At 62.8% G+C, this 228,063-nt stretch carries 203 protein-coding genes, 2 tRNA genes and 3 pseudogenes (2 of these 208 only partly in view); 96 read left to right on the forward strand and 112 right to left on the reverse strand.

Annotated features, from left to right (window positions below):
- A protein-coding gene (locus tag NKI67_RS00855; RefSeq protein WP_352644117.1) for a hypothetical protein crosses the window boundary here: on the forward strand, nucleotides 1-515 show its 3' portion. The gene continues 106 nt to the left of window position 1, outside the view; only the last 515 of its 621 coding nucleotides appear in the window; the start codon falls outside the window, past its left edge; its stop codon occupies nucleotides 513-515.
- A 41-nt stretch (nucleotides 516-556) separates the two neighbouring features.
- Here the strand turns inward: NKI67_RS00855 and NKI67_RS00860 are convergent, their stop codons facing one another.
- The 3 genes from NKI67_RS00860 to NKI67_RS00870 form a co-directional block, all read right to left on the reverse strand.
- Nucleotides 557-1,051, reverse strand: a complete 495-nt coding sequence (locus tag NKI67_RS00860; protein ID WP_031211357.1) for a MaoC family dehydratase — start codon at nucleotides 1,049-1,051, stop codon at nucleotides 557-559.
- Nucleotides 1,052-1,090: 39 nt separating this feature from the next.
- Nucleotides 1,091-1,906: an SDR family oxidoreductase gene (locus tag NKI67_RS00865; protein WP_352644118.1), complete on the reverse strand. Its 816-nt coding sequence runs from the start codon at nucleotides 1,904-1,906 to the stop codon at nucleotides 1,091-1,093.
- A gap of 506 nt (nucleotides 1,907-2,412) precedes the next feature.
- Nucleotides 2,413-3,240, reverse strand: a complete 828-nt coding sequence (locus NKI67_RS00870) for a MurR/RpiR family transcriptional regulator (RefSeq protein WP_023675348.1) — start codon at nucleotides 3,238-3,240, stop codon at nucleotides 2,413-2,415.
- A 145-nt stretch (nucleotides 3,241-3,385) separates the two neighbouring features.
- Between NKI67_RS00870 and NKI67_RS00875 the strand changes: the two genes are divergently transcribed.
- From NKI67_RS00875 to NKI67_RS00945, 15 genes are all read left to right on the forward strand, one after another.
- Entirely contained in the window at nucleotides 3,386-4,210 is an 825-nt protein-coding gene (locus NKI67_RS00875; protein ID WP_352448256.1) for an N-formylglutamate amidohydrolase, read from the forward strand.
- A 22-nt stretch (nucleotides 4,211-4,232) separates the two neighbouring features.
- Nucleotides 4,233-5,795 (forward strand): amino acid permease, encoded by a 1,563-nt coding sequence (locus tag NKI67_RS00880; RefSeq protein WP_352568173.1) that lies wholly within the window; start codon nucleotides 4,233-4,235, stop codon nucleotides 5,793-5,795.
- 100 nt (nucleotides 5,796-5,895) lie between these two features.
- Nucleotides 5,896-7,266, forward strand: a complete 1,371-nt coding sequence (locus NKI67_RS00885; protein ID WP_352568172.1) for a glutamine synthetase family protein — start codon at nucleotides 5,896-5,898, stop codon at nucleotides 7,264-7,266.
- Nucleotides 7,267-7,377: 111 nt separating this feature from the next.
- Complete coding sequence (locus NKI67_RS00890; RefSeq protein WP_352568171.1) at nucleotides 7,378-7,773, forward strand: helix-turn-helix domain-containing protein; 396 nt, start codon at nucleotides 7,378-7,380, stop codon at nucleotides 7,771-7,773.
- Nucleotides 7,757-8,182, forward strand: coding sequence for a type II toxin-antitoxin system VapC family toxin (locus NKI67_RS00895; RefSeq protein WP_352506370.1), 426 nt, complete (start codon nucleotides 7,757-7,759; stop codon nucleotides 8,180-8,182). The genes NKI67_RS00890 and NKI67_RS00895 overlap by 17 nt, the downstream gene beginning before the upstream one ends.
- The gene (locus NKI67_RS00900; protein WP_352644119.1) at nucleotides 8,145-9,581 is read left to right on the forward strand and encodes an aldehyde dehydrogenase family protein; all 1,437 of its coding nucleotides are present in this window, start codon (nucleotides 8,145-8,147) and stop codon (nucleotides 9,579-9,581) included. Before NKI67_RS00895 ends, NKI67_RS00900 begins: the two co-directional genes overlap by 38 nt.
- A 42-nt stretch (nucleotides 9,582-9,623) precedes the next feature.
- Nucleotides 9,624-10,109: a DUF2569 domain-containing protein gene (locus NKI67_RS00905; protein WP_352644120.1), complete on the forward strand. Its 486-nt coding sequence runs from the start codon at nucleotides 9,624-9,626 to the stop codon at nucleotides 10,107-10,109.
- Between the two features lie 38 nt (nucleotides 10,110-10,147).
- A complete protein-coding gene (locus NKI67_RS00910; protein ID WP_352644121.1) occupies nucleotides 10,148-11,320 on the forward strand; it encodes an iron-containing alcohol dehydrogenase in 1,173 nt (390 codons plus the stop codon).
- 242 nt (nucleotides 11,321-11,562) lie between these two features.
- Entirely contained in the window at nucleotides 11,563-12,669 is a 1,107-nt protein-coding gene (locus NKI67_RS00915; RefSeq protein WP_352588184.1) for an ABC transporter substrate-binding protein, read from the forward strand.
- Between the two features lie 64 nt (nucleotides 12,670-12,733).
- Nucleotides 12,734-13,648, forward strand: coding sequence for an ABC transporter permease (locus NKI67_RS00920; RefSeq protein WP_023675356.1), 915 nt, complete (start codon nucleotides 12,734-12,736; stop codon nucleotides 13,646-13,648).
- The gene (locus NKI67_RS00925; RefSeq protein WP_352568166.1) at nucleotides 13,645-14,436 is read left to right on the forward strand and encodes an ABC transporter permease; all 792 of its coding nucleotides are present in this window, start codon (nucleotides 13,645-13,647) and stop codon (nucleotides 14,434-14,436) included. Before NKI67_RS00920 ends, NKI67_RS00925 begins: the two co-directional genes overlap by 4 nt.
- A gap of 16 nt (nucleotides 14,437-14,452) precedes the next feature.
- Nucleotides 14,453-15,517, forward strand: coding sequence for an ABC transporter ATP-binding protein (locus NKI67_RS00930; protein ID WP_023675358.1), 1,065 nt, complete (start codon nucleotides 14,453-14,455; stop codon nucleotides 15,515-15,517).
- 205 nt (nucleotides 15,518-15,722) lie between these two features.
- On the forward strand, nucleotides 15,723-17,273 hold the full coding sequence (locus NKI67_RS00935) for a cation:proton antiporter (RefSeq protein ID WP_023675359.1): 1,551 nt from the start codon (nucleotides 15,723-15,725) through the stop codon (nucleotides 17,271-17,273).
- An 89-nt stretch (nucleotides 17,274-17,362) separates the two neighbouring features.
- On the forward strand, nucleotides 17,363-18,268 hold the full coding sequence (locus NKI67_RS00940; RefSeq protein ID WP_352633689.1) for an endonuclease/exonuclease/phosphatase family protein: 906 nt from the start codon (nucleotides 17,363-17,365) through the stop codon (nucleotides 18,266-18,268).
- A gap of 7 nt (nucleotides 18,269-18,275) precedes the next feature.
- A complete protein-coding gene (locus tag NKI67_RS00945) occupies nucleotides 18,276-19,121 on the forward strand; it encodes an EamA family transporter (RefSeq protein WP_023675361.1) in 846 nt (281 codons plus the stop codon).
- On the opposite strand, the gene NKI67_RS00950 is transcribed toward NKI67_RS00945, so the two are convergent.
- The 13 genes from NKI67_RS00950 to NKI67_RS01010 all read right to left on the reverse strand — a co-directional run bounded on the left by NKI67_RS00950 (nucleotide 19,122) and on the right by NKI67_RS01010 (nucleotide 33,803).
- Entirely contained in the window at nucleotides 19,122-19,433 is a 312-nt protein-coding gene (locus NKI67_RS00950) for a Dabb family protein (RefSeq protein WP_352448247.1), read from the reverse strand.
- A gap of 10 nt (nucleotides 19,434-19,443) precedes the next feature.
- Entirely contained in the window at nucleotides 19,444-21,072 is a 1,629-nt protein-coding gene (locus NKI67_RS00955) for a GMC family oxidoreductase (RefSeq protein WP_352633687.1), read from the reverse strand.
- A 12-nt stretch (nucleotides 21,073-21,084) separates the two neighbouring features.
- Entirely contained in the window at nucleotides 21,085-21,846 is a 762-nt protein-coding gene (locus tag NKI67_RS00960; RefSeq protein ID WP_352633685.1) for a 3-ketoacyl-ACP reductase, read from the reverse strand.
- Nucleotides 21,843-23,357, reverse strand: coding sequence for a GMC oxidoreductase (locus NKI67_RS00965; RefSeq protein ID WP_352644122.1), 1,515 nt, complete (start codon nucleotides 23,355-23,357; stop codon nucleotides 21,843-21,845). The genes NKI67_RS00960 and NKI67_RS00965 overlap by 4 nt, the downstream gene beginning before the upstream one ends.
- Before the next feature lie 5 nt (nucleotides 23,358-23,362).
- Nucleotides 23,363-24,478: an ABC transporter ATP-binding protein gene (locus NKI67_RS00970; protein WP_023675366.1), complete on the reverse strand. Its 1,116-nt coding sequence runs from the start codon at nucleotides 24,476-24,478 to the stop codon at nucleotides 23,363-23,365.
- Between the two features lie 4 nt (nucleotides 24,479-24,482).
- On the reverse strand, nucleotides 24,483-25,427 hold the full coding sequence (locus NKI67_RS00975) for a carbohydrate ABC transporter permease (RefSeq protein ID WP_023675367.1): 945 nt from the start codon (nucleotides 25,425-25,427) through the stop codon (nucleotides 24,483-24,485).
- Nucleotides 25,424-26,383: a carbohydrate ABC transporter permease gene (locus NKI67_RS00980; RefSeq protein WP_023675368.1), complete on the reverse strand. Its 960-nt coding sequence runs from the start codon at nucleotides 26,381-26,383 to the stop codon at nucleotides 25,424-25,426. The genes NKI67_RS00975 and NKI67_RS00980 overlap by 4 nt, the downstream gene beginning before the upstream one ends.
- A gap of 144 nt (nucleotides 26,384-26,527) precedes the next feature.
- On the reverse strand, nucleotides 26,528-27,781 hold the full coding sequence (locus NKI67_RS00985; RefSeq protein ID WP_031194023.1) for an ABC transporter substrate-binding protein: 1,254 nt from the start codon (nucleotides 27,779-27,781) through the stop codon (nucleotides 26,528-26,530).
- Between the two features lie 59 nt (nucleotides 27,782-27,840).
- A complete protein-coding gene (locus NKI67_RS00990; protein ID WP_352576140.1) occupies nucleotides 27,841-29,352 on the reverse strand; it encodes an aldehyde dehydrogenase family protein in 1,512 nt (503 codons plus the stop codon).
- A gap of 15 nt (nucleotides 29,353-29,367) precedes the next feature.
- A complete protein-coding gene (locus NKI67_RS00995; protein ID WP_352568158.1) occupies nucleotides 29,368-30,144 on the reverse strand; it encodes an enoyl-CoA hydratase/isomerase family protein in 777 nt (258 codons plus the stop codon).
- A complete protein-coding gene (locus NKI67_RS01000; RefSeq protein WP_352454051.1) occupies nucleotides 30,137-31,738 on the reverse strand; it encodes an acyl CoA:acetate/3-ketoacid CoA transferase in 1,602 nt (533 codons plus the stop codon). The genes NKI67_RS00995 and NKI67_RS01000 overlap by 8 nt, the downstream gene beginning before the upstream one ends.
- The gene (locus NKI67_RS01005; RefSeq protein WP_352568156.1) at nucleotides 31,735-32,751 is read right to left on the reverse strand and encodes a Gfo/Idh/MocA family protein; all 1,017 of its coding nucleotides are present in this window, start codon (nucleotides 32,749-32,751) and stop codon (nucleotides 31,735-31,737) included. Before NKI67_RS01005 ends, NKI67_RS01000 begins: the two co-directional genes overlap by 4 nt.
- Nucleotides 32,748-33,803: a LacI family DNA-binding transcriptional regulator gene (locus NKI67_RS01010; RefSeq protein WP_352644123.1), complete on the reverse strand. Its 1,056-nt coding sequence runs from the start codon at nucleotides 33,801-33,803 to the stop codon at nucleotides 32,748-32,750. Before NKI67_RS01010 ends, NKI67_RS01005 begins: the two co-directional genes overlap by 4 nt.
- Before the next feature lie 242 nt (nucleotides 33,804-34,045).
- Between NKI67_RS01010 and NKI67_RS01015 the strand changes: the two genes are divergently transcribed.
- Both NKI67_RS01015 and fcl read left to right on the forward strand, forming a co-directional pair.
- Nucleotides 34,046-35,200 (forward strand): dihydrodipicolinate synthase family protein, encoded by a 1,155-nt coding sequence (locus tag NKI67_RS01015; protein WP_352568154.1) that lies wholly within the window; start codon nucleotides 34,046-34,048, stop codon nucleotides 35,198-35,200.
- 163 nt (nucleotides 35,201-35,363) lie between these two features.
- The gene (gene fcl, locus NKI67_RS01020; RefSeq protein WP_352568153.1) at nucleotides 35,364-36,326 is read left to right on the forward strand and encodes a GDP-L-fucose synthase; all 963 of its coding nucleotides are present in this window, start codon (nucleotides 35,364-35,366) and stop codon (nucleotides 36,324-36,326) included.
- 66 nt (nucleotides 36,327-36,392) lie between these two features.
- Here the strand turns inward: fcl and NKI67_RS01025 are convergent.
- Together NKI67_RS01025 and cpdR are read right to left on the reverse strand one after the other, a co-directional pair.
- Nucleotides 36,393-36,467: transfer RNA gene (locus tag NKI67_RS01025), tRNA-Val, on the reverse strand.
- 104 nt (nucleotides 36,468-36,571) lie between these two features.
- Nucleotides 36,572-36,934, reverse strand: a complete 363-nt coding sequence (cpdR, locus tag NKI67_RS01030) for a cell cycle two-component system response regulator CpdR (RefSeq protein ID WP_006199474.1) — start codon at nucleotides 36,932-36,934, stop codon at nucleotides 36,572-36,574.
- 153 nt (nucleotides 36,935-37,087) lie between these two features.
- On the opposite strand from cpdR, the gene NKI67_RS01035 reads away from it, so the two are divergent.
- The 3 genes from NKI67_RS01035 (at nucleotide 37,088) to NKI67_RS01045 (ending at nucleotide 39,742) form a co-directional block, all read left to right on the forward strand.
- A complete protein-coding gene (locus tag NKI67_RS01035) occupies nucleotides 37,088-38,029 on the forward strand; it encodes an N-formylglutamate amidohydrolase (RefSeq protein ID WP_352488728.1) in 942 nt (313 codons plus the stop codon).
- 328 nt (nucleotides 38,030-38,357) lie between these two features.
- On the forward strand, nucleotides 38,358-39,131 hold the full coding sequence (hisN, locus tag NKI67_RS01040) for a histidinol-phosphatase (protein WP_352576136.1): 774 nt from the start codon (nucleotides 38,358-38,360) through the stop codon (nucleotides 39,129-39,131).
- Between the two features lie 101 nt (nucleotides 39,132-39,232).
- Entirely contained in the window at nucleotides 39,233-39,742 is a 510-nt protein-coding gene (locus NKI67_RS01045; protein WP_352576134.1) for a DUF1579 domain-containing protein, read from the forward strand.
- Nucleotides 39,743-39,762: 20 nt separating this feature from the next.
- Here the strand turns inward: NKI67_RS01045 and NKI67_RS01050 are convergent, their stop codons facing one another.
- Nucleotides 39,763-40,734, reverse strand: a complete 972-nt coding sequence (locus tag NKI67_RS01050) for an alpha/beta fold hydrolase (RefSeq protein ID WP_352576132.1) — start codon at nucleotides 40,732-40,734, stop codon at nucleotides 39,763-39,765.
- A gap of 473 nt (nucleotides 40,735-41,207) precedes the next feature.
- Here NKI67_RS01050 and NKI67_RS01055 point away from each other — a divergent pair, with 473 nt between their 5' ends.
- Entirely contained in the window at nucleotides 41,208-41,672 is a 465-nt protein-coding gene (locus NKI67_RS01055) for an Hsp20 family protein (RefSeq protein ID WP_023675381.1), read from the forward strand.
- Nucleotides 41,673-41,762: 90 nt separating this feature from the next.
- Here NKI67_RS01055 and NKI67_RS01060 read toward each other — a convergent pair whose 3' ends face one another.
- The gene (locus tag NKI67_RS01060; protein ID WP_352644124.1) at nucleotides 41,763-42,815 is read right to left on the reverse strand and encodes a threonine aldolase family protein; all 1,053 of its coding nucleotides are present in this window, start codon (nucleotides 42,813-42,815) and stop codon (nucleotides 41,763-41,765) included.
- Between the two features lie 475 nt (nucleotides 42,816-43,290).
- On the opposite strand from NKI67_RS01060, the gene gltB reads away from it, so the two are divergent.
- Both gltB and NKI67_RS01070 read left to right on the forward strand, forming a co-directional pair.
- Complete coding sequence (gltB, locus tag NKI67_RS01065) at nucleotides 43,291-48,021, forward strand: glutamate synthase large subunit (protein ID WP_352644125.1); 4,731 nt, start codon at nucleotides 43,291-43,293, stop codon at nucleotides 48,019-48,021.
- Nucleotides 48,022-48,164: 143 nt separating this feature from the next.
- The gene (locus tag NKI67_RS01070) at nucleotides 48,165-49,619 is read left to right on the forward strand and encodes a glutamate synthase subunit beta (protein WP_352448228.1); all 1,455 of its coding nucleotides are present in this window, start codon (nucleotides 48,165-48,167) and stop codon (nucleotides 49,617-49,619) included.
- Nucleotides 49,620-49,641: 22 nt separating this feature from the next.
- Here the strand turns inward: NKI67_RS01070 and NKI67_RS01075 are convergent, their stop codons facing one another.
- Both NKI67_RS01075 and NKI67_RS01080 read right to left on the reverse strand, forming a co-directional pair.
- A complete protein-coding gene (locus NKI67_RS01075) occupies nucleotides 49,642-50,889 on the reverse strand; it encodes an SGNH/GDSL hydrolase family protein (protein WP_352644126.1) in 1,248 nt (415 codons plus the stop codon).
- Nucleotides 50,890-50,915: 26 nt separating this feature from the next.
- Complete coding sequence (locus tag NKI67_RS01080) at nucleotides 50,916-52,142, reverse strand: lytic murein transglycosylase (RefSeq protein ID WP_352588121.1); 1,227 nt, start codon at nucleotides 52,140-52,142, stop codon at nucleotides 50,916-50,918.
- A gap of 207 nt (nucleotides 52,143-52,349) precedes the next feature.
- Between NKI67_RS01080 and galU the strand changes: the two genes are divergently transcribed.
- Entirely contained in the window at nucleotides 52,350-53,255 is a 906-nt protein-coding gene (gene galU, locus NKI67_RS01085) for a UTP--glucose-1-phosphate uridylyltransferase GalU (protein ID WP_023675387.1), read from the forward strand.
- 132 nt (nucleotides 53,256-53,387) lie between these two features.
- Here the strand turns inward: galU and NKI67_RS01090 are convergent, their stop codons facing one another.
- Nucleotides 53,388-55,154, reverse strand: a complete 1,767-nt coding sequence (locus NKI67_RS01090; RefSeq protein WP_352568142.1) for an outer membrane beta-barrel protein — start codon at nucleotides 55,152-55,154, stop codon at nucleotides 53,388-53,390.
- 150 nt (nucleotides 55,155-55,304) lie between these two features.
- Here NKI67_RS01090 and NKI67_RS01095 point away from each other — a divergent pair, with 150 nt between their 5' ends.
- Complete coding sequence (locus NKI67_RS01095) at nucleotides 55,305-56,306, forward strand: KpsF/GutQ family sugar-phosphate isomerase (RefSeq protein WP_352568315.1); 1,002 nt, start codon at nucleotides 55,305-55,307, stop codon at nucleotides 56,304-56,306.
- Between the two features lie 7 nt (nucleotides 56,307-56,313).
- On the opposite strand, the gene NKI67_RS01100 is transcribed toward NKI67_RS01095, so the two are convergent.
- From NKI67_RS01100 to NKI67_RS01130, 7 genes are all read right to left on the reverse strand, one after another.
- Nucleotides 56,314-56,778 (reverse strand): NfeD family protein, encoded by a 465-nt coding sequence (locus NKI67_RS01100; RefSeq protein WP_352568141.1) that lies wholly within the window; start codon nucleotides 56,776-56,778, stop codon nucleotides 56,314-56,316.
- 10 nt (nucleotides 56,779-56,788) lie between these two features.
- Entirely contained in the window at nucleotides 56,789-57,739 is a 951-nt protein-coding gene (locus NKI67_RS01105; RefSeq protein WP_352568140.1) for an SPFH domain-containing protein, read from the reverse strand.
- A gap of 130 nt (nucleotides 57,740-57,869) precedes the next feature.
- The gene (hemH, locus tag NKI67_RS01110; RefSeq protein WP_352568139.1) at nucleotides 57,870-58,934 is read right to left on the reverse strand and encodes a ferrochelatase; all 1,065 of its coding nucleotides are present in this window, start codon (nucleotides 58,932-58,934) and stop codon (nucleotides 57,870-57,872) included.
- 150 nt (nucleotides 58,935-59,084) lie between these two features.
- On the reverse strand, nucleotides 59,085-61,112 hold the full coding sequence (locus NKI67_RS01115) for a 5'-nucleotidase C-terminal domain-containing protein (RefSeq protein WP_352568137.1): 2,028 nt from the start codon (nucleotides 61,110-61,112) through the stop codon (nucleotides 59,085-59,087).
- A gap of 189 nt (nucleotides 61,113-61,301) precedes the next feature.
- On the reverse strand, nucleotides 61,302-61,676 hold the full coding sequence (gene omp10 / locus NKI67_RS01120; RefSeq protein WP_023720183.1) for an outer membrane lipoprotein Omp10: 375 nt from the start codon (nucleotides 61,674-61,676) through the stop codon (nucleotides 61,302-61,304).
- A gap of 186 nt (nucleotides 61,677-61,862) precedes the next feature.
- Nucleotides 61,863-63,308 carry a homospermidine synthase gene (locus tag NKI67_RS01125; RefSeq protein ID WP_352568136.1) on the reverse strand — a complete coding sequence of 482 codons (1,446 nt, stop codon included), beginning with the start codon at nucleotides 63,306-63,308 and terminating at the stop codon, nucleotides 61,863-61,865.
- 391 nt (nucleotides 63,309-63,699) lie between these two features.
- Nucleotides 63,700-64,206 (reverse strand): substrate-binding domain-containing protein, encoded by a 507-nt coding sequence (locus NKI67_RS01130; protein WP_352568135.1) that lies wholly within the window; start codon nucleotides 64,204-64,206, stop codon nucleotides 63,700-63,702.
- A gap of 158 nt (nucleotides 64,207-64,364) precedes the next feature.
- On the opposite strand from NKI67_RS01130, the gene NKI67_RS01135 reads away from it, so the two are divergent.
- A complete protein-coding gene (locus NKI67_RS01135) occupies nucleotides 64,365-64,808 on the forward strand; it encodes a DUF6640 family protein (protein WP_352568134.1) in 444 nt (147 codons plus the stop codon).
- A gap of 98 nt (nucleotides 64,809-64,906) precedes the next feature.
- On the opposite strand, the gene NKI67_RS01140 is transcribed toward NKI67_RS01135, so the two are convergent.
- From NKI67_RS01140 to NKI67_RS01165, 6 genes are all read right to left on the reverse strand, one after another.
- A complete protein-coding gene (locus NKI67_RS01140; protein ID WP_352644127.1) occupies nucleotides 64,907-65,845 on the reverse strand; it encodes a heme-dependent oxidative N-demethylase family protein in 939 nt (312 codons plus the stop codon).
- Nucleotides 65,842-66,129, reverse strand: coding sequence for a YciI family protein (locus tag NKI67_RS01145; RefSeq protein WP_352454072.1), 288 nt, complete (start codon nucleotides 66,127-66,129; stop codon nucleotides 65,842-65,844). The genes NKI67_RS01140 and NKI67_RS01145 overlap by 4 nt, the downstream gene beginning before the upstream one ends.
- A gap of 17 nt (nucleotides 66,130-66,146) precedes the next feature.
- Complete coding sequence (locus NKI67_RS01150; protein ID WP_352568132.1) at nucleotides 66,147-66,809, reverse strand: aminotransferase class IV family protein; 663 nt, start codon at nucleotides 66,807-66,809, stop codon at nucleotides 66,147-66,149.
- On the reverse strand, nucleotides 66,758-67,909 hold the full coding sequence (locus NKI67_RS01155; RefSeq protein WP_352454074.1) for an aminodeoxychorismate synthase component I: 1,152 nt from the start codon (nucleotides 67,907-67,909) through the stop codon (nucleotides 66,758-66,760). The genes NKI67_RS01150 and NKI67_RS01155 overlap by 52 nt, the downstream gene beginning before the upstream one ends.
- Nucleotides 67,910-68,064: 155 nt before the next feature.
- Nucleotides 68,065-68,853: a helix-hairpin-helix domain-containing protein gene (locus tag NKI67_RS01160; protein WP_352454075.1), complete on the reverse strand. Its 789-nt coding sequence runs from the start codon at nucleotides 68,851-68,853 to the stop codon at nucleotides 68,065-68,067.
- A 391-nt stretch (nucleotides 68,854-69,244) separates the two neighbouring features.
- On the reverse strand, nucleotides 69,245-71,080 hold the full coding sequence (locus NKI67_RS01165) for a M3 family oligoendopeptidase (RefSeq protein WP_352641179.1): 1,836 nt from the start codon (nucleotides 71,078-71,080) through the stop codon (nucleotides 69,245-69,247).
- Between the two features lie 152 nt (nucleotides 71,081-71,232).
- Between NKI67_RS01165 and NKI67_RS01170 the strand changes: the two genes are divergently transcribed.
- From NKI67_RS01170 to NKI67_RS01180, 3 genes are all read left to right on the forward strand, one after another.
- Nucleotides 71,233-72,810: a sigma-54-dependent transcriptional regulator gene (locus NKI67_RS01170; protein ID WP_352616227.1), complete on the forward strand. Its 1,578-nt coding sequence runs from the start codon at nucleotides 71,233-71,235 to the stop codon at nucleotides 72,808-72,810.
- Nucleotides 72,811-73,169: 359 nt separating this feature from the next.
- Nucleotides 73,170-75,023: a peptidoglycan L,D-endopeptidase MepK gene (gene mepK / locus NKI67_RS01175; RefSeq protein WP_352568127.1), complete on the forward strand. Its 1,854-nt coding sequence runs from the start codon at nucleotides 73,170-73,172 to the stop codon at nucleotides 75,021-75,023.
- An 84-nt stretch (nucleotides 75,024-75,107) separates the two neighbouring features.
- Nucleotides 75,108-75,181 (forward strand) — tRNA-Gln (locus NKI67_RS01180).
- 51 nt (nucleotides 75,182-75,232) lie between these two features.
- On the opposite strand, the gene NKI67_RS01185 is transcribed toward NKI67_RS01180, so the two are convergent.
- Nucleotides 75,233-75,871, reverse strand: coding sequence for a 2-dehydro-3-deoxy-phosphogluconate aldolase (locus NKI67_RS01185; protein WP_352568126.1), 639 nt, complete (start codon nucleotides 75,869-75,871; stop codon nucleotides 75,233-75,235).
- Nucleotides 75,872-76,040: 169 nt separating this feature from the next.
- Here NKI67_RS01185 and trhO point away from each other — a divergent pair, with 169 nt between their 5' ends.
- Nucleotides 76,041-76,961 carry an oxygen-dependent tRNA uridine(34) hydroxylase TrhO gene (gene trhO, locus NKI67_RS01190; RefSeq protein ID WP_502894478.1) on the forward strand — a complete coding sequence of 307 codons (921 nt, stop codon included), beginning with the start codon at nucleotides 76,041-76,043 and terminating at the stop codon, nucleotides 76,959-76,961.
- Nucleotides 76,962-76,983: 22 nt separating this feature from the next.
- On the opposite strand, the gene NKI67_RS01195 is transcribed toward trhO, so the two are convergent.
- Nucleotides 76,984-77,343, reverse strand: a complete 360-nt coding sequence (locus tag NKI67_RS01195; protein ID WP_352568124.1) for a YybH family protein — start codon at nucleotides 77,341-77,343, stop codon at nucleotides 76,984-76,986.
- A gap of 255 nt (nucleotides 77,344-77,598) precedes the next feature.
- Here NKI67_RS01195 and NKI67_RS01200 point away from each other — a divergent pair, with 255 nt between their 5' ends.
- Nucleotides 77,599-78,345 (forward strand): tellurite resistance TerB family protein, encoded by a 747-nt coding sequence (locus tag NKI67_RS01200; RefSeq protein ID WP_352469546.1) that lies wholly within the window; start codon nucleotides 77,599-77,601, stop codon nucleotides 78,343-78,345.
- Between the two features lie 221 nt (nucleotides 78,346-78,566).
- The gene (locus tag NKI67_RS01205; RefSeq protein WP_352644128.1) at nucleotides 78,567-79,322 is read left to right on the forward strand and encodes an SDR family oxidoreductase; all 756 of its coding nucleotides are present in this window, start codon (nucleotides 78,567-78,569) and stop codon (nucleotides 79,320-79,322) included.
- A gap of 23 nt (nucleotides 79,323-79,345) precedes the next feature.
- Here the strand turns inward: NKI67_RS01205 and NKI67_RS01210 are convergent, their stop codons facing one another.
- Both NKI67_RS01210 and NKI67_RS01215 read right to left on the reverse strand, forming a co-directional pair.
- Nucleotides 79,346-79,726, reverse strand: a complete 381-nt coding sequence (locus NKI67_RS01210) for a YciI family protein (RefSeq protein ID WP_254816974.1) — start codon at nucleotides 79,724-79,726, stop codon at nucleotides 79,346-79,348.
- 22 nt (nucleotides 79,727-79,748) lie between these two features.
- Nucleotides 79,749-80,933, reverse strand: coding sequence for a pyridoxal phosphate-dependent aminotransferase (locus tag NKI67_RS01215; protein WP_352644129.1), 1,185 nt, complete (start codon nucleotides 80,931-80,933; stop codon nucleotides 79,749-79,751).
- 83 nt (nucleotides 80,934-81,016) lie between these two features.
- Here NKI67_RS01215 and NKI67_RS01220 point away from each other — a divergent pair, with 83 nt between their 5' ends.
- The 4 genes from NKI67_RS01220 (at nucleotide 81,017) to denD (ending at nucleotide 84,043) form a co-directional block, all read left to right on the forward strand.
- On the forward strand, nucleotides 81,017-81,703 hold the full coding sequence (locus NKI67_RS01220) for a GNAT family N-acetyltransferase (protein ID WP_352454083.1): 687 nt from the start codon (nucleotides 81,017-81,019) through the stop codon (nucleotides 81,701-81,703).
- 114 nt (nucleotides 81,704-81,817) lie between these two features.
- On the forward strand, nucleotides 81,818-82,801 hold the full coding sequence (locus NKI67_RS01225; protein ID WP_352644130.1) for a cation diffusion facilitator family transporter: 984 nt from the start codon (nucleotides 81,818-81,820) through the stop codon (nucleotides 82,799-82,801).
- A 62-nt stretch (nucleotides 82,802-82,863) separates the two neighbouring features.
- Entirely contained in the window at nucleotides 82,864-83,070 is a 207-nt protein-coding gene (locus NKI67_RS01230) for a hypothetical protein (RefSeq protein ID WP_352644131.1), read from the forward strand.
- 1 nt (nucleotide 83,071) lies between these two features.
- Nucleotides 83,072-84,043: a D-erythronate dehydrogenase gene (gene denD / locus NKI67_RS01235; RefSeq protein ID WP_352644132.1), complete on the forward strand. Its 972-nt coding sequence runs from the start codon at nucleotides 83,072-83,074 to the stop codon at nucleotides 84,041-84,043.
- A 177-nt stretch (nucleotides 84,044-84,220) separates the two neighbouring features.
- On the opposite strand, the gene NKI67_RS01240 is transcribed toward denD, so the two are convergent.
- The 4 genes from NKI67_RS01240 to NKI67_RS01255 form a co-directional block, all read right to left on the reverse strand.
- Nucleotides 84,221-85,387: a nickel/cobalt transporter gene (locus NKI67_RS01240; protein WP_352644251.1), complete on the reverse strand. Its 1,167-nt coding sequence runs from the start codon at nucleotides 85,385-85,387 to the stop codon at nucleotides 84,221-84,223.
- Nucleotides 85,384-86,052: a DUF1007 family protein gene (locus NKI67_RS01245; protein WP_352644133.1), complete on the reverse strand. Its 669-nt coding sequence runs from the start codon at nucleotides 86,050-86,052 to the stop codon at nucleotides 85,384-85,386. The genes NKI67_RS01240 and NKI67_RS01245 overlap by 4 nt, the downstream gene beginning before the upstream one ends.
- Before the next feature lie 86 nt (nucleotides 86,053-86,138).
- Nucleotides 86,139-87,038: a LysR family transcriptional regulator gene (locus tag NKI67_RS01250; RefSeq protein WP_352644134.1), complete on the reverse strand. Its 900-nt coding sequence runs from the start codon at nucleotides 87,036-87,038 to the stop codon at nucleotides 86,139-86,141.
- A 1-nt stretch (nucleotide 87,039) separates the two neighbouring features.
- On the reverse strand, nucleotides 87,040-88,239 hold the full coding sequence (locus tag NKI67_RS01255; protein WP_352644135.1) for an amidase: 1,200 nt from the start codon (nucleotides 88,237-88,239) through the stop codon (nucleotides 87,040-87,042).
- A 561-nt stretch (nucleotides 88,240-88,800) separates the two neighbouring features.
- Here NKI67_RS01255 and odc2 point away from each other — a divergent pair.
- Entirely contained in the window at nucleotides 88,801-89,934 is a 1,134-nt protein-coding gene (odc2, locus tag NKI67_RS01260) for an ornithine/lysine decarboxylase (RefSeq protein ID WP_352448194.1), read from the forward strand.
- A 208-nt stretch (nucleotides 89,935-90,142) separates the two neighbouring features.
- Complete coding sequence (locus NKI67_RS01265) at nucleotides 90,143-90,745, forward strand: GNAT family N-acetyltransferase (protein WP_352644253.1); 603 nt, start codon at nucleotides 90,143-90,145, stop codon at nucleotides 90,743-90,745.
- A 54-nt stretch (nucleotides 90,746-90,799) separates the two neighbouring features.
- Here the strand turns inward: NKI67_RS01265 and NKI67_RS01270 are convergent, their stop codons facing one another.
- Nucleotides 90,800-91,084 carry an SCP2 sterol-binding domain-containing protein gene (locus tag NKI67_RS01270; RefSeq protein WP_352524570.1) on the reverse strand — a complete coding sequence of 95 codons (285 nt, stop codon included), beginning with the start codon at nucleotides 91,082-91,084 and terminating at the stop codon, nucleotides 90,800-90,802.
- A gap of 318 nt (nucleotides 91,085-91,402) precedes the next feature.
- On the opposite strand from NKI67_RS01270, the gene NKI67_RS01275 reads away from it, so the two are divergent.
- Complete coding sequence (locus NKI67_RS01275) at nucleotides 91,403-93,136, forward strand: chloride channel protein (protein ID WP_502896705.1); 1,734 nt, start codon at nucleotides 91,403-91,405, stop codon at nucleotides 93,134-93,136.
- Nucleotides 93,137-93,193: 57 nt separating this feature from the next.
- Here NKI67_RS01275 and NKI67_RS01280 read toward each other — a convergent pair whose 3' ends face one another.
- On the reverse strand, nucleotides 93,194-94,204 hold the full coding sequence (locus tag NKI67_RS01280; RefSeq protein ID WP_352644136.1) for a nucleoside recognition domain-containing protein: 1,011 nt from the start codon (nucleotides 94,202-94,204) through the stop codon (nucleotides 93,194-93,196).
- A 118-nt stretch (nucleotides 94,205-94,322) separates the two neighbouring features.
- On the opposite strand from NKI67_RS01280, the gene NKI67_RS01285 reads away from it, so the two are divergent.
- Both NKI67_RS01285 and NKI67_RS01290 read left to right on the forward strand, forming a co-directional pair.
- The gene (locus NKI67_RS01285) at nucleotides 94,323-94,775 is read left to right on the forward strand and encodes an Lrp/AsnC family transcriptional regulator (protein WP_023675430.1); all 453 of its coding nucleotides are present in this window, start codon (nucleotides 94,323-94,325) and stop codon (nucleotides 94,773-94,775) included.
- 238 nt (nucleotides 94,776-95,013) lie between these two features.
- Entirely contained in the window at nucleotides 95,014-95,412 is a 399-nt protein-coding gene (locus NKI67_RS01290; RefSeq protein ID WP_352644137.1) for a GFA family protein, read from the forward strand.
- A gap of 90 nt (nucleotides 95,413-95,502) precedes the next feature.
- Here the strand turns inward: NKI67_RS01290 and NKI67_RS01295 are convergent, their stop codons facing one another.
- From NKI67_RS01295 to NKI67_RS01335, 9 genes are all read right to left on the reverse strand, one after another.
- On the reverse strand, nucleotides 95,503-96,066 hold the full coding sequence (locus tag NKI67_RS01295) for a GNAT family N-acetyltransferase (protein WP_352568107.1): 564 nt from the start codon (nucleotides 96,064-96,066) through the stop codon (nucleotides 95,503-95,505).
- 200 nt (nucleotides 96,067-96,266) lie between these two features.
- Nucleotides 96,267-96,626, reverse strand: a complete 360-nt coding sequence (locus tag NKI67_RS01300) for a GNAT family N-acetyltransferase (protein WP_352644255.1) — start codon at nucleotides 96,624-96,626, stop codon at nucleotides 96,267-96,269.
- A gap of 6 nt (nucleotides 96,627-96,632) precedes the next feature.
- Nucleotides 96,633-96,974 (reverse strand): hypothetical protein, encoded by a 342-nt coding sequence (locus NKI67_RS01305; RefSeq protein WP_352644138.1) that lies wholly within the window; start codon nucleotides 96,972-96,974, stop codon nucleotides 96,633-96,635.
- The gene (locus tag NKI67_RS01310) at nucleotides 96,971-97,813 is read right to left on the reverse strand and encodes an MFS transporter (protein WP_352644139.1); all 843 of its coding nucleotides are present in this window, start codon (nucleotides 97,811-97,813) and stop codon (nucleotides 96,971-96,973) included. The genes NKI67_RS01305 and NKI67_RS01310 overlap by 4 nt, the downstream gene beginning before the upstream one ends.
- 40 nt (nucleotides 97,814-97,853) lie before the next feature.
- Nucleotides 97,854-98,282: a lipocalin-like domain-containing protein gene (locus NKI67_RS01315; RefSeq protein ID WP_352644140.1), complete on the reverse strand. Its 429-nt coding sequence runs from the start codon at nucleotides 98,280-98,282 to the stop codon at nucleotides 97,854-97,856.
- Between the two features lie 64 nt (nucleotides 98,283-98,346).
- The gene (locus NKI67_RS01320) at nucleotides 98,347-99,363 is read right to left on the reverse strand and encodes a zinc-dependent alcohol dehydrogenase family protein (RefSeq protein ID WP_352568103.1); all 1,017 of its coding nucleotides are present in this window, start codon (nucleotides 99,361-99,363) and stop codon (nucleotides 98,347-98,349) included.
- A gap of 26 nt (nucleotides 99,364-99,389) precedes the next feature.
- A complete protein-coding gene (locus NKI67_RS01325; RefSeq protein WP_352644141.1) occupies nucleotides 99,390-99,785 on the reverse strand; it encodes a (R)-mandelonitrile lyase in 396 nt (131 codons plus the stop codon).
- Nucleotides 99,786-99,797: 12 nt separating this feature from the next.
- Nucleotides 99,798-100,268, reverse strand: coding sequence for a cyclophilin-like fold protein (locus tag NKI67_RS01330; protein ID WP_023675438.1), 471 nt, complete (start codon nucleotides 100,266-100,268; stop codon nucleotides 99,798-99,800).
- The gene (locus NKI67_RS01335) at nucleotides 100,265-101,455 is read right to left on the reverse strand and encodes an MFS transporter (protein WP_352644142.1); all 1,191 of its coding nucleotides are present in this window, start codon (nucleotides 101,453-101,455) and stop codon (nucleotides 100,265-100,267) included. The genes NKI67_RS01330 and NKI67_RS01335 overlap by 4 nt, the downstream gene beginning before the upstream one ends.
- A 150-nt stretch (nucleotides 101,456-101,605) precedes the next feature.
- On the opposite strand from NKI67_RS01335, the gene NKI67_RS01340 reads away from it, so the two are divergent.
- Nucleotides 101,606-102,499 (forward strand): LysR family transcriptional regulator, encoded by an 894-nt coding sequence (locus tag NKI67_RS01340; RefSeq protein ID WP_352568101.1) that lies wholly within the window; start codon nucleotides 101,606-101,608, stop codon nucleotides 102,497-102,499.
- A gap of 274 nt (nucleotides 102,500-102,773) precedes the next feature.
- On the opposite strand, the gene NKI67_RS01345 is transcribed toward NKI67_RS01340, so the two are convergent.
- The 4 genes from NKI67_RS01345 to NKI67_RS01360 are packed head-to-tail and all read right to left on the reverse strand — an operon-like array spanning nucleotide 102,774 to nucleotide 106,624.
- Nucleotides 102,774-103,019, reverse strand: a complete 246-nt coding sequence (locus NKI67_RS01345; RefSeq protein ID WP_023675441.1) for a MoaD/ThiS family protein — start codon at nucleotides 103,017-103,019, stop codon at nucleotides 102,774-102,776.
- A 1-nt stretch (nucleotide 103,020) separates the two neighbouring features.
- A complete protein-coding gene (locus NKI67_RS01350; RefSeq protein ID WP_352644143.1) occupies nucleotides 103,021-105,285 on the reverse strand; it encodes a xanthine dehydrogenase family protein molybdopterin-binding subunit in 2,265 nt (754 codons plus the stop codon).
- A gap of 2 nt (nucleotides 105,286-105,287) precedes the next feature.
- Nucleotides 105,288-105,764 carry a (2Fe-2S)-binding protein gene (locus NKI67_RS01355; protein ID WP_023675443.1) on the reverse strand — a complete coding sequence of 159 codons (477 nt, stop codon included), beginning with the start codon at nucleotides 105,762-105,764 and terminating at the stop codon, nucleotides 105,288-105,290.
- Nucleotides 105,764-106,624, reverse strand: a complete 861-nt coding sequence (locus NKI67_RS01360; RefSeq protein WP_352577776.1) for an FAD binding domain-containing protein — start codon at nucleotides 106,622-106,624, stop codon at nucleotides 105,764-105,766. The genes NKI67_RS01355 and NKI67_RS01360 overlap by 1 nt, the downstream gene beginning before the upstream one ends.
- A gap of 327 nt (nucleotides 106,625-106,951) precedes the next feature.
- On the opposite strand from NKI67_RS01360, the gene NKI67_RS01365 reads away from it, so the two are divergent.
- On the forward strand, nucleotides 106,952-109,252 hold the full coding sequence (locus tag NKI67_RS01365) for a hypothetical protein (protein WP_023675446.1): 2,301 nt from the start codon (nucleotides 106,952-106,954) through the stop codon (nucleotides 109,250-109,252).
- A 220-nt stretch (nucleotides 109,253-109,472) separates the two neighbouring features.
- Here the strand turns inward: NKI67_RS01365 and NKI67_RS01370 are convergent.
- A pseudogene (locus NKI67_RS01370) lies at nucleotides 109,473-111,115 on the reverse strand (MFS transporter).
- 1,152 nt (nucleotides 111,116-112,267) lie between these two features.
- On the opposite strand from NKI67_RS01370, the gene NKI67_RS01375 reads away from it, so the two are divergent.
- Nucleotides 112,268-113,455, forward strand: coding sequence for a TMEM43 family protein (locus NKI67_RS01375; RefSeq protein ID WP_352644144.1), 1,188 nt, complete (start codon nucleotides 112,268-112,270; stop codon nucleotides 113,453-113,455).
- A 120-nt stretch (nucleotides 113,456-113,575) separates the two neighbouring features.
- Here the strand turns inward: NKI67_RS01375 and NKI67_RS01380 are convergent, their stop codons facing one another.
- Nucleotides 113,576-114,607 (reverse strand): histone deacetylase family protein, encoded by a 1,032-nt coding sequence (locus NKI67_RS01380; protein ID WP_352644145.1) that lies wholly within the window; start codon nucleotides 114,605-114,607, stop codon nucleotides 113,576-113,578.
- Nucleotides 114,608-114,748: 141 nt separating this feature from the next.
- Between NKI67_RS01380 and NKI67_RS01385 the strand changes: the two genes are divergently transcribed.
- From NKI67_RS01385 to NKI67_RS01460, 16 genes are all read left to right on the forward strand, one after another.
- Nucleotides 114,749-116,452, forward strand: a complete 1,704-nt coding sequence (locus tag NKI67_RS01385; protein WP_352644146.1) for an amidohydrolase — start codon at nucleotides 114,749-114,751, stop codon at nucleotides 116,450-116,452.
- A 102-nt stretch (nucleotides 116,453-116,554) separates the two neighbouring features.
- Nucleotides 116,555-117,649 (forward strand): ABC transporter ATP-binding protein, encoded by a 1,095-nt coding sequence (locus NKI67_RS01390; protein ID WP_352568311.1) that lies wholly within the window; start codon nucleotides 116,555-116,557, stop codon nucleotides 117,647-117,649.
- Nucleotides 117,649-118,578: an ABC transporter permease gene (locus NKI67_RS01395; RefSeq protein WP_023675452.1), complete on the forward strand. Its 930-nt coding sequence runs from the start codon at nucleotides 117,649-117,651 to the stop codon at nucleotides 118,576-118,578. The genes NKI67_RS01390 and NKI67_RS01395 overlap by 1 nt, the downstream gene beginning before the upstream one ends.
- Nucleotides 118,571-119,383 (forward strand): ABC transporter permease, encoded by an 813-nt coding sequence (locus NKI67_RS01400; RefSeq protein ID WP_023675453.1) that lies wholly within the window; start codon nucleotides 118,571-118,573, stop codon nucleotides 119,381-119,383. The genes NKI67_RS01395 and NKI67_RS01400 overlap by 8 nt, the downstream gene beginning before the upstream one ends.
- 27 nt (nucleotides 119,384-119,410) lie before the next feature.
- Nucleotides 119,411-120,439, forward strand: a complete 1,029-nt coding sequence (locus NKI67_RS01405) for an extracellular solute-binding protein (RefSeq protein ID WP_352568095.1) — start codon at nucleotides 119,411-119,413, stop codon at nucleotides 120,437-120,439.
- 62 nt (nucleotides 120,440-120,501) lie between these two features.
- A complete protein-coding gene (locus tag NKI67_RS01410; RefSeq protein ID WP_352644147.1) occupies nucleotides 120,502-121,698 on the forward strand; it encodes a serine hydrolase domain-containing protein in 1,197 nt (398 codons plus the stop codon).
- 27 nt (nucleotides 121,699-121,725) lie between these two features.
- The gene (locus NKI67_RS01415) at nucleotides 121,726-122,907 is read left to right on the forward strand and encodes a serine hydrolase domain-containing protein (protein ID WP_352644148.1); all 1,182 of its coding nucleotides are present in this window, start codon (nucleotides 121,726-121,728) and stop codon (nucleotides 122,905-122,907) included.
- Nucleotides 122,908-123,026: 119 nt separating this feature from the next.
- Nucleotides 123,027-125,339, forward strand: coding sequence for a Tex family protein (locus NKI67_RS01420; RefSeq protein ID WP_352644149.1), 2,313 nt, complete (start codon nucleotides 123,027-123,029; stop codon nucleotides 125,337-125,339).
- A gap of 242 nt (nucleotides 125,340-125,581) precedes the next feature.
- Nucleotides 125,582-126,772: an acyl-CoA dehydrogenase gene (locus NKI67_RS01425; protein ID WP_352454106.1), complete on the forward strand. Its 1,191-nt coding sequence runs from the start codon at nucleotides 125,582-125,584 to the stop codon at nucleotides 126,770-126,772.
- Between the two features lie 446 nt (nucleotides 126,773-127,218).
- On the forward strand, nucleotides 127,219-130,590 hold the full coding sequence (locus NKI67_RS01430; protein ID WP_352644150.1) for a transglutaminase family protein: 3,372 nt from the start codon (nucleotides 127,219-127,221) through the stop codon (nucleotides 130,588-130,590).
- A gap of 6 nt (nucleotides 130,591-130,596) precedes the next feature.
- Nucleotides 130,597-133,008: a circularly permuted type 2 ATP-grasp protein gene (locus tag NKI67_RS01435; protein ID WP_352644151.1), complete on the forward strand. Its 2,412-nt coding sequence runs from the start codon at nucleotides 130,597-130,599 to the stop codon at nucleotides 133,006-133,008.
- Nucleotides 133,009-133,015: 7 nt separating this feature from the next.
- Nucleotides 133,016-133,900 (forward strand): transglutaminase family protein, encoded by an 885-nt coding sequence (locus NKI67_RS01440; RefSeq protein ID WP_352448166.1) that lies wholly within the window; start codon nucleotides 133,016-133,018, stop codon nucleotides 133,898-133,900.
- Nucleotides 133,901-134,018: 118 nt separating this feature from the next.
- Nucleotides 134,019-135,140 carry a DNA topoisomerase IB gene (locus NKI67_RS01445; RefSeq protein ID WP_352644152.1) on the forward strand — a complete coding sequence of 374 codons (1,122 nt, stop codon included), beginning with the start codon at nucleotides 134,019-134,021 and terminating at the stop codon, nucleotides 135,138-135,140.
- Between the two features lie 263 nt (nucleotides 135,141-135,403).
- Nucleotides 135,404-135,934: a dihydrofolate reductase family protein gene (locus tag NKI67_RS01450; protein ID WP_352586615.1), complete on the forward strand. Its 531-nt coding sequence runs from the start codon at nucleotides 135,404-135,406 to the stop codon at nucleotides 135,932-135,934.
- A 185-nt stretch (nucleotides 135,935-136,119) separates the two neighbouring features.
- Nucleotides 136,120-136,449, forward strand: a complete 330-nt coding sequence (locus tag NKI67_RS01455) for a type II toxin-antitoxin system RelE/ParE family toxin (RefSeq protein WP_352644154.1) — start codon at nucleotides 136,120-136,122, stop codon at nucleotides 136,447-136,449.
- The gene (locus tag NKI67_RS01460; RefSeq protein WP_352586619.1) at nucleotides 136,446-136,727 is read left to right on the forward strand and encodes a helix-turn-helix domain-containing protein; all 282 of its coding nucleotides are present in this window, start codon (nucleotides 136,446-136,448) and stop codon (nucleotides 136,725-136,727) included. The genes NKI67_RS01455 and NKI67_RS01460 overlap by 4 nt, the downstream gene beginning before the upstream one ends.
- 100 nt (nucleotides 136,728-136,827) lie before the next feature.
- On the opposite strand, the gene NKI67_RS01465 is transcribed toward NKI67_RS01460, so the two are convergent.
- Nucleotides 136,828-137,694 (reverse strand): serine hydrolase domain-containing protein, encoded by an 867-nt coding sequence (locus NKI67_RS01465; RefSeq protein ID WP_352644156.1) that lies wholly within the window; start codon nucleotides 137,692-137,694, stop codon nucleotides 136,828-136,830.
- A gap of 327 nt (nucleotides 137,695-138,021) precedes the next feature.
- Here NKI67_RS01465 and NKI67_RS01470 point away from each other — a divergent pair, with 327 nt between their 5' ends.
- The 3 genes from NKI67_RS01470 to amaB all read left to right on the forward strand — a co-directional run bounded on the left by NKI67_RS01470 (nucleotide 138,022) and on the right by amaB (nucleotide 141,365).
- Nucleotides 138,022-138,396 (forward strand): YciI family protein, encoded by a 375-nt coding sequence (locus NKI67_RS01470; RefSeq protein ID WP_023675462.1) that lies wholly within the window; start codon nucleotides 138,022-138,024, stop codon nucleotides 138,394-138,396.
- Complete coding sequence (locus NKI67_RS01475; RefSeq protein ID WP_352644158.1) at nucleotides 138,393-139,667, forward strand: RNA polymerase sigma factor; 1,275 nt, start codon at nucleotides 138,393-138,395, stop codon at nucleotides 139,665-139,667. Before NKI67_RS01470 ends, NKI67_RS01475 begins: the two co-directional genes overlap by 4 nt.
- A gap of 183 nt (nucleotides 139,668-139,850) precedes the next feature.
- On the forward strand, nucleotides 139,851-141,365 hold the full coding sequence (gene amaB / locus NKI67_RS01480; protein ID WP_352644160.1) for an L-piperidine-6-carboxylate dehydrogenase: 1,515 nt from the start codon (nucleotides 139,851-139,853) through the stop codon (nucleotides 141,363-141,365).
- Nucleotides 141,366-141,424: 59 nt separating this feature from the next.
- Here amaB and NKI67_RS01485 read toward each other — a convergent pair whose 3' ends face one another.
- Nucleotides 141,425-142,288: a hypothetical protein gene (locus NKI67_RS01485; protein WP_352620527.1), complete on the reverse strand. Its 864-nt coding sequence runs from the start codon at nucleotides 142,286-142,288 to the stop codon at nucleotides 141,425-141,427.
- 707 nt (nucleotides 142,289-142,995) lie between these two features.
- On the opposite strand from NKI67_RS01485, the gene NKI67_RS01490 reads away from it, so the two are divergent.
- Nucleotides 142,996-143,808, forward strand: a complete 813-nt coding sequence (locus NKI67_RS01490; protein WP_352644162.1) for a nucleotidyltransferase family protein — start codon at nucleotides 142,996-142,998, stop codon at nucleotides 143,806-143,808.
- A complete protein-coding gene (locus tag NKI67_RS01495; protein WP_023675466.1) occupies nucleotides 143,801-144,553 on the forward strand; it encodes a metallophosphoesterase family protein in 753 nt (250 codons plus the stop codon). Before NKI67_RS01490 ends, NKI67_RS01495 begins: the two co-directional genes overlap by 8 nt.
- A 4-nt stretch (nucleotides 144,554-144,557) precedes the next feature.
- Here the strand turns inward: NKI67_RS01495 and NKI67_RS01500 are convergent, their stop codons facing one another.
- Genes NKI67_RS01500 through NKI67_RS01510 form a run of 3 tightly spaced genes read right to left on the reverse strand, consistent with a single transcriptional unit; the run spans nucleotide 144,558 to nucleotide 147,364 of the window.
- Nucleotides 144,558-144,725, reverse strand: a complete 168-nt coding sequence (locus NKI67_RS01500; RefSeq protein WP_352448160.1) for a hypothetical protein — start codon at nucleotides 144,723-144,725, stop codon at nucleotides 144,558-144,560.
- Nucleotides 144,726-144,785: 60 nt separating this feature from the next.
- Entirely contained in the window at nucleotides 144,786-146,399 is a 1,614-nt protein-coding gene (locus NKI67_RS01505; protein WP_352644164.1) for a DHA2 family efflux MFS transporter permease subunit, read from the reverse strand.
- The gene (locus NKI67_RS01510) at nucleotides 146,396-147,364 is read right to left on the reverse strand and encodes an HlyD family secretion protein (protein ID WP_352644166.1); all 969 of its coding nucleotides are present in this window, start codon (nucleotides 147,362-147,364) and stop codon (nucleotides 146,396-146,398) included. The genes NKI67_RS01505 and NKI67_RS01510 overlap by 4 nt, the downstream gene beginning before the upstream one ends.
- 475 nt (nucleotides 147,365-147,839) lie before the next feature.
- On the opposite strand from NKI67_RS01510, the gene NKI67_RS01515 reads away from it, so the two are divergent.
- Nucleotides 147,840-148,271: a hypothetical protein gene (locus tag NKI67_RS01515; RefSeq protein ID WP_023675469.1), complete on the forward strand. Its 432-nt coding sequence runs from the start codon at nucleotides 147,840-147,842 to the stop codon at nucleotides 148,269-148,271.
- Nucleotides 148,272-148,557: 286 nt separating this feature from the next.
- On the opposite strand, the gene NKI67_RS01520 is transcribed toward NKI67_RS01515, so the two are convergent.
- From NKI67_RS01520 to NKI67_RS01530, 3 genes are all read right to left on the reverse strand, one after another.
- Nucleotides 148,558-149,748: an NADH-quinone oxidoreductase subunit D gene (locus tag NKI67_RS01520; protein WP_352568086.1), complete on the reverse strand. Its 1,191-nt coding sequence runs from the start codon at nucleotides 149,746-149,748 to the stop codon at nucleotides 148,558-148,560.
- A 66-nt stretch (nucleotides 149,749-149,814) separates the two neighbouring features.
- The gene (locus tag NKI67_RS01525) at nucleotides 149,815-150,240 is read right to left on the reverse strand and encodes a hypothetical protein (protein ID WP_023675471.1); all 426 of its coding nucleotides are present in this window, start codon (nucleotides 150,238-150,240) and stop codon (nucleotides 149,815-149,817) included.
- Between the two features lie 147 nt (nucleotides 150,241-150,387).
- Complete coding sequence (locus tag NKI67_RS01530; protein ID WP_352620454.1) at nucleotides 150,388-151,062, reverse strand: DUF2161 domain-containing phosphodiesterase; 675 nt, start codon at nucleotides 151,060-151,062, stop codon at nucleotides 150,388-150,390.
- A 341-nt stretch (nucleotides 151,063-151,403) separates the two neighbouring features.
- On the opposite strand from NKI67_RS01530, the gene NKI67_RS01535 reads away from it, so the two are divergent.
- From NKI67_RS01535 to apnL, 7 genes are all read left to right on the forward strand, one after another.
- Nucleotides 151,404-152,231 (forward strand): phosphogluconate dehydrogenase C-terminal domain-containing protein, encoded by an 828-nt coding sequence (locus NKI67_RS01535; RefSeq protein ID WP_352568083.1) that lies wholly within the window; start codon nucleotides 151,404-151,406, stop codon nucleotides 152,229-152,231.
- 265 nt (nucleotides 152,232-152,496) lie between these two features.
- On the forward strand, nucleotides 152,497-153,438 hold the full coding sequence (locus NKI67_RS01540) for a D-ribose ABC transporter substrate-binding protein (protein WP_023675475.1): 942 nt from the start codon (nucleotides 152,497-152,499) through the stop codon (nucleotides 153,436-153,438).
- Nucleotides 153,439-153,551: 113 nt separating this feature from the next.
- On the forward strand, nucleotides 153,552-154,205 hold the full coding sequence (locus NKI67_RS01545) for a DUF2291 family protein (protein ID WP_352644168.1): 654 nt from the start codon (nucleotides 153,552-153,554) through the stop codon (nucleotides 154,203-154,205).
- Entirely contained in the window at nucleotides 154,202-155,746 is a 1,545-nt protein-coding gene (locus tag NKI67_RS01550; RefSeq protein WP_023675477.1) for a sugar ABC transporter ATP-binding protein, read from the forward strand. The genes NKI67_RS01545 and NKI67_RS01550 overlap by 4 nt, the downstream gene beginning before the upstream one ends.
- Nucleotides 155,743-156,807 carry an ABC transporter permease gene (locus NKI67_RS01555; RefSeq protein WP_023675478.1) on the forward strand — a complete coding sequence of 355 codons (1,065 nt, stop codon included), beginning with the start codon at nucleotides 155,743-155,745 and terminating at the stop codon, nucleotides 156,805-156,807. Before NKI67_RS01550 ends, NKI67_RS01555 begins: the two co-directional genes overlap by 4 nt.
- 1 nt (nucleotide 156,808) lies before the next feature.
- Nucleotides 156,809-157,843, forward strand: a complete 1,035-nt coding sequence (locus NKI67_RS01560) for a Gfo/Idh/MocA family protein (protein WP_023675479.1) — start codon at nucleotides 156,809-156,811, stop codon at nucleotides 157,841-157,843.
- Complete coding sequence (gene apnL / locus NKI67_RS01565; protein WP_352644171.1) at nucleotides 157,840-159,747, forward strand: D-apionate lactonase; 1,908 nt, start codon at nucleotides 157,840-157,842, stop codon at nucleotides 159,745-159,747. The genes NKI67_RS01560 and apnL overlap by 4 nt, the downstream gene beginning before the upstream one ends.
- Before the next feature lie 78 nt (nucleotides 159,748-159,825).
- Here apnL and NKI67_RS01570 read toward each other — a convergent pair whose 3' ends face one another.
- Both NKI67_RS01570 and NKI67_RS01575 read right to left on the reverse strand, forming a co-directional pair.
- Entirely contained in the window at nucleotides 159,826-160,794 is a 969-nt protein-coding gene (locus NKI67_RS01570) for a GlxA family transcriptional regulator (protein WP_352644173.1), read from the reverse strand.
- 312 nt (nucleotides 160,795-161,106) lie between these two features.
- Entirely contained in the window at nucleotides 161,107-161,820 is a 714-nt protein-coding gene (locus tag NKI67_RS01575; RefSeq protein WP_352644175.1) for a transcriptional regulator NanR, read from the reverse strand.
- Between the two features lie 183 nt (nucleotides 161,821-162,003).
- Between NKI67_RS01575 and oiaX the strand changes: the two genes are divergently transcribed.
- Nucleotides 162,004-163,278 (forward strand): 3-oxo-isoapionate-4-phosphate decarboxylase OiaX, encoded by a 1,275-nt coding sequence (oiaX, locus tag NKI67_RS01580; RefSeq protein ID WP_352644177.1) that lies wholly within the window; start codon nucleotides 162,004-162,006, stop codon nucleotides 163,276-163,278.
- 4 nt (nucleotides 163,279-163,282) lie between these two features.
- On the forward strand, nucleotides 163,283-164,674 hold the full coding sequence (locus NKI67_RS01585) for a four-carbon acid sugar kinase family protein (protein ID WP_352644179.1): 1,392 nt from the start codon (nucleotides 163,283-163,285) through the stop codon (nucleotides 164,672-164,674).
- Between the two features lie 61 nt (nucleotides 164,675-164,735).
- On the opposite strand, the gene NKI67_RS01590 is transcribed toward NKI67_RS01585, so the two are convergent.
- The gene (locus NKI67_RS01590) at nucleotides 164,736-165,233 is read right to left on the reverse strand and encodes a hypothetical protein (protein ID WP_352469597.1); all 498 of its coding nucleotides are present in this window, start codon (nucleotides 165,231-165,233) and stop codon (nucleotides 164,736-164,738) included.
- 279 nt (nucleotides 165,234-165,512) lie between these two features.
- On the opposite strand from NKI67_RS01590, the gene NKI67_RS01595 reads away from it, so the two are divergent.
- The 3 genes from NKI67_RS01595 to NKI67_RS01605 all read left to right on the forward strand — a co-directional run bounded on the left by NKI67_RS01595 (nucleotide 165,513) and on the right by NKI67_RS01605 (nucleotide 168,636).
- Nucleotides 165,513-166,430 (forward strand): S10 family serine carboxypeptidase-like protein, encoded by a 918-nt coding sequence (locus NKI67_RS01595; protein ID WP_352644181.1) that lies wholly within the window; start codon nucleotides 165,513-165,515, stop codon nucleotides 166,428-166,430.
- Nucleotides 166,431-166,522: 92 nt separating this feature from the next.
- Nucleotides 166,523-167,965, forward strand: a complete 1,443-nt coding sequence (locus tag NKI67_RS01600) for a sensor histidine kinase (RefSeq protein ID WP_352644183.1) — start codon at nucleotides 166,523-166,525, stop codon at nucleotides 167,963-167,965.
- Nucleotides 167,962-168,636: a LuxR C-terminal-related transcriptional regulator gene (locus tag NKI67_RS01605; protein ID WP_352448141.1), complete on the forward strand. Its 675-nt coding sequence runs from the start codon at nucleotides 167,962-167,964 to the stop codon at nucleotides 168,634-168,636. The genes NKI67_RS01600 and NKI67_RS01605 overlap by 4 nt, the downstream gene beginning before the upstream one ends.
- A gap of 39 nt (nucleotides 168,637-168,675) precedes the next feature.
- On the opposite strand, the gene NKI67_RS01610 is transcribed toward NKI67_RS01605, so the two are convergent.
- Entirely contained in the window at nucleotides 168,676-169,221 is a 546-nt protein-coding gene (locus NKI67_RS01610; RefSeq protein WP_352644185.1) for a hypothetical protein, read from the reverse strand.
- An 807-nt stretch (nucleotides 169,222-170,028) separates the two neighbouring features.
- Between NKI67_RS01610 and NKI67_RS01615 the strand changes: the two genes are divergently transcribed.
- From NKI67_RS01615 to NKI67_RS01635, 5 genes are all read left to right on the forward strand, one after another.
- On the forward strand, nucleotides 170,029-171,033 hold the full coding sequence (locus NKI67_RS01615; RefSeq protein WP_352577750.1) for a LacI family DNA-binding transcriptional regulator: 1,005 nt from the start codon (nucleotides 170,029-170,031) through the stop codon (nucleotides 171,031-171,033).
- Between the two features lie 73 nt (nucleotides 171,034-171,106).
- The gene (locus tag NKI67_RS01620) at nucleotides 171,107-172,462 is read left to right on the forward strand and encodes an ABC transporter substrate-binding protein (RefSeq protein WP_352644187.1); all 1,356 of its coding nucleotides are present in this window, start codon (nucleotides 171,107-171,109) and stop codon (nucleotides 172,460-172,462) included.
- 21 nt (nucleotides 172,463-172,483) lie between these two features.
- Complete coding sequence (locus tag NKI67_RS01625; protein ID WP_352644189.1) at nucleotides 172,484-173,410, forward strand: carbohydrate ABC transporter permease; 927 nt, start codon at nucleotides 172,484-172,486, stop codon at nucleotides 173,408-173,410.
- Nucleotides 173,403-174,245, forward strand: a complete 843-nt coding sequence (locus tag NKI67_RS01630) for a carbohydrate ABC transporter permease (RefSeq protein WP_352644191.1) — start codon at nucleotides 173,403-173,405, stop codon at nucleotides 174,243-174,245. The genes NKI67_RS01625 and NKI67_RS01630 overlap by 8 nt, the downstream gene beginning before the upstream one ends.
- A gap of 24 nt (nucleotides 174,246-174,269) precedes the next feature.
- A complete protein-coding gene (locus NKI67_RS01635; protein ID WP_352568069.1) occupies nucleotides 174,270-175,466 on the forward strand; it encodes a glycoside hydrolase family 172 protein in 1,197 nt (398 codons plus the stop codon).
- Between the two features lie 76 nt (nucleotides 175,467-175,542).
- On the opposite strand, the gene NKI67_RS01640 is transcribed toward NKI67_RS01635, so the two are convergent.
- Nucleotides 175,543-175,968, reverse strand: coding sequence for a VOC family protein (locus NKI67_RS01640; protein ID WP_245274639.1), 426 nt, complete (start codon nucleotides 175,966-175,968; stop codon nucleotides 175,543-175,545).
- Between the two features lie 312 nt (nucleotides 175,969-176,280).
- Between NKI67_RS01640 and NKI67_RS01645 the strand changes: the two genes are divergently transcribed.
- Both NKI67_RS01645 and NKI67_RS01650 read left to right on the forward strand, forming a co-directional pair.
- Complete coding sequence (locus NKI67_RS01645) at nucleotides 176,281-176,541, forward strand: hypothetical protein (RefSeq protein ID WP_352615426.1); 261 nt, start codon at nucleotides 176,281-176,283, stop codon at nucleotides 176,539-176,541.
- 120 nt (nucleotides 176,542-176,661) lie between these two features.
- Nucleotides 176,662-177,103, forward strand: a pseudogene (locus tag NKI67_RS01650) (DUF2267 domain-containing protein).
- A gap of 12 nt (nucleotides 177,104-177,115) precedes the next feature.
- Here the strand turns inward: NKI67_RS01650 and NKI67_RS01655 are convergent.
- The 13 genes from NKI67_RS01655 to NKI67_RS01715 all read right to left on the reverse strand — a co-directional run bounded on the left by NKI67_RS01655 (nucleotide 177,116) and on the right by NKI67_RS01715 (nucleotide 191,080).
- On the reverse strand, nucleotides 177,116-178,111 hold the full coding sequence (locus NKI67_RS01655) for a LacI family DNA-binding transcriptional regulator (RefSeq protein ID WP_352644194.1): 996 nt from the start codon (nucleotides 178,109-178,111) through the stop codon (nucleotides 177,116-177,118).
- 68 nt (nucleotides 178,112-178,179) lie between these two features.
- Nucleotides 178,180-179,514 (reverse strand): sulfatase family protein, encoded by a 1,335-nt coding sequence (locus NKI67_RS01660; protein ID WP_352644196.1) that lies wholly within the window; start codon nucleotides 179,512-179,514, stop codon nucleotides 178,180-178,182.
- Nucleotides 179,515-179,536: 22 nt separating this feature from the next.
- Nucleotides 179,537-180,352, reverse strand: coding sequence for a carbohydrate ABC transporter permease (locus NKI67_RS01665; RefSeq protein ID WP_023675500.1), 816 nt, complete (start codon nucleotides 180,350-180,352; stop codon nucleotides 179,537-179,539).
- 7 nt (nucleotides 180,353-180,359) lie between these two features.
- Entirely contained in the window at nucleotides 180,360-181,313 is a 954-nt protein-coding gene (locus NKI67_RS01670) for a carbohydrate ABC transporter permease (RefSeq protein ID WP_023675501.1), read from the reverse strand.
- Nucleotides 181,314-181,317: 4 nt separating this feature from the next.
- On the reverse strand, nucleotides 181,318-182,391 hold the full coding sequence (locus NKI67_RS01675; RefSeq protein ID WP_352644198.1) for an ABC transporter substrate-binding protein: 1,074 nt from the start codon (nucleotides 182,389-182,391) through the stop codon (nucleotides 181,318-181,320).
- Between the two features lie 330 nt (nucleotides 182,392-182,721).
- Nucleotides 182,722-183,966 carry a flavin-containing monooxygenase gene (locus NKI67_RS01680; RefSeq protein ID WP_352644200.1) on the reverse strand — a complete coding sequence of 415 codons (1,245 nt, stop codon included), beginning with the start codon at nucleotides 183,964-183,966 and terminating at the stop codon, nucleotides 182,722-182,724.
- A gap of 223 nt (nucleotides 183,967-184,189) precedes the next feature.
- A complete protein-coding gene (locus NKI67_RS01685) occupies nucleotides 184,190-185,002 on the reverse strand; it encodes an SDR family NAD(P)-dependent oxidoreductase (protein WP_352448128.1) in 813 nt (270 codons plus the stop codon).
- Nucleotides 184,999-186,000, reverse strand: a complete 1,002-nt coding sequence (locus NKI67_RS01690; RefSeq protein ID WP_352448127.1) for a sugar phosphate isomerase/epimerase family protein — start codon at nucleotides 185,998-186,000, stop codon at nucleotides 184,999-185,001. The genes NKI67_RS01685 and NKI67_RS01690 overlap by 4 nt, the downstream gene beginning before the upstream one ends.
- 37 nt (nucleotides 186,001-186,037) lie before the next feature.
- Entirely contained in the window at nucleotides 186,038-186,811 is a 774-nt protein-coding gene (locus tag NKI67_RS01695; protein WP_352454144.1) for an SDR family NAD(P)-dependent oxidoreductase, read from the reverse strand.
- A gap of 4 nt (nucleotides 186,812-186,815) precedes the next feature.
- Complete coding sequence (locus tag NKI67_RS01700) at nucleotides 186,816-187,913, reverse strand: ABC transporter ATP-binding protein (RefSeq protein WP_352454145.1); 1,098 nt, start codon at nucleotides 187,911-187,913, stop codon at nucleotides 186,816-186,818.
- Between the two features lie 10 nt (nucleotides 187,914-187,923).
- Nucleotides 187,924-188,826, reverse strand: a complete 903-nt coding sequence (locus tag NKI67_RS01705) for a carbohydrate ABC transporter permease (protein ID WP_292660005.1) — start codon at nucleotides 188,824-188,826, stop codon at nucleotides 187,924-187,926.
- Nucleotides 188,819-189,757, reverse strand: coding sequence for a carbohydrate ABC transporter permease (locus tag NKI67_RS01710; protein ID WP_352586669.1), 939 nt, complete (start codon nucleotides 189,755-189,757; stop codon nucleotides 188,819-188,821). The genes NKI67_RS01705 and NKI67_RS01710 overlap by 8 nt, the downstream gene beginning before the upstream one ends.
- 57 nt (nucleotides 189,758-189,814) lie before the next feature.
- Nucleotides 189,815-191,080, reverse strand: coding sequence for an ABC transporter substrate-binding protein (locus NKI67_RS01715; protein ID WP_023675509.1), 1,266 nt, complete (start codon nucleotides 191,078-191,080; stop codon nucleotides 189,815-189,817).
- A 143-nt stretch (nucleotides 191,081-191,223) separates the two neighbouring features.
- Between NKI67_RS01715 and NKI67_RS01720 the strand changes: the two genes are divergently transcribed.
- Nucleotides 191,224-192,420, forward strand: a complete 1,197-nt coding sequence (locus tag NKI67_RS01720; RefSeq protein ID WP_352586671.1) for an ROK family transcriptional regulator — start codon at nucleotides 191,224-191,226, stop codon at nucleotides 192,418-192,420.
- A gap of 58 nt (nucleotides 192,421-192,478) precedes the next feature.
- On the opposite strand, the gene NKI67_RS01725 is transcribed toward NKI67_RS01720, so the two are convergent.
- Nucleotides 192,479-193,438, reverse strand: a complete 960-nt coding sequence (locus NKI67_RS01725; protein WP_352469816.1) for a DMT family transporter — start codon at nucleotides 193,436-193,438, stop codon at nucleotides 192,479-192,481.
- A gap of 341 nt (nucleotides 193,439-193,779) precedes the next feature.
- Here NKI67_RS01725 and NKI67_RS01730 point away from each other — a divergent pair, with 341 nt between their 5' ends.
- Nucleotides 193,780-195,111, forward strand: a complete 1,332-nt coding sequence (locus NKI67_RS01730) for a PQQ-dependent sugar dehydrogenase (RefSeq protein ID WP_352586673.1) — start codon at nucleotides 193,780-193,782, stop codon at nucleotides 195,109-195,111.
- 127 nt (nucleotides 195,112-195,238) lie between these two features.
- Here NKI67_RS01730 and NKI67_RS01735 read toward each other — a convergent pair whose 3' ends face one another.
- The 8 genes from NKI67_RS01735 to NKI67_RS01770 form a co-directional block, all read right to left on the reverse strand.
- Nucleotides 195,239-196,747: an aldehyde dehydrogenase family protein gene (locus NKI67_RS01735; RefSeq protein WP_352586675.1), complete on the reverse strand. Its 1,509-nt coding sequence runs from the start codon at nucleotides 196,745-196,747 to the stop codon at nucleotides 195,239-195,241.
- 155 nt (nucleotides 196,748-196,902) lie between these two features.
- Nucleotides 196,903-197,247 carry a cupin domain-containing protein gene (locus NKI67_RS01740; protein WP_352452935.1) on the reverse strand — a complete coding sequence of 115 codons (345 nt, stop codon included), beginning with the start codon at nucleotides 197,245-197,247 and terminating at the stop codon, nucleotides 196,903-196,905.
- Between the two features lie 23 nt (nucleotides 197,248-197,270).
- Nucleotides 197,271-197,618: a cupin domain-containing protein gene (locus NKI67_RS01745; RefSeq protein ID WP_352586677.1), complete on the reverse strand. Its 348-nt coding sequence runs from the start codon at nucleotides 197,616-197,618 to the stop codon at nucleotides 197,271-197,273.
- Entirely contained in the window at nucleotides 197,615-198,889 is a 1,275-nt protein-coding gene (locus tag NKI67_RS01750) for a glycosyltransferase (RefSeq protein WP_352586679.1), read from the reverse strand. Before NKI67_RS01750 ends, NKI67_RS01745 begins: the two co-directional genes overlap by 4 nt.
- An 18-nt stretch (nucleotides 198,890-198,907) precedes the next feature.
- Nucleotides 198,908-199,981, reverse strand: a complete 1,074-nt coding sequence (locus tag NKI67_RS01755; protein ID WP_352586681.1) for an ABC transporter ATP-binding protein — start codon at nucleotides 199,979-199,981, stop codon at nucleotides 198,908-198,910.
- Entirely contained in the window at nucleotides 199,978-200,772 is a 795-nt protein-coding gene (locus NKI67_RS01760) for an ABC transporter permease (RefSeq protein WP_352586683.1), read from the reverse strand. Before NKI67_RS01760 ends, NKI67_RS01755 begins: the two co-directional genes overlap by 4 nt.
- Nucleotides 200,765-201,607 (reverse strand): ABC transporter permease, encoded by an 843-nt coding sequence (locus tag NKI67_RS01765; protein ID WP_352644258.1) that lies wholly within the window; start codon nucleotides 201,605-201,607, stop codon nucleotides 200,765-200,767. The genes NKI67_RS01760 and NKI67_RS01765 overlap by 8 nt, the downstream gene beginning before the upstream one ends.
- A gap of 106 nt (nucleotides 201,608-201,713) precedes the next feature.
- Nucleotides 201,714-202,778 (reverse strand): polyamine ABC transporter substrate-binding protein, encoded by a 1,065-nt coding sequence (locus tag NKI67_RS01770; protein WP_352644203.1) that lies wholly within the window; start codon nucleotides 202,776-202,778, stop codon nucleotides 201,714-201,716.
- A 230-nt stretch (nucleotides 202,779-203,008) separates the two neighbouring features.
- Here NKI67_RS01770 and NKI67_RS01775 point away from each other — a divergent pair, with 230 nt between their 5' ends.
- Genes NKI67_RS01775 through NKI67_RS01790 form a run of 4 tightly spaced genes read left to right on the forward strand, consistent with a single transcriptional unit; the run spans nucleotide 203,009 to nucleotide 207,930 of the window.
- Nucleotides 203,009-203,947 (forward strand): GntR family transcriptional regulator, encoded by a 939-nt coding sequence (locus tag NKI67_RS01775; RefSeq protein WP_352586687.1) that lies wholly within the window; start codon nucleotides 203,009-203,011, stop codon nucleotides 203,945-203,947.
- 5 nt (nucleotides 203,948-203,952) lie between these two features.
- A complete protein-coding gene (locus tag NKI67_RS01780) occupies nucleotides 203,953-205,248 on the forward strand; it encodes a glycosyltransferase (protein ID WP_352452939.1) in 1,296 nt (431 codons plus the stop codon).
- Nucleotides 205,241-206,626, forward strand: coding sequence for a glutamine synthetase family protein (locus NKI67_RS01785; protein WP_352586689.1), 1,386 nt, complete (start codon nucleotides 205,241-205,243; stop codon nucleotides 206,624-206,626). The genes NKI67_RS01780 and NKI67_RS01785 overlap by 8 nt, the downstream gene beginning before the upstream one ends.
- On the forward strand, nucleotides 206,626-207,930 hold the full coding sequence (locus NKI67_RS01790; protein ID WP_352644205.1) for an NAD(P)/FAD-dependent oxidoreductase: 1,305 nt from the start codon (nucleotides 206,626-206,628) through the stop codon (nucleotides 207,928-207,930). The genes NKI67_RS01785 and NKI67_RS01790 overlap by 1 nt, the downstream gene beginning before the upstream one ends.
- Nucleotides 207,931-208,104: 174 nt before the next feature.
- On the opposite strand, the gene NKI67_RS01795 is transcribed toward NKI67_RS01790, so the two are convergent.
- From NKI67_RS01795 to NKI67_RS01835, 9 genes and pseudogenes are all read right to left on the reverse strand, one after another.
- Complete coding sequence (locus NKI67_RS01795; RefSeq protein WP_352644207.1) at nucleotides 208,105-208,362, reverse strand: hypothetical protein; 258 nt, start codon at nucleotides 208,360-208,362, stop codon at nucleotides 208,105-208,107.
- A gap of 334 nt (nucleotides 208,363-208,696) precedes the next feature.
- Complete coding sequence (locus NKI67_RS01800; protein WP_352452927.1) at nucleotides 208,697-209,236, reverse strand: NADH-quinone oxidoreductase subunit B family protein; 540 nt, start codon at nucleotides 209,234-209,236, stop codon at nucleotides 208,697-208,699.
- A gap of 12 nt (nucleotides 209,237-209,248) precedes the next feature.
- Nucleotides 209,249-210,766, reverse strand: coding sequence for a hydrogenase large subunit (locus NKI67_RS01805; RefSeq protein WP_352644209.1), 1,518 nt, complete (start codon nucleotides 210,764-210,766; stop codon nucleotides 209,249-209,251).
- An 18-nt stretch (nucleotides 210,767-210,784) separates the two neighbouring features.
- On the reverse strand, nucleotides 210,785-212,236 hold the full coding sequence (locus NKI67_RS01810; protein WP_023675518.1) for a hydrogenase 4 subunit F: 1,452 nt from the start codon (nucleotides 212,234-212,236) through the stop codon (nucleotides 210,785-210,787).
- Entirely contained in the window at nucleotides 212,233-212,895 is a 663-nt protein-coding gene (locus NKI67_RS01815) for a hydrogenase-4 component E (RefSeq protein ID WP_023675519.1), read from the reverse strand. The genes NKI67_RS01810 and NKI67_RS01815 overlap by 4 nt, the downstream gene beginning before the upstream one ends.
- Nucleotides 212,895-213,851, reverse strand: a complete 957-nt coding sequence (locus NKI67_RS01820) for a respiratory chain complex I subunit 1 family protein (protein WP_023675520.1) — start codon at nucleotides 213,849-213,851, stop codon at nucleotides 212,895-212,897. The genes NKI67_RS01815 and NKI67_RS01820 overlap by 1 nt, the downstream gene beginning before the upstream one ends.
- Nucleotides 213,842-215,866, reverse strand: a complete 2,025-nt coding sequence (gene hyfB / locus NKI67_RS01825; protein ID WP_502909312.1) for a hydrogenase 4 subunit B — start codon at nucleotides 215,864-215,866, stop codon at nucleotides 213,842-213,844. Before hyfB ends, NKI67_RS01820 begins: the two co-directional genes overlap by 10 nt.
- On the reverse strand, nucleotides 215,863-216,177 hold the full coding sequence (locus tag NKI67_RS01830) for a helix-turn-helix domain-containing protein (RefSeq protein WP_023675522.1): 315 nt from the start codon (nucleotides 216,175-216,177) through the stop codon (nucleotides 215,863-215,865). Before NKI67_RS01830 ends, hyfB begins: the two co-directional genes overlap by 4 nt.
- Nucleotides 216,178-216,640: 463 nt before the next feature.
- Nucleotides 216,641-216,955 (reverse strand): annotated as a pseudogene (locus NKI67_RS01835) (YoaK family protein); the annotation flags it as partial.
- A gap of 422 nt (nucleotides 216,956-217,377) precedes the next feature.
- On the opposite strand from NKI67_RS01835, the gene NKI67_RS01840 reads away from it, so the two are divergent.
- The 3 genes from NKI67_RS01840 to NKI67_RS01850 are packed head-to-tail and all read left to right on the forward strand — an operon-like array spanning nucleotide 217,378 to nucleotide 219,633.
- Nucleotides 217,378-218,157, forward strand: coding sequence for an SDR family NAD(P)-dependent oxidoreductase (locus tag NKI67_RS01840; protein ID WP_023675524.1), 780 nt, complete (start codon nucleotides 217,378-217,380; stop codon nucleotides 218,155-218,157).
- A gap of 8 nt (nucleotides 218,158-218,165) precedes the next feature.
- Nucleotides 218,166-218,750, forward strand: coding sequence for an SDR family oxidoreductase (locus NKI67_RS01845; protein WP_023675525.1), 585 nt, complete (start codon nucleotides 218,166-218,168; stop codon nucleotides 218,748-218,750).
- The gene (locus tag NKI67_RS01850; RefSeq protein WP_023675526.1) at nucleotides 218,734-219,633 is read left to right on the forward strand and encodes an aldose 1-epimerase; all 900 of its coding nucleotides are present in this window, start codon (nucleotides 218,734-218,736) and stop codon (nucleotides 219,631-219,633) included. Before NKI67_RS01845 ends, NKI67_RS01850 begins: the two co-directional genes overlap by 17 nt.
- Here NKI67_RS01850 and NKI67_RS01855 read toward each other — a convergent pair.
- The 4 genes from NKI67_RS01855 to NKI67_RS01870 all read right to left on the reverse strand — a co-directional run bounded on the left by NKI67_RS01855 (nucleotide 219,630) and on the right by NKI67_RS01870 (nucleotide 224,053).
- Nucleotides 219,630-220,391 (reverse strand): SDR family NAD(P)-dependent oxidoreductase, encoded by a 762-nt coding sequence (locus NKI67_RS01855; RefSeq protein WP_023675527.1) that lies wholly within the window; start codon nucleotides 220,389-220,391, stop codon nucleotides 219,630-219,632. The genes NKI67_RS01850 and NKI67_RS01855 overlap by 4 nt on opposite strands.
- On the reverse strand, nucleotides 220,388-221,947 hold the full coding sequence (locus NKI67_RS01860; protein ID WP_051406094.1) for a sugar ABC transporter ATP-binding protein: 1,560 nt from the start codon (nucleotides 221,945-221,947) through the stop codon (nucleotides 220,388-220,390). The genes NKI67_RS01855 and NKI67_RS01860 overlap by 4 nt, the downstream gene beginning before the upstream one ends.
- Before the next feature lie 56 nt (nucleotides 221,948-222,003).
- On the reverse strand, nucleotides 222,004-222,978 hold the full coding sequence (locus tag NKI67_RS01865) for a sugar ABC transporter substrate-binding protein (RefSeq protein ID WP_023675529.1): 975 nt from the start codon (nucleotides 222,976-222,978) through the stop codon (nucleotides 222,004-222,006).
- A 64-nt stretch (nucleotides 222,979-223,042) separates the two neighbouring features.
- On the reverse strand, nucleotides 223,043-224,053 hold the full coding sequence (locus NKI67_RS01870) for an ABC transporter permease (protein ID WP_352454163.1): 1,011 nt from the start codon (nucleotides 224,051-224,053) through the stop codon (nucleotides 223,043-223,045).
- A 245-nt stretch (nucleotides 224,054-224,298) separates the two neighbouring features.
- Between NKI67_RS01870 and NKI67_RS01875 the strand changes: the two genes are divergently transcribed.
- Complete coding sequence (locus tag NKI67_RS01875; RefSeq protein ID WP_031211416.1) at nucleotides 224,299-225,333, forward strand: LacI family DNA-binding transcriptional regulator; 1,035 nt, start codon at nucleotides 224,299-224,301, stop codon at nucleotides 225,331-225,333.
- Here NKI67_RS01875 and NKI67_RS01880 read toward each other — a convergent pair whose 3' ends face one another.
- The 3 genes in view from NKI67_RS01880 to NKI67_RS01890 are tightly spaced (at most 11 nt apart) and all read right to left on the reverse strand, a layout consistent with a single transcriptional unit that may run on beyond the window.
- Nucleotides 225,334-226,518 (reverse strand): mandelate racemase/muconate lactonizing enzyme family protein, encoded by a 1,185-nt coding sequence (locus NKI67_RS01880; protein WP_352640757.1) that lies wholly within the window; start codon nucleotides 226,516-226,518, stop codon nucleotides 225,334-225,336.
- An 8-nt stretch (nucleotides 226,519-226,526) separates the two neighbouring features.
- On the reverse strand, nucleotides 226,527-227,501 hold the full coding sequence (locus tag NKI67_RS01885) for a transketolase family protein (protein ID WP_502899711.1): 975 nt from the start codon (nucleotides 227,499-227,501) through the stop codon (nucleotides 226,527-226,529).
- Nucleotides 227,502-227,512: 11 nt separating this feature from the next.
- On the reverse strand, nucleotides 227,513-228,063 hold the 3' portion of the coding sequence (locus tag NKI67_RS01890; RefSeq protein WP_023675534.1) for a transketolase. The gene runs 298 nt beyond the window's last position; the window shows 551 of its 849 coding nt (coding positions 299-849); the start codon falls outside the window, past its right edge — the gene reads right to left on this strand; its stop codon occupies nucleotides 227,513-227,515.

The following is a 228,063-nucleotide window of genomic DNA, read 5'->3' on the forward strand; positions in this document are numbered from 1 at the left end:
TCGAACTGGCGCAAGGCGTGACCTGGTCGTTCTTCGTCTGCGCCGGCGTCAGCCTCGGCACGGCGCTCACCAAGGTGCGAGCCTCGCTCGGTGGCCTGATCGGTGCGATTTCGGCGCCACTGGCGATGGGCATCGCCAAAGGGACGCAAAAGGTTATGGTCAGCGCGCTGGACGCGGCGGCAAAGCCGGCCATCCTGTCGCTCACGACGCTCGGTGTGCTGCGGGCGATCGAATACGGGCTGCTCGGCTGGGCACTGGCGTCGTTGGCATCGAAGGAAGAACCGCGTCCGCTCCATTTCGCGCTGGCAGGCGCCCTGATAGGCGCGGTATTCGGCGGCGGCATCACGGTGCTGACCATCGAGACGGCCGCGGCGAACGACGCTGCTCTCGCAATGCCACAGGCGATCGCAACCGGCCTCAACGAGATCGTGTTCCCAATCGGTTGTTCACTGGTCGTCTACATTGCGCTGCAGGTCAGCCGTCACATGAAGTACGTCGCGGCCGAAGCTAAATAGATTTGGCACAGATAGATTTGGGCTTCTCCGCCCGACGAGAGTCAGACCGCTTCCGGCTGGCGTTCGATCAGCGTCAGCGTCAGCCAGCGCGCGGTCAGCGCCGGTTTTTTCGAGCCCTCGATCTCGATCGTCACGTCGTGCGCCGTTTGCACCCACCCCGACGGCCTGACCTTGACGTCGGCCAGCACGAAACGGGTGCGGATGCGCGAGCCGGTCTTCACCGGCGCCAGGAAGCGCAGCGAATCGAAGCCGTGATTGACGCCCATCTTGCTGTTTTCCAGCGGCGGCATGGTTTCGAAGGTCATCGCCGACAACAGCGAAAGCGACAGGAAGCCATGCGCGATGGTGCCGCCGAACGGCGTTTCGCGGCTGGCGCGTTCCGGATCGCAATGGATGAACTGATGGTCGTCGGTGGCATCGGCGAACTGGTCGATCATGCGCTGGGTGACGACCCGCCATGGCGACACACCGACTTCCTTGCCGACGTTGGCCAGAAGCACATCGAGACTGATCGGTTCCACGCTGATGTCCTCCATCTTCACCCCCGGCATTTCACTCGCCGGATGGCGTGCGTCTCATTCCTTGAACAATGTCAGCCCGTGTTGCACCGACTGCCCGCCATCGATCGGCAGGATGGCGCCGGTGACATAGCTGCCGGCCCGGCTGCACAAATAGAGCGTTGCGCCGGCAATGTCATCCGGTGCGCCGATGCGGCCGATCGGAACGTGGTTGCCGATATGTCTTGCCTGGTCCTCGGTGCCGGTGGCGAAGGCCGTCATCCGGCTCTGGAAAGGGCCAGGCGCAAAGGCGTTGACGGTGATGCGGCGGGCGGTGAACTCGATTGCCAGGATGCGCGTCAGGTGGTGAACCGCGGCCTTCGAGGCCGAGTAGGAGTAGGCATCTTCGGCTAAAGGCTGCGTGCCCATCACCGATCCGAGGTTGATCACCCGGGCCGGGTCGGCGTCGCTGGCCGCGGCCTCGAGCAGAGGCAGCAATTCGCGCGTCAGGTGGAAGACCGAGGTGACGTTGACGCCGAACACCTTGGCCCAGGCATGGTAGGGAAAGCTTTCCAGCGGCGCGCCCCAGGAGATGCCGGCATTGTTGACCAGGATATGCAGCCGCTCGGTCCGCGCCCTGACCTCGGCCACAAGCGCCGCAATGCCGGCCTCGCTGGAGACGTCGCCGGCAAAACCTTCCGCCCGGCCGGATGCGCCAAGGCCGTTCAACTCGCCCGCTACCCTGACGCAATCCTCGCTCTTGCGCGAGGCGATCATCACCGCGGCGCCGGCCATGACCAGAGCGGTCGCCGCCATGCGGCCGATGCCGGTCGCGGCGCCGGTGACCAGCGCCGTCTTGCCGGCGACTGAGAACAGCTCGTCCAGATAGCTCATCGAATTCCTCCGTGCAGTTCACCGCGCTTTGGTTCAGGAAGCGGCTTCGCGTCGACAAGGCTAGCCGAACTTCGATCATGCTTGCCATGGGTAAAGTAGCTGGGGTGGGGCACGCTTTAGCGGCTGAATGGTTAAGCCCGAAATGCAAGGTGGTCATTCGGCCGTGACATGGGTCGGATGAATGATGCGGCCGTGCCCGTTAGCGAGCACCTTGGTAAGCTGTTCATTTCGCGCGTGAACCAGTCGTCGTTACTCCTCCGCCCCAGCCGCAGGCGGGTCTTGAGGAGTTGGGAGGTGGCCGAGCAGTGGGGCGGGACTGACATTCGTATTCGTGGACGGGGACTATGCTTTCGGGGGGAAAGCCATGGGTAAGAAACAACGCACCGTCCTGCTGGCAGCGGTTTTTGCGACTGTCTTTGGCGTCTTTTTGCTGATCCTGATCCTGCAGATGATCAGTTTTTTAGAGGACTAGACCGAAGCGAAACGCGTCCCTTTCCGGAGGGGCTCTACCGCAGGCTTTCCAGCTCGCGGATGCGTTTGGCGCCGTCGGCCTCGAGCTGCCTTGTGACGGCGCCGATCAGCGCTTCGGCAACGACGAAAAGGGCGGCGGATGAGTCCCAGGCCGAAGGCACGGCGGTGCGCCCGGCGATGACGTGGCGGGCGAAGCGGGCGATCGGCGACAGCCACTGGTCGGTAAACAGCACGATCTGCACGCCACGCTGGTTGGCCGTCTCGGCAAAGCGGACCAGGCTGTCCTGGTAGCGCCTGATGTCGAAGATCACCAGCACGTCGCGCTTACCCATGTCGATCAGTCGGTCGCGCCAGACGCTTTCCTGCCCGCCGAGGTGAAAAACGTTGGGCTGGATGATGGCGAGGTGGGCGGCCATGTAGCGCGCCAGCGGGTCGGTGAAGCGGCCACCGATCAGGAATGTCTTGCCGCGCCGGTCGGCAAGCTTGGCGACGATGTCGGCAAGCTGTTTGTCCGAGAGATGCCGGAAGGTCTCGCGCATGTTGTCGAGGGTCGCCTCCAGCATCGGCGACACGGCGCTGCTGCCCGGCGATGGCGGATTGAGCGTGCGCGAGGCCGGCGACTGCAATTGCGCCGCCAGCTCGTCTTGCAGCGTCGACTGGAATTCCGGATAGTTCTGGAAGCCGAGCCGGGCGACGAAACGCAGGATCGTGGGCGATGATACGCCGGCCGTAGCCGAGAATTCGGCGACCGTCTTCAGCCCGATCAGCGGATAGCTGGCGATCAGCGCTTGCGCTGCGCGCCGCTCGCCTGCCGGCATGGTGCCGATGCGGTCGGAGATCAGTTCGGCAATGCTGGAAACCATGTTTTTCCCCACCCTGGCCGTGCCGTTAGCGCATTATCGAAATCGCGTTTGACAAAGCCGGCCAAACTGTATGAAATCATCCGCAGGGACGCAATGAGGCAAAATACGTAACATACGATACAGCGCTCCCCGGGGACAGCAGACAATGGAGACAGCACGGCCCGCCAGCCTTGCATCGCCTGAAACCGTAAGGGTGACGAACCCCGGCGGATCGAGCCCCTTCGTGCTGACCTGCGACCACGCCTCCAATTTCCTGCCACCGGAATTCGGAACGCTCGGCCTTGCCGCCGAGGATCTTTCCCGCCACATCGCCTGGGATCCCGGCGCCTTGCCGGTGGCGCGCCGCATGGCCGAGGCGCTCGATGCGACGCTGGTCGAGACCTGCATCTCGCGGCTCATCATCGACTGCAACCGCCCGCTCGACGCGCCGGACCTGATAGTGACGGTCAGCGCCAGCGAAAAAACCGTGGTCCCGGCCAACCAGGGACTTTCGGCCGACCAGCGGGAGGCGCGCATCGCGCTGGCGTGGCGACCGTTTCACGAGCGGATCGCAACGGTCATCGACGAGCGCCTGGCGGCCGGGCGGGAGACCAGGCTGGTCTCGATCCATTCCTTCACGCCGCTCTACAAAGGCAAAAGCCGGCCCTGGCACATCGGCATCATCCACGACGAGGATCGCCGGCTGGCGGCGCCGCTGATCGCGACACTGAAGCGGCTTGCCGGCGTCAGCGTCGGCGTCAACGAACCCTATTCGCCGGCCGACCGGGTCTATTTCACGCTGGAACGCCATGCGCGCTCGCGCGGGCTGCCCTGCGCAATGATTGAAATCCGCAACGACGAGATCGCCGGCGCGGCCGGGCAGCGGAAATGGGCGGATCTGCTCACCGGTATTTTTCTCAATCTGGAGCCCGAAGCGGCCAAGGCCTCCAGACCAAGCGCAGTCGGAAAGTCAGTTCAATCGGCCAGCTAAGAAACCAAAAGGGGACTTTAAAATGGTAGCACCGGGTTACAGCGAAGTTGACAAGAAGGAGGACCTGAAAGTTCTCCACGGAATGGGCTATGCTCAGGAACTGTCGCGAAGCATGAGCCGCTTCTCGAATTTCGCGATCTCGTTCTCGATCATCTGCATCCTCTCAGGCGGCATCAATTCCTTCGCGCAAGCGACGTCGTCCATCGGTGGCGCCGGCGCTGGCATCGGCTGGATCGTCGGGTGCATGGTTTCGGGATTTTTCGCGCTCGCCATGGCCCAGATCGCCTCTGCATTTCCGACCGCCGGCGGCCTCTATCACTGGGCATCCATCCTAGGGAACCGTTTCACTGGCTGGCTCACCGCATGGCTCAATCTGCTCGGCCTGATCACCGTGCTCGGCGCCATCAACATCGGTACTGCTTTCTTCTTCGTCGGCACTTTCGGCGGAGCCTTCGGCATGACCGGCACGCCTGGTGAGATCGTCGGGTTTGTCGCGTTCATCACCGTGTTGCAGGCGCTGCTCAATCATTTCGGCATCAAATTGACGGCTATGTTGACGGACGCCTCCGGCTTCCTGATCCTGGCAACGACAGCCGTGCTGATCGTCGCCTGCCTGATGTTTGCTCCAGCGATCGACATTACGCGGCTGTGGACGTTCACGAACTATTCGGGCGACGCGGGCGGCGGTGTTTTCCCGCAGTCCGATTCCATGACGTATCTCTTCCTGCTCTGCCTGCTACTGCCGGTTTACACCATCACTGGCTATGACGCGTCGGCGCATACTTCGGAAGAAACGTTGAGGGCGGCGCACTCGGTTCCGCGGGCAATCGTTTCGTCCGTAGTCTGGTCGTCGCTGATCGGCTGGGTGATGCTGTGCGCGATCGTACTGGCGATTCCGGATCTGGCGGCCGGCGCCAAGCAGGGCTGGAGCGTGTTCTTCGCCACGATGGACGCGATCTTGCCGGCGTGGCTGAAGACACTGCTCTATCTGGGCATCCTGATCGCGCAGTTCCTCTGCGGTCTGGCAACGGTCACCTCTGCCTCGCGCATGCTTTTCGCCTTCTCGCGTGACGGCGGCATGCCGGTCGGCTCGGCCTCGCTAGCCAAGGTCAGCCCGACCTGGCGCACGCCGGTCAATGCGATTTGGACGGCTGCTGTGCTCGAGGTCATCTATGTCTTTCTTGCCCAGTTCATCTCGGTCGGCGGCACGAACATCTATACCATCGTCGTCAATTCGACATTGGTGTTCCTGTTTCTGTCCTTCATCATTCCGATCGTGCTCGGCATGATGGCTTTCGGAACGGAAAAATGGCCGAACCCCGGCCCATGGAACCTCGGCGCCGGCCTGTTCAAGCTGTTTTGCATCCTGTCGGTCATCGGCATGGCGATCATCTTCTACATCGCCATCCAGCCGCCGAACGACAAAGTGCTCTATATCACCCTGGGCTTCATTGTGCTGACCGCGGTGCTTTGGTTCGGTTTCGAGAACCGCCGCTTCCAGGGTCCGCCCATCGGCGACCAGATCGCAAAGCGCCAGGCGGCAATCAAGGCAGCCGAGGTAGCCATAGGCGAAGCCGGCGCCTGACGCCCTCTCATGACCATGGCCGGCATTCGCGCCGGCCGTGGTTTTCGTTTCCTTTTCAAAGTGACAAGCCCGAAACGACAAGCGCTGGAGTGCCAAAGGAATGGCCGGAAATTTCTCGTTCGATCAGTTGAAGCAAGCGGTCTCCAGCGGCGAGGTCGACACGGTGCTGGCCTGCATCGTCGATATGCAGGGGCGGCTCGCGGGAAAGCGGTTCCTGGCCCGGTATTTCGTCGATTCCGCGCATGACGAGACGCATGGCTGCAACTATCTGTTGGCCGCAGACATCGATATGGAACCGGTGCCCGGCTACAAGGCGGCGAGCTGGTCGAAAGGCTACGGCGATTTCGTCATGAAGCCGGACCTTGCGACGCTGCGGCGCGTTCCGTGGCTGGAGAAGACGGCGCTGGTGATCTGCGACGTGCTCGACCACCATACCCATGACGATCTGGCGCATTCGCCGCGCGCCATGCTGAAGAAGCAGGTCAAGCGGCTGCAGGAACGCGGCTATATCGGCTATTTCGCTTCCGAGCTCGAATTCTATCTGTTCAGCGAGACCTACGATTCCGCCCGCAAGAAGCACTGGCAGGGCCTCGAGACGGCATCGCCCTACATCGGCGACTACCAGATCGGCATCACCACCAAGGAAGAAGGCGTCATGCGCCGGCTGCGCAACGAGATGGAGGCGGCCGGCATCCCGATCGAGAATTCGAAGGGCGAGTGGGGGCCAGGCCAGGAAGAGATCAATGTCCGCTACGCCGAGGCGCTCGACATGGCCGACCGCCACGTCATCCTGAAGAACGGCGCCAAGGAAATCGCCGAGTCCGAAGGCAAGGCGATCTCGTTCATGGCCAAGTACAATTACGGGCTGGCCGGCAATTCCAGCCACATCCATAATTCGCTGTGGAGCGCCGACGGCAAGACGCCGCTGTTCTACGATAAGAATGCCGAGTGGACGCTGTCGACGCTCGGCCAGCAATGGGCGGCCGGCCAGCTCAAATATGCCAAGGAATTCACCTGGTTCCTGGCGCCCTACATCAACTCCTACAAGCGCTTCCAGGCCGGCACCTTCGCGCCGACCAAGATCATGTGGAGCGAAGACAACCGCACTGCCGGCTTCCGTCTTTGCGGCGAGGGCACCAAGGGCATCCGCATGGAATGCCGCGTCGGCGGCGCCGATTTGAACCCCTATCTGGCTTTCGCCGCGCTGATCGCGGCCGGGCTTGCCGGCATCGATGAAAAGCTTGAACTGCAGAAGCCCTTCGTCGGTGATGCCTACCAGGCCTCGCAGCTGCCTGAAATTCCAAAGACATTGCGCGACGCCACCGCGACGCTGGCGGAATCGAAAATGCTGAGGCAGGCGCTCGGCGACGATGTGCTGGAACATTATGTCCACACGGCACACTGGGAACAGTTCGAGTACGACCGCCGGATTACGGACTGGGAACTGCACAGGGGGTTCGAGCGGTATTGACGGCGTTGCGCTTTACGCAATATTGTTGCGGTTATCGCACCAGCAACACGCAGGAGGCAGCGTTTGCCCAAAGGTAGAGCCCATGTCGACAAGGCGTGGTTCATGAGTCGAATGAAGGAGCGCAAGCTCACGGTACGCAGCATGGCCGGCCGCATGAACATACACTACAGCGCCTTGTCGCGGACACTGAACGGTGAGCGGCGTATGCAGGTCGACGAGATACGCAAGATTGCTGAAATTCTCGACCGGCAGGAAAGCGAGATATTGGTGCACCTCGGAAGTTCCAATGATGCGGCGAGGCCACCGGAGCCTGATCGCCGGTCTGGTTTCAAGGAGGGGCAAGTGGATTTCGTGGACGACATGAACGGCAACAAGGAAGAGTACATCGTGCCGCCTCGGGGTGCCGATCCGTTGTTTGGATGCATGGCCGGGACGCTCACCCTGCTTCCGGACGTCGACTATACCGCGCCCGCCGATCCGGATTGGGGCAATGTCTATGACGAGTGAGGGGGTTCTGCTCGACACATGCTTCATGCTGTGGCTGTCAACGGAGCAGCCGGTCACGAGGGCTGCGGTCGAGAAGGTGACCAGCGCACGCAAAAATGGCAGCGTGATCGCCGTTTCCGTGATGTCCGCCTGGGAAATCGGCATGCTTGTAGCCAAGGGCCGGTTGCCATTCATCAAGTCACCGCTCGCATGGTTCGAACGGTTCGTGCAGACCGGGGCAGCGAGCGTCGAGGGGATCGACAGTGAGCTTTTGGTCGAGTCTTCGTTCCTGCCCGGCGTCGTTCACAACGATCCAACGGATCGGATCATCATAGCCACGGCGCGCTCGAAAAACCTCGAGATCATCACCCGCGATCGCGCAATCCTTGCCTATGGCGCGGCCGGCTTCGTCAAAACAGTGCCTTGTTGATTTGGAGACCTCTTTGGAAACCGTGAAGATAAAATCCCCCGTCGACGGTTCGATCTATGCCGAACGGCCTCTTGCCACCGACCAGGCGATCGGTGCCGCGGTCGAACGTGCCAAGGCGGCGCAGGAGAAGTGGGCTGAGACGCCGGTCGTCGAGCGCGGCAAGTACATGCCTGCCATGCTGGAAGCGCTGGTCGCCATGACCGGCGAGATCGTGCCGGAGATCGCCTGGCAGATGGGCAGGCCGGTGCGCTATGGCGGCGAGTTCGGCGGCGTCAGGGAACGCGTCAGCTACATGGTCGAGATCGCCGAGGCGGCCTTGAAGCCGGTCATGGCCTCCAACCCGAAGGACGGCTTTCGCCGTTATGTGAAGAAGGTGCCACTCGGCGTGGTCATGGTGATCGCGCCGTGGAACTATCCCTATCTCACCGCCGTCAACACCATCGTCCCGGCGCTGATGGCGGGCAGCGCCGTCATCCTCAAGCATGCGGCACAGACATTGTTGGTCGGCGAACGGTTTCAGCAGGCGTTTGATAAGGCCGGCCTGCCCAAGGGCCTGTTCCAGAACCTCGTCCTGAACCACGCGCAGACTGAAAGGCTGCTCGGCTCCGGCAAGATCGACCATGTCAACTTCACCGGCTCGGTCGCCGGCGGCCGCGCCATCGAGAAGGCGGCGGCGGGCACATTCATGACGCTCGGCCTCGAACTCGGCGGCAAGGATCCGGCCTATGTGCTGCCGGACGCAAAGATGGACCATGCCGTTGCCAATCTGGTCGACGGCGCCTTCTACAATTCCGGCCAGTGCTGCTGCGGCATCGAGCGCGTCTATGTCCACGAGACGGTCTACGATGAATTCGTCGAGGGCTTCATTGCCGAGACTGGGAATTACGTCGTCGGCAATCCGCTCGACCAGGCGACCACCATGGGGCCGATGGCGCAGGCGCGCTTCGCCGACCTGATCCGCGAGCAGAAGGCCGAGGCGTTGCGCAAGGGCGCCAGGGCACACATCAATATGAAGGTGGCCAACGACAGGCAAGGTTCCCCCTATCTGGCGCCGGAAGTGCTGACCCAGGTCGACCACCAGATGAGCGTCATGCGCGAGGAAAGCTTTGGCCCGATCGTCGGCATCATGAAGGTGCGCAACGACGAGGAAGCGATCGCGCTGATGAACGACAGCCCCTATGGGCTGACGGCCTCGATCTGGACGCGCGACACCGGCCGCGCGTCGGCGATCGGCGATCGCGTCGAGACCGGCACGGTGTTCATGAACCGCTGCGACTATCTCGACCCGGCGCTGGTCTGGACCGGCGTCAAGGACACCGGCAAGGGCGCGGCACTGTCGGCCATCGGCTACGATAATCTGACCAGGCCGAAATCATACCATCTGCGCGAGGTGATCTAAGGTGGCGATCGACAAGCATGCGATCGCTGTTGAGGGGGAGTAATGGCGGATACACAACAATCGGCGCTGCCGGATCGTGAGGGTCCCGAGGGTATCGGCGGATGGCTTGTCCTGCCGATGCTCGGGTTGATGCTCACGCCGATACTGGGGTTGGTACAACTGCACAATACCGACTATCTCGGCTTCGACTGGCAGACCTTCAGTTTTTCTCAAGGTGCCCTGATTCTTGCCGAATTGGTGATATTCGGCATACTAAACCTATCGGCCCCGGCCCTATTATTGTTCTTCATGTTCAAGCGCTGGCAGATATTCCCCGGCTGGTACATGATTTGGGCATTCGCGATGCCGGTATATGCCGTTCTCGATCCATGGGCTGTGCATCTGGCTTTTCCCACCGCCGTTCCAGAATTGGCCGACGCGTACGACGCAGACACCGTGGGCGGAATTTCGCGCTCGATATGGGCCGCAGTCATCTGGGTTCCGTACATGATGCGGTCGGAACGTGTGGCCAACACCTTTGTGAACTAATGACATCCAAGAGCACGAAAGCAGTCAAGAAGGTCGAAATGACAAAACTCGTTTCCAAATGGAATTACCCGACGACCGTCCGCTTCGGCGCCGGACGCATCAAGGAGCTGCCGGAGGTGCTGGCGGCGACCGGCATCAAGCGGCCGCTGTTCGTCACCGATCCGGGACTGGCCAGGCTGCCGGTGGTGGCCTCGACGCTGAAGATCCTCGACGACGCCAAGGTGCCGTATGGCGTGTTTTCCGAGGTCAAGCCGAACCCGGTGGATTCCAACCTGACCGCCGGCATTGCCGTGTTCAAGAAGGGCAAGCATGACGGCGTCATTGCCTTTGGCGGCGGCTCGGCGCTCGACCTCGGCAAGCTGATCGCCTTCCAGGCCGGGCAGACACGGCCGGTCTGGGATTTCGAGGATGTCGGCGACTGGTGGACACGCGCCGATGCCGATGCGATCGCGCCGATCATCGCCGTGCCGACCACGGCCGGCACCGGCTCGGAGGTCGGTCGCGCCGGCGTCATCACCAATGAGGCGACCCATACCAAGAAGGTCATCTTCCATCCAAAGCTTTTGCCGGCGATCGTCATCGCCGATCCGGAGCTGTCGGTCGGCATGCCTGGCTTCATCACCGCCGGCACCGGCATGGATGCGCTCGCTCACTGTCTCGAAGCCTATTGCGCGCCGGGCTATCACCCGATGGCCGACGGCATCGCCGTGGAAGGCATAAGGCTGGTCTTCGAGAACCTGCCGAAAGCCTATGCCAACGGCAAAGATCTGGTCGCCCGCGCCAACATGATGAGCGCCGCCGCCATGGGAGCGGCCGCCTTCCAGAAAGGGCTTGGAGCGATTCATTCGCTGTCGCATCCGATCGGCGCGCTCTACGACACCCACCACGGCATGACCAACGCCGTGTTCATGCCCTATGTGCTGGCCTTCAACCGCGAGGCGATCGAGCCGCGCATCGCCCGGCTTGCCGCCTATTGCGGCATCAAGGGCGGATTCGACGGTTTTGCCAAGGCGATCATCAAGCTGCGCAAGGAGCTCAAGGTGCCGCATGCGCTGCCCAGCCTGATCAAGGGGCTCGACATGGACAAGAAACGCAAGGGCCTGATTGCCGACATGGCGGTGGTCGATCCGACCGCCGGCGGCAACCCGGTCAAGCTGACCAAAAAGGCGGCGCTGACGCTGCTCGAAAACGCCATCGCCGGCGCCGTCTGAGACAATTTTCGCATCGGAAATCGAGTTAGGAAAAGAGGCAAAGGAAAGGGGGAAAGATGAAAGGCAAGATCGAAACTAGTTAGCCGGAAAAAGAATCGCGAAGCGATTGCTACAGCCGGTTAAAAAGAGTTTACTTTTTCGTACTGCGGGGCATCGCTTTCACAAAGCTTTCATCTGGCTGTCACACGAAAACGATACCGCATCGCAGGCGTCCAACGGCGTCAGTTCAACGGAGAGAACACATGTTCAAATTCACGGGAAAACTGCTTTCCCTTTCGGCCGTCGCCCTGATGGCGACTTCTGCCATCTCGTCGGCCCAGTCCATGGATGAACTGGTCGCCGCAGCCAAGGCTGAAGGCCAGCTCACCACCATCGCGCTGCCCCATGACTGGTGCGGCTACGGCGCGGTCATCGACGGCTTCAAGGCGAAATATCCGGAAATCACAATCAATGAACTCAACCCCGATGCCGGCTCCGGCGACGAGGTCGAGGCGATCAAGGCCAACAAGGACAACAAGGGCCCGCAAGCGCCCGACGTCATCGACGTCGGCCTGAGCTTCGGCCCGACCGCAAAGAAGGATGGCCTGATCCAGGCTTATAAAGTGTCAACCTGGGACTCGATCCCGGACAGCGCCAAGGATGCCGAAGGCTTTTGGACCGGCGACTACTACGGCGTGCTTTCGTTTCTGGTGAACAAGGACCTGGTCAAGGAAGCGCCGGCCGACTGGGCCGACTTGCTGAAGCCGGAATTCGCCAATACCGTGGCGCTCGCCGGTGACCCGCGTGCTTCGAACCAGGCCATCCAGGCAGTCTATGCCGCCGGCCTTTCCGGCGGTGCGGCTGCCGGCGAAGCCGCCGGCACGGCTGGTCTCGACTTCTTCAAGAAGCTCAACGCCGCCGGCAATTTCGTGCCGGTCATCGGCAAGCCCGCGACGCTTGCCCAAGGCCAGACGCCAATCCTGGTGACCTGGGATTATAACGCGCTTGCCGGCCGTGATACGCTGAAGGGCAATCCGCCGGTCGACGTCGTCGTGCCGAAGACCGGTGTCGTCGCCGGCGTCTATGTTCAGGCGATTAGTGCCTACGCGCCGCACCCGAATGCTGCCAAGCTATGGCTGGAATATCTCTATTCCGACGAAGGCCAGATCGGCTGGCTGAAGGGCTATTGTCACCCGATCCGCTTCAACGACCTCGCCAAGAATGGCAAGCTCCCGGCTGATGTGATGGCCAAGCTGCCGCCGGCCGAGTCCTATGCAGCCGCGGTGTTCCCGACGCTCGACGAGCAGGGCAAGGCCAAGGAAGCCATCACCAAGAACTGGGATGCCGTCGTCGGCGCCAACGTCAAGTAAGACTTGAGATCAGCCGGGCGGCTTAGATCGCCGCCCGGCATACCTCCAGGACGGTAGCCGGCGCATGACCGATATCTCGTTGTCCGATCACGCTGTTGCCGGGAAGACCGCGCCTCCTGCCGACGCCCGCAGCATGAGGCTGCCGACGCAATGGCTTGGCGTTGCGCCTTTCTTCATCTTCGCCATCATGTTCCTGATCCTGCCCACGCTCTATCTGATGCTTGGCGCATTCCGGAACGATGCGGGCGAATTCACTTTCGAAAACATAGCGGCCTTGGCGCAGCCGTCGATCGTTGCCGCCTACTGGATCTCAATCAAGGTCAGCCTCGCCTCGTCGCTGATCGGTGCTTTCGCGGGGCTTGCCATTGCCATCGCCATCGTGCGCGGCGGGCTGCCGGAGTGGATACGCTCGGCGACACTGACCTTTTCCGGCGTGGCCTCCAATTTTGCCGGCGTGCCGCTGGCCTTCGCCTTTCTCGCGACGCTCGGCCGGCTCGGGCTCGCCACGGTGCTGCTCAACGTCTTGGTCGGCTTCAACATTTATGCCCATGGTTTCAACATCCTGTCGTTCTGGGGCCTGACGCTGACCTATGTCTATTTCCAGATCCCGCTGATGGTGGTGATCATCGTGCCGGCGATCGATGGGCTGAAGAAGGAATGGGGCGAAGCGGCGGCAACGCTTGGCGCGACCCAGGCGCAGTTCTGGCGCATGGTCGTCATTCCGGTGATCTGGCCAAGTTTCCTCGGCACCGTCATCCTCTTGTTCGCCAACGCGTTCGGTGCCATCGCCACCGCTTACGCTCTGACCGGCTCCTCGCTTAACATCGTCCCTATCCTGCTCTACGCGCAGATCCGCGGTGACGTGCTGCACAATGCCCATCTCGGCTACGCCATCGCTTTCGGCATGATCGTCATCACCGGGCTGGCCAATGTCTTCTACATCTGGTTCCGGACGCGCTCTGAGAGGTGGCTCAAATGAAGTCCGGCAGATTCTGGGCCTGGATCGTCTTCGCGCTGGGCGCGGCCTATTTCTTCATTCCGCTGATCGCGACCGTGGAATTCTCCATGCGCATGCGGCGCGGCGCGTATTCCTTCGATGCCTATCAGGTCGTGCTCGGCGATCCCCGCTTCCAGGCGACCTTCATCTATTCGGTGGTCGCCGCCATCTTCACCATCGTCCTTGGCGTGCTGGTGGTGGTGCCGGCGGCGTACTGGATTCGTCTGCGGCTCCCGCAGCTAAGGCCCGTCGTCGAGTTCATCACGCTGTTGCCGCTGGTCATCCCGGCCATCGTTATCGTCTTCGGCTACATCAGAATGTACGGGTCAAATTCACCGCTGCCGTTCCTGGCCAGCGACACAGGAGCCAATGCCTTGCTGGTCATCGGTTATGCGACACTGGCGCTGCCCTATATGTATCGCGCCGTCGACACCGGGCTTCGCACCATCGACGTGCGGACACTGACCGAAGCGGCGCAGATCCTCGGCGCCGGCTGGGGCACGATCATCACCCGGGTCATCCTGCCCAACGTGCTGATCGCGGTGCTGTCGGGCGCCTTCCTGACCTTCGCCATCGTCATCGGTGAATTTACCATGGCCAGCCTGCTCAACCGGCCTGCCTTCGGACCCTATCTGCAGAACGTCGGCGCCAACCGCGCCTACGAGCCGGCGGCGCTTGCCATCATCGCCTTCGCCATCACCTGGGGCTGCATGTCGCTGATCCAGATCCTGTCGCGCTTCGCGCCGCGATCGGCGAACCGTCCGAACTGACCCGAAGGAAAAAGCCATGACCGAGCCATTCCTCTCAATCCAGCATGTGCGAAAATCCTTCGGCCCCATCACCGTGGTGCAGGATTTCAACCTCGACGTCGAGCCGGGCGAATTCGTCTCCTTCCTCGGCCCGTCGGGCTGCGGCAAGACGACGGTGCTGCGCATGGTCGCCGGTTTCGAGGAGCCAAGCGCCGGCAAGATCGTCGTGGCCGGCAAGGACATCACCCGGCTGAAGCCCAACCAGCGCAATGTCGGCATGGTGTTCCAGGCCTATGCGCTGTTTCCGAACCTCACCGTGGCACAGAATATCGGCTTCGGGCTGAAGGTCGCCGGCATGCCGAAGGCCGATGCCGACAGGCGCGTTGCCGAGATGCTCGACATCATCAAGCTGCCGCAGATGGGCGACCGCTATCCCTATCAGCTCTCCGGCGGTCAGCAGCAGCGCATCGCGCTGGCGCGGGCGATTGCGCCCAAGCCGAAACTGCTGCTGCTCGACGAGCCGCTGTCGGCACTCGACGCCAAGGTGCGCGTGTCGCTGCGCGAGGAAATCCGCTCGATCCAGAAGAAGCTCGGCATCACCACCATCTTCGTCACCCACGACCAGGAAGAGGCGCTGTCGATTTCCGACCGTATCGCGGTGATGTATGGCGGCAAGGCCGAGCAAGTCGGCACGCCGTTCGAGATCTACAACCGGCCGGCAACCAAATTCGTCGCCAATTTCGTCGGCACGCTGAACGTGCTCGAAGGCACGGTCACCGACGCGGCTTCGGGCAAGGTTCGCGTCAATTCGCAAGAGGTCTCGCTCAAGGGCAAGCTCAACGGCTCGAAATCCGGCGACACGCTGTCGTTGGCACTGCGTCCGGAAGCGATTTCGCTCGGGCGTCACCCCGGCCGCGACTCCAGCCTTTCGGGCGAAATCGCCGAGGTGCATTTCCTCGGCTCGGTCATCCGGGTGCGCGTCGGCATCGGTGGCAGCACGGTCTCGCTCGACACGTTCAACAGCCCGGCCACGCCGCCGCCGGCCGTCGGCGAAAAGGCCGAAATTTCGTTCTCGTCGGGCGACATGCTGGTGCTGCATTAGGAGAAGAGTGAATGGTGAATAGTGAATAGTGAATAGTGAATAGTGAGAATGCGCTTTACGCGCCGAAATTGCTCTGCAAGCAACCATTCACCATTCACCATTCACCATTCACCATTCACCATTCACCATTCACCATTCACCAGCAGCCTAAGCCGTGGCCGTTTTTTGCAGTGCCAATCGCCCGGCTTCACCGCTACGATAAGGCATGGCGCTTTTTGAACTCACCCTTGTCCTGCTTCTCATCGCGGTCGCCCTGACCGCGCTGTCGCGGCGTCTGCAGATTCCCTATCCGTCATTGCTGGCGCTGGCCGGCGCCGGCATCGCCTTCCTGCCGTTTGCCCCGACCATCGAGATCGACCCGGAGCTGGCGCTCGCTCTGTTCATCGCGCCGGTTCTGCTCGACGCGGCCTATGACACGTCGCTGCGCGATCTCAACCGCTACAAGGTTTCGCTCATCCTGCTGGCGCTTGGCGCCGTCATCTTCACCACCGTGACGGTCGCGCTGGTCGGCTGGACGATGGCAGGCCTGCCCATTGCCGCGGCCATAGCGCTCGGCGCGATCGTAGCGCCGCCCGATGCGGTGGCGGCGGCGGCCGTGCTCGGACAGTTCAAGGTGCCGCACCGCATCACCGCCATCCTGGAAGGCGAGAGCCTTCTCAACGACGCCACGGCGCTGTTGATCTACAGGATGTCGGTTTCCGCAGCCGCCGGCTCCATCCTGTTGAGCAGTGCCGTTCCAATGATCCTGCTGTCGACGGTCGGCAGCCTTGCCGCAGGCTATGTGCTCGGCCGGTTGTCTCTCGCCATACTCGGCCGCATCGACGACCCGGCGAGCGGCACCGTGGTGCAATTCGCCTCAACCTTCGGCGTCTGGATCCTGGCCGACAGGATAGGGCTTTCCGCCATCATCACGATCGTCGTCTATGCCATGACGATCGCACGTACATCGCCGCGCCGCATGCCGGCAAGGAATCGTGTCAGCTCCTACTCGGTCTGGGAGACGGCGGTGTTCGTGCTCAACGTGCTGGCCTTCGTTCTGATGGGCCTGCAAGCGCGGTCCATCGTCGGCCGACTTGCCGAGCAAGGACAAAGCGAGGCGTTCGTCTTTGCCCTGGCTGTGCTGGCCGTCGTCATCGTATCGCGGCTCGTCTGGGTTCTGGGCTGCGGCGCGATCCTCAGAGCGCTGGCACGTCTGGGCGACGAGGACAGGCGGAAGGACGCACCGACATTGCGCGGCGGCGTGCTCATCGGCTGGTGCGGCATGCGTGGCCTGGTGACGCTTGCGGCAGCCTTCGCCTTGCCGGCCGACTTTCCGGGCCGTGATCCGATCGTGCTCGCCGCTTTCACGGTCGTGCTCGGCACATTGGTGCTGCAAGGCGTCAGCCTGAAACCGTTGCTGCTTCTGCTCAATCTCGACCTCGACCGGACGGTCGACCGGGAGGTGGCGCAGGCGCGCGTCGCCATCATGCAGGCGGCGCTGGACGTGCTCAGCGGCAAGACATCGAGCGCGGCCGGGGCGGTGCGAGAGCAATATGCCGCCCAGCGCGCCATCGCCGAAAACCCGGAGGATGCCCAGGCGGCGACCGAGTATGACAGATTGCGTCTTTACGCCATCAAGAGCCAGCGCGATGCGCTGGAGCGTTTGCGCATCGACGGGACGATCGGCGACGAAGCCTACCACCGCCTTGAGGAAGAAATCGACTGGTCGGAACTGGCAGCATCCCCGCCCGGTCGGTTCCAGCCGCTGACCACTTAGCATCTGGCCCAAGCTCCCTCCGCCCGGCTGCACATTGCAAGGCTGTCAGCGAACGGCTACTGCCAGCAGGAAACTGAGCCGGATAAGCAATGAAGCTGGTCAGCTATAACATCCAGTACGGCTTCGGCAGCGATGGCCGCTACGACCTGGCGCGTTGTGCCAAGGTCGTGGCCGGCGCCGACATCGTCGCCTTGCAGGAGGTGGAACGGCACTGGTTGCGCAGCAACGAGGACGACCAGCCGGAACTTCTTTCGCAATTGCTGCCCGACTATCATTGGGTCTACGGGCCGGCCTTCGACATGGATGCCAGCCACCGGCGTGGAGGCCGCATCGTCAACCGGCGGCGGCAATTCGGCACCATGGTTCTGTCGAAGCTTCCGATCGTCTGGTCGCGGCTGCATACGCTGCCGCTCAGGCGCACGCTGCGGCCGCTCAACACCCGCAATGCCGCACTCGAATGCATGATCCGCACCCCTGCCGGTCCGGTGCGGGTGCTGTCGTTGCATCTGGCGCATATCGCGGCCGAGGAGCGGCTGGAGCAGATCGACTATTTGCTCGCCGAGCATCGCCGCGCGCCGTCCGAGGGCGGTCCATGGAGCGGCGCCGACGACGAGCCGGCGCGCAACTGGAGCAATGGCGAACAGGAGCCAGAAAACCCCGTAACGGCGATCTGGTTGGGCGACTTCAACATGGAGCCGGATAGCGCCGAGTACCGGCGCATTGTCGGCAGCGCGCCCTATCATCGCGGTGCCGCCTATCTCGACGGTTTTGTCGATGCCGCCGCCGTCGCAACAGCGGATTTCCACACCCATGTGAAGACTATCGATGGTAGGCTGGCAAAGCGCCGGCTCGACCATTGCTTCGTCGGCGGCATGTTTGCCGGGCGCGTGCGCTCGGTCAGCGCCGATATCGGGCAAATCGCTTCCGACCATTTTCCGCTCTGGGTCGATATCGACCTGGAGACGCCGATCGTCATCGGGACGGGCGGCGGATGAACCGCCGATGAGCCTGTTTGTCTTTTTCGCGGTGCTCGCCGCCGCTTCCATGCATGCGATCTGGAACGCGCTGGTCAAGGTCCATCTCGACCGTTTTCTGTCGATCACACTGATGACGCTCGGCATGGGTGCCGCTGCGCTGGTGACGTTGCCTTTCGTCGAGGTGCCGAAGCCGGAAGTGTGGCCATACATCCTCGCCTCGGTTGTCTTCCACATGGGCTACAGGACGTTCCTGATCGGCGCCTACAAGGCCGGCGATTTCGCCCAGACCTATCCGCTGGCGCGCGGCACCGCGCCATTGCTGGCCGCTTTGGGGGGCGTTGTGGTGGTTGCCGAGATGCCGGCGCCGCTCGCCATTCTCGGCATCCTCTTGTTGTCGGCGGGCACGCTGGTGCTGTCGTTTCGCGGCGGCGCGCATCTGGAGAAATTGAACCTGCGCGCCGTCGGCTTCGCACTGGGCACATCGATCTTCATCGCCAGCTACACGCTGTCGGACGGCAGCGGCGCGCGGCTGGCCGCCACCGCGTCGAGTTATGCCGCCTGGCTGTTCGTCTGCGATGCGCTGTGGGCGCTGGTGCTATGCGTCGTCTTTCGCGGCCCACAGGCGCTGCCGGTGCTGGCGCGCGACTGGAAGGCCGGAATCTATACCGGCGTGCTCAGCGGCGGCGCCTACTGGATCGTGATGTGGGCGATGACCAAGGCGCCGATCGCCTCGGTGGCGTCGCTGCGCGAAACATCGATCCTGTTCGCCATGATGATCTCGGTCTTCGCGCTCGGCGAGAAGATGACGGCATGGCGAGGTGCCGCGGTGCTTAGCATCGTTGCCGGCGTCGTTGCGCTGAGAATGGGATAGTCACGCGATCTCCAGATCAAACACCATCAGCCCGTCGGTGCCGCCTTCGAGCGCCGCGACCAGTTTTGCGCCGGCTCGCTGGTGCGCTTCATGCTCCAGATAGGCATCGCGTGCCGCAGCGTCGCGAAAGTCGATGGTGAAGCCGTGCGTGAAGCCGCGGGCGAAGGGTTCCGGGCTGGTATTGGCGCTGAATTCGACCTTGCCCATGCCGTCGATCACAGCCCGCAACGCTTCGAGATCGGCATGGATTGCCGCGCGCTCGGCGTCGGCGACATCGTTGCGAAATCTGACGAAGACACAATGCCTGATCATTCTTTGTCCCTCATGCCGCTCGGTTGGTGGAAAACACCGCCGGCGGCAGCGGCTCGCGGCCAAGGATCAGATCGGCGCCTTTTTCGCCAACCATGATCGTCGGGGCATTGGTGTTGGAGGAGGGGATGCGCGGCATCACCGAGGCGTCGCAGACGCGCAGGCCCTCGATACCGCGCAGCCTGAGATCTGGCGTTACCACGCTCATCGCATCGTGGCCCATGCGGCAGGTGCCGACCGGGTGGTGGTCGGTCTTGGAACTGCGGCAAGCGTAGTCGAACAACTCGTCGCCGCTCTGCAGGTCGGGTCCCGGCAGTACCTCGCGCAGCACATAGGGCTGCAGCGCCTTCTGCCGCATGATCTCGCGCGCCAGCCTCAGCCCCTTGATCGACATGTCACGGTCATAGGGATCGGACCAATAGTTCGGATCGATCAGCGGGCGGTCGGCCGGGTCGGCACTGTTCAGCCGCACCATGCCGCGCGAGCGCGGGCGCAGGAAGGCCGAGTTCAGTGTCACGCCCGGATTGTTCAGCTTCTCGACGCCGGCCTCGATGCCGGAGCCGAGGCCGAGATGCAGCTGGATGTCGGGAGAGGCGGCGGTCGGATCGGCGTACCAGAAGCCGCCGGTCTCGAACAGGCTGGAGGCCACCGGGCCTTTCTTCAGGAGCAGATATTGCAGCCCGGCCCAAGCCGTCCAGTGCAGCTTGGCGTAGTTGTCGTAGGTGTGATCGCCGGTGCATTCGGCGATGACGAACAGGTCGAGATGATCCTGCAGGTTGGAGCCGACGCCGGGCAAATCGTGCACCGGTGTCACGCCGACCGCCTTCAGATGGTCGGCCGGGCCGATGCCCGACTGCAGCAAAAGCTTCGGCGAGCCGATGGCGCCGGACGAGACGATCACCTCGCGCTCGGCGTGCAGGATCGTTGGCTGGCCGCCCGGCCTGTCGACGATCTCGACGCCGACGGCGCGGCCTTTGTCGACGACGATGCGTGTCACTAGAACGCCGGTCCTGATGGTGAGATTCTTGCGCTCCCGGATCGGCCTGAGATAGGCGACCGAGGCGGAGGAGCGCTTCGCGTCCTTCTGCGTCAATTGGTAATAGCCGACGCCCTCCTGGCTGGCGCCGTTGAAGTCGGGATTGAAGGGGATGCCCATCTCCTGTCCGGCACGGAAATAGGCCTCGCAGATCGGCAGCGGCGCGATCGGGTTCGACACGCCGAGCGGGCCTTGGTCGCCGTGGAAATCGTTGGCATAACGCTGGTTGTTCTCCGCGCGCTTGAAATAGGGCAGCACGTCGCGATAGCCCCAGCCGGCAAGGCCTTCTTCCTTCTCCCAGGCGTCGTAGTCGCGGGCGTTGCCGCGCGTGTAGATCTGCGCGTTGATCGACGAGCCGCCGCCGATCACCTTGGCCTGCGTGTATCGGAAGACGCGGTCGTTCATGTGCTTTTGCGGCACCGTCGACCAGCCCCAGGCGGCGATGCCCTTGGTCATCTTGGCAAAACCGGCCGGCATGTGGATCAGCGGATGCCAGTCCTTGCCGCCGGCTTCGAGCAGCAGCACCTGATGCGACGGATCTTCGCTCAGCCGGTTGGCGAGTACGCAGCCGGCCGGGCCGGCGCCGACGATTATGTAGTCCGTCATGGCGTCACCTGTTCATAGCCTCGGCACCGACAGCGCGCCATCGACATTGATGACCGAGCCGGTCGAAAAGCCGAACTTGCCACCGGCGAGTGCTGCCACGGCGGCACCGATGTCTTCGCTCTCGCCCCAGCGCATCGCCGGCACCAGCCCGCCGTCGATCAGCCCGTCATATTTGGCGGTCACACCCGCGGTCATGTCGGTGCGGATGATGCCCGGCCGCACCTCGAACACGGCGATGTTTTCGGTGGCAAGCCGCAGCGCCAGGTTCTTCACCCACATCGAAAGCCCAGCCTTGGAGATGCAGTAATCGGAACGTTCCGGCGAGGCCATGGCGGCGCTGACCGAGGTGATGGTGATGATCGATCTCGCACCATCGCTTGGCAGGCCGAGCATCGCTTTGGCGACGGCCTGGCTGAGGAATACGGTGCCGCGCAGATTGATGCCGAGCACCCGGTCGAAATTTTTGGGCTTGAGCTCGAGCAGATCGCCGCGCAGGACGGCGCCGATGCCGGCATTGTTGACCAGGCAGTCGATGCGGCCGAAGGCGCTTGTCGCGGCATCAATCAGCGCTGCGTGGCCGTCGAGGTCGGCGATGTCGCTGCTGGCATAGGCGAACTTCGCGCCGCGCCCGGTGATGTCGGCGGCGAGCCCGTCGGCGGCTTCGTCGGCAAGGTCTGAGAGGAGGATGTCGAAGCCTGCGTCGGCCAGCGCCTCGGCGCAAGCAAGGCCGATGCCGCGCGCGCCGCCGGTGACGATCGCTGCCGGGCGGCTCATGTTGCAAGCTCCGTCTTGCGGATATGATCGGCGACGCGCAGCGCCTGTGCGGCGATCGACAGCGCCGGATTGACGGCGGCCGAATTCGGCAGGAAGCCGGCATCGACGACGAACAAATTGCTGTGGTCGAAGGAGCGGCAGAACGGGTCGAGCGGCGAGGTCGCTGGATCGTTGCCCATCTTCACCGTGCCGCACTGATGTGAGGGCGTGCGCTTGTCAAACGGACGCGACAGGACGATCGGATAGCCGCAGGCGCGGAAATTCTCGCGCATCACCTTGGTCAGTCCGTCGAGCGACTGCATGTTGGAGCGCCGCCACTGCATGACGATGTCCTTGCCGTCGATCATGATGCGGCTCTCGGGATCGGGCAGGTCCTCGCACATCAGATACCAGTCGACGGCGCGGCCGGCCATGAAATCGAGCGCGAATTTGGGCGCGCGCCTGACATTGGCCTTGAGGATGTTGCCGTCGAGCTTGCCGAGGAGCTGGACATTGCCGAGCGGCTTGCCGCACTTGCCGTCGGACAGATAATAATCGTTCAGCATCAGCGTCTTCTGGTAGACGGATTTGTTCCGCCGGCGTGGATCGATCGCCAGCATGGCGCTCGAATTGTGATTCATGAAGTTGCGGCCGACCTGGTCGGAGCGGTTGGCCAGGCCTTTGCCACCGCCTCTGCCCTGAGGGGTGGGCGAGCGCAGCAGGATGGCGGCGGAATTGACTGCGCCGGCCGACAGGATGACCAGCTTCGGCGCGACTTTCTTCAGCGTACCGTTCTGTCGATAATGGACGGCGATGATCGTCCTCGCATCCGGCGATGCCTCGAGATATTCGACATGGGCGCCGGTCTCGAGCTTGATCTTCTGGTCGGCAAGGGCGGCGGCCAGCGGCCCGGATTGCGCGTCGATCTTGCCGGTCCCGGTGTTGGGAAACGCGTCCCACGGCGTGCTGCCGTCTTTCAGCCAGGCTTCGATGTCGACGCCGAGCGGCAGCGATGCCGGATGCAGGCCCAGGCTCTTCAACTCGGCGCGCGCACGCGCGATCGGCGGCTCGTCGGGTACCGGCCCGAAAGGGTAGGGCATCGAGTGGAACGGCTCGGTCGGGTCTTCACCGAGTTCACCGCGCACGCGGAAAAGTTGCTCGGCCCTGGAATACCAGGGCTCGAATTCCTCGTAGGAAAACGGCCAGGCCGGCGAGACGCCGCCATAGTGCTCCATCTCCGAAAAGTCTTCCCTGCGGTAGCGGATCAGCACCGCGCCGTAGAATTTCGAATTGCCGCCGACATAGTAGTAATTGCCCGGGTTGAACGGCGCTCCGCCGGCCTCGAGCCACATCTCCTTCGGCCTATAGTGGCCATCGACGAAGATTGCGTGGGTGTCACGTGTGTGCGGCGTTGCCGGCAGTGGTTCGCCACGCTCCAGCATCAGGATCGAGGCGCCACCGCCGGCAAGGCCGGAGGCGATCGTGGCGCCGCCTATACCGGAGCCGATGATGACGATGTCGGGATTTGTCATGGCCGTTAGACGATGCGTTTCTCGGTCGCCGGATCGAAGAACACCGCCTTGGTCAGGTTGAAGGCGAGCGGCGTGACCGTGCCGGGCTGGATTTTGGCATCGGCGCGCAGCCGCGCCACCACCGCCTTGCCGCCGAGATTGGTGACCGCGAACGTATCCGAGCCGGCCGGCTCGATGACTTCGATGTGACAGTCGGCGCGGGCGATGTTCGAGGCGTTGCGTTCGGCACCCTCGGGATCGGTCAGTGCTTCCGGGCGGACGCCGAAGATGATCGGTTTTCCCTGGAATGCCGACAGGCCGGCCGGCGCATTGCCCAGCGGCAGCGAGATCGGCTGGCGCGCCTCGCGCTCCATGACGACGGAGAAGCCGCTGCCGTTGCTGCCGATCGTCGCCGGGATCAGGTTCATCGCCGGCGAGCCCATGAAGTCGGCAACAAACAGGTTGACCGGATTGTTATAGATTTCGGCTGGCGTGCCGAACTGCTGCACCTCGCCGTCGCGCATCACCGCGATCTTGGTAGCCAGCGTCATCGCCTCGATCTGGTCGTGGGTGACGTAGACGATGGTGGTGCCGGTGGTGGCGTGCAGGCGCTTGATCTCGATGCGCATGTCGACACGCAGCTTGGCATCGAGATTGGACAAAGGCTCGTCGAACAGGAACAGCTTTGGATCGCGCACCAGCGCCCGGCCCATGGCGACGCGCTGGCGCTGGCCGCCGGAGAGCTGGCTTGGCTTGCGCTTCAGCAAATGGCCGATCTGCAGGACCTTCGCCACCTTGTCGATCGCCTTCTGGCGCTCGCCGGCCGGCACGCCGCGCATCTCCATGCCGAAGGCGATATTGCCGGCAACCGTCATGTTCGGATAGAGCGCGTAGCTCTGGAAGACCATGGCGATGTCGCGCTTGGAGGGGTGGAGATCGTTGATCGTGCGTCCGTCGACGCGGATTTCCCCTTCGGTGATGGTTTCCAGGCCGGCAATAGTGTTGAGCAGCGTGGACTTGCCGCAACCGGAAGGCCCGACCAGCACGAGGAAGCCGCCCTTTTCCAGGTCGAGGTCGATGCCTTTCAGGATCTCGACCGCTCCGAAACGCTTCTTCAGCCCGTCAATTTCCAGAAAAGCCATGCGATTATCCTTTGACGGCGCCGGCCATCAGGCCGCGCACGAAATAGCGGCCGGCGAGCACGTAGACGAGGAGCGTCGGCAGCGCGGCGATCATCGCCGCCGCCATGTTGACGTTGTATTCGACGACGCCGGTCGAGGTGTTGACGACATTGTTCAGCGCCACCGTCATCGGCATCACGTCGCCTGAGCCGGCATAGGCGGAAGCGAAGAGGAAGTCGTTCCAGATGTTGGTGAACTGGTAGATCACCGTCACCACGATGATCGGCAGCGAGTTGGGCAGCATGATGCGCCGGAAGATCTGGAAGAAGCTGGCGCCGTCGATCTGCGCCGCCTTCACCAGCTCGTTCGGAAACGCTTCGTAATAATTGCGGAAGAACAGGGTGGTGAAGCCGATGCCGTAGACGACATGAACGAACACCAGGTTCACGGTCGGATTGCCGAAGCCGAAGGTGAGGCCGGTCGCGTTCTGCAGCTTGACGCCGAACCGGCCGAGGCTGCCGAGGATCGTTGCCATCGGCAAGAGGACGGACTGGAACGGAATGAAGCAGGCAAACAGCATCAGCCCGAACACCAGCGTCGCCCCGCGAAAGCGCCACTTCGTCAGCACATAGCCGTTGAGCGCGCCGAGCAGGGTCGAGATGATGACGGCCGGAACCACCATCTTGATCGAGTTCCAGAAATAACCCTTCATGCCGACGCAGGTGAGACCCGAGCAAACCTCGCTCCACGCCCTTATCCAAGGTGCGAAGGTCGGCTCCTGCGGCAGCGCCAGCATGTTGCCGTTCTGGATTTCGTCCATGGTCTTGAACGAGGTCACCAGCATGACGAACAGCGGCATCAGATAGAACAGCGCGAACAGCGCCAGCAGCCCGTAGATGACAATACGGTTGACCGTCCTGGCGCTGATACCGCCAGTGCTCTGGCGAGCAGGCGTGGCCACGGCGCTCATCGCGGCTTCTCCCGAAGCTCGGAATAGAGATAGGGAACGATGATCGCGGTGATGGTCATCAGCATGATCACGGCGCTGGCCGAGCCGACGGCCATCTCGTTGCGCTTGAAGGTGTACTCATACATGAAGTTGGACGGCAGCCAGGCCGAACCGCCCGGCCCGCCGCTGGTCAGCGCGACCACCAGATCGTAGGATTTGATGGCGAGATGCGCGAGGACGATCAAGGCGGACAGGAAGATCGGCCGCAGCAGCGGGATGACGATGCGACGGTAGAGCTGGAAGGTGGTGGCGCCGTCGATCTGCGCCGCCTTCAGGATCTCGCCGTCGATGCCGCGCAGGCCGGCCAGGAACATCGCCATGATGAAGCCCGACGCCTGCCAGACGCCGGCGATGACCACCGTGTAGATGACGAAATCCTTGTTCTTGATCCAGTCGAAATGGAAGCTCGTCCAGCCCCATTGGTGCAGCGTCTGCTCGAGGCCGAGGCCGGGGTCCAGAAACCATTTCCAGGCAACGCCAGTGACGATGAACGACAGTGCCATCGGGTAGAGGTAGATCGGCCGCAGCACACCTTCGCCGCGGATCTTCTGGTCGAGCAGGATCGCTAGGAACAGGCCGAGCGCCAGGCAGATGGAAATATAGAGGAAGCCGAAAATCCCCATATTGGTGATCGACGTGTACCAGGAGGACGGCGGATCGCTTTCGAAAGTCCAGCGCCATAGCCGCTGATAGGCGCGTGGCCCGGTGATCGCATAGGAGGGAAAGGTCTTGGAATTGGTGAAGGACAGATAGATCGTCCACAGGATGAAGCCGTAGACGAAGACGATAGTGGCGGCGAAGCTCGGCGCCAGCACGAGCTTCGGCAGCGCGTCCTGAAGGCGCGAGCGCACCGTGGCGCCCGGACGGGCATCGTGCTCCGGCGTCAGCGTGATACTGGTTTCAGCAACTGTGCTCATCTGTCCATTCCGTATGGCGGGTCCGGAATTCTGCTGTCTCGGGCTCTGCGGCACGAAAGCGTGCCGGTCGGCGCAACCGCAAAACCTCGCCGCAGGGGATCTCCCCGGCTTGCGCCGGGGAGATCATTCACATGGGCGGGTGCCTTACTTGGCGTCTTCGATCGCGCTGACCAGTTGGGTCACGGCCTCGTCTGAGGTCTTGATCTGGCCGTGCACGAATTTCGAGACGACATCCTTGTAGGCGTTGGCAACCGCGGGAGGCGCGCCATAGCCCTGCGCCAGCGAACCGAACAGCGTGCCGCCTTCATTGGCGGCCTTCAGGTCGGCCATGCCCTTCTTGCCGCAAGCGTCGAAATCGGTGTCCGGCACGTCGGTGCGGGCCGGAACAGAGCCCTTGACGACGTTGAAGGCCGACTGGAAGCTCTTCGACAGCGTGGCGGTGGCCAGGGCGATCTGGGCGGCCTTGCGGTCCTCCGGAACGTTGAACATGCCGAACATGTCGGAGTTGTAGACGACGCTGCCGTCGGTGCCCGGGAAGCGGTAGCACAGGAAGTCGGTGCCCGGGACCTTCTTGGCGGCGTTGAATTCGCCCTTGGCCCAGTCACCCATCACCTGCACCAGCGCATCGCCCTTGATGACCATGGCGGTGGCGAGGTTCCAGTCCCGGCCCGAGAAGTTCGGGTCGACATAGGTGACGAGCTTGGCGAGATTGTCGAACGACTTCTTCATCGTGTCGGACTTCAGCGACTCCTCGTCGAGGTCGTTGAAGGCCTTCTTGTAGAACTCAGGCCCGCCGGTCGACAGCACGACTGAGTCGAACATTGTCGCTTCCTGCCAGTTCTGGCCGCCCAGCGCGAGCGGGATGACGCCCGCCGCCTTGGCTTTGTCCAGCAACGCAATGAAGTCGTCGAAGGTCTTGGGCTCGGTGCCGCCGATCTTGTCCATCACCGCCTTGTTGATCCATAGCCAGTTGACCGAGTGGACGTTGACCGGAGCCGCGACCCACTTGCCATCATAGACGGAGAATTTCTGCAGGGCCGCGGGAACGGACTTGTCCCAGCCTTCCTTTATCGCCGTCTCGGTCAGGTCGCCCATAACGCCGGCTGCGGCGTAATCGAGCACGGTATAGCCAAGCATCTGCGAGGCGGTCGGGTAGTTGCCCGCTGCCACCATCGCCTTCAGCGCGGTCATGGCAGCGTCGCCGCCGCCGCCGGCCACCGGCACGTCCTTCCAGGCAAAGCCTTCCTTGGCCAGATCCTGCTTGAGCACGTTCAGAGCGGCAGCTTCGCCGCCCGACGTCCACCAATGCAGCATCTGGACTTCCTTGACGTCCTCGGCATGGGCCGCGAACGCAACGCCCGATGCGAGAGCCGTCCCGATAAGCAGTTTGCGCAACATGTACTTCCTCCCTTGTTGAACTTACACGACCGGCGGATGCCCACCGGGTTCTTCCCAACTCAGCCGACCCACCATCCGGTGCGCTGGCCGCGATGAAACTGGATTGTCTTTTCCTCGGTATAATCCTCGACGGCGCGCTTGCCGAGTTCGCGTCCGAGACCGGACTGCTTGTAGCCGCCGAAAGGCAGCTCGGGGTAACCCTCCATGAACGTGTTCACCCAAACGGTTCCCGAACGCACATTCCGCGCCACCGACATGCAGGTATCGATGCTGGCGCTCCACACGCCCGCCGACAGACCATAGGGCGTGTTGTTGGCGATGTGCAACGCCCTTTCAATCGATTCAAAAGTCAGCACCGAGAGCACCGGACCGAACACTTCCTCGCGTGCAATGGCCATGTCTTCGGTGACATCGCGAACGATGGTCGGATCAAGATACTGGCCGGCGCTCGAAGCAAGCTGATTGCCGCCGCTACAGATCCGGCCGCCGCCGTTTTCCGCTGCCGTCACGTAGCCGGTGACCTTGGCCATATGGTCGGCGGAGATCATCGCGCCGACCTTGGTGCGGTCGTCGAGCGGGTCGCCGACAACCACCTTGGCGGTGAGGGCTTTGACGGCGCCGAGGAACTCGTCGGCGATCGCCTCATGGACGATCAGCCGGCTACCGGCATTGCAGCATTCGCCGGCATTGAAGAAGCCGCCGAACACCGCCGCGTCGGCGGCGGCCTCGAGGTCGGCATCGGGAAAGACGATCTGGCCGTTCTTGCCGCCGAGCTCCATCGCGACTTTCTTCAGCGAGTTGGCGGCAGACGCCATGGTCATCTTGCCGACGCGGGTGGAGCCGGTGAACGACACCATCTCGACCAGCGGATGGCTGACCATCGGTGCGCCGACATCGGCGCCCAACCCGGCAAGGATGTTGACGACGCCGTCCGGCAAGCCGGCCTGCATCAGTATCTCGCCGAGCACGAAAGTCGAGGCCGAGGTCATCTCGCTCGGCTTGACCACCGCCGTGCAGCCGGCGGCGAGCGCGAAGGGTAGTTTCTGGCTGACGATAAGGAACGGGAAATTCCACGGCGTGATGATGGAAACGACGCCGATCGGTTCGCGCAGCACGACGCCGAGCATGGCGTCGCCGAGATTGGCGTAGCTTTCGCCGTGAAGCGTGCGGGCAAGTGCCGCGGCATAGCGCCAGATATCGACGGCGCCGCCGATCTCGCCGCGCGCCTGCGCAATCGGCTTGCCGGATTCCAGTGCGTCGAGCCGGGCAATCTCGTCCAGCCGCGCCTCGATCAGGTCAGCAGCTTTGAGCAGGATCGCGGCGCGTTCGGCTGCCTTCATGCGCGGCCACGGGCCGGTCTCGAAGGCCTTGTGCGCGGCCTGAACCGCCGCCTCTACGTCCGCCGCGCCGGCCTGTGCATAGCGCGAGACGGTGAAGCCGTGGCCGGGGCTGCTGCGCTCCAGCGTGCGGCCGTCCTGGGCGTCGATGAACCTGCCGCCGATCAGCAGCCGGTACCTTTTCGGCGCTGCGGCTGCCTCGGCGGGCATGGCGATGTTGAGGGGTGCGTTCATGTGATTTCCAGGTTCCTAAGATCTTGAGAACGCCGGCTTCTGCTTGGTCTTGAAAGCCTCGACGCCGGTCCTGAGATCGCTTGTCAGCGCGATGAAGCCGCTGGCCAGCGCTTCGGTCGCGGCAGCACTCTCTTCGCCCTCGGCGATTGTAATCATCAGCTTGGCGGCTTCGGTCGCGAGCGGGCCGCGCTCGGCGATCTTGCCGGCCCAGGCCTTGGCTTCGGCGAACGCCTTGCCGGTCTCGACCACCCGGTCGACAATCCCCAGAGCAAGAGCCTCGGTAGCCAGAAACACCTCGCCGCCGAGCGCCATCCGCCGCACTGCCTGCGCGCCGAAGCGGCGCACGGCGCGCTGGGTGCCGGACCAGCCGGGAACGACGCCGATCGAGGTTTCGGGGAACCCCAACTTCACCTGCGTTTCCGCCACGCGAAAGTCGCAAGCCGCCGCCAGTTCCAGCCCGCCGCCCAGCGCATGGCCGGCAAGAACGGCGATCGTCGGCTGCCGCAGCCGCGCCAGCCGGTCGAAGACGCGGTGGCCGTAGCGCACCCATTGCACCTGGAAATCGGCAGCGCTCATTTCTGCCCAAGCCTCGACGTCGCCGCCGGCGCAAAAGCCCTTGCCTTCGCCGCAGACCAGCACGACGCGGACGCCGGTTGCTGTCTCGGCCTCGTCGAGTGCCGCTTCCAGCGCCCGCAGCATCGGAATATCGAGCGCGTTGAATTTCTCCGGCCGGCGCAGCGTGACAATGCCGATGGCGCCGTCGGTTTCAAAGGTTACCAGACGCTCAGCCATGTGCGCCTCCAAGCGACGCGCCGCCATTGAGCGATAGGCCGATCGGCCGGTCCCGGTAGAGCGCATCCGGCGTCACTTTCAGGTCGTTGGCGACGGCGAGCGGGATCTCGGCCTGCGCCAGCACATCGCGCTCGAGGTCGATGCCCGGCGCCAACTCGGTCACCATCAGCCCCGCAGGCGTCAGCTTCATCACGCAGCGCTCGGTGACATAGGTGATATCCTGTCCCTGCGCGACGGCACGCTTGCCCGAGAAGGAGATATGCTCGACCTCGCCGACGACTTTCTTGACCTTGCCCTCCTGGTCGATGCGGATGCCGCCACCGGCAAGCGACAACTTGGCGCCGGCATTGAAGAAACCGGAAAAGACGATCTTCTTCGCCCGCGCGGTGATGTCGACGAAGCCGCCGGCGCCGGCGGTGACATGCGGCCGCGCCGAAAGCTTCGAGACATTGACAGAGCCGTGGCGGTCGATCTGCAGGAAGGACAGCAGCGAGGCGTCGAAGCCGCCGGCCTGGAAATAGATGAACTGGTGCGGCGAAGGCATGAAGGCGTCGGCATTCGACGAGCAGCCGAACTTGAAATCGAGCAGCGGCACGCCGCCGACCGCGCCCTGTTCGATGACCCAGGTGACCTTGCCGTGCTGGCCTTCCTCGAGCAGGATGCGCGGCACATTGGCCGAGATGCCGAAGCCGATATTGACCGCCATGCCGTCGGCAAGCTCCATGGCGACGCGGCGCGCAATGACCTTCTGGACGTTCATCTCGGCGTTGCGAAAGCTCGACAGTGGCCGGAAGATCTCGCCGGAGATGGCCGGATCGTAAGGCGTCAGCGTCGTCTGCAACTGGTCGGGCGCCACCACGATATGGTCGACCAGCACGCCGGGCACGCGCACATCGTGCGGCTTCAGCGTGCCGTTCGCGACGACGCGCTTGACCTGCGCGATGACGATGCCGCCATTGTTGCGGGCGGCCAGCGCCTGTTCGAGGCCGCCGAGATAGGCACCCTCATGCTCATAGGTAAGGTTGCCGCGCTCGTCCGCCGTGGTGGCGCGGATGATCGCGACCTGCGGTACGATCGAGCGGAAATAGAGCCATTCCTCGCCGTCGAACTGCTGCACCGAAACGATCGGCTCGCTGGCGGCAGCATTCATGGCGCAACCCTGATGGCGCGGGTCGGCAAAGGTATCGAGCCCGACCTTGGTCAGCACGCCGGGGCGCTTGGCCGCGGCCTCGCGATGCATGTCGAACAGGATGCCGGACGGCACGTTATAGGCGGCGACCGAATTGTCGCCGATCATCTTCCAGATCTGCGGCGGTTCCGACGATGACGGCCCGGACGGATAGGAGCCGCACAAAGTGCGCTTCAACAGGCCGGGCTTGGCTAGATGGTCGATGCCCTTGATGCCGTACATGTCACCGGCGGCGATCGGATGCAGCGTCGTGATGTCCCTGGGATGGCCTTCCGCGTCGAAGCGCTCGCCGACGGCAGCCAGCACCGCATCCGGACAGCCGAGGCCGCTCGACGATGACACGGAAACGACCATGCCATCCCTGATCAGGCCGGCAGCTTCAGCCGCTGAAACGAGCTTGCTCACGCGGCGCTCCCGAGCTTCGGGTCGATGGCAACGGCGTTTCCGGACCTGGCCGATTGCAATGCCGCCTCGGCTGATGTCAGCGACCAGACGCCGTCCTCGCCGGTGGCGGACGGCTGGCCGTCGCCACGGATCGCTGCGTGGAATTCGCGCAGCGAACGGGCATAGAGGTCTTCGCGGTCGAAGCTCAATTCCTCCTCGCCCTGTGCCGTGCGAAGCAAGACCGAGCCGACCGGCTTCTGCGTCATCACATTTTTGGCGATCAGCGAGCCTTCGCTGCCATGCACCTCGAAGCCGGTGCCGGCGAATTTTGTCGTGAAGCCCTCATGCGATTGGGCGATGACGCCCGATGCGAAGCGCCAGAGGCACATGGCGCCGTCTTCCAGTCCGCCGGCGGCCATGCCGGCCGACTGCGTGAATGCCGAGATCTCGACGGGATCGTCGCCGAGCACGAAGCGCAGCGTGTCGGCATCGTGGACGGTGATGTCGAGCACCACGCCGCCGCCGGCGTCCGGCCTGGTGATGCGCCAGCCCTGCAGGTTTTCCGGCAGATAGACGGAGTGGAAGACGCGCGCGGCGATCAGCCTGCCGATGCGGCCGGCAGCGATCGCTTCGCGCATCGCCCGATGCGAGCCGGCATTGCGCAGATGGTGATTGGTGCCGAGCACGACGCCGGCGGCCCTGGCCGCCGCGACCATCTTGCGCGCGTCGGCGCTGGTCAGCGCCAGCGGCTTTTCGCACAGCACATGCTTTCCCGCCTCGATGGCGGCGAGTGCCTGTTCGAGATGCAATTCGTTAGTGGTCGAGATGTAGACGGCGTCGATATCGGATTTGAGCAGGGCGTCGAGCGTCGAGACCGCCGCCGGAATGCGGTTTTCACTGGCGTAAGTGGCGGCGCGCTCCGGGCTGGAGCTCATCACCGCGGCGATCTCGCCGTCCTTCTGCGCGCGGATGGCGCCGATCATGAACTGTCTTGCGATCGTGCTGGCGCCGATCAGCCCCCAACTGACGGTCATGCCGCGTCTCCCATTCCTGCACAGCCATGCTCGTTGCGATCGGGGCCGCAGCTTTCCCTGACCACGAGGTTGACGGCGCCGATATGATCCTCGGCGCGCGTGGTGCGCGATTGGATCATCTTCAGCACGATATGGGCGGCGCGCTCGCCGAGGCCGGCGGTGTTCACCGCGACGCTGGTCAGCGCCGGCATATAGTGCTCGGCCTCGGCGACGTCGTCGAAGCCGACGACGGCAAAGTCCGCGCCGGGTTCCAGGCCGCGCTTGCGCAGCGCCAGCAAGACGCCGAAGGCGACCGCATCGTTGAAGCAAAGGGCCGCGGTCGGCGGCGCGGCCATGGCAAGTGCGGTTTCCAGGCAGGCAATACCGCCCTTGCGGCTGGTTTCGCCCTCGAAGACCAGCCTGTCGGCCGGTTCGATGCCGAGCGCTTCACAGGCCTCGCGAAAGCCGCCCAGGCGCTCGTGATAGACGACAAGGTCGGACGAGCCGCCGAAGAAGGCCAGCCGGCGATGGCCCTTGCCGATCAGATGGGCGGTGGCGAGATAGGCGCCGCGATGATTGTCGGGCGTGATCACCGGGATACGGCTTTCGGGAAGCCGGCGCATGACGAAGACGACCGGAACGCCTGCGGTCTCAAGGCGACGGAACGCGCCAGGCGTGGAGCCGCGCGCCGGCGACACGACGAGCCCGGCGACACCCTGCTCCATCAACGATTTCAGAACCTCTTCCTGGCGCACCGGGTTTTCAGCCGTATTGGCGATGAAAGGCACGACGCCGGCCGACTGGAAGACGCGCTCCATGCCGACCGCGAGCTCGGCGAAAAACGGATTGGTGAGATCGTTGATGACCATGCCGATGACGTTGGAATGGGCCTTGCGCAGATTGGCGGCGCCGCGGTTGTAGACATAGCCGACGTCCTCGATCGCCTTGCGCACCTTGAGCGCGGTTTCGGGCCGGATCAGCCCGCTGCCTTGCAGCACCAGCGATACCGTCGATTTGGACACGCCCGCCTCACGGGCTATGTCGAGTATCGTTGCCTTGGCCCGGCTGGCCATCCAGATCTGTCCTCCCGGTGGTTTCTTGTGCGATTTTATTGGAACGATCTAATCCCTGGGGCGCATTTGAGTCAATCGCGTTTTTGCGAACCCGGGAAAAATGCGGCTCGGTGGCGCAATCCTCCGGCAAGCAGGCTTTCGGCTGCTGCGATGCAGCAATTTTTGCTGCACGAGGCAGGGCGGCAAAATATCTTGATTTGTTGGAACGTTCCAGTTAATAGGCGTTGGTAAGGGAGAGAGCCATGGACATCACCTTGCCCGGGGAAGGCGCCGGCCGTGTCCGCTACCGGCTTGTCGGCCAGCCGGTGCAGCCTGTGGCCGGCGCTCGCTTCTCGCGCATCGCCTACGCCGCCGCCCATGTCGTTGCCGATCCCCGCGCCATGACCGATCCGTGGTCGAGGCCCGCGGTCGACTGGGACAAGACGATGGCGTTTCGCCATCACCTCTGGCGGCTTGGCTTCCGTGTCGCCGAAGCGATGGACACCTCTCAGCGCGGCATGGGTTTCGACTGGGCGAATGCCAAGGAATTGATCCGCCGCTCGATCGCCGAGGCGCGCAGCGTCGAAGGCGCCGATCTTGCGTCGGGCGCCGGCACCGACCATCTGGCGCCGGGGGGCGCCAGCAGGCTAGACGATGTCATCGCGGCCTATGAAGAACAGCTCGGCTTCATCGAAGGGCTTGGCGGCAAGGCGATCATGATGGCCAGCCGGGCGCTTGCGGCGGTCGCCAAAGGCCCCGACGACTATATCGGCGTCTACGACCGCATCCTGTCCCAGGCCTCCGGCAAGGTCATCCTGCACTGGCTGGGCGACATGTTCGACCCGGCGCTGAAAGGCTACTGGGGCAGCAGCGACTTCGAAACTGCGCTGGAGACGGTGGTCGCGATCATCGAACGCCATGCCGGCAAGGTCGAAGGCATAAAGATATCGCTGCTCGATGTCGGCAAGGAGATTGCGCTCAGGGACCGGCTGCCCGAGGGCGTGCTGATGTTCACCGGCGACGATTTCAATTACCCCGAGCTGATCGCCGGCGACGGCGACAGACATTCGCACGCGCTGCTCGGCATTTTCGATGCGATCGCGCCGGTCGCCAATGCAGCGCTGGCAAAGCTGGCCGACGGCGACCGCGCCGGCTATGACGCGCTGATGGCGCCGACAGTGCCGCTGTCGCGCAAAATCTTCGAGGTGCCGACCGAATATTACAAGGCCGGCATCGTCTTCATGGCATGGCTGAACGGCCACCAGGAGCATTTTTCGATGATCGGCGGCATGCAATCGGCGCGCGGCATCCGTCACTATTCCGATGTCTTTCGCCTTGCCGACCAGGCAGGGTTGCTGGCCGACCCCGAGCTTGCCATTGCCAGAATGACAAGCCTCTGCGCGGTAGCGGGCGTCTGATCGCGAGCGCTACAGCATCCGATCAAAGGTTGCTTCGGGTGGCTTTGCGATTTGCCTTGTCTGGGCAAATCTGTATGCGGTATGCGTCCGGCAACAGAGAAGCCGATCCGGCGCTCCGCCGGCCAACTGGCAAAAAGCTGCCGTTCTGCATTGGGGTAAGCTGATGACCTTCGACCTTCAGGGCAAGCGCGTTTTCGTGGCCGGACATCGCGGCATGGTCGGCTCGGCCATCCTGCGCCGATTGGCCGACGAGGATTGCGAGGTTATGACCGCCTCGCGCGCCGAGCTCGATCTTCTCGACCAGGCCGGCGTGCGGCGCTGGATGGCCGACCGCAAGCCGGATGCAGTGGTGATGGCGGCGGCCAAGGTCGGCGGTATCCTGGCCAACAACAGGCTTCCCGTCGATTTCCTGCAGGACAATCTCGTCATGCAGAACAATGTCATCGACAGCGCCTTCCGCAACGAGGTGCAGAAGCTGCTGTTTCTCGGTTCATCCTGCATCTATCCCAAATTCGCGGCGCAGCCGATCTCCGAGGACGCCTTGCTGACCGGGCCGCTCGAGCCCACCAACGAATGGTATGCGATCGCCAAGATCGCCGGGCTGAAACTGTGCCAGGCCTATCGGCGCCAGTACGGCGTCGACTACATCTCGGCGATGCCGACCAATCTCTACGGTCCGGGCGACAATTTCGACCTCAATTCCAGCCATGTCGTGCCCGCTCTGATGCGCAAGGCGCACGAGGCCAGGCGCGCCGGCCGCAAGAGCCTGGAGGTGTGGGGATCGGGCACGCCGATGCGTGAATTCCTGCATGTCGACGACGCCGCCGACGCGCTGGTCTGGCTGCTGAAGAATTATTCGGGCGACAGCCACATCAATGTCGGCTCTGGGGAAGACATCACCATTGCCGACCTTGCCCGCACCATCGTGTCGGTCGCCGGCGCCGATGCCGCGATAACGTTCGATGCGACGAAGCCGGACGGCACGCCGCGCAAGCTGATGGACGTGTCGCGTCTGTTCGCCACCGGCTGGCGCCCGCGCTATTCGCTGCGCAGCGGATTGGAACAGACCTATGCGTGGTTTCTGGAGCACGTCGAGAGCGGCGATCTCCGCCTCGGCGCCGCCTGAGGCCGGTATAGGCCGGGAACGTCAGTCGACGAAAAATACCGACGGCCAATTGAGGGATTGTCTGGATGGTGGGCGTGACAGGGATTGAACCTGTGACCCCTGCAATGTCAATGCAGTGCTCTCCCGCTGAGCTACACGCCCATCCGAAGCCGCGCATACACCATTTTTGGTTCTGCACGTCAATAGCGGGAAAGGGGAAAGAATGGCTGGCTTGCGGCGTCGGTCAAGACGCGACAAAAAGCGCGTCAGGCGGCCTGCAGCATCTTTTCGACTTCGTTGACGAGGTCGCGCAGGTGGAACGGCTTCGATAGCACCTTGGCGTCTTTCGGCGCCTTGGAATCAGGGTTCAGCGCGACGGCGGCGAAGCCGGTGATGAACATCACCTTGAGGTCGGGATCGATCTCCGTGGCGCGACGGGCGAGCTCGATGCCATCCATCTCGGGCATGACGATGTCGGTCAAAAGCAGCGAAAAAGGTTCCTCGCGCAGCCGCTCATAGGCACTGGCGCCATTGTCGAAATCGCTGACCTGATAACCGGCGCGCTCCAGCGCCTTGACGAGGAACCGGCGCATGTCGTCGTCGTCTTCCGCCAGCAGAATGCGTGCCATCTTGTCCCGTCCGAATCACCCAACCGACAATGCCGTGCGGCAAGCCCGTTAACCATGCTGTATATGAGGAGGCGACGGTAAACATCAAGTGAACGTTGGGCGCACAATCCTGTTTTGGCTTGCGCTTCGGCGGCTGGACATGTGGGCGGCGAGGTGGCACTTTCCTATCATGATGCATTGGTATTCCCGGGTTCGTTCAAATTGAAAACGGCAGCCGAGGATTTTTCGGTCGTTCCTCCCTTCGAAATCCGATCGGGCGCCGAACAGCGCGTTCCCTTCCTCTTCAACTCGCCGCATAGCGGCCGCTACTATCCGGACCGGTTCATGGCTATGGCCAAGCTGGACCGCAACGCCATCCGCCGCTCAGAGGACTGCTATGTCGAGGAATTGTTCGGCGGCGCCGTCGCGCTCGGGGCGCCGATGCTGGCGGCAAACTTCCCGCGCGCCTATCTCGACGTCAACCGGGAGCCGTGGGAACTCGACCCGCGCATGTTCGCCGAACCGGTGCCGTCATTCTGCAACATCCGCTCGGCGCGGGTGGCCGGCGGGCTCGGCACCGTGCCCAAGCTGGTCGGCGAGGGGCTCGACATCTATTCCGGCCGCTTGCCGCTGGCGGAAGCCGTGGCGCGCATCGAAGCGGTCTACAAGCCCTATCACGAGACGCTGAAACGGCTTTTGACCAGAACCCATGCGCGCTTCGGCTACGCCGTGCTGATTGACTGCCACTCGATGCCGGCAAGCATAAGGGTCGGCGACAGCGGATTGCGGCCGGACTTCATCGTCGGCGACCGCTTTGGCATTTCCGCCGCGGCGGCGTTGACCGAGACGGCGATCGGCCTGCTCACCGGCATGGGCTACAGCGTCGCCCACAACAAGCCCTATGCCGGAGGCTTCATTACCGAGCACTATGGCCGCCCCGTGCGCCATCTGCATGCGCTGCAGATCGAGGTCAATCGCGGGCTCTACATGAATGAGCGGACGTTCCAGAGATCGGCTGGTTTCGACGCCCTGGCCGACGATCTGGCGCGGTTTTCGGCCGAACTGATGGCGATGCCCGATCACAATTTCATGGATCTGCCGCTGGCCGCCGAATAGCCGCGGAATCGCGGTACTCGCCGCTCATGCGGCAGCGTAAAAAAAGACCGCATCGTTTGCACGACACGGTCGAAGTCTAGGGAGGAAACGCCCAAGGAGGGCATGGACAGGAACCCCTGTCCGAGAACAAACGTATTGTGCGCTGCACAAATGTCAAGGCGCGTTCCGGCTTTTTTAATTCACTGTGAAGTGGAAATTGCATTTCCATGACGGCGGCGTTGCATTCGAGCAACAGTTGGCACCATGCGAAAGGCTCCGAACGCCTTTGTTTCGGCATAAATCCGTAGGCAAACGGGTATCTCCAAACATGCTGGAGCGGGAGAATCAGTTGGACATCAGCATCGAGTTCATGCGGCGCATTGCGCGTGCCGCCGCAGCCGAGACCTTGCCGCGCTTCCGCAACCAGGGCGCGGTCACCAACAAGGAGCGCGGCAGCTTCGACCCGGTCACCGAGGCCGACCGCGAGGCCGAGCGCGCCATCCGGGCGCTGATATCAGCGCAGTACCCCGATCACGGCATTCTCGGCGAGGAACATGGCGGCGAAAACATCTCCAGCCGGCATGTCTGGGTGATCGATCCGATCGACGGCACGCGCGCCTTCATTTCCGGCCTGCCGGTATGGGGCACGCTGGTCGGACTGACGGTCGACGGCGATGCCGTCGCCGGCATGATGTCGCAGCCCTTCACCGGAGAGCTGTTCTACGCCAATGCCTCCGGCTCGCATTATGAAGGTCCCGGTGGCCCGCGAAGACTCGCGACGCGCAAGACGACGAATCTCGCCGAGGCGACGCTGTTCACCACCACGCCGGCGCTGTTCAAGGGAGACGCGCGCCTGCGCTACGACCTGTTCGAGCAACAGGTCCAACTCGCCCGCTACGGCACCGACTGCTATGCCTTCGCCATGGTGGCGGCGGGCAGCGTCGATATCGTCGCCGATCCCGGATTGAAGCCCTACGACATCGTCGCGCTGATCCCGATCATCGAGAAGGCGGGCGGCGTCATCACCACTTTCGAAGGCGGACCGGCGGAAAAGGGCGGCGACATTCTGGCAGCGGCGACACCAGAGCTGCACGCAGCCGCGATGGCGGCGCTGCGCGGCTGAGATTGGCCATTGCTGCCCAGGCAAGATCGTTGCCATACCTCCTGACAGGCTGATGTCAGTTGGCATGCGCTATGAAACGCTGTCAGCCGGGAGGACCATAGATGTCGACGCAGCCAGCAGCCAGCCATTCTGATGCTCCGGCGGACGGGCGGAGCGATTTCGATTTCTTTTTCGGGCGCTGGACCGTCGGCCATCGAAGATTGCAGAAGCGGCTGCAGGGCGACGGCAACTGGGATGTGTTTGGCGGCACGTGCGACGTGCGGCCGATCCTTGGCGGCCTCGGCAATGTCGACGACAATTGGATTGAATTGCCCGGCGGGCCCTATCGCGCCGCCACCTTGCGGACCTTCGACCCGGCGGCGAGGCAATGGTCGATCTGGTGGATCGACGGCCGCAATCCGTCGACCATCGATGTTCCGATGCGCGGCACTTTCGTGGCGGGCGTCGGCACGTTCCTGTGCGAAGACGTCTTCGACGGCCAGCCGATCCAGGTCCGCTTCCTGTGGTCGCGGATCACGGACGGGTCGGCGCGCTGGGAGCAGGCCTTTTCGCCGGACGGCGGCAAGGCATGGGAGACCAACTGGATCATGGATTTCGCCCGCACGAGCTGAAGCCGGACGAGGTATGTGGCTCAGACGTCACCGGTTCCGGGGATGAAGGCATCGAATGCCGCAAGCAACTGCTCGCGATAGAGGTCGGCTTCCTGCAGGATCTCATGGCGGGCGCCGTCGATCATCACTAGCGAGCCGACGCGCAGACGTCTCGCATAGGCTTCGACTGCCCTGGTCGAGACGACCTGGTCGGCGCCGGCGGCGATCATCAGCAAGGGCACCTGGATCTTGGCCATGAAATCCGGGTCGCTGACGATCAAGGATGCCTCCGTGGCCGCCTTCAGCCAGCAGATCGTCGGTCCGCCGAGCGCCAGCTGCGGATAGGTTTCGTAGATCAGCGTATTGCGCCGATAGCGTTCCGGGTCGCTGGTCAGCTTGTTTATGGCGAAGGGCACCGATTCCTTGGGCCGCGGCCCCCATGCGGCATAGAGTCGGCCAAGGCCGAGAAGGCAGAACAGCGAACAGATGCGGCGGACGGTTTTTACCGAAACCGGCAGGTCCGGCACGGTGAAGAACGGTGCGATCAGCACCATGCGGCGCACGCGGTTCGCCATCGAGGGCGCGGCGAGCAGCGCGATCACCGCGCCGGCCGAATGGGCCAGTATGTAGTAGGGTCCTCGGCAATCGGGCAGCACGATCTCTTCGAAGAACTGCTCCAGATCGCCGGTATAGTCGAAGAAGCTCTGGACGTAGCCGCGCTGTCGGTCGCCGATCATCCGGTCGGAAGCGCCCTGGCCGCGCCAGTCGAGGGTTGCCACGCCAAAACCCCGGTCGGCAAGGTTGCGAATGGTCTCGAAATACTTCTCGATGCATTCGTTGCGGCCGGTCAGGACGACCACGGTGCCCTTCATCGGACGGCTAACCGCGGCAAACAGACCATAGCGGATCTTCTTGCCGTCGCGCGTGGTGAAGAAGCCGCCGGCCGTGTTTTCCGGCAGCGGATTTCCCGGAGTTTCGTGGAAGAGAGGGGGCTGGTGGAGAAGATCGGTCATACGGTGTTTGGTTGGTGTCGGTGCCGGCATGGGCGCAAATCAGGCATAAACGCCCATGCGCCAAAAGCAAAGGAATTCGGGACGCCGGGGAGGTCGACCCAGGCAGCGAACAAGTAAGGCCGGAAGCAGCCTTGGCGTGCTTCCGGCCTCTGTCGACCGGGAGGAAGGGACGTTACACCCGGTTCGGCCTCGTCATGTCGCCTTTTCCGGCGACCTGTTCGTGATCTCGAGAACAGTTTTAGTGCCGCCTGGCTGAACGCTCGCCGAAGCCACGGTTCATCTGCCGTTCATCGGCATCGGGACGTGGGCCGGGACCGGTCCCGTTCGGACGCGGGAAAATCTTGAAATGCCGTCGCCGGCTTCCCAAATTTGTCATGCGGTCGCCAATGTCGGGGCCGCTGGCCCATCCGGAACGCCGTTACGGGTTTCGCACCGGCCATACGCAACCTTGTTGCTCAACAGGAGAACACACCATGCGTCACGTTGATTTTTCCCCGCTCTACCGTTCGACCGTCGGTTTTGACCGGTTGTTCACCATGCTCGATTCGCTTGCGCAGCCGGAAGGCCAGACGTATCCGCCTTACAACATCGAGCGCACGGGCGAGGATGCCTATCGCATCTCGATGGCTGTGGCCGGCTTCTCGGAAGATGAGATTTCGATCGAAGCTCACCGCAATGTGCTGACCGTCAAGGGTGAGCGCAAGGAGGAAGGCAATGGCGAAGGCTCCGAACTGCTCTATCGCGGTATCGCCAGTCGAGCCTTCGAGCGCCGCTTCCAGCTTGCCGATCACGTCGAGGTTGTCGGCGCCGCGCTGAAGAACGGCCTGCTCTTCGTCGACCTCAAGCGCAACATCCCCGAAGAGCTGAAGCCGCGCAAGATCGCGATCACCTCGGCTCCGGCCAAGGCCAAGCAGATCGAGGCCAAGACTGCCGCCTAAGCCAGGCAGCTAAACTCCGGGACGCCAACTCCCCGGGAAGAAAGGGCGGTGCAGCAATGCGCCGCTCTTTTTCCTGGTGGGCAAGGCTTGCTATCCGGCGAGCAGGTAGCCGAAACGGTCGACCTCGTCGGGCGTGGTCGAGAAGCTGGTGACAAAGCGATAGAGCGCTTCGTCTTCGCCAATGTAGCTGTCGTAGCCGAGCGGCCTGTGCCAGTCGTGGAAGGCCGCCCCTGCCGCTTGCATTCTTTCGGCCTCGGCCTTTTTCATAACCGCGAAGACCTCGTTCGCCTGCGGCAGCCAGGCCAGCCGGGCCGAAGGGGAATCTTCTATCGCCGCGGCAAGCCGTGCCGCCATCGCATTGGCGTGCCGTGCTGTGTCGAGCCATAGCCCACCCCTGAAATAAGCATCGAATTGCGCGGCGATGAAGCGCGATTTCGAGAACAGCTGGGCCGCGCGCTTGCGCAAAAAGGCCAATTCCTTGGCTCGCTCGAGGTCGAACAGCACGATCGCCTCGGCGCACCAACAGCCATTCTTGGTGCCGCCAAAGGAGAGGATGTCAACGCCGTGCTTCCAGGTCATTTCGGCCGGCGTCGTTTCCAGCGCGACGAGCGCATTGGCAAAGCGGGCCCCATCCATGTGCAGCGGCAGTCCATGCTGCTTTGCGATCGCCGAAATCCTGGCGATTTCGTTCAGCGTGTAGACGGTGCCGACTTCGGTCGACTGGGTGATCGAAACGGCAACCGGCCGCCCGGAATGGACGTTTTCGGGTGCGAAACGGTCCACCGCCCGTTCCAGATTGCCGGCATCGATCCTGCCGAGTGCGCCTTCGACTGTATAAAGCCGCGAACCGCCGGTGAAATATTCCGGTGCACCGCATTCGTCCTCGATGACGTGCGATTCGCGATGGCAGAAGGAAATGCCGCCTGGCTTGTTATAGGTAGTCAGCGACAGCGAATTGGCAGCGGTGCCGGTGGCGACGAAAAACACCGCGACCTCGCATTCGAAGATTTCATTGAAGCGCTGGTAAACGGCCTTGTCGAGGGCACCGTCGCCATAGGCGGTGGAGAAGCCGTCGGCATGGGCCGACAGGCCGGCAGCGATACGGGGATGGGCGCCTGCCCAATTGTCGGAAGCGAAAATCATGCGTCTGCCTATGCTGGGGAAATCGATGCGAGCTTGGCCGCTTTCGCATACCGGCCGCAAGTGGCAGATGCCGAAAATCCGCTAAAGCCAGCGAAACGCATGAGCGTAGATGCAGCGACCGAAGGCTACGCTAACACGGCGTTCCGCGCAATTTTCTGTCGCGAAAGCCTCAAGAATTTTGTGAATCGGTCTTGTGTGCATCCAAAATTTCTGTCATAAAAATTTAGGACAGTAGTGCTGTCTTATTTTGTCGCACAAAACTGGCCGCATTGGCATATGATTGCGCCTCTGCGGCATTGCCGCGAGCGACAGCTAGACAGTCTGGCTCCAGCCTGTACGAATACCATATGCGAACGATGCGGAAAGCCGCACGGTCGGCAAGAATTTCGCAAGACGTGCCGCAAGATTGAAAGGGGAGCCACGCGCTTCCCGACGGAAACCAGCGCCCGAAGGGGACGGAACGGAGGACAGGACGATGACGGACATGACGCCATCTGCGACGAAGGCCGCGCAGACGAAAGCGGCAGCCGTCAAAAATCCGTCCGTGACCAATATTGGGCGAACCAGCACCGGCTATGCCGCGCACGGCCTCTATGATCCGCGCAACGAGCATGATGCCTGCGGCGTCGGCTTCATCGTCAACATGAAGGGCGTGAAGTCGCATCAGATCGTCGAGGACGGCCTTGCCGTGCTCGAAAACCTGACGCATCGCGGCGCCGTCGGCGCGGATCCGCTGATGGGCGACGGCGCCGGCGTGCTGGTGCAGCTGCCGGACCGCTTCTTCCGCGAGGAGATGGCCAAGCAAGGGGTCGAACTGCCGAAGCCCGGCCACTATGCCGTCGGCCATGTGTTCATGCCGCGCGACCCGGAACTGCAGGCGCATATCGAAGGCATCATCGCCGAGGTGGCGCAACTCGAGGGCCAGCCGCTGCTCGGCTTTCGCGACGTGCCGGTCGATAATTCGTCGCTGTCCAAGGCGCCCGACATCGCCGCTTCCGAGCCGGTGCACCGACAGGTATTCCTGGGCCGCGGCGCCGAGATCGAGAACGACGACGATTACGAGCGGCGGCTCTACATCCTGCGCAAGGTCATTTCCGGCCGTATCCACGAAGAGACCAAAGGCGTCGACAACGGCTTCTATGTCGTCTCGATGTCGTCGCGGACCATCGTCTACAAGGGCATGTTCCTGGCCTATCAGGTCGGCGCCTACTACAAGGACCTCACCGACCCGCGTTTCGAGACGGCGCTGATCCTCGTCCACCAGCGCTTCTCGACCAACACGTTCCCGTCGTGGAAGCTGGCGCATCCCTACCGCATGGTCGCCCACAATGGCGAGATCAATACGCTGCGCGGCAACGTCAACTGGATGGCGGCGCGGCAGGCCTCGGTCGATTCCGAACTGTTCGGCAACGACATCTCGAAGCTGTGGCCGATCTCCTATGAAGGGCAGTCCGACACCGCCTGCTTCGACAATGCGCTCGAATTCCTGACGCAGGGCGGCTATTCGCTCGCCCACGCCATGATGATGCTGATCCCGGAAGCCTGGGCCGGCAACAAGCTGATGGGTCAGGACCGCAAGGCCTTCTACGAGTATCACGCAGCCCTGATGGAGCCGTGGGACGGGCCAGCGGCGGTTGCCTTCACCGACGGCCGCCAGATCGGTGCCACACTCGACCGCAACGGGCTGCGGCCGGCGCGCTACATCGTCACCGATGACGACCGCGTCATCATGGCCTCGGAAGCCGGCGTGCTGCCGGTGCCGGAGGAAAGGATCGTCAAGAAGTGGCGGCTGCAGCCCGGCCGCATGCTGCTGATCGACTTGGACAAGGGCCGCATCGTTTCCGACGAGGAGATCAAGTCGGAGATCGCGACCAGGCACCCCTACAAGAGCTGGCTCGCCAACACACAGCTCATCCTCGAGGATCTGAACCCGGTCGAGCCGCGCGCCCTGCGCAGGGATGTCTCACTGCTCGACCGCCAGCAGGCGTTTGGCTACACCCAGGAGGACACCAAGCTGTTGATGTCGCCGATGGCGACCACCGGCCAGGAAGCGGTCGGCTCGATGGGTACCGACACGCCGATTTCGGCAATGTCGGACAGATCGAAGCTGCTCTACACCTATTTCAAGCAGAATTTCGCACAGGTCACCAATCCGCCGATCGACCCGATCCGCGAGGAGCTGGTGATGAGCCTGGTGTCCTTCATCGGGCCGCGGCCCAACATCTTCGATCTTGTCGGCAATTCGCGCCGCAAGCGGCTCGAAGTGCGCCAACCGATCCTGACCAATGGCGATCTGGAGAAGCTGCGCTCCGTCGGCCACACCGAAGACCGTTTCGACACCAAGACGATCGACATCACTTACGGTTCGAATGAAGGCGCGGCCGGCATGCAGGGCGCCATCGACCGGCTATGCGAGCGCGCCGAGGCGGCGGTCGCCGGCGGCTACAACATCATCATCCTGTCGGACCGTCAGCTCGGCCCGGACCGCATCGCCATTCCGGCACTGCTGGCGACTGCGGCCGTGCACCATCATTTGATCCGCAAGGGATTGCGCACGTCGGTTGGGCTCGTCGTGGAATCCGGCGAGCCGCGCGAGGTGCATCATTTCTGCTGTCTCGCCGGCTACGGCGCCGAGGCGATCAATCCCTATCTCGCTTTCGACACGCTGCTCGACATGCACAAGCGTGGCGAATTGCCGGCGGAGGTCGATGCCTACGAAGTCGTCTCCCGTTACATCAAGTCGATCGGCAAGGCCATCCTGAAGGTGATGTCCAAGATGGGCATCTCCACTTACCAGTCCTATTGCGGCGCGCAGATATTCGACGCCATCGGGCTCAAGTCGGACTTCGTGCAGAAGTACTTCACCGGCACGGCGACGCTGATCGAAGGCGTCGGGCTGGACGAGATCGCCGCCGAAACGGTCAGCCGCCACACCGACGGCTTCGGCAACGACCCGGTGCTGCGCAACAGCCTCGAGGTCGGCGGCGAATACATGTTCCGCATGCGCGGCGAGGCCCATATCTGGTCGCCCGACGCAGTGGCGACCTTGCAGCACGCCGTGCGCCAAGGCTCGTGGGAGACGTTCAAGGACTATTCCGCCCAGATCGACAGCGAGACGGCGCAGGCGCAGACCATTCGCGGCCTGTTCAAGATCAAGCTTGCGCAAGAGACCGGGCGTAAGAAGGTCAAGCTCGACGAGGTGATGCCGGCGGCCGATATCGTCAAGCGCTTCTCGACCGGGGCGATGTCCTTTGGCTCGATCTCAAGGGAAGCGCACACGACACTGGCGCGCGCCATGAACGCCATCGGCGGCAAGTCGAACACCGGCGAGGGCGGCGAAGAGGCCGACCGCTATCTGCCACTGCCGGGCGGCGGCAAGAACCCCGAACGCTCGGCAATCAAGCAGGTCGCTTCGGGACGCTTTGGCGTCACGGCCGAGTATCTGGTCAATTCCGACATGATGCAGATCAAGGTCGCGCAAGGGGCGAAGCCCGGCGAGGGCGGCCAGCTGCCGGGCCACAAGGTCGATGCGACCATAGCAAAGGTCAGGCACTCGACGCCGGGCGTCGGCCTGATCTCGCCGCCGCCGCATCACGACATCTATTCGATCGAGGATCTGGCGCAGCTCATCTACGACCTGAAGAACGTCAATCCGGTGGCCGACGTATCGGTCAAGCTGGTCTCGGAAGTCGGCGTCGGCACGGTTGCGGCCGGCGTCGCCAAGGCGCGTGCCGACCACATCACCATATCAGGCTATGACGGCGGCACCGGTGCCTCGCCGCTGACCTCGCTCAAGCATGCCGGCAGCCCGTGGGAGATGGGCCTTGCCGAGACGCACCAGACGCTGGTGCTCAACGGCCTCAGGTCGCGCGTCGCGCTGCAGGTCGATGGCGGCCTGCGCACCGGGCGTGACGTCATTATCGGCGCACTGCTCGGCGCCGACGAGTTCGGCTTTTCGACCGCGCCGTTGATCGCGGCCGGCTGCATCATGATGCGCAAGTGCCATCTCAACACCTGCCCCGTCGGCGTCGCGACACAGGACCCGGTGCTGCGCAAGCGCTTCAAGGGCACGCCCGAGCACGTCATCAACTTCTTCTTCTATGTGGCGGAAGAGGTGCGGGCGCTGCTTGCCGAGATGGGCTACACCCATCTCGACCAGATCATCGGCGACACCGACCTTCTGGAAAAGCGCGAGCTGATCCAGCACTGGAAGGCACGCGGGCTCGACTTCAGCAAGATGTTCTACAAGCCCGATGCGCCGCACGAGGCGGTGCACTGGACCGAGCGGCAGAAGCATCCGATCGACGACGTGCTCGACCGCAAGCTGATCGAACTCGCAAAGCCGGCGCTCGAAGCCAGGCAGCCGGTCAGTATCGAACTGCCGATCCGCAACGTCGACCGTTCGACCGGCGCCATGCTGTCGGGCGAGGTGGCAAAGCGCTTCAAGCACAAGGGACTGCGCGAGGACACGATCTCGGTCAAGCTCACCGGCACGGCCGGCCAGTCCTTTGGCGCCTTCCTGGCGCGCGGTGTCTCGTTCGAACTTGTGGGCGCTGCCAACGACTATGTCGGCAAGGGCCTGTCGGGTGGCCGCATTGTCATCCGCCCGCCGGAGAACACGAAAATCGTTGCTGCCGAGTCCATTATTGTCGGTAATACCGTGCTCTACGGCGCAACCGAGGGCGAGGCCTATTTCTGCGGCGTTGCCGGCGAGCGTTTTGCCGTGCGCAATTCGGGTGTCGCCGCCGTCGTTGAAGGCGTCGGCGACCATGGTTGCGAATACATGACCGGCGGTATCGTCGTCGTCATCGGCCAGACCGGCCGCAACTTCGCCGCCGGCATGTCGGGCGGCGTCGCCTATGTGCTCGACGAGGCGGGTGATTTCGCCGAACGCTGCAACATGGCGATGGTCGAGCTGGAGCCGGTTCCGGAAGAGGACGACCTGATGGAAAAGCTGCTCCACCATGGCGGCGATCTCGACCATAAGGGCCGTGTCGACGTATCCGGCGATATGACCAGCCATGACGAGGAGCGGCTCTATCAGCTGATCTCCAACCACGTCCACTACACCGGCTCGGTACGAGGTCGCGAAATCCTCGACGACTGGGCGACTTTCCGGCCGAAATTCCGGAAGATCATGCCGGTCGAATACCGCCGCGCGCTGATCGAGATGGAGCGGATGCGCATGAACGTGGCGGCGGAATAGATTTGGAAATTGCCGGGAGGCCGTGCGTCCCGGCAACCATCTTCATCAAGAATCCTGACCTCGGACTGAAGGTTGCCACAGCTGCCTTATGAGGTTAACGGGTGCGTCGCCAGGCGTGCCTTCCGGACAGTAGGGACTGGACTATGGGCAAGGTAACAGGGTTTCTCGAGATCGACCGGCAGGTGCACAAGTACCAGCCGGCTTCCGACCGCATCCGGCATTTCCGCGAGTTCACGCTGCCGATGTCGGACAAGGAGGTCGAGAAACAGGCCGCGCGGTGCATGGATTGCGGCATTCCGTATTGCCATGGACCGACCGGCTGCCCGATCCACAACCAGATCCCGGACTGGAACGACCTCGTCTACAATGGCGACTGGGAAAACGCGATCCGCAACCTGCATTCGACCAACAATTTTCCGGAATTTACCGGCCGCATCTGCCCCGCACCTTGCGAGGAAGCCTGCACGCTGAACCTCGAGGATATTCCGGTCGCCATCAAGACGATCGAGCAGGCGATTGCCGACAAAGCCTATGAAACCGGCCATATCCGGCCCTATCCGCCGGAACGGAAGACCGGCAAGCGCGTCGCGATCATCGGCTCGGGGCCGGCAGGCATGGCGGCTGCCCAGCAACTCGGCCGCGCAGGCCATGACGTTCACGTCTATGAGCGCGAGAGCCGGCCGGGCGGGCTGATGCGCTACGGCATCCCCGATTTCAAGATCGAGAAGCATTATATCGACCGGCGCATCGAGCAGATGCAGGGCGAAGGTGTCAGCTTCCATTGCGGCGTCAATGTCGGCGTCGACAAGCCGGTCGCCGAACTGCTCGCCGAATATGATGCCGTGCTCTATTGCGGCGGTTCCGAAACGCCGCGCCCGGCCAACATCCCGGGCGACGATCTCGACGGCGTGCACGACGCGATGCCCTATCTGGTGCAGCAGAACAAGCGTATCGGCGGCGAGCCGATCCAGTCGGTCGCATGGCCGTCGCGCCCGATCGTCGCCGGCGGCCAGCATGTCGTCGTCGTCGGCGGCGGCGACACTGCCTCAGACTGCGTCGGCACCGCCTTCCGCCAGGGCGCGGTGCGCGTCACCCAGCTCGACATCCGGCCGCAGCCGCCGGAAAAGGAAGACAAGCTGTCGGTCTGGCCCTACTGGGCGACCAAGATGCGCACGTCATCGTCGCAGGCCGAAGGCGCCGAGCGCGAATTCCAGGTGGCGACGCTTGAATTCATCGGCGAGGACGGCCAGCTGACCGGGGTCAAATGCTGCGAGGTCGACGAAAAGCGCAAGCCAATCGCCGGCACCGAATTCGTCATCCGCGCCGATCTCGCGTTCATCGCCATCGGCTTTGCCGGGCCAGCCGCTCGCGGGCCGGTCTCGGAACTCGACGGGCAGATGAAGATCGTCACCGACAGCCGCCGTTCGAAGAATGTCGAGGCCAATGACCGGGACTACAGGACCAGCGTCGAAAGGCTCTATGCGGCGGGCGACGTGCGGCGCGGCCAGTCGCTGGTCGTCTGGGCGATCCGCGAGGGCCGCCAGGCGGCGCGCGCCATCGACGAGGCGCTGATGGGATCGAGCGTGCTGCCGCGCTGAGCCCGTTCCGAAGAGGTTCTGTTTACTGGCGGATCGCCGTCGTCGTATCGGATGCGGCCGCAGTCGCAGGTTGTGTCTTGGGCGGCCAGGAGAAGTCATCGGCGCGGCCCGGTGAGGCGTCGGGCGCCTTGCCCTCGACGATCAGCCTTTCGCCCGGCAAATTCTTGTCAGCTTTTGCCGGCGGGGCGGCGCCGAGAAGTTCCGAGCCGCCGTCCAGCGCCGGATCGCTGAGCAGCATCGGCACGGTGCGATCGACAGCTATCGGTGCGGCAGCAGGTGACGGCGCCTCGACGGGAGCGCCGGCCGGGGCAGACGCTGTCACCACGCTTCCCGGCGCGGCCAGCCCAAGGATCTTCATGAGCGGCTTTTCGGTATAGAAGGCGAGCTTGCGCTTGCCGGCCTTCGACATGTTGATGCCGTCGTCGGAGCGCAGGCGCACCGATTGGCCGTTGATGTCCGGTCCGCTGGTGATGAAGGCGCCGTTCTCGTCGACGAACCCGTCCCAGACGTCGACGAATTCGCCGCCGTGGCTTTCGGTGGACGAGCGGAAGATGTCGTTGAAGGCCAGCATGTCGGAGGTCATTTTCGAGACCCGGAAGGCCGGCATGCCAACCCACAGATACGGCACCTTGGTTGCTGCGATGGCCTTGCCGAACGCTTCGGTCCGGCGCTCGTATTCCTTGGTCCAGTTTTCGGATCGCGGCTGCTCGCGCACATCGCCGACGCGCATCTGCTGCCGGTCGTTGGATCCGAGCATGACGACGACGGCTGCCGGTTTTTCGGCGGCGATCAGCGACTTGACCTGGTCTGGCCAGTTGTAGACATCGTCACGCACGAAGCCGGACGATCCGTTGGCACGGACGACGATCCTGACGCCGGTGTTCTCGGCAAAGGCGGCGTCGAGCCCCTCAGCCAGCCCAGACGCCATGAAATCGCCGACCACCAGAACGACGCGTGCATCCGGCGCCTTCTCGGCCACCGGGGTTGTCGGCTCGGCCGGCGGCGGCCGGCGAACTGACCGGGGCTTTCTCAGCTTGGGCCTGGGCTTTGTTCTCTGGAATTCTCTCTGGAATTCGGGCGGCGGCTGCTCAAACCGCTCGCTTCTGCGCGGAAACAACAGGTCGCGCAGCGACCAGCCACGACTTTCCGGCTCCTGCGCCATGGCCGAGGTATGAAAGGCACTGGCGGCGCCGACTGCCAGAACGGCGATCGCCAGAACCAGGATCGGCACGCGACGAACGATTAACCGGATGCGCGCAGCCGAAACCAATCACCCTCTCCATCCCGCAACCGGCTCTAGTTCTGCCTGAGCCATTTGAGCACTTCCTTGCTCGGATACCCGTCCTGGGTCAAGCCGGCCTTTGCCTGGAAGGCCATGATGGCGGTTTTCGATCCGTCACCGATCTTGCCGTCGAACTTGCCGTCGTAATAGCCGTGCTCGGAAAGTCGCTTCTGAAGCTCCTGCCTTTCCTCGAAGGAGAGCTTGGTAAACGGTCGCTTCCAGTCCTGCACAAGCCCGCCATAGCCGGCAATTTCGTCGGCAAGAAGGCCCACGGCGAGCGCATATTTGTCGGCATTGTTGTAACGCTTGATGACCGAGAAATTCTTGATCATCAGGAAAGCCGGCCCGCCGCGGCCGCCGGGCAGCTTCAACGTCGCCTTGTCCGCACCGTTCTTGAACGGCTTGCCGTTGGCACGGCTGACCCCCAGCGCCTGCCATTGCGACAGCGACTTCGAGCCTCCGGGCAGCTTCTTGCCGTCCGGAAGGCTGACCTCATAACCCCAGGTCTTGCCTGCTTGCCAGCCGTTCTTCCTCAGCAAATTGGCGGCTGTCGCCAGTGCGTCGGGAATCGAATTCCAGATGTCGCGCTTGCCGTTGCCGTCCATATCGACCGCATAGGACTGGTAGCTGGTGGGGATGAACTGGGTATGGCCCATCGCGCCGGCCCATGAGCCGCTGAGATGGCTTTCGTCGATGTCGCCGGTCTGCAGGATCTTCAGCGCCGCGATCAGCTGGGTGCGGGCAAATTTCGCTCGCTTCGGGTCGGCATAACCAAGCGTCGCCAGCGAGCGCACCACATTGCGCATGATATCATCGCGCTTGAGGGTTTCGCCGTAGTTCGATTCCATAGACCAGATGGCCAGCAGGATGTAGCGGTCGACGCCGTATCTTGCCTCGATCCTGTCCAGCCAAGGCTTCCATTTCCTTGCCATCTGCTGGCCGACGGCGACCGACTGGTCATGGACGCGGTTGTCGAAATAATCCCAAGCGGGTGCGGTGAATTCGGGTTGAGTACGGGCCTTTTCCAGCACCACCGGGTCAGCATCGTTGATGCCCTTGAATGCCTGGTCGTAGACGGAGCCGGAAACGCCGCTCGCCACGGCGGTAGCACGGAAGCTGGCGACCCATTGGCGGAAGCCGGCATCGGCAAAAGCCGGCCCGCTGGGCATGAGCAAGGCAAACGAGAGGCTGGCGGCCGTCAGGACGCTGGTGAAGCGCCTTGCGGCGTTGCGAACGGACATCTTTTCCTCCTTCTTCATCTCAGGAAGACTATTCATCGCCGAACCCGGTTAGCATTTGGTTTACCATAGGTGTCGTCCGGGGTGAAAAGATGCGTCAATGCTTTACCAGCTGAGATTTCTGACCCGCCGTTCAGTAATCCTCGATTTCGGCATGAAAATGTCTCGAATCGGGATTGCCGAACAGTCATGCAAATGGATAATTGGCACATGAAGAGAGTTCGCAAGGCAGTGTTCCCGGTTGCCGGTCTCGGCACGCGCTTTCTCCCCGCCACCAAGGCCATTCCCAAGGAAATGCTGACGGTCGTCGACAGGCCGGTCATCCAGTATGTGGTCGATGAGGCGCGCGAAGCCGGGATCGAGCATTTCATCTTTGTGACCGGCCGCAACAAGGCGGTCATCGAGGATCACTTCGATGTCCAGTTCGAGCTCTACGACACGCTTGCGCAGCGCGGCAAGGACGACCAGCTCGCCCGCCTGCAGCGGCTGCAGCCGGCGCCGGGGCAGACCAGCTTCACCCGCCAGCAGGTACCGCTCGGCCTTGGTCACGCCGTCTGGTGCGCGCGCGAGCTCGTCGGCGACGAGCCCTTTGCGCTGCTGTTGCCCGACATGATCATGCAGTCGGAAAAAAGCTGCATGAAGGACATGGTCGAGCTTTACGCCGAGACCGGCAACAACATCGTCGCCGTGCAGGAATGCGATCCGGCCGAGGCGCACAAATACGGCATTGTCGGCCGCGGCGAGGACGCGCATCACGGTTTCCGCATCACCGGCATGGTGGAAAAGCCGAAGACCGGCACGGCGCCGTCGAACCTCTACATCAACGGGCGCTATATCCTGCAGCCGGAGATATTCAAGATACTCGAAGGTCAGGAAAAAGGCGCCGGCAACGAGATCCAGCTCACCGATGCAATGCTGAAGCTGCAGAAGCAACAGTCCTTCTACGGCTACCACTACCGCGGGCGGACGTTCGACTGCGGCTCGCCCGAAGGCTTCGTCGAGGCCAACGTTGCCTTCGCACTGTGGCGCAGAGACATGAATGCCAGCATGGCCGGTGTCATTCGCACGCTTCTCGACGAACTCGCGCCGTCAGAACGCCGCGGCGTAGCCTTGTAGTTTCAACACCGGTTGCCGCGCTGATCGGCTAAAGCGCGCCGCGTTCGACCGGCCTCATGCGACGCGCTTTAGGTTCTTGTTTTACGCAAGTCGTTATCGCAAAACCGCTGCACACTTTTGCGCGACATGCATTTAGCGCTGCAACTTCAAGCCGACGAAGATACTGTTGGCCGTGTAGTCGCGCCCAACCAGGTTGCTGGTCAGTTTTTCAGTCCTGGCGCGGGTGGTGAGCCCGGTGTAGCGGTTCAGCCACCACGTCAGCCCAGCCTCGGCGCTCAGCGTCAAATCATGATCGTCGGAGCCGGTATAGTCGCGCCATTCAAGGCCGAGAGCGGCATTTCCGGTCAGGTTGGCGCGGATCTGCCGCTCGCCGGTGAGGCTGCCGGAATAGAGCATGTCGCCGCTTTCGCCCGCATTCGTCGTGTTCTCGGCGGTCGTCTGTGCGGTGAGCCCGATCGTGGTGCCGCGTTCCGGCGACCATTTGAGATCGGCATTGACCGTCGCGCCCGAAATAGCCGGCAGGGCATCGTCGTCGATAGCTTCGCGCAGCCAGCCGACCGAGAACTCGCCGCTAAGCTTCTCGCGGAGATCGAGCTCGACGCCGGCCCGTGCGCCAAGCCTGGTCGAGGAGCGCTGGAAGCCGTTTGGATCGACGCGCAAATCATAAGCGCGCCGGCCGATCTCGATTTCGGTGAACGGGGTGATGGCAGGCGAGATCTCGTAACCGGTACGCAAAATGGCCGTGTAGAGCGTCGAGTCGCGGCCCTTCTGCGACAGCGATCCGCCCGACGAAAGCTTGGCGTCGCCAAAGATGTCGTGCTCGACCGCGCCAGTCAGCGCGAAGCGCATTTTGCCGGCATCCTTCTCGACGGCGAGACTGCCGTTCACGGTCTGGCGCACCGGCTGGCCAACGGCGCCGACGACCGCGTCCGGCGCCGAGGCCGATTCGGGCAAGGCCTCATAGCCCAGCTTGGCGATGGCGCGCAGATCATTGTCGAGATCGATGTTGAGTGTGCCGTCGACGCGGCCTTGCGCCTCGTGAATGTCATAGCCGGACAAGGTTTCGCGGAAGATGCCATAGCCCTCAACCGTCGCCGAATTCTCCCGCCAGTCGGAGACGGCGTTGAAGCGCAGCGTCGTTTCCGACAGCAAGGCCGGCTTGCCGAGGCTGCTCGAATCGGCGTTTGTCGAAGACGTCAGGCCTTGCTCGAGCGTCGGCCGGATCACGAAGGAGCCGAGCTTGATGCCGGTGGCGGCGAACGGGTCGTCCTCGTTCTTGTTGTCCTGGCCTTCGATGGCTTCGGTGCGCTCGGCGCCAGGGTCGAGCTTGAGCCTCTCGGCGGAATCGATGGTGACGGCACGGCGGTTGACCGTATCCTGCTCGTCTATGGCGGCGGTATCGGTGTCGTCGGTCGCCGCCGCGGCTGCAGTCGCGGTTCTCTTGCGCTTCTGGCTGTCAGCGGTCTCGTCTTCGGCGTTGGCCGCATTGGCGGCGCGTTGCGTCGCGCTTGGCCGCCGTCGGGGGGGCGGAGCAGGGTTGTCGGGAAATGGATCGCCGATGGCCGCTGGTTGATCGAAAGTGCCGCCGGTTTTGGCCGCCTCGCCCGTGCCGTCGTCAGGCAACGCCCCTTGGCTGGCCGGGCGATAGGTAGGCAGCGGCGTATTGTCGTTGGCGGTTGCAGCAGCCTGTGCGGCTTGGGTTCCGGCTATGCTCGATTGCCTGATCTTGTACTGCTGGTCGTCCAGGATTGTCGATTCCGAAACCTCGCCGCGCAGCTCGGTTTCCTGGGCGCAAAGCAGTGCCGGCCGCGACAACGCAAAGACACTGGTTGCCAGCAGCAAAGCGCAAACCGCCTTGCCCTTTCGTCCCATTTTGTTTTGAGGCTGAAACCCGGACATCGGCACCACTGCTTGCGCGGCGCACGCGCGCCATACTTACGAAACCGTAAATGGGGATGGTTAACGGAGCGTTGAGGCATGGCCCGTCAGGAGGTTCGGGACGGCAATTCCGTTGGACAGGCGCGCGCCGAAGCGCTAATCGCATCGTCCATGGACGTGAAATCCCCAGACAGGAAGCGGCATGACGGGCAGGCCGCGATTGCCTCGGCGCTGAGAACCGTGGCGACGGAGCAGGCCGGCGTCGCGGCACTGGCAGACGCTCTCGAAAACGGGCTGGCCGAGCCGTTCGCACGAGCCGTCGGCATGGTGTCGCAGATCGATGGCCGCGTCATCGTCACCGGGGTCGGCAAAAGCGGCCATATCGGCTCGAAGATCGCCGCAACGCTCGCCTCGACCGGCACGCCGGCCTTCTTCGTCCACCCTGCCGAAGCCAATCACGGCGACCTTGGCATGATCGCCAGAAACGACGCCATAATCGCGCTTTCGTGGTCGGGCGAAAGCCTTGAGCTCAAGGGCATCATCGCCTATTCGAGGCGCTTCTCGATCCCGCTGGTCGCGGTCACCGCGGGTGAAAAATCGGCTCTGGCGCGCGCGGCCGACGTTGTGCTTCTGCTGCCGCGAGCACCGGAAGCCTGCCCGCACGGGCTTGCGCCGACGACCTCGACACTATTGCAAATGGTGATGGGCGATGCGCTGGCCATCGCGCTCCTCGAGGCACGCGGCTTCACCCCGGACCATTTCCGCACGTTCCATCCCGGCGGCCAGCTCGGAGCCAACCTGACGCAGATCCGCGAGATCATGCATGTCGGCGACAGGCTGCCGCTGGTGTCGTCAGGTACCGGCATGCGCGAGGCAATCCTCGAATTGTCGCGCAAGGGGTTTGGCTGCGTGGCCGTGACTGCCGCGGACGGCAAGCTGATCGGCATCATCACCGATGGCGACATCAGGCGCCATATCGGCAGCGATCTCCTGGCAATGAGCGTCGATCAGGTGATGACCAAAGAGCCGAAAATGGCCGCGCCCGACACGCTTGTTGCGACGGCGCTGCAGACGATCAACGACTCGGCTATCACCAGCCTGATGGTGGTCGAAGGCAGGCGGCCGATCGGGCTCGTCCATCTGCACGACCTGCTGCGCATCGGTGCTGCCTAGCGGGCTTCTAGACCGCCTCGACCGTCAGTTCCAGGTCGGTATCAGCGGCGCCCGTCACGCGCACTTGCGTGCCGGCCGGCAGGTCAGGGCCGGAGACGCGCCACAACGTGTCGCCCAGCTTTATGCGGCCGCGCCCGTCCTTGATCGGCTCGGCAAGGGTCGCCGTCCGGCCGACCATCTGTGCGCCGCGACGGTTGAGCAGGGGCTGGTCGGTTTCATCATGGCGCCCGCCCACCAGCCGCTTGCCGACATAGGCCGAGACCAGCGACAGCGCGAGGAAGGCGAGGACCTGGACTTGCCAGGTCCAGAAACCGGCATCCCAGACGAGCAGTGAGACGACGCCGATCAACAGCGCGGCAATGCCGATCCACAGCATGAAAATGCCCGGCGCGATGACCTCCATTACCAGCAGGACGAAGCCGAGGACCATCCAGCTCCACGGGCCGAGTTCAGAAACAATGCGGTCGAGCATGGCTGTGGCCTCAGGTTTCGCTCGGACGAACGACCGGCGGGCGGGCGGCCTGTCGTGCGGCACCGGCGGTGCCTTCGCTTCGGAAAACTTCCTTGGCGATTTCGCCAATACCGCCGAGCGTGCCGATCAGCGATGAGGCCTCCATCGGCATCAGCACGAGTTTGCTATTTGTCGCTGAGCCGATCTTGGTCAGCGCTTCGGTGTATTTCAGCGCGACGAAGTAGTTGAGCGCCTGCACGTCGCCTTTGGAAATCGCCTCCGACACCACCTGCGTGGCGCGTGCTTCAGCCTCGGCCGAGCGCTCGCGCGCCTCGGCATCGCGGAAGGCGGCTTCCTTGCGGCCTTCGGCCTCCAGGATCTGCGATTGCTTGAGGCCTTCGGCGGCGAGGATCTGCGCGCGCTTATTGCGCTCGGCCATCATCTGTCGGCCCATCGATTCGACGAGATTGGCCGGCGGGTTGATGTCCTTGATCTCGACACGAGTGATCTTGATGCCCCAGGGGTGCGCCGCCTCGTCAACGACGCGCAGCAGGCGCTCGTTGATGGCGTCGCGGTTCGACAAAAGTTCGTCGAGGTCCATCGAGCCCATCACGGTGCGGATGTTGGTCATCGTGAGATTGAGAATCGCATTCTGCAGGCCGGAGACCTGGTAGGCGGCCTGCGCCGCGTTGAGCACCTGATAGAAGGCGATGCCATCAACGGCAACGGTGGCATTGTCGCGGGTGATGATCTCCTGCGTCGGAACGTCGAGCACCTGCTCCATCATGTTCATCTTGGCGCCGACACGGTCGACGAAAGGCACGATCAGGTTGAGGCCTGGGTTCAATGTCTTGGTGTAACGGCCAAAACGTTCGACTGTATAATTATAGCCTTGCGGAATTGTTCGGATGCCCTTGATAAGCACCAGCACGACAAGGGCGACAAGAACAAGAAGCGCGATATCAAAACCACTGAAACCCATTTGGCTCTCCCCTCAAAGGCCGGCCATGTTGGATATTCCACGCGACCGATTCCACCAAACACTTAAGTGTGTTTCAGCAATGTTACAATCAGGTGATCACGGATTGCGGGTGCATAGACGGGTGATCTGTTCAGGCCCAGCCGGACAGCTCGCGCCGCACCATCGCCTCGATCACCGCCATGCCCTCGGCACTGTCGTTGAGGCAAGGGATGTGTGCGAACTTTTCGCCGCCGGCATGATGGAAGGTCTCGGACGCTTCCCTGCCGATCTCGTCCAGCGTCTCGATGCAGTCGACGGAAAATCCTGGATTGACGATGGCGACCGATTTCACGCCTTCGCGCCCTAGTCTTTCGACCGTCTTGTCGGTGTAGGGCTGCAGCCACTCCTGCGCGCCGAAGCGCGACTGGAAGGTGGTAATCAGCTTGTTTTCATCCCAGCCGAGCTTTTCGCGCAGCAGTCGGGTCGTCTCGAGGCAATGGGCCTGGTAGGGGTCGCCCTTGTCGGAATAGGGTTTCGGAATGCCGTGATAGGAAGCGATGACAATTTCCGGTTCGAAGTCGAGGCTCGCCAGATGCTTTTCGATCGAACGGGCGAGCGCCTCGATATAGGCCGGCTCGTTGTAATAGGGTGGCACGCTGCGAATGGCCGGGGCGCGGCGCATCTTCATCAGCGCGCGAAACAGCTGGTCGTTGGCAGTCGCAGTCGTCGTCGCCGAATATTGCGGATAGAGCGGGAAAGACAGGATGCGGTCGCAGCCTTGCTCGACCAGTCTCTCGGCCACGCTCTCGGTCGAAGGGTTGCCGTAGCGCATCGCCCAGTCGACGACGACATTGGGTAGCTCGCCGAACGCGAGCCCGAGCTTCTCGGCCTGGGCGCGGGTGTAGGTTCGCAGCGGCGACTCGTTGCGCTCCCGGTTCCATATCCTGGCATAATTGGCCCCTGATTTCTTCGGCCGGGTGGTGAGGACCACGCCGTAGAGGATCGGATACCAGATCGCCTTGTTGAGCTCGATGACGCGCGGATCGGACAGGAACTCCCGGAGGTAGCGCCACATCGGCTTGAAGCCGGTGCCGTCCGGGGTGCCGAGATTGATCAGCATGACGCCGACCTTGCCGGTCCTGACCAGAGGGCGCCCTGCCGACGGCGAGGCGGCAGTCTTCTCGGCTTTGATTTCAGCAGGGTTGGCAAGCGTCATGAGGTTCTCCAACACCGCGAACCAACGGTGCCGCGGCGAAAGTAGCGATGCCGCGCCGGTTTTCAAATGCTGCGTCTGGCCGCACCTTATCCCAGAAATGCAACACCCGCCCGGTCTGCCGGGCGGGTGCATTGCGTTCCTGCGGCTGGATTACTTCGAGGCCGCCGGGATCGTCAAGGTTGCGCCGACCGGAAGGCGGCGTGGCTCGTAGGCTTTGTTGGCATCGGAGATTATTTTCCATTTGGTGCCGTCGCCATAAGCCTTCACCGCGAGATCCCAATAGGTATCGCCGGCGACGATTACATGGCTGCTTTCGGCCGGTGCCGGCTCAGCCGGAGCAGGGGTCGCCGGAGCCGGTGTGGCCGGAGCCGCAGGTGCCGCCGGCTGGGCCGGCTCGGCGGGTGCGGGTGCCGGCGCTGTTTCAGCCGGGACGGCCGGTGGTGTTTTGGAAATGTCGCCAGAGCCGGCCGGCATTTCGGGCATTGCCGGCTCAGCAGGCTTTGCCGGCGCAGCCTCAGCAGGCTTTGGCGGTTCGGCAGGGTTGGCAGGTTCTGCGGCCGGGGCCACGGTCGCGGCGATCTCGGTGATGCGGCCGTCGAGCTTCGGCGTATAGGGCCGGTGCGCGCCTAGGTAGTCGGCGACGACCTGTTCCAGCCCCGGGCCGTAATCATAAGCGTTCTTGGCCTTCTCGGCGAACACCTTGTAGCCGTCGCCGCCCTGGCGGACATAGTTGTTGGTGGCGACCAGGTAATCCTTGTCCGGCTTAATCGGCGTCCAGGCGCCGCCTTCCATGACCTCGACCGATTTGACGCGTCCGTTAGGCGGCGCCGATTTGTCGAACGCATATTTCAGGCCGGCAACCTGCGGGAAGCGCCCGGCGCCGTCCTCGACCTGGCTGAGGCCGCTTTCGAGGCCGGCAACCAAATCCTTGCCGGAGATCTGGAAGGTCGCCAGCGTGTTCTGAAACGGCAGGACGGTGAGAACCTCGCCCATGGTGACGGTGCCCTGGTCGATGGAGGCGCGCAAGCCGCCGCCATTCGAGATGACGATCTCGACACCTTGGCCCTTGACCCGGTCGAGGACGGCGTCGGAGACCAGATTGCCCATCTCGCATTCGCGGGCGCGGCAGTTTTCGCGACTGCCGTCGATCGCCTTGGTGGTCTCGGCGACTTCCTTGTTCTTCAAGGCCTCGATCGGCGCGCCGAGTTCCTTGATGCGAGCAAGCACGGCGGGGTCGGGCGTGATCGATTTGTCGAGATGGATGGGATCGCCGCTTGCCTCCTTGACGACGCCGTTGTCGTCGAACACGACCTTGAACTCGCCGAGATATTTCGAATAGGACGCCGCCTGCACGACAGGCACTTTGTAACCGTCCGGATTGTCGACCATCGTCGGATATGGGCCTTCCGCCTTGGGGTCGGTGTTGGACAGCAGCGAATGGCTGTGGCCGCCGACCACCACGTCGATGCCCGGGATATTGGCGATCACGTCGCGCTCGCGCTTGTAGCCGATATGGGTGACTGCGATGATCTTGTTGACGCCCTCTCGCTTCAGTTTCTCGACCTCGGCGGTGATCGACTTGACGTCATCTTCAATGGCGATGTTCGGGCCAGGCGAGGCAAGCTCCGGCGTGTCGTTGGTGACCGCGCCGACAATGCCGATCTTCTGGCCGCCGACCTCGACCACGATCGACGGCTTGACGCGGTCGCCGAGCTTGGATTGCGCATTGGCCTTCACATTGGCGCCGAGCACCGGAAACTTGATCATGTCGAGGAACGGCACCAGCGCCGACTCGCCATCGTCGAACTCATGGTTGCCAAGCGCCTCGGCGTCGAATTTCATCTGGTTGAGGAATTCGCCCTCGGTCTTGCCCTTGTAGGTCGTGTAGAAGAGCGAGCCCTGGAAATTGTCGCCGGCGCTGAGCAGCAGCACGTTCTGGCCCTCCAGCTTCTTGCGCTCCTGCGCAATCGCGGTGACCAGGCGGGCGGCACCGCCGACGCATTCGCCCTTGGTCTCCTCCTCGGCCGAGCAGGTCGATTCGTACTTGTTGTTGCTCTCGATGCGGCTGTGCCAGTCGTTGATGTGCAGGATGTTGAGCGTGTAGTCGGCAAAGGATACCCCAGCCGACAGGCCAAGCGCCGATGCCGACAGCGCGGCGATGGCAGCAATCTTCTTCATTCTCGTCTCCCGGGTGACTTGACCAGTGGCGTTAACGCTCTTGTTTGACTGGGATGTAACAGCCCTCTCAGGCCATGTTCACATCGCGTTTCAGTCGATGCAAGCTGAAATCGGCATCAGCTTTGCCGGCGCAAGAAGACGGCGGCTTGAAGCCGCCGCCCTTGTGCAAAGTAAAATCGGAATCGGATTTCAGGTGCGCCTGGTCAGCACAAAATTCTGTCCGCTCGCGCTGGTGCAATTGAGCTGGCTGGTGGAGACCATCAAGCAGTTGAAGCTGATTGGCGTCTGGCGGATCAGCGAAGTGCCATGGATCTCGACCGAGGTGCCGCCGGTCATGGTGTAGCTGCCATCGGCAAGCTTCTGGCCGGTGTCGGTTGCGACGGTCGCGAAGCTGCCGCCCTTGAAGGTGGACAAGCCCGTGCCCTGCGCGTCGATCCAGGAGCCTTCAACCCCTTTGGCGGTGATCACCGGCGGCTCGCCTGGGCCGGTTGTCGTGCAGGCCGCCAACGCGACCGTAGCGGCCGCGGCAATGCCAGCCGAAAGCAGTCTTTGCGCAATCGTCATCTTCAAGATCCTCTCCTCTCGCATCGGCCCAAAATCGATCCGATTTTCGGAAAGCACGATGCGCACATTCAAAGTGCTAGAGCGTACTTTGTGCGTCCAAATGGACGCACGTCGCTCTAGGCCGCCCCTCTTCAATCGCCCGATTTCCGGGCGATTGCAAGCTGGCGGAGTGTCGAGGCAACGCTGCTATCGAACGAGGATGTTGCGGAATTGCCACGGGTCTTTGGTGTCGAGATCCTCGGGAAACAGACCAGGCCGATTGTCGAGCGGTGTCCAGTCGGTATAATAGCTCCTGACCGGCCCGAGATATGGGTTCTGCACGTCGAGGCAGCGCTTGTAATCCATCTCGTCGGCTTCGACGATGCCGGCCTCGGGATTTTCCAGCGCCCAGACCATGCCGGCCAGCACCGCCGACGTGACCTGCATGCCCGTAGCATTCTGATAGGGCGCCAGCTTGCGCGCCTCGGCCAGCGATAGCTGCGAGCCGTACCAGTAGGCGTTCTTGGCGTGGCCGTAGAGCAGCACGCCGAGTTCGTCGACGCCATCGACCAGTTCATTTTCGTCGAGCACGTGATGCACGGGCTGAGCCTTGCCGGCGACACCGAACATCTCGTGCAGCGACAGCACTGCGTCGTTGCAGGGATGATAGGCGTAATGGCAGGTCGGCCGGTATTGCACCTTGCCCTTCTTGCCGCGCAAGGTGAAAAAATCGGCGATCGAGATCGCTTCGTTGTGTGTCACCAGGAAACCGTATTGCGGGCCGGGCGTCGGACACCATGTGCGCACGCGTGTATTGGCGCCGGGCTGCTCCAGATAGATAGCGGCCTTCGAACCGTTCTTGTGGCTTTTGGCGTTCTTCGGCATCCACGCCTCATGCGTGCCCCAGCCGAGCTCGGCCGGCTGCAGCCCTTCCGAAATGAAGCCTTCGACCGACCAGGTGTTCCAGAACACGTTCATCGGCTTGGGCTTCTTGGTGCGCTGGGTGTCGCGCTCGGCGATATGGATGCCCTTGACGCCGGCCTTCTTCATCAGCCTGGCCCAGCCTTCGCGATCGTGCTGCGCGGGTTCCGAGAAGTCGAAGCCAAGATCTGTGGCGAGATTGACCAGTGCCTGCTTGACGAACCACGAGACCATGCCCGGATTGGCGCCGCAGCACGAGATCGCCGTGGTGCCGCCCGGGCTCTTCGCGATTTCAGTACGTACGGTCTCGCGCAGCGCATAGTTGGTGCGTGAGGCGTTGTCGGCCTTTTCGTCGAAATAAAAGCCGAGCCAGGGCTCGACCACCGTGTCGATATAGAGGACACCAAGCTTGCGGCAGAGCTTCATCAACTCGAGCGAGGAAGTGTCGACCGACAGGTTGACGCAAAAGCCCTGGCCGCCGCCATTGGTCAAAAGCGGTGTCAGCAGCTTCTTGTAGTTCTTTTTGGTCACTGCATCCTGCATGAAAGTGATGCCGCGCTCGTCAAGCAATTTGCGGTCGGCGTCGCGCGGGTCGATGACCGTCATGCGCGACTTGTCGAATTTGAAATGGCGCTCGATCAGCGGCAGCGTTCCCCGTCCGATCGAGCCGAAGCCGATCATCACGACAGGGCCGGTGATCTCACCGTAAACGGGCCAGTTTTCATTCGCCATTTATCGATTACTCCCTCAAAAAACGCTTCGGAACAGCGGCTTGGCCGCGGCGCGACAAACCATAGATCATTGTCACAATAAAGCGAAAAGCGGACGGCCGGCGTTACACCGCGCCATCCCGGCTACGGCTCGACCAGTCTTGCGAATTCAGGCTTGAAGAGGTCACGTGCCTCGGAGACCGGCAGGTCCAGCAGATCGTCGGCGCAGGCCTCGGCTCCGCCTCAGCTGCTATCGACAGTACCAGGATCGCGGCCATGAACGTGACCGGCCTGCCAAGATGCTGGATCATTGTTCCCCCAAGCCACAAGTTACAGTTGTCTTCCGCCGACAGTCACGGTCGGCTGTCAGGCCCTTATAGTCAAGTTGTGCCCCGTTCAGTGCCAGACGCTGCTCAGCGAAAAGACGCTGCCAGCGCCGCCCCAGATGCGGATGGCGCATCCGCGCGTTTCAGCGGATTTTTGCCCTCGGCGCGGCTGTGGAGGCTCGAACCACCAGTTCTACCGGCAGAACGACCTGGCGGGGGGGCTTCATTGTCAATAACCATTCGGGCGGCAAGCCTGCCTTTTCCGATCACGTCTTGCGCCACAGTGGTCATCGGAGGCGTGGTGCGTGCGGATTCAGCAGTCCCATCGAAGCCAACGACCGATACGTGGCCCGGCACGCCGATGCCGCGGCGAACCGCCTCGTCCAGTATTGTGATCGCCTGCCAATCCGACATGGTCAGGATCGCGGTTGCTTCAGGCGCCCTGTCGAACACCACTGCTCCGGCAGATGGCTCGCCTGGGATCGTCTCGAGGATCGGGACATCGTCGATCGACAAATTCGCCTCCGCCAAACCCTGTTTGAAACCGTCGAGCCTTTCATCGTCGAGCGGGAAGCCGGCCAGAAGCGGGCGCATTGCCTGTCCGGGCACGTGGACAATCGGTGGGCCGGGAGTCCGTCGCACCGAAAGGATGGCAGGGGATCGTCCATAATTATGCGCGGCTGGCCGATGGGCAGCTCTTCTGTGCCCAGGGTGCCATTCAAGTCGTTCCGGCGTGAGGGGAGGAAAATGCGATGGAACTCGCTTATGACAGTCATCTGCTTGCTCGAATTCTGCTAAGCGTCGCGACTGTGGGTTACGGTGTAGCGACGATCAAAGCCGACTTGAACGCCACACATGCAACCAATCCGTTGTGGACCCCACACGCCCGGTTTCATGTCGTCTGGCAGGTGCTGAGCTACACCGGAGTGGCGCTGATTGCGCTCGGACTTATCTGGATCAAGGGACAACTCGAAGCCGAGCGGCTCTATCTCGCCGGGGGATTGGCCGCGGCTATGTATGGAGCATTCTTCGCGGCCATGCTCTCGCGGCCGATCTATGGCGGCGTGCTGTATGACGAGAACGGCTATCTGCCGTTCCGGCCGCCGTTTGGACCGGCGGGCTGGCGGTGGGACGTCAACGTCACCGTCTTTACCGCGATGTCCGCGATCCTGCTGCTGGGCCTGGCTGCGATTTAGGGCAATTCCAGGAAAGGTGTGAAACGGTTTTCCGTCCGGGATTGCGCAGAAACAAAGAGATAGAGCGGTTCGGCGTTTCCGTGAGACGATGAACTGCTCTAGGACAGCGCCAGCGCCCTGAGCCACGCGACCAGCCGGTCACGGTCGGCGGTCATCCCCTTGTAGTCGAGTTGTGCCTCGTCCAGCGCCAGAAGTTGTTCGGCCAAGGACGCCGCGAGCGCCGCGCGGTCGGGGTGGCGTTCCAGCACGGCGAGCGGGTCGAGATGGATGCGGATGGTGAAGAGTACGTCGCCCGAAACGGGGAGCTTTCTCAGCGTCTGCCGCTCGACCCGGATAAAGACATGGGCGTCGATGTCGCCGTCCGGGAATCTCGACGGGCGACTGCTGGCGCGGTCGGTACGTTCGAGGTTGGAGAGCGGATGGTAGAGCGCGTCGCCCGCCTGGATCGACCAGTTGTAGCGCTCGACGGCTTGGCCCTGGAGGCCGTCGAACATGCGGTTGATGAGATCGGCCGGGCGTGTGCCCGGGCCGAAACCCGGTACCGGCGCGTGGATCTGCTGCAGCGGCTTGCCGAATTTTTCGATCAGCGACCATGACGAGGGGAAGCAGAGCGAGCCGGCCGCCAGACGCCAGCCGCTGTCGTCGCGGCGCATCAGGATCAAATCCTCCTGCACAAGCAGCGAGGCCGCGACAAGCGGCGCATCGCTGAAAGAAGCTGCGGTGCCCGAGCCTTCGAGATCGTCGGTGCCGCCGATCGCCTCGATCGCATTGTCGGTACGCCTGTGGGTCTCAGGAAAGTTCGCCGCCAGATGCGCACCGAGCAGATCGAGCACTTCGCGCTGGGCGTCGCGCGTTGCTTGCTCCTCGACAAAAACCTTGTCGGGAATTTCCGCGTAAAGCCGGCGTTTCTCGGCAAGATAGGGCAGCAGATATTCGTCGACCTCGATCCAGCTATCGAGATTGAGCGGCTTCAGCCCGATGGTGAACAGTTTCGACGAGCCGTCATAGGGTGTGTGGGTCGGTGTGCGGAAACTCATGCTTCTTTGTAGGCTTCCAGTGCGGCGGCGGCCATTCTCGCCGTGAATTCGGTGATTTCGTAATCGGCGGCACCTGCCTTGGCGAAGGGATCGTCCGCCAGTCTGGCATCGAGTTCCTCGCGTGGACCGCGCGCGATGATGATGCCGCCGGTCCTTGGCCGCTTTGGCCCGGAGGCGACAAAGATACCTTGCGCATAGCAGGCCTTCAGCCACTCGACATGCGCTTGCTGCAGGCAGTCGATCTCGGTCAGCGGCACCTTGTAGTTCAGCGAAACCACGAACATTGTTGTCTCCAGATGCTTCAGCCCAGCCGCGCCGGGATCAATCCGCGCAGCGAGTTGCCGACGAACAGCGCCTTGGCCGATTGCAGTTCGTTCCACGTGTAGACCGCTTCACCGGCGCGGCCTTGATCCAGCAGTTCGCCGCGCAGGACGCCAGGCAGCAGGCCGCAATCGAGCCGCGGCGTGGCCAGCACGCCGTCGCCGAAATCGGCAAAGACGTTGGTGATCGTGCCCTCGCAGATTTCGCCGCGCTCATTGGCGAGCAGCACCTCGTTGGCGCGGCTGGCGAGATATTCGGCGCGGGCGCGCGTATAGGTTTGTCGGCCGCTGGTCTTGTGGCGCAGCAGCATGTCGCTCGAATCAAGCCGCACGCGCGCCAGCTGCAGGGTCCAGACCTTGTCTGCGGCGAGCGGCTCGTAGGGCTGCACCGACACCGCCACTTCGCCCTTGCGCGACAGGACGAGGCGAGTGCGCAATGCGATGTGCTGGCGGCCGACCGCATTCATCAGCGCTTCGCCGACCCTTTGCGGGTCGCAGGCGAAGCCGAGTTCGCTTGCCGAACCGTAAAGCCGCGCGAGATGGCGGTCGAAACGGACGAAACCCGAGCCGGGTTCCCAGCGCATTGTTTCGATCAGTTCGAAATCGGCAGTGTTCCCGTCGCGAAACGGGCTTTCAGCAGACACTCCTGGTACTCCTCTTCGGCTGTCGAATCGAAGACGACGCCACCGCCGACATTGTAGACCGCCTCGCCATTGGCAAAGAGCGAGATGGTGCGTATCGCCACCGAAAAGCGCATCCGGCCGCCGGGCGCGATCCAGCCTATGGCGCCGCAATAGACGTCACGCGGGCCACCTTCCAGCTCGCGCAGGATCTCCATGGCGCGGATCTTCGGCGCGCCGGTAATCGAACCGCAGGGGAACAGCGCGGCGAAAATCTGGCGGATGGCGAGGCCGGGCAAAAGTTTTGCCCGCACGCGGCTCACCATCTGGTGGACCGTCGGATAGCTCTCGATGCGAAAAAGCTCCGGCACATCGAGCGTGCCAACCTCGCTGATCAGTGAGATGTCGTTGCGCAGGAGATCGACGATCATCCGGTTCTCGGCCTGGTTCTTCTCGTCGTTGCGCAAGAACGCTTTCAGGCGATCGTCCTCGGCCTTGGTGGCGCCGCGCGGCGCGGTGCCTTTCATTGGATGCGTCTCGATCATGCCTTCCGCGTCCACCTCGAAGAACAGTTCGGGCGAACGCGACAAGACGATCGGATCGCCGAGCGCGACCAGCGCCCCATACTTCACCGGCTGGCGTTCGGTCAGCGCGTTGAAGGCGGCCAGCGGATCGCCCGACCATTGCGCGCGGACCGGAAAGGTCAGATTGCCCTGGTAGCAGTCGCCCTTGCGAATATGGTCATGCAGCCTGGCAAAGCGTTTGGCGTAGTCGTCCGAAGACCAGGCTGCCTTGGCGTCGAAGATTGGGCCGTTGCTAGCCGGCAGATCGCCTGGCGCGATCGTCTCCTCGACTGGCGCGTCGAACACGCCGAGGCAGAAAAGCGGGGCGCGGCGGCCGGCCGGCAGCAGCGGAACGAGCTTGGGTTCGAGCAGGTAACCGGCCTCGTAGGAGAAATAACCGGCCAGCCATTTGCCGCCGTCATGTGCTACCTGCGCGGCTTCCAGGGCAGGCAAAAAGTCCGCCTCGCCATGCGCTGCGATTATCTCGGCCGGCCGGTCGAAAACGAGCTGCCGCGCGGTCTCGTCGTTCCTGAAAATTGCAAAGGGCAGGGGCAGGGACATAAGGCTCGGATGCTGCGGTCACCAGCGATCGATCTATATGGGGGCTCGACCGTGTGCAATCGAGGGAGCGGCGTCTCAAGACGCAAAGGCGCGGCGGCAAAAACAAATGCGGCGCCAGAGGGCGCCGCCTTGTTCCAGATGCCGCCTGCGATGGATCAGGTGTTGCTGGCTTCTCCCGCGGTCGGGAAGCGGCGCGCAAATTCCTTTTCGTCGCCGGCGGCAAGCAGTTTCGCCTGCTCGATCCAGCGTTCACGTTCGATACGGCCGTCGAAATTCAACGTCGCCTCGATCCGCTTGACATCGTCGGGCGTCCAGGCGGCGATCTGGGCATAGGTCGTGACCCCAAGCCCTTTGAGCAGCCGCTCGTTGGTGGGGCCGATGCCGATCAGGCGACGCAGATCGTTGGCTTTGCCTGCCGCGGTGGCTGTTGCCTTGCCGGTCGCGGCTTTCTTTGCCGCCGGCGCAGCCTTGCTTGCCGCTGGCGCGGTCGTCGGCGCGGCGCTCGCTTTCGATGCAGGCGGTTTCGGCGTTGCCGTTTTCGCGGCACTTGCGCGTGGCGCGGTCGCGGCCTTCGCCGTTGCAGATTTCTTCGGCGCCGGTTTAGCCGGTGCGGATGTCGACATCAGCGTTGACGGCGCCTGCATCGCGGCTTTGGTCGCGCCAGTCTTGGCGGCTGGCGCCTTGGCTGTTGCCGCCTTCGCGGTTGGCGCCTGGGTGGTTTTCGCCTCGCCCAGCCGGCGTTCGAGATCGGCGCGGGCGCGGCCGCATGCATCCAACTCACCGGTCAGACGGTCGCTATCGGCCCGCAATCTGTCGCGTTCGCTGCGCGTGCGGTCTAGATCGCCGCGCAAACTGTCGAGTTCGCCACGCAGGCGTCCCCAAATGAACCAGCCAACCAACACACCTACCAGGAACGCCAGGAGCATGTAGAAAAAAGTGCCCATTGTCTTTCTCTCTCCAGTCCGATCCGTCCGCCCTGGCCTGTGGAGCCATGACCTCGGCGAAGGACCATTCGATGGTGGTTCCGCAATTTGCAGAACAGCCGGCTTCGATCGAGCTGTCGGCGACCGGTTTGCCCCTGGCCAACAACCGTTGTCGCATCCGCCGACACGCCATGACCGGTCGGGATTTTCCGACCGGATCCATTCGTGCCCGGCTGAGCTTGAGGGCGGACGCTATCATACAGCTTACGGGAATCTAACGGAAAACTTCCATGGAAAGTTATTTAAGAACAAATATCCAAGACAAGAATAGAACCATCGCCAATATGCATTGCAGCTAAACTGTTCTGGAAAACCCGGTCATCCGGTGTTGCGCATCACCCAGTGTTGCGCATCAATTGTCCAGTGCTTCCAGCTCGTCGATCAGTCCGCTGATCACGCCAAGCCCGATCTGCCAGAAGGCAGGGTCGGCCGCGTCGAGGCCGAACGGTGCCAGAAGCTCGGAATGATGCTTGGTGCCGCCAGCGCGCAGCATGGCAAAATATTTCTCCTGAAAGCCGCGCTCGGCGTTCTGGTAGACCGCGTAGAGCGAGTTCACCAGGCAATCGCCGAATGCGTAGGCATAGACGTAGAAAGGCGAGTGGATGAAATGCGGAATATAGGTCCAGAAAACCTCGTACCCCTCGCGCAGCTTGATCGCCGGCCCGAGGCTTTCCGCCTGCACTTCCAACCAGAACTGGCCGAGCTTGTCGGAGGTCAGTTCGCCGCTCCTGCGCTCGGCATGCACCTTGCGCTCGAACTCGTAGAAGGCGATCTGGCGCACGACCGTGTTGATCATGTCCTCGACCTTCTGGGCGAGCATGGCCTTGCGTTCGCGCTTGTCGGTGGTCTGCTCGAGCAGCGAGCGGAAGGTCAGCATTTCGCCGAACACCGATGCGGTTTCGGCCAGCGTCAGCGGCGTCGATGCCATCAGGGCGCCCTGGCCGCCGGCCAGCACCTGGTGCACGCCGTGGCCGAGCTCGTGCGCCAGCGTCATCACGTCGCGCGGCTTGCCCATGTAGTTGAGCAGCACATAGGGATGCGCCGAAGGCACGGTCGGATGGGCAAAGGCGCCAGGCGACTTGCCAGGTCTCACCGGTGCATCGATCCAGCTGCGGTCGAAGAAAGTTCTGGCGATCTCCGCCATGTCGGGCGAAAAGCGCTGGTAGGCGGAAAGCACGGTGTTCTTGGCCTCGTCCCAGCCGATGACCGCCTGTGGGGTCTCGGGCAATGGCGCATTGCGGTCCCAGTGGTTCATCACCTCCATGCCAAGCCAGCGCGCCTTCATCGCGTAATAGCGATGCGACAGGCGCGGATAGGCGTCGCGAACCGCGGCGGCGAGTGCATCCACCACGCTGCGTTCGACGCGGTTGGCGAGATGGCGGGAATCGGCAATGTCCTCGAAGCCGCGCCAGCGGTCGGAAATCTCCTTGTCCTTGGCCAGCGTGTTGGTGACCAGCGTGAAGACGCGCAAATTCTTGCGGAAGGTCGTGGCCAGCGCCTCGGATGCCCGGCGGCGCACCTCGCCGTCGGCATCCTGAAGGCGATTGAGTGCCGGCTCCAGTGTCAACTCCTCGCCGTCGACGTCGAAGCGCAAATCGGTCATCGTCTCGTCGAACAGGCGGTTCCAGGCCCCGCGCCCGGTGATCGATTTTTCATGGAAGAGCTGCTCGATGCGGTCTTCGAGCTGATAGGGCTTGTCCTTGCGCAGATCGAGCACCCAGGGCCGGTAGTGGGCGAAGGCGGGATCGGCGGCGAGTGCGGTTTCGATCGCGCTATCGTCGATGAGATTCAGCTCGAGCGCGAAAAACAGCAGGTGCGCGCTGGCATCGGTCATCTTTTCCTGGATGTCGCCATAGAGCTTGGCGCGTTGCGGATCCGACGTGTTGCCGGCATAGACAAGCCCGGCATAGGAGACGATCCGGCCGATCAGCTCCTCCAGCGCTTCATAGGCCTGAAGCGCCTCGCCAAGCCTGCCGGCGCTGCCACGCCCGGCCTCGGCGGCGAGCGTGCCTTTCCAACGGCTCTCGAAGGCGATGGCATCGACGGCGGCCTTGGCGATGTCGCGCTTCAACTCGGGCGCTTCCATGCCCGAATAGAGATCGGCCAGATTCCATTCCGGCAGGTCGCCAAGCTCCGCCACGCCCTGACCGGGCGCCGCCGCCAGCTTTCGAGCAAAAACCATGCGCATTGCCGATCCTTCCAGACACAAAAATTCGAGGAAACGAGAAGCCGGTCAAATCCTAAGGAATTCATTCACCGGGTTTTTTGAAAGCTTATTTAGAACCCTGTGCCAAGATGATCCATAGGGCGCATTCTCGGGCGGGCACGGTCGGATCAGTCATGGCAGCTTCCATACTCATAGTCGATGACGATCCCGTGCAGCGCAGGCTGCTCGAGGCGGCGGTGACGAAATTCGGCCACACCGCGATCGTCGCCGATGGCGGCGAGGCCGGTCTCGATCTCGTCGACGGGCCCAATGCGCGCGACGTGTCGGTGGTCATCCTCGACCTGATGATGCCGGGCCTCGATGGCATCGGCGTGCTGAAGGCGATGCGCGAGCGCGGCATCCACATTCCCGTCATCGTGCAGACCGCGCAGGGCGGCATCGAAACCGTCGTTTCGGCAATGCGTCACGGCGCCTTCGATTTCGTCGTCAAGCCGGCCTCTCCCGACAGGCTGCAGGCGTCGATCGGCAACGCCCTCAAGGTCGAAGCGCTCGAAGGCGAAGTGAAGCGCTCGTCACGGCAGCGCGGCGGCCATCTGACGTTCAAGGACATGATCACCCACAGTCCGGCGATGGATCGGGTGATCCGGCTCGGCCGCAAGGCGGCGGCGTCCAACATTCCGATCCTGATCGAAGGTGAATCCGGCGTCGGCAAGGAACTGGTGGCGCGCGCCGTCCAGGGCAGCGGCGACCGCCGCTCGAAACCCTTCGTCACCGTCAATTGCGGCGCCATCCCAGACAATCTGGTCGAATCGATCCTGTTCGGGCACGAGAAGGGCTCGTTCACCGGCGCCACCGAAAAACATACCGGCAAGTTCGTCGAAGCGCACACCGGCACGCTGTTCCTTGACGAAATCGGCGACCTGCCGCTCGACGTGCAGGTCAAGCTGTTGCGCGCCGTACAGGACGGCGAGGTCGATCCGGTTGGCGGGCGCTCGGCCGTCAGGGTCGACATCAGGCTGATCTCGGCAACCCATCGCAACCTGCTGCAGCAGGTCAAGGACGGCAAGTTCCGCGAGGACCTGTTCTATCGGCTGAACGTCTATCCGATCTTCGTGCCGCCATTGCGCGACCGTCGCGACGACATCCCCTATCTGGTGGAGCACTTCATGGAGAAGGTGGCGCCCGCCGATCCGCGCCACCGCCTGCGAGGCATCTCGGCTGCGGCGCTTGCCATGCTGCAGGCCTATGACTGGCCGGGCAACATAAGGCAGCTCGAAAACGCCGTCTTCCGGGCTTCGGTGCTCGCCGACGGCGACATGCTGACCGAAGAAGAATTCCCGCAGATCCGGGCGCAAGTCGAGGGCACGGTCAATCTCGATTCGGGTATCGCCTTGCCAGCTCCAGGGTGGCCAGCTTCAGGGGGGCCAACTCCAGGGTGGCCAGCTTCCGGAGTGGCTTCGGGCAGCCAGCCGCGCGACAACATATCGGCCGCTGGCGGCATCGCAGCCGCCGACGCCGATGCACCAGCCAAGCCTCGTTTCGGCACGCTGCGGGCGCTCGACGAGCGCGGCAATGTGCGTGCGCTGGCCGACGTCGAACTCGAAATGATCAAGCTCGCCATCGATCACTATAACGGCCAGATGAGCGAAGTCGCCCGCCGCCTCGGCATCGGCCGGTCGACGCTCTACCGCAAGCTCAAGGAATACGGCATCGACCCGGAAACCGGCCGCGTCGAACGGCTCGCTTCCTGAGTCACAGGGCCAAGCCGGTTCTCATCCGGACATCATTCCACGCAACTGCGCCTCGAAACGAGGTGTTCGCCACAGTGTTCACGTATTAAGGCGGACGGTAACAGATCGTGTTTCGAGCTGGCGCCAAAACATGATCTAAACCAGCGGTTTACCAAGATATCCTGCGCAATATTTTTGGCGGGATATCGCCACCGTGTTACCGCATTTCGGCTTCAATAAGCGATGATTAACCATTAGGATCGATATTCGGATGCACACACCACGCATCCGTTTGGTCAAATCCGGGGACAAAACGGCAGCCTGCAAGGCCTTTTGATTTGAACAGAATCGAACGACACAAAAACGGGCGGCATTATCACATGAGCGTCTGGCCGAGATGGCTGGCAGCGGTGATTGTTGCCGTCGGGTTCCTTGCAGCAGCGGCAACCGGCGCCAGCGCCGAGACACGTTCGCTGAAGCTCTATCATCTCCACACGCATGAAAAGGCGGAGATCGTCTACAAGCGCAACGGGCGCTACGACCAGGCGGGCTTGCGAAAGATCAACATCATCCTGCGCGACTGGCGTCGCAACGAGCCGACCAAGATGGATCCGCGCCTGCTGGACCTGGTCTGGGAGGCCTATCGGGAGAGCGGCGCGACCGACTACATCCAGGTCGTCTGCGGCTATCGTTCGCCGGCCACGAATTCGATGCTGCGCAGCCGCAGCAGGGGCGTCGCCGAAAAAAGCCAGCACATGCTCGGCAGGGCGATGGATTTCTATATTCCCGGCGTGCCGCTGAAGAAGCTGCGCGACGTCGGCCTCAGGATGCAGGGCGGCGGCGTCGGCTACTATCCCAGTTCCGGCTCGCCGTTCGTGCATATGGATGTCGGCAATGTACGCCACTGGCCCGGCATCAGCCGCCAGGAACTGGCGCGCGTGTTCCCCAACGGCAAGACGCTGCATGTGCCGAGCGACGGCAAGCCGCTGCCTGGCTATCAACAGGCGCTCGCCTCCTACAAAGCCCGCAAGGGCGCCGGCGCACCGGCCATCGAACTCGCCAGCGCAAGCGGCGGTGCCAAAAAATCCCGTGGGTTCCTGGCAGCCCTCTTCGGCGGTGGCGACGACGAGGCGGACGACAGCGCCGATGTGGCGATGGCCGAGCCGGCGCCAAAGCCCCGTAACGTGAAGCCGGCGCCGTCCGCCAAGAGCAGCAACCTGCCTGGCATTGCCATCGTGGCGCCTCAGGATGCCAAGCGCGCTCAGATTCCGGAAGTCGCCGATGCTCCGGCGCCTGCGCCTGAACCGGAGAACGACACGCCGGAGACGATCATCGCGGCATTGCCTGCCCGCAGCATTCCGCTGCCGGATTTTGCTCCGCGTCCGAAGACCGACGTCGGCGCCCAGCCGCCTGAAAACGTTCCGTTCGGCGTGGCGGATGCGGCTGGATCGACTGAACAGGCGGTGGCGACCGCGCAAGCGCCGGCAAGCGTGGCGCCGGCAAATGTTCCGTTCGGCATAGCAGACCCGTCTGCTGCGGCCGGCCCGGTGCAGGTCGCGGCAAACAACATTCCCGTGCCGAGCTGGCGGCCCAATCATTCGCTGCCGGCCGATCTTTCGTCGGTGGGTCTTGCGCCGCAGGACAAGCAAGTGTTGCTGGCGCTGGCGAGTGCGGCCGAGCGGAGCAACACCGCCACCGACGCATTCTCGGTATTGCCGTCGGCGCGGCCCGACAGTTCCCAGCCCGACGAGGTCAAGGCCGTTCTGGAACGGGTCAGCGCGACCGACGAATACAAGGTCGCGTCGCTTTCCGAGCAAGCATCGGTGTTCGAGGAACCGGCGAGCGACGACGGGGCATCGAGCGACGGGGCATCGCCGCGCGAGGCCATCGTTGCCCGCCCGGCAGGCTCCGATCCGGCCGCCGTCATCGGTGCAGGCGTGAAGACCACACGCAAGGAACCCAGGGCCACCGCCCGCGACCTGAAGCCCGGCCCCAAGCCGGTGGTGGTCGCCGCCGCGCCGCAGTCCGCCCGGTGGGCGCTGCACAGCGGTGAGTATGTCGCAACTGTTTCAGATGCGACAACGGCGCCGCGCTACGCCTACGACTTCGTCCGTACGGCACCGAGCGAGGTCTATACGATAGGCTTCCAGCCGGGCAACGAGATGGCCGACGCAAACCGGTTCACCGGCAAAGCCGTCAAGTTCATGTCGGTGGCCCGCTTCAAGACCGAGTAGGCCGCGCTGGGCACCTCGCGCGGCTACCTCCACCGCCGGCACTGGCTTCCTTCATCCAGGGATGCTAACCAGCGGTCGGCATTCTCCCGCTTCGTCTAATGGTAGGACAGCGCCCTTTGAAGGCGTGAATCGTGGTTCGAGCCCATGAGCGGGAACCAGCCGGCGAACCAGATCGGCCAGATCGGCCGCGGCTTTTGATGCAGAAGATGCTAGCGCCCGAGCTTGCTTGCCGCGCGTGCCAAGGCTTCGATCTCGTCCCATTTGCCGGCCTTGACCAGATCGTCCGGCGCCACCCAGGAACCGCCGACGCAGATGACGTTGGGCAGGCTGAGGTAGTCGGCGGCGTTCTTGCCGGTGATACCGCCGGTCGGGCAGAATTTCACGTCGGCAAGCGGCGAGGCGAAAGCCTTGAGCGAGGCAGTGCCGCCCGACTGTTCGGCCGGGAAGAATTTCAGAAAGCGCAGGCCGGCTTCGCGGGCGGCCATGACCTCTCCCGGCGTGATGGCACCGGGCAGCAACGGCACGTCGCTGTCCTTGGCTGCCGCGAGAAGCTCGCGGGTGATGCCGGGGCTGACGATGAACTTCGAACCGGCGGCCGCCGCCTCGCCGAACTGGCGGGCGTCCAGGATGGTGCCGGCGCCGACGACGGCGTCTTCGACCTCGCCCGCCACCCGGCGGATCGCCTCCAGCGCGTCGGCGGTGCGCAGCGTGATCTCTATCACCGGCAGGCCACCGCTGGCCAGCGCCCGGGCCAGCGGCACCGCGTCGGCGGGATTGGCGATCTTCAGCACCGGTATGACCGGCTGGCCGTTGAGGAGCGACAGGAGCTTTTCGGTCGTGCTGGGCATTCGTCGTCTCTCCTCTGTTGATCAAGTCGACCGGTTAGCAGAAGGCGGTTTTTCTGTCCACGAAACGCGGCGTGTCGCGATGTCACGCGTGGTGTTCGAAACCTTCCGCGATCAGACCGCTCCCGGCTCTGCCTTGATCAGGCTGTCGTGAGCGTCTAGTGGCTTGGTGATGACACTTCCCAGCCAAGCCTTCCGCGTTGCCGCGCTTTACCGCTTCGCCCGGCTCGACACCTTCGAGGCGCTGCGCGCGCCGCTCGCCGCCTTCTGCTGCGCGCGCGGCGTCAAAGGCACGCTGCTGTTGGCGCGTGAGGGCATCAACGGCACGGTCGCCGGCAGTGAACCGGCAATCGCGGCGCTCATCGATCATCTCGAATCCATCGACGGTCTCGCCGGTCTCGAGATCAAATACAGCAGCGCCGCAACGATGCCGTTCCACCGCATGAAGGTGCGGTTGAAGCGCGAGATCGTCACCATGGGCGTGGACAATATCGATCCGGCGGCAGGTGCAGGCACCTATGTTGCGCCGGCCGACTGGAATGCACTGATCTCGGATACGGGCACCATCGTCATCGACACGCGCAACGCCTACGAGGTGTCGCTCGGAACGTTCAAAGGTGCTGTCGATCCCGCCACCACCAGCTTCCGCGAATTCCCGGCCTGGGTCGAGCAGCATCGGCACGAGCTCGAGGGGCGCAAGGTCGCCATGTTCTGCACCGGCGGCATACGCTGCGAGAAGGCGACCGCCTATGTGAAGTCGCTCGGCTTCGAGGATGTGTTCCACCTCAAGGGCGGCATTCTGAAATATCTCGAGGACGTGCCCGGCGAACAGAGCCTGTGGCAAGGCGAATGCTTCGTCTTCGACGAGCGCGTTTCGGTATCGCACGGGCTGCTCGAAGGCGAGGCCGAACTCTGCCGCGCCTGCCGGCATCCGCTGGCTGCAGAAGACCGGCTGTCGCCGAAATATGCTGCCGGCATCTCATGCCCGCATTGCTTCGATGCCCGCTCGAACGAAGATCGCGCCCGCTACGCCGAGCGCCAGCACCAGGTCGAGCTGGCGCAAGCGCGCGGCGATCGCCATATCGGAAGTTAGCTTCACGTTAAGCAACTTCACGTCAAGCAACAGAGAAGCGATCGATGACCCACAGCCATGTCCCGTCGTTCTGCCGGCGCGCGACCTCGGTGGTGATGGTGCCATCGGGAAGCCGGGTCGAGGTGAGCGCCAGGTCGCCATTGACGACAGCCGGGCGCTGATCTCCGGACTGAAATTTTCGGCCGGTTGCGGTGATCTCCGCGAACAGCCCCCGGATGGCTTCGCGGCCGAACGTCAGTTGTCCGCTACCGCTGTCGATGACGGCATGCTGCTCGAAAAGCGCTGCCATGCCGTCAATGTCTCCGACCCATTGCCGTGAAATCAGCAGGCGCTCCAGCTCCTGGGGATCGCGTGCCGGCTGGCGGGCTGTCTCATTGGTCATGCCAGGCTCCTCCCAAGCGACGTGCCGCGACATTACTCGAAGTCGAAGCTGGTTTCGACACGCGTTTTTTGGCGCGGAAGGAGGCTGCAGCACTTTAATTTCCGCGTGAAATCCCAGCAGACCTCCATTCGAGGTCATGCGTGGCAGCGGGCAAAACGATGCACCGCGTCATTGTAATGTCAAACTGCGGGACCTAGGTCTTCGACGTGCAAACCTGCCCGCGCACCTTCGGCCGGGCCAATTCTGGAGGCATTGATGTTCGATCCCAAGAAGCTCCTCGACGATCTGCTCGGCTCGCAAATTCCCGGCACCGGATCGACCGTCCGCGACAAGGCGGGGCAGGCGGTGCAGATGGCCAAGGACAATCCGCTTGCAGCCGGTGCGCTGGCCGCGGTGCTGCTCGGAACCGGCCCAGGCCGCCAGGTCACCGGTGCGGCGGTGAAGCTTGGTGGGTTGGCTGCGATCGGCGGCCTCGCCTACAAGGCCTACCAGAACTACAAGAACGGCAACGCGCCGGCCGAGACGCAAGCTGCAGGCGAACCGGAATTGCTGCCGCCGCCGGCCGATACCGCCTTCCATCCGTCGCAAGCGCCGCAGGGCGAAGACGAATTCACGCTGACGCTGGTCAGGGCGATGATCTCGGCGGCGAAGGCCGACGGCCACGTCGATGACGAAGAGCGGCAGAAGATCGCCGGCAAGCTCAGCCTCGCCGGCGTCGGCGCCGAAGCGGAGAAATTCCTGATGTCGGAACTGGAGGCGCCGCTCGATCTGGATGTGCTGATCGCCGGGGCCAAGACCGATGCGCAAAAGCTGGAACTCTACACCGCCTCGCGTCTTGCCATCGATCCGGACACGCGGGCCGAACGCGGCTATCTCGACCTGCTTGCCGGCCGTCTCGGCTTGCCGGATGCGCTGGTCGACCATGTCGAGGCGACGGTGACGGCGGCGAAGGTGCCGGCAGCGGGCAGCACGGCCAAACCGGTCGCAGGCTCGCGCTGGTAGCTCGAAGAGGAAGCCTCGGAGCTCGGCGCCGTTGGCGTTAGCTTCTCGTTAATCCGGTGAGCGCATGATTTCAGGCAGTCGGATCGGCTTTCCTCCTCCCATGCCCGGTTCGGATCAGGGGCGGTCGCCAACGGCCGCCCTTTTTGTGAGCACAGGCTTTGGGCCGGCTTGCCATGGTTCCCGTCATTTGCGATGGCTCATCCCTTTCAGGGAGTACAGCCATGACCGACTATAAAACCGCCATCGTCACCGGCGCCGGCACGGGCATCGGCAAAAGCGTCGCCACGGCGCTGCTCAAGGCCGGCTGGAATACGGTCTTCTGCGGCCGGCGCAAGCCGGTGCTGGAGGATGCGATCGCCGCGGCCGGGCCGACGCAGGCCAAGGCATTGGCCTTCGCCTGCGACATCAGCAAGGCCGATCAGGTCGACGATCTGTTCGAGACGGTGGCGGCGGCTTTCGGGCGCGTCGACCTGCTCTTCAACAATGCCGGCGCGAGCTACAAATCGACATTGATCGACGACATCCCGGTCGAAGTGTGGAACGACATCGTCGGGGTCAATCTCACCGGCTCGTTCCTGTGTGCTCGCGCCGCGTTCGGCGCCATGCGCAGGCAGCAGCCGATGGGCGGCCGCATCATCAACAACGGCTCGGTATCGGCCTATGCGCCACGGCCGGGCTCGGTGCCCTATACGGCGACCAAGCACGCCATCACCGGGCTGACCAAGACGCTGGCGCTGGACGGCAGGCCCTTCGACATTGCTTGCGGCCAGATCGACATCGGCAACGCGCTGACCGACATGGCGCAGGCGATGACGGTCGGCGTGCCGCAAGCCAACGGCACCATTGCCGCCGAAGCGGTGATGGATGTCGAGCGCGTCGCCGATGCCGTCCTCCATATGGCCAGCCTGCCGCTCGACGCCAACGTGCTGTTCATGACCGTGATGGCAACCAAGATGCCATTTGTCGGGCGAGGCTAAATTAGTCTCAACCCGGTCCTAAATCAGGGCCGGGTGACCGGAAGCGGCACGCCGGGTAAATATAGCGAAATCGGGCGGATTTCGTAGACGGCGGTCGGATTGACGCGGCGAAGGTCGCGCGCAATGTCGATGGCGGCGTCACGGTTGGCGCAGTCGACGACATAGAGCCCCAGCAATTGTTCCTTGGTCTCGGCGAAGGGGCCGTCGATAACCATTCCGGTGCCTGGCCCGCGCAAGGTGCAGGCGTCTTGTGTCGCGCCGAGCCGGGCCGCCGGCCCAAGGGTGCCTTGCCGGTAGAGCCGATCGTTGATCTGGAGAAGATCGGTCATCAGCGCCGCATCCTGCTCAGGCGTCAGTGCCGTAATCGCTTCTTCCTCGTGATAGGCAAGAATGGCATAGAACATCTGGCGTCTCCTTTCGTCGTCCTCACTTCGCCAGGAACGCCTCGATCCGCTCCAGCGCGCGCAGGATGTTCTCCTCGGAATTGGCGTAGGACAGCCTGACATAGCCTTCGCCGAGAATGCCGAAATCGGGGCCGCCGATCAGCGCCACGCCGGCATCCTCGAGCAGCGCCGAGGCGAGCTTCTTGGCCTTCCAGCCGGTCTTGGAAACATTGGGGAAGGCATAGAAGGCGCCTTTCGGCGTAATGCAGGAAACGCCGGGCAAGGCATTCAACCCCTCGACCACGACCTTCCTGCGGCGGTCGAAGGCGCGCATCATCTTGTCGACATCGTCCTGCGGGCCGTCGATGGCGGCAATGCCGGCATACTGGCTCGGCGCGTTGACGCAGGACCAGCAATTGACCGCCAGCTTGCGCACCTTGTCGTAGAGATGCGCGCCCTTGTCGCCATTCGGCCAGATCGACCAGCCCATGCGCCAGCCGGTCATCGCCCAGGTCTTCGACCAGCCGTTGAGCACGATCAGCCGGTCGCGGATTTCGGGGAAGGCGAGCAGCGAGCAGTGCGTCTCGCCGTCATAGGTCATCACGTCGTAGATCTCGTCGGAGAGGATGGCGACGTCCGGGTGCGCTTCCAGCCCCTTGACCAGCTTCTCAATCTCGGCGCGCGGCGTGACGCCGCCGGTCGGATTGGCCGGCGAGTTGAGAATCAGCAGCCTGGTCTTCGGCGTGATCAGCGCCAAGGTCTCCGCAGCCGAAAAGGCAAAGCCGTTCTCCTCGCGCATCGGCACCGGGATGGGGGCAGCACCGGTGAACTCGATCATCGAGCGGTAGATCGGAAAGCCGGGATCGGGATAGAGGATTTCGGCGCCCGGCTCGCCGAACATCAGGATCGCCGCGAACATGGTCGGCTTGCCGCCGGGCAGGATCATCACCACTTCCGGCGAGACTTCGACGCCGGTGATGGCCAGCGTGCGGCGTACCACCGCTTCGCGCGTCGCCAGCAGGCCGTTGGCCGGCGTATAGCCGTGATGGCCATCGCGCAGCGCCTTGATCGCGGCCTCGACGATATGCTGCGGCGTCTTGAAGTCGGGCTGGCCGATGCCGAGATTGACGATGTCGCGGCCTTGATGGGCAAGTGCCGTGGCACGCGCCAGCACCGCGAACGCATTTTCCTCGCCGAGGCGGTCGAAGGCCGAAATCGTGTGGAGCATTTTTCCCGTCCGTGTGGTTCTTTCAGCGAGCGTGCGTTTTTGTGAGCGTCCGCCCGCAAAAGTCAAACGGATTGGAGTTTTCGGTGTCGGAAAATCTCAAGAATTGGCAACCGCGCCCGCGGCCCGAACGCAAGGTGCTGGAGGGGCGAACTGTCAGGCTGGAGCCGCTCAATGCCGAAAAACACGGCGACGGTTTGTTCGAGGCCTCGTCTGTGGCCGATGTCGACGGCCGCTTCGCCTGGCTGCCAGACTACCCGCCGGAGAGCCGCGCCGCCTTCCAGCCATGGCTGGACAAGGCGGAAGCCAGCGAAGACCCGCTGTTCTTCACGGTCATCGACAAGGCCAGCGGCAAGGTCGCCGGGCGTCAGACGCTGATGCGCATCGACGCCACCTACGGCGTCATTGAGATCGGCAACATCTATTGGGGCCCGCTGATCTCGCGAAAGCCGGCGGCGACGGAAGCGCAGTTCCTGTTCATGAAGTACGTCTTCGACGAGCTTGGCTACCGCCGCTACGAATGGAAATGCAACAACCGCAACGAGCCGTCGAAGCGCGCGGCGGAACGTTTCGGCTTCAAGTTCGAAGGCATTTTCCGTCAGCATCTTGTGGTCAAGGGCGAAAACCGCGATACCGCGTGGTATTCGATCATCGACAAGGAATGGCCTGATCTGCGCAGAGCCTATGAGGCGTGGCTCGATCCGGCCAATTTCGACAGCGAGGGCCAGCAGAAGCGGCGGCTCGAGGATTTCCGCGCCGAGTTCGGCGCCTGACCATGCTCCCGAAAAGTGGTATCCGGTTTTCGGAAAAGATCATGGTCAAATAAAAAGATAGAGCCTCCATCCCGATTCTGCCGGGATGGACCAGGCTCTAGCAGGAGCTCATAGATGGCGCATACCCACGACCATGCTGCGCAGGGCCACGACCACAGTCACGGTGCCGGGCATGTGCACGGCTCGACCGACAAGAAGCGCGTGCTGATCGCGGCCTGCCTGACCGCAGGCTTCATGGTCGTCGAAGCGCTTGGCGGTCTCTTGACGGGATCGCTGGCGCTGCTGGCGGATGCCGGCCACATGCTTGCCGATTGCGTCGCGCTCGGCCTTGCCTGGTATGCCTTTCACCTTGCGAGCCGGCCGGCGACCGTGCGCCTCACCTACGGCTTCGGCCGGGTCAAGACACTGGTCGCCTACACCAACGGCATCGCCATCTTCGCCATCGCGCTGTGGATCGTCTACGAGGCTCGGGGCCACTTGCAAGCGCCGGCTCCGGTGCTCGGCGAGCCGATGCTGGTCGTCGCGATGGCCGGCCTGCTGGTCAATCTCGGCTCGTTCTACGTGCTGCATGGCGGCGACCGCGGCAGCCTGAACATGCGTGGCGCCATCCTGCATGTGCTCGGCGATCTGCTTGGCTCGGCGGCGGCGATCGTGGCGGCGCTGGTGATCCTGGCGACGGGCTGGACGCCCATCGATCCGATCCTGTCGGTGCTTGTCGCGCTGCTGATCCTGTCCACGGCCTGGTCGCTGATGCGCGAGGCAGCTCACGTCCTGCTCGAGGGCGTGCCGGCAAGCCTCGACCGCGACCTGATCGCCAGGGACATCGAGGCGACAGTCAAGGGCGTGCGCGAGGTGCATCACATGCATGTCTGGTCGCTCGACGGTTCCAGCAACATGGCGACGTTGCATGCCTGCCTCAATGACGGCGTCGACGCGCATATGGCGGTAAGCGCGATCAAGAAGCGGCTTGCGCAGGAGCACGGCATAGCCCATGCCACCGTCGAACCGGAATTCGGCCGATGTGCCGACAGCCATGAGCATGATGGCGAGCACGATCACGCGCATGATGCGGCACCGCACCGCGGCCATTATCACTGACTTCGGGAGTTCCTGGCATTGGCAACGATCGACATGAACTCTCGCCACCCTGGCGCCGCGTGATGGACCGCGACACCCGCAATGCGGCGATCGGCGCCGCCTGGGTTTTGCTGCTGTTCGGCATCGCAGCCTATTACCTTCCAACGGTGATGCTGGCGGTCGGCAGCGTCTCGACGGTTCTTGCCGGCATTGTCGCGGCGATCTTCATGGTGGCAATCTTCGTCGTGTTCTGGCTGCGTAGCCGCAGCCAGCGCAAAAAGGAAAAGTGACATGCGCATTCTGATTACCGGCGCGGCAGGCATGGTCGGCCGCAAGCTCATCGCCAGGTTGGCCAAGGACAGGACGCTCGGCGGCCGCAAGATCGCCGCGCTCGATCTTCACGATATCGTGCCGCCGCAAGCGCCGGTGCTCGAAGGTGTCAGCATTAGCGTCCACACCGGCGATCTTGCCGCACCGGGAGCGACGGCAAATCTGGTCGCGTTGCGCCCCGACGTGATCTTCCATCTCGCCGGCGTGGTGTCGGGTGAGGCGGAGGCCAATTTCGATCTCGGCTATCGCGTCAATCTCGACGGCACAAGGGCGCTGTTCGATGCCATAAGGCTGGAGGGGTTTGCGCCGCGCGTCGTCTTCACCTCGTCGATCGCCGTGTTCGGCGCGCCGTTTCCCGACATCATTCCGGACGAGTTCCATCCGACGCCGCTGACCTCATACGGCACGCAGAAGCTGATCGGCGAGGCGCTGCTTGCCGACTACACGCGGCGCGGTTTCTTCGACGGCATCGGCATCAGGCTGCCGACCATCTGCGTCAGGCCGGGAAAGCCGAACAAGGCGGCCTCAGGGTTCTTCTCCGGTATCATCCGCGAGCCGCTGAGCGGCCATGAAGCGATCCTGCCGGTGCCGCGCTCGGTAGTCCACACACACGCCAGCCCGCGTTCGGCGGTGAATTTCCTGATCCATGCGGCTCAGATCGACGGCGCCGCCGTCGGCCCGCGCCGCAACCTGACGATGCCGGGCGTCGCCGTCACCGTCGGCGAACAGATCGAAGCGCTGGAACGTGTCGCCGGCGCCAAGGCGGTGAAACTGATCCGCGAGGAGCCCGACGAGACGATCTGGGCGATCGTCAAGGGCTGGCCGACGCGCTTCGAGGCGCGGCGCTCGAGGGAGCTTGGCTTTGCCGCCGAAACGAGCTTCGACGAGATCATCCGCGTCCATATCGAGGACGAGTTGGGGGGCAGGATCTAAGGTGGCTCCGTCCTTTCCCTTCTCCCCTTGTGGGAGAAGGTGGATTGGCGCGTAGCGTCAAGACGGTTGAGGGGTGCTGGACGAAGCGCTGTCGGTGCCAAGCTGGAACACCCCTCATCCGTCGCCTTCGGCGACACCTTCTCCCACAAGGGGAGAAGGGAGAGCCGCGCCTGGGCGTCAGGCGCCAGTCAGGCTGGCCGAGAGCAGCAGCAGGCCGAACAGGAAGACGAAGGCGGCGCCGCCGATCTCGACGAAGGAATGGATGCGGTTGCCCATGCGGCCATCGCCGGCGAAATACACCGCCCAGTTCTTCGCGGTCACCGCAAGCGTCGCCAGGGCCGAGACGGTGATTGCGGTGCCGAGCGCCATGGCCAGCACCGAAAGGATGCCGCCGAACCACAGCCCATTCAGCAAGGCGAAGCTCAGCACGATTAGCGCGCCTGAACAGGGGCGGATACCGACGGCAGCCACCGCCGACCAGGCCGTGCGCCAATCGAAGCGATCACCGGAAAGCAGCGCCGGGTCGGGCGCATGCGAGTGTCCGCACGTCTCGCAGACCTCGCCCGCCGCGTGGCTGTGGTGATCGTGCGCAGCATGGGCGTGGTGGTGGTCGTGGGCGCCGTGATCGTGATGGTCATGCGCATGATCGTGGTGGTCATGCGCATCAAGCGCGTGGGAATGTGCCGCATGGGCATGTGAATGGCCGGCATGTGAATGGCCGGCATGTGAATGGCCGGCATGGGCAGCCGAGAGGCTGTAGCCCGGATTTGCGCCGAACAGGCGAACGATGGCCGGGCCGGCCTTGCGCCACAGCAGCCAGGCGCCGAACAGAGTGACGAAGACATAGCTCATGATTTCGAGGAACCATGCGGCGTCTGTCATCGAGACAGCAGTGCCGCGCAGCAAGAAATAGGCGACCAGCATCACCACGATCGCGGTCAGCGCCTGCAGCAGGGCCGAGACGAAGGACAGCATGATGCCGCGCCGGAGCGCAACTTCATTGGCCACCATGTAGGAAGAGATCACTGCCTTGCCGTGACCGGGGCCGGCGGCGTGGAAAATGCCATAGGCAAAGGACAGGCCGATGAGCAGCCACAACTTGCTACCGTCCTGGCGCATCGCCTTCATCGCGCCGGCAAGCGCATGATAGAATTCCTGCTGGCGCAGATTGATCCACATCAGGATGTGGGCGAACGGGCCGGTGGCGGTTGGAGCCATGCCGTCATTGGTGCCGATGCCGAGTGAACTCTGGGCGTGGGCGGAGCCGAGAAAGTGCGTCATCACAAAGGCGACGGCCAGAAGACCGAATACCAAACGCAGGGACGGTTTGGTCACTGGATCTATCCTTCCGGCTGACAGGTCAGTTCAAGCTTGGTGGCAAAGATCTTGCTCATGTCGGTGCCTGTCGGATCGTTGAAGAAGGCCTCGGTCAGGGTCTTCTGGTTCTGGGCGATCGCCTCGTCCGGGTTCGGGCGGACAACCTTGCTAGTGCAGGTCGGCGGCAACCCATCGACCTGCAGATTGGCATCCTCGGTGAAATCGATCGCGGTGTAAAAGGTCGGGTCGTAGACGCCGATATCTATCTTGCCGCTCAGTTTGATCGGCACCTTCGGTTCAGATTCAAACAGGATGATCAACTGGTCATTGTCGAAATTGGCCATCAAATGCGGCGGCGGGGTCATTGCCACGTCCTTGCCGTCGACGGTGACGAGCTGGAAATAGTTGAATTCGGCAAGCGAGGCATGGACGGTGTCGGCGACATCCTTCAGCTCCTTGTCGTCGAGTTTCAGGTCGGAATTCTTGTCGAACTCCATCATCACCGTGCTCGAAAACAAATCATCGAAGCGCCAGACATGGCGCAATGCCTTCACAGTTTGGTGATCCGGGCCGAGGACCACTTCGAGGCGGGCTTCGGCGAAGACGTGGGGATGCACCTCAGCCGGTCCGACGGCGGCAAGCGTCGCGGTCAAGGCCGAAGCCAGCATGATTGCTTGCTGTTTCAGGTGCATTCTCGGTCGCGATTCAATCGGCTTCGGTGAATTGCCGACAGTTACCAAAAAGCGGGCGAAAATGGGACCGCAACGCGGCTGAAAGCTCATGCGTTGTCCAGCGTCTTGAACCACTGCACCAGGAAGTCGACGAAAACGCGAACTTTTGCAGGCAGATAGCGCCGGTGCGGATAGACAGCAAAAATGCCGCCGCCGGGCAGAATGCGGTCATCCAGCGCAGTCACCAGCTTGCCGCTTTCGATGTCGGGCGCGGCGATAAAATCCGGCAGGATGGAAAATCCCAATCCAGCCACGGCGGCCGCCCTCGCCGCCATCGGGCTGTTGACCTCGATCGGGCCGGAGACCGAAACACTCACCGTATCGGCACCGTCGCCCTTGAACGGCCAGTTGGTGAGCCAGCGGCCATTGGTGTCGATGATGCAAGGCACGCGGGCAAGGTCTTGCGCCCTGACCGGCATGCCGTGCTTGGCGATCAGCTCGGGAGACGCGCAAAGCCGTACCGAAAATGGCGCCAGGCGCCTGGCGATCAGCGAGGAATTTTCCAGCCGCGAAATGCGCACCGCCAGATCGAAGCCCTCCTCGACCAGATCGACGAAACGGTCGTCGAGATGGATGTCGAGCACGATGTCGGGGTGCTGCTTGGCGAAGTCGATCAGCGACTGGCCGATCGGCGCGTCGGCGAAAGTACGCGGCGCGGACAGCTTGATCCTGCCGCGCACGTCGCCGGAGGATTCGCGCACCGCATCGGCAAGGCTGTCGACCTCGCGCACGATCTCCGAGGCGCGCCGGTAGTAGGTGTGGCCGGCCTCGGTCAGGGAGAACTGCCTGGTGGTCCGGTTGAGCAGCAGCGCGCCGAGTTCGTCCTCCAGCTCGCGCACATATTTCGACAATAGCGCCTTCGAGCGGCCGATCTTGCGCGCCGCCGCCGAAAAGCCTTCGGCCTCGACGACATCGATGAAGGCACGCATGCGGGTCAGCGTATCCATGTCATGCGCCTCCTTGGGGGGCTGAAAGGATGCGGGCGGCCAGCGCAATCAGCTGCCGGTCGCTGTTCTTCGGACCGAGCAGCGAAAGGCCGAACGGCGCCCCGCCGACCTTGCCGAGCGGCAGCGTGATTTGCGGAAAACCGGACAGGCCGGAAAGACACAGCAATCTCAGCGCGCGCTCGCGATAGATCTGCAAATCATCAAATAATTCGGCCTTGAGCGGCGCGGCACCCGGAGCGGTCGGAAGCACAAGAACGCCGTCCTCGCCAAGCAGGTCGGTAAGCTCGAGGCGAAACGAAACGCGACGTTCCGTTTCGTGCTGCGCGGTTGCCGGGCCGACGGTCGCGCCATGCTCGAAGCGCTCCTTGACGCCGGGTCCCAGCATGCGGTCGCCGCCAGCGATCCAGGCGCCGTGGCTTTGCCAGGCTTCATAGCCTTGCAGCTTGCGGAAGCACCAATAAAGATCGTCGGTGGAATGCGACAGCGGGCCAACGCTGCGCGGCGCGCCCAGCACCGAAGCGACACTGCGGACCATGGCGCGATATTCCTCGGCCTCCAGCGGGCCGAGCACGAGGCTGTCCAGCGCGTCGAGGGCAAGAGGGCGTACCAGTTCGTGGCGGTGCGGATCGTCGCCGAGCAGCACCGTGCCGACCTTTTCGTAGGTGACGATATCCCTGGCAAACCAGCCGAACGTGTCCAGCGAAGGCGCCAGCGGCATCGCGCCGTCGAGCGAAATGCGGCCATGCGTGGTCCTGAGGCCGATCAGGCCGCAGAAGCTTGCCGGCGCACGGATCGAGCCGCCGGTGTCGGAGCCGGTGGCGATATCGGCCAGCCCGCCGGCGACTGCAGAAGCAGAACCCGAGGACGAGCCGCCGGTGACGCGGTCGGGTGCCGCCGGATTGATCGGCGATGGGAAATGCGCGTTCAGCCCCAGCAGGGAAAAGGCGAGTTCGTCGGTCTGCGTCTTGCCGACGAAGCGGGCGCCCGAATCAAGCAGCGTCTGGACGGCCGGCGCGGTGGCCGTGGCCGGCGAGGCTTCGCGGTATTTCTGCGGATTGCCGCAACCGGTGCGGTACCCGGCGACGTCGAAGATATCCTTGACGGCCAACCGCAAGCCGGCAAGCGGGCCGGATTGCGCATTGGTAACAGGGACTTGATCAAGATCGAGAAAAGCGTTCAGCGGGCCGCGAGTGCCTGTCATGCGTTCGATATCCGGGTGTGCTTGCCGCAGCATTGTTCTTCTGGTCCCGCAGCATTGTTCGATGCCACAAATTTTACAACCTGCGATACGATTTTTATTGATTGTGAAATCTTTCGATCTTATATCGCGCTTGCCCAAAGTCGCACGTGCCTGTGGGTGTCCGCCGATCCTCGAATGGTGAGGGCAATCGGTAAGGTAACTGGAGCCAACCCCTCCAGTCGGTTTAGCGGCCAACCGCCAACCGAGGACACCTTGAAGCAACGACGGTGCGGGCCTTTCTGGTGTTCTGCCGGTCGTCCAAAGACCGGGGTTACTGAAGAGGCACACCTTCATTGCCGGCAGTGCGGACGGGTCTCCCATCCAAGCCAAGGCAGACAAAGCGAACCGAGGCCGGGCAAGGCCAAGGTTCACCGCCGCGAGACGGCGCTTCATGGTTCCGGGGTCTCCACCGGCTGGTTCCATGGATTTCCGTCCCGCCTTTGTCCACCGCGTGTTCGCGAGGCCGAGAGCCCGCGTCCGCAAGCCTTTGTGCGCGCCGAAAGGCGCTGATGGAGAGACCCGATGGCTACTCAGCGCATCCTTGACTTTCTCGCCACCCGACGTCCGAACGGCCCGTGCCTCGTCGTCGACCTCGATGTCGTGCGCGACAATTTCCGCGCCTTCGAGAAGGCGCTTCCCGATTCCAAGATCTACTATGCGGTGAAAGCAAATCCGGCGCCGGAAATCCTGCGCCTGCTTGCTGCGATGGGCTCGTCCTTCGACACCGCTTCCGTTGCCGAAGTCGAGATGGCGATGGACGCCGGTGCGCCGGCGGACCGCATCTCCTTCGGCAACACCATCAAGAAGGAGCGCGACATCCAGCGCGCCTACCAGCTCGGCATCAAGCTGTTTGCGGTGGACTGCGTCGAGGAGGTCGAGAAGATCGCGCGCGTCGCTCCCGGCGCCCGCGTGTTCTGCCGCGTCCTGACCGACGGCGAGGGTGCCGAATGGCCGCTGTCGCGCAAGTTCGGCTGTGTGCCGGCGATGGCGGTCGACGTGCTGCGCCATGCCAGGGCGCTCGGCCTCGACGCCCATGGCGTGTCATTCCATGTCGGCTCGCAGCAGACCGACCTGACCGCCTGGGACCGCGCGCTGGCCGACGCCAAGAAGGTGTTCGCGACGCTCGCCGACGAAGGCATCGTGCTGAAGATGGTCAATATGGGCGGCGGTTTCCCGACCCGCTATCTCAGGGATGTGCCGGTGGCGCAGGCCTATGGCCAGGCGATCTTCTCGGCGCTCAGGAAGCATTTCGGCAACGCCATCCCCGAGACGATCATCGAGCCGGGCCGCGGCATGGTCGGCAATGCCGGGGTGATCAAGTCGGAGGTCGTGCTGATCTCGAAGAAGGCCGACAACGACAATGTGCGATGGGTGTTCCTCGACATCGGCAAGTTCGGCGGTCTCGCCGAGACGATGGACGAGGCGATCCGCTACCCGATCGTCACCGCACATGACGGCAGCGAGACCGCGCCTTGCGTGCTCGCCGGCCCGACCTGCGATTCGGCCGACGTGATGTACGAAAAGACGCCGTACCCGCTGCCCTTGTCGCTGACCATCGGCGACGAGGTGCTGATCGAGGGCACCGGCGCCTACACGACGACCTATGCATCGGTCGCCTTCAACGGCTTCGAGCCTCTCCGATCCTACGTGATCTGAGGGCTCGCAAGAGTTGCTCAGATCATCCCCGGTGGGCGCCTGTCGCCCGCCCGGGCTCGCCTGTGGAACAATCCGCTTGTGAAGGATCGCGGAAATGAACATTGCAGATCTCATCGTTGAAGGCGTGGGAATCTCCCCCCTCGAGGGGGAGATGGCCGCGAAGCGGCCAGAGGGGGTCGGTTCGACTGGACTCGGCCTCCTGCCGCAGATGGAGGCCGGCGCTTCACGCGCGACAACCCCCTCTGTCGCCTTCGGCGACATCTCCCCCTCGAGGGGGGAGATTGCGGTCGTCGCCGAAACCGCCGCCGACGTCCCGGCGCGCGAGGCTTTGCTCGATCGCGCGGTGGGGCCGAAGCGCCGGAAGAAGTCGTCGGAAAAGCTGCGGCGCGGCCGCCGGCCTGCGGAGGGCCTGGCCTTTGTCGCGCGCGATGCGTCGGGCACTGTTGCCGGCACGGTGCGGCTGTGGGACGTGGTCCTGGGCGAGGGCGGCACGGCAGCGCTGCTGCTCGGCCCGCTTGCGGTCGACCCGGCGCTGAAAAATGCCGGCATCGGCTCGGCGCTGATGCGCCATGCGGTCACTGAGGCCGAGCGGCTTGGCCATGCGGCGATCCTGCTGGTCGGCGACGCGCCCTATTACGAGCGCTTCGGGTTTTCGGCCGCAAAGACCGGCTCGCTGGCCATGCCGGGGCCTTACGAGCGGCACCGCCTGCTGGCGCGGGAACTGGTTGTCGGCGCGCTCGACGGCGCGCAAGGCACGCTGAAGGCGGCCGGGCGCAAGCTGAAGGCGCAGCGGCTGCCGCTCGCTGCCTGATGGTTCGAAGCAAGCCGCCCGCCATCGTGCGGCGGCTTGTTTCACCTCAAGCGATCAGCCGATCAACTGGCTGAGCGCCATGGCGACGCTCATGTCGCCTTCGACCTTTATCTTGCCGGACATGAAGGCCATGGTCGGGTTGAGGTCGCCTGATATCAGCGAGTCCAGATCGTCGAGCGACAGCTTTATGGTGCAATCGGCCGGCGCATCGGTGGTCGAGACATCGGCGCCGTCGATGACGATGACGCCGTCGCTGCCGGTGTCGAATTTCACCGAGCGATCGAACCCGGCACTCGCCACGCGCGACCTGATCTTGTCGGCAATCTCCTGAACGCTCATGGCGGTTCTCCTCGTCTCGTTGCGTTTGTCGCGCCTTGGCGCGTCCACCTGGCCGAAGTCGCATGGCTGGTTTTACAGCCACGGTCGCTGGCGCATATAGCTTTGGGTTGACGTTTACGTCAACGCGGTTCCCCGAGCTGAGGATGGGCTTTATCGCCGCAGCATCACGCGGGCATGACACCTCGGCGGCCTGCATGTTGCCATGCGATGTTGCCGAGGGTATCAGGCACCCACGAATATCGGCGAGCCGCCCCGGTGCTTTCCAGAAACGAACCGCCCAGAAACGAACCGCAAGTCTATGCCCGCCGGTTGCGCGCGGTGCTGATCAGATCGATCCCGCTGCTCGAGGCGCGCGGTATTGCCGTCGTCATTCTGGCTGCCCTGGTCGGGGTGATGGCGGGTGCGCTGGTCACCGGCATGAGCGGACTGGTGCAGGTCCTGCATGGGCTTATGTTCGGCGTTCAGCCCGGCGGTCGGCTTTCGGCGATGTTTTCGCTGCAAAGGCCGGAGCAGGCGCTGATACCGGCGATCGGCGGCATCCTGCTCGGGCTGACGGTGATCTGGCTGAGAAAGCGGAAGTTCCGCACGCCGGTCGATCCGATCGAAGCCAACGCGCTTTATGGCGGCCGCATGTCGCTGACCGACACCTTCATCATCGCCGGGCAGACGATGATCTCGAGCGGCTTCGGCGCTTCGGTCGGGCTCGAGGCCGGCTATACGCAGGTGGGTTCGGGCCTGGCGTCGCGGCTGGCGCGCTTGTTCAGGCTGCGCCGCAACGATGTCCGCATCCTGGTCGGCTGCGGTGCCGCCGGCGCGATCGCCGCCGCCTTCGACGCGCCGCTGACCGGCGCCTTCTACGGTTTCGAGCTGGTCATCGGCATCTACTCGGTCGCCAATGTCGCGCCGGTAATGGCCGCCGCGATCTCGGCCTCGCTGACCGCAGAGGTGTTCGGCGGCGTGCCGTTTCCGCTGGAGCTCGCCGGTCTGCCGCAGCTCACCGTCAGCCAGTATTTGCCGTTCATGCTGCTCGGGCTTCTGGGCGGCGGTGCTTCCATCGCCATCATGCATCTGGTGAGCCTGATCGAGCGCCTCTTTGCCCGGCTGTCGATCGACGCCTCGCTGCGCCCCGCCATCGGCGGCGTGATGGTCGGGCTGCTGGGGCTGGTCACGCCGCAAGTCCTGTCCAGCGGCCATGGCGCGCTGCACCGCGAATTCGCGATGAATTACGGGCTGGCCGTGGTGGCCAGCGTCTTCGTGCTGAAGCTGGCGGCCTCGGCGATCTCGCTCGGCTCCGGCTTCCGCGGCGGCTTGTTCTTTGCCTCGCTGTTTCTCGGCGCGCTGCTCGGCAAGATGTTTGCCGGCGCGATGGCATTCGTCTCGCCGGCGACCGGCATCGACCCTGCCGTCGCCGCCGTCGTCGGCATGACCTCGCTCGCCGTCGGCGTCGTCGGCGGCCCGTTGACGATGACCTTCCTGGCGCTGGAATCGACCCGCGACCTGACGCTGACCGGCGTGGTGCTGGCTGCCTCGCTCATGGCGGCGATCCTGGTGCGCGAAACGTTCGGCTATTCCTTCTCGACATGGCGCTTTCACCTGCGCGGCGAAACGATCCGCAGCGCGCATGATGTCGGCTGGATGCGGAGCCTGACTGTCGGCTCGATGATGCGAAAGGATGTCCGCACCATCGACGCCTCGACGACGCTTGCGGAATTCCGCAAGCAGGTGCCGCTCGGTGCCTCGCAGCGCGTCATCGCGGTTGACGCCGACCTGCATTATGTCGGCGTGCTGATCGTCGCCGAATTGCACAGCCATTTGTCGGATGACGAGATGCCGGTGCTGTCCTTCGCCAAATTCAGGGATGCGGTGCTGGTGCCGAGCATGAACGTGCAATCGGCGGCCGAGACCTTCCAGCGCGCCGGCGCCGAGGAATTGGCGGTGGTCGAGGATTTCACCGATCGCAAGGTGGTCGGTCTGCTGACCGAAGGCCACCTGATGCGGCGCTATGCCGAAGAACTCGACAAGGCGCGGCGCGATCTGTCGGGCGAGGGGTAGCCGCGTCCTGTCCCGATTGCGATGCGACACACATGTCGGCTGCTGCGTAAGGAGGGCTCACGTCAACGGCCCGCTAATCGCCGGCTCCGAAATCCGATTGCGCGGACTGTCTTCTTCCTTGTGGAAGAGTGTCTTGAAGAAAAGAGCGTCGGGAACCGCCTTGATTAGTTTTGCGATCACGGCGGTCGCGAGCACGGCAAACGCCAGGCGACCGAGAAGCACGCTCGTAACATCAGCGCCAAGTGTGACAACGACCAACGTATCCTCAATGAGGCTGTGGGCAAAACCCATGAACACGCAGGCGAGGAATATCTGACGCGGCTCCGCGCTAGGCGTGCGCGCCTCGCGGATCAGCAGTCCTGCGCCATAGGAAATCCCGAGAAACAGGCCGACAGCGGCGAAAGGTACCGTCTGCTTTTCGATGCCGGCGAGCCGAAAGAGCGGGGCAAGCCCTCTGTTCATCCACTCCAAAATGCCCGACATCTTGAGAAGCTCGATCACCCAGCTCAGCGCAAGCAGAACAACGAGCATGATGCCCAGGGTTTTGAGCGTACCCAGGAGAAAGCCGCCCCAGTCGGTGCTTTCATTCGTCGGCATCCACGCCGGCTTCACCGGTCCTGACAGCCATCCGGTCGCGGCGAATATCTGATGCAGAAGGACAGCAGAGACCAAACCCCCGCCAATACGAAGCGCCGCGGTGACCAGGAAGCTCGGCCCGGCCCTCTGAATGATCCGTTGCTCGATCGGAATGGCATGTGCAAACAGCAAGAGAGCCGAAAGAACCGTCATGTCGGCAGTGCTGAGCGCCGAAACCGGAACCAAGGTGAATACGATCACAAGCGCGCCCCAGATCCCGACCAGCAATCCCGTCAGCCAGGCAAAGGCGAGTTCAGGTGGCAACCCCACCTGCAACATGAGCGGGGAGAAGAACGGAGAAATCGCCTGGATGACGCCAAGGTCCTGCAGCAGCCGCGTGGCAATCGCAACCGGAACGATCATGCGAACCAGTTCCCAATAGATTTCAAGCGTCTCCAATGTCTTGCGATAGAAGGCGGCGCAAATTGCCATCATGCTGCTCCATCATTCCTGGAGCCGTCTGAGTAGCGTGAGACGCTTCGCATTTGCGGTCAAAGTTTGCGATTCCGTGCAATAAAATTGCAACGCACCGACGATGAGCGCGACCGACATGGACAAGATCGACAGAAGGCTTCTCAACCTGCTCCAGGATGATGCCTCACGAACTAACGCCAAACTGGCGGGGTTAGTCGGGCTTTCCCCTTCGAGCTGCCTGCGCCGCATACGACGACTGAAGAAAAGCGGTGTCATCAGCCGCGTTGTCGCGCTTCTCGCACCGGCAAAGGCTGGCCGGGGCTTGAAGGCGATCGTCGCCGTCGAACTGGAGCGTCATGGTGAGCAGTATATGAGGGACTTTCTCGAGTTGGCCGCTCAGGAACCGGCCGTCACTCAGGCCTACAGTGTAAGCGGCGAAACCGACGCCGTCCTCATGCTCCGCCTGACGGATATGGAAGAGTTCGATGCGCTGTGCGAGCGACTGTTCCGAGACCGAAGTAACGTCGCGCGATACCACACGATGTTCGTGATCCGAACGGCCAAAGAAGTGACCGCAATTCCACTGTAGTGTTCGGGTTGCGATAGACCTGCCAGGCCGTGAATTCAGCGGCCCGGCGGAGAAACTCTACGAACATTTCTATATGCCGAAAGGGGGGTAGTGAAGGCAGCTTGGAGGCAACGCCTCGCGCACGCGAGGACAATCGCCAGCGCCGAATGTCGGAATTGGGGGCCAGCTCGACGCATTTCATGGCGCCTCCCTCACGCCCAGGCATGAAGCTGTCCTTGTTGACTCGAGGAGTATTTGCATGCGTGGTCATTGCTTATGTGGCGCTATTGCTTTTGAAGTCGATGGCCCGGCACAGGCCTGCGTGGTCTGTCATTGTGAAAGTTGTCGGCGGCAATGTTCTGCGCCGATGACCACTTATATTGGCGTCTTGAACGGCCAATGGCGATGGCTGGGCAACCTACCGAAGGTATTCAACTCTTCTCCCGGTGTGGAAAGAACATTTTGCGATCACTGTGGCACGCCGTTGTCCTTCCGCTCAAAAAACATGTCTGATGTCATGCATTTTTTTGCGGCAGCGATGGAGGAGCCAGAAAAATTTGCACCTACGCTGCATGTCGCTTTTGAGGAGAAGCTCCCTTGGTTGAAACTCGCCGACAACCTGCCGACTCGTTTTGGGCCTGACTATACGAAAGACTAGGATCTGCTCGCATCGAGACAAACGGTGGAAGCTGCGGACAGCATCCGGAAGCGAGATGATGCCTCCGTCCGTTCAAACGGCGGTCGAACATTATCGATCGCGGCTGCTCTCGACCTGCTTGAGCGGCAGCAGGTAGGCGATGATCTGCTGATCGCCGAGAGCTGGATCAAAGCCAATAATGTCGGAGGCGAAAAGGTCGTGGGCGGGGCGTCTCTCGAAGCCAAGGCTTTCATACAGCTTGTATGCAGACGTCATGGACGAGGCAGTGTGAAGCGCAAGGCCGCCTGAGCCCTGCAGACGCGCTTGCATGACGCACCATTCGCAAAGCGCGCGGCCATATCCGCGGCCCTGTGCCGAGGGAACAACCGCGAGAGTCCTGAGGCCTGCCAGCCCGGGCGGCCAGCCCATCCCGTCAAAGGCGGCATCGGCGTAGTAGGTGACCGTCCCGACGAGGCGTCCCTCGGCTTCGAGCACCGCGACGCTGGCTTTCGCCCATCGCCCCGCGACATCCCGCGCATCCTTGACGTAGGGCTCGAAGATGTGCGGTGCCAGAACGGGCCGTAACGATGCGAAAGCCTCTGAGACGAGCAACCCAATTCCATCCAGTTCCTGACGGCTTGCCAGGCGGACGCGTGGCTTGGATGCGATCTGCATGCATGTCCTCACTGCTCCAGTAATTCGACCGTATGTAGGGCTCCCTCCGGCTGGCTGGACTTCGCCCGGCTTCGGCCGTCGGCCGTATCCCGCAGCGCGATTCACCCGGAGAGGTTCGCCTGCCACAATAATGACCGGCACCAAGATTCCAATGGACCTGAGCCGTCGAGCCGCGACGGCGAGTTAATCGGCGGAGCACCTCAAACTTTCGGTAACAGTTTGCTCATGCTTATGCGCTCCTCGACCTCGTATCCGCACTTTCGGTAGAACCCAAGAACCGTCGAATTGGAAGCGACAATTTGGAGGTTGATCTTTATGCAACCAAGGCCGGCGAGCCGCCTTTCGGCCTCATGGATGAGGGCCTCGCCGATCGCATTTTGGCGATGGGACTGCAAGGTAGCGATGCGCGATATCCACCCTCGATGGCCGTCATACCCGGCCATGATCGATCCGACGACCTGATCGGCCTCTATCGCCACCAAAAGCAGGTTCGGCTGATGCCTCAGCTTCTCGCGAAGCGGGAGCGATCGTAGTTGCGCGACATCTCGAGCCCAGACTATCCGGCTCTATAGTGGAGCGTTACGGCGACCCAGCAGCAGAGCGATGCCCAACGCCGGAAGCGTCGCCGTCGCGACGGCGAAGAAGACGAATTGCAGCCCGGCCGACCCAGCGACCAAGCCGAGCGCCGGACTGCCGAAGCCGAGCGCCACGTCGAGGAAGACGGTGTAGAGTCCCATGGCCAGGCCGCGGCTGCGTGGTGGAAGATGGCTTACGGCCTCGGCACCGAAACCGGGATAGACCAGCGAGTAGCCGAGGCCAGTCAGGCCCGCTCCGATGGCGGCGAGAACGGGCCCGGGCGCAAGCCAGATCAGCATCAGCCCTGCCGCCTCGACCGCCACGAAGATCACGGCGACGCGCGCGCCCCTAACCTGTCAGGCAGGTGGCCGAAGCACAGCCTTGCCGCGATCAGCGACGCGGCATAAGTGGTGAAGGGAAGCCAGACCGGCTGCCAGCCGCGTTCGGCAAAGAGCAGCGCGCCAAAGGACAGGATTGCGCCATAGCCAAGGCTGCTGAAAGCAGCTCCGACGCCGGGAAGCCAGACCGCTTGCGCCACGCTCGTCCATGACTGTCGCGCGGCGCTCGCGGCGAGGCTGGTGCCACGCATAGGCAGGATGGCAAGCAGCGTCGCAAGTGGCAGGCCGACCGTCGCGAGTGCGATCGCGGCGAAGCCGCTCGCCGTGTAAAGCGCAGATCCGATCGGCGCGCCTAGCGCGAGTGCTGCGAACATCGCCGTGCCCACCCAGGCTATGACCTTTCCGGAGTTCTGTCCGCCCGCAAGGGAGAGGCCCCAGGCGACGCCGCCTGTGATGATGAAGCTCTCAGACGCGCCCAGTACCGCCCGGCCGGCGAAGAGCGCCGATGCGGACGCTGCCGGCCGGTCGAGCAATGCCAGCGAGCCGAGGTAAATGAACCCCGCCAGGGCAGCGGCAATGAGGCCGACGACGACGGCCCGCTTGCCGCCGCGCCCATCGGCATAATTTCCGGCTCCAATGCGCGACAGCATCGAGGCGACGAACTGGCTGCCCGTCACCAGCCCGACTGCGAAGGGGCCGAAGCCGAGTTGCTGGTGAAGATGCAGCGGCAGGACGGGTAGCGCCAAGCCGATCAGGAGGAAGCCGGCGAAGACAGCCGCCATGATTGGCACCAGTTCCGCCATCGCGCCATTTCGGTCCGAAGTCCGCGCCATTGTGGCCACCGATAACACGTTGACAGCCGGGCTGTTCCGATCAGTAACGTTCGTAGGTCACGCGCCAGCCTTCGGCCGGATTGTCCGGCGTCAGGACCAGTTTGTTGTCCGAGACTTCGAATTTGCGTTTCATGCTCTTCCCGACAAGGTTGCGGACCAGGGAGGACTCGATCGTGATGACGAAGGTCTTGTCCTGGTCGTTGATGGCGACCGGCCCGTAATAGGCTTCGTAGCCATTCGCCGTGTAAGGCGTGTCCGGCGCCTTAGCGTCGGGGTTCTGGGCCTGCACCGAGAGGGTGCGGGCCTCGGTGAAGATGACCTGGCCGGAATATGGCACGGGCTTGAGGTTTCCCTCGGCACCGGCCTCGAGCGACCTCATGCGCCATGCGCCGATGATCGGGGACTCTTGGGAGAAAGCCGGCGTGGCGACCGAAAGCGCAAGCGCAAGGGCAGCGATCTTCAATCTCATCGTCATATGTCGTTGTTCTTTTTCTCGTTTGTGGGTGCGGACAGGCCGTCCGCCCAATCTTCGCTTACACCGAAAGCATGACCTTGATGGCGCGCCGCTCGTCCATGGCGCGGTAGCCTTCAGCGACCTCGGCCAACGGCAGCTTGAGGTCGAAGACCTTGCCGGGCTTGATCCTGCCCTTGAGCACACGGTCCATGAGGTCGGGCAGGAAGCGGCGCACCGGCGCGGGGCCGCCCAGCATGCGCTTCTGGCCGAAGAAGAGATTCTGGCCATCGAAGCTCACGCCATGCGGTACGCCGACATAGCCGATGGTGCCGCCGGGGCGAGAGCAGGCCAGCGCCTGGTCGAAGGATTCCGCCGTGCCAACGCATTCCAGCACCGAGTCCGCGCCGACGTCCTTAGTGAGCCCTTTGATCCGGGCCACACCTTCCTCGCCGCGCTCAGCGACGATGTCGGTCGCGCCGAATTCGCGGGCGAGTTTTTGGCGGCTGGCGTGCCGGCTCATGGCGATGATGCGCTCGGCGCCCATCTCCTTGGCCGCAAGCACGCCCATCAGGCCGACCGCACCGTCGCCGACCACCACCACCGTCGATCCTTCTCGGACCTCGGCTGCGTCGGCCGCATACCAGCCGGTGCCGAGCACATCGGACACAGCCAGCAGGTCAGGGATGAGTTCGGCCGGCGGCACCTCGGCGGTGGCGACCAGTGTGCCATCCGCCAACGGCACGCGGGCGTAAGGCGCCTGCGCGCCCGACATGAACTCGCGCTGCACACAGGACGACTGGAAGCCGAAGCGGCAATGCGGGCAGGTATTGTCGGAGAGGCAGAACGAGCCGACGACGAACTGGCCGGGACGGACCGTGCGCACCTCTGCGCCGACCTCGACGACGATGCCACAATATTCGTGGCCCATATGCATCGGGCCGTTGACCGGCTGCAGCCCGCGATAGGGCCACAGGTCCGAGCCGCAGATGCAGCTCGCCGAGAGCTTGATGATAGCATCCGTCGGGCGAAGGATCATTGGGTCTTCGACTTCCTCGCAGCGGATGTCGCCGGGCTTATGAAGAACGGTTGCGAGCATTTTGCTTTCCTTTCGTTCAATCGATGTCAGGCGCCGTAGTCGGCGTCGATGACGTGTTCCAGCCAGTCCACCACCTTGCCGTCTTTGACCTCCTGGAGGGCAATGTGGATCATGGCCGTCTCGGGTGAGGCACCGTGCCAATGCTTCTCGCCGGGTGCGAACCAGACAACGTCACCGAGACGGATCTCCTCGACCGGCCCGCCCTCGCTCTGAACGAGGCCGAGGCCGGAGACGACGATCAACGTCTGTCCAAGCGGATGCGTGTGCCAGGCGGTGCGGGCGCCCGGCTCGAACGTCACCTGCGCGCCCTGCACGCGCGCGGCGTCGAACGGGTTGAACAGCGGATCGATCCGGACCGTGCCGGTGAACCAGTCGGAAGGCCCGTTGCCAGACGACCTGGTGCCTGCGCGAAGAATATCCATGGTGATCTCCTGTCAGATGCGTTCGATGCGAAGCGGGAACTTGCCGCTTACGTGTAGGGCCTCTTCGCCCGCGTCGAAGCGGCCGAGCCTGATCAGCCCGGGATGGCGGTAGTCGGCGTAGAACATGGCCAGATTGCCCCAGGGCATGAAGTAGCAAAGGTCGTATGGCCGCTCGTTGCCGAACGGGCCGCTGCCCTCCTCCGTCAGCTTGCGCGGCAGATAGGCAATCTTCTCGTTATGCGCGTAGTCGTCGATGGTGAGATCGAGCGGCAGCATGGTGAAGAAGTCGCGCGCCGACGGATTGTCGTAGAGCGTGGCGGTCATGGTCCGGCCATTGAAAATCATCTTGATCTTCATGTCGGTGGGCTCCTGGCTGCCTGGGTCGCTGCCCTGCTGGCTGCGGGCGGCCCGCGGCAGGACCGTTGCCGCGAGCGCGCCGCCGAGCAACGCGCGGCGGCTGAGGTCCGGACGGTCGATCGTCATGGCTGCGACCTCCGGGCCATATGCGATGCGGCAAAAGCGGCGAGCGCCGATCCGCAGAGCAGCACCGCGCCGAAAGTGAACGCTCCCCACCAGCCGACCGTATCGAAGAGCGTGCCGCCGATGGCGGCGCCGCCTGTAATGGCGAGCTGGATGACGGCCACCTGCAGCCCGCCGCCGGCCTCTGCGTCGTCCGGCAACGTGCGGCAGAGCCACGTGCCCCAGCCAACGGGCGCGGCCGTGCCGAAGAAGCCCCAGGCAACGAGCAGCGGCGCTGTAGGAATCGGCAGCGTACCGAAGGCGATGAGCGCTACGGCCAACGCGGCCATGACCAGCGGGATGACGATGAGGATGCTAAACAGGCGCGTGCGCAAAAGCCGGCCTATGCAGAGGGTGCCGAGCACCCCGGCCAGCCCCATCGCCAGCAGGATCGCCGAAAGCGCGGCGATGTCGAGCCTAGTGACGCTCTCGAGGAAGGGCCGCAGATAGGTAAAGAGCGCAAACTGGCCCATGAACAGCATCATGATCGACGCCATGCCGATGGCGACAGGAAAACGGCCGAGGAGCGCCAGCGGATTGCCTGGACGCTTCCTCCGGCGCGGGGGCAGCGCCGGCAGGCTTGTCCACTGCCAGACCAGCGCCAGGACCCCAAGCGGCACGACGAGGAAGAAAGCGCCGCGCCAGCCGACATAGGCGCCAAGAAAGCTGCCCAGCGGCGCGGCGATGGTGGCCGCAATGGCATTGCCAGCGTTAAGCATGGCGAGACCCTTCGGAACCATGTCTTGCGGCACGAGGCGCATGACGATCGCGGTCGACATCGACCAGAACCCGCCGATCGCAATGCCGAGCAGCGCCCGGCCGACCATGAGGAACGCGTAGTTCGGCGCGAAGGTGACAGCGAGCCCGGACACGATCAGGAGAAGGGTGAAGCCGGTCACGACCAGTCGGCGGTCTGTCCGGCGCGTGAGGCCGGTGACCAGCAGGCTGGTCAAGACGGCGAAAGCGCCCGAAATCGAGATCGCCTGTCCCGTGCGGCCCTCGGTGATGCCGAGATCGGCCGCTAGCGGCGACAGCAGGCTGACCGGCATGAATTCCGACGCGATGAGCACGGAAACACACAGCGCCATCGACAGCACCGCGCCCCATGCGGCGCGGTCTTCGACAAGCCTTGTGTCGTAGGTCGTTTCCATAATTGGCATCCTTGCAAGGCGACGGGGTGGATCAGCCGCCCATCCCCGTCACCATGCTGGAAGATATTGCAGAGGAACCCATTCTGTTAGACTGAGTAATTCGCATGGACTTATCTGCTTATGATATAAATGTCAGACGGGAGGTGCCCTATGCAGCGCGATGGGATGAAGGATCTGCTCTGGTTCGTGGCGGTCACCCGGGAGCGCAGCTTCACCAAGGCGGCGGCCAAGCTCGGAACCTCGCAGTCGACTCTGAGCTCGACAATCAAGGAGCTTGAAGCTCGTCTTGGCGTCCGCCTGCTGACGCGTACGACCCGGAGCGTCGCTCCGACCGAGGCCGGCGAGCGACTTTTCCAATCTCTTGTTCCCCGCTTCGAGGAAATCGAAGCCGACCTTGCAAGTCTGGTGGCCTTTCGCGACAAGCCCTCCGGAACGGTCCGCATCACGCTGTCCGACCATGCGCTCCAGACGACCGTCTGGCCGAAGTTGCAGCCCTTGCTCAGCGACTATCCTGACGTGTGCGTCGAGCTCTACAGCGACAACGGCATGAAGAACATTGTGGAGGAGCGCTTCGACGCAGGCGTGCGGCTTGGTGAGAGCATCGACAGGGATATGATTGCAGTGCGCATCGGGCCGGATTGGAGGCTCGTGGCCGTGGCTTCGCCGGAGTACTTTTCCCGCCATCCGGTTCCGACCGCACCGCAGGATCTGGTCGATCATGACTGCATTAATATGCGGCAGGCGACGTTCGGCGGATTATATGCCTGGGAATTCGCCAGGGATGGCCGCGACCTTCGTGTGCGGGTGGAAGGCCAACTCACCTTCAATTCGTCCATTCCCATGATCGAGGCTGCGATAAGCGGTTTCGGAATCGCCTATGTCCCGGAAAACCTCGTCAGCCACCACATCGCCAAGGGATGCCTTAGGCTCGTGCTTGACGACTGGAGTCCGCCATTTGCGGGCTATCACCTCTACTACCCGAGCAGGCGACAGCTCTCGCCTGCGATGGCGGTGATCATTGAGGCGCTCCGCCATCGCATCTGACTCCCAAGACTGTGCCTATGAATCATGAAGCTGACATTGGTAAATGGTAGGTTCTGACCCAAGCCATTTGACTTCTACGCTGCGGGCGGCTGCTTTCGCCTCAAAGCAGACGTGTAGCTCGCTCGCCTCTATGTCTGTGATTGACACAGAAGCAGTCATCGAAAAGGAGCCAAACTCGCAGGCTGAACTGGCCAAGAATTCTCGTGGATAGCCGAGGTTTTTCTCGAGCCTAGGCCATGTCTTGGTCGTCAATGGGTAGGACAGGGTTGTTCAGTTATCCCCCGGCAAGACGCGGCAGCAGGAAAATCTCCGCCCCTTCCGGCAGCTCCTTCGACCAGGTGTCGCGATAGATCGTCCCGTCGATGGCGACGGCGATGCCGCGATCGATGTATGGCTCGAGGCCGGGATACTGTTCAGCCAGCTTCCTGAACAGCTCCCGAATGTCCTTGGCCTCGATCTCGACCTTGCTCTTGCCTCCGGCGATCGCGCCGAGCGATCCCCAGAGCGTTACTTCGACCACATCAGCCTTCCCGTTCTGCCTCGAGCGCCGCCAGGATGCGCGGCGGCGACATCGGGATGTGCGTCATCCGCACGCCCGCGGCGTTCGACACCGCATTGGCGATCGCCGCCAGCGGCGGCACGATAGAGGTCTCGCCGACGCCGCGCACCCCGTAAGGATGGTTGGGATTGGGGATTTCGAGGATCTGTGTGTCGATCATCGGCAGGTCCGAGCAGACCGGGATGCGGTAATCGAGGAAGCCAGGGTTCTGCAGCCGCCCGTCCTTGCCGTAGATATACTCCTCGTTGAGCGCCCAGCCGATGCCTTGTGCGGCACCCCCCTGGTATTGCCCCTCGACATAGGTCGGATGCACCGCCTTGCCGGCGTCCTGAACGACGGTGTAGCGCAGCACCCTGGTCGAGCCTGTCTCGGGATCCACCTCGATATCGCAGATATGGGTGGCGAAGGAGACGCCGGCGCCGTCGGCGACGAGCTCACTGTGGCCTGCGATCGGTCCCCCCGTCTTCCCTGACGCGGCTGCGATCTCCTTCAGCGACAATGCTGCAAGGTTGTCGTATTTCTCGCCCTTGGCAATCGCGTGACCTTTTTCCCAGACCACGTCGTCGACGGGAATGTCCCACATCTGTGCGGCGCGTTCCCGCAACACCTTGATAGCGTTGCGAGCGGCGGAGATCGTCGCCATCGAAGACGAGAAGGTGCCGCGGCTGCCGTCCGTCATATCGTTATAGCCGAGGCTGGAGGTATCGGCGACCACCGCCTTGATTTGCTCATAGGGGATACCGAGCTCCTCCGCCGCCACCAGCGACAGCGACGCGCGGGAACCACCCACATCGACAGTGCCGACGGCAAGCGAGACCGAGCCGTCCATGCCGATGTTGAGGTCGGTGCAGGTCTGGCCACCGAAATTGAACCAGAAGCCGCAGGCCATTCCGCGGCCCTGATTCTTGCCGAGCGGCGCCTTCATATGCGGGTGGTTCTTCACCGCCTCCAGCGTCGGCCCGATGCCGATCGGGCCGTATACCGGTCCATAGGACGATCTGGTGCCTTCCTGCGCCGCGTTCCTGATCCGGAACTCGACGGGGTCCATGCCGATCTCCTTGGCCAGCTCGTCGACCGCACTTTCCACCGCAAACGCCGCCATCGGAGCCGACGGCGCGCGATAGGCCGCGGTCTTGGGCCGGTTGACAAGCACTTCGTAGCCGACCGTCCTGACGTTCTCGAGCTTGTAGCAGGCAAAGGCCGTCATGGCGCCGATCTCGGCCCACGTGCCGGCATAGGGGCCGCAGCTATAGCGCAGCGTCGCCTCGGCCGCCGTGATCGTGCCGTCCTTGCGGGCGCCGATCCGAACATCGATCGAGGTGGCGCTGGTCGGGCCGGAGGCGCGGAACACCTCGTCGCGCGTCATGACCAGCTTGACCGGCCGCCCGGCCTTGCGTGACAGCGCCAGTGCCACCGGCTCGGCCCAGACATGGGTCTTGCCGCCGAAACCGCCGCCGATCTCCGAGGAGGTGACGCGCAGCTTCGAGGCTTCCATGCCAAGCAGCTGGGCGCAGTGTTGGCGGTAGACAAAATGGCCTTGCGTACAGACCCAGAGGTCGGCGGTGCCGTCGGAGCTGACATTGGCCACGCAGGCATGCGGCTCGATATAGCCCTGGTGCGTCTGCTCGGTCTTGAAGGAGCGTTCGACGACGAAATCGGCCTGGCCGAAACCTTCATGGATGTCGCCATGGCCGTACTGGGTGCGCTTGGTGACGTTTGAAGGCTTGACGGGCTTTTGCTCGAGGCCCTCGGTGAAGATGGCGTCGTTGATCAGGGGTGCGGAGTGCTTCATCGCCTCGTCGACGTCGGTGACATGCGGCAGCACCTCGTAGTCGACCTCGATCAGCTTCAGTGCCTGCCTCGCCGTGCGGGCATCGACCGCAGCCACCGCGGCCACGGCATGGCCATCATAGAGCGCTTTCTTGCGCGCCATGCAGTTGTCGAGGATGTCGTACATGGCGGCATCGCCGTCGGTGAGGTCGGGCAGGTCGGCCGCGGTGATCACGGCCTTGACGCCGGCGAGCTTCTCCGCCTTCGACGTGTCGATCTTCCTGATCGTGGCATGTGCATGGGGGCTTCTGAGAACGCGCCCGACCAGTTGCCCGGCCATGTTGAAGTCGGCGCCATAGCGTGCGCGGCCCGTCACCTTGTCGACGCCGTCGGGACGGATGGGACGCGTGCCGACAGAGGTGAAATTGCGTCCGGAGTAACGCGGATCGAAATTCATCGTCATGCTCCCTTCATCACGCTGGCGGCGTCCTGAACGGCACGCACGATCTTGTCATAGCCGGTGCAGCGGCAGAGGTTCCCGGCGAGGCCGAAGCGGATCTCCTCCTCGGTCGGATCGGGATTCTTGGCCAAAAGGTCCTTGGCAGCCATGAGGAAGCCCGGCGTGCAGACGCCGCATTGGAGTGCGGCGTGTTCCAGAAATTTCTGCTGCAGCGGATGCAGCCTGTCGCCATGCGCCATGCCCTCGATGGTCTCGACGTGCCGACCCTCGGCCTCCGCGCCGAGCACCAGGCACGAGCACACCAGCCGATCGTCGAGGATGATGCTGCAGGCCCCGCAGTCGCCGGTGCCGCAGCCTTCCTTGGCGCCCGTCAGCCCCAGGCGATCGCGCAGGACATCAAGCAGCGTCTCGTCCGGCTGGCAAAGGAACTCGACATTGTCGCCGTTGATTGTCGTTGATACTGCCACACCAGCCATCATTTGCCTCCTGCGCGTGCATAGGCGGTCGTGGCGGCCCGCTTGGCCAGCACACCCGCGACTTTCCGTCTGAATTCGATAGTGCCGCGCTTGTCGTCGATCGGGCGGCAGGCGCCCGAGCAGACCTTGGCGAGCCTCTCCAGCGTGGCTTCGTCTAGCTTGGAGCCGATGAGAACCTCGGCGGCCTCCTCGACCAGAATCACCGTCGGCGCCACGGCGCCCAACGCCAGACGGGCGGATTTGACGCGACCTTGCTCATCGAGCGTCAAGTTCACGCCGGCGCTTACCACCGCGATGTCCATCTCTGTGCGCGGAATGAAACGCAGATAGGCATCGCCCGAACGCGGCAGACGGCTGTCGAGCAGGATTGCTTCGATGATCTCGCCCTTGGCCAGCGACGTCTTGCCCGGCCCAGTCGGCACCGCTTCCACGGCAATCGTGCGCCTGGTTCCCGGGCCGACGACCACAGCCTTGGCGCCAGCGGCCACCAGCGCCGGCACGCTGTCGGCGGCCGGCGAGGCGTTGCACAGATTGCCGACGATGGTGCAGCGTCCCTGCACCTGCTTCGAGCCGATCAGCTTGGCCGCTTCGACGACGCCGGGCCATGCCTTCTGCAGGGCCGTGTTCTCGCCCAGCAATGCGCAGGGGACCGCCGCGCCGATGCTGAAGCCCTCGGCTGTTTCCCTGACCTCGCCAAGCCCGTCGATCGCCTTGATGTCGACGATCAGGTCGGGTTCGATAAAGCCGCCTTTCATTCGCACCAAGAGGTCGCTGCCTCCGGCGAGGATGGCGGCCGTGCCGGCTGAACCGGCCAACAGGCCGGCGGCGTCTTCAATTGAAAGCGGACGTATGTAACGCATCGTCTCCCCTTAGTGGTCATAGTCACACCAACTGATATAACCGTCTCTCCACAATGGCCATCCTGTTCGTGCATTCGCGGATTGGGCCAGGCGCCGCAATTTCATTTGCTCGTCCAATTGGACGCGCCGCCAGCCACTAATGCTCGATCGGTCCCTTCGGCATGACCAGCGCGGTGCCGGCTGTCGTCGGGCGCTCGATCATGCGACGGACGCGAGCGCAGTCCAGCACCGCGCCGACCCATCCGTAAGTCATCCGTAAGTGCGCTCCCTCTATGTCCTGTTTCGAACCAGGCGACATGTCTGCGCCGTACAGAGAGGGAAACGAACATGAGCACGCTCCTTGCACCAATTGTGATTGGCCCCGTATCGGTCTTGAGTACCTCGGTCCGTATCGATGGGCCGCTTCCCGGCTCGAGCATTTCCCTCCTGGTAAATGGCGTACCCGTCCCTGCGGTAAATGCCGGCGCCACAACCAGTACCTTTGTGCCGGTCGCCGCAGGCTCCCTCAACGTGGGGGATGCATTGACCGCACGTTGGACGCTCGGCGCCGAAACCAGTGATCCAAGCCCGGTCCCGATCGTCGTGCTCGGGTATCCCTCGACGCTAAGCGCATTGGTGTATTTGAGTCAGGTGCACGAGTGCGTCGACTGGGTGCTGATAGGCGCAGCCTATCCTGGCGCCACGGTCGAGATTTTCAACGGCGGCGCATTGATTGGCAGCGATACTGCACGCGGAAATGTCGTACCAGTGCGCATTCGCGGGGCGATCCAGGCCAACGATGTGCTTAGCGCAGTGCAGTCCGTTCAGACGCCTGCCGGACAGGTGAAGAGCAGTCAGACCCCGAGCTTGCCCGCCGAACAGACGCCGTATCGGGAAAATACCATGCCGGCACCAGCAGTCGGCCCGGTTCCTGGGTGCGCGCAAGCAGTACCCGTCAGGGGGTTGGCTCAAGGCGCCACCACGAAGGTCCACTTCAATGGCGACGTGCTGGAATATCCTTTCGTCGGTGCCAACCTCCTGGCGCTGCTTGGCCGTGCCGCGCACAATCCGGATGTCTTCAGCGCCACGCAGCACTTCGAGCGCTGCAATGCATCAAGTCCGTCATCTGCCCCTCCGGTGATCGTCGACGAAACCTTGCCGGTTAGAAAGCCCGTAATCGACGCCTCACAGTACTCCTGCCCGGCAGCCCGTGCTTTGCCTATCTCCAATCTCGAGCCCGGCGCGACATTGACGATCCAACTTGTCGATCCGACTTCGGGTGCAGCTACCGTGCTCGGGAGAATCGGAGTCGGCGAGGATGTGAGTTCCGGCCAATACTGGATTCCCGACGTGTCGGCCCTGATCCCGGCCTCGCCACCGTTTCCATCGCTCGTCGTCATCCAGGAGCTATGCGGCAAGACAGCCACATCGGATAAGTTGCTAGTGGTAGGGTCTTACCAGGGCAGCGTATTTCCGCCGACCGTCATGGAGCCTGCATTTGAATGTGCAAGCGGCGCTTTCGTCAACAGCGTCGACAACGCGGTCGTACGTTTGTACTCGGATGCGCCAGATTCTCCTGTAATCAGCAAGCCCGTATTCAGTTTTGGCGGCCTCGTCTGGGTCGAGACATTTCGGCCGTTGCGCGCCGGCGAGCACATTCACGCCGAGCTGGAGCTTACTTGTCAGCCCCTCGCACTTCGGGTCGGGGGCCCGATCAAAGTGTCCGACCTGACCCCACTCAAGACCCCGGATATTCAACAGCCCGTCCGGGTCTTCCAGCGGTTAATTTACGTATCAGGCGTGATTCCCGGGGCGCGCGTGCATGTATTCGTGAACGGGAAGTGGCGCGCCAGCGATACGCCACTTGGTTGGACGACGCTCTTCTTCGGGATTTACGTGGGCAAGCTCAAGGTAGAAGACCAAATTACGGTGATGCAGACATTGTGCACGAAGATGTCTCCGCTCACCAGAGTTCCCGTCAATGTCACCCTCGGGGAAATGCTGCTCTCCGCGGCTCCCCCGTCCCTGATAGCGGGCCAGCCGGCGACGATAACCATCAAAGCAGTCGACGCCGATAACAAGTCCCAATCGGTTGGAGGGACCATATCGCAAGGGGGCGCGGTGGTCGGGGCCACCAACACAGCGTTCACGCTATCTCCGCCGACCGGCCAAGCATCGGTCAGCTTGCAAGTTGCAGCCGTTGGCTACAAGACCGAGACCATCAGTATTCCCCTTACTGCGGCGCCGGTCGTCAAGCCGGCGATGCTGACGATAGCAACGGGTCTCTGGTTCAACGCCACTAAGAAAGAAATCACTGAAATCACCTGGCACCTGCAGGGGCCATCCGGCAGCTTTTCAAAGACCGAAAAGCCGAACGCAGAGCCGGCGTTGGTTCAGTTCGCGTTGCCCAAGCCGGCCGGCGGCGGGTTCACGCCGTTCACTCTCAGCTGCGAGGTCACATTCCAGTTCCAGGATTTCAATTTCATCTCAGGCGTATCTGGGACGAGGTCGAGTGACTTTATCGAGGGAGGCCTCATAAAGCCGTCTCCATCAACCGTCGAGATGTATTGGAGCGGTACCGACCTGACGATCAACTTCCTGGTAAAGTGGATACAGCAGGGCGATTATTTCGTCATAGAGCTCATGTAGTCGAATCGCCAGCGGAAGGGCGTCAGGGTGGCTGGAGCGGTTCATCGTTTCACGGAAACGGCGAACCGCTCTGTCTCTTCCGGACGGAAAACCGTTTCACACTTTTCCTGGAATTGCGCTGGAGCGGGATGCGTTCAAATTGAACGGTGCATCCCGCTTTATCTATTTGTTTTAACCGCATTTCTGCGACGTCAAGTGATTCCCTTGGCTGCAAAATGCTTTAATGCTCGATCGGTCCCTTCGGCATGACCAGCGCCGTGCCTGCTGTCGTCGGGCGCTCGATCATGCGACGGACGCGAGGTGGCTCGTTGCCGCTGTGCAGCGCCCTTATGCGCTCGCCGATGACCGCGTCGGCGTAGGTGGCGCGCCGATTGTGGCGGATATATTCGACCCAGGTCGGCGTGTGGTAGTGCTCGATCCATATCGAGGGATTTTCGAGATCGCGCGCCAATGTCCAGTTGCGGGCGCCGTCACGGCGGCGAACGCGGCCGCGCTCGGCCATGGTGGCGAGGAATTCCGGTACGTCCTCGTTGCGGATGACATATTCGATCATGATGGCGATGGGACCGCTGCGCGGCTTGAGATCAAGCGCCAGATGCGGCTCCTGAAAACGGTTGAGCGGGTCGAGGTTGAGCACCGCCTGCTGCGGCAGCGGCAGCAGCAGGCCGATGGCGCCTCCCGCCAGCATGGCGACACTGGCCGCCATCAGGGCGACTTCGGCGCCATGCGCGTCGGCGACGACGCCCCAGACCCAGCTGCCGAGCGCGATGCCGCCGAAGGTCGCGGTCTGGTAGACCGAAAGCACGCGGCCGACCACCCAGCGCGGCGTCGACATCTGGACGGTGACGTTGAAGTGCGAAAGCGCGGTCACCCAGCAGGCGCCGCCGAGCAGCAGGCCGAGCGACGTCTGCCAGGCATGATTGCTGACGGCGGCGTTGAAGGCGCAGACGGCGAAGCCGGCGAATGCCATGCGCACCATGGTTTCGCTGGACAGCAGCTGCCGCAGCCTGACGCTGGTCAGCGCGCCGCCGACGGCGCCGATGCCGAAGGCGCCGAGCATGATGCCGTAGCTCAAGGCATCACCCTTGACGACGTCGCGCGCGACCAGCGGCAGCAGCGCCAGGACCGCGCCGGCGCTGAAGCCGAAAGCCGAGCTCCTGACCAGCACCTTGCCGATGTTAGGCGACATGGCGACGTAGCGCAGGCCGGCGCCCATTGCGGCGCCCAGCGTCTCGCGCGGCAAGGTCGATGCCGGCAGTTCCGGCTTCCAGCGGGCCAGCACGACGATGAGGCCGACATAGCTCAGCGTGTTGACGGCGAAGGCCGCGGCAGCGCCTGCCGCGGCAACGATGATGCCACCGATCGCCGGGCCGACGCTGCGCGTCAGGTTGAAGCCCATCGAGTTGAGCGCAATCGCCGCCGGCACCTTGGTGCGAGGCACCATGTCGCCGACCGAAGCCTGCCAGGACGGGCTGTTGAGCGCGGTGCCGCTGTCGATCAGGAAGGTGAAGGCGAGCAGCGTCCACGGCGTCATCAGGTCGAGATAGGTGAAGACGGTCAGAAGAGCCGAGACGACGAGCATGAAGATCTGCGCATCAGCATGATTTTGCGCCGGTTGAAGCTGTCGGCGATAGCGCCGGCCAGCAGCGCAAACAGCATGATCGGCAAGGTGGTCGAGGCCTGCACCAATGCCACCTGGTAGGACGAGGTGGCGATCGTCGTCATCATCCAGGCGGCGCCAACGCCCTGGATGAGGCCGCCGAAATTGGAGACGAGGCTGGCGGACCACACCGCCCGGAAGATGCCGTGCCGGAACGGCGCCAGCGCCGAGGCGCTTTCGCTTTCCGGTGTGTCGTCGTTCATAAATGCTTTCCCGGACTCAAATGCGTTTGTTCTTCCGATCAATCGGCCCCGCAAGCCGTGGGTTCAAAAAATAGAACATCATTTCGCAAAGGGCGAACGCATTCTGGAAAACATCATGGTCCAACAACAAGATAGCGATCGCGGAGCCGGCCAGCGCACGCCACTGCGTGCGCCGATTCAGATGCTAGCATGAAGGTAATTCGGCCCTTCAGGCTCCACAGTTCGGACTTGATCAAACTGCGGTCCGTACGTAGGAAAATTGCCAGAAGGAAATTACCGAGGGACTGAAATGAAAGCGCGAGCTCTCAAGGTGATGTCGATTGCCATTCTCATAGTGGCTATACCTCACGTATTTTTTAGACCGCTTGCGAGCATGAGCGGCCTGGCTTTAATACAGATATTTACATGTGCTATTTTGTACACATATCTTATGTTGAACATACTTGGTGACAAATTGTACGAAAAGAACGTAGTATTGTATATTATCGCTTGTCTAATAACTACATTTTACCCATATGAGAACGTATTTTTGATAGCCGGCAGCATATACGGATTTATTGTCCTATTTATTTTTCCTATATCTCTCCTTTTTATACTGAGATCCGTCCGAATCGAACTACGATGATGGTGCACTTTTTGCTGCCCAACCGACAGGCTCTGCGTTCGGATTGATCGCATGCCTCGCCTTGCCCGCATTGTCGTTCGCCGTCTGCCGCACCACGTCACGCAACGGGGTTACGGGCGCACCAAGGTGTTTTCGCGTACGAAGACTACGCACTCTGCAAGAGCCTGCTGGTGGAGCATTGCCCACTAGCCGATCTGATTCCGGAATAGTTGCGGACCATCAAGCTTTGGTGATTGCCGCGCCCCCCAAGGAACGGCTGATTCGGCTACAATCCAACTGCAGACGAATCTGACATCAACGCGATTTGACGGAAACGAATTCAATGAATTGGCGGTGAGCGATGGGCTTTACGGCCGCGAAACCGGGTCGGATCGCAACTGTGCCGTATCGGCGGCTCGCCGATTGCGATAAGCTCCCGGTGCCGGGACGGATGGGCGTCCGCCCCGGTTTGGGGTGACGCCGGTTGCTTGCCACTGCGCGGCAGAGCGCGGATTTCGCGAGACTGGTTTCGGGGGATGGGGGAAATAATGAGCGATTCATTTCAGGAAGTGACGTCCGTCTCGTGGTTCGGGCGGATCAAACGCGCGGTCGGCGGGGTCGTCTTCGGGCTGCTCCTGATCGTGCTGATGGTGATCGGCCTGTTCTGGAACGAGGGCCGGGCCGTGCAGACGGCGCGCTCGCTGGCCGAGGGATGGGGCGCGGTGGTCTCGGTCGGCGCCGACAGCGTCGATGCCGCCAACGACGGCAAGCTCGTCCATGTCACCGGGGCGGTGACGGCGAGCAGCGGCCTTGCCGATCCGGACTTCGGCATTTCGGCGCAGGGGTTGCGGCTGTCGCGCGGCGCCGAGATGTACCAGTGGAAAGAAGAGGAGAAATCCGAGACGACGAAGAAGCTGGGCGGCGGCGAGGAGACGGTGACGACCTACAGCTATTCGAAGGTTTGGGACGACAGCCAGATCAACTCGTCGGAGTTCAAGAAGCCGGACGGCCACGAGAATCCGCCGATGGAGATACACAGCAAGCAATTCCAGATTCCGGACGGCAAGCTCGGTGCTTTCACGCTCGACCGGCCCGTGCTGGACCTGATCGGCGGCGACAAGACGTTCTCACTGTCTGCCGATCAGTCGGCCGCCATAGACGCCGCCTATGCCGGCACCAAGCGGGTCAACATCGTCGACGGAAAAATCTATCTCGGTTTCAACACCACGTCGCCGGCGCTGGGCGACTACCGCATCGGCTACGAACTGGCGCCGCTCGGCGTGGTCAGCGTCGTCGCGCGCCAGACGGGGGGCGGCTTCGAGCCCTACCAGACAATCGCCGGCGACCAGTTGCTGATGGTCGACACCGGCAATGTGCCGGCGGAAAAGATGTTCGCCGAAGCGGTCAGCGCGAACACGCTGATCACCTGGCTGCTGCGCGCCGCCGGCGTGCTGCTCCTGGCCATCGGCTTTGCCCTGCTGCTCGGGCCGATCGGCGTCATCCTCGATGTCATTCCTTTGCTCGGCAGCATGGCGCGGATGGGTACCGGCATCATCGCGTTCTTCCTGGCGATCCTGGTCGGGGCGACGACGATGGCCATCGCCTGGTTCTGGTACCGGCCGGTGCTGGCGGCGGGCATCCTGGCAGCGGGCGTCATCGCAGCGGCGGCGGTCTATTACCTCGGCCGCTCGCGCAGGCCGGCTCCGCCGGTTGCGGCGCCGAGCGCGGCCACATGATTTGCAGGCGCTGGCGTTTCTAGCGGTTCATCGTTTCACGGAAACGACGAACCGCTCTATCTCTTTGTTTTTGCGTAATTCCGGACGGAAGACCGTTTCACACTTTTCCTGGAATTGCTTCTAGCGGTCCTCAAAGCCGGTGAGCACGCCGACGGCGTTGATGCCGATCTCCTCGACGGCGTAGCCGCCTTCCATGACGAACAGCGTCGGCAGGCCGAGCCTGGCGATGCGGCGGCCGATCCTGGGATAGTCGGGGGTCTTCAGCTTGAACTGGCTGATCGGGTCCTTCTCGAAAGTGTCGACGCCGAGTGAAACCACGACGACGTCAGGAGCGTAAGCCGAAAGCCTCGTGCAAGCGTCCTCGAGTGAGGCGTTCCACACGTTCCAGCCGGTGCCGAAGGGCATCGGGTAATTGTCGTTGAAGCCCTCGCCGTCGCCCTCGCCGCGCTCGTCGGCATGGCCGAGGAAGAAGGGATATTCCGTCATCGGATCGCCATGCAGGTTCAGCACCTGAACGTCGCCGCGGCGGTAGAAGATCTCCTGGGTGCCGTTGCCGTGGTGATAGTCGACGTCGAGGATCGAAACGCGCCCGGCGCCATGGTCGCGGAACCATTGCGCGGCGACGGCGGCGTTGTTGATGAAGCAATAGCCGCCCATGAAGGCCGCCCCTGCATGGTGCCCCGGCGGGCGGCACAGCGCGAAGGCGGAAGGCTCACCGGCCTTGACCAGCGCGGCGGCGGTCAGCGCGACGTCATAGGACGACTTGATCGCATCCCATGTGCCTTTGACGAACGTCGCGCCACCGTCGAAGGAGTAGAAGCCGAGCAGCGCATCGATGCCTTTCGGGCGCACGTCGCCGCGCAGTCCGCGCGTCGGCCAGGTGAAGGGAATGGCCGAACCGCTGCGGCCCGATGCTTCCCAGAGCGGCCACACGGTCGGCAGGAAATCGATGTAGTCGCTGGCATGCACCTTCCTGGCGGCGGCGAGGTCGTGGCTTTCCGGCGGCAGGATCGGACCGAGCTTCTCGCTCTCCACCCGCGCCCTGATGAACTCGGCGCGCGAAGGCTTTTCAAAAGCCGGCACGATGGCGCCGGCGATCAATTCGACATTGCCGGCATGACCGGCATGGAAAGGCGAAAAAACAGTCTTCATGAAATTGTTCCGTGGTGAGACGCGGCGACCCTAACCGTCCTGCACTGCCTTTCACAAGGCGCTGGGCCAACCGCCCATGGCTTGCTGGCCCGGCAGCCGGTCGTCTAGCCTGCCGGCAGCGCAACCGAACCGCGGGTAATCATGAGTTCAAATGCCGACCTGATCGTCACCAATGCCCGTGTGCTGACCATGGACGAAGGCAATCCGACGGCCGAGGCGGTGGCGATAAAGGACGGCAACATCCTGGCGGTTGGCGATCGCCGGACGATCGAGGCGCTGAAAGGGCCGGCCACGAAGATCATCGATGCGCAAGGCGGTTCGGTGGTGCCGGGCTTCATCGAAGCGCATATGCACCTTTTCGGCGGCGCGGCCGAACTCGACAATCTGCATCTTCAGGGCGTGCATGGCTTCGATGCGCTGAGCGACGCGATCCGCGCCTACGCTGCGGCACGGCCGAACGCCAAATTGCTGCTTGGGGCCGGCGTCGACTACACCATCCTTTCCAAGGAAGAGCCGGTCACCCGCCATCATCTCGACCGCATTATCCCCGACCGGCCGTTCGCCATGTCTGCTTCCGATCACCACACGATGTGGGCCAACACCAAGGCGCTGGAACTGGCAGGCATCCTGCACGGCAAGCAACTCGGCCCCGGCAACGAGATCGTCATGGGCGCCGACGGCCTTGCGGCGGGCGAATTGCGCGAGGGCGAGGCGTTCGGGCCGATCCTCGAGCTTTCCGGGCAGAATCGCGTTCGGCTCGGCCTCGCGACAGGCGGTGAGCCCGACCCATACCCTTCCGCCGCTGAAATCGCGGCCGACCGCGACCTGATGCATCGCGGGCTGGAATGGTGCGCCCGCCACGGCATCACCTCAATCCAGAACATGGACGGCAATCTCTACCAGCTCGAACTGCTTGCCGGGTTGGAGCAGGAAGGCCGGCTGCTCTGCCGCACCAAGATACCGTTCCACTTCAAAAATTTCATGTCGCTCGACAGGCTGGAAAAGGCATCGAGCATGGCCAGCTCCTACCAATCGGAATGGCTGTCGTCCGGCATGGTCAAGGTATTTTATGACGGCGTGCTGGAAGGCTGGACCGCGGTCATGGTCGACGACTATGCCGACCGGCCGGGCTGGCGCGGTGAGCCGCTGTTTACGCCGGAGCATCTCGCCGAGGTGGCGGTGGAGGCCGACCGGCGCGGGCTGCAGGTCGCCGTGCATTCGATCGGCGACGGCGCGGTGCGCGCGGTTCTGGACGGTTACGAGGCGGCGCAGCGGAAGAACGGCAAACGCGACAGCCGGCACCGGGTCGAGCACATCGAGGTCACCACTGCCGCCGACGTGCCGCGCTTCGCCGAACTCGGCGTCGTCGCCTCGATGCAGCCGCCGCACCCGCCCGGCGCCATGGACTTCCCGCTGGAGCCGACGCTCTCGCGCATCGGCCGCGAAAGATGGCCGCTCAGCTATGCCTGGCGGACGCTGAAGCAGGCGGGTGCGCATGTCGTCTTCGCTTCCGACTGGCCGGTGTCGCGGATCGAGCCGATCCTGGGCATTCAGGCGGCGATGCTGCGCAAACCTTGGGCAGACGGCGTTCCCGACCAGAGCTTCTCGCTGTTGGAAGCGCTTGCGGGCTATACAGTCGAAGGCGCTTATGCCGAATTCATGGAGCACCGCAAGGGCCGGCTGAAAACCGGCTATCTGGCCGATCTGGTGGTGCTGTCGGCCGATATCGAGACAACTGAACCGGGTTTGTTACACAAGGTGCATCCGGTGACTACCATCTGCGGCGGCAAGATCAGTCATCAGGTTGATGGTGGCGCTGACCATGGCACGGAGCTTGCGTTCTGAACCGAGGCCCAGATGCATGGTTGCCAAGCCGACCGGCATATGCTGACAATCGAATGGGAACTGGATCCGCCAACAAGAGCGGACATGAAAATGGGGAAGTGCGTGCCGGATCAGCCGGGTAAGAGTGCAATCGAAGTCCGCGGCGTCCGCAAGGTGTTCGGTACCGGGGACGCACAAGTCGCCGCTCTCGACACGGTTTCGGTGTCGATCCGCGAGAACGAGTTCTTCACGCTGCTGGGGCCGTCGGGTTGCGGAAAGACGACGCTGCTGCGGCTGATCGCCGGCTTTGACTTCCCCAGCGAAGGCGAAATCCTGCTGCACGGCCACGACATCGCGCCGCTGCCGCCGTTCAAGCGGCCGGTCAACACCGTCTTCCAGTCCTATGCGCTGTTCCCGCACATGACGGTGGCCGAGAATATCGGCTTCGGCCTGGAGATGCTGGGCAAGCCGAAAGCCGAAATCAAGGCGCGCGTCGCCGAGATGCTGAAGCTGGTCAAGATGGAGGCGCTGAGTGCCCGCCGCACCAGCCAGATCTCCGGCGGCCAGCAGCAGCGCGTCGCACTGGCGCGCGCGCTGGCGCCGCAGCCGAAAGTGCTGTTGCTCGACGAGCCGCTGTCGGCACTCGACTACAAGCTGCGCAAGGAAATGCAGATCGAACTGAAACGGCTGCAGCACCAGACCGGCATCACCTTCATCTTCGTCACCCACGACCAGGAGGAGGCGCTGACCATGTCCGACCGCATCGCGGTGATGTCGGCCGGCAAGATCCTGCAGGTCGGCACGCCCTGGGACATCTATGACAAGCCGGCCGAGCGCTTCGTCGCCGACTTCATCGGCGAAACCAATTTCCTGACCGCAGCCATCACCGACATCGGCAACGGCAAGGCTCGCGCGACCCTCAAATCCGGCGCAACGATCGACGCGACCGTGGCTGAAGGCTTCCAGCCGAAGGATAATGCTACCGTGGTGGTCAGGCCGGAACACGCCAAGCTGACCAGCGGCAAGGGCGACCTTTCCGGAACCATCGAAAACATCGTCTATTTCGGTACCGACACGCATATTCATGTCCAACTGGACAGTGGCGAAGCCTTCACCGTGCGCCAGCAGAACACGCGCAGCGCAGGCTGCGGTTTCGAGCGAGGCGACAAGGTCGGCGTCTCGATCGGCAACGACGCCGCGCAAGTGCTGAGGGATTGATGGCGAGCGCGTTTTCCCAAGCTGCATTGTTTGAAGCAGAGGCGGAGAAGGCCAGCGCCAGGCGCCACCGCCTGCTTTCGTTGCCAGCTTTGATAATCATCGGCATTTTCGGCGTGCTGCCGCTTCTCATCATCGTCATCTACTCATTTCTTGCCGCAGCACCCTATGGCGGCGTGCAGTGGCAATTCTCGACCGACGCCTATCTGAACTTCCTGTTCCAGCGCGACATCTTCGACGACACGCTGCAGTTCACGCCGGATTTCCTGATCATCTATCTGCGCTCGTTCGTCTTCGCCGTGGTGACGACGGTCATCTGCCTGCTGCTCGGCTTTCCGACAGCCTATTTCATGGCCACGCGACCGCCGGCGCAGCGCAACTGGTGGGTGCTGCTGATCACCATCCCGTTCTGGTCGAACCTGCTGGTGCGCACTCTTGCCATCATGTTCATCATCCGCGACGAGGGCCTCATCAACAACGCACTGATGGCTCTGGGGGTGATCGAGAAACCGATCACCATGCTCTACACCAACTTCGCCATCCAGCTCGGCCTGTTATACTCGTTCCTGCCGTTCATGGTGCTGCCGCTCTATTCCAGCCTGGAGAAGCTGGATTTCCGGCTGGTCGAGGCCGCCTACGATCTCTATGCGACCCGTCGGCAGGTGCTATGGCGGGTGATCATCCCGCTGTCGCTGCCCGGCATCATCGCCGGCTGCCTGCTTGTGTTCATTCCGGCCCTCGGCGCCTATGTGACGCCGCTGATCCTCGGCGGCGGTATCCACCTGATGATCGGCGATCTCATCGCCCAGCAATTCGGCTCCGGGCGCAACTGGCCGCTCGGCTGCGCGCAGGCGCTGATCCTGATGGCAGCGGTGCTGGTGGCGCTCTACTTCTATGTCCGTAACACGTCGGGGAAGATGAGGCATGGCTGACCCCCGCAGCGCCGATATCAAGGACCAACCGGGCTTCCGCTCGATCGCCATCATCTGCCTCTGCGTGCTCTACGCGCCGATCCTGATCCTGATGATCTTCTCGCTGAACACCGGGTCTCTGGTCACGCGTTGGGAAGGCATCGGGCTCGGTTGGTATGGCAGTGCGCTGCTCAACCAGGAATTCCACAACGCCGCCAAGAACACGCTGATCATCTCTGTCACCGCCACGATCATTTCGACGATCGCCGCGACGCTGGCGGCGATCGGCATGACCCGGGTCAAGCCGTGGCGCGGGCTGTCGGCCGCCTTCATGGTCATCAACCTGCCGCTGATGGTTCCGGAGATCATCACGGCGGTGGCGACGCTCTCGTTCTTTGCGCTGATCGCGGGCACTCTCGGGCTCAATTTCGGCATCGGCAATCTGATCCTCGCCCACACCGTCTTTTGCATTCCTTTCGCCTATATGCCCATCCGGGCGCGTCTCGAGGACATGGATCTGACGCTCGAAGCTGCCGCGGCCGATCTCTATGCCACGCCCTGGCATGCTTTCCGGCGCATAACGCTGCCATTGCTGGTTCCCGGCATCCTGTCGGGTGGGGCGCTCGCCTTCATCGTCTCCTTCGACGATTTCACCATCACGCAGCTGGTCGCCGGCCCCGGGCAGACGACGCTGCCCCTCTACATCTGGAACCAGATCAGGCGGCCGATGACGCCGGAGATCAATGCCATCTCCACCATCCTGCTGCTGGTGTCGATCCTGTTCGTCTCGATATCGTTCCTGATCGCGCGCCGCCGCGCCAAGTGAGTCAATGGGAAGGCAAAGGAGACTGTGATGTCTAGGAAACTGATGGCTGCCGTTTCGACGGCAGCACTTTTATGGGCAGTACCTGCACTCGCCGATGGTGAGCTGCACATCTACAATTGGGGTGATTACACCAACCCCAAGCTGATCGAGAAATTCGAAAAACAATACAACGTCAAGGTGACGCTGGACGACTACGATTCCAACGAGACCATGCTGTCGAAGGTGCGCGCCGGCAATTCCGGCTACGACATCGTCGTCCCATCCGACTACACCGTGAAGATCATGATCGATGAGGGCCTGCTCGAAAAGACCGAGCCCAATGCGATGCCGAACGGCAAGAACCTCGACCCGCGCTTCGTCGACATCTACTGGGACAAAGGCCGTCACTACACCGTGCCGTGGCAGTTCGGCACCACCGCGTTCGAAGTCAACACCGACAAATACAAGGGCGACATCGACACGCTGGCAATCCTGTTCGACCCGCCGGACGAGTTGAAAGGCCAGATCAACATGCTCGACGATGTCAACACCGTGATGCACGCGGCCGAGCGCTATGCCGGTGTGCCGCGTTGCGGCGCCGACAAGGCCAATCTGAAGAAGGTCAACGACATTCTCATGGCCGCCAAGCCGTCATGGAAGACCTTCAGCTACGACACCATCACCAAGATCACCTCGGGCGATGTGATCGTCACGGAGGCGTGGAACGGCGCAACCTATCGTGCGCGCCAGAAAATTCCGGCGATCAAATACGCCTATCCCAAGGAAGGCATCGAAGGCTGGATGGACAATGTGGCCGTGCTGAAAGGCGCGAAGAACCTTGAAAATGCGAAGCTGTTTCAGGATTTCGTCATGGCCCCGGAAAACGCCGCGCTGATTTCGGAATTCGCCGGTTACGACAACGGCATTACCGGGAGCCACAAATTCCTGCCGCCGGACTTCGCCAGCGCGCCGGAAATCAATCCGCCGGCCGGTGCGCCGACTGCGGAATTTGTGCCACCTTGCCCACCGGAAGTGGTCGAGATCTACAACAAGATCTGGACCAATCTGCGCAAATAGGCTCGACGTGGGATCGATCGAAGGGAGGCTTCGGCCTCCCTTCTTTGCGACAAGGGGATTGGATGAAATCTTATCGCAACAGCGAACCGGCGCCGCCGATCATGCAGGGTTCGCCGCCGCGGATGGTGCCGCCGAAGCTCGACTGGGACCGGCCGCCATGGAACCGCTGGGCGTTTCAGCACATCCGCGAATTTCTGCCGACCGTCGAAGTCTGGCGCGGCAATGGCCATCGGCATCGCTTCGAGCGCGCCGAGGTCGATCTCGACGCGCTGCCGGTGAGCGACAGGATGGGGCAGCCGACGACGCTCGCCGGGCTGCTCGACGAGACCTATACCGACGGGTTTCTCGTGCTCAAGGACAGCAAGGTCGCCTATGAGCGCTACTTCAACGGCATGACCGAGCGCACGCTGCATTTGTCGCAGTCAATGGCGAAGTCGGTCACGGGCTCGGTGTTCGGCATATTGGTCGGGCACGGGGTGATCGATCCGGACTTGCCGGTGACGGCCTATCTGCCGGAGCTGGAAGCGACCGGCTGGGCAGGCGCCAGCGTGCAGCATGTGCTCGACATGACGAGCGGGGTGCGCTTTTCCGAGGAATACACCGACCCCTATTCCGACATCGGCCAGGTCGATGTCGCCACCGGCTGGAAGCCGGTGCCGCCGGGCAGCGATCCGGCCTTCCGCTGGCCATCGCATATGTTCGAACTGATCCTGGGGCTCAAGGAAAAGAGCCGGCCGCACGGCGCTGCCTTCGAATACCGCTCGATCGAGACCGACGTGCTTGCCTTCATCATGGAGCGGGTGAGCGGCAAAAGGCTGGCGCAGCTGATTTCGGAAGAGCTCTGGCAAAAGCTCGGCGCCGATGAAAGCGCCTGCTTCACTGTCGACAGCGCCGGTTATGCGGTCGCCGACGGCGGCTTCAACGCCACGCTGCGCGATTATGGCCGCTTCGGCCAGCTGATCCTCGACAATGGAGGCGGCATCGTGCCGGCCGACTGGATCGAGGCGACGCGCAATGGCAGGCATGGACCGGATTTCAGTCCCAGCCTGCCGGAAGGCAGCTACCGCAACCAGTTCTGGATCGAGGACCCGCGCTCGCGCGCGTTGATGTGCCGGGGCGTGTTCGGGCAGCTGATCCATATCGACTGGGATACGAAAATGGTCGTGGTGAAGCTTTCGAGCTATCCGGATTTCACCAACATCGGCTATTCGGTGGCGACCTTGAAAGCCGTGCATGCCATTGCCGCTGCGCTCGCCTGAACCTCAAAGAAAATCCGCAGGACCACCATGACCGGCAAGACCGCGTTCGAGACCAGATACGGCTTTCGCCGCAATGAGGTTCTGCTCGGCAACTGGCGGGAAAGCCCGTTCAGCCGGTGGTCGTTCCAGAATGTCGGCGAGCTGGTGCCGAGCGCTGCCGTGGCGGCACAGCCGGGCAGCAGCGAGGCGCCGGCGCAGGATTTCGGCGGGCTACTTGGCGAAAAGGTCGCTCTTGCAGGCGGCGCGGAGACGGTCGCGGCGTTTCTCGCGCGCTCCGATACCGACGCGCTGACGATCATGAAACGCGGCAAATTCGTCGGCGACTGGTTCGCGCCGCATATGGAGTTTGGGGCGCGCCACATCGTCTTTTCGATCAGCAAGTCGCTGACCGCCATTGTTGCCGGCACATTGGAAGGCGAGGGGATTTTCGATCCGCAGGCACCGGTAAGCCTCTATCTGCCCGAAGCCGCCGGCTCGGCCTATGGCGATGCGCGTGTGCGGCACGTGCTCGACATGAGTGTCAGCCTCGATTTCGAAGAGGCCTATCTCGATCCGGAAAGCGCCTTCGCCCGCTATCGCCGCGCCATGCTGTGGAATCCGGGCGGGGGCAACGAGAGCCTGGCCACTTTCCTCATGACGCTGCAGGGTCTGGCCGAGCCGCATGGCCGGACGTTCCGCTACCGTTCGCCCAATTCCGACCTGCTCGGCATCCTGCTCGAACGTGCGTCTGGCCGGCGTTTCGCCGATCTGATGCGCGAAAAATTATGGGAGCCGCTCGGCGCCGTCGGCGATGCCTCGGTGACAGTCGACACGGAAGGAACGGCGCGCACCGCCGGCGGCATTTCGGTGACGCCGCGCGACCTTGCACGCGTCGGCGAGATGATGCGGCAAGGCGGCACGGCCAATGGCCGCCGCGTCGTGCCGGAAGCCTGGGTGCGCGACACGGCCGAAACCGGCGGTGACGCCGAGGCCTGGCGGCGCGGCACGATGGCGTTCCTGTTTCCGCGTGGCCGCTATCGCAACAAATGGTACCAGACGGGCGCGGCAAGCGGCGCCGTCTGCGGCATCGGCATCCACGGCCAGTGGCTTTACGTCAATCCGAAGGCCGAAATGGTAATCGCAAAGATGTCGTCGCAGCCGGTACCGGTCGACGATCCGCTCGATCTGGATATGATTTCTTTCTTCGAGGCGCTGAGCCGGATGGTCTGATCCATCCAGACAGCCCGACCTTTCCTGTGGACCTCTCGCCGGGTTGAAAATGGCGCAGTTGGCGCAGCAGTGCTCCGCGCCTATGGTCGCTGCTCGTTTCGACTAGCGACAGGTACGACATGGCAGCCGATATCAAGCGCATCGCAACCATCATAGCCGCCGAAATCGGCGCGCGGCCCGAACAGGCTGCGGCGGCGATCGGTTTGCTCGACGACGGCGCGACCGTGCCGTTCGTGGCGCGCTACCGCAAGGAGGTCACCGGCGGCCTCGACGACACGCAGCTGCGCAACCTTGCCGAGCGGCTCGCCTATCTGCGCGAACTCGACGCGCGCCGCGACACCATCCTTGGTTCGATCCGCGAGCAGGGCAAGCTGACCGAGGAGCTCGAGGCAAAGATCGCTGCGGCCGGCACCAAGGCCGAACTCGAAGACATCTATCTGCCTTACAAGCCGAAGCGCCGGACCAAGGCCGAGATCGCACGCGAGCGCGGGCTCGGGCCTCTGGCGGAAGCTATTCTCGCCGACCGTACGGCTGTACCCGCCGAGCTGGCGCTGGCCTACATCAGCGAAGACGTCGTCGATACCAAAGCGGCGCTCGAGGGTGCGCGCGACATCCTGTCCGAACAGTTCGCCGAGAATGCCGATCTGGTCGGCAGATTGCGGACCTACATGAAGGAACGCGCCTTCCTGCGCTCGCGCGTCGTCGACGGCAAGCAGGAGGCGGGCGCGAAATTCTCCGACTATTTCGACCATGTCGAGCGCTGGGCCAACGTGCCGAGCCATCGCGCGCTGGCCATGCTGCGCGGCCGCAACGAGGAGGTTCTGTCGCTCGACGTCGAAGTCGATGCCGATGACGCCTCTCCGGTGAAACCGGTTGAGCGGATGATCGCCGACGCCTACGCCATCGGCCGCCAGTTGCCGGGAGACCGCTGGCTGATGGAGGTCGCCGGCTGGACCTGGCGCATAAAGCTGTCGCTGCACCTGACGCTCGATCTGATGCGCGATCTGCGCGAGCGGGCCGAAGAAGAAGCCATCCATGTCTTCGCCCGCAATCTCAAGGATTTGCTGCTTGCCGCGCCTGCCGGCTCGCGGCCGACGATGGGGCTCGATCCGGGCATTCGCACCGGCGTCAAGGTGGCGGTGGTGGACGGCACCGGCAAGCTGCTGGCGACGACAACGGTCTATCCGTTCCCGCCGAAGAACGATGTCCGCGGCACGCAGGCCGAACTGGCCAAGCTCATCCGGCTGCACAAGGTCGAGCTGATTTCGATCGGCAACGGCACCGGCAGCCGCGAGACCGAAAGGCTGGTGGCCGACATGCTGGCTGACATGCCTGCCGGGTCCGGGCCGAAGCCGCTCAAGGTGATCGTCAGTGAAGCCGGCGCCTCGGTCTATTCCGCCTCGGCAACGGCGGCGGCGGAATTTCCCGGGCTTGACGTGTCGCTGCGCGGGGCAGTGTCGATCGCGCGGCGCCTGCAGGATCCGCTCGCCGAACTGGTCAAGATCGAGCCGAAGTCGATCGGCGTCGGCCAGTACCAGCACGACGTCGATCAGTACCGCCTCGGCCGCTCGCTGGAAGCGGTGGTCGAGGATGCGGTCAACGCCGTCGGCGTCGATCTCAACACGGCCTCAGCGCCGCTTCTGGGGCGGGTTTCGGGTCTCGGCGCATCGCTGGCCGAGGCGATCGTTGCGCATCGCGATGCCTCCGGCCCGTTCGCCAGCCGTCGCGAACTGTTGAAGGTCTCCCGCCTTGGACCCCGCGCGTTCGAGCAATGCGCCGGCTTCCTGCGCATTCCAAACGGCAGCGAACCGCTCGATGCGTCAGCGGTGCATCCGGAAGCCTATGGCGTGGCCAAGAAGATTGTTGCGGCCTGCGGGCGCGACGTCCGCTCGCTGATGGGCGACAGCGCCGCACTCAAGGCGCTCGATCCGCGCGTCTTCGTCGATGAGCGCTTCGGCCTGCCGACGGTGCGCGACATCCTGGCGGAGCTGGAAAAGCCCGGCCGCGACCCGCGCCCCGGCTTCAAGACCGCGACTTTTGCCGATGGCATCGACGACATCAAAGATCTGAAGCCCGGCATGCAGCTTGAAGGCACTGTCACCAATGTCGCCGCCTTCGGCGCCTTCGTCGATATCGGCGTGCACCAGGACGGACTGGTGCACGTCTCGCAACTAGCCGACCGTTTCGTCAAGGACGCGCATGAGGTGGTCAAGGCCGGCGACGTGGTCAAGGTGCGTGTCGTCGACGTCGATATCAAGCGCAAGCGCATCGGTCTGTCGATGCGCAAGGATGGCGACGCTGGCGCACCGAAGCCGCGCGACAATGGCAGCAGGCCGGTGCCGCGCGCGCCCGCGCCCCAACGCCAGCCGGAGCGGCCGGTGCAGCAGGGCGCGTTCGGCGCCGCTTTGGCCGATGCGTTGAAGCGGAAGTAATTTCGCGAGCCGGGCTGCGCCGCCAGGTCAGACGGCGGCGCTCGACATTGATCATCCATCACCAATGCTCATGGATCGGCGAAGCTATTTCGTTTGATTTTTTCAGGACGGGAGCCGATAAGCCGCGCGTTTCAAGATTTCTGTTTCGATGCATGTCGTTATCTCCAAGCTGCCGAACACCCTCGGGTCAGGCCCGCGGGCAAGCTTTGGGCGACATGCATGAGTTTGGGAGACCGAGAGCCATGGCCGCCGACAAGAACGCATTCGTCTGGGATGATCCTTTCCTGATCGAGGACCAGCTTTCGGAGGACGAGCGCATGGTGCGCGATGGCGCCGCGGCGTTTGCCGCCGACAAGCTCGCTCCGAAGATCGAGGAAGCCTATCTCGAGGAGAAGACCGACGCCGGGATCTTTCGCGAAATGGGCGAGGCCGGTCTGCTCGGCATCACCATCCCGGAAGAATATGGCGGGCTCGGCGCCAACTACGTCACCTACGGGCTGGTCGCGCGGGAAGTGGAGCGGATCGACTCGGGCTATCGCTCGATGATGAGCGTGCAGTCGTCGCTGGTAATGTATCCGATCCACGCCTATGGCTCGGAAGAACAGCGCAAGAAATACCTGCCGAAGCTGGCGTCGGGCGAATGGATCGGCTGCTTTGGCCTGACCGAACCTGACGCCGGTTCCGACCCGGGCGGCATGAAGACGCGGGCCGAGAAGACCGCGAGCGGCTACAGGATCTCCGGCTCGAAGATGTGGATTTCCAACGCGCCGATCGCCGACGTGTTCGTCGTCTGGGCAAAATCGGCCGCGCATGACAACGAGATTCGCGGCTTTGTCCTGGAAAAGGGCATGAACGGGCTGTCGGCGCCGAAGATCGGCGGCAAGCTGTCGCTGCGAGCCTCGATCACCGGCGAAGTGGTGATGGAGGGCGTCGAGGTCGGCGAGGACGCGCTGCTGCCCAACGTCTCGGGTCTCAAGGGACCGTTCGGCTGCCTCAACCGGGCGCGCTACGGAATTTCCTGGGGCGCCATGGGCGCGGCTGAGGATTGCTGGCACCGCGCCCGCCAGTATGGCCTCGACCGTAAGCAGTTCGGCAAGCCGCTGGCCGGCACGCAGCTTTTCCAGAAGAAGCTCGCCGACATGCAGACCGAGATCGCGCTCGGCCTGCAGGGCAGCCTGCGCGTCGGGCGGCTGATGGATGAAGGCAAGATGGCGCCGGAGATGATCTCGCTCGTCAAGCGCAACAATTGCGGCAAGGCGCTCGACATCGCCCGCCAGGCCCGCGACATGCATGGCGGCAATGGCATCCAGATAGGCTACCACGTCATGCGCCACGCCCAGAACCTGGAAACCGTCAACACCTATGAGGGCACGCATGACGTGCATGCGCTGATCCTCGGGCGGGCGCAGACCGGGTTGCAGGCGTTCTTTTAGCATTGGCAGGTGTCCTCCGCTTCCAGCGCCACTGCTTGGCATCTCCCCTCGCAAGGCGGGAGATCGGCAATTTTCGCCAACGGCGCCACATTTTGTTCTTGCTTTGTGCCGGCAGCTATGCTACTAATTTCGCTATGGTGCTAATTCGCACCGACGACCCGCTCACCGAGGCGGGTTTTTCTTTTCAGCTCTTTTCGACCAAGCATCGCGCGTGCTGCTGACATCAATGTCGGCGGGAAGCGCCCGGTGCTGACCCGCCGGCCTTCGGCTCTGCACCGTTGCAACGTCTTGCCGCCACGCCACGGAATCCCAGGTCGGCGCTCCGTTTCGTGAAGCTGTGAAAGCTGCTTAATTTAGGTGCAGCGCAACATCTCTGCTTGGAGAATGGTCAGCATTCGTGTCAGGGTTCAGCGAACTCCTTTTGAAACGCCGACTTCAGGGGCACCATGGCAATTCTGGCAGCCGTCTATCACCTGACCCACTACAAATACGACCGGCCGGTCGTCTTGGGCCCGCAAGTCATAAGGTTGCAGCCTGCGCCGCATTCCCGCACCAAAGTGCTCAGCCATTCGCTGAAGGTCGGGCCGGCAAACCACTTCGTCAATTTGCAGCAGGACCCCTACGGCAATTTCCTTGCCCGTTTCGTCTTTCCCGAGCCGGTGACGGAGTTGAAGATCGAGGTCGATCTCGTTGCCGACATGACGGTCTACAATCCGTTCGATTTCTTCGTCGAACCGTCGGCCGAGACGTTTCCGTTCGAATACCCCGAAGAGATCCGGGACGATCTGACCATCTACCGAACGCCGGAACCGGCGGGGCCGCTGTTGGAGGCATTCCTGAAAACCCTCGCGCGCCACCCGACCAACACCGTCAATTTTGTCGTCGACCTCAATGCGCGGCTGCAGCGCGAGATCGCCTATATCGTGCGCATGGAAACCGGCGTCTTCTCGCCCGAGGAAACGCTGGCCGCCGGCAAGGGGTCGTGCCGCGATTCCAGCTGGCTCCTGGTGCAGATACTGAGGAACCTCGGCATCGCCGCGCGTTTCGTCTCCGGCTACCTGATCCAGCTCAAACCCGACCTCGTTGCGCTCGACGGGCCGCCCGGCACGGCGACCGATTTCACTGACCTCCATGCCTGGTGCGAGGTGTATCTGCCGGGCGCCGGCTGGATCGGCTTCGACCCGACCTCCGGCCTGCTCACCGGCGAAAGCCATGTGCCGCTCGCGGCAACGCCGCATTTCCGCAATGCCGCGCCGATTTCCGGCATGGCGAGCTTCGCCAATGTCGAGTTCGGCTTCGACATGCGGGTAGACCGCATCGCCGAGCATCCGCGCATTACCAAGCCGTTCTCCGACGAGAGCTGGCAGGCGCTGGACGCGCTGGGGGTCCAGGTCGATGCCGCGCTCCAGGCCGGCGATGTGCGGCTGACCATGGGCGGCGAGCCGACCTTCGTCTCGATCGACGATTTCGAGGCTGCAGAGTGGAACACCGCCGCCGTCGGGCCAACCAAACGCGAAAAGGCCGATGCGCTGATCCGCCGGCTGCGCGAACGCTTCGCGCCGGGCGGCTTCCTGCATTACGGACAGGGCAAATGGTACCCCGGCGAAAGCCTGCCGCGCTGGACCTTCTCGCTCTACTGGCGCACCGACGGCGAGCCAGTGTGGAGCGACCCGTCGCTGATCGCGCATGAAAAGAGCGAGGCGGATGTCGGACCGAAGCAGGCCGAAGGCCTGCTGACGGCGATCGCCGACGAACTCGGCATCGACAAGACGATGGTCAGCGAAGCCTATGAGGATCCGGCCGAGTGGCTGCTCAAGGAAGGCAAGCTGCCTGACAACGTCGATCCTTCCAATTCGAAGCTGGAGGATCCGGAGGAGCGCAGCCGCATGGCGCGGGTGTTCGAACGCGGGCTGACCAAGCCGTCGGGCTATGTGCTGCCCGTCCAGCGCTGGAACAGCCAGGCTTCCGGACCGCGCTGGCGCTCGGAGAAATGGAAGACGCGGCGCGGCAGGCTGTTTCTGGTGCCCGGCGATTCGCCGGTCGGCTACCGCCTGCCGCTCGGCACGCTGCCCTATGTGCCGCCGGCGCAGTTCCCCTACATAGTCCCGGTCGATCCATCGCTGCCGCGCGGACCATTGCCGGCGCGTGAGGCGATCTTGCCCGGTTCTGCTTCGTCGCCCGCTGCGGCCGAACTGGAGGGCGCCGACGGGATGGCGCGACGCCAGCAGGCGGTATCCTTTACGGCCGTTACCGGCCAGCAGGACCGCGTCGAACAGGAGATTACCGAGATCGGCGGCGCCGTGCGCACAGCCCTTTCGGTCGAGCCGCGCGACGGACGGCTTTGTGTGTTCATGCCGCCGGTCGAGGCGCTGGAGGACTATCTCGAACTGGTGGCGGCGGCTGAGAACGCGGCAAGGGCGATCGGACTGCCGGTGCATATCGAGGGCTACGGCCCGCCGCACGATCCGCGCCTCAATGTCATCCGTGTGGCACCCGATCCCGGCGTCATCGAGGTCAATATCCACCCCGCCGCGAATTGGCAGGATTGCGTGGCGACGACCACGGCGATCTACGAAGAGGCGCGGCAGACGCGGCTTGGCGCCGACAAGTTCATGATCGACGGTCGCCACACCGGCACCGGCGGTGGCAACCACGTCGTCGTCGGCGGCGCTACGCCCAATGACAGTCCGTTCCTGCGCCGCCCCGACCTGTTGAAGACCCTGGTGCTGCAATGGCAGCGGCATCCGTCGCTATCCTATCTGTTCTCCGGCCTGTTCATCGGCCCGACCAGCCAGGCGCCGCGCTTCGACGAGGCGCGCCACGATTCGCTCTACGAACTCGAAATCGCGATGGCGCAGGTGCCACATCCGGACAAGGGCGCGGCACCCCTGCCGTGGCTGGTCGACCGGCTGTTCCGCAACCTTCTGACCGACGTGACGGGCAATACGCATCGCTCGGAAATCTGCATCGACAAATTGTTTTCGCCGGACGGGCCGACCGGCCGGCTCGGGCTGGTCGAATTCCGCGGCTTCGAGATGCCGCCCAATGCGCGCATGTCACTCGCGCAGCAATTGCTGGTGCGCGCCATCATCGCCCGGGCCTGGAAGAACCCGCTCGACGGCCGCTTCGTGCGCTGGGGCACCTCGCTGCACGACCGTTTCATGCTGCCGCATTATGTCTGGGCGGATTTTCTCGACGTGCTGGACGACCTCAAGCTGAACGGCTTTGCGTTCCGTCCGGAATGGTTCGACGCCCAGCTCGAATTCCGCTTCCCGTTCTGCGGCGAGGTCCAGCATGCCGGCGTCAAGCTGGAGCTCAGGCAGGCGCTCGAGCCGTGGCACGTGATGGGCGAGCAAGGCGCGATCGGCGGCACCGTACGCTTTGTCGATTCCTCCGTCGAAAGGCTGCAGGTGAAGACCGAGGGACTCAACCCGGAGCGTCACGCCGTCGTCTGCAACGGCCGCGTCGTGCCGATGAAGGTGACCGACAACCGCGAGATCGCGGTGGCCGGCGTGCGCTTCAAGGCCTGGCAGCCGGCGTCGGGCCTGCATCCGGCGCTACCGGTCAACACCCCGCTGGTCTTCGACATCTATGACCACTGGTCGGGCCGCGCGGTCGGCGGCTGCGTCTACCATGTGGCACATCCCGGCGGGCGCAGCTACGACACCTTCCCGGTCAATGGCAACGAAGCGGAGGCGCGGCGGCTCGCCCGCTTCGAGCCACGTGGCCATACGCCGTCCAGCTATGTGCTGCGCAACGAAGAAGCCTCTGAAGATTTCCCGATGACCCTTGACCTTCGGCGGCCGCAAAGACTCTGATCAGCCATGGCGAAGGGGAATCACAAAAGGCTGCGCAGCAAGCCGCAGACCCACAGTCTGCTGGAGCACTATCAGCCGATCGACGGCGTCGTCGACGAGATGGTCGATGCGTCGGGCAATCCGCGGCCGGCCTGGCGGCACTTCATCGAGGCGCTGGAGGACCTGGGTCCGGAAAAGCTTGCCCAGCGCTTCGCCCGCGCCGACCAGTACCTGCGCGATGCCGGCGTCTATTACCGCGTCTACGACAAGGCCGGCGCCAATGAGCGGGAATGGCCGCTGGCGCATGTGCCGCTGCTGATCGAGGAGCAGGAATGGGCTGGTATCAGCGCCGGCCTGGTCCAGCGCGCCGATCTGTTCGAGGAGACCATCGCCGACATTTACGGTCCGAACCGGCTGGTCGAGAAAGGCATTCTACCGGCCGGATTGATCGCGGCCAGCCCCGAATATTTGCGGCCGGTCGTCGGCACCAGGCCGGCCAGCGGCCATTTCCTGCATTTCTGCGCCTTCGAGCTCGGTCGTGGCCCGGACGGCCGCTGGTGGGTGCTTGGCGACCGCACACAGGCGCCGTCGGGCGCCGGCTTCGCGCTGGAGAACCGCGTCGCCACTACGAGGGCGCTGTCCGACATCTACGGCGAGATGCATGTGCACCGCCTGGCCGGCTTCTTCCGTCGCTTCCGCGACGCGCTGATCGGCATGGCCAAGCAAGCCGGCGGCCGTGTCGCCATCCTGACGCCGGGACCGCTGAACGAAACCTATTACGAACATGCCTATATCGCCCGCTATCTCGGCATCATGCTGCTCGAGGGCGAGGACCTGACCGTCTCGGGCGGCAGGCTGATGGTGCGCACGGTTTCGGGGCTGATGCCGGTGAGCGTCTTGTGGCGGCGGCTCGACGCCGCCTTTGCCGATCCGCTTGAATTGCGGCCGGACTCGCAGATCGGCACGCCGGGGCTGGTCGAAGCGGTCCGGCAAGGGGCGGTTTCGGCCGTCAATGCACTGGGTTCCGGCCTGATGGAGACGCGCGCGCTGCTCGCCTTCCTGCCGAAGATTTCGCGCGCCCTGCGCAATGAGGAACTGCTGCTGCCGACGGTCGCGACATGGTGGTGCGGGCAGGAGACGGAGCGTGAGCATGTGCTCGCCAATATCGATAGCATGGTGATCGGCCCGGCGCTGTCGACGCGGCTTGCCTTCGAGGACGACGGCTCGACCAAGCTCGGGTCAGCGCTGTCGATCGAGGAACGGGCCGAACTCGTCGCCAGGATCGAACGGGACGGCGGCGACTTCGTCGGCCAGGAAGCGGTGACGCTGTCGACCACGCCTGTCTATGTCGGCGGCTGGCTGGAGCCGCGGCCGGCAAGCCTGCGCGTCTATCTGGCGCGGACGCCGGAAGGCTGGACGGTGATGCCGGGCGGCTTTGCCCGTGTCGGCTTCTCGCTCGACCCGACCGCCATCGCCATGCAGCGCGGCGGCCAGGCGGCGGATGTCTGGGTGGTCAGCGACAGGCCGGTCGAGCGCGAGACGCTGCTGCCGCAGGAGCACGACAGCTTCACCCGAACCTTGCCCGGCAGCCTGCCCAGCCGCGCGGCTGAGAACCTGACATGGCTCGGCCGCTATATCGAGCGGTCGGAAGACACGGTGCGCATCCTGCGCGCCTACCATGTGCGGCTGGCCGAGACATCCGATCCCGAGATGCCGCTGCTCGCCGATATCAGCGACTATCTCGCGCCGTTCGGCATCGACGTCGAGACGGCAATCCCATTGGGGCTCATCGGCACGCTGGACAGCGCCGTTTACAGCGCCGGGCAGATCCGTGACCGCTTCTCGCCCGATGGCTGGCTGGCATTGAAGGATCTGTCGAAGACCATCCATCAATTTGCCGCGACAGTGGCGCCGGGCGACGACGCGACAAGGGCAATGACGGTCATCCTGCGCAAGCTGGCCGGGTTTTCCGGCCTGCTGCACGAGAACATGTACCGCTTTGCCGGCTGGCGTTTCCTGGAAATCGGCCGCAGGCTCGAACGCGGCATCCAGATCGCCCGCACGCTCGCCCGGCTGACCGGAGCCCAGGCGCCGGAAGGCGCGCTCGACATGATGCTGGAGATCGGCGACAGCGTCATGACGCACCGTCGGCAATATCCGGTGCAGGCGGGGCGGCGCACGGTGGTCGACCTTCTGGCGCTCGATCCGCTCAACCCGCGCTCAATCCTTTTCCAGCTCGAACGGCTGAAAGCCGAAATCGCGCTGCTGCCCGCTGTCGGCGCTGAAGGCCATATGTCGCCGGCGGCCAAGGAAATCCTGCAGCTCAACACGTCGATCGCCATCAAGGAGCCCTCGGACATGACGGCCAAGGCCCTCGGCGATCTCGCCAATGAAATCGGCGGGCTCTACAACAGCCTCGCCAAAGCCTATTTCGGGTAGAGACAGCATGCTCTACGACATCAGGCTTCACCTGCGTTACGACTATGATGCGGCGGCCGGCGGTGGCCGCCATCAGGTGCGCGTGCTGCCGCCGACCATCCCTGGCGTGCAGCGCGTCATCGCCGCTTCACTGTCTTTTGTGCCGGCGCCCAGCGAACGTTCCGACTTTTCCGACTTTTTCGGCAACAGTGTCACCTCGATCGCCTTTCGTGACGCGCATGATGCGCTCGACATCAGGATGAGCGCGCGTGTTTCAGTGTCGCGGCCCGAACCCGGGCTCGACGTATCGCCGGACATACGCCGGCTGAGGGAAGAACTCGGCGCAGTGCACTCGCTGGCGCCGGCTTCGCCGCATCACTTTCTGGCCGCCAGCGATCATGCCGGCATCGACGCGGCAATCACTGCCTATGCGAAAGGCAGTGCCGGCAGTTCGACAGTCGGCACGGCCATGGCTCTGTGCAACCGCATTCACCGCGATTTCACCTATGACGGCGAGGCGACCACCGTGCAGACGCGGGCCAGCGACGCCTTTGGCCTGAAGCGCGGCGTCTGCCAGGATTTTTCCCACATCATGATCGCCGGCCTGCGCGGCCTCGGTATTCCCGCGGGCTATGTCAGCGGGTTCCTGCGCACCATCCCGCCGCGCGGGAAGCCGCGGCTCGAAGGCGCCGACGCCATGCACGCCTGGGTCAAGGTGTGGTGCGGGCGCGATGCCGGCTGGCAGGAATTCGATCCGACCAATGGCATGCGGGCAAGCAACGACCATATCACGGTCGGCTACGGCCGCGATTACTCCGATGTGGCGCCGATCGTCGGCGTGCTGAAAACCACTGGTGGACAGGTCGGCGAGCAGGCGGTCGACGTCATTCCGGTCGTGCTCGAAAAGGCGTGACGACGCACGTCTTCGTTGCACGGCGACGTCGATAGGCTGTTCTGGAACCAAGAGATCAAGAGGCGTTGGAACCCGCAGCCGGCAAGCGGCTTATCTACGGAAATTCCGTGGAGAGGACATGCTGGACAAATCCGGGTCGTCGTCTGGCCAATCGGCTGTGAGGAAAGCTGCACCAAAAAACGGGGTGCCGCAGAACGGAGCGCTGGAGAACGGCGCGCAAGCCTCGGCCGTTCGGGCCTCGCTCAACTATGTCACCGACACTGAACCCGGTATTCGCCGGCTGCGTTCGGGCAAAGGGTTCTCGTACAAAGGACCCGACGGGCGGATTGTCGACGGGGAGGCGCTGGCACGCATCAAGGCGCTCGCCATTCCACCGGCCTGGACGGATGTGTGGATCTCGCCAGACCCCGATGGTCATATCCAGGCGACCGGTCGGGACCAGCGCGGACGCAAACAATACCGCTATCACCCGCACTGGGCGGAGGAGCGTGACGGCGTCAAATATTCGAGCCTGATCGCCTTCGCCGAAAGCCTGCCCGAACTGCGGCGGCAGATCGACGTCGATTTGCGCCGTCACGGCCTACCGCTGGAACGCGTCGTTGCGGCTATCGTCTGGCTGCTCGACAACACGATGATCCGTGTCGGCAATGCCGCCTATGCCCGCGACAACAAGAGTTTTGGGCTGACCACGCTGCGTGACCGCCATGTCGACATCAAGGGCTCGAGCCTGCGCTTTGCCTTCATCGGTAAATCCGGCAAGGAATGGAGATTGAAGCTTGTCGATCGCCGGATTGCCAAGGTCGTGCGTGGAGCGCAGGACCTGCCGGGCCAAAAACTGTTCCAGTATCTCGACGAGGACCGAAACAGGCATCCGGTGCGCTCAGACGACGTCAACCGCTATATCAGGGAGAACGCCGGAGCGGAGTTCAGCTCCAAGCACTTCAGAACCTGGGGCGGCACCATCCATGCGGCGTCGCTGTTTGCGCAAACCGAACGTCCGGAAAGCCAGGCGCAGCAAAAGAGGGTGATGAACAGTGTCATCGACAAGGTTGCCGATCGGCTCGGCAACACACGCGCGGTTTGTCGCCAATGCTACATCCATCCGGAAGTGTTCCGCGCCTGGTCCGAAGGACGGCTGCTGGACGAAATGGCGGATGCCAACAAAGGCAAGCGCTCGATCGCCGGGCTCGACGACGAGGAGGCCCTGGTCTTGAGATGGCTGAAGGCAAGAGAGGGCTGACGCCGGGACCCACCTCTCAACCGAAATGTGGAAACCAAGCAGATAGAGGTGCCGAATCCGTTTGCAGCATTGGTGTGCTGGGCGATCTTCTTGCCGAAAATATCCTCGTGCGGCATTCTGCGCACCCGATTGTAGCAAAATGTCCCATTTTGCGGCGTCGCAAAATTCAATCGCAAAACTGTCGCTTTAATCGGGATTTTCGCGACAAAGGAATGACGCAGTAGGGTGGCCATCATACCCTGACCGGCACGGAAACTTACGGCATGGCGAAGCTCGTTTTTGGAATGAACCTCTCCCTCGACGGTTATGTCGACCATCAGGAATTTGGACCTGATCCTGCTCTCTTTCGTCATTGGATCGACCACGTCCGCGACCTGACAGGCAGCATTTACGGTCGACGCATGTATGAAGTCATGCGCTATTGGGATGACAACCATCCTGAGTGGACCCCCGAGCAACGCGACTTCGCGATGGCGTGGCGAAGCCAGCCGAAATGGGTCGTGTCCCGCTCGTTGAAGTCGGTCGGCCCTAACGCAACGCTTGTCATGGATGACGTCGAGGTGGCAATACGCGGGCTAAAGACCCAGCTTACAGGGGAGATTTCCGCTTCCGGACCGGAGTTGGCGCAAAGCCTGACTGACCTAGGTCTGATCGACGAATACCGTCTTTACCTTCACCCAGTGGTGCTTGGTCACGGCAAGCCCTTCTTCACCGGTCCTCGGCCGCCGCTCCGCCTTGTGGCCAGCGATCGGGTCGGCGGGGAGGTCATCAGGTTGACTTACGTTCCTGCCTGACCACGGATTGCGCCGACCGTCATGGCCGCTTCGAGGTCGAAAGCCGCTGTCTTCGTGTCGCGAAAATCCTGACTTTTGCACTATTTGCATCCATATCTGGGTGCGGCAAGGTGACAAGTAGCCCTTGATGCAGCCCGAAGAAAAGAGGCTTGCGGCGACTATACAAATTTTTGTATAGTCGCCGCATGAAAATGCTCAAGTTCCGGGGCAGCGCCCTCAATGATCTGCGCGCTTTCCCGAACTCGGCACGGCGCGAAGCGGGCTACCAGCTCGACAAGGTACAGAATGAGCAACCTCCAACCGACTGGAAGCCAATGGCGACAATCGGGAAGGGTGTGCAGGAGATCAGGATTCGGGACGAAGCCGGCGCCTTCCGGCTGATCTACATCGCCAAAGTCGCCGATGCGGTCTACGTGCTGCATTGCTTTCAGAAGAAAACGCAGAAGACCAGCAAAATGGATCTGGACCTGGCGGCGAAACGCTACGGCGATCGGATGAAGGAGTTAGGCCAATGAGCAACGAGACTTTTGCAAGCGTGTGGGACGCCATCGAAGACACCCCCGCCGAAGCAGAGAACATGAAGCTCCGCTCCACACTGATGATGGCGCTGGAACAGCATATCCGGGCAAAGGGCTGGACGCAGGTCGAAGCCGCGCGCCATCTCGGCGTGACGCAGCCCCGCGTGTCCGATCTCCTGCGCGGTAAGATCAACCTGTTCGCCCTCGACACCCTCGTCAACATGGTGGTCGCGGCCGGACTGCATGTTGAAATGCGCGTTCTGCAATCTGCCTAATCGGCATTTGCCGGTTATTTTGTCGCTTCAATCGGGAATTTCGCGATACGGCAAGATCGCGGAAGGTTGGAAAACGGCCGATCGGCTTCGGGTGGGGGTGTCAAAAGCCGCCGTTTTCCAAGGCACGGAAAACTTCCGCCTCGGGAATGGTGCTTGAAGCGGCGGTTGCCCAAACGACGCATGTTCTCCCCTGCTGCCCATAGACGGCAATTCGACTTCCGGGACCGCTTCCGCTGTGACCGATGGGATGGGCGAGCGGGTTCGTTGCCCGCAGCATCAGCCCCAATCCGTATGCTGGATCGGGATGGAGTTCAGAGCGGAATTGCGGGAGCGGCCTGTGTTCGAGCATTCTGGACAGCGCGTTCCCGTCGACCAAATTGCCGGCGAGTAGATGGCGAAGAAGTCGGGCCGCATCCATCGCCGTGCCGACAACCAATCCGTGATAGACCCAGGCCGGATGGTAGCCGATCGCGTCGCCCATCTGCACGTCTGCTAAATCAGCCGGAGTGAGGGCGAGCCGGGCCGTGGCGAGTTCGGCAGGGATGAATACGAGGTTGGAAAGAGCCTCGGAAAGAGGGACATTCGTTGCCTCCTCGATCAATCGGGCGACCTCCTGGTAGCCGATGTTCGAATAGGCCCACCCTTGACCGGGTTCGTATCGCAGCCGATCCGCTTCGACTGCATTCAACAGGTCATCAACAGACCACGGCGAACGACCCGCTTCAACATCGGCGTGGTAGGCCGGAAGGGAACCGTAGTCTGGTAACCCCGCCTCGTGCTGTAGGAGTTGGGCAGGTGTGAAAGATTTCCCCTCGACAGCTTCGTCGAGGTTGATCTTGCCGCGTTCCGACAGGCGCAACAGAGCAACCGAGAGCGCCGTCTTCGTAAAGCTCCACCATGGAATCGAATCCGTAACCCCCGTTGCGTCTGTTTCGCCATCGTCACGAATGAACACTTTTGCTTCCATGCCGCATCATAGGCAGCCTGGGATGACGACGCGAGAACCGTCCGCTCTTTGGAGAGAATCCGACGTTCATCAACTTCTCGATTGCATCGATTCCGGTGTCGCGAAACTCCTAAGTTTTGCGACAAAATCGATGGCGTTGAATTTTCAGGGAAGTTCCTGCCGCAAAGTCAGTCGCAAAAATTCGAAGTTATGCGACCGACTTTTGCAGCAGAAAGCATTCCACATTTCAGTTAGGGGCTGGGACACCGGACGGAGCGTATTTTTTTGTCGACGCGGTGTCGGGATCGGTCCTAGTGTTTCGTCCTTTGACAGAGAAAAGGACGACCCATGCTCTACGCGATCCTCTGCTATGCCTCTGAAGACGTCGTCTGCTCCTGGAGCAAGGAGCAGGATGATGCGGTCATGGAAAAACTCCTCGGCGTGCAGGAAAAATATGCCCAGGCGGGACGGCTTGGCCCGGTGGCGCGGCTCTTGCCGACGACGGCGGCGACGACGCTGAGGAAGATCAAGGGCGAAGCGGTGGTCATCGACGGCCCGTTTGCCGAAACCAAGGAACAGTTCCTCGGCTTCTACACGCTCGAATGCGCCGACCTCGATGAGGCCGTCGACTTCGCGCGCGAGCTTTCCGAGGTCAACCCGAGCGGCGGCTCCTATGAAATCCGGCCGGTCTCGCTCTTCAATCCCGCCAAGGTTTCCGCATGACCGAACTCGCCTGGATCAGCACAGCAATCAGCACCGCTCGCCCGCAGGTGATGGGGGCATTGCTGCGCTACTTCCGCGACCTCGACGCGGCGGAGGAAGCATTCCAGGACGCCTGCCTGAGGGCACTGAACAACTGGCCGAAAAACGGTCCTCCGCGCGATCCGGCAGCCTGGCTGATCTTCGTCGGCCGCAACAGCGGCATCGATGCGGTGCGCAAGCGCGCCAAGCAGGCGCCGCTGCCGGAGGAGGACCAGATCTCCGATCTGGAGGATGCCGAGAGCGACGTCGCCGAGCGGCTGGACGGGGCGCATTATCGCGATGATATTTTGCGGCTGCTGTTCATCTGCTGCCATCCCGACCTGCCGGCCACACAGCAGATCGCGGTGGCGTTACGCATCGTCTCCGGCCTGACGGTCAAGCAGATCGCCCGCGCCTTCCTCGTCGGTGAAAGCGCAATGGAGCAGCGTATCACGCGCGCCAAGGCGCGTATCGCCGACGCCGGGGTGCCGTTCGAGACGCCGGGAGCGGTCGAGCGCTCCGAACGGCTCGCCGCCGTCGCCGCCATGGTCTACTTGATCTTCAACGAAGGCTATTCCAGCAACAGCGGCGAGGCTTCGGCGCGTGCGCCGCTTTGCGAAGAGGCGATCCGGCTGGCCCGGCTGCTGCTCAGGCTGTTCCAGACCGAGCCGGAGATCATGGGGCTGACGGCGCTGTTGCTGCTGCAGCATGCACGCTCGCCGGCTCGCTTCGAAGAGAACGGCGAGATCGTGCTGCTCGAAGACCAGGACCGCAGCCTGTGGAGCCGCAAGATGATCGATGAAGGCCTGGCGCTGGTCGATAAGGCCTTGCGCCATCGCAAGCCCGGTCCCTACCAGGTGCAAGCGGCGATCGCCGCACTGCATGCGCGGGCGGAAAAGCCCGAGGACACGGACTGGAACGAGATCGACCTGCTCTACGGCCTGCTCGAGCAGATGCAGCCGTCGCCGGTGGTGACGCTCAACCGCGCCGTCGCGGTCTCCAAGGTGCGTGGACCGGAAGCCGCACTCGCCATGATCGAGCCGCTGGAGGGAAGGCTTTCCGGCTATTTCCATTTCTTCGGCCTCAAGGGCGGACTGCTGATGCAGCTTGACCGCGGCGAGGAGGCGCGCGTCGCTTTCGACCGCGCCATCGCGCTTGCCAACACGGCCGCCGAGGCAGCGCATATCCGCATGCATATCGACCGGCTGATGAAAGAAAGCGCCGTGCCGGAAACCGCCAAGACGGCACACTGATTCGCTCTATCTGGCTGGTTCAACAGTCGGACGCCGGCTTGGACCATGCCGGGGTGGCGATTTCTCCCTGAAACGCGTAATGCCACGCCATGACAGCGCCTGGTATGCCGACCGGCAGGGAACCGGTATGGCGAAAAGTTTGGGCCGACGCCATATAAGCGACGGCATCTGAAAGGGATAAAAATGACGATTGCGATGGAAACGGCCGGGCTTCTGGCGAAACTGGGCGTTGCCGAGCGCGCGCTTACGGGCGGCGATCTTATCGTGCGCAGCCCGGTGACCGGCGAGCAGATCGCCGCGCTGAACACCATCTCGCCGGCCGATGCGGCAACGACCATCGACAATGCCCACAAAGCTTTCCTGGCGTGGCGGCAGGTGCCAGCTCCCAAGCGTGGAGAGCTGGTGCGGCTGCTCGGCGAGGAATTGCGCACACACAAGGCCGAGCTTGGCCGGTTGGTATCGATCGAGGTCGGCAAGATCCCGTCCGAGGGTCTTGGCGAAGTGCAGGAGATGATCGACATCTGCGATTTCGCCGTCGGTCTTTCCCGGCAATTGTACGGCCTGACCATCGCCACCGAGCGTCCCGGCCATCGCATGATGGAGACCTGGCATCCGCTCGGCGTCGTCGGCGTCATTTCGGCCTTCAACTTTCCGGTGGCGGTATGGTCGTGGAACGCGGCACTTGCGCTGGTCTGCGGCGACGCGGTGGTGTGGAAACCGTCCGAGAAGACGCCGCTGACGGCGCTCGCCTGCGAAGCGATTTTTGCACGCGCGGTAAAGCGTTTTGGCACGGACGCGCCGCAGGGCCTGGCGCCGGTGCTGATCGGTGATCGCGCCGTCGGCGAGATCCTGGTCGATCATCCCAGGGTGCCGCTGGTCTCGGCCACCGGCTCGACACGCATGGGCAGGGATGTCGGCCCACGGCTGGCGAAGCGCTTTGCCCGTGCGGTGCTGGAGCTCGGCGGCAACAATGCCGGCATCGTCTGCCCGACGGCCGATCTGGACATGGCGCTCCGCGCTATAGCCTTCGGCGCCATGGGCACGGCCGGCCAGCGCTGCACGACGCTCAGGCGCCTGTTCGTGCATGAGAGCGTCTATGACCAGCTCGTTCCGCGCCTGAAGAAGGCTTATGAGAGCGTCTCGGTCGGCAATCCGCTGGAGACAAGCGCTCTGGTTGGCCCGCTGATCGACAAGGCTGCCTACGAGAATATGCAGAAGGCGCTGGAGGAGGCGGCTTCGCATGGCGGTAAGATAACCGGCGGAATGCGGGTCGAGAACGGTCACCCCGAGGCCTACTATGTGCGTCCGGCGCTGGTCGAAATGCCGCGGCAGGTTTCGCCGGTGACGGAGGAAACCTTCGCGCCCATCCTCTATGTGATGAAATATTCGGACTTCGACATCGCGCTAGAAGAACACAATGCGGTGGGAGCGGGGCTGTCATCCTCGATCTTTACCCGCGACCTGCAGGAATCCGAGCGCTTTCTTAGCGTCGATGGATCGGACTGCGGCATCGCCAACGTCAATATAGGCACGTCAGGGGCCGAGATCGGCGGTGCCTTCGGTGGCGAGAAGGAAACCGGCGGCGGCCGCGAAAGCGGCTCCGATGCCTGGAAGGCCTATATGCGGCGCGCTACCAACACGGTGAATTATTCCAAGGCGCTGCCGCTTGCGCAGGGCGTGTCGTTCGACATCGATTGAAATGCCAGACCTTCGTCGCGGCGGCGCCAAGGCTGCCACGACGGCGGTCGGCTCGCCGTTCAGCTGGCTTGCGAAGTTACAACACAGTTGTCGAAGGCTGCATCGATGATGGCGAGCTTGACCGCCTGGGCGGTCATGTATTCCTGATAGAACTCGCTCGACACCCACATGACCGAGTGACCGCGCTGGCCCAACCAGCCGATGCTGCCGAGTTCCTCGGCATCGCGCAATTTGCGTGACAGGTGAGTGCGGGAAAGCTTGAGCCAGTTCGCGAAATCCCCGATTGAGACGACACCGGTCGGGATTCGGTCCAGGTCGGCATGATCGGGGTCGACGCCGGACATCAGCCAATCCATGACGATGCCGCCATTGTCGAGCCAGGTGAACAAGGAAAAAGTCTGTTTTGGCTGCCGCACGGCATGCGACGAAAGCAGTCCGTCGGCCACCAGTGGCTGCAGTTTGGCGAGTACGTCCGGTTGTGCGACGAATGCAGCCAGTCGACATCCACCATCCAGGCTGTCCAGCGTTTTCAGATGAGCCATGACCCAGCCGGCAACCGTCTCCAGAGTGCCCGCGGTCGGCTGAAACGGGCGGATGCGCCCATATTTAATCGGCAGATGCCGGATAAAACCGTAATGCAGCATCTCCTTCAGGAAGGCATCGGCGGTGTTGCGGCTGGCCACCGAATGCCGGCAGATGTCGTCCATGAACCGTGCGGACGTAAGTCCCTTGCGATGATCGTCCGGCTCTCGATTGAAATACAAGCCAAGGCCGATATGGGCCATCAGCCAACGCTGTTGCGTGGCGAATACGGAAGCCAGCCGCGGGTTCGCTTCATACGTCTGGAGAAGCGTCCGCGACTGAGCCTGGACATGGCGACGCAGTGCCGGATGGCTGGCAATGTCTTCAGAAACCAGCGCCATCCCCGCCGAGCCCAACCAAATTTGCAACTGGAAAATGCCGATCACAATTTCAGCCTTCGCGGGTCGTGTCCAGAGCCGACGCATTAGGATACGAGCTGAATCCCGCCGGCTAGTGGGCTGAATTCCGCGACTTGATCGCCGAGGCCACTGATTTCGCTGCAGAGGGCCAGCCCGCTCGAACCCACCAACGATGACTTCGCCTGTCCAGCCCGTGCTCCCGCCGATGGCGACGCGGAACCAACACAAGCTTTGCTCGTTGAAGAACGCTGATTGGACTGAGACAGTGAGGGACTACAAAATGGAGAATGGCCTTTTCGCCACGCCGCCTGCAGCTTTCCGGCAAACAGAGTCGGTCTGGCCACGGGCGCTCAAGTGGCTGTTGCGCCGAGTGCGCAGCGCCTCCGACAGCTCGGGAACCATGTTGAAGCCAATCCTTTCCGAACCCGAGGACGATAGCGGGCCCACTCCGCCTCGACGTGCTTGAGGCTGACCGCGCTGCGATCTTGACGTCAAAATGACCGCTCACATATCCTTTTAGGGCCGCGCAGCAGCCGACAACCATGACCGCTTCGAAGGCCTGCCACGGCGGCGTGTCCGCCTGATGCAGCAGGCGAGAGCGGTAGTGGCACGCCGCGGCGGGAACCATCGGGCGTGCTTGGCTATTAGATACAGGCGGCTGCTGGTCTGCCGGGCCAGGAGCCATTGCTATGATCATCGATCCTCCACCGGAAAGCGCCATCCCGGCATCCGTTCCGTCGGTCGACCCAAAAGCCGCCCCGACGCTTCGCAATGCCGAAGCGGAGGTCTTTTATATCGAAGCGATCCGCGAACTTGTCGCGACCGGCATCCCCTTTCTCGTCGCCGGCACCTATGCCGTAAGCGCCTATACCGGGATCATCCGTCAGACCAAGGATCTCGACATTTTCTGCAAGGCCGGCGACTGCCCGCGCATCCTCGCCCATTTTAAGCAGATCGGCTACGCCGTCGTGGTCGAGGACGACCGGTGGCTCGGCAAAGTGTTCAAGGGCACCCATTTTTTCGACGTCATTTTCGCCTCGATGAACGGCACAATGCCTGTCGACGACCAGTGGCTGGAGCACGCCCGTCAGGGCGAATTGCTGGGCAGCCAGGTGCGGATCATCGGGCCCACCGAGCTTATCTGGTCCAAAAGTTTCATCCAGGACCGCGGTCGCCACGATGGTGCCGACGTCGCGCACACCATCCTCAAGGCCCACGACCAGATCGACTGGCAAAGGCTGCTTTCCTACATGGAAGTTCATTGGGAAGTTCTGCTGATGCATCTCTTGAACTTCCGATGGATCTATCCGACGGAGCGGGGCCGCGTGCCCGCCTGGCTGCTCGACGAGCTGCTTGACCGGCTGGCCAAGCAGCGCGAATTGCCACCTTCCCGGATGAAAATCTGCCGTGGGCGCATGCTTTCACGAACTGACTATGAGATCGACGTCAACGACTGGGGTTTTGCCGACGTCGGCGGTGAAGGAGAACATAGCAATGGCTGACGAGCTCGAAACTGCTTCGCCGAAGGCGGAAAACGGCAGCGCACTCAAAGTCGCCGCCATTGGCGATCTGCATGTCGGCAAGGAGGACCAGGCCTCGTACCGCGATCTTTTCGGCGAGATGTCGCGTGCAGCCCAGGTTCTCGTGCTGACCGGCGACCTTACCAACCTCGGCAAGCCTCGGGAGGCCGAAATCCTTGCCGAGGAACTGCGTGCCTGCACGATCCCGGTCGTCGCCGTACTTGGCAACCACGACTATGAGTCAGGCGCCGTCGAGCAGGTCACCGACATTCTGCGCCAGGCGGGCGTTCACCTGCTCGACGGCGAGGCGACGGAGATTCACGAGGTCGGGTTCGTCGGGGTCAAGGGTTTCGTTGGCGGTTTTGGATCGCGCATGCTCGGCTCCTTCGGCGAACCGGCGATCAAGTCAATGGTGGCGGAAAGCGTGAACGAAGCGATGCGGCTTGAAAACGCAATGCGGCAGGTCCGCGCCAAACGCACGCTTGTCGTTCTGCACTACGCGCCTGTCGTCGAGACGGTCGAAGGCGAGCCGCTGGAGATCTTCCCGTTTCTCGGTTCGTCACGCCTGGCCGAGACAATAGACCGGTTCCAGGTCAGCGCGGTGGTGCATGGCCATGCGCATCGCGGCGCCTACGAGGGCCGCACACCGGGCGGGGCGTCGGTCTATAACGTTGCCATGCATGTCGCCAAGCCGACCGGCCGCCCCTACGCTGTGCTCGAAATCTGATAGGCTAGATGTTGAACGCCCGCTTCGGCGGAATATCGTTTTCATCCGGATTGGGAATGGGGTCCTCGTCGGGGAGCCTGTCGGGGTCCGGCTCACGCACGGGCTTGGGATCGGGGATGGGAGGCGGCGGCACCGGGGTCGGCATTGGCTCGGGTGTGGGAATAGTGGCCATCGTGATCATCTCCTCTTGGCGCAGAACAACGCAATGGGTCAGCTGGTTCCCGCCTTCTGGTCAGCCCATCTCCGGATTCGCCTGTCTGCTGCCCGACTTGCTTGATCGCAGCAGCAGAGCAAGCGGAACGAGCAGGGCGGTTGCCACCGCGCAGTAGCGGAAGACATCGACATAGGCGAGCAGCGTGGCCTGGCGGGCGATCAACTGGCCAAGCCAGCCGATCGCCTGCTGCTTCGCCTCGACCATCGGCGAACCCTGGGCGACGAAATGCTCGGTCGCCTGCCGAAGCGCCTGCTGATAGGCGGGCGACGACTGCACGGTGTGGCCGACCAGATTCGATTGATGGATCTGGGAGCTTTGCGCAATGACGGTGTTGGACAGCGAGACGCCGATGCTGCCGCCGATATTGCGTGCAACGTTGATCAGCGCCGATGCCTGGTTGGTCTTCTGCGGGGGCAGGCCGACATAGGCCGCGGTCGAGATGGGAATGAACAGGAACGGCAGCCCGACCATCAGGAAAACACGGGCAAAGGCAAAGAAGCGGAAGCTGGCGTCCGGGGTGAGCGAGGTCATATGCCAGAGGGCCACTGCGACCACCGACATGCCCATCATGATCAGGTATTTGGGCTGCACGATGCTGCCTACAAATCCGGACACCGGCATCAAGATCAGCATGGCGATGCCGCCCGGCATCATCGAAAGGCCCGAGAGCGTCGCGGTATAGGCAAATGTCGTCTGCTGCAGCTGCGGCACGATCTGGGTGGTACTGAACAGGATAGCACCGACCGCCATCATGACCAGGAAGGCCGTGCCGAACTGGCGCGTGAACAATAGGCGCATGTCGACGACCGGATCGCTACGACTGAGTTCCCATGGAATAAGCAGCAGGAACGCGATCGCCGAAATCACTGCGAAAGTGGTGATGAAATCCGAGGCGAACCAATCGTAGCGCTGGCCCCGGTCGAGAAAAATCTCCAGGCACCCCAAGGCAATCGCCACCAGGACGAACCCGATCCCGTCGATCTTCAGGCCGCCCTTCAGCCGTTCCTTGCGTTCGCGTTCGAGTACGTCCGGTTCGACCAACAGCCATTGCACCAGGGCCAGCGACAGGATGCCGAACGGCACGTTGATGAAGAAGATCCAGTGCCAGGAGAAATGGTCCGTCAGCCAGCCGCCGATCGTCGGCCCGACCGTCGGTGCGACGATGACGGCAATGCCGTAAAGCGCGAAGGCCTGCGAGCGCTTTTCAGGCGGAAAGGTGTCGGCAAGGATCGATTGCTCGCTTGGCGCCATGCCGCCGCCGCCGAGGCCCTGAAGGACCCTGAACAGGATGAGCAGTTCCAGGTTGGGCGCCAGTCCGCACAGCAGCGACGCGACGGTGAAGGTCGCCACGCAGAGCATGTAGTAGCGCTTTCGGCCGATGACGCTTGCCAGCCAGCCGCTGACCGGAATGATCACCGAGTTGGCAACGAGATAGGTGGTAATCACCCAGGTGCTTTCATCCATTCCGGCCGCCAGGCTGCCGGCGATGTTGCGCAGGGCGACATTGGCGATCGAGGTGTCCAGCACCAGCATGAAAGTGGCGATGGAGACGACGACGGCGATGAGCCACGGATTGTGTGTCCCGGCGGCGGATCGGCTTTCGCCCTGATTTCTGGTGGTTTCGCCGTTCATCGCACCTTGACCGTCGGCACCACCGACAGGCCTGGCCCGAGAAGCACATCCGGCGGCTTGTCGAAGACGATCTTGACCGGCACGCGCTGCACCACCTTGACGTAATTGCCGGTGGCATTTTCGGCCGGCAGGAGGCTGAAGGCGGTGCCGCTGCCGGCCTGGATACTGTCGACGCGGCCATGGAAGGACTTGTCCGGGTAGGCGTCGATGTCGATGTCGACCGGCTGTCCCTGCCGCATCAGATCGAGCTGCGTCTCCTTGAAATTGGCCTTCACCCAGACCTCGTCGGGAACGAACATCATCAATACCTGGCCGGGTTGGGCGTAGGTGCCCTTAGCGGCGGAAATGCTCGTTGCGCGCCCGGCTGCGGGTGCTGTGATAGTCGTGCGCGACAGCGTCGTGCGGGCTTGCTCCTGGCTGGCCTTTGCCTGCTCGAGCTGCGCCTCGGCGCTCCTGGCCTGTGCCTGCAAGACCGAAACCTGGCTTTTTGCGGAGGCGACATTGGCCTCGGCGCTGTCCAGCGCGGCCTGGTCCTGACGCAGCGTCGATGCCGCCTGCTGCGCCTGCTGCTGCGTTGCCGTGCCCCTGGCCAGGAGTTCGCGATTGCGTTGATCCTCGGCCTTGGCGAAATCCAGCGCTGCCTTGGCCTGTGCAACCTGCCTCTGGGCAGCGTTTACCTTTGCGTTTTGAGCCTCGATCTGGGCGGCGACATTGACGATTTCGGCCTCGGCCGCGGTGACGCCGGCGTCGGCCTGCTTCAGGTTTGCCTGATAGTCGCTGTCGTCGACACGCAGGAGGACATCGCCCGCCTGTACATGCTGATTGTCGGTAACCGCCAGCTCGGTAAGGCGGCCGGCTATTTGCGCACCGATCGTCACTGTGCGCGCATCTATGAAGGCGTCGTCGGTCGATTCGTACTGGCGAGCGTTCAGCCACCAGATCGCGATACCTGCCGCGACGAGCAACAGCGCAAGCGCGATGGCTGCGGCCGCATAGGGATGGCGCCTGGGAAAGCCGAGCAGACCGGCCTTTCGTTGCGAGGCATTCCCGTCGGGTTTTTCCTGCCGGGGCTCTGCCGATCGCTCACGAGATTCTCGAACTGGGGCCGGTTGCTCCCGGGTTTCATTTACAGGCTCGACGTCTTGTTCGACGCGTTGAGGCTTCGTGTCCAACGGAATTGCTTTCAAGACTGATATTGCAGCCGCCGAAGCGGACGCAAAGCCAAACGGCAAGCTTCCGCAAAAGTTCCTGTCCGGAAACGGGTTCGGTTAACGGGTCGACATCGAACACAGGCGGGGGCGCGTCGGAATTCGAGCGCCGCTTCACCGGGCAGGTGATCCGTACGCCTCATGTTGCGACGGTCCGGCCTTGTCAGCGCTCCATGGCGCGATAATTGCTCATGTAGGCGTGGGCGAATTCACCTGTCGACAGGAGCCGACCATGAAACATCAAACACTCGACCAACTGCAGGCCGTCGCGGAAGTTGAGTCCTTCGCGGCGTATCCGGCGATGACTCGAACCCAGCGGATTGAACGTTGGGCGGAACTTCTCGAACAAAACCCGACGCGATGCCTTGGGGCGCTTCCAGGCACCGAATATATGAACAGGGAAGCGCGTGACAGATCGCGTGGCGCTGGGACGCCGCTCACTGTCGCCTTCGAGGATCCGGTTCTGCGTGCCATGGGTCTCAGCGATGATACCTATGGTGAGGCAAAGCGCTTCTTCGAACTGAGCGACCGGCAGTTGCACCAAATCGTCTGCCATTGCCATGTCGGCGCTACGATGCAAGCGAGATGGGCCGCTGCCAGGGTGCGCGGGATAGTTCGCGGCAACAGATTTGTTGCCTGGATGAAGGGCTTGATCGTGCATTGAGGCGGTACGAGGAACGGCGGAACACGCGTTCTTTCCGCGCCGTGGAGAGCGCTTCCGAACTTGGAAGGGCTCGTGCCCCGTCGGGCCGCGCAGATTGTGAAACTCCTCGACGCTTGGCTGCGCCTTGTCGCGGCCATGCGTCCGTCTTTGATGTGAGAATTTGAGCTGGCCCGCCGCAGGTGAGGGCCTTCGTCTGACCGGCGGTCGAGCGCCGTCCAGGCCTGCCTGCGCGGCTACTAACGACGAATGATCCTGCGATCGGGGAAGATCCTGCGACCTGGCTAAACTAGCGATCGATTTCTCCGAACACGATGTCGAGCGAGCCGATGATCGCGGCAACATCGGCGATCATATGGCCTCGGGACAGGAAATCCATCGCTTGCAGGTGGGCGAAGGAAGGTGCGCGGATCTTGCATCGGTAGGGAACGTTGCCCCCGTCCGACACGAGGTAGACGCCGAATTCACCCTTCGGCGCCTCGACGGCGGCATAGACTTCGCCGCTCGGCACGCGAATGCCTTCGGTATAAAGTTTGAAGTGGTGGATCGTCGCTTCCATCGAGCGCTTCATCGTGGCACGCGGCGGCGGCGTGATCTTGCGGTTCGGGATCGCGACCGGTCCCTGGCCTTCGGGTGAGCGCAACTTTTCCAGACATTGCCGCATGATCCGGACCGACTGGCGCATTTCCTCCATGCGGACGAGATAGCGGTCGTAGCAGTCGCCATGCTTGCCGACCGGGATATCGAAATCCATCTCCGAATAGCATTCGTATGGCTGCGCCTTGCGCAGGTCCCAGGACGCGCCCGATCCGCGCACCATCACGCCGGAAAAGCCCCAGGCCCAGGCATCGTCGAGGCCGATCACGCCGACATCGACATTGCGCTGCTTGAAAATGCGGTTCTCGGTCAACAGCTCTTCGAGATTGTCGCAGACCTTGAGGAACGGATCGCAGAACTTCCAGATGTCGTCGAGGAGTTCCGGCGGCAGATCCTGATGCACGCCGCCGACCCTGAAATAATTCGCGTGCATGCGGGCGCCGGACGCGCGCTCATAAAAGACCATCAGCTTCTCGCGCTCGGCGAAACCCCAGAGCGGCGGCGTCAGCGCGCCGATGTCCATGGCTTGCGTGGTGACGTTGAGGAGGTGCGATAACAGCCGGCCTACTTCGCAGAAAAGCACGCGGATGAGCTGTCCGCGTTTCGGAACCGATATTTCGAGGAGCTTCTCGGCGGCGAGACAGAATGCATGCTCCTGGTTCATCGGCGCGACGTAGTCGAGCCGGTCGAAATAGGGCAAGGCCTGCAGGTAGTTCTTGTACTCGATGAGCTTTTCGGTGCCGCGATGCAGCAGGCCGATGTGGGGATCGGCGCGTTCCACGATCTCGCCGTCGAGTTCGAGCACCAGCCGCAGGACACCGTGAGCGGAGGGATGTTGTGGCCCGAAATTGATGGTGAAGTTGCGAACTGCAGCCTCGGCCATGACAGTCCTCCGCGATCGGGCGGCCTTCGTTTCCGTGCCGGAGCCGGCTTGTCCGCTTTCAGCCGCTCACGTCGTCGTCTGGATGATCAGCGTCAGCGTGCCGTCGCCGTCGATATTGGCTGCGACGACCTGCGTGGAATTAAGCCCGTTCGCCGCCAGCGCCGATGCCGCCTGCGGCGATGCGTCGATCGAACTTTGCAGGATGCGCAAATCCTCGGCGCTGGTCTGGGTGACGACGGCCTCCGCCTGTGCCTTGATGTCAGGAGGCAGATCCTCCATCGCCACGATTGTCACTGCAGTGAAATTCTGGGCGGAGAAGGCTTGGTCAGGTGTAGTCTGGTCGGGAGTGGTCCCTTCGGGCGTGGCTTGCTCCGGCAGGGTTTGCGGGGCCGTCGGCGGGACAGGAGCAAGCTCTGGTCCCACGGATTGCGCATAGACCGGCGAGGCAAGGGCCAGTGCCGAAAGTGTGGCAATTGTCGTCGATAGGCGCATGGCCGTTCCTTCCGTTTGCTCAGCGGACGATCAATTCGGTGACGACAAAACCATCGTGTCGAAATATGGTTCCGTGACCGAGGTGATGTCTTGCCGAAAGCCGTGATTGTCGCGGAAAGCAGGGCGCGAAATCCGGCGTTGCCTGTCTCAGGCAGCGGTGTGGCTGCGATCGGGCTGCGGCCAGCGCTGCAACGCCTCACGGCCCTGAGCGGTCAGTTCGTAGATCCCGCGATCGGTGCGCGCGAACCAGCGATACACATTGTGCAGCAGGATCTTAGGCGCGTTCGGCAGGTTGGGCTTCAAGTCACGCGGCCGCTTTGGGCCGTCGGCGAGGGCTGCGGCGCATGCCAGCGCCTGCTGGCGATAAGCGGTCATGATCGGCGCACGCGAGCCGCCGCCGGCGACAGGATCGCCCTGCCGACGCCGATGTTCGTCAATTAGCTTCGAGCGGCGCCGGGGATCGCGACGCGGAGCCAATGCCGTCGGGCTGAGCAGCACCTGAACCTCGCCGTTCGGTCGCACGCCAAGCAGGCCAAAGCCGAGCCGACGGCAGAGATTGCGGTATCTCACATCGCTCTCACGGCCCTTGCCACGGGCCGACATGCATGCCGCTAGCCAGACCTCGTCGCTCGCCGCCATACGGTCGATGCCCTGGAGGATGAGCTCGAGATTGAACTTCAGCTTCAGCTCGCAGATGACGACGATCGGTGGAGAGTCGGCACTCAGCGCCAGCAGATCGCAGCCGCCGATCTCGCCCTTGACTATAAATCCCAGGCCTTCGAGGAAGGCCTTGACCGGGTTGTAGAGTGACGTTTCGAGCATGGGCCTTTGTCGGCTGCGAATCATCCCGCCGATCGGCGGTTCAGCGCGATTATCGCTCCTTGCCGTTGAACAGGAGGTAAACGACGGCCGAGCAAGCGGTCAGAGCCGTGCCATGGCCGCTTGCCAATTTGGTATGCTGGTATAATGTGTACCTAAGGTAGCATGCTCCGCGTAGCTGCGCTGTGCTGGACATCCGGGCGCCCGAGACATCGTCCATGGCATCGTCATTTGAGCGGCAGCTCCCCTGCGTTCTCTAATCCGCCAACCGGCGGCAATGTGCACACTAGTCAATGGGATGACGATCGGCAGGGCCGTCGTTGGAATTCAGGAGTAACGGACACATGACAACGATTGCGCTGTTTGGTGCGGGCGGCAAAATGGGTTACCGTCTGTCGACCAATTTTCGCGGATCTCCCTATACGATACGCCATGTCGAGGTCAGCGACGCCGGCCGCGAGCGGCTTAAGTCGGGCCTCGGCATCGATGCCGTCAGCGCCGATGAGGCGCTTGATGGCGCCGATGTGGTGATCCTGGCGGTTCCGGACACGCATATCGGCAAGGTCGCGGCGAGTATCGAGAGCAAGCTTGCGTCAGGCACCATGGTCGTCGTGCTCGACGCCGCAGCACCTTTCGCCGGCCACCTGCCGAAGCGGCCGGACCTGACCTATTTCGTCACCCACCCCTGCCATCCGCCGATCTTCAACGACGAGACCGACATGGCGGCCAAGAAGGACTATTTCGGCGGCGTCAAGGCCAAGCAGCATATGGTCAGCGCCTTGATGCAGGGACCGGAGGAGGATTTCGCCAAGGGTGAGGCGATCGCAAAAATCATCTGGGCGCCGGTCATGCGCTCGCATCGCGTCACGGTCGATCAGATGGCGCTGCTCGAGCCCGGCCTTTCGGAAACGGTATGCGCTTCGCTGCTCGTCGTCATGAAGGAGGCCGTTGACGAGGTGGTGGCGCGCGGGGTCGACAAGCAGGCGGCGCTCGACTTCCTGCTTGGCCATATGAACGTGCTTGGCGCCGTCATCTTCGGCGAGACCAAAGGCGTGTTCTCCGACGCCTGCAACAAGGCGATAGAGTTCGGCAAGCCGGTGCTGATGCGCGACGACTGGAAGCGGGTGTTCGAGCCGGAGGAGATTGCCGCGAGCATTCAGCGCATCACTTGAGGGCAGCGACGCGTTCTCCGGAACATGTCACCTGAAATTGTCATTGACTCATTATACCAGTTGGCTTAGCTGTTCGATGGATCGGACCGTCAAGCTTCGCAGCAGGATCAGGCGCTGGATGAGTGGAGGATAGGGGGAGCGATCCGTCGAGGTGAAGCCGGCCAAGGGCTTGTGAATCTGACGCGACCCGCCGCCTACGGCCGGCTAACGAAATCGAATGCATATAGCCTTGGGATAAGGCACGGATTTTCAACGGGAGGAATACATGAAACTGACACGCAGAATGACGCTTGCGGCTTTTGCCGGCATGCTGGCGCTTGGCACCGCCGCACCCGCCTATGCGGCGGATTTGATCGCCATCATCACGCCCTCGCATGACAATCCGTTCTTCAAGGCGGAAGCTGTCGGCGCGGAGGCCAAGGCCAAGGAACTCGGTTACGAGGCGTTGGTGCTCGTCCATGACGACGACGCCAACAAGCAGTCCGAATTGATCGACACGGCGATTGGCCGCGGCGCCAAGGCGATCATCCTCGACAATGCCGGCGCCGACGCGACTGTCGCCGCGGTGCAGAAGGCCAAGGACGCGGGCGTTCCTTCCTTCCTGATCGATCGCGAGATCAATGCCACCGGCGTTGCCGTCGCGCAGATCGTCTCCAACAATTATCAGGGCGCCCAGCTCGGCGCACAGGAATTCGTCAAGCTGATGGGCGAGAAGGGTAATTTCGTCGAGCTCGTCGGCAAGGAATCCGACACCAATGCCGGCATCCGCTCCAAGGGTTACCACGACGTCATCGACGACTATCCGGACCTGAAGATGGTGGCGCAGCAGTCGGCCAATTGGAGCCAGACCGAGGCCTATTCAAAGATGGAATCGATCCTCCAGGCCAATCCCGATATCAAGGGCGTGATCTCCGGCAACGACACGATGGCGATGGGCGCTTATGCGGCACTTGCCGCTGCCGGCCGCAAGGACGTCATCGTCGTCGGCTTCGACGGGTCGAACGACGTGCGCGACTCGATCACCTCCGGCGGCATCAAGGCGACAGTCCTGCAGCCGGCCTTCGCGCAGGCGCAGATGGCGGTCGAGCAGGCCAACGACTTCATCAAGAACAAGAAGTCTCCGGCCGAGGAAAAGCAGCTGATGGACTGCGTCCTGGTCAATGGCGACAATGCCGCCAAGCTGGAGACGTTCGCGCTCACCAACTGAGCCGGCGTAACATCAAGCAGCAAGGGACGAGCCTCCGGTTCGTCCCTTGCTTCCATTTCGCCCTTGCTTCCATTTCTTTGGGTGCTCCTGACTGCCATGCCGAACGAGCCGACATGTTCAACACGCTGACCCGGCCGATCCTTGTCGCGTCGTTCCTTGCAGCTATAGTCAGCCTGACCGGCTGCAAGATCCTGCCGACGCCGTCGGCGGAAAACGGCGGCACTGGCTCCGCATTCAATCCCGACAAGATGGTCGAGGACATCTGGGCGGCGAAAGTCATACCCTATCTGCAGCAGAAGGCCGGGCCGTTTGCCGACGTTCACACCTTGGCCAAGACCGATCCCGCCGCTGCCGGCGCCAAATACGGCAACCCGAAGAAGCAGGCGAATTCGCCATGGACCTTCGCCGTTCGGCTCGAGGGCAAGGTCGTGGCAGCCAATACACAGTCACGCGCGGCGACGATGGACATCGATGCCGACGGCGACGGCAAGGCGGACGCGCGGGTGCAGATCGGACCCGCCATGCGCGGAACCGCGCTGCGCGACAGCCTCGACTTCATCCAGTTCAACGATTTCACCAACCAGATCGACTTCGCCCAGTTCGGCAAGGCTTTCAACGCCTATGCCGACAAGACCGTGCTTTCCAAGCTGCCGCGCGAGGCACTCGAGGGCCGCAGCGTCGAGGTACTTGGCGCCTATACGCCGGGCAGTGGCCAGGACCTGCCTCTGGTGACGCCGGCGGAGGCAAAGATCGGGCCGAAGCCATGACCGGCGATCAAGATGTCATCCTGAAGCTGGAGGACGTCTCGAAAGTCTATTCCGGCACCGTCGCGGTCAAGCGGGCGAATTTCGAGGTGCGCAAAGGCGCGGTCAACGTGCTGGTCGGCGAAAACGGAGCCGGCAAATCGACGCTGATGAAGATCATCGCCGGCGTCGAGCAACCGACGCTCGGGCGCATCCTTCTGGACGGCGAGGAGGTTTCATTCTCGTCTTCCGGTGATGCCGTGAGCCGCGGCATCGGCATGGTTTTCCAGGAGCTGAATCTGTTCGGCAATCTGACTGTCGCCGAAAATATTTTCGCCACCCGCGAGATCACCAACCGCTTCCGCAAGATCGACCGCAAGGAGCAGGAGCGCCGCGCGGCGGAGTTCCTTGAACGCCTGGAAGCCGGCATCCGGCCCGACATGCTGGTCGAGGATCTGCGCATCGGCCAGCAGCAGCTGGTCGAGATCGCCAAGGCGGTTTCGCTCGATGCGCGCATCCTGATCATGGATGAACCGACCTCGGCGCTCAGCGCGGCGGAAGTCGAGATCCTGTTCAAGGTGATTGCCGACCTCAAGGCACGCGGCGTGGCAATCGTCTACATCTCGCACCGGCTCGAGGAACTGATCCGCATCGGCGACACCATCACGGTGCTGCGCGACGGGCGCATCACCGGCCAGGCGGAGATGAAAGACGTCGACACCCAGTGGATCGTGCGGCAGATGATCGGCTCGGACGCCAAGGACTTCGCCAAGGCCGACGGCCATGTGCCGGGCGAGGAAATATTCCGCGCCGAGGACATCTGCCTGCCGCGCGTCACCGGCGGGCTTGCGGTCGATCACGTCTCGCTATCGCTACGCACCGGCGAAATCCTCGGCATCTATGGCCTGATGGGCGCCGGACGCAGCGAGCTGTTCGACTGCATCATGGGCCGCCACGGCCATTCGACGGGCGCGATATTCATTGCCGGCAAAAAAGTGCACGAGCGCGACACGACGCGGCGCATCCGGCGCGGCCTGGCGCTGATCCCCGAAGACCGCCAGCGCGAAGGGCTGGTGTCGATCCTCTCCGTCGCCAGCAATCTGACGCTGGCCAGCCTGTCGCGGTTCGTGCGCCTGTTCCACATTCGTGGTGCCGCCGAACGACAGGCGGTGACCCAGACGGTGCGCGAACTGGCCATCAAGGTCGCCGATCCGGCGCAGGAAGTCTCGTCGCTGTCAGGCGGCAACCAGCAGAAGGTGGTGATCGGCAAGGCGCTGCTCACCGGCCCGAAGGTGCTGTTGATGGACGAGCCCAGCCGCGGCATCGACGTCGGCGCCAAGGCCGACGTGTTCCGCACCATGCGCAAGCTGTCGCGCGACGGCCTGGGGATTCTGTTTGCCACCTCCGATCTCGACGAAGTGATGGCGTTGTCCGACCGTATCGCAGTGATGAGCAATGGAAAATTGACCGGCATGTTCGATCGCGCAGAGGCGACGGAGGCCGCGCTCGTCGCTGCCTCGGCCTTCGGCCACGGACCGGTCCCGCACGGAGAGCAAGGCGCATGACTGACATCCCAGCCAAGGCGGCGGTCAACTCCATGTCGGGCGGCTCGGTCCTGCTGACGCTGATGAAGGCGAGGACGTTCATCGCGCTGATCGCCGTGCTGTTATTCTTCTCGATAGCCGCCCCCAATTTCCTATCGGCCGCCAATCTTATCCTGATGTCGAAGCACGTGGCGCTGAACGCATTCCTCGCAATGGGCATGACCTTCGTCATCATCACCGGCGGCATCGACCTGTCGGTCGGCTCGATCGTCGGCCTGTGCGGCATGGTGGCCGGCTACCTCGTGCTCAACGGCATCGACCTGCAGGTCGGCTACACCATCTATTTCAACGTCTTCGAGATCGCGCTGATCACGCTTGCCGTCGGCATATTGATCGGCGCCGTCAATGGCTTGCTGATCACCAGGCTTAACGTTGCGCCTTTCATTGCCACGCTCGGCGTGCTCTATGTCGCACGCGGCCTGGCGCTGCTGTCGTCGGACGGCCGTACTTTCCCCAATCTCGTCGGCAAGCCGGAGCTCGGCACCACCGGATTCGGCTTTCTCGGCGCCGGCCGGTTGCTCGGCCTGCCGGTCGCGCTCTGGATTCTGCTCGTCGTTGCGCTAGGGGCGGCCTATCTCGCCAAATACACCCCGCTCGGCCGCCACATCTTCGCGGTCGGCGGCAACGAACGGGCGGCGCGGATTTCGGGCGTCCGCGTCAATATGGTGAAGATGTTCGTCTACATGTTCTCCGGCTTCTGCGCGGCGATCGTCGGGCTGATCATCTCGTCCGAGCTGATGGCGTCGCATCCGGCGACCGGCGAGAGCTTCGAGCTGAACGCCATTGCCGCGGCGGTGCTCGGCGGCACCTCGATGTCGGGCGGTCGCGGTACCATCGGCGGTACCATTGTCGGCGCCTTCGTCATCGGCATCCTTTCGGACGGGCTGGTGATGATGGGAGTGAGCTCGTTCTGGCAGATGGTGATCAAGGGCCTCGTCATCATCGTCGCCGTCGTCGTCGACCAGGCACAGCGCCGGCTGCAGAGCCGTGTCACGCTGATGCAGATGGCAAAGGCCGGCTGACATGGCGGAACTGCGTGGAGCGCTGATCGGCTGCGGCTTCTTTGCCGTCAACCAGTTGCATGCCTGGCGCGACATAGAGGGCGCCTCGATCGCCGCCATCTGCGACCGTGATCCGGACCGGCTGCGGATCGTCGGCGACCAGTTCGGGGTCGCGCGGCGCTATACCGACGCGGCAGCGCTGTTTGCCGGCGAAAGGCTGGATTTCGTCGACATCGCCACCACCGCACCAAGCCACAGAATGCTCGTGGAGATGGCGGCGCAGCACGGCGTTCCGGCAATCTGCCAAAAACCGTTTGCGCCGACGCTTGCCGACGCCAAGGCGATGGTAAAGGCCTGTGCTGACGCCGGCGTGCCGCTGATGGTGCATGAGAATTTTCGCTGGCAGTCGCCGATCCAGGCGGTGCGTACCGTGCTCGACAGCGGCGAAATCGGCCCCCCCTTTTTCGGACGGATCTCGTTCCGCTCTGCCTATGACGTGTTTTCTGGCCAGCCTTATCTGGCGACGGGAAAGCGCTTCATCATCGAGGATCTGGGTATCCACATCCTCGACATCGCCCGCTTCCTGCTGGGCGACGTCTCGACCGTCACTGCGCGAACGGCGCGCATCAATCCCGGCATTGCCGGCGAGGACGTTGCGACGATGCTGATGGACCACACGAGCGGCGCCACTTCCGTGGTCGACTGCAGCTACGCGAGCAAGCTCGCTACCGAGCCGTTTCCGGAGACGCTGATCGAGATCGACGGCAGCGACGGCACGATCCGGCTGGCGCAGGGCTACCGGCTCACCGTCACCGGCAGGAGCGGGACAGCCGTGAGCGACGTCTCGCCACCGCTGCTGGCCTGGGCATCACGGCCGTGGCACAACATCCAGGAAAGCGTCGTCGCCATTCAAAAGCACTGGGTCGATTGCCTGACCAACGGAACCGAGCCCGCGACCTCGGGCGCGGACAACCTCAAGACATTAGCGCTGGTCGAGGCAGCCTATGCCGGCGCCGCAAGCCGGGAGCCGGTGCAACTCGACGCCTTGCTGAAATGACAGCCGACGCCTTCCTCCTCTACGGCACACGTGCCGTTGAAGCCGAACCGGTCAGGCTGCGCGCCGGCGCGCTGACGGCGGACTTCGTCAACGGCAATCTGCGCAGCATCCGCCACGGCGACACCGAAGTTCTGCGTGCCATCGCCTACATCGTCAGGGATCGCGACTGGGGCACCTACGAGCCGACGCTCACCGATTTAATCATCGACCAGGGCGATGACGCTTTCTTCGTCAGCTATTCGGCAGGTTGTTTCGGACCAGAGGGAAGCCGGCTCGACTTCCGTGCGACCATCAAGGGCTCGGCTGATGGCCAGCTGATCTTCGACGTGAGCGCTCTTCCCGACAACGATTTCGAGACCAATCGCTGCGGCTTCTGCATCCTGCATCCGATTGCCGGCCTGGCCGGCAGCCCGGTCACAGTCGAGCATACCGATGGCAGCGTGGTCGCGACGCGGCTTCCAGAGCTGATCGATGCCTGGCAGCCTTTCAAGGATCTGCGGGCGATCACCCATGAGGTCCGGCCGGGCGTCACCGCCGAATGCCGTATGCAAGGCGATACTTTCGAGATGGAGGACCAGCGCAACTGGTCGGATGCCTCCTACAAGACCTATGTCCGGCCGCTCGCGCTGCCATGGCCCTATGTGCTGCCCGCCGGCAAGACCTTCCGCCAGACCATCAGCTTGCGGATAGAGGGTCGCGGGAAACTGCCGGCGGCTGCGGCAACCGTCGAACCAATTCGCGTCACGCTCGGCAAAGCCGGACCGGCGCTGCCGGATATCGGCGTGATCGTCTATCCGGATGAGGTCGAGGCGGCGCTGGGCAAGCTGCCGATGCTGTCCGAGCTTGGTCCGCAGCAATTGATGTTCCATTACGACCCGACGCGTGGCCATGGGCTCGACGCCTTGCGGGCTTACGCCCAGCTCGCCGCCGCCTATCCGGTCCGGACAACGCTCGAATGTGTCATTGCCGGCGACGGCGATCTCGACGCCGAGCTTTCAGGCGTCGCCGACATGGTGCGCCAGGCCGGGCTCAAGCTTTCGGCCATTGCCGTCTCGCCCTCGGTCGACCGGCAGTCGACGCCGCCGGGCAGCGCATGGCCGCAATGCCCACCGCTCGAAGACGTCTATGCCGCGGCGCGGCGCGCCTTTCCCGACACCAGCCTCGGTGGCGGCATGTTCAGTTATTTCACCGAACTCAATCGCAAGCGTGTGCCGGCTGACCCGCTCGATTTCGTCACGCATTGCACCTGCCCGATCGTGCACGCCGCCGACGATCTCAGCGTCATGCAATCGCTGGGGGCACTGCCTTTCATCACGGCGTCAGTACGAACGATCTTCGGAACAATACCTTATCGGATCGGGCCGTCGACCATTGCCATGCGCCAGAACCCTTATGGCGGCGCGACCAAGGCCAATCCCGACAATCAGCGCATTGCCATGGCCGACCGCGACCCTCGCCATGCCGGGCTGTTCGGGGCCGCGTGGACGATCGGCTATGCCGCGCGCGTTGCGCCGGCCGGGCTCGAAATGCTCACGCTCTGCAGCTTCACCGGACCGTTCGGCGTACTGGCCTCGTCGGGCGAACCTGTCGAAGAAGGTGCACCCCGGCCGATTTTCCACGCGGTGAAAGGACTTTGCGATCTGGCCGGCCATGCGCATGTGGCGGCGACAACGACCGATGAGACGCGGGTGCTGGCACTGGCCGGCCGCTCCCAGACAGGCAAGATCATCGTCTGGCTGGCGAACCTTACCTCGGACGACGTTCCAGTCGATGTTTCCGGGCTCGGCTCCGATCGGGGTCCTCTGAAGATCTGGGATGGACGAATATCGCGCAAGATTCCGCGAGATACGTCGGTCCGGGACCATCTTGTGATGACACCCTATGCAATCGTCCGGATCGGCTGAAGTCATTTGCCGAGGCTCATGGATAGCCGCACTTCCGCGGCGGTTGCCCGTAGCCGCAGCACTTCCGTTGCCGACTTGTCACCGGATTTGCTTTCGAAACTCGCCTGGTGCCATTCCAGTTGTCTTGGAAAAAAGACGGCTGAACGAGGCGACGTCCTGATATCCGACGCGATAGCAAATTTCTGAAACACTCAGTTTCGTTTCCTCAAGCATGGATTTTGCCAACTCCAGCCGCCGTTCCTGGATCCATTTTCCCGGCGTTGTCTGGAGTTCGTCGAAAAATCTGCGAGACAGGGTTCGCGAAGACATGCCCAATTCAGTTGCGAGAAATTTCAGATCGATTTCCGACATCTTGTCTTTCGAGAGCTCGCGCAGCTTGTTCTCGAATGGGCTGGCCTCGTTCGAAATTTCGTCGAGGGAAAATTCGTAGGGACTCTGGAATTTGCGCGGCGGAGGAAGAACCAGAAGTTTTCGAATGATCCGCTCCTCCTTCGAGAAGCCCAGATCGATCAGCAAAGCCCTGGCGAGTTCGAGTCCGGAAAACCCGCCTCCGCATGTGTAAAGGCGGTCCTGGCGAATGAGCAGGCGGGAAGCGTCCCATCGCACTTGCGGAAACCGGCGGCTTGCCTCGGCTTTCAGCCACCAGGATATCGTTGCGCGTTTACCGTCCAATAATCCCGAATTGGCGAGCAGATAACACGCGCCGCAATGTGCTGCGATGATTGCGTCCTGCTGTTGCGCGAGCGCGATCAGCGGTTTTGAATGTTCACTCTCCTCGTCGAGCGAGCGCAGAAGCTCCGGAATCTCGACACCCGGCATCGCAATGAGAATCAGGACATCCATTTTCCGGGATGGTTGAGCCTTCGTCGGGAAGAAAATTCCTGTGGTTGATGCCGACGGCGCGCCCCTTGAAACGAACTCACAGGAGAGAACCTGTGAACGGCAGACGTCATTCACAAGCTGAAACATTTCCACGAGCGTCGAGACGACGGCCGAATAGAAATTCGACGGCAGCCAGATCACGACGTGGAGGCTCCTGTCAGCCATTGCGGTTCTCCCGGTGTCGTTCTCGCCGATTGGCAAATCTAGCATAGTCTTTGCAAGAATTGCCAATTCAAGAAGAAGCCAGGCGCCTCCAAGACGGGCCTATGCGGGCCTGCTGACGAAAGCGGGCGGCGGAAATCCACGGCTGGGAAGATGCAAATGCTGAAATCGCTGAATGAAAACAACGCGGCACATACACCGGATTCAGACGGCAACATAAAACTGCGTCGGTCCGGGCTCAGGCTGATCTGTGGTCAGCCAGTAGGCCGAGAACAAGGTCCGACCGCGACGCCGGTCGGGACCTGCACTTGATTTTCAGCTGCCGGAATTCATCACGTAGAGCGCGCGCGAGCGTTCGAGGTGCTTGATCATCGCCTTCTCGGCGCCATCCGCATCCTTGGCTTCGATGCGTCCGACGATCTCTTCATGCTCGGTCAGCGTGAACTTTTCCTTGCCGGTCCAGATCAGCATTTCGGTGTGGTATTCCTTTAGCCAGCCTAGCATTGCCTCGCTGACAGCGACATAGATCGGGTTACCGGATATTGCCGCGATCTGTGTGTGGAATTTCATGTCGGCGGATATGAAGGCTTCCGAGTTGCCACGATGGCTGCGCTGCTCGGCGACCGTTTCCCGCAGCCGCTGCACGTCCTCGGCTGTGGCCTTTTCTGCAGCTTCCTTGACCATGCCGCGCTCGAAGAAGATGCGCGCGTTCTTGAGGTGCTCGAGCGTGTCCTTCGATGACGACAGGATGATCTTGGCTGCGCCGTCGACCTGCTTGATGATCGACTTGGCGGTGAGCTGCAGCACCTTGGCACGCTCACCATGCGAGATCGCGACCAGCCCCATATTGCTCAACGCCTGCATCGCCTCGCGGATCGCCGGCCTGCCGACCTCGAAACGCTCCATCAATTCGCGCTCCGACGGCATGTCGTCACCCGGCAGCAATTCGCCGCCGGTGATCAGGCGCTTCAGTCTCAAGAATACTTCGTCGGAAAGCTTGCGCCGGACGATCGGCTCCGAACGGTTCATCGTCGCGAATCACTCCTTTGACCGGCCTATACCTAGCATTTCCGCCGTGAATTCCGGAACGCCTGTTGCCGACTCGCCCTTACCGCCAAGCCGGATAGGGCTTGCAATGCTTATGTACTCATTATACCAGATTTCGAGGGCCAAGGAACCTTTTTCGAAACCTCCCCGGCAGGCCGCGCGAATATGATTGTTCTTACCTATCGCATCGAAACGCCCGGCAATATCGAGGCGCTGGCGGCCAAGATTGCAAGCGACCAGTCGACCGGGACCTTCGTCGCGCTGGCCGGCGAGACGGAAGAGCTCAAGGCTAGGGTCGCAGCGCGAGTCCTGGCGATACGGCATCTGCCGGACGCGGACCGGCCGTCCCTTCCCGAAACCGGTTCCGGAGCAAGCCCCGAAGCACGCAACGGCCCGGTCAAGCGCGCCGACATCGATATCGCCTTTCCGCTGGACGCCATCGGCACCGACCTGTCGGCGCTGATGACCATCGCCATCGGCGGCGCCTTTTCGATCAAGGGCCTGTCCGGCATCCGTGTCGTCGACATGAAGCTACCCGAGGAGTACCGGGGCGCGCATCCGGGCCCGCAATTCGGCGTCACGGGCAGCCGCAGGCTGACCGGTGTCGCGGATCGTCCGATCATCGGGACCATCGTCAAGCCGGCGCTGGGACTCCGCCCGTACGAGACGGCCGCAATGGTGCAAGAGCTGATTGCCGCCGGCGTCGACTTCATCAAGGACGACGAGAAGCTGATGAGCCCGGCCTATTCACCGCTGTCGGAGCGAGTGAGGGCAATCATGCCGCTGATCCTCGACCACGAGCAGAAGACCGGTAAGAAGGTCATGTATGCCTTCGGCATTTCACATGCCGATCCCGACGAGATGATGCGAAACCACGATCTGGTGGCAAAGGCCGGCGGCAATTGCGCGGTGGTCAACATCAATTCGATCGGCTTTGGTGGCATGGCTTACCTCCGAAAGCGCTCCAGCCTGGTGCTCCATGCCCACCGCAATGGCTGGGACATTCTCACCCGCCATCCCGGCCTCGGCATGGATTTCAAGGTCTGGCAGCAGTTCTGGCGGTTGCTCGGCGTCGACCAGTTCCAGATCAACGGCATCGCCTCGAAATACTGGGAACCCGACTGGTCCTTCGTCGAATCCTTCAAGGCGGTGACCACGCCGATCTTTTCGCCGGCCGATTGCGCATTGCCGGTCGCCGGCTCCGGCCAGTGGGGCGGGCAGGCGCCTGAAACCTTCCAGCGAACCGGCCGGACGGTCGATCTTCTCTATCTCTGCGGCGGTGGCATCGTCAGCCACCCGGACGGGCCGGGCGCCGGCGTGCGCGCCGTGCAGCAGGCCTGGCAGGCGGCGGTCCAAGACATTCCGTTGGCGGATTATGCCTTGAGCCATGTCGAGCTGGCGCGGTCGATCGAGAAGTTCGGCGGCGGCGAGGCGGCCTGACGCCATGCAAAACCTGCTTCTGAGTTACTATGGCGACGACCTGACCGGCTCGACCGACGTTATGGAGGCGCTCGAGCTCGGCGGCGTGCCGACCGTCCTGTTCATGCGCCAGCCGGACGAGGCGCTGCTTTCACAATTTGCGCATTGCCGCGCCCTCGGGCTGGCCGGCACCAGCCGCAGCGAGACGCCGCAGTGGATGGACACGCATCTGCGGAATGCCTTCGCCTGGCTGAAGACCGTCAACGCCGAGATCTGCCACTACAAGGTCTGCTCGACCTTCGATTCCAGCCCGGCAATCGGCAGCATCGGCCGGGCGATCGAAATCGGCCGCTCGGTTTTCCGGCAAGACGGCGTGCCGCTGGTGGTCGGCGCGCCGCAGCTGAAGCGCTACACCGCCTTCGGTCATCTGTTCGCGGCCTATCGCGAAAAATATTTCCGCATCGACCGCCATCCCGTGATGAGCCGCCATCCGACCACGCCGATGGACGAATCCGACCTGCTGATCCATCTGTCGCGCCAGACCAGCCTCGCCTCCGGCCTGGTCGACCTGGCGACGCTGCAGTCCGCGTCGCGGTCGAAAGCATTCGACCGGCTTGTGGAGAATGGCTCAGGTATCGTGCTTGTCGATGTCGATAGCCTGGAAACCCAAGCACTTGCCGGCAAGGAGATTTGGCGCGCTCGCAAGCCGGGCGGTTATTTCGTCGTCGGCTCTTCAGGCATCGAATATGCCTTGCTGGTCGAATGGGCATCGAACCGGATCGTGGATACCAAATCCGCCTTTTCGCCGCCGGGCGCTGCCGACAGGATCGCCGTGGTCTCGGGGAGTTGCTCGCCGACGACGGAACGACAGATCCGTCATGCTCTGGCCGACGGCTTCGACGGGATCGAGCTCGACCCGGTCGAACTGGTTTCTGAGGCTTCGAACGACGCGATTGCGCGCGCGGTGGCAACCGGCCGCTCCAGCCTACGGGCCGGGCGCAGCGTCATCCTCTACACCGCGCTCGGACCTGCGGCCGACCGCGGTGCAGAAATCGATCTCCGGGAAGGCGCCCGCCATAAGCTCGGCCGCGGCCTTGGCGAGGTTCTCCGCGAACTGACGCTTCAAGAGAAGCTACTGCGCGTGGTCATCGCCGGCGGCGACACGTCGAGCCATGCACTTGGCCAGATGGGCGTCGACGCGCTGACGGTGCGAATGCCGCTGCCGGCATCGCCGGGCTCGCCACTTTGTGTGGCGCATTCAAGCATTAAGGCGATCGATGGGCTGGAAATTGCCCTCAAGGGCGGGCAGGTCGGAACCGACCGCTATTTCTCCACTATTCGCGATGGGGTCGGGTCCGCGGTTGAGAGCGGGGAATGTCAGGTCAAATCGGTGATGCTCGATCGGGATCGAGGATAGTCACTAGCCGGCAAACCAGAAATCTCAGGCGTTCAGACCAGCGGCAATGCCACTCATCCCGCTATCTGCCCATTGTCCTGCCTGGATGATACTGACGGGCGTAGGCGACACAGGCGTCTACCGTGCTGACACAGAGCGCATCGCGGTTGTTCGGCAGGTTGTTGTCGCCGGCGTAGGCAACCTCGGCAACATGACCGTCAACCATTCGAATTTGCGTGTTGCAATAGCCGCCGGGGGCGACGTTGACGGAACCTCCCAGCGCCGGGACGGGGCCAATGGCCACGGTCGGAACGACAATGTTGAGATTGCCGCGTTGAACGACGCGCTGATAGGTCCAGATCTGGCCGGATTTGCCGACATCGGCAGTGGCGGTCGGAAAGCCGGCGCACATTCGAACGTCCGCCTCGCTAAGGCCGACCATCTCCCTGCGGGCTGCCGCCGCCGTGGCGTCCTCCTTTGCAGTGCTCGACGTGTCGTCGGGCATGACGCAGGAAGACAGGATGGCGGCGCTTGCCGATAGAAGGAGAAGGGCAAGCTTTCGGGTGTGGAAAGATGTCATGCCAACTTCGGATTGCACGGGAGCCCGAATGCCAACCTAGGAAGTGGGCCAATCGAGTCAACCGGCAGAAAATTCACGAAGTCGTTTGGTACGTCATTCCGCCGCATGCATCTGCTGCAAGAGGTTGAGGCTGCCGCCGTGACCCTCGCGCCCTATCTTCCGCCTGGGCATCGGATTTCCAAATCCGACCCCTTCTTGTCAGATGTACTGGCGCACGGTGCTGTGACTTTGGTTCGGCCGACGGTGTGCTAGTTTCCAGCCAATTGCTCCGGAGACGTCATGCCTATCAAGCTGCAAGAAATCGCCCTCGCTCTTCTGCTGTTGGTTGCCGGAGTTGGGGTGGGTCACGCGGAGACGGCCCAGCGGCCGCCGCCTACAGGCGGGGTTCTCTCGCTCTTGCCACCGCCGCAGACTTCCGATCATTCGATCGTCATTGCCGGACGCACGCTCGATTACGAGGCCAAGGCCGGCACGCTGTCATTGCCGTCCGGCAAAGGCGATATCACCGCCGAGATTTTCTACGTCGCCTATGCACTGCATTCCGGGAAAGAAACGGGACCGGATCCGCGGCGCCCGATCACCTTCGTGTTCAATGGCGGTCCGGGAGCAGCTTCCGCTTATCTTCATCTCGGCGCGCTCGGTCCGCGGGTCCTGGCGACGGCGGCCGATGGAAGTTTCCTGCCGCCGCCGCAGAGGCTGTTCGACAACCCCGACACTTGGCTCGACATGACCGACTTGGTCTTTGTGGACCCTGTTGGAACCGGTTACAGCCGTGAAGCGCCCGGCACGGAAGCACACAGCTTCTGGGGCGTCAGCCAGGACGCCGCGTCGATAGGCGCGTTTATCCGGCTCTATCTGGCGCAGACGAACCGTACGGCATCGCCTGTCTTCCTGGCTGGCGAAAGCTATGGCGGCTTTCGAGCAGCATTGCTCGCCAGGAAGCTTCAGGAAGACATCGGCATCAGCCCGAGTGGCGTCGTGCTGATTTCGCCGGCGCTCGAATTCACGCTGGTGCGCCCGGACGAGTTCCAGCCGCTCCACTGGGCGCTGGAACTGCCGTCGCTGGCGGCAGTGCGCCTACACAGCGAAGGCGTTTCCGGCCCGGCCCTGCAGGAGCGGCTGGCGGCAGTCGACGCAATGAGACGGTTTGCCCAAAAAAGCGCCGGATACGCTGTTCGCCCTCTCATCAGGCCCTAGTTCCATCGCGATTGATCGGTTACACACCTAGGATGGCGTCTTTCAGCGACGTTCGACAACGGATTAGCCGGCTCTCCAGAATCGCGCCACTGGTGCGGCGTGCTGCCGAGCGGGCCATTCGGAACACCAAGCCACACAGGCTGACAAGCCTTGTTGACCGTTGGAATGCGCTGTCGCTGGCAACGCAGTTCCTGCTCGCGGGCGGTCTATTTTCCCTGTCAGCCATGGTGGTGGTGGGGATTTCCGTCACGAACCATATAGAAACCGTGGTCACGCAGAATTCGGCTTCCGCGACGGCTCTTTACGTGGACAGCGTTATCGCGCCGCTGCTTCCGGATATGCGCAAGAGCGAAGTGCTCGACGAGAGCGTCGCCCATGCGCTCGATGAAACGCTGGGACAAGGGGCACTCGGCACAAGGCTCGAATCCTTCAAGCTCTGGCGTCGCGACGGAACCATCCTGTATTCGACCGACAAGACATTGATCGGCAAGCGCTTCGAACCCAGCGACAATCTCCGGGCGGCATTCGCAGGCCAAATGGTCTCGGAGTTCGACAAGCTCGACGATCCGGACAGCGAGGCCGAAAGAGCCAGCGGCTTGCATCTCCTCGAGATCTACAATCCGGTGCTGCAGCCATGGTCGGGGGAAGTGGTGGCCGTTTCGGAATTCTACGAGGTCGCCACTGATTTTGAAAGAAACCTGCATCAGGCGCTCATTCGAACCTGGCTGGACGTTGCCGCCGTCACAGCGGCCTTCTTTCTCGGGCTGTCGGCAATCGTGTTCCGTGGCAGCCGCATGATCAGTTCGCAGAGCCGCTCGTTGAAGCAGCGCATTGCCGAGCTTTCCGATCTGCTTGCGCAAAACAGACTGTTGAGGCTGCGGGTGCAGCGTGCCTCGCAGCGTGCCACCGCACTTAACGAACGCTATCTCAGGCGCATCGGTGCGGACTTGCACGATGGCCCCGCGCAATTGGTTGCTCTCGCGGCGCTGGGGATCGACAGCCCCGTCATTGCCGATCCCGCTACGCCGCAATCGAAGCGCGCACAGGAATTGCTGGCCATCAAAGCACATCTGGACGATGCCATGCGCGAGATCAGGAGCATCAGCAAGGGCCTTGTCCTGCCGCATATCGAGCATGCCGAACTGGGTGAAATTCTCCAGCTAGCCGTACAGGCGCACGAAGAACGAACCGGCGTCAAAGTGAGATTATCGATGACCGGCGGCCATGCGCCGTTGTCGCCGGCGGCCAAGATTTGCATCTTCCGCTTCGTCCAGGAGGCGCTGAACAATGGATTCCGTCATGCCGGAGGTGAAGGTCAGTCGGTCGAGAAACATTTCGACGGCGAGCGCGTTTGTATCGAAGTGGCCGACGCCGGCGCTGGCTTTGACCCGCAAATCGTGCGTCCCGAGAGGCTGGGACTCGTTGGGCTGCGCGAGCGGGTGGAAAGCCTCGGGGGCCAGTTTACCGTGACTTCCTCACAGAGTGGCACAGTCGTAAGAATGGCCCTCAACATCGTTGAAATGGGGCAGACATGACAGTAGCCATCAAGCTCGCCATCGTCGACGACCACCCGCTGTTCAGGGAAGGCGTTGTGCGCACGCTCGATCAGATCGGCGGGTTCGAGATCGTCGGTGAAGGAAGCAGCAGAGACGATGCCCTGCGGATAATCGAAGACCAGCGGCCCGACATTCTGCTGATGGACATCTCGGTTCCTGGAGGTGGCCTTGGCGTGATCGGACCGGCCCTTGAGCGGCATCCGGCACTGAAAATTGTGATGCTGACCGTTTCGGAAGAAAACCAGCACGTGATGACCGCGTTGCAGAGCGGGGCAAGGGGCTATGTTCTGAAGGGGGTCGGGTCGAGGACGTTGGCTGCGATCCTGCGCACGGTAGCGTCGGGCGAACGATATGTCTGTCCACAATTGTCGGCGCGCCTGTTGGCCGATCTCTCGGCTCAATCAAAAGAGCCGGCGAAAGCTGACGGACTTGCCGACCTCACCAGCCGCGAAAGGGAGATCCTGACGCTGGTTGCCGCGGGACTGAGCAACAAGCGGATCGGGCTTCGGCTGAACCTGCATGAAAAGACGATAAAGCACCACATGACGCGAATCCTGGCCAAGCTCAACGTCAGCAACAGGACCGAAGCCGCCATGACCTTGCGCGACGCGACTGAGCGCCGCCATCCGCCTGTTCGCGATCATGCTTGAGCCGAAATTGCCGCACTGCGCGGCCATGTGAACTGGCCCTCAGTTGATCATTCCAAGCAACCTGTCCCGATCGGAACGCGTCGCCAGGCGCCGAATGATGATGCGGCCCTCGGCATCCCGCATTTCATATTGGTCGCTGTCGATGCGCTCACTGAGTCCGTTCGAATGCACCACGCCAATGCTCGGGCCGCTCACCTCGACCCGGTCTCCTGTGGATGCGTTGACAAAGAGTTTTGGCTTGCTATCGGGGTTTACCGCAGGGGCGGGATCAGGGAGATTGTCGTCCTGCGACTTTGCTTTGCCCTTGCCGGCACCAGCGTTCGAGTTCGAATTGCCGGAGTTTCCACCCGAATTGCCCGAATTGCCGTTCCCATTCCCGTTCCCGTTCCCGCCATTGCCGTTCCCGCCATCTTTGGCCCAGGCAGCCTGCGGGCCGAGCGGCTGCGATGATCCATCGACCACGACGCGATAGGGGCTCACGACGAGAATGAAGGTCAAGACGACTATAGAAATGCCGACATGACGTCCTCGTGAAGATCCGGTCCTTCGTTTCCGGGTCGTCATCAATGAACTTGCCAGTCGCATGTCGGAACTCCCCTTAATCATACGGCTCTGTCGTACTGCCTCCTGTTCGAATTCGTGTGATGCTTAAAACAATGGTTTGCGTCCGGAACGTCAAGACCCACCAGTCCCACGATGGTAACTGGTGGGTCTCGCTAGCGCAGGAAGGGACTATTTACTGCGCAAGTCTTTTGCCTTCCCGTGGTTGCGTCTCTCCGCGGTAGCGCCGACTTCCACCGTCAGCCAACAATAAATCCAATGGCCGCGACCCCGAAGCACAGGCCAAATAACGGAAAAAGCAGCCAACGTGCCTGGTGAATGCTCGGGTCCATGGCGGCCTCCTGTAACAGTCGGCATCGCAACGGGGCTCCTCGGAACTCAGTTCCTGAAACTCTCGCATTTCGGGCTTTTGCGATAGCAGCCTCGGACCAAAGTTTGGCCGTGCGGGTCCTTGGTCGATAGGCCTACAGACTGAAGTCCCTATGCCAGGAGCCGCCCTGCATTCGGCGACCTTTGTGTCCAACTGGCAGCTGCGATCCACCGCCCTCTTCGAATGCTTTGCGTTTCTGGCTCTATGGCAGCAACGCCGTTGGTCTACTGCCGCATCGTTGAAACGCCACCAATACAGACCCATATGCGAATTGCGTCGGATGTCTCCTCCCATTGCGTCCGGCGCGTTCCCCTCTGGAGGTTATAGACCTTCACACTTGGCCGGGCTTAACAACCCGGCCTTTTCTTTTGGCATTTGTGTAATCCGCCTGACGGCCCTAATTTGCGAGACATTGGTAAAATCGATTTGCAAATGCATTCATGTGCCCATAACTTGTCACCATGAGCACGATTTCCAAAGTTGCCACGCGAGCGGGCGTGTCGCGCACGACCGTGTCGCATGTCATCAACCATGCGGACCGGGTATCGAAATCGCTACGTGAGCGCGTACAAGCGGCGATCGACGAACTCGGCTACACGCCGAACCCGCAGGCGCAGAGCCTACGCACCGGCCGCACCAACATTATCGCGATGCTGATCCCGGACATCCGCAACCCGTTCTATCCGGAGCTGGTGAAAACGGCGCAGTCGACGCTCGAAGTGGTCGGCCTCGACATGCTGATCTTCAACACCGACGTGCCGGGCGGACATTCACAGGATCACGGCCGCGAGTATTTGCGCCAGATAGGGCGCAAGCGGGTCGACGGCGTCATCGTTGCCGACTTCGCGCTGCACGGCATGCACAGCGAACTGCTCAGCCTCGATCTGCCCGCCGTCTTCATCGGCCATCTGCCGAACCATGCTGTCGACAGCGTCCAGCTGGACGATTTCGGCGGCGGCTATCTGATGGGCGAGTATCTGGCGAAGAGGGGCCATCGCCGCGTCGCCCATGTCACCGGGCCATCCTTTTTCAAGGAGGCGATGGCGCGTGCCGCCGGCTTCGAAAAAGGGCTCGCCGACAATGGCGTGCCAATCTCCGTCGATCTGCGGTTCGAGGGAAGCTATCTTGCCCCGTCAGGGCGGGATGCGGTCACCTGGCTCAGCGAGAAGCACGGCGGAAACCTGCCGTCGGCGATGTTCTTCGCCAATTATCTGATGGCCTCCGGTGCGCTGACCGAATTCTACGACCATGGGATCAATATCCCTCAAGATATCGCCATCGCAGTCTTCGATGACCTGCCTCAACTGGAATATGTCAGGCCGAAGCTGACCCATGTCGGCAACAGTCCGACAATGCTTGCCAAGCGCGCCACGGAAATGCTGCTCGAACGGCTGGGTGGCAAAGTCGAGGGCGCCCCGCGCACCGAAGTGATCCCATGCGCGTTGAGCCCATTCGACAGCGCGTGACGCCAGATGCCGGCAAAGGGAACGGAGGTCCCTTCGCCAACGTTCGACCGAACAACATCCAAGGGAGGAATTGATGACTGACAAAACGACCCGCGACCGGCCATTGGCCAGCCTGAACCGCCGTCGGCTGATCCAGGGCGGCGCCACTTTCGCTGCCGCCGGCCTTACAGGCTTCCCGTTCATCAACAGGATGGCCGTGCGCGCTCAGGAAGCGCCGCTGAAATTCTGGCAGTTCTATGCGCCTCGCGGAGACGTGAAGCCGCAGGTCCAGTGGTTCGAAAAGCTGGTGGCCGACTGGAACAACGGCCACGACCAGAAGGTCGAGCTCGAATATGTCGTCAACAGCGAGTACATCTCCGGTTCCAAGCTGGCAACGGCCTTCGCGTCGGGCGAGGGCCCTGACATCTTCCTCATCAGCCCCGGCGATTTCCTGCGTTATTACAATGGCGGCGTGCTTGCCGACCTGACGCCGCATATCGAGGATGCCGCCAAAGCCGATTTCCCGGAAAGCGTCATCGCCAACCGCATGGTGGACGGCAAGATCTACGGTGTGCCAATGGAAGTCGAGCCGATGGCCTTCTACTATTCGGTCAAAGCGTTCGAGGATGCAAAGCTCAACGAGAACGACGTGCCGAAGACCTGGGACGAGCTGTTGGCGGTCGCCAAAAAGCTGACGACGCCCAGTCGCTACGGCGTGCTGTTCGAAACGACTCCCGGCTATTACCAGAACTTCACCTGGTATCCGTTCCTGTGGCAGGGCGGCGGCGAATTCCAGGGCAAGGACGGCAAGAGCGCCTTCGATTCGCCGGCCACCGTCCAGGCGCTGAAACTCTGGCAGGATGCCATCAATACCGGCGTGGCGCCGCGTCAGGTGGTCGGCGGCGGCTTCGACATAGTCGCCAATCTCGGGGCAGGGCTGTGCGCCATGCAGAACTGCGGCATCTGGGGCATTTCGGCGATGGACAACAACGCCAAGGACGTGCCCTACGGCATCTTCAAATTGCCGACACCGGCCAATGGCAAATACGTCACCGTCGGCGGTGGCTGGGCCTTTGTCGCCAATGCCGGAGGCAAGAACCCGGATGCTTCCGCCCAGTTCTGCGCCTGGGCGCTGGCCTCAATGGATCCGGCATCGATCGACCGGGTCGTCAACTGGTGCACTGTCGCCAAGAGCGACATGCCGCCGCGCAACAGCGCGCTGAAGGCCGGCGCCGATGTCTTCAGCACCGGCAAGTTCGGCACCTTCGCCAAGGAGATCCATCCGGGGACGCGCGCCGAGCCGCGGGTTCCGCCGGAGGCCTACAAGATCATCTCCGACGCCATCCAGTCGGCACAGCTTGGCGGGGTTGATGCCCAGCAGGCGGCAACGACGGCCAGTCAGCAACTCGATGCGTTCCTCGCTTCCTATTCCGGCGCGCCGATCCTTTAGGTCCTTTCCAGCATGGATCAGATGAAACCGCCAGCCGCGGGCGCGAATTCCGCCCGCGGCCTCACCGCCAAGCAAAGGGAGCGCTGCGCCGCATGGCTGTTCGTCCTGCCCGATGCGGTTGGCCTGCTGGTGTTCGTCGGCGTGCCGATGCTGCTGTCGCTCGCCGTCGGGTTCTTTGAGGTCAACGGCTTCGGCGGCTACAGGTTCGTCGGGTTCGGCAATTACAGGCGCATGTGGGGCGACCCGCTGTTCTGGTCGTCCGTGAAGGTGACGGTAGCTTATGCCGTCATGCTGGTGCCGACGCTCTACGTCGCCGGACTGGGACTGGCGCTTCTGGTGCAGAAGACCAACCGCTTCAACGCGGTCATGCGCTCGATGTTCTTTGCGCCGCAGATGGTCAGCCTGGTCGTGGTGGCGCTCGTGTGGCAGCTCATGCTGGTCGAAAAGGTCGGCATCGTCAGCCGGCTGGCGCCGCTCGTCGGCCTCGGCGGAATTTCGCTGCTCGGCGATCCAAATCTGGCGCTGTTCACGCTGGTGCTGGTCAGCGTCTGGTTCCTGATGGGTTTCTACATGCTGATCTTCCTCGGCGGGCTCCAGGACATCCCGGCAGAGTACTACGAAGCCGCAAAGATCGACGGTGCCGGGCCGGTGACAAGCTTCTGGTACATTACTTTGCCCTTGCTCAAGCCGACCAGCTTCTTCGTCCTCCTGGTCTCGCTCGTCGCGGCTGTCGCCGGCGGCCAGGTCTTCGACCTGATCTATGTGATGACCAAAGGCGGGCCGGTCAATTCGACCTCGGTGCTGATCATCTACATCTACAAGCAGGCGTTCCAGTTCGGCGCCTTCGGCTATGCATCGGCAATGGCATCGCTGCTGGTGCTGGCGCTGATGCTGGTCACGGTCTTCTTCTTCGTGCTGACGCGCGGCGGACGTTTCGAGCATGACTGACGGCCGAACTCCTTCCGGCCGTTCGCAGATACGAGCGGCGAGGCTTGCCTGGATGCTGGCGACCGCAGCGCTTGGCCTGATGACGGTGTTCCCGCTTGTCTGGATGCTGGTCATCTCGCTCAAGCCGGCGAGCGACGTCTTCACGCCGAGCCTCATTCCGGAACGGCCGACGCTCGGCAATTTCCTCTATGTGCTGACCGAGGTGCCGTTCCTGCGCTATCTCTTCAATTCGTTCTTTGTGTCGGCCACAGTAACCGTCGCTGCGCTGTTCTTCCATTCGATGGCCGGCTATTCGCTCGCACGGCTGCGTTTTCCGGGCCGCGACATTCTGTTCCTCGCCATGTTCTCGACCTTCCTGGTGTCGCTGCCGGTCATCATCGTGCCGCTGTTCATTTTGACGCGGACGCTGCACATGTTGGACAGCTATGCCGGGCTGATCATTCCGGCGATCTTCAACGCGTTCGGCATCTTTCTGCTCAGGCAATACTACCTGTCGCTGCCCAGGGAACTGGAAGAAGCGGCGATCATGGATGGCGCCGGCTACTGGCGCATCTATTGGAGCATCATCCTGCCGCTCAGCCGGCCGATCCTGTCGGCGCTGGCGATCCTGTTCTTCCTCGCCAACTGGAACGCTTTCCTGTGGCCGCTGACGATCACCTCCGACCTCGATCTCTGGGTGGTGCAGGTTGCGATAGCAAATTTCAAGAGCCAGTACGCCGCCGCCTGGAATTATGTCATGGCCGCCTCGACCATCGTCGCCGTGCCGATGCTGGTCCTTTTCGTGATCTTCCAGCGCCAAATCATGGAATCCATCAAGACAAGCGGCCTGAAATAACTGCTGAAGCAAGAGGAGAAACACATGGATAATGCCGGCCTGTCGCCGCTTCGCGGGCTCGCCAAATTGCGCGACGCCAAAACCCGCCGGTTCTCAAGCTACGACCGCACCGGCGGCAATGACGACCGGCTGCACATTGAACCCGGCCAGACGGTGGTGATTGCCGAGCATGACGGTGCCGGCATCGTCACGCATATCTGGGCGACGCTCGCCTGCGAGAGCGAGGCGTTCCTGCGCAAGATCGTATTGCGCGCCTATTGGGATGGTGAGGCACATCCGAGCATCGAAACGCCGATCGGCGATTTCTTCGGCATGGGCCATGCCCGCACGCGCAATTTTGCCAGCCTGCCGGTGCAGGCAAGTCCAGAGGATGGCAAGGCCTTCAACTGCTACTTTCCGATGCCGTTTGCCAGCCACATGCGCTTCACCGTCACCAATGAGGCTGAGGACGACCTGCTTTTCTATTACTATGTCGATCTCGAACTGCATGAGGAACTCGAGGAAGGCCTGGGCCGCTTCCACGCCCAATACAGGCAGCAGCGACCTGATGGCATAGACGAGACGGGGCTGGCCAACGAGCAGGTCCTGTTTGGCGGGGAAAACACCGACGGGAACGGCAACTACACCATCCTGGAGGCGGAAGGTCATGGCCACTATGTCGGCGTGCTCTATTCCGTCTATTCGCGGCGGCGTTCCGCACTATGGGACTGGTATGGCGAGGGCGACGACATGATCTTCGTCGATGGCGAGCCGGGCATTTCCGTGCCGGATACAGTGCGCAAGCCCGATCCGCGCATCGGACCGAAGGCCGAACTGATCGACGATCGCGGCGAGACCGGCCCCGGCGCCAACGATGCCTGGCCGCCGACGCTGCACGGCACCGGCACGGAAGATTATTTCAATACGGCATGGTGCCCGACACAGGACTACAGCGCGCCCTATCACGGCATCATCGCCGCCGGCGGGCCGAACTGGACCGAGCCGGTTACGCTCTATCGCTGGCACATAGAGGACCCGGTCATCTTCCACAAACGCATCCGGGTGACCATCGAGCACGGTCACGCCAATCGCCGCTCGGACGACATTTCGTCGGTCGCTTTCTGGTATCAGGCCGAACCGCACAAACCGTTCGAAGCGCTTGCCGATGTCGAGGACCGCATCCCCACCTATCGCGCGCCTTATCACAATTGGAATGCCGCCTTCGACGAGAAGAGGCGTTAGTCCGGGATGCGTTCGAATTGAACCGTGCATCCCGCGCTATCTGTGTCGGGGCACGACCGTGCTGCAGCGCGCCACCTCAGCTGCGAGGTGGAAGTTGCTGGACAGACCAGGTGTTGCCGTCGGGATCCTCAAAGAAGACAAATCTGCCCCAGGGAAAATCCTTGATATCGCTGACCTCGATACCTTGAGCGGCCAGGTACCGGTGTGCCTCATCGACATCGGGCACGACCAGTTGCAGGCCCCTTATGGATCCCGGGGGGCTGTCGACGAGGCCCTTGCCCATGGCAATCGAACAGGCCGAACCGGGCGGCGTCAATTGCACGAAACGTATCTCGTCGCTTACGGTGTGGTCGTGATCGAGATGAAAGCCGACCTTCCCAACATAAAAGGCAATTGCTCTATCGACGTCCGATACGGGGACCGGGACCAGTTCCAGCTTCCAATCCATGACAGCCCTTTCGCAGCTTGATCGCCAAGTGGTGCCGAACACCGTGGGCGCCATCCCGCCATCTTCCCAATGCCATTGTCGGCGCGGGCCGCTCAGTCAGTCAAGAGATACCCGGGCTCGGGCAACGTGAGGACTGGTCTCATTGCTGAGACGGCGTTCGGAACCGATGAGCACAAGCTCAGTTAGGCGGAGGACAACCACCTTTCGGATCAGCAAGGACGACTTTAATGATCGGAACGCAGGGCGCCGAATACAACTGTGGGAAGGTTGAACGGGCGTCGTTGACGCGCGAAGGGATTGCTTGGAAGCGACGCTCGCCGAAGCTGGCGAGATCGTCGGACGGCGAAGCCGAAGCGCAATTATGCCGTGAATGCCTACGATTCGGCCTGCCTTCTCCTTGCCGCGATCAAAGACGCCAGCACTGTATCCAAGGGATATCCGAGCCGGCGCGACGTTCTGGCGGCGGTGCGCGATATCCGTTTCAGGGGAATCGCCTATCGCGAGCCGGTGCGGTGGGATGAAAAGGGCGACAATCTGGCCGCTGTGACTGCACTCAACGGGGTGGAAAACGGCCGCTTCCGACAGATCGCCGAAATCCAGCAGATGCAGAGTGTCGAGCAGACCTGACGCCGACAGGCTCTCCGACCGAACCGGTTTCCGCCGCTTTGCCAGGACGATTTTCACAGGACCACGAAACAATAATCTCCGGTCGCCGTTTCGCCCGCAGAACCTTTCGAGGAGGCGACGATGAGCGCAACCGGCTTGGACGTTTTTGACAAAACGCTGCAAATAACAAACATCTGGCTTGACGAGATCATGGCGGATCTTGGTCCGGATCGACACGTCGCCTGGCATACATTGGGGCGCCGTTCTGCGAACCCTTCGGGACAGGCTGCAGATCGGACTGGCGGCCAACTTGGGAGCGGAACTGCCGCTGCTCGTGCGCGGCGCCTACTATGATCGCTATCGGCCCGCCGACATGCCCGACAAGACACGCTCGCTCGAGAAGTTCCTGCAACACATCGCCGATGAATTGAAATCGACCCGTCCTGTCGATCCCGAGGATGCGGCACGCTCAGTGCTGCGTGTGCTTGCGCGGCATATCGACCTTGGCCAGTCGGCAAAGGTGCGGGATGCGCTGCCAAAGGAAATCCAGGTCCTCTGGCCTGAAAGCGTGGGCGTCAAATAGCGGCGATCCTGCTCATGCGGACGCGCGACGGACCAACTGCCACGAAACGCTGAAAAGGGTAGGTATTGCGCCCGGTGTTGCCGAGATTAATGAGATCAGATGATCGGCAAGATGGTCGTAGTGGGCAGTTTCGGGGCCGATTGTCGTCAATGCCGGATGACTGAATTCGCCCTCGTCGATATTGCCGCAGCCGATGACTGCAATGTCGCCGGGCACGGAGAGGCCGGCCTCCTCGAATGCGTGCAGGGCGGTCACGGCGGCAAGATCGGATTCGACGAAAAGCGCGGTCGGCCGATCCTTGCGGGCGGCCAGCGCCGTAGCATTGGCAAACGCAGCCTTGCGCGCCTCTGCACCGCCGATCACCAGGTCGTCTCGCAGCGGAAGGCCGCGTGCTTGCAGGAAGCTGCGATAGGCGGCGAGACGGCTCGCGTCCACCGCTTGCTCATGCACCATATAGGCGATGCAGCGATGGCCGGCTCGGTAGAGATAGTCGAGTGCCTCGAAGACGGCCCTGCCGGTATGCTGGCGCACAACCGAGAAGCCTGCCGGCTCGATGGTCGGATGGAAGATCACCGCTGGCCGGCCCGCGGCCGCCAGGCGCGCGGCCAAGAGCATCACCTCGGGCTCGGAGAGATGCTGCCAGTCGGCGATAATGCCGTCTGCCAGCCCGCTCTCGATTTCCCTCACGATCCGGTCGGTTCGCTCGAAGGTGTCTCCCGCGGTGATAATTGTCGAAAATCCCCTCAGCGCCGCTGCAGATTGGATATCCTGCGCGATCCGGTCGCTGAACGGCACGCCGAGACGAGGCAGTACAAGGCAGATTCGCTCGGCCTGCTGGCGGCGCAGCTGGCGCGCGGTGCGGTTTTGCACGTAGTTGAGCTCAGCAACGGCCTCGAGGATGCGCTCCCGCGCCTCCTTGCCGACGAACTTCAGGCGCGTGCTGTCGCCGCTGAGCAGGTACGACACGGCAGCGGTCGATACATTGGCGCGCCGGGCGACATCGGCCATGGTCGGCGCCTTTCTGCGATCGGAACTTCTCTCGTGCATTGTTGGATCCGCTGCGCGACGTGACATGATCAGCTGTCGCTCAGCCGGATTTCATTCCAGCTTCCATGTCCGGCGGCAAGGATCTCGGGCCTTGCCTCGCCGGCCTCCTCCATCAGGGCAACGATGCGGCCTCGCAGCCATGCACGCGTCTCTGCGTGATCGGGCGAAGCTATGAGATTGGTTAGCTCGTTCGGATCGCCATCGAGATCGTAGAGCCTCGCCTCGACATAGAAATCGCTGCCGGAATCCCGCCAGCCGTCTTTTCCCGGTGCCTCGACCTCATATTTCCACCGTCTGGTGCGCAACGCGCGGCCGACATGGTGCTCGCTGATTTGAATGAATATCTCGTCGCGCGGCGGCCGTTCGCCCTGCAGTGCGTCGAGCAGCGAGACGCCCTGCATCGAATTGGGCACTTTCAGGCCGGCCGCGGCGAGCAGGGTCGGCGCGAGATCGACGAGGCTGACCAGGCCTTCATATGTGCCGATGCGCTGGAAGCCGGGGCCGTGGAATAGCGTCGGCACGCGGATCGACGCCTCATGACAGGAACGCTTGTATTCGTTGTTGCGGGTCTTGAAGTGACAGCCATGGTCGGAGGTGAAGAGGATGATCGTGTCGTCAAGCCGGCCAAGGCTGTAGAGCGCCTCGATCAGCCGTCCAAACGCCTCGTCGAGGCGGGCGACCATGCCCAGATAGCCAGGGAAATGTTCGGCTGTCGTGCCGCCAAGTGCTGCGAGATCGCCGGGAATGGCGAGCTTCTTGCGGATCCTCTCCTCGTATCCGAGCGGGGCAGGGTAGTTGTCCGTCTGGTTCTGGTGATGCGGCTCGAGGAAGGACAGGAATAAAAAGAAGGGCTCGTCTTCGCTCGAGGCGACATAGCGGATTGCAGCGTCGGTGAGGGCATCGACGCGGTATCCCGGCAGCTTAACCGGCTTGCCATCATTGTCGTGGACGACGGTGTCGAAGGGGCCCGAAGTGAACTCCAGGATGTTGGAGGCCAGCCAGTAGCGATAGCCGCCGCGTTCTTCCTGGGTGACCGGCTCGGCGGACCCCAGGTGCCATTTGCCGATATAGGCGGTGTCATAACCTGCTGCGGCGAAATGGTGCGCGAGCGTGCGCTCGCTCTTCGGCAGTGGGATGTCATTGCGGTAGCAGCCGGTGATGGTCGGGTACCGCCCCGTCTGGAAGACGGAGCGGGCGGGGCCGCAAACGGGCTGGCAGGTAAACGAATTCGCCACGAACGTGCCGGTCCCGGCGAGGCGGTCGAAATTTGGCGTAAGCTCGAGCGGATTGCCATGGACGCCAACGGTGTCCCAACGCTGCTGGTCGGTGAAGAAGACGATCACGTTCGGTCGGCGAGACGTCATGGGATGCAATAACTCCGAATGGTCATTTCATGCCTGCCAGCATCACGCTACGGACGAAGTAGCGCTGCGTGAAGAGGAACAGCAGCAGGCTCGGGATGAAGAGAATGATCCCGCCCGTCGCCGTCAGGTTCCACTGGGTGAAGAATTCCTGGTTGAAAAGCGTCAGTCCCGTCGTGATCGGCCGCATTTCGGTGGTGTTGACGGCGACCAGCGGCCAGAGGAATTCGTTCCACTGGAACACGAAGGTGAGGAGGGCCAGCGTCGCCAGTGCCGGACGGACCTGCGGCAGCACGATGCGCCAGTAAAGGCCGAGTTCCGAGCAGCCGTCCATCCGTGCAGCGTCAAGCAACTCGTCGGGAATCGGACGGATGAACTGCCGCATCAGGAAGATTCCGTAGGCGCTCATGGCGAATGGAAGGATAAGGCCCTGATAGGTGTTGAGCCATCCCATCCGCGCGGTGAGCACATAGAGCGGGATCATGCGGATGAAGAATGGGATCATCAGCGTCGACAGCACCGCGACAAACATGACGCGCTTACCGGCGAATTCCATTTTCGCGAAGACGTAGCCGATCAACGGATCGAAGATCAGATGGAGGAAGGTAATCCCGCCGGCGATGATGAAGCTGTTGAGCGTGAAACGCGCGAACGGCGCCTTTTGCCAGATGTCGATGTAATTCGTGAATTGCCACGTCTCGGGGATCAGAATCGGAATGCCGCTGAAGACGTCGGCATCGCTCTGCAGCGACAGCGAAAGCATGTAAAGGAACGGAAAGATCGACAGCGCCACGCAGAAGAGCAGCAGTAGGTAGGACGGGAGCGTTTTTGCGAATGTCATGCCAATCTCAATAGGTGGTTTCGCGGTTGAGCAGGCGGAACTGAACGAAGGTGATGGCCAGGATCAGCAGGAACATCAGGAAAGACAGCGCCGAGGCGTAGCCGATGTTGAGCTCGAAGAAGGCTGCCTCGAACACGTGCAGGCTGAAGAACCGCGTCGCGTCGGCCGGTCCGCCCTTGGTTATCAGGTAGGCCGGCGCCAGCTCCTGTAGCTGGCTGATCGTGCTGACGACCGCGATGAACAGCGTGGTCGGCGTCAACAACGGCCAGGTCAGATAGCGGAATTGCTGCGTCGGCGTGGCGCCGTCGATGGATGCGGCATCGTAGAAGTCGGACGGGATCGACTGCAACGCGGAGAGGTAGATCAGCATGGCATAGCCGACATCCTTCCACACCGTGATGGCGATGAGGGTCGGCAGCGCGGTCGAGGTGTCGCCGAGCCAATTCTGGGTCGGCAGCCCAAGCTCGGCAAGGAAGCTGTTCAAGATGCCAGTGTAGGGATCGAGAATTGCCTGCCACATCAACGCGACGATCACGAAGGAGGTGATGTAGGGAAAGAAGATGATTGCGCGGATCAGAGTGCGCCCCGGGATCGGCCGGTTGAGCACGACCGCCAGTCCGAGGCCAATGGCGATGCTGGCCGCGGTGACGCCTATCGCGAAGGCCAGCGTCACGAAGAGCGACTGCCGAACGCGCGCGTCGCCGAGGGCAGCAACGTAGTTGTCCAGTCCGGCGAATCGGCTCTCGCCGATCAGCGGCTGGCCGCTGTACAGGCTCGCCCAAAACTCCAGTCCTATCGGATAGAAGAAATAGACCGAGAAATAGAGGATTGCTGGCGACAGCAGCAGGTAAGCGAGAAGCGTTTGTCTGGTGCGCCGGCTGAAGCGGGCAGCTCGCCGGGTCGGCATCGCGCCGACGCGAATGTCCGTATCGGCCGTATCGGTGCTGCCGCTGATAAACATCGGCCTAGTTGTTGGCCAGGATGACGTTGGCCTCGGCCGCGAATTTCGGCATGATCTCGGCTGCTGGCTTCTGATTGTAGATGATATCCTCGAGCGCACTTTGCAGAAGCTTCTCGATTCGCGCGTGCTTGCCGGTGAGGCGCAGCTCGGCGGTGACGTCTTGCGCGTAAGGCAGGCATTTGCTGAAGCTGCCGATGACCGGATCGGCCTGAACCTCGGCGTTTTCGGCCCAGGATTTGCGCGGCATCGTCATGCCCGCTTCCTTGGTAGCCGCTAGTTCCGTGTCGAGCGCGACGAGCCGCTTCAACAACTCCCAGGCCTCCTTCGGGTGCTTGGCGTCCTTAGGGATCATCACGCTGACGCCGCCCGCGAACGTCGCCTGCACCTTGTGCTTGAGTGATGGCGCAACCGCCCAGTTGAGCTTCGGGTTGCCCGAGCGGATCGGCTTCACGTCCCACGGACCGGTTATGATCATTGCGACCCGGTTGGCCGTGAACAGCTTTTGCGGACCCTCATAGTCAGCACCCGCCGCCGGCTTGGTCGCTGCTTTTTCCTTGTGGATCAGGTCGGCGAGGAACTGGATCGCTTCGATCGCCTCAGGACTGTCGAGATTGACCTTGTTTGTCTTGGGATCGTAATAGCTTACGCCGTTCTGCAGTAGCCACGACGAATAATATCCGATGCTGGGGTTGGGAGCGAAGCCGAAGCGGGCGCCGGTCGTCGTCGCCTTGGCAACCTTCAGGAACTCCTCCCAGGTCGCAGGCGGCGCGTCGAAGCCCGCCTGCTTAAGCATATCGACGTTGTACACGAGGGTGGCGCAGGTGAGGTGGATCTGGACGCCATAGTACTTGTCGCCGAGTTTGTTGCGCTCGACGGAATAGGCTTGCCAGTCGTCGGGATAGCCGATCGCCTTGCCGTCTTGTTGGATGAAGTCGTTCAGCGGCCGCAGCAGATTCCGCTGGCCAAATTCCTGCACCCAGCCGCCGGGTTCGGCGACGAGATCGGGCGCGTTCTTCGCCGCAAAATCCGCCACCAGCTTGGTGCGCATATCCGGCCACTGGAATTTCTCCCACTGCACCGACCATCCGGTATGATCGGCTCGAACTTCGCTATTGCATCGGCATAAGCTTGATAGGCGTGGCCGGCGTTCCAATAGAGCGTCAAGGTCTCGGCATGGGCCGCAGTCGCGGTCGTCAGGGCCACGCCCAAAACCATGCCGTGCAGGAATCCGACTGACTTGTAGCGGCTCATCTTGGTCTCCTCCCTGGTTTGCCACCCGCCTTCCTCACAATGGATGGCGTCATATTATTCGATTAATATACCCGCTATACCGCAGTTTTTGTCAAGCTGAGACTTAGTCGTCATCAATGGCCTTGGGTTTAGAAACCCGCCGACGGTGTCCAGGTCGTCACGAACGCCGCACGATGTGTTCGATAAGGCGGGGCGCCTCCTCGGTGACTGCCAATATTGTGCCTGACTTGCGTGTGGAGGCGAAGTCCAACCCAGCGAAGTAAATGCCTGGCAGGGCGGCCACGCCATCCTCGTGAACAGGCTGTCCTTCCGGGTCGAGCAGACCGGAAAGCCTCACCCAACTGAAATCGCCCTTGAAGCCGGTGCACCACACCACGGTCGTGATGCCGGACCCGGCGAGGTCAAGCGAAACGATAGCCGGGTCCGGCCGATGCGCTGTGACAGTATCCGCTGGATCCGGCTCCGACACGGGAGCATCGATTCCAGAGCGGCTGATGTATTCGTCGATATAGCGTTTAACGTTGGCGGAAGCTTCGTCCGCAAAACGAATATGCTCTTCGAGATCCTCGGCGGACGACAGACGGCCGTCGCCCTCGACGCCCGCGAGCCGCCCTAGCAGCACGATGCCTCGGGCGCCGAGCGCTTGCAGGCTTATCGTGTGTTCCACGCCAAGCAGACCACGAGGTGGAATGCGCCCCGCAAGTCGAATGATCTCGTCTCGACGTACGTCGAGAAACCCGCTTTCGACGAGCCAGATCATGATGTCGCGACCTCGGTAGCGCCGCGAGAGCCGCCCGACGCGGCTGGTGGCAAGGAAGACTGTTCGGCCTGCTTCTGCCAGGTCCTCCGCGATCTGGACACCAGACTGGCCGCTTCCGACCACCAGCACCGCTCCAGCCGGAAGATCGGCGGTGCTGCGGTAATCAGAAGCATCGAACTGGCGCAGGCCTGGCGGCAAGGCAGCGGCGAACACTGGGCGCACCGGACAATTCAAGTCGCCGCTTGCGATCACCACGTTGCGTGCCAAAACTGTGCCGCGCGAGGTGGTCAACCGATAGACGCCATTCCCGTTCCCACCGGAGAGCTCGGTCACAACAGTGTCCGGTTCGACCGGTAGTTCGTTTCGCCTGGCGAAATCCTCAAGCAGGGCGACGAACTGGTCGCGCGTCAGGGCACCGAACGGATCTGAACCGTCATAGAAGTCGCCTGGCATGACGGTCTGAACGTTTGGGGTATTCATCCGGAAAGAATCCCACCGCTGCGTGCGCCAGGTCTCTCCGATGCGGCCTCGCTCCAGTACGGCATGGCGCAAGCCTTGCCGTGCCAGCGAATAGCTGACGCCCAGGCCGGCCCAACCGGCCCCGACCACCACCGCATCAAGGATGTTGGCGTCATCCGTCATTTGCCGCGGATCCGGGTGCTAGCGCCGGAGCAGCGGTTCGAGGCGGCACCAACGCCATCAGCGTAACGCCTTGGCCAGCGGACAACCGCCAAACAGCGGCCGATGCTGCCTGAACCCATCCCCGCGATCTGCATGGCTTCGCCCCCGATGCGAGGGCACGATAACAGCTTTATCGGGTCACGGCACAATCAAATACTCATCCGAAACCGGCAATGGTCGCGGCCTAACCTGGAAAGATCGTGAAACCGCCATCGACTCGGATTACCTGCCCGTTGATGAAGCGCGCGCGCGGACCGGCGAGGAAGGCCACCGCTTCGGCGATCTCTTCAGGCTCCGCATACCGGTTCAGCGATTTCTTGCTCGAATCCATGCGCTGCGGATCGACCACGCGGCTCGCCTGGAACCGTGCCGTCTTGGTGGCGCCGGGGCTCACCGCATTGACGCGTACGCCATCGTCGATCAGTTCCTTGGCGAGGCAGCGCGTATAATGGACGACAGCCGCCTTGAGCGTCGAGTAGACCACCTCGGGCGAGCATCCGATATGCGCTGCCGCCGAGGCGATGTTGATCACCGAGCCTGAGCCACGCTTGACCATCGGCGGAACGAACGCCTGGCAGACCAGCATCGTGCCGATGAGGTTGTTCTCGGTTAGAACCTTGATGTCTTCGTAGTCGATGTCCAGTGCGTTGTTGGGATTGGGCTTTACGCCCTTGGCGCCGATGTCGCCGCCGGCGCAGTTTACCAAGACGTGCACGTCGCCGAGCTCCGCCTCGATCTTCCTCTTCATTTCCGCGACAGCTTGCTTGTCGCCGATGTTGCCGGTGACCGCGGTGATGCGCGTCCCATGCTTCTCCAAGCCCCTGGCAGAGTCGCCGAGGTCCGCGAATTCGCCATATTGAGATGGCCGGGCCCAATCGAGGTCGTGGACCGCGACGTTTGCGCCAAGTTCGGCCAAGCGGTCGGCCATCACGCGGCCGAGGCCGCGTCCCGAGCCGGTGACGAAGGCGGTCAGGCCGCTGAGTTCTCGGGCAGTCATGCTGATTTCTCCATTGCAATGAAATCGAATTTCATCATGTTGGCGGCGCTGCGCCGGATCATGTCGAGCTCGTACGAAACGAGCGCACCGTCATCATCGCGCTCCCATGGCGTGCGGTAGTCGGCGTCGTCCGCAAGGCGGTTCAGGCGCGCAGCACTCAGGCAGGCCGCGAATTCGCGGGCGGTCTTCGGCGCATATCCGTTCCACCAGTCGTCGGTGAGACAGCGAACGTGACGGGCCTCCAGCGCGCCGGGCTCAAGCACCGCCGTCAGCGTGTCGTGGTGCTCGCCAAGGATGGCTGCCAGTTCGGCGAAAGGCACGGCGCCGTCGCCGATCGCGCAGCGGACCAGGCGGTAGCCCTCATCCGTGAACTGGACGCGATAGTCCTTGAGGTGAACGTGGCGGACATGGGGCGCGATCCGGCGCGTGAAGGCAAGCGGCGCCTCGCCGACAGGAAAGGTGTTGCCGGTGTCGTAGGTGATGCCGACACCCGGCCCGCCGAGTTCGCAGAACGCAACCAGTTCGTCGCTGCCGAAGTCCTGATGGTTCTCGATGCCGAGCACGCGTCCCTCGGCCGCCGCACGCGGCCCCCATTCCGTCAAGGCAGCGCGAATCGTTGCGTTGAACTCGCTCCATTTCGGACCCCACGCATTGCGGTCGCCGCACAGGACAGGCGTCAGTGCGATACGGATCGTCGTCGCCTCGAGCAGGCGCGCAGCCCGAAAGGCGTTGTCCAGCGGACCTGCCACTAGAAGTCCGCCGCTCACCACCGGGACGATGTCCAGCGCGGCAAGACGCCTGCGCAGGGCGACGATTTCGGCGTCAGTCAAGTCGGTCAACCAGGGTTCGTAGATCTCGAGCGTGCGTGCGCCCAGTTCCTGCGCCAGCGTGATGAAGCCTTCCAGCCCCACGCCGTCCGGATTGTGCCGCGGCGTGCCGCGGCCCTGCAGGCCGAGATAGTAGGTCAGTCCGTAAGGGTTGAGGCCGAGACGAAACATCAGCTTGGCGGTTCCAATGGAGAGCGGAGAGGCGTCACTAGCGCAGACCGGCATCGACGGTTATGGACTGTTTGGTGATCATGCGGCTGTCGTCGGCCGCCAGGAAGAGCACGGTGCGTGCAATCTCCTCGCCCAGCAGGACGCGGCGAATCAATTGCCGCTGCACCGTCTGGTCGACTGCCTCCTGCGTCTTGAACCACAGCTCGCGCTGCCGCTCGGTCATGACGGCGCCGGGTTCGATCGCATTGACGCGGATGTTATCCGGTCCGAACGACCGCGCCAACGCACGCGTCAGCGCCACCACGGCCCCCTTGGCGGTGGCATAGGCCACCATCTGGTCCGCTCCGAACCGCCAGGCAATGGAGGAGAAGTTTATGATCGAGCCGAAGCCGAGTTCCTTCATATGCGGATGCACTGCCTGCGCGGCGAAGAAGTGATGCCTCAGATTGACGTCGAAGCTGCGGTCCCAATAGTCGGCCGTTACCGCGTCGATGGGATGGCGCTGATCATTGGCTGCGTTATTCACCAGGACGGCGACCGGACCAAGCCGCGCGCGCACGCCTGCTACCGACGCCTTTAGCGCATCGACGTCGGTCACATCGCAATGGAGATATAACGGAGCCTGCCCGGCGGCACCAGCGAGCTCGCGCACCAACGCCTCCGCTGGTTCGTCCTGCACATCGAGAAAGGCTATCCGGGCGCCGTTCGCCACGAAGGCGCGGACCATATCGGCGCCAATGCCGGAGGCGCCGCCGGAGATCAGCACGACCCGATCGGTCAAGCTCGGATAAGTCGCGAATTGTACGGACATCAAACTACAGAAGCGCCTTGGTTGTTGGATCGAACAGACAGGCACGCGACATGTCGATGCCTAGCGTTATCGTCTCGCCCATGACGGGAGCGTCATCCGGCTCGAAACGGCCGGTGATCTCCAGGTCACCCAGCCTGAGCACGGCAAGCGTCTCGGCCCCGGTAGGCTCGACCAATTCGACCGGCGCCTGCATGGACGCCACAGCAGGTTTGCGCGACTTCAGATCGGTCGTGAAACGGTAGATGTGTTCCGGCCGGATACCGAGCACGACGTCCTGTGGCGCACCGGCGGGCATCGGCGCGGCAAGGGCGAGGCTGGCGTCGCTGCCGTCAGCGGCGCGTACCGAGATGCTGGTCGAGCCCGTAAGCCGGGCGGGAATGAAATTCATCGCCGGCGATCCCATGAAACCGGCAACGAACATGTTGGTCGGCCGGTCGTAGATCCGCTTCGGCGTGTCGAACTGCTGTACCGAGCCCTGGTTCATCACCGCAATGCGGGATGCAAGCGTCATCGCCTCGACCTGATCGTGGGTGACATACACCGTGGTCTTGCCGACGCGATGGTGAAGCTTCTTGATTTCGGTACGCATGTCGACGCGCAGCTTGGCGTCGAGGTTGGACAAGGGCTCGTCGAACAAAAACAGCTTCGGGTCGCGCACGAGGGCACGCCCCATCGCAACGCGCTGCCGCTGGCCCCCCGAGAGCTGGCCGGGCTTGCGTTTAAGCAGCTGTTCGATCTGCAGGAGTGCGGCAACCCGCTGGACAGCTTCCGCCTGCGCCGCTTTTGGCACGCCGCGGCTCTCCATGCCGAAGGTGATGTTCTGGCGCACCGTCATGGTGGGATAGAGGGCGTATGACTGGAACACCATCGCAATATCGCGGTCCTTGGGTTGCACCGAGTTCACCAGCCGGTCGCCGATCCATATCTCGCCCGACGTGACGGTTTCCAGTCCGGCGATCATGGCGAGCAAGGTTGACTTGCCGCAACCCGACGGGCCGACAAGGGCGACGAATTCTCCGGTCTTAGCCTCGAGATCGATGCCGGCAAGAATCTCGAGCGAGCCGTAGCTCTTGTGAAGGTTGCGGATCATCAACGCGGACATCGGCGACGCCTCATTTTATGGCGCCCTGGGTGAGGCCGCGCACGAAGTATTTTCCACCAAACAGATAGATCAGCAGCGGAGGCAACGCGCCGATCAGCACGGCTGCGCTCATCACATCGTAAGCACGCGCGGTCGTGCCGCCGGCCGTGAGCGCGACCAACGCCGCCGTAATCGGCTGCTGCTGGCCCGATGTGAAGACGACGCCGAACAAATACTCGTTCCAGATGCCGGTGAACTGCCAGATGACGGTGACAATCAGAATCGGCGGCGACAGGGGCAGGATGATCTTGCGGAAGATCCGCCAGAAGCCGGCGCCGTCGATGCGTGCCGCCTTGATCAGGTCGTCCGGTATGCTGACGTAGAAATTGCGGCAGAACAGGGTGGTGAACGAGATACCCTGGACGACGTGGATCAACACCAGCCCGTATGTGGAATTGGTCAGGCCGAGCTTGCCGAGCAGGAACGCCCACGGCATCAACGAAATCTGGCCGGGCATGAATACGCCGAGCAGCATCAGATTGAAGATCAGTTCGGAACCCCTGAAGCGCCATTTGGAGAGGATGTAGCCGTTCATGGCGCCGAGAATGGTCGAGATGATGGTGGCGGGGATCGTCATCGCCAGCGAGTTGAAGAAATTGCGCTTCATGCCCTCGCAGGTACCGCTGACGCAGTAGGATCCCCAGGCCTGCGCCCACGCATCGAACCGGAAGCTGCGCGGTACGGAGATGAGGCCGTTGCGGGCAATCTCCGACTGCTCGCGCAATGAGTTGAAGATCACCACCAGCAATGGCACGAGATAGACGACCGCGAAAAGCGTCAGCACGGCATAGACAAGGAAGCGACTCCAGAAATGCCGGCGCGTGGCAGCGGCTTCTTCCGGATCAAAACGGGCATTAGGGGCAATTTCAGCCATTGCGGCCCTCCGCCCGCCGGCGCCAGACGATCCACAAGGAGTACGGCACCAGCACCACCGCGACCGCCGCGAGCATCATCATCGCCGCGGCGGCACCCTCGCCGATTTGGCCGCGCTGGAACATCAGGTCGTAGACATAGATGGCGGGGAAGGTGGTGGACACACCTGGGCCGCCTCGCGTCAACGCCGCCACCAGGTCGAAGGTCTTGATGGCGAATTGTATCTGAATGACCGCCACCGCCAGGAATATCGGAGCGATGGTTGGCAGGATGACCCTCCGATAGGTCCGGAAAACCGACGCGCCGTCGATTTGCGCGGCTTTGACGAGATCCGGATCGACCGACCGCAGACCGGCCAGGAAAAGTGCCATTGCGAAGCCGGACGACTGCCAGATACCGGTTATGATCACCGCATAGATCGCAGTGTTGCGGTTGGCCGTCAGGGCGAAGCTGAAGTCGGTCCAGCCAAGCCCGCGAACGAAGGCCTGGATACCGTCGACAGGATTATAGAGCCAACTCCACACCGTACCGGTGACGATGAAGGACACCGCCAACGGGTAGAGAAAGATGGTGCGCCAAACCGCCTCGCCGCGGACGCGCTGGTCGATCGCGATCGCGAGCAGCAGGCCAACGGCCATCGAGCCAACGATATAGAAGCCGCTGAACAGGAAGAGATTGGTATAGGCGATGTTCCAGCGCCGGTTTGCCCAGAGCGAAGCGTAATTGTCCAGGCCGACGAACCCATAGGTCGGCAACAGCGACGAATTGGACAGCGAGATGTAGAGCGTCCAGAGCGTGAAGACGAAAACATAGATGAAACTCGCCGCTATCGACGGCGCCAGCACCAGAATGGGCACCATCGTGCCCAGGCGCTCGCGCCACGGAGGGGCCGCGGCAGCTGCGGCTGGTACAATCAGATCATGGGTGGACATCGGGCTGCTCCGGCGAGGTCTGGCCGGGAGCTTCGCCCCCGGCCATCATCGGCAGCGTCACTTCTGCGCTTCGGCCGCATCCGCCATCGCATTGGCCGCGTCCTGCGCACTCATATCCGGCGTTGCTACAAACTCCGTGATGCTATCCATTATTGCGCCGCGGACCTTTTGCGGAACCGTCATGTTGTGCGCCATCGAACGCACGAGCGTGCCGGCGGCGATCGAGGCTTGCAGATCCTTTTGCGAGAGCTGCTGGCAGGGATTGAAGCCGTTCGAAAGATCGACGTCGAGGCGGGCCGGAATGGACCCTTTGGTCTGATTGAAAATGGTCTGGAATTCGGGCGACAGGATGATGCTGGCAAGCAGCTTCTGTCCCTCGATATAGTCCGGATCCTTCTGCTTGAAGAACACGACCGAGTCTGAATTCAAGATGAAACCGGGCTTGCCCCAATCGGTCGGCGCCTGGGCGCAGACATAGTCGGTGCCCTCCTTGAAGCCGCCGGCCGTCAGCAGGCCGATCGTCCAGTCGCCCATGATGTGGAAGGCGGCCTCGCCGCGGCCGACGAGATGCGACATGGTATCCCAGTCACGCCCGTTCATGCCGGGGTCCATGTACTTCGAGGTCATGGTGCGAAACTGCTCGAAGGCCTTGACCATGCCGTCGCTGCGCATGGCATCGACGTCGCCCTCGACGAAAGCTTTCTTGTAGAGATCGAGGTCCTGACCGTACACGACCACTTCGAAGACGGTCGAGTCGGTCCAGTCGGCGGTCGAGTGCGAAATGCAGATCTTGCCGCTGGCCACGATCTTGTCGCAGGCGGCGTTGAATTCCGCCCATGTCTTCGGCATCTCGGTGACGCCCGCGTCCTTCATGACCTTCGGCGATGCCCACAGCCAGTTGATGCGGTGGATGTTCATCGGCGCGGCCACCCAATTCCCGGTCGGCTTCATCACCGGCAGCAATTCGGGAGCGACGACCTTCTCCCAATTTTCCGCCTTCGCCAGGTCGTCGAGATTGGCTGTCATGCCCGTCTCGTTCCATTCGGCGATCTCGGGGCCTTTGAGCTGCACAGCGGGAGGTGCGTTGCCGGCGATCACATCAGCACGCAGTTTGGCCAGGGTATTGGCCGTATGGCCTGCGATGGAGGTCTGCTGCCAGGTGCCACCCTTGGCGGTAAACATCTCGCCGAGCTTGGCGATAGCCTGGGCGTCCGATCCGGTGGCCCATTGATGCAAGAGGTTGGTCTTCGGCTCCGCGAGGGCTGTTCCGGTAATCAAGGTGAAGGCGGTAGCGGCCGCAAAGGCCGTCCTCAGGTATTTCATCGTTTCACTCCCATATGTGATGCACGGTTCGTATCGACCGCTTGTGGCCCGCGATTTGAGGTCGTGGCCGGCGAGATTCAGTAATCTCCGTTCTTTCCAAGATGACATATTTGGGCTATCAGTCAACGTGCTTTGTGCCCATCATGAACAAACCTTCGCTTAGAAATTGGCTGATCGACAGGCCGTCCGCGTCGCCGGAGAGCCTGATCGTCCGATGCTTGCGCGAGCGCGGCGTGCTTTCTGCGTCGCAAATTACCCGCATTACCGGTTTGGCGCGGTCGACGGTTTCAACCGCGCTCAACGGCTTGAGAAAATCTGGGATGGTGATCGAATCCTCGGCCCATCATGACGCGGCGAGGGGTATCGGCAGGCCTGCCACGACATTGACGCTCAATCCCGCTGCGGGCACCTGCGTCGGCATCCATCTGGGCCTCGACGAGATGCGGTGTGTCGTCGCTGACGTCTCGCATTCTTTCGTTGCCGAACAAACTATCCCCATGGGTCTGGACTACCAGCCGCAACAGGCGGCCCAGCTCGCCAAGTCAGTAATTGCCCGATGCTACGAAGAGAACGGTCTGCCGATGGCGGGGCTCCTGGGGGTTGGGGTCTCCGTCTCGGGCCCAGTCAGCCGCGAAGGAGTGGTGCTGCGCGCGAGTATCGTTCCGACCTGGGCCGGGGTCAACATCCGCGATGTGTTCGGGCCGGTCCTTGAACAGCCGATCTTCGCCGACAATGAGAGCAACTGCTCGGCCATTGCCGAGCTGATGTGGGGTGCTGCCGTCGGCCAGGACGATTTCGTGCTGTTCAAGGTCGATCTGGGCGTCGGCGGGGCCATTGTCCAGCACGGTCGGCTGGTGAGCGGCATCGCCGGCGGCGCCGGCGAATTCGGGCACATTAGCATCGATCCCGGCGGCGACCTTTGCCGGTGCGGCAATCGAGGATGCCTGGAGCTCTATGCCAGCTTTGCCCGACCGCTCGAGCAGATTTCGCGCATCGTGCGGCGGCCGGTCACGATGGACGACGTGATCATGATGGCCGAGCAGGGCGACGTGAGGGCGCTGCGGATGATCGAGGACACCGCCGAGTTTGCCGGCCGTGGCCTTGGCCTGATCGGTTCGGTTCTCAATCCGCCGCTCATCATCATCGGCGGCCGCATGGCCTTGGCGGGCGACATTCTCCTGGCGCCACTGATCGCATCATATGAACGCCACACGCTCATCAAGTCCCGCGATGTGGCGCCTGCGCTGCGCACGCGGATAATCGTTGGCAAGCACACGGAGAACGATGCATTGCTCGGCGCGGTCGGCCTCGTGCTGCGCCACAACAGCCGGCTTCAGTGACCCGGCTTGCGCTCTGATTTTGCGAGCTGCTCGCCGAAGCAGCGGAACTGATGTTTGCCTACGCGACACGCACCGTGCGCTGCCTCGGCTTGATCGCGGTGGCGAGCAGCAGGCCGGCGATGATGAAGGCGGCGCCGGCGAGATCGTAGTCGTGCAAGCTTTCGCCAAGGACCAGATAAGCGAGAACGGCGACGAAGGCGGTCTGGAGATAGAGCAGCATGCTGGCGCGCCCCGCACCAAGCGTCTCGACGCTACGGTTGTAGAGATAGTACATCAGAGCGCCGCCGGGGCCGGCAACATAGGCGAGAGCCAGAAGGCCGTTCGCATGCAGCGCTGAACGATCCCCGGAAAACAGTTCCCAGAGATAGAAGGGCAGTGCGGCCAGCGCGCCGGCTCCCAGCAGCAGGACCACCATCGGCAGAAGCTCGATAGCGAATTTGGCGCGACGCAGCAGCACGGTGTAGAGGCCCCAACAAAACGCGCTGCCGACGATCCACAACTCGCCGGGATTGAACTGCAGCTGCATCAGCGCGGCAAGGTCGCCGCGCGCCACGATCACCACCATCCCAGCCAGAGCGACCAGCGCTCCAAGCGCTTTCCAGACACCGAGGGGCTCGCCGAGCACGAAGCGGGCAAGCACCATGGTCATGATCGGCGACAGCGCCATGATGATGCCGGCGGTTGTCGCGTTGGTGTAGTTGAGGCCCGTGTAGATCATGCCCTGACACAAGGTTAGCCCGATAGTGCCGATGACCAGCACCTCGATCACCCGGGATTGGATCAGCACGAGCATCGCCCCGTGATGACGATGGACGATAGGCAGCAGGATCGCGCACGCGAGCGTCAGCCGCCAGAAGCAGAGCGCCCAAGGCGGCATCTCGGGGGCAACCCACTTGGCGGCGATATAGACGCCGGCCGACAGGAGCCAGCAGAGCGTCGCGAGGGAATAGGCGAGCGGAAGTGATGCGCCGGGTGTCGCCTTCGCTACACTTGGATGTGCTATCGGCAGCGATTGGATATCCGTCTCCTCCCACCGCAGACTTTAGCAGATTTGCAGCGTCTTGCTAAGCAGCAACAACAGCTGTTTCACCAGCTGGTGCAATCGGTGGGTCATTGTGGGTCCCGCCGTTCACGGTCTCCTTCCATTCGAACGCATGTTGGCCCATGATTCATATTGCGCGACAGATATTCGCGCGGTTGCCACAATCTTCTCGCGCCATATTTCTACCGAGCGCAGATCTGTCGCGAATTCCTGGCCCTGGGATCACGAGCGCCGCTGTTTCGAGGCAATTGGAAGAATAAGCCACTGACTTCCGTTTGCACAAAGAGCGCGACACAAATCCATGCGGAGGACGTCCGATGCATGCCGGCTTCCCAGGAAGCGTACTCGTAGCGGTGTTGGGCACCGTCATGGCGAGCTGCGCTGGCATTCCGGCGCAAAAAACTGGTGCAATAACCGGCTATGGCCCCAACCCCACTTTACCGAAACCAAGACCGACGCTGATCCCGACTGTTAACATCGCCGAGGCGAAAGGCTGGCAGAAAGAAGGTATGCCGACCCCGGCGAAGGGGCTGACAGTGAACGCCTTCGCCACCGGCCTCGATCATCCGCGCTGGCTACATGTGCTTCCGAACGGCGACGTGCTGGTTGCTGAAACCAATGCCCCTGCCAAGCATGACGAAGGCTTCAGTCTTAGAAAGGTCTTCATGGACCTGGCTATGAAGCGGGCTGGCGCCGCGACCAAAAGCGCCAACCGCATCACGCTCCTGCGCGACACCGATGGCGACGGCATTGCGGATGTACGCACGACGTTCGCGGAAGGCCTCAATTCGCCCTTCGGCATGACGCTGTCCAAAGGCAAACTCTTTGTCGCGAATACCGACGCGCTGGTCGCTTTCCCCTACTCCAATGGCCAGACCCGAGTCAGCACGTCGCCGGAAAAGATCATCGACTTGCCGGCCGGGGACCTCAACCATCATTGGACCAAGGACGTGATCGCAACTCCGGATGGACGCAAGCTCTATGTCACCGTTGGTTCCAACAGCAACGTTGGAGAAAACGGCATAGCCGCGGAGAAGAACCGCGCCGCTGTCCTTGAAGTGGATCGGTCTACCCGCCGCACTCGGGTCTTCGCCTCGGGCCTGCGCAACCCGAACGGGCTCTCCTGGAATCCTGAGACTGGCCAGCTTTGGGTCGCCGTGAACGAGCGTGACGAGATCGGCGACGACCTTGTGCCGGATTACATGACCTCGGTTCGTGACGGCGCTTTCTACGGCTGGCCCTACAGCTACTACGGACAGAACGTCGACGAACGTGCCAAGCCGCAGCGCCCCGATCTCGTGGCGGCAGCGATCAAGCCCGATTACGCCCTGGGCTCTCATACCGCCTCGCTGGGACTGACCTTCTCCAAAGGCGCGCGGCTCGGTCCGGCCTACGGCAACGGCGCCTTCGTCGGCCAGCACGGCTCGTGGAATAGAAGCGTGCACAGCGGCTACAAGGTCATCTTCGTGCCGTTCCATGGTGGCAAACCGAGCGGTCTCCCGAAGGACGTGCTCACTGGCTTCATCGGGCGGAATGGCACGGCGATGGGCCGTCCGGTCGGCGTTGTTATCGATCAGGCCGGCGCACTGCTCGTCGCCGACGACGTCGGTAATGTCATCTGGCGGGTCCGCCGGGCGAATGGCCGTTGAGCGCAGGTGGCCTTTCTGATTCCGACCTCACCAGCCTTCGGCTACAGCGCCACGCCCGATATGGCTGCATTCGGCGGAGACGGATATCCTAAACAATTAGCTAGCAGCACGCCCGAAGATAGTCGTGTCAAGCATGCTTGCGCCCGCCTGCCTCGCGGAAACAGCTGTCAGGATAGGGATACCACCAGCCCTGAATCTCCGGTCTGTGGTCGATGATGACCATCTTCGAGCGGCGGAATGCATCCAGACCCTGGCGGCCGAGCTCGCGGCCGAGGCCCGAAGCCTTCCAGCCCCCGAACGGCAACGCGTCATTGTCTATCAGCGGATTGTTGACCCAGACCATGCCGGCCTCGAGCCGCTCCGCGGCCTCATGCGCTTCGGCAAGATCGGTGGTGAAGACCGAGGCGCCGAGACCGAAGGGGCTGTCGTTGGCAAGCTCTATCGCCTCGTTGAAATCCTTGACCCGGCAGATTGCGGCGACCGGCCCGAAACACTCTTCGCGCACGATTGCCATATCGGCGGTGATGCCGGTCAGGATGGTCGGCTCGTAGAACCAGCCTACATTATGTGCCGGCGGAATGCGTCCGCCGGTGATCGCTTTGGCACCGCTGCGGATCGCATCGTCGACCAGCCGGATGACCTTCGCACGCGCGGCCTCGCTGACCAGCGGTCCGATCTCGGTTTTGTCGAGGCCGTTGCCGATACGCAGCGCGCGCGTTTTCTCGGCAAACAGATCGACGAAGCGGTCGTGAACGGCATCAACCACGAAGAACCGTTCGGCCGAAGTGCAGACCTGGCCAGTGAGATGGAAGGCAGCCGTGACGCTGCCGGCAGCCGCCACGTCCAGGGGGGCGTGTTGGCTGATGATCAGGGGATCGCTGCCGCCGGCCTCGATGACGCAAGGCTTCATGCGCTCTGCACATGCGACGGCGACAGCCTTGCCGGCGGCGACCGAACCGGTGAAAGCAACCGCATGCGTGCGGTCCGAGGCGATCAGCGCCTGCGCCGTTGCTGCTCCGCCTGGCATGCAGGAAACCAGGCCCTCCGGCAGGGAGCGGAACACGGTCATATAATCCAGCGTCGACAATGTTGTCGCTTCGGCGGGCTTGATCACGCAGGCATTGCCGGCGGCAAGCGAGGCGGCGACGGTCCAGCACATCAACAGGATCGGAAAATTGTAAGGCATGATGTGCACCGACGTGCCGTAGGGCTCGTAGCGGGCATACTGGAACGAACCGGCCTGCGTCGTGCCGGCGATCTTGCCGGCGTCGTCACGCGCCATTTCGGCGTAATAGCGGAAGATCGGCGCGCAATTGGCGATCTCGCCGATCGCCTCCGGATAGGGTTTGCCCATCTCGTGCACCATCAGCTCGGCGCAGCGCGTGAAGTCGGCCGCTTCGATGGCGTTCGCGACGGCGTGCAGATGCCGGGCACGGCTCTTGGCGTCGAGCTTTTTCCAGGCCGTTTGCGCCTTGGTCGCTGCGGTGAGCACGGCGTCGATCTCGCCGTCGCTGGCTGCGGTGATCGCGCCGACGGTTTCGAGCGTCGCCGGATCGATCACCGGTTTTGCCGCACCAGTCATTGGCCGATAATCCGGATTGACGAAGAAGGTCGGCCGGTCGGGTGAAAAGTCCATTCTGTCCTCCCGTGTGCACGGAACCTTTTTGAGAATTCACCCTGCCGAGACAGGCGGCGTGGTTTTCGAGAACCGAAGCGGAGCGGACATTAAAGTGCGTGAGCATCGGAAGAAACGGCGTCAGGTGTCCGGTAGGGTAGAATTATCGAGAAGGTTCAGCGGATCATGTAAACTTTCTTGATGGTCTCGTGGACGGTGCAGACGCCCTTCCAGTCCTGCGGAAAGAACGCTGCGGTGTCCGGTTCGATCTCGATCACCTCGCCGGATTCGTGGACATAGGTGCAGCGTCCCTCGAGGAAATGGCAGAACTCGTCGCGGGTGACGTGGCAGCGCCATTTGCCCGGCGTGCAGACCCACAGTCCGCATTCGGAGCGGCCCTCCGGCCCCTTGTGCAGCAGCTTGCCGGAAGTGCGGGATTCGCCCTCGATCAGGGTGGGGATGACGCCCCAGTCGACCAGGTCGGTGAGGGCGAGCGGCGATTTCATGATCGGTGTCGGCATGTCGGGAGCTCCAGTGGCCGGCTTTAGGCCAGCATGTAAAAGTTGCGGATGGTCTCGTGGACGGTGCATTCGCCGGTCCAACCGGCCGGGAACATGACAACCGTGGCGGCGGATACCTCGATCACCTCGCCGTCGTCCGATCTGTAGGTCGCGCGGCCGGCAACGAAACGGCACAATTCGTCGCGCGGAATCGCCAGCCGCCAGCGACCGGGCGTGCAGACCCAGATGCCGGATTCCGGCTGGTTGTTCGGCCCTTTGTGCACCAGCCTGCCGGTGGAATGCGAAGCGCCTTCCAGCGCATCGGGCTGGGTGCCCCAGTCGACGAGGTCGGTGCGGGTCGAGGCTTGGTGGAGGTGTGGGGCTGAGATCACAGCAATTTCTCCAGCAGTACCGCCGCTTTCTCCGGGCCGTTCTGCGACTGCATCTGGGCCGACGTCTTGGCCAGCTTGGCCTTGATTGCCGGGTCGGTCAGGCAGGTTTCGATCCTGGCGATGAGCTCGGCGTCGCTCCAGTCGTAGCGCGGCATGCCGAAGCCGTGGCCGGTCTCCTCGACCCGCGTCGCATTGTCGTGGCCGTCCCAGACGTAGGGCATGATGATCGCCGGCTTGCCGAAATACAGGCACTCAGTGAACGAGTTGTTGCCGCCATGATGGATCACCGCATCGACCTGCGGGATGACCGAGGGCTGCGGGAACCAGCTCTCGACGATGACGTTTTCGGGCACTTGCGCGTACTGCTCCTTGTAGCCGCCGACATTGACCAGCGCCCGGTAGCGCGTCTTGCCCAACGTTGCGACGATGCGCTTCAGCAGATCGACATCGCCGGCGCCAAGGCTGCCGAAGGAAACATAGAGCAGCGGCCCGTCATTATTCTTCGCAAAAACCGGCACGGTGTAGGGCTTCTCCTGCCGCACGCAGCCTTCCAGATATTGGAATTTTGCCGGGTCGAGCGGATAGCGGCGCTTGAACTTCGCCGCCTCGGGATAGAGCAGCAGATTGAGGTACGGCGAGGCCTCGAAGAACTGGCCGATCGGATACGGCGCTTCGTTGTTCGCTTTCAAAAACGCATTGAAGTCGTCATGGATCGGCTTGATGACGGCGTTGAAATGGTCGCGGTAACGCCGATGGCAGGCGTGGTCGTTCTCGCCGCAGCCGGACAGATGTGGCGGGACGTCCTCGTCCTCGATCTCGTTTTCCGAGCAGGAGATGACGCGCACCCAGGGCTTGCCATACTGCTTGATTGCCGGGAACAGGATGACGTTGTCGACGCAGATGACATCAGGCTTGATCGTCGCAAGCACGCCAGGCAGATCCTTCTCAGCCCATTTGGCGCTGTCGACGATCGCCGTCCAGCAATCCTTCACGTAATTGTCGACCTGGTCGTAGGGCGATTTGCGGAAGTTCGGGATGTGGCCGTTGATGAAGTCTTCCCAGAACTTGGCCATCTGTTCCGGCGGCAGCGGCTCGGACAGGTTCACCGGATGAGCCTCGAAGTCGTAGCCCTTGTAGACGTCGACGAAGCCGGGGTCCGACAGGAACACCGCTCTGTGGCCGCGCGCCTCGATGGCCTGGGCTATGCCGACGGAATTGAGCGCGGGGCCATAGGCGGCCTCCGGAAAGAACGCGATCGTCTTCTGCGCCATGAGAGGTTCTCCTTTCGATCAATCTGCGAAAATTCTGACGTCAGCCGCATCCCAGCCGAGCTCGACTGTATCGCCCGACGAGACCGGGCGGCGATCGGCGGCGTCGGCGGTGACGCGCACCAGGAACGGCTTTGGCGACAGGGCGGTGCGGACGTGCAGCTGCAGATCGAGTCCCTGATAGGCCAGCGCCTCGACCGCGCCGAAGATACGGTTGGCCGTTTCTGCCGACGGGAACAGCCGGATGCGTTCGGGCCGCACTGAAGCTACCGCCGCAGCGCCGGGCGAAAGTGTTGCGGGAACATCGCCGGCGATCCGCACGCCGTTGCTTGCCAGCACGCCGTCGCCGACGGCTTTGCCCGGCACGAAATTCATGACGCCGATGAAGTCGGCGACGAAACGGTCCCCCGGGTGCTCGTAGACCGCATGGGGTGTATCGCATTGCAGCAGCTTGCCGTCCCTGAGCACTGCCATACGGTCGGCCATGACGAGCGATTCCTCCTGATCATGGGTGACGATGACGAAGGTGATGCCGACCTCGTGCTGCAGCCGCTTCAGCTCCAGTTGCATGGCCCCGCGCAATTTCTTGTCGAGTGCACCAAGAGGTTCGTCGAGCAGAAGCAGCCGTGGTCGCTTGACCAGCGCTCGGGCAAGCGCGACGCGCTGCTTCTGCCCGCCAGACAATTGCTCCGGCTTGCGGTCGGCGAAGGCAACGAGTTCGGTCGTCGCCAAAATGGCGTCGACACGGGAGCGGATTTCCTTTGCAGGCAAGCGTTCCATTTCGAGGCCGTAGGAAACATTCGCCCTGACGCTCATATGCGGAAACAGCGCATAGGACTGGAACATCAGATTGACCGGCCGCTTATTGGGCGGGGTCCTGGCGATGTCGCGGCCGTCGAGCAGGATGCGCCCGTCATTGGGCGTCTCAAAGCCGGCCAACATGCGCAGCAGCGTTGTCTTGCCGCAGCCCGAAGGTCCAAGCAAGGCGAAGAACTCGTTCTCGCGGATATCCAGCGAAATGCCGTCGACCGCCGTCACCCGGCCGAACTTCTTCGACACGTTGTCGATCGCCAGCAGCGTGCGGGGCTCGTTCATTGGCCGATCACTCCACGGTTGAGCCGCTGCGACAGGGTCAGCGCGGTGATTGAGACCGCCATGACGATAGTCGCCAATGCATTGATCTCCGGCGTGATGCCGAAGCGAATCATCGAATAGATCTGCATCGGCAGCGTGGTCGAGGCGCGGCCGGCGCCGGCGGTGAAGAAGGCGATGATGAATTCGTCGACCGAAAGGGTGAAGGCGAGCAGCGCGCCGGCGACGACGGCAGGCAGGATCACCGGCAACGTCACCCGCCGAAATGTCGTGAGCGCGGAAGCACCGAGATCGGCAGAGGCCTCGACGATCGACCAGTCGAAGCTTTTCAGCCGCGCGCGCACCACGGAGCAGACGAAGGCGAGATTGAAGACGACATGGGCGAGGATGATGGTGTGCAGGCCCAAGGTGAGATCAAGCATCGAGAAGAAGCTGAGCAGCGCGATCGCCAGCACGATGTCGGGAATGATCATCGGCGCAAAGATCAGCGCCTCGAGACCTTTGCCGTGTTGCCGGCGTATTTCGACGCCGATCGCCAGCAGCGTGCCGAGCAGCGTGGCGATGGCGGTCGAGACAAGCGCCACGATCAGTGTGTTGAGCGCGGCAGAAAGGATTGCGGCGTTTCCGATTAGCGAGACATACCATTTCAGCGAAAAGCCCGACCAGACGGTCGGCAGCCCGCCTTGGTTGAACGACAGCGCCACCAGCACGGCGATCGGGATGTAGAGGAAGGCCAGGACCAGTGAAAGCACGAGCCAGAGCGCGCGCCTCGTGGCGAGGGAGCGCTCAGCCATCGGCGCCTCCTCTCGCTTCGGCGGTGCGGCCCGAGGCGCGATCAGCAGCCAGGGCCTGCGCCGTCAGCACCAGCAGCATGATGGCGATCAGCACCATTGCCAGTGCCGCACCGAAGGGCCAGTCATTAGCCGTGAGGAACTGGTCGTAGACGAGATTGCCGATCATCTGGAAACGGCCGCCGCCGAGCAGCGCCGGCGTGACGAAATTGCCGATCGACAGCACGAAGACGAAAACCGCCCCGGCGGCGATACCCGGCATGGTCAGCGGCAGGATGACCCGGCGAAATGTGGTCACGGCCGACGCGCCGAGATCGCGCGAGGCCTCTGCGAGCTCCGGATTGAGCCGCGACAGCGGCGCGTAGCAGGCCAGGATGACGAAGGGCAGATAGTTGTAGACCAGACCGGCGATGACGGCGCCTTCGGTATAAAGCATCGACAGCGGCTCGCCGGTGTAGCCGAACCAGCGCAGCAGTTGTGTGATCAGCCCTTCGCGGTTGAGCAGCACGATCCAGGCATAGGTACGGATCAGGTAGTTGGACCAGAAGGGCAAGACGGCAAAGAACAGAAACACCGGCTGCAGTTGCCGGGGTGCTGCCGCGATCGCATAGGCGGCGGCATAGCCGATCACCACCGCGACCAGGGTTGCCGTGCCGGCAATGCGCGCCGAATTGAGGAAGATGCCGGCATAGAGCGGGTCGAACACCAGCCCGAAATTCTCCAGCGTGAAAGTGTAGTCGATGCCGCCATAGATGCCGCGCCGGAAGAAGGCGAGCGCCAGCACCAGCGCGCATGGCACGACCATCAAGGCGATGAGCCAGGCCAGCGCCGGCGTCATCAGCAAGGATGAGCGAAGTCTTGTTTGGGACAAGATTGCGGTACCGCATTCAACGGTCGGCGGCGAAAACCCCGCCGTCGACCGGGATCTCTGATTTTGATGTCGGTTATTGCGCGGCCTTGATTTCGCTGACGATCTTCGAGTAGTCGCGTTGGGCATCGCCGACATCGCGCAACTGCTCGAACTTGACCAACTCTGCCACCGGCATGCTCATATTGGGAAATTTGGCGAGAAAATCCGCCGGCAGGCTTTCCATAGCCGGCTTGTTCGGTACCTTGTAGTCGATGTTCTGGGCCGCCCAGGCGTGGTTCTTGGCGTCCAGCATGAAGTTGATGAACTGGAAGGCGGCGTCCTTGTTGGCCGATGCCTTCATCACGACCATCGTATCGACCCAGAGATCCGAGCCTTCTTTCGGTATGGTGTATTTAATTTGTGGATTCTCGGCGATCCCGTAATTGCACCAGCCATCCCAGGCCTGAACCATCAGCGCCTCGCCCGAGACCAGCTTTGAATAAAAGGTCGTGTCGTCATAGGCCAGCAAGGTCTTCTTGGCCGAGATCAGCAGGTCCTTGACTTCGCCGAGCTTTGCCGGATCGGTCTCGTTCACCGAATAGCCCTTGGCGAGTTGGCCGGCGGCAAGCAGCCAGCGGTCGGTCGCCAGCATCGTCGTCTTGCCCTTGAGCGCATCGGACGGGGCGAGAAGGTCGTTCCAGCTCACCGGCTCCGCCTTCACCAGATCCGAACGGTAGCAAAGGCCGGTGGTGCCCCAAGTGTAGGGCACGGAAAAATTGTTGCCGGCGTCGTGCGGCAGCTTCGCCGCCTCGGGATAGAGATTGGCGAGGTTAGGGATATTGGCATGGTCGATCGCCTCGATCAGGCCGAGCTTGTTCAGCACTTCGGCGAAGGGCGAGGAGACGAAGACCACGTCATAGCCCTTGCCGCCGGACGCGACGAGCTTGCCCATGATCTCCTCGTTAGTGGCGTGAACCACGACTTCACCGGAGACACCGGTCGCCGCCTTGAAAGCTTTCATGGCATCCGGCGCCATGTAGCCGTCCCAGTTGGAGATAACGAGGTCGGAGGCAGCCGCCGGCGCTGACAGCGCCAGGCCAAGGCCAAGTGCGATCAAGGATTTCCTTAACGGACGGTGCCGCAGGGTGGTGGTGGTCATGACAGACTCCCATTCTGGTTGATCATCGAACTTAGTCGTCGGACCAGCGCTTGCAGCCGTAGCCGCTTTGATCCTGTTCCCCAGTCTTTTATTGCCGATTGATCTCACAGTACTATTGCAGAAAAAAGTACGTCAATCCATAATTTGTCAACTACGGTGAATCCCGGCCGATCGCATCCGCAAGGGCAATCGGCCAAACCTCAGCCGCCAAGTCCTTCATGAGAATTGCCATGCAAGTTGCAGCTCGACGTCCCCGCACCAACCATCTCGACCTTGCACAGCGCATTCTCGATGTGGCCCGGAAACGCGGCTTTGAACCCGGCGCTCATCTCCCGGAGCAGCAGATCGCTTCGCTCTGCAACGTATCCCGAACTCCGGTGCGGGCCGCGCTGCGTCTGCTCACTGAAAAAGGCGTAGTTCAATGGGAGGCTGAGTCCGGCTATCGCTTGGCCGTAGACCTCACGAGCCAGGCGACCGTCGCCGCCGACCTGCCGAGCGCCGAGGAGGATGAACTTGCCGACATGATCCTGCGAGACCGCTCGGCGCGCCGGCTGGACCAGACGGTCACCGTCGGCGCCCTGATGCGACGGTATAATGCCGAGCGCAGGACGGTACTAAAATCGCTGAAGAAACTGGCCGAGGAAAATCTTCTGGACCGCGCGCCGGGGCAGTCCTGGCTTTTCAGGAGAGTGCCGGACGATCCTGGCGCACAAGGGGAGAGCTATGAATTCCGGCTGTTGCTGGAACCCGCCGCCCTTCTGGCGCCTGGGTTCCGGCTGGATGGGACGCGCGCGGCAGCCTTGCGACAGGGCATGGAAATGCTGCTGGCTCTGCCCGACGCGGCATTCGATTCCAGAGAGTTCCAACGGCTGGACATCGATTTTCACGGGATGATCGCCGGTGGCTCCGCCAACCGCTTCGTCGCCGAGGCGTTGGCCGATCATCTCAGGCTGCGCCGGCTGCCGGGAACGTATGCCGGCGTCAATGTCTTCCGGCTGAAGCAATCATTGCGCGAGCATCTGACCATACTCGACCATCTGGAGAGCCAGCAGTACGAGGTTGCAGCCGATCTGCTTCGGGTCCATCTGCGGCTTTCCCGCAGCCAGCGACCGCAGGCGGCTAGTCGCGGGGCGCCCGCGCTGTTCGGCATGATCAGCCGGCCGGAATAACGAGGATCATGCGCAAAGGCAGCCCGACCATCGCACTGTTTCCGGAAGCGAGCTTCGGCGCTGCGCTGAATTGCGTTGGCATAGCGCAGGCCCTGCGCGCTCGTGGCGCCCGTCCAGTGTTCATCTGCCATGCCGGCTTTTCTGGCGTGTTCGCCGACTATGGGTTTCAGGAATACCAGTTGCCGACTGACGATCCGTTGACCGACAGCGAACGCCAGAGCTACTGGCAGGCCTTCGTGCGCCGTCATCTGCCGCATTTCAGGCTGAGCCCCATCGATCAGCTCGAAACCTACGTTGCCCCGACCTGGCAAGCAATCGTAGACACTGCGGTCAACGCCGAGGCGCCGCTGCGCCAATTGCTGGCGCGGCTGAAGCCGGACGCCGTGGTGCTCGACAACGTCGTCATGTTCCCGGCATTGGCGACCGCCGGCTGCCCGTGGGTGCGCGTCGTCTCCTGCGCCGAAACCGAGCTTCCCGATGCCAATGTGCCACCCTATCTGTCCGGTCTCGCCGCCGACGACCCGAGCCGCGCGGTCTTCGAGGCGCGCTACCTGGCAGCGGTCGCTCCGGCCCATGACCGCTTCAATCGGCTTCGGACCGACGCCGGTCTTGCGCCCTTGCCAACGGGTCTTTTTCTGGAACCTTCGCCCGCCCTCAATCTGCTGCTGACCCCAACGATTGTGCGAAGGCAGCGCGCCGAGCCGCTCGACCCTGCCAGCTTCGTCTATCTCGAAGGCTGCGTCCGCTCGGAAGGGCCGTTCGACGTACCGGTCTTTCCGCGCAATGGCGGACCGCTGGTTTATGTCAGTTTCGGTAGTCTTGGCGCCATGGATGTCGGCCTGATCCAGCGCATGCTCGCCGTTTTCGACAGGCTGCCGGCCCGCTTCATTGTCAATGCCGGAGGTCTGCGCGACAGCTATCGCGCCGTTCCGGACAATGTCTATCTCGACGCCTGGTTTCCACAGCCTTCCGTCGTGGCGAAATGCGACCTCTTCATTCATCATGGCGGCAACAACAGCTTTTGCGAAGCACTGCGTTTCGGCGTGCCGTCGCTGGTCATGCCCTATTGCTGGGACGGGCATGACAATGCGCAACGTGCCGAGGAAACCGGCGTCGGGCGCCACATCAGCCGCGATGGCTGGACGGAAGACGAATTGGAGCGAAGCATTCTTGGCCTGATGGCCGATGCTGCAATGCGCGCACGCCTCCGGGAGAATGCAGTGCATATGGCGCTGACACCCGGAACGGACGTGGCTGCCGAAGCCATTCTCGCTCTCGCAAGGACCCGACCTGATGCTTGACACCACAACAACTGATGCCTCGACCATGAACGGCACCAACGACCCGAAAGACTGGTTGGCCGCTCACGCTGTCAGCGAGGTCGAGTGCCTGGTGCCCGACATGAACGGCGTGCTGCGCGGCAAGGCCCTGCCAGCGGCCAAGTTCCTCAAGGCGATCGAGGACCGAGCACTCTATCTGCCGAGCAGCGCGTTCCTGGTCAGCATCGACGGCCGCTATTCCGGTTCCGTCGACGAGGGGTTCGCCTACCAGGACCCCGACATGCGGATGGTGCCGGATGTCGCAACACTCTGTCTGGCGCCCGGTGGCGGGCCAGGCAAGGCCTATGTCTTCGCCGATGCGTTCCACATGGACGACCGGCCGTGGATGGCTTCGTCGCGGCACGTGTTGCGGGCCGTGCTCGATCTATATCGCCAGCGCGGCTGGCGGGCAGTGGTGGCGCCGGAGCTTGAATTTTATCTCACCGCGCCCAATCCCGATCCCGACAGGCCGGTGACGGCGCCGGTCGGGCGCAATGGCCGCTCCGAAAGCGTGCAGCATCCCTATGACATGGCGGCACTGGAGCAATTCGAGCCGGTGATCCGGCGCCTCTATGACTATGCTGCGGCAGCCGGACTGCCGCTCGACACGCTCATCCATGAATCGGGCACGGCCCAACTGGAGATCAATTTCCTGCATGGCGACGCGCTGCCGCTGGCAGACAAGGTGTTGCTGTTCAAGCGAATGACGCGCCAGGCCGCGCAGGAAGGTGGCATGCAGGCGACCTTCATGGCCAAACCGATAGCCGCACAAGCCGGCAGCTCAATGCATCTCCACATGTCTGTCGTCGACGAGGCCGGCAACACGCTGTTTGCCGGGCGTGACGGCGCCGACACCGAGATGTTCGGGCATTTCATCGGCGGCCTGCAGAAATACATTCCCGAGGTGATGCCGCTGTTTGCGCCGAACGTGAATTCGTTCCGCCGCATCCGGCCGAACCACAGTGCACCCGCCAACATCGAGTGGTCGCACGACAACCGCTCCTGCGGCCTGCGTGTGCCGGCCGGCGGGCGCACCGCGCGGCGCGTGGAAAATCGGCTGCCCGGCGCCGATGCCAATCCCTATCTGGCGATAGCCGGCTCGCTGCTTTGCGGTTATCTCGGCGTCGAGGAGAAGATCGCTCGTTCGACGGAAGCGTCGGGCAATGCCTATCGCAGCAGGAGCACGCTGCCCAAAACCATGGAAGAGGCGCTCGACCGCTTCGCTGCGTGCGATCCGGTTCGGGCGGTGCTCGGCGAGGATTTCTTCCAGACCTATTTGCGCGTCAAGAGCGTTGAGCTCGACCTGTTCCAGAGCGTCGTCACCTCTTGGGAACGCGACCATCTGCTGCTCAAGGTGTGATGATGGGCTTCAATTCTGGGGGCTTCAACTCCGGCCTGGATATCGGCAAATCCTACTATGTCGCGACGGCCAATCCGGCTCCGGACCATCCGGCGCTGCAGGGCGACGTCGACGCCGATCTGGTGGTGGTCGGCGGCGGTTGTACCGGCCTCTCCGCAGCCTTTCATGCAGCCGAACGCGGCCTGAAGGTGGTGCTGCTCGAAGGCGGCAAGATCGGCTGGGGGGCGTCGGGGCGCAATGGCGGCCAGATGATCCCCGGCCTGCGCAAGGGCGCCAAGGGGCTGGTCAAGCTATATGGGCCGGAACGGGGGAGGGCGCTGTTCGATCTCGCCTTCGAGGCGCGGGCCCTCGTGCTCGGTCTGATCGAGCGCCATGCCATCGATTGCGACCTCAGGCTCACCGGCCATCTGGCCGGTGCGGTCAACGGTTCCGACCTGCGCGACCTCGAAGAAGAGGCCGAGTGCCTTTCTACGGTGATGAACTTTCATGATGTCGAGATGCTGTCGGCAGCGCAGGCGCGCGGAATGGTGAACACACCTTATCACGGCGCGATGTACGAGAAGCTCGGTGGCCATATGCATCCGCTGAACTACACGCTCGGTCTTGCTCGCGCCGCGGCTGCGGCGGGCGTCACCATCCACGAGAATTCGGTGGCGCTGCGGCTGGAGCGGGAACCTTCCCCCCGGGTTTCGACGGCCAAAGGCTCGGTGCGGGCCAGGCATGTCGTACTGGCCGGCGATGCGCTGCTCCACGGGCTTGAGCCGCGCGTCAACAGCCGCATCATGCCGGTCGGCAACTACATCATCGCCACCGAGCCGCTGGGCGACACGAGCGACGTCATCCCAAGCAATGTGGCCGTCTCCGACACGCGCTTCGTCGTCAATTACTACCGGCTGTCGGCGGATGGACGCCTGCTGTTCGGCGGCGGCGAGCGCTATACGCGGTCGCCGCCCGCCGACATTGCCGGCTTCGTGCGGCCGCACATGGAAAACACCTTTCCGCAATTGCGCGGCCGCCACATCGATCACGCCTGGGGCGGGCTGGTCTCGGTGACGACATCGCGCCTGCCGCATGTCGGTCGCTATGGCGACGTCTATTTTGCGCATGGCTATTCGGGCAAGGGGGTGATCCTGTCGACGCTGTCGGGTAAGCTGCTCGCTGAGGCGATCACCGGTGATGCTTCGCGGCTCGATCTGTTTTCGACCCTAAGCCCGCTGCCGTTCCCCGGCGGCACGGCGCTGCGCGGGCCGCTCTATGTGCTCGGCATGCTTTGGTACGCAATGCGTGACCGCATCAAACATTGAGCGCAGGCATGCGCAATGAGGCCGAGCGCCGCCACCAAGCGATTAACGGCTGATTTCGCGGCGGCATCCGACTTGATCGATGCTTGAATATGGTCCGCAGGCAATGGCCGCGAGTCGGTCCAGGCCCTGCTCCCGAAGCCTGAGCGCCGATAGACCTGCCTGCTATTTCCTCAGCTAATAGATCGATATGATTGCAGGATTAACCGTTTCATATCCCAGGCGCGGCTCCGATTTGTCTTTCGAAATCGCGCTGGAGACAGTTCCGGTTGAACTGCTATCCAATTTTGTTTCCCTGTTTTTCTTGATCGTGCTGCCCGACAGGTCGGCGCAGGCCGACGTTACTGCTGTACTGACCACCCTCTTTTTCTCGTGTGCAACGGCGGCGGTGGATACGGCCATCACAATTGCCGCACAAATAATCGTCAATCTCATTGATTCCCCCATTAGAGCACCGCAAACGTGTGGTCGACTGCCTTGAGACGCCGGCGAAGACGGTATTCGCGCCTGGCCGGCCCATGCAGCTTCCGACTGCACAAGATTGTAACTACATTAGCTGCAGCGCAAGTAACCATTTCGGACTAGGGAACGGGTTCCCCTTCGATCGAAAGCGCTGGGCTGCCGGCGAAAAAGCAGGCGTTTTAGCCGTTCTCGCCGCCGAGCGCCTTCCAATTTTGGGACAGAGGTTGGCTGATGCCGTTAAACTCACGGCTACGCATTGGTTGGATCTGTGCAGCGACAAGCCAACCTTGGCAAAGCCTCTACATAGTCACCTTCGGGCAGCACCAGTCTTGGAATTCACGCCCTCAAGCAAGGCGAGCAGGCCTTTCAGAATTTCGATTGGCGGCGGCGGACAACCTGGAATGTGCAGATCGACAGGCAAGGCCTCGGACACTCCGCGCACCACCGCATAGCTGCCGGCGAAACAGCCGCCATTGCCTGCGCAATCTCCCAGTGCGACCACCCATTTTGGGTTGGGTGTTGCGTCGTAGGTCCGCTTCAATGCCTCGCGCATGTTTTTTGTGACCGGCCCGGTGACGAGCAGTACATCGGCATGGCGCGGTGATGCGACGAACCGGATCCCAAAACGCTCGATGTCATAGAAGGCGTTGTTCAGCGCGTGCATCTCAAGTTCGCAGCCGTTGCAGGAACCGGCATCGACCGCCCGGATCGACAGGCTTCGCCCCAATCGTTTGTGAGCAGCCCCATCGAGCGCGCGTGCGAGTTCGTCGACTGCCGTGCTGCTTGCCAACGGCGGACGCTCGGTGAGAGGGGGGCGTATCAGGCTTTCAAAAAGAAGCTTGCGCATGACAGCGTGCCTTCAGAGATCATGGCCCGAATAAGAGCAGTTGAACGATTTGTTGCACAGCGGAAAGTCGGCAACGATGTTTCCTTCGATCGCCGCTTCAAGGAGCGGCCATTGAAACCATGACGGATCACGGAGGTGACAGCGCTCGACCAAGCCGCCCTTGCCAATGCGCAGCCAGGCCAGAATGTCGCCGCGGAAACCTTCGACGAGCGCCATGCCTTCATGCGATCGGTGTGTCTGCGCGAAATCGACGTGGATCGGTCCGTCTGGCAGTTGTCGCAGGACTTGTTCGATCAGGGACAGGCTCTGTTCGACCTCGTGGATACGAATCCATACACGGGCGTTCACATCGCCTTCCTGGAGGAGAGGTACATCGAAGGCGAGTTCGCCATAGGGTGGATAAGCGAGATTGCGTCGGGCATCGAAGTCCCGACCGGAGGCCCGGCCAACGTAGCCTCCGGCACGATATTGACGAGCGAGTTCCACTTTCAGCCGGCCAGTTGCGACAGTCCGATCCTGCAGCGACGCCGTGTTGTCGTAGAGCTCGACCAGCGCGGGAAACCGCTGCCTGATCTCTGCGATCAGGAACCTGAGAGCTGTCGTGCCCTCATCGCTCAGGAAGCTTGCCACGCCTCCGGGCACGATGCAGTCGCGCATCAAACGATGACCGAAGGCAGCATCGCTTGCCCGCAATACGCGCTCACGCAGCACCCCACAGTGGGCATGCATGAGCGCGAAGGCGGCATCATTGCAGATAGCGCCGATGTCGCCCAGATGATTGGCCAGGCGCTCCAACTCGGCCATGAGCGCTCGCAGCCAGACCGCGCGTGGGGGAACCTGGACACCCAGCGCCGCCTCGACCGCGCGGGCAAAAGCGAGGGAGTATGCCACGGTACTGTCGCCAGAGGTTCTGCCCGCCAATTTGGCTGCACGGTCGATGTCGGACCCCGCCATCAGGCCTTCTATACCTTTGTGCGCGTATCCGAGGCGCTGCTCCAGCCGGACGACCGTTTCACCGCTCGCCGTGAACCGGAAATGGCCCGGCTCGATGATGCCGGCATGCACGGGCCCGACCGGGATCTGATGCAGGCTCTCCCCCTCGGCAGGCAGGAAACTGTACGGGAAGGCTGTCGCAGCAGACGTCCGGACGCGGGTACTCAACGGATAGCTGACACCCCAATGGCCATGATCAAGCCACCGTCTCGTATCAGGCGCGCCTTGTGGCAGGAGCCCGAACAGGTCAGCAGCCGCACGTTCGAGCCGCAATGCGGGCGGATGCAGCCGGCCGACCGATGGGTAGCGGCCACTGGGGCATTCCAGGCTGACAACGCCGATGTCCCCGGCGCTTTCATCGAGAAGTGCCATGTGGACGGTGCCTGGCTCACCCCATAGGCCGAGCAAGCTCCAGTGGCCCTCGGCCAGTTGCTCGACGGCAAAGCCCCATTTTTTCGGAGTCACCACGGCGCGCGACCACGGGAAATGATTTTCGACACGTTGGCCAGCAAGGATGAGGTCGATCAGCGCGGGCATGCTCTTTCTCTCCTCTGCTCACCCCAGGATACTTGCGACGTGCTGGAACCATGTGACCAGCGGTGGCGGCAGATAGATGCCGGCGGCAAACACCAACGCCAAGTGGGAATACATCGGAATGTAGGACGCCTCGGCGGGTGCAGTGCTGCCGCGCGGTTCGCCGAAAGCGACGCCGGTCAGTCGAAGCAGCAGGGCGCCGAAAGCGAGCAGAATCCCGAAAACCAAGGGCATCGCCAAAAGAGGGTGTCTTGCAAATGTCGAACTCACGACCAGGAATTCGCTCATGAAGATACCGAGCGGAGGGAGGCCGGCAATGGCAACGACGCCGATGACGAGCGCCCAGCCAAGGGCAGGATGTGTTTCCGTCAGTCCCCGGATTTCGGCGATGTTCTGTGTCCCCTTGACCTGGGCAATGTGGCCGACCGTGAAAAAGATCGCCGACTTGGTCAGGCTGTGCATGACCATGTGCAGCAGCCCGGCAAAATTGGCGAGCGGGCCTCCTATGCCGAAGGCGAACACGATGATGCCCATGTGCTCGATCGAGGAGTACGCGAACAGGCGTTTGATGTCGCGGCGGCGGTAGAGCATGAAGGCCGCGAAGACAAGCGACGTCAGTCCCATCGTGATCATCAATGGCCCAGGTGCGATCGCTTCCGGGCTTGCCGCGAGCAATAGCTTGAAGCGCAGCACGGCATAGAGTGCGACGTTTAACAGCAAGCCCGACAGCACTGCGGAAATCGGCGTTGGACCCTCAGCATGCGCGTCTGGCAGCCAGGCATGTAAGGGCGCAAGGCCGACCTTCGTCCCGTAGCCGAGCAGCAGAAAGATGAAGGCGACATTGAGCAGAGCCGGATCGAAGCGCGCGGCGTGAGCGATGAGCACCGTCCAGACCATCGCATTCGTCCCCTCGCCAACAACCGGCTGTGCAGCCATGTAGACGAGGATGGTGCCGAACAGTGCGAGCGCGATGCCGACGCTGCCCAGAATGAAATATTTCCAGGCGGCCTCCAGCGCCTCGTGCGTGCGGTAGATGCCGACCATGAGCACGGTGGTCAGCGTGGCAAGCTCCACCGCCACCCACATCAAGCCAATATTGTTCGACACGAACGCCAGGTTCATGCCGAACATCATGACCTGGTACATTGCGTGATAAAACCGCAAGTTCGGGACTGTCAGCCGCCCGCTCTCCAGTTCGTGGGCAATGTAGGAAGCGCTGAAGACGCTGGTGGTGAAGCCGACGAATGTGTTGAGCACGATGAAGACGATATTGAGATCGTCGACGAGCAGATACTGCCCAGGCTGCGGGCGGTCGGTGACAAGAAGCGACAGTGCGGCGAGCAAGGTCAGCAAGCTCGCAGCGACATTGACGCCCGCCGATATCCGGTATTTCGGCAGCGCCGCCAGAAGTGCGGCCGCGAAGACCGGTATCAGCAAAATGGCGGCCACCGCATCGAGGGAAAACGCGGTCAACGGTGTTCTCCCCTGTAGTCGTCGAGCGCGCCGACATCCACCGAGTCGAACCTCTCGCGGATGCGGAACAGGAAGACTCCGATGACGATGAAGGCGATAAGGATCGAGAAGGCGACACTGATCTCGACGACCAGAGGCATGCCCTTGGCCCCCGTGGCGGCGAGGACCAGACCGTTCTCGAGCGACATGAATCCGACAACTTGGCTGACGGCGTTGCGGCGGGTGACCATCACCAGCAGCCCCAGCAAAATGATGGACAGCGCGAAAGCCAGGTCCTCGCGGGCGAGGGGATCAGCCTCGGGAGTGACGCGCAGCATCAGGACCATGGACAGGGTCACCAGGCCTATCCCCGCAAGCATCGTCGTACCGATGCCGACGGCGGTCTCGACGTCACGATGGATGCCGAGCCGCTGAATGATGCGATGAAGCCCGACAGGAATGACGATCGCCTTGAAGACGAGGGCGATCGCCGCCGTGACGTAGAGATGATGCGCGTCCTGAATGTATGCCTGCCAAGCTACGGACAGGGCCAGCACGATTGCATGAAGCGCAAAAACGTTGATCAGAGCAAAGAGGCGATCCTGATACAGCATCATGAAACTGACCAGCACCAGGCCGCCGGCGAGCAGGTGAGCGATGTCGAAGGTGAGGCCGTTCATCAGAGGCTCCGTGAGACGAACAGCAGGAGCGTGCCGAGCAGGGCCAGCATCAGCGCTGCCCCGAGGAAATCCGGGACGCGGAAGACGCGCATCTTGGCAATGGCAGTCTCAAACACGGCGAGGAGAACGCCACAGACGGCAAGCTTGCCGACATAGGCGACGACACCCGGAGCAAGGGATTCCAGTCCTGCCCCGGCGCTCGCCAGTCCCCAAGGTAGGAAGACGCAGGAAATCAGCGACACATAGAGCAGAAGCTTGAGGAAGGCGGCAAACTCGATCATCGCCAGATGGCGACCGGAATATTCCAGCACCATCGCCTCATGAACCATGGTGAGTTCCAGATGGGTCGATGGGTTGTCCACGGGTATGCGGGCGTTTTCGGCGATCGCCACCATCACGAGGGCGATGAGCGACATCCCGAGCGACACCCGCAAGCCAACCTCCGGTGACCCCATGAAGGCGGCGACCGTTGAGAGTTGCGTAGCACCCGCGACGAGCGCCAGGCTGAACACGATGAGCAGCATGGCGGGTTCGGCCAGCGAAGCGATCATCACCTCGCGGCTCGAGCCGATGCCGCCGAAGCTCGTGCCGACGTCCATGCCTGCCAGCGCCAGGAAGAACCGGGCGCTTCCCAGCAGTGCGACAATGGCTATGAGATCGGCGGTCCAACTGAATGTGAGGCCGGCGGCGAATGTCGGGATGAGCGCCGCGCCGACCCAGGTGGTGGCAAAGATCAGATAGGGCGTCACGCGAAACAGCCAGGATGCGTTGTCCGCCAGAACGACTTCCTTGCGCATCAGCCGCAAGAGATCGCGGTAAGGTTGGATCAGGGAAGGACCCTGGCGGCGCAAGAGCCGTGCCTTCACCTTGCGCACGAATCCGGTCAGGAGCGGCGCCAGCAAAAGCACCAGCGCCATCTGCGCGCCTTGAACGGCCAACTCGAGAATCACGGCCATAGTGCGAGCACCAGGAGCAGGACAATGAGAAAGAGAAAGACGAGGGTCAGGTAGCGCCTGATCGTCAGGAACTGCAGATGGTTGAGGTGGTCGGTCGCAAAGTCGAGGGCCCGGCCGATAGGCAGGTACAGCGTCTCCCAGATCACATCATGCATTTCGACATTCAGACGAGCCGGACCGGTCTCGCCAGGTGCCGGCATTTCGACGGTTTCCCTTGCACGGAATACGAACGTGCCGAAGACGCGGCGGATAGGCTGCGCGAAGCTGACGGCCGTGTACTGCGAGCTCGGGACCACATCCGGGAAGCCACAACCCCAGGCGGGACCCCGACGGAGTGCATGTGATGCAAAGCGATGGATCACATATGCCGCAGCGGATGCGGAAAAGGCGATGAACAGGAACACCAACAGGCCGTTGTAGGAACTGCGGCTCGCTGCAATCGGCACGATAGACAGCCAGGGCTGGGCCATCTGCATAGGCATCCGACTGCCGATCAGTGGCAGTGTCACCGATGAGAGGCCGTCTATCACAAGACCGGGCAGAATGCCGGCCAGGAGACAAAGGGAAGCGAGAATGAACATTGCCGCCAGCGAGTAGCGGTCGACCTCATGCGCCAGTTCCACCGCGGCCGAGCGTGGCCGGCCGAGGAATGTAATCCCGAACGCCTTTACAAAGCAGGCCGCGGCCAGTGCCGCTGACAGCGCCAGCAGACCGCCAACGGCGGGCACCATGACCTTCAGTCCCCATTGTGGCAGATCGGGGCTCTGCAATATGGCCTGAAAGGCCAGCCATTCGGAGACGAAGCCGTTGAAGGGTGGAAGTGCCGAGATCGCGACGCAACCGACGAGAAAGGCAAAACTTGTAAAGGGCATGCGGTGGATGAGACCGCCCAGCTTCTCCATATCCCGCTCTCCGGTTGCCGTCAGCACGGCGCCCGCGCCGAAAAACAGCAGGCTCTTGAAAAAGGAATGGTTGAGGACGTGGAACAGCGCGGCGGTGAGCGCCAGCGCTGCAGCCGATGGCATGGCGTTCGCCTTGAAAGCGAGCGCGAGACCAAGGCTTACGAAGATGACGCCGATGTTTTCAATGGTGCTATAGGCAAGCAGTCGCTTCAGGTCCTTTTCCATCAGCGCGTAGAGGATGCCGAGAACCGCCGTCAGGCCGCCAAGGAAAAGCACGGCAACGCCCGACCACCATGCCGGCTCACCGAGCAGATCGAAAATAACGCGTATGAAGCCATAGACTGCGACCTTGGTCATCACGCCGCTCATGAGAGCCGAGACGTGGCTTGGCGCGGCCGGATGAGCGAGTGGCAGCCAAACCTGCAGCGGGACGAGTCCAGCCTTGGAGCCGGCGCCCAGCAGCATGAGAACCAGGACGAAAGCAGCGGCGAACGGGGTGGGGTCGGCGGCTCGCATCGCGTCGAATGTGTAGGTTCCATCGGATCCGGCGAGCAGGCCGAACGCAAGCAGCAGCGCGAGTGTGCCGAAGCTTGCCATCACGAGATAGATGTAGCCCGCCCGCGCATTGTCCTGCTCGCGATGGTGCGCCATGACGAGCGCCCAGGAGGCGAGCGACATGAATTCCCAGGAAAGCAGGAAAGTGAAGGCGTCGTCGGCCACCACGACAAGGTTCATTCCGGCCAGGAAAGCCGGAAAGAACGGCAGTACCCGATGCGGCGCAGACTCATGCCTGCCGTAGCCGAGGCCATAAAGACTGGCCATGGAGCCGCCGAAGTTGACGACGATGAGGAAGAAAGTCGAGAGCGCATCCAAACGGAAATGAGCGCCAATCCATGGCAATCCAAGAGGCAACACCACAGTCGACGGGGTGACGGGATTGTCGGCGATGCGGCTCGCGAGAACCATGAGCACGGCCGACGATATACCTAGCGTCAAGCCGTAGATCAGGCGGCGTGTTCCCGAGTCGGATCTGCGGCTTTCCGCAATCGCAAGCACCGCAGTCCCCAGGAGCGCAGCGACGCCCCACAGGAGGACCGCGGCCCCCGAAATCACGCCACGCTCCTCACGGGGAGTTTGGCATCCGTATCGACCCCGCCAAGGATCTTGGCGGGGTCAAAGTCCGCTTTCAGTCGCACGCCGCGCCCGCCGATTTGGCTGGAGGCGCCTTCAGCGATCAATTCCACGCCGGCGAGGTCAAGTGCCCCGATCAGCTTCATGAGAGAATCGACGTTACCCCGAATAATCGACTCGCTGGCTTCCATGCGTTGAATTGTCGGCACGGAAAGACCGGACAATTCGGCAAGCCTGCGCTGGTCGATGCCAAGGAGCGCCCTCGCGGCACGCAACTGTGGAGCAGTTATCACGGTCGCATCCCCCTTTTTGATCAGCTTTGAGATATTATCTCTACGTCTTGCAGCATATATTAAAATGCGGCGCATTCAATTAGTGATGCGTGGCGCATCTGTCTTGAGGCCGTAGAAAACCGGGTAATACGCCCTGCGCACCAAAGCCATGCGGCCATTCCCGTCACGGCCAGTCTTGTCGCCAGCCGTCTCGGATTGCGCGTGATGGGGCTGGCAATGGGCCTTATCTCGGCCGGCCACTCGATTGGAGCCGCCGCGGGCGCGTCGGCTATCTCTTCGACCTCACTCTACGTTATGAGTGGGTATGGCTGAGTTCGCTTGCTCTTGCCGTTGGGCCGGTCTCATCGTGTTCGTGCTTCAGGATCGGCCAAAACAGATAGCTGCCGAAATCCAGGAACAGCGCCTTCGCGAATGTGCTGCCAAATCTGGCATGCGGCAAAGCTCTGTAGCGCTACTGCCAAAGCCGCCTCATGCGAACGGAGACGTCCTCCAGGACTGGCATGGAGGCCAGCACGAGGAGAATGGCCGCGAGAAACAACGTCGCCGCGAAGCCGACATGCTTGAAACCCACAGCGCCGATGACGCCGCCGAGAAAGAACAATGCCACAAGCGACGCAAGCAGCCTCAGCTTTCTTCGATCTGCCTTCACGAACAGTTCGTCCGAGTCACTCCCCGAGATGTTCCAATAAAGCAGCTTGCCGAGTTCGATGCCCATGTCAGTCACCAGGCCAGTGACATGCGTTGTCCGGATTCTGGCTTCCGACAGCTTGGTGATGATGGTGCAAAACCGGGTGTCAAAATTGCAAAATCGCGCGACCCGCTACAATGAGACGACTGGCACCGGCACATCTCTATGTGTCTGATTTATCTTTGGAATTTGGTAGCGGGAGAGCGCTACCGCCTTTCCCCCCACTCATCGAGCTGCCAGTTCCGACTTCGCTGCAGCGGCTGACGAGGCCGTCCTGCCTACAAATCTGGCGCAAGGAGTGCCTTGCCTCCGAAGGCTCGTGTCAAGCGGCTGTCTATTCCTGCGGGGGTCGGACCGGCGCCCGCTACTGGCGAAGCCGACTCAGCCTGCCTCCTGCACCTCCGGCAATGTTATGCGATGCGTTTGTGACGTTCCTTCCGGTTCGAATCTGCTCTGTTGTGAAGCCTGTAGCATTATAATAGCATAATCTGGTCGAAGGTGGGGAATGACGCATGCGATGCGATTTGAGAGGTAAGACGGCGCTGGTCACTGGTGCAGCGGGAGCGATCGGCAGCGCTATCGCCAAACGGCTGTCCGACAATGATGCTGCAATCGTTGTCGCCGATATCGACATGGAAGGCGCCGAGCGCGTAGCGGCAACCCTGAGCAGCGCGATGGCCTGTGCCGTCGACATCCGCGATGCCGCCTCGGTGGACGACGCGATAGCCGCCACCATGGCGCGCTACGGCCGCCTCGACATTCTCGTCAACAATGCCGGCGTCAATACACTGGCGCACCGCGTCACCATCGATGAATTCCCAGTCGAGGAATGGGATCGCATCACCGGCATCGATCTCGACGGCCTCTACATCATGAGCCGCGCGGCGCTTGTGCCGATGCTTGCCGCCGGCAGAGGCGGCCGCATCGTCAACATCGCCTCGGTGGTCGGCTTGGCGGCGATGCGCCTGCAGAGCCCGTTCGTCGCCGCCAAGGCCGGCATCATCCACCTGACGCGCTCGATGGCGATTGAACTGGGCGAAAAGGGCATCCTGACCAATGCGATCGCGCCGGGTTCAGTGATGACAGCGCTGACCGCCAAACTGTTCTATGGCGAGGACGGCAAGTTCGCCGGACGCACCGAGGAGTTCCTCGCCCATGTGCCGCTTGGCCGGCCGGCCCGGCCGGAGGAGATCGCCGAGGCGGTGCTGTTCCTCGCTTCCCCCACCGCCAGTTATATCAACGGCCAGGTGCTGGCCGTCGATGGCGGCTGGACAGCAGGATACATGATGTGAGTGCGGGCATGGAAATCGATCTCGAGGGCACTGCTTACGCACTCGATGGCGACACAAATCCGGTGGCCGAGGCCGCACTTGCCGCGTTGCAGGCCAATGGCGGCCATCTGGTCGAGGGTTCCCATGCACGGGCCGCCGATATCCTGCTGATCTCCTGCGCGTTGTGGCCAGGAACGGCGACGCGCGATCCGCGGTCTCACTACGCCGATGCGCGCAAGGCTGCCGTGACCATGACCGAGCACGGCAGCGGACGCATTGTCTTCCTGCTCTCGGCGACCGCCGGCATGCCGATGCGCCGCCATCCGCGCTTTTCCATGGAGAACGCCTCGATCCTCGCAGGCATGCGCACGCTGGCCATGGAGTTCGGCCCGAAGGTGCTGGTCAATGCCGTCGGCGTCGGCGCGGTCGAAGATGAAACCATGGTTTCCGGCGACAAAGCGATGCTCAGCCACACACCGGCCGGCCGCTCAGGCAGCATCGAGGAAGCGGTTGCGGCCGTGCTGTTCTTCTGCGATCCGCTCAACACCTACACGACGGGCCAGATGCTGAGCGTAGACGGTGGATGGACGGCAGGCTATGGGCGCAATTTCTGAATGGGTGAACATCGGATCGGGAGCGCTCGAAGTCGCCCTGGTGCCGCAGATCGGTGGCTCCGTGAGTTCGCTACGCTGGCGCGGCATCGACCTCATGCGCCGGCTCTCGGACGAGGAACGCGAGGCCGGCAATGTGCTTGGCATCGCCATGTTCCCGATGACGCCCTATGCCAACCGCATCGCCGGAAATGCCTTTGAGTTCGGGGGAAAAAGCTGGCTGGTGCAGCCCAACAATCCGCCCGAAAAATTCAACGTCCATGGCAGTGGCTGGCAACACGCCTGGACCGTCACCGAGGCCGGAACCGCCGACGCAAGGCTCTCGCTGGACATCAATGCCGGAGCCGACCTTCATTCCTACCGCGCGACGCAGACTTTCGGGGTCTCCGATGAGGGCCTGCGCGTGACCATGACACTGACCAACACCGGGGCGATCTCCCTGCCGTTCGGTTTTGGCCTGCATCCCTGGTTCGATCGCGACCCAGACGTGACATTGCAGTTCAGGGCCAGGCGCTTCTACCTTGAAGAGCCCGATGGTATTTCGGGCGATCCGATCACGCTGCCACCCGAACTCGATTTTACCGCCGCGCGGCCCTTGCCGGATGGCTGGCGCAACAATGACTATGGCGGCTGGGGCGGTGAAGCGACAATCCACTTTCCGACGCGCGGCGCGGGACTGCGCATCAAGGGTGATGCGGTTTTCAAGCACCTGATGCTCTATGCCGATCCCACCAAACCATATTTCTGCGTCGAGCCGCAGACCAACGCCTCGGGCGCCTTCAACCGGGGCCGATGGGATGATCCGGAAGAAGGCGTGATTGTGCTCGCCACAGGTGAAAGTGCTGTCGGCACGGTTACGTTCACGCCCTTCGCGCTCAAGACCTAGAGCAGCCGCGCCAGCAGGCCGCCATCCACTTGCATGGCGCTGCCGGTGACGAAGGACGAGGCATCCGAAACCAGGAAGCCGATTGCGGTGGCAATCTCGGAGGGATTGGCGATGCGCGCGATCCTGTTGGGCTCGAACGACAGCCCCAGTGCTTCGGCACCGCCGGCCGCTTCCAACCCGTCCAGCGTCATCCGGGTGGCGACCGAGCCGACCAGGACGGCGTTGACGCGGATACGGTCGACGGCATAGTCGAGCGCCATCTGGCGCGACAGGCCGACAACCGCCGCCTTCGTCGCGGCATAGGCGGGCACGCCGGGAACCGTGGCATCGGCATGAACGGAGGCGATGTTGACGACCGAGCCGCCGCCGGCCGCGCGCAGCAGCGGCAAGGTGGCGCGGCAGACGCGGAAAATGGCCGTCAGATTGACGGCTATGGTTTTCTCCCAATCCTCGTCGGAAACCTCTTCCAGCCGCTTGCCGGTGGGATAGATGCCGGCGCAGTTGACGACCGCGTCGAGCCCGCCGAACCGTGCATTGACTGCCGACACGGCAGCCTGGACGTCGGCCTCACGGGTGAGATCGCTCTCGCGGAAGATCAATTGGCTTTCGGCGTAGCGGCTGGCGAGCACTTTTCCTTCCTCGCCATCCAGCCCGGCGCCAAAGACCTTGGCGCCCTCGGCGGCGAGGTACTCGGCCGTCGCGCGACCGATGCCGGTCGCAGCGCCGGTGACGAAAACGCGTTTGCCGGCGAACATCATGACGAAACCTGTGCAGCCAGGGCATGGCGCTCGGCTTGCGCCGCCGTTACCGACCACAAGACACGATCCTCGCCACCCTCGCCTCGGCCGAATTCGTCGACGATGCGGCCGTCGGCAACGACGAGACAGCGGTCGCAAAGGCCGATCAGTTCCTCGATCTCGGAAGCCACGATGAGCAAGCCCACGCCTTTCTCGGCAAGTTCGACGACAAGCCGGTAGATTTCGTGCCGGGTTGCCGCATCGACGCCCTTGGTCGGCTCATCGAGCAGCAGCACTTTCGGCGCCCGCATCAGCACGCGGGCAAACAGCAGCTTCTGCTGGTTGCCGCCCGACAGATGGGTGACCGAAGCCTGCGGCGATGACGCCTTGACGTTGAGCGCGCTCATGGCGGCGAGGATGGAACTGCGCTCCAGCCGGCCACGCACCATGCCGTGCCGCGACAAGGGCGCGAGATTGCCGATGGTGATGTTCGCGCCGACCGGCAGGTTGAACAGCAGGCCATCACGCTTGCGGTCTTCGGTCAGCAGTGCAATGCCAGCCGCGCGAGCATCCCTGGGCGATCTGATCGATACGGTCCGGCCAGTGACTCGGATTTCGCCATCGGCGGGAACGCGGCCATAGATGCCGTGCAGGATCTCGCTGCGGCCGGAGCCCAGTAGCCCAGCCAGCCCAACGATCTCGCCCGCCGCCACGGAGAGGTTGATATCCCTGGCGCCATGCACCGCGCCGCTGTGGCCGGCGACCGTGAGATGACGAACGTCCAGCGCTGTCGGCGCGCCGACGGGTGCTGAATGTTCGGGAAACAGCCGCTGCAGCCTTTGCCCCGACATCGAGAAGATGAAGGTCTCGGCGTCAAAGTCCTCGCGCGCGATCCGCACCGCCACCTGCCCGTCGCGCAAGACAGTGGCGCGGTCGCAGATGGCCAGCACCTCGGGCAGGCGATGGGTGATGTAGATCATAGCCACGCCTTGCGCCTTCAGGCGGCGCAGCACGCTGAACAGCGCGTCGACCTCGGTGCCGGAGAGCGAGGCTGTCGGCTCGTCCAGCATCAGCACGCGCGGCTTCTGTACGATGGCACGGGCAATTATCACCAGATGGCGCTGCGCCGAGGTCAGCGACGCGACATAGGCCCTGGGATTGATGTCGATGCCGAGGTCGGCAAAGATTTCCCCGGCACGCTGCTCGAGTTTGCGCTGGTGAACCAGCATGCCGTCGCCCAGACCGGTGCGGCCGGCAAAGACGTTCTCGGCGACCGAAAGCTGTTCGAGCACCTCGATTTCCTGCGGCACGTAGCCGACACCGTTCGATCGCGCATCGGCCGGCGAGGCAAAACTGACGGGCCGGCCGTCGAGCTGGATCGTGCCGGTGTAGGAACCGGCCGGATGCACGCCGTTGAGGATCTTGACCAGCGTCGACTTGCCGGCGCCGTTCTGACCGAGCAGGGCGTGAATCTCGCCGGTAACGACATCGAAATCGACGCCGCGCAGTGCCTGCACGCCGCCAAAATTCTTGGCGATGGCGGTGGCCGAAAACAGCGGCTCTTGGGTGGTCGACACGGCGATCCTCTCTGGATGTTGCCGGGCCCGCCAGATGCAGACCCGGCAGCAGGGTGTTACTGGCCGGCGCTGTCCAGCATTTTGTAATAGGGATCGAGGTCGGCAGCGGTGATCACCTTGGCCGGCAACGGATTGCTGTAGGGCACGGTCTTGCCCTGGGCGAGATCACCCAGCAGTTCGGCAACCTTGGCGCTCTCTTCATAGAGCGGCTGCGCGACGATGCCGTAGGCGGCACCCGACTTCACCAGATCGAGATTCTGCCTGATATAGTCCATGCCGATGATGACGACATCGCGTCCGGCCTTGCGGGCAGCGCCCGACCAGGTCTGGATGCTGTTGCCGGTGGTGCCGAAGGCGGCGGTCACATCAGGATTGCCCTGCAGGATGGCTACCGCTTTTGCCTCGGCCGCCGACGGCTCAAAGCCCTCCATCTGCGTGTCGAGCACCTTGATGCTGGGGTATTTCGCCGCGATGGTCTTGCGGAAGGCGTCCGACATGGCGTTCTCGGTATCGTTGGAGGCGCCTTGCGTCAGCGCAACCGTGCCCCTGCCGCCGAGCTTGTCGCCAATCGCGATCGCGGCATTGGCGCCGACCTCGGCGATGTCTTCGCCGGTCGCCGCCTTGAGGCCATTGACGGTGCCTTCCGGCGGCAGGACATGCCAGGTGACGATCGGGAAACCCTCCTTGGCAAGCTTGGTGATGTAGGAATAGATCGCCGGATCCACGCCATAGACGCCGATGGCATCGTATTTGGTGCGGGCAAGGGCGGCCTCGGCGAGCGGCAGCGTTGCGGGGATGTCCCAGTTGGTGGCGCTCGGGTCGCCGACGACCTCGCAGGTGTAGCCGAGCTCTTTGCACTTGTTGAGGAAACCGGCCTGCATCAGCCGGTGCACGGGATGATCCTTCATCGCCTGCACCCAGAGCAGGTGGATGTCCGCCGCCTGGGCAATGCTCGCTAAACCGAGCGAAGTGGCTACTGCCGCCGCGCCAAGCGCGCTGCGGATCAGTCCGTTCTTCAGATTTATTCTCATGTCGTACCTCCCTTGGTTCTCCGGCATTTTTTGCCGGCTCAATGTCCACTTCCCCGCGGTTTGCTCAGGCTCCGGCGATGAAGTAGCGGCGGCGCACGATGTCGAGGCCGACGGCCATGACCATGATCACGCCGACCGCGATCTGCTGCCAGTTGGAGTTGACGCCGATGACGACGAGGCCGCTCTGCACAATTTTCAGCAAAAGAATGCCGACAACGCCGCCGGCCACTGTGCCGGCGCCGCCGAAGAGGCTGACGCCGCCGACCACGACACCGGCGATGACCGTCAGTTCCCAGCCGCTGCCGATCGAGGTGCCGCCGCTGCCGAGATCGGCCATGACGAACATGCCGGCGATCGCCGACAGCGCGCCGACGACAATGAAGGCGCCGATCTTGTAGGCATTGGTGTTGATGCCGACGAGGTGCGCCACTTCCTGGTTGCCGCCGGTGGCATACATGTTGCGCCCGAGCACGGTGCGCCGCAGGACGAAGTCGGCGACGACGGCCGCAATGACGAAGAAGGCAAAGCTCCAGCCGAGACCGAAGGCGAGGTCGGTGCCGCCGATCGTGTTGATCGCCTCCGGTAGCGGGTAGACCGGATAGCCGCCGGTCACCACCTGGATCAGGCCCTGGCCGATGAACAGCATGCCGAGCGTCTGGATGAAGGCGGGAATGCCGAGCCTGACGACAATCAGGCCGTTCAGCAGCCCGATCAGAGCTCCGACGCCGATGCCGCCGAGAATGCCGACCGTCACCGGCAGGGCGGCCGCGGTCATCAGCTTGGCAGCGACCACGGCGGAGAGACCAGCCACCGAGCCGACCGACAGGTCGAACTCGCCGGTAACCAGCAGGATGGTCTGGCCGATGGCAATGATGCCGACAAAGGAGACGACGTTGAGAATGGCGCGGATATTGCGCTCCGACAGGAACGCTGGTTCGAGCAGCCAGAAGAACGCGATCAGCAGGGCCATCGCTGCCAGCACGCCGACTTCGCCGACGGCAATGAAGCCGATCAGTCGCCGCCGAAACAATTGCGCGTTCCGCGGCGGCGAGCTCACCTCAGCCACGCTGTTCATCCTGACCTCCCTTGCGGCGCCTGTTGCCGGCTCTTGCGACCGGCGCCACGCGCCCACGCCGATCTTGCCGCGCTCCTCTCGCCCATTAAGATTATAATATTATAACTTGTCAATGATGAAATTCCCTGATGGTGCATAGCTGGGTCCATCGCTGGAAAGCGTCCGCCGCAACCGCTATGAATGGCGTTTGTGGCGTGACCCGGAGAACATTGCTTTGGCGGGTCGCGCTCTCTTGGAGCATGCTGATGACCGACAGGCCGGACGGCCCGGGCGAGAAAAAGTCGCGGCGCCTTGGCGTCCGCGAGATCGCCAAGCGCGTCGGCGTCGCGCCGATGACCGTGTCGCGGGCGCTGTCCAATCCCGATATGGTCTCGCCGGAGACGCGCGCCAAGGTGCTGCAGGCCATCGAGCAGGCCGGCTTCGTACCCAACCGGCTGGCGTCCAGCATGCGCGGCAACGGCCGCATGATCGGCACGGTGGTGCCGCCGCTGATCAATTCGGGCATCGCCGAGCAAGTGCAGGGCATGTCCGACGAATGCCACGAGAGCGGCTATTCGATGCTCCTGGTGCAGGGCGAGTTCACGCAGGAGGCAGAGGAGAAATCGATCCGCACCCTGCTTGGCTGGCGCCCGGTCGGCATGATCCTGCAAAGCTTCGTGCAAAGCGACACGGCCCGTGCGCTTCTCAAGAGCAGCGGCGCACCAGTGGTCGAAATCTCGGAGATCAAGGGCCGCAAGCCGATCGACATGGTGGTCGGCGTGTCCAACTTCGAGACCGCCTACGCCATGACCATGCATCTGGCGGCCAAGGGCTACAAGCGCATCGGCTTCGTCTCGACGCCGATCCATGGCAATGATCGCCTGCAGCAGCGCCGCACCGGCTATCATGCCGCGCTCACCGAACTCGGCATCAAGAACCATGCCGACATGGAGGTCGAGGTGCCGATCACCCCGCAAGGCGGCGCCGAGGCGCTGGTGACGTTGACGTCGAGGCACAAGGACATCGACGCCATCTTCTTCTCCAGCGACACGCTGGCCGTCGGCGCCGTGCAGGAATGCCACCGCCGCCACTGGGCGGTGCCGGGCAGGATCGCCATCGCCGGCTATGGCGACATGGATCTCGCGGCCCAACTCTATCCGCCGCTGACCACCGTGAAGGTTAATCGCTACGAGATGGGCCGGCGCGCCGTGCGGCAATTGCTGGCAAGGCTCGGCGGCGACACCAAGGTGCCGACCATCACCAGCCTCGGCTTCGAGATCGTCGACCGCGAGAGCGCTTGATCAGGACGGCTGTTTCTTTGCCGTGTCGTCTCGCCGCCCGAGGCGCTTTTCCCAGCCCTCGGCATGGACATTGATATAGGCGTCGGGATCGTAGGAGTGATGCTTGATCACATCGATGTTGAGATCGATGCCGAGCCCCGGCGCGTGCGGCAGCGACAGGTGGCCGTTGTCCGGATTGATGGTCGGATGCCAGGTCGCGAGGTCGCGCGTCCACGGGTCGTTGAAGGCGTCGAAATGCTCCTGAATGAGGAAATTCGGCACCGCGGCGGCCAGTTGCAGGCACACCGCCGTCGCCACCGGTCCGCCGCTCTGATGCGGCGCGATATGGCTGCCATGGGCAAGCGCTAGGTTGGCCACCTGCATCGACGCCGCAATGCCGCCCAGCGACATCGGCTCGGGCTGGAAGATGTTGACGCCGCCGCCCGCCGCCAGCGTGTAGAACTGGCCGACCGTGTCGTACATCTCGCCGGTCGCCACCGGAATCGGCGAGCGATGCGCCACTTCGTGCACGGTTTCCTGCCGGTCGCGCGAGGTCGGCTCCTCCCACCAGTAGATATCGAGGTCGGCGAACTTTTGCGCCGCCTGCAGGGCGGCGATCTCGGTGAAGCGGGCATGGACGTCGATCAGGATCAGCGTGTCCTTGGGCAGTTCGTCACGCAATTTTCGGCAGATCGCGTAGGACAGGTCCAGCTCCTCGCGCGAAATGAAACCTTGCGCGGTGCCGAACGGGTCGAGCTTGAACGCCTTGAAGCCCTTGGCCAGCACCGCCTTGGCGGCCTCGAGGAAAGCCTCTGGCGTACGCTCGGTGCGATACCAGCCATTGGCGTAGCCGAGCACGCTGTCGCGCACTTGCCCGCCGAGCAACTGATGGATCGGCACGCCGAGGGTCTTGCCCAGTATGTCCCAGCAGGCGACCTCGATCGCGGCGATCACCGTGCGGTGGATGTGGCCGCCGTCGAGCGAAACGCTGTCCAGCAGGCGCTTGGCCAACGCGTTGATGCGGCGCGGATCCTGGCCGATGGCGAGATGCTTGAGTTCATGCACGCCGGCTTCGGTTGTCTTGATGAAGCCGTTCAGCGTGCCTTCGCCGACGCCATGGATGCCCTTGTCGGTATGCACTTTGACGAACAGCCAGTTCTTCCAGCCGGCGCCAACAGCGAAGGTCTCGATCTCGGTGATCTTCATGCGAAACTCTAGCTCAAACCAGTGATTGTCGCGATGACGGCCTCGGTCGTCAGGCCGTATTTCGCTTGCAGGGTCGGCACCGCGCCGCATTCGATGTAGCGGTCGGGAAGGCCGATGCGTGTCACTTTCTTCGCAATGCCGGCATCGAACAAGGTCTCGACGACCAGGCTGGCCAGACCACCGACGACAACATGATTTTCCGCCGTGACGATATGGCCGGCATTAGCCGCGAATTCGATCACCGCTTCGGCGTCGAACGGTTTGATGGTCGGCACATGCAGCACGCCGGCGGCGATGCCCTGTCTGCGCAAAGCGTCCGCCGCGTCCAGTGCCCGCTCGGTCATGAAGCCGGTCGAAATGAAGCCGACATCCGAACCGTCGCGAAGCCGCCGCGCCTTGCCGATCTCGAAGCGGTAACCCGGCTCGAACACGACAGGCACGCTGCCGCGCAGCAGCCGCATGTAGACCGGGCCCTGATGCTTGGCGATCGCCTCGGTCGCCGCCTCGATCTCGGTCGCGTCGCAGGGATCGATGATGGTGAGGCTGGGGATCATGCGCATCAGCGCCAGGTCCTCGATCGCCTGATGCGTGCCGCCATAGCCTGTCGTCAGACCCGGCAGGCCGGCGACGATCTTGACGTTGAGGTTGGAGTGGGCAAGCGCGATGGCGACGAAATCATAGGCGCGCCGCGTCGCGAACACGCCATAGGTGGTGGCGAACGGCACCTTGCCGGTGCGCGCCAGTCCGGCGGCGACGGCGACCAGATTCTGCTCGGCCATGCCGACATTGAAGAAGCGGTCTGGAAAGGCATCGCGGAACGGCAATATGTCGGTGTATTTGCCGAGATCGGCGGTCAGCCCGACAATGTCTGGATGGCTCTGGCCAAGACGGGCCAGCGCGCGGCCGAACGGTGCCTCAACGCTCTGCCGGCCGTCGCCAACGTCTTCGTCCTGGCCCATGGCCGGCGTGCGGCCAGCCTCCATCGCCGTGCCGCTCACTGGCCCGCTCCCACGCTGTTCTCGAACTCGGCGATGATGCCGTCCCATTGCCCCACGTCGATGCGGAAGAAGTGCGATTTCTCGCTGCTCTCGATGCGCGGCACGCCCTTGCCGGGCAGTGTGCGCAGCACGATCGCCTTCGGCTTGCCGTTGCGCTGACGTGCACCGGTCAGCGCGCCGACTATCGCCGTCATGTCGTTGCCGTCGATCTCTGATGTTTCCCAGCCGAAGGCGCGCCATTTGTCGGCGACAGGTTCCATGTCGAGCACGACAGGCCCGTCGGCCTGGATCCCGTTGCAGTCGATCAGCGCCACCAGCCCGTCGAGCTTGAAATGGCTGGCCGACATTGCCGCTTCCCAGGTTGAGCCTTCCTGCATCTCGCCGTCGGACAGCTCGACGAAGACGCGCGCGTCGGAGCGGTCGACGCGCAGTCCGAGCGCCTGGCCGACACCTTGTCCCAGCCCATGGCCAAGCGAGCCGCCGATCATTTCGACCCCGGGCGTGGTGTCGAGCGTCGACATCACCAGCCGGCTTTTGTCGGCGCCAT

Source organism: Mesorhizobium sp. M0408 (assembly GCF_040321495.1).
In the GTDB taxonomy this organism is placed as follows: Bacteria; Pseudomonadota; Alphaproteobacteria; order Rhizobiales; family Rhizobiaceae; genus Mesorhizobium.

Bases quoted from the DNA above. Each gene is read 5' to 3' on its own strand.
- NKI67_RS00860 (WP_031211357.1), bottom strand. From the start codon at position 1,051: ATGGAGGACATCAGCGTGGAACCGATCAGTCTCGATGTGCTTCTGGCC.
- NKI67_RS00865 (WP_352644118.1), bottom strand. From the start codon at position 1,906: ATGAGCTATCTGGACGAGCTGTTCTCAGTCGCCGGCAAGACGGCGCTG.
- NKI67_RS00870 (WP_023675348.1), bottom strand. From the start codon at position 3,240: ATGGTTTCCAGCATTGCCGAACTGATCTCCGACCGCATCGGCACCATG.
- NKI67_RS00875 (WP_352448256.1), top strand. From the start codon at position 3,386: ATGGAGACAGCACGGCCCGCCAGCCTTGCATCGCCTGAAACCGTAAGG.
- NKI67_RS00880 (WP_352568173.1), top strand. From the start codon at position 4,233: ATGGTAGCACCGGGTTACAGCGAAGTTGACAAGAAGGAGGACCTGAAA.
- NKI67_RS00885 (WP_352568172.1), top strand. From the start codon at position 5,896: ATGGCCGGAAATTTCTCGTTCGATCAGTTGAAGCAAGCGGTCTCCAGC.
- NKI67_RS00890 (WP_352568171.1), top strand. From the start codon at position 7,378: ATGAAGGAGCGCAAGCTCACGGTACGCAGCATGGCCGGCCGCATGAAC.
- NKI67_RS00895 (WP_352506370.1), top strand. From the start codon at position 7,757: ATGTCTATGACGAGTGAGGGGGTTCTGCTCGACACATGCTTCATGCTG.
- NKI67_RS00900 (WP_352644119.1), top strand. From the start codon at position 8,145: ATGGCGCGGCCGGCTTCGTCAAAACAGTGCCTTGTTGATTTGGAGACC.
- NKI67_RS00905 (WP_352644120.1), top strand. From the start codon at position 9,624: ATGGCGGATACACAACAATCGGCGCTGCCGGATCGTGAGGGTCCCGAG.
- NKI67_RS00910 (WP_352644121.1), top strand. From the start codon at position 10,148: ATGACAAAACTCGTTTCCAAATGGAATTACCCGACGACCGTCCGCTTC.
- NKI67_RS00915 (WP_352588184.1), top strand. From the start codon at position 11,563: ATGTTCAAATTCACGGGAAAACTGCTTTCCCTTTCGGCCGTCGCCCTG.
- NKI67_RS00920 (WP_023675356.1), top strand. From the start codon at position 12,734: ATGACCGATATCTCGTTGTCCGATCACGCTGTTGCCGGGAAGACCGCG.
- NKI67_RS00925 (WP_352568166.1), top strand. From the start codon at position 13,645: ATGAAGTCCGGCAGATTCTGGGCCTGGATCGTCTTCGCGCTGGGCGCG.
- NKI67_RS00930 (WP_023675358.1), top strand. From the start codon at position 14,453: ATGACCGAGCCATTCCTCTCAATCCAGCATGTGCGAAAATCCTTCGGC.
- NKI67_RS00935 (WP_023675359.1), top strand. From the start codon at position 15,723: ATGGCGCTTTTTGAACTCACCCTTGTCCTGCTTCTCATCGCGGTCGCC.
- NKI67_RS00940 (WP_352633689.1), top strand. From the start codon at position 17,363: ATGAAGCTGGTCAGCTATAACATCCAGTACGGCTTCGGCAGCGATGGC.
- NKI67_RS00945 (WP_023675361.1), top strand. From the start codon at position 18,276: ATGAGCCTGTTTGTCTTTTTCGCGGTGCTCGCCGCCGCTTCCATGCAT.
- NKI67_RS00950 (WP_352448247.1), bottom strand. From the start codon at position 19,433: ATGATCAGGCATTGTGTCTTCGTCAGATTTCGCAACGATGTCGCCGAC.
- NKI67_RS00955 (WP_352633687.1), bottom strand. From the start codon at position 21,072: ATGACGGACTACATAATCGTCGGCGCCGGCCCGGCCGGCTGCGTACTC.
- NKI67_RS00960 (WP_352633685.1), bottom strand. From the start codon at position 21,846: ATGAGCCGCCCGGCAGCGATCGTCACCGGCGGCGCGCGCGGCATCGGC.
- NKI67_RS00965 (WP_352644122.1), bottom strand. From the start codon at position 23,357: ATGACAAATCCCGACATCGTCATCATCGGCTCCGGTATAGGCGGCGCC.
- NKI67_RS00970 (WP_023675366.1), bottom strand. From the start codon at position 24,478: ATGGCTTTTCTGGAAATTGACGGGCTGAAGAAGCGTTTCGGAGCGGTC.
- NKI67_RS00975 (WP_023675367.1), bottom strand. From the start codon at position 25,427: ATGAGCGCCGTGGCCACGCCTGCTCGCCAGAGCACTGGCGGTATCAGC.
- NKI67_RS00980 (WP_023675368.1), bottom strand. From the start codon at position 26,383: ATGAGCACAGTTGCTGAAACCAGTATCACGCTGACGCCGGAGCACGAT.
- NKI67_RS00985 (WP_031194023.1), bottom strand. From the start codon at position 27,781: ATGTTGCGCAAACTGCTTATCGGGACGGCTCTCGCATCGGGCGTTGCG.
- NKI67_RS00990 (WP_352576140.1), bottom strand. From the start codon at position 29,352: ATGAACGCACCCCTCAACATCGCCATGCCCGCCGAGGCAGCCGCAGCG.
- NKI67_RS00995 (WP_352568158.1), bottom strand. From the start codon at position 30,144: ATGGCTGAGCGTCTGGTAACCTTTGAAACCGACGGCGCCATCGGCATT.
- NKI67_RS01005 (WP_352568156.1), bottom strand. From the start codon at position 32,751: ATGACCGTCAGTTGGGGGCTGATCGGCGCCAGCACGATCGCAAGACAG.
- NKI67_RS01010 (WP_352644123.1), bottom strand. From the start codon at position 33,803: ATGGCCAGCCGGGCCAAGGCAACGATACTCGACATAGCCCGTGAGGCG.
- NKI67_RS01015 (WP_352568154.1), top strand. From the start codon at position 34,046: ATGGACATCACCTTGCCCGGGGAAGGCGCCGGCCGTGTCCGCTACCGG.
- fcl (WP_352568153.1), top strand. From the start codon at position 35,364: ATGACCTTCGACCTTCAGGGCAAGCGCGTTTTCGTGGCCGGACATCGC.
- cpdR (WP_006199474.1), bottom strand. From the start codon at position 36,934: ATGGCACGCATTCTGCTGGCGGAAGACGACGACGACATGCGCCGGTTC.
- NKI67_RS01045 (WP_352576134.1), top strand. From the start codon at position 39,233: ATGTCGACGCAGCCAGCAGCCAGCCATTCTGATGCTCCGGCGGACGGG.
- NKI67_RS01050 (WP_352576132.1), bottom strand. From the start codon at position 40,734: ATGACCGATCTTCTCCACCAGCCCCCTCTCTTCCACGAAACTCCGGGA.
- NKI67_RS01055 (WP_023675381.1), top strand. From the start codon at position 41,208: ATGCGTCACGTTGATTTTTCCCCGCTCTACCGTTCGACCGTCGGTTTT.
- NKI67_RS01060 (WP_352644124.1), bottom strand. From the start codon at position 42,815: ATGATTTTCGCTTCCGACAATTGGGCAGGCGCCCATCCCCGTATCGCT.
- gltB (WP_352644125.1), top strand. From the start codon at position 43,291: ATGACGGACATGACGCCATCTGCGACGAAGGCCGCGCAGACGAAAGCG.
- NKI67_RS01070 (WP_352448228.1), top strand. From the start codon at position 48,165: ATGGGCAAGGTAACAGGGTTTCTCGAGATCGACCGGCAGGTGCACAAG.
- NKI67_RS01080 (WP_352588121.1), bottom strand. From the start codon at position 52,142: ATGTCCGTTCGCAACGCCGCAAGGCGCTTCACCAGCGTCCTGACGGCC.
- galU (WP_023675387.1), top strand. From the start codon at position 52,350: ATGAAGAGAGTTCGCAAGGCAGTGTTCCCGGTTGCCGGTCTCGGCACG.
- NKI67_RS01090 (WP_352568142.1), bottom strand. From the start codon at position 55,154: ATGTCCGGGTTTCAGCCTCAAAACAAAATGGGACGAAAGGGCAAGGCG.
- NKI67_RS01095 (WP_352568315.1), top strand. From the start codon at position 55,305: ATGGACGTGAAATCCCCAGACAGGAAGCGGCATGACGGGCAGGCCGCG.
- NKI67_RS01100 (WP_352568141.1), bottom strand. From the start codon at position 56,778: ATGCTCGACCGCATTGTTTCTGAACTCGGCCCGTGGAGCTGGATGGTC.
- NKI67_RS01105 (WP_352568140.1), bottom strand. From the start codon at position 57,739: ATGGGTTTCAGTGGTTTTGATATCGCGCTTCTTGTTCTTGTCGCCCTT.
- hemH (WP_352568139.1), bottom strand. From the start codon at position 58,934: ATGACGCTTGCCAACCCTGCTGAAATCAAAGCCGAGAAGACTGCCGCC.
- NKI67_RS01115 (WP_352568137.1), bottom strand. From the start codon at position 61,112: ATGAAGAAGATTGCTGCCATCGCCGCGCTGTCGGCATCGGCGCTTGGC.
- omp10 (WP_023720183.1), bottom strand. From the start codon at position 61,676: ATGACGATTGCGCAAAGACTGCTTTCGGCTGGCATTGCCGCGGCCGCT.
- NKI67_RS01125 (WP_352568136.1), bottom strand. From the start codon at position 63,308: ATGGCGAATGAAAACTGGCCCGTTTACGGTGAGATCACCGGCCCTGTC.
- NKI67_RS01130 (WP_352568135.1), bottom strand. From the start codon at position 64,206: ATGCGCCCGCTTCTGGCCGGCTTCCCGCTCGACGATGAAAGGCTCGAC.
- NKI67_RS01135 (WP_352568134.1), top strand. From the start codon at position 64,365: ATGGAACTCGCTTATGACAGTCATCTGCTTGCTCGAATTCTGCTAAGC.
- NKI67_RS01140 (WP_352644127.1), bottom strand. From the start codon at position 65,845: ATGAGTTTCCGCACACCGACCCACACACCCTATGACGGCTCGTCGAAA.
- NKI67_RS01145 (WP_352454072.1), bottom strand. From the start codon at position 66,129: ATGTTCGTGGTTTCGCTGAACTACAAGGTGCCGCTGACCGAGATCGAC.
- NKI67_RS01155 (WP_352454074.1), bottom strand. From the start codon at position 67,909: ATGTCCCTGCCCCTGCCCTTTGCAATTTTCAGGAACGACGAGACCGCG.
- NKI67_RS01160 (WP_352454075.1), bottom strand. From the start codon at position 68,853: ATGGGCACTTTTTTCTACATGCTCCTGGCGTTCCTGGTAGGTGTGTTG.
- NKI67_RS01165 (WP_352641179.1), bottom strand. From the start codon at position 71,080: ATGCGCATGGTTTTTGCTCGAAAGCTGGCGGCGGCGCCCGGTCAGGGC.
- NKI67_RS01170 (WP_352616227.1), top strand. From the start codon at position 71,233: ATGGCAGCTTCCATACTCATAGTCGATGACGATCCCGTGCAGCGCAGG.
- mepK (WP_352568127.1), top strand. From the start codon at position 73,170: ATGAGCGTCTGGCCGAGATGGCTGGCAGCGGTGATTGTTGCCGTCGGG.
- NKI67_RS01185 (WP_352568126.1), bottom strand. From the start codon at position 75,871: ATGCCCAGCACGACCGAAAAGCTCCTGTCGCTCCTCAACGGCCAGCCG.
- trhO (WP_502894478.1), top strand. From the start codon at position 76,041: ATGACACTTCCCAGCCAAGCCTTCCGCGTTGCCGCGCTTTACCGCTTC.
- NKI67_RS01195 (WP_352568124.1), bottom strand. From the start codon at position 77,343: ATGACCAATGAGACAGCCCGCCAGCCGGCACGCGATCCCCAGGAGCTG.
- NKI67_RS01200 (WP_352469546.1), top strand. From the start codon at position 77,599: ATGTTCGATCCCAAGAAGCTCCTCGACGATCTGCTCGGCTCGCAAATT.
- NKI67_RS01205 (WP_352644128.1), top strand. From the start codon at position 78,567: ATGACCGACTATAAAACCGCCATCGTCACCGGCGCCGGCACGGGCATC.
- NKI67_RS01210 (WP_254816974.1), bottom strand. From the start codon at position 79,726: ATGTTCTATGCCATTCTTGCCTATCACGAGGAAGAAGCGATTACGGCA.
- NKI67_RS01215 (WP_352644129.1), bottom strand. From the start codon at position 80,933: ATGCTCCACACGATTTCGGCCTTCGACCGCCTCGGCGAGGAAAATGCG.
- NKI67_RS01225 (WP_352644130.1), top strand. From the start codon at position 81,818: ATGGCGCATACCCACGACCATGCTGCGCAGGGCCACGACCACAGTCAC.
- NKI67_RS01230 (WP_352644131.1), top strand. From the start codon at position 82,864: ATGGACCGCGACACCCGCAATGCGGCGATCGGCGCCGCCTGGGTTTTG.
- denD (WP_352644132.1), top strand. From the start codon at position 83,072: ATGCGCATTCTGATTACCGGCGCGGCAGGCATGGTCGGCCGCAAGCTC.
- NKI67_RS01245 (WP_352644133.1), bottom strand. From the start codon at position 86,052: ATGCACCTGAAACAGCAAGCAATCATGCTGGCTTCGGCCTTGACCGCG.
- NKI67_RS01250 (WP_352644134.1), bottom strand. From the start codon at position 87,038: ATGGATACGCTGACCCGCATGCGTGCCTTCATCGATGTCGTCGAGGCC.
- NKI67_RS01255 (WP_352644135.1), bottom strand. From the start codon at position 88,239: ATGACAGGCACTCGCGGCCCGCTGAACGCTTTTCTCGATCTTGATCAA.
- odc2 (WP_352448194.1), top strand. From the start codon at position 88,801: ATGGCTACTCAGCGCATCCTTGACTTTCTCGCCACCCGACGTCCGAAC.
- NKI67_RS01265 (WP_352644253.1), top strand. From the start codon at position 90,143: ATGGAGGCCGGCGCTTCACGCGCGACAACCCCCTCTGTCGCCTTCGGC.
- NKI67_RS01270 (WP_352524570.1), bottom strand. From the start codon at position 91,084: ATGAGCGTTCAGGAGATTGCCGACAAGATCAGGTCGCGCGTGGCGAGT.
- NKI67_RS01280 (WP_352644136.1), bottom strand. From the start codon at position 94,204: ATGGCAATTTGCGCCGCCTTCTATCGCAAGACATTGGAGACGCTTGAA.
- NKI67_RS01285 (WP_023675430.1), top strand. From the start codon at position 94,323: ATGGACAAGATCGACAGAAGGCTTCTCAACCTGCTCCAGGATGATGCC.
- NKI67_RS01290 (WP_352644137.1), top strand. From the start codon at position 95,014: ATGCGTGGTCATTGCTTATGTGGCGCTATTGCTTTTGAAGTCGATGGC.
- NKI67_RS01295 (WP_352568107.1), bottom strand. From the start codon at position 96,066: ATGCAGATCGCATCCAAGCCACGCGTCCGCCTGGCAAGCCGTCAGGAA.
- NKI67_RS01310 (WP_352644139.1), bottom strand. From the start codon at position 97,813: ATGGCGCGGACTTCGGACCGAAATGGCGCGATGGCGGAACTGGTGCCA.
- NKI67_RS01315 (WP_352644140.1), bottom strand. From the start codon at position 98,282: ATGAGATTGAAGATCGCTGCCCTTGCGCTTGCGCTTTCGGTCGCCACG.
- NKI67_RS01320 (WP_352568103.1), bottom strand. From the start codon at position 99,363: ATGCTCGCAACCGTTCTTCATAAGCCCGGCGACATCCGCTGCGAGGAA.
- NKI67_RS01325 (WP_352644141.1), bottom strand. From the start codon at position 99,785: ATGGATATTCTTCGCGCAGGCACCAGGTCGTCTGGCAACGGGCCTTCC.
- NKI67_RS01330 (WP_023675438.1), bottom strand. From the start codon at position 100,268: ATGACGATCGACCGTCCGGACCTCAGCCGCCGCGCGTTGCTCGGCGGC.
- NKI67_RS01335 (WP_352644142.1), bottom strand. From the start codon at position 101,455: ATGGAAACGACCTACGACACAAGGCTTGTCGAAGACCGCGCCGCATGG.
- NKI67_RS01340 (WP_352568101.1), top strand. From the start codon at position 101,606: ATGCAGCGCGATGGGATGAAGGATCTGCTCTGGTTCGTGGCGGTCACC.
- NKI67_RS01350 (WP_352644143.1), bottom strand. From the start codon at position 105,285: ATGAATTTCGATCCGCGTTACTCCGGACGCAATTTCACCTCTGTCGGC.
- NKI67_RS01355 (WP_023675443.1), bottom strand. From the start codon at position 105,764: ATGGCTGGTGTGGCAGTATCAACGACAATCAACGGCGACAATGTCGAG.
- NKI67_RS01360 (WP_352577776.1), bottom strand. From the start codon at position 106,624: ATGCGTTACATACGTCCGCTTTCAATTGAAGACGCCGCCGGCCTGTTG.
- NKI67_RS01365 (WP_023675446.1), top strand. From the start codon at position 106,952: ATGAGCACGCTCCTTGCACCAATTGTGATTGGCCCCGTATCGGTCTTG.
- NKI67_RS01375 (WP_352644144.1), top strand. From the start codon at position 112,268: ATGAGCGATTCATTTCAGGAAGTGACGTCCGTCTCGTGGTTCGGGCGG.
- NKI67_RS01380 (WP_352644145.1), bottom strand. From the start codon at position 114,607: ATGAAGACTGTTTTTTCGCCTTTCCATGCCGGTCATGCCGGCAATGTC.
- NKI67_RS01385 (WP_352644146.1), top strand. From the start codon at position 114,749: ATGAGTTCAAATGCCGACCTGATCGTCACCAATGCCCGTGTGCTGACC.
- NKI67_RS01395 (WP_023675452.1), top strand. From the start codon at position 117,649: ATGGCGAGCGCGTTTTCCCAAGCTGCATTGTTTGAAGCAGAGGCGGAG.
- NKI67_RS01400 (WP_023675453.1), top strand. From the start codon at position 118,571: ATGGCTGACCCCCGCAGCGCCGATATCAAGGACCAACCGGGCTTCCGC.
- NKI67_RS01405 (WP_352568095.1), top strand. From the start codon at position 119,411: ATGTCTAGGAAACTGATGGCTGCCGTTTCGACGGCAGCACTTTTATGG.
- NKI67_RS01410 (WP_352644147.1), top strand. From the start codon at position 120,502: ATGAAATCTTATCGCAACAGCGAACCGGCGCCGCCGATCATGCAGGGT.
- NKI67_RS01415 (WP_352644148.1), top strand. From the start codon at position 121,726: ATGACCGGCAAGACCGCGTTCGAGACCAGATACGGCTTTCGCCGCAAT.
- NKI67_RS01420 (WP_352644149.1), top strand. From the start codon at position 123,027: ATGGCAGCCGATATCAAGCGCATCGCAACCATCATAGCCGCCGAAATC.
- NKI67_RS01425 (WP_352454106.1), top strand. From the start codon at position 125,582: ATGGCCGCCGACAAGAACGCATTCGTCTGGGATGATCCTTTCCTGATC.
- NKI67_RS01430 (WP_352644150.1), top strand. From the start codon at position 127,219: ATGGCAATTCTGGCAGCCGTCTATCACCTGACCCACTACAAATACGAC.
- NKI67_RS01435 (WP_352644151.1), top strand. From the start codon at position 130,597: ATGGCGAAGGGGAATCACAAAAGGCTGCGCAGCAAGCCGCAGACCCAC.
- NKI67_RS01440 (WP_352448166.1), top strand. From the start codon at position 133,016: ATGCTCTACGACATCAGGCTTCACCTGCGTTACGACTATGATGCGGCG.
- NKI67_RS01445 (WP_352644152.1), top strand. From the start codon at position 134,019: ATGCTGGACAAATCCGGGTCGTCGTCTGGCCAATCGGCTGTGAGGAAA.
- NKI67_RS01450 (WP_352586615.1), top strand. From the start codon at position 135,404: ATGGCGAAGCTCGTTTTTGGAATGAACCTCTCCCTCGACGGTTATGTC.
- NKI67_RS01455 (WP_352644154.1), top strand. From the start codon at position 136,120: ATGAAAATGCTCAAGTTCCGGGGCAGCGCCCTCAATGATCTGCGCGCT.
- NKI67_RS01460 (WP_352586619.1), top strand. From the start codon at position 136,446: ATGAGCAACGAGACTTTTGCAAGCGTGTGGGACGCCATCGAAGACACC.
- NKI67_RS01465 (WP_352644156.1), bottom strand. From the start codon at position 137,694: ATGGAAGCAAAAGTGTTCATTCGTGACGATGGCGAAACAGACGCAACG.
- NKI67_RS01470 (WP_023675462.1), top strand. From the start codon at position 138,022: ATGCTCTACGCGATCCTCTGCTATGCCTCTGAAGACGTCGTCTGCTCC.
- NKI67_RS01475 (WP_352644158.1), top strand. From the start codon at position 138,393: ATGACCGAACTCGCCTGGATCAGCACAGCAATCAGCACCGCTCGCCCG.
- amaB (WP_352644160.1), top strand. From the start codon at position 139,851: ATGACGATTGCGATGGAAACGGCCGGGCTTCTGGCGAAACTGGGCGTT.
- NKI67_RS01485 (WP_352620527.1), bottom strand. From the start codon at position 142,288: ATGGCGCTGGTTTCTGAAGACATTGCCAGCCATCCGGCACTGCGTCGC.
- NKI67_RS01490 (WP_352644162.1), top strand. From the start codon at position 142,996: ATGATCATCGATCCTCCACCGGAAAGCGCCATCCCGGCATCCGTTCCG.
- NKI67_RS01495 (WP_023675466.1), top strand. From the start codon at position 143,801: ATGGCTGACGAGCTCGAAACTGCTTCGCCGAAGGCGGAAAACGGCAGC.
- NKI67_RS01500 (WP_352448160.1), bottom strand. From the start codon at position 144,725: ATGGCCACTATTCCCACACCCGAGCCAATGCCGACCCCGGTGCCGCCG.
- NKI67_RS01505 (WP_352644164.1), bottom strand. From the start codon at position 146,399: ATGAACGGCGAAACCACCAGAAATCAGGGCGAAAGCCGATCCGCCGCC.
- NKI67_RS01515 (WP_023675469.1), top strand. From the start codon at position 147,840: ATGAAACATCAAACACTCGACCAACTGCAGGCCGTCGCGGAAGTTGAG.
- NKI67_RS01520 (WP_352568086.1), bottom strand. From the start codon at position 149,748: ATGGCCGAGGCTGCAGTTCGCAACTTCACCATCAATTTCGGGCCACAA.
- NKI67_RS01525 (WP_023675471.1), bottom strand. From the start codon at position 150,240: ATGCGCCTATCGACGACAATTGCCACACTTTCGGCACTGGCCCTTGCC.
- NKI67_RS01530 (WP_352620454.1), bottom strand. From the start codon at position 151,062: ATGCTCGAAACGTCACTCTACAACCCGGTCAAGGCCTTCCTCGAAGGC.
- NKI67_RS01535 (WP_352568083.1), top strand. From the start codon at position 151,404: ATGACAACGATTGCGCTGTTTGGTGCGGGCGGCAAAATGGGTTACCGT.
- NKI67_RS01540 (WP_023675475.1), top strand. From the start codon at position 152,497: ATGAAACTGACACGCAGAATGACGCTTGCGGCTTTTGCCGGCATGCTG.
- NKI67_RS01545 (WP_352644168.1), top strand. From the start codon at position 153,552: ATGTTCAACACGCTGACCCGGCCGATCCTTGTCGCGTCGTTCCTTGCA.
- NKI67_RS01550 (WP_023675477.1), top strand. From the start codon at position 154,202: ATGACCGGCGATCAAGATGTCATCCTGAAGCTGGAGGACGTCTCGAAA.
- NKI67_RS01555 (WP_023675478.1), top strand. From the start codon at position 155,743: ATGACTGACATCCCAGCCAAGGCGGCGGTCAACTCCATGTCGGGCGGC.
- NKI67_RS01560 (WP_023675479.1), top strand. From the start codon at position 156,809: ATGGCGGAACTGCGTGGAGCGCTGATCGGCTGCGGCTTCTTTGCCGTC.
- apnL (WP_352644171.1), top strand. From the start codon at position 157,840: ATGACAGCCGACGCCTTCCTCCTCTACGGCACACGTGCCGTTGAAGCC.
- NKI67_RS01570 (WP_352644173.1), bottom strand. From the start codon at position 160,794: ATGGCTGACAGGAGCCTCCACGTCGTGATCTGGCTGCCGTCGAATTTC.
- NKI67_RS01575 (WP_352644175.1), bottom strand. From the start codon at position 161,820: ATGAACCGTTCGGAGCCGATCGTCCGGCGCAAGCTTTCCGACGAAGTA.
- oiaX (WP_352644177.1), top strand. From the start codon at position 162,004: ATGATTGTTCTTACCTATCGCATCGAAACGCCCGGCAATATCGAGGCG.
- NKI67_RS01585 (WP_352644179.1), top strand. From the start codon at position 163,283: ATGCAAAACCTGCTTCTGAGTTACTATGGCGACGACCTGACCGGCTCG.
- NKI67_RS01590 (WP_352469597.1), bottom strand. From the start codon at position 165,233: ATGACATCTTTCCACACCCGAAAGCTTGCCCTTCTCCTTCTATCGGCA.
- NKI67_RS01595 (WP_352644181.1), top strand. From the start codon at position 165,513: ATGCCTATCAAGCTGCAAGAAATCGCCCTCGCTCTTCTGCTGTTGGTT.
- NKI67_RS01605 (WP_352448141.1), top strand. From the start codon at position 167,962: ATGACAGTAGCCATCAAGCTCGCCATCGTCGACGACCACCCGCTGTTC.
- NKI67_RS01610 (WP_352644185.1), bottom strand. From the start codon at position 169,221: ATGCGACTGGCAAGTTCATTGATGACGACCCGGAAACGAAGGACCGGA.
- NKI67_RS01615 (WP_352577750.1), top strand. From the start codon at position 170,029: ATGAGCACGATTTCCAAAGTTGCCACGCGAGCGGGCGTGTCGCGCACG.
- NKI67_RS01620 (WP_352644187.1), top strand. From the start codon at position 171,107: ATGACTGACAAAACGACCCGCGACCGGCCATTGGCCAGCCTGAACCGC.
- NKI67_RS01625 (WP_352644189.1), top strand. From the start codon at position 172,484: ATGAAACCGCCAGCCGCGGGCGCGAATTCCGCCCGCGGCCTCACCGCC.
- NKI67_RS01630 (WP_352644191.1), top strand. From the start codon at position 173,403: ATGACTGACGGCCGAACTCCTTCCGGCCGTTCGCAGATACGAGCGGCG.
- NKI67_RS01635 (WP_352568069.1), top strand. From the start codon at position 174,270: ATGGATAATGCCGGCCTGTCGCCGCTTCGCGGGCTCGCCAAATTGCGC.
- NKI67_RS01640 (WP_245274639.1), bottom strand. From the start codon at position 175,968: ATGGCGCCCACGGTGTTCGGCACCACTTGGCGATCAAGCTGCGAAAGG.
- NKI67_RS01655 (WP_352644194.1), bottom strand. From the start codon at position 178,111: ATGGCCGATGTCGCCCGGCGCGCCAATGTATCGACCGCTGCCGTGTCG.
- NKI67_RS01660 (WP_352644196.1), bottom strand. From the start codon at position 179,514: ATGACGTCTCGCCGACCGAACGTGATCGTCTTCTTCACCGACCAGCAG.
- NKI67_RS01665 (WP_023675500.1), bottom strand. From the start codon at position 180,352: ATGACATTCGCAAAAACGCTCCCGTCCTACCTACTGCTGCTCTTCTGC.
- NKI67_RS01670 (WP_023675501.1), bottom strand. From the start codon at position 181,313: ATGTTTATCAGCGGCAGCACCGATACGGCCGATACGGACATTCGCGTC.
- NKI67_RS01680 (WP_352644200.1), bottom strand. From the start codon at position 183,966: ATGACGGATGACGCCAACATCCTTGATGCGGTGGTGGTCGGGGCCGGT.
- NKI67_RS01685 (WP_352448128.1), bottom strand. From the start codon at position 185,002: ATGACTGCCCGAGAACTCAGCGGCCTGACCGCCTTCGTCACCGGCTCG.
- NKI67_RS01690 (WP_352448127.1), bottom strand. From the start codon at position 186,000: ATGTTTCGTCTCGGCCTCAACCCTTACGGACTGACCTACTATCTCGGC.
- NKI67_RS01695 (WP_352454144.1), bottom strand. From the start codon at position 186,811: ATGTCCGTACAATTCGCGACTTATCCGAGCTTGACCGATCGGGTCGTG.
- NKI67_RS01700 (WP_352454145.1), bottom strand. From the start codon at position 187,913: ATGTCCGCGTTGATGATCCGCAACCTTCACAAGAGCTACGGCTCGCTC.
- NKI67_RS01705 (WP_292660005.1), bottom strand. From the start codon at position 188,826: ATGGCTGAAATTGCCCCTAATGCCCGTTTTGATCCGGAAGAAGCCGCT.
- NKI67_RS01710 (WP_352586669.1), bottom strand. From the start codon at position 189,757: ATGTCCACCCATGATCTGATTGTACCAGCCGCAGCTGCCGCGGCCCCT.
- NKI67_RS01715 (WP_023675509.1), bottom strand. From the start codon at position 191,080: ATGAAATACCTGAGGACGGCCTTTGCGGCCGCTACCGCCTTCACCTTG.
- NKI67_RS01720 (WP_352586671.1), top strand. From the start codon at position 191,224: ATGAACAAACCTTCGCTTAGAAATTGGCTGATCGACAGGCCGTCCGCG.
- NKI67_RS01730 (WP_352586673.1), top strand. From the start codon at position 193,780: ATGCATGCCGGCTTCCCAGGAAGCGTACTCGTAGCGGTGTTGGGCACC.
- NKI67_RS01735 (WP_352586675.1), bottom strand. From the start codon at position 196,747: ATGGACTTTTCACCCGACCGGCCGACCTTCTTCGTCAATCCGGATTAT.
- NKI67_RS01740 (WP_352452935.1), bottom strand. From the start codon at position 197,247: ATGCCGACACCGATCATGAAATCGCCGCTCGCCCTCACCGACCTGGTC.
- NKI67_RS01750 (WP_352586679.1), bottom strand. From the start codon at position 198,889: ATGGCGCAGAAGACGATCGCGTTCTTTCCGGAGGCCGCCTATGGCCCC.
- NKI67_RS01755 (WP_352586681.1), bottom strand. From the start codon at position 199,981: ATGAACGAGCCCCGCACGCTGCTGGCGATCGACAACGTGTCGAAGAAG.
- NKI67_RS01760 (WP_352586683.1), bottom strand. From the start codon at position 200,772: ATGGCTGAGCGCTCCCTCGCCACGAGGCGCGCGCTCTGGCTCGTGCTT.
- NKI67_RS01765 (WP_352644258.1), bottom strand. From the start codon at position 201,607: ATGACGCCGGCGCTGGCCTGGCTCATCGCCTTGATGGTCGTGCCATGC.
- NKI67_RS01770 (WP_352644203.1), bottom strand. From the start codon at position 202,778: ATGACCACCACCACCCTGCGGCACCGTCCGTTAAGGAAATCCTTGATC.
- NKI67_RS01775 (WP_352586687.1), top strand. From the start codon at position 203,009: ATGCAAGTTGCAGCTCGACGTCCCCGCACCAACCATCTCGACCTTGCA.
- NKI67_RS01785 (WP_352586689.1), top strand. From the start codon at position 205,241: ATGCTTGACACCACAACAACTGATGCCTCGACCATGAACGGCACCAAC.
- NKI67_RS01790 (WP_352644205.1), top strand. From the start codon at position 206,626: ATGATGGGCTTCAATTCTGGGGGCTTCAACTCCGGCCTGGATATCGGC.
- NKI67_RS01795 (WP_352644207.1), bottom strand. From the start codon at position 208,362: ATGAGATTGACGATTATTTGTGCGGCAATTGTGATGGCCGTATCCACC.
- NKI67_RS01800 (WP_352452927.1), bottom strand. From the start codon at position 209,236: ATGCGCAAGCTTCTTTTTGAAAGCCTGATACGCCCCCCTCTCACCGAG.
- NKI67_RS01805 (WP_352644209.1), bottom strand. From the start codon at position 210,766: ATGCCCGCGCTGATCGACCTCATCCTTGCTGGCCAACGTGTCGAAAAT.
- NKI67_RS01815 (WP_023675519.1), bottom strand. From the start codon at position 212,895: ATGAACGGCCTCACCTTCGACATCGCTCACCTGCTCGCCGGCGGCCTG.
- NKI67_RS01820 (WP_023675520.1), bottom strand. From the start codon at position 213,851: ATGGCCGTGATTCTCGAGTTGGCCGTTCAAGGCGCGCAGATGGCGCTG.
- NKI67_RS01840 (WP_023675524.1), top strand. From the start codon at position 217,378: ATGCGATGCGATTTGAGAGGTAAGACGGCGCTGGTCACTGGTGCAGCG.
- NKI67_RS01845 (WP_023675525.1), top strand. From the start codon at position 218,166: ATGGAAATCGATCTCGAGGGCACTGCTTACGCACTCGATGGCGACACA.
- NKI67_RS01850 (WP_023675526.1), top strand. From the start codon at position 218,734: ATGGGCGCAATTTCTGAATGGGTGAACATCGGATCGGGAGCGCTCGAA.
- NKI67_RS01855 (WP_023675527.1), bottom strand. From the start codon at position 220,391: ATGATGTTCGCCGGCAAACGCGTTTTCGTCACCGGCGCTGCGACCGGC.
- NKI67_RS01865 (WP_023675529.1), bottom strand. From the start codon at position 222,978: ATGAGAATAAATCTGAAGAACGGACTGATCCGCAGCGCGCTTGGCGCG.
- NKI67_RS01870 (WP_352454163.1), bottom strand. From the start codon at position 224,053: ATGAACAGCGTGGCTGAGGTGAGCTCGCCGCCGCGGAACGCGCAATTG.
- NKI67_RS01875 (WP_031211416.1), top strand. From the start codon at position 224,299: ATGACCGACAGGCCGGACGGCCCGGGCGAGAAAAAGTCGCGGCGCCTT.
- NKI67_RS01880 (WP_352640757.1), bottom strand. From the start codon at position 226,518: ATGAAGATCACCGAGATCGAGACCTTCGCTGTTGGCGCCGGCTGGAAG.
- NKI67_RS01885 (WP_502899711.1), bottom strand. From the start codon at position 227,501: ATGGAGGCTGGCCGCACGCCGGCCATGGGCCAGGACGAAGACGTTGGC.